The following is a 230686-nucleotide window of genomic DNA, read 5'->3' as shown; positions in this document are numbered from 1 at the left end:
CCGTGCTGTTGGCACCATTGCCTTCAGCAAAGTTGCCCACGGTTACGCCACCGGCACCGTTTGCCTGGCTCTTGATCCCTGCGGCAAAGCTTCCGTAGCCTTTCGCACCGGCCTCACCGCCCAGCGCCATGGTTTCTTCAGCGGTCACCAGGCTCCAGTTTGCAGCAGAGGTATTCCCATACACCGACCCCTTGATCACGGCCATTACCGCGGCATTGCCGGACGGGGCCACCGACATGGCGTGGAAGGCACTCAACACCTGGCGTTCCCACCACTCTGCGTCGTCGTCAGCGGCTTCGACCGCCGCAGCAGTCATTGGGGACAGACCCAGCAATGCGATCAGCGCCGCGCTTCGGCCTGACACCTGCGCACGCTTTCCACGCACCGAAGCCAACTCACTGGCAACGACCCAGCACTGCAGGGCGGTGGACCAGACACGGCGATAGATTTTGTTCATGAGAACTCCTTGGGGAACGAAACGAGATGGGAACCGCCCGGCATTGCGCAGCAGGCAGGTGTGGGGATTCAGGGCGCGAGGGTCTGCACGTGCTCACGATTGCCATCGCGCGTGAGCCGGTAGCGCAGCTGTACGGTGTGGCCCGGCTGCATGGCGAACGGCAGCGGCAGTGCGCTGCCGGGATACAGGCTGCGCGACAGGTCGTGCGCGGTGCATTGGCTGCCATCGCAGTCGGCGATGCTGGTGATGCCCAGGCGCAACGTGCCGACGTTGCGCAGCTGGTCGCCTTGCACACGAACGTCCACCGTGCCGTCGACGGGCAATACGTTCACCAACGCCCCCCATACCAGGTTCACGCCAATGCTGGCCTGGGCGCCCTCGCCCGCGGCCTGGTCACGTTCGTCCGGACCGCGCACGCCCTCGAAGTAGATGCGGTAAGCAGTCTCGGTCTGCACGGGCTGCAGCGGAATCACGCGGATCAGACGGTTGCCACCGCCGGCCAGGGCAAACTTGCCCGGCGTGACCGCGATGGCCGCTTCGCTGGGATCGACGTCGACCTCATGCTCCTGCTCACCGGCGGCGTCGACGATGCGGCGCAAGGAGGTCTGGATGTACTGCGGCTGGGTGGACTGGGAATAGATGCGGATCTGCGTGCTGCGCTTGCCATCGACCGCCGCGCGCATGGGGTGCACGGTGAGATTGGCGTGTGCAGGTGCCGCCAGCAGCAGCGACAGGGACAATAGAACAAGGACTGGCATTTTCATGGGAGCTCCTGGAGGGTCAGGGCGTGACCGTGGGGACGCGCAGCTCCACCTGCAGCTCACCGAAGTAGGTGCCGGCCTGCTGGGTGGAAATGGGCACGCGCGGAATGTCGAAGGTGATCGGCGTGGGCACGCAGAACACCGGTTGGCTCATGCCAGGCAACAGCACCAGACGCAGCTGAGCGGTATCGATGCCATGCAGCTGTTGCTCCACACCGTTGGGCATGGACACCGGGGCGCCGTTATGGTCCAGGGTGACGGTGTAATCCAAGCGACGGGTGTCGTCGCTGCCACCATCGGTATGCCAGAGCGAATAGCCACCGGGACCGGGCGGCTTGCCACTGCGGTCACGCACGGTCACGCCGAGGTACTGGGCCTGGGAGCCGAGTCCGTCGTAGAGGCACATCTCGAGTACGGTGCGTCCGCCGACGGTGCGGCCGATGGGGTCGTATGCGGCGTTTAGCCGAACCAGGGGGGCGATGTGGTGGAAGGCTGGGAAGTAGATTGAGACGGCGTTGCGGTCGGTGATGGTGAAATCGAATGTGAAGGAGTACTTCGCCAGTACTGGACCTGAAATGGTTGCGTGCATGTTCATAACCAGCGTTGCACTCCACTTTCCGGCAACCAAGCGCGCTAACTCTTCGCTTGGTATCAGCAAGCTGGTGCCAATGCCTGCGGACTGGTGACGACCGCAGACCTCCCGGACGGCCGACCAAAGCGGGCGGATAGATATGTCCCAGTAGTCGAAGTAGCACGAAGTTCCGGAGACTGGTCTTTGAAGGCTCCCGATCAGTCGAAACTCCGTCCGCATACCCGAACGCGCTTCAACGGCTTGGAGCCAAATGTCTCCGCTTCCGTTCGCTCCAAGATCCCAGCCGGATTCAGGACACTTTCCTTCGCTTGCGTTTGAACTGGACACACAGACCAGGTGTGCATCCGCGTAAGGAAAAGGAGAGCTTCCGTCATATGCCAACAGGGTTTTCGGTGCCCAGAGCACCACATCCCCTGGCATCGCCGACCGATCCCACGACATCACAATGTTCTGCGTGGCACTCACCGGATGCGTCTCCGGCGGCCGCTGCCCCCACGCCTTCGGCATCACCACCAACAGCGCCATCAGCAGCATCACGACCCACACACCGCGCCGGTTCATGGCGTGCCTCCCGCAGAGGCCGTCTGCGGCGTGGCCGCCAGCAGGGCCTGCTCCTGCAGTAATCGGGTTACCCGCGCCTGCTGGCGGATCTCCGCCGGCAACTGCGCCACGCCGAGCGGCTCGCACTGCACGGTGCCCACCAGCATCACCACGCTGCGCCGCTCACGCACCTGCAGCGGACACTGCAACAGGCGGTCCTCCTGCAGCAGGTACAAGGTGCGCTCGCGGCGCGGGAAGTCGGCTACGAAGCCGCCGTTGCTGCCGGTGCCAGGCACCGGTGCATTGAGGATGCGGGCGCCGCCCAACGGCAACCCGGCAATGTCGCGCGCGTTGCCGATGAAGGTGTAGGTCACCTCGATCGGCACCGGCATCTGCACCAGCCGGCCGGGCGAGAGGAACACCGGCCGCGAACCACCCACACCGGTCACGCGGATCGCGGCATCGCTGTTCAGGGCGCTGGCGTCCTGCACTTCGGCGCGGTGGCTCTGGTAGGCCGGCAGCGGCAACAGGCGGCGCTCGCCGAGTGCCAGCCGTTGCCGGCGCAGACCGCCCACCTGCAGCTCGGCGGCGACGCCGGTCAGTTCCAGATCGTCGGTGTCGTCCACCTGCACAGCCAGGCCGGCCTCGGCCCCCAGCCCGCCGCCCCAGTAAAAGCCGTGCCGGCCCAGCGCCAGGCCGGAGCTGTGGGTGGCACTGTAGGCCATCTCGGTGCGGCCGCGCTGCTGGTAGTGGGCCAGCGTGCCGCCGGTGTGGCCGATGCTGTTCTGCAATTGCGCGCTGAGTGCGGCGCTGTAGCGGTCGCTGTTGTTGCCACGCAGGTCCACGGTGGCTTCGCGGTACTGCGCCTCCACGTCCTGGCGCAGGGTCTGCCCGGCGCTGTAGTTGACCTCCGGCCGCGCGTGCTGTGGCTGGCGCACGTCCAGACCGTAGCGGCGCTGCGAAGTGCCGCGGTCACCGCGCTGCAGGCGGGTCAGACTGAGGTTGAGGAAGATGCCGCGGTCCCGGCCGTCGCGCAGGCTGCTGTGGCTCTGCTGCTGCCACACGCCGACGCGGGTGGAGATACTGAACTCCTGCCAGCGCTGCACGCGGTTGTAGCTGGCCTGCCAGGTGCGGGTGAGACTGGGCTCGCGGCTGTAGCGCTGCTCCGACGGCGGCAGCAGCGGGTCCAGTCCGGCCAACGGGTCGTCGATGTCCCCGCCAAGCAGTCGCCCGCGGCTCCAGGTCTGGCGCCGGGTATAGGCCACATACGCACTGCCACCGGCAAGCGGCAGCGCCATCGAGGCACTGAGTGAATCGGCGCAGCCCAGCCGGTCGCGCGCGTCGTCCTCGAACTGGCAGGCCTTGCCGCGCATGCGCTGCTGGTACAGGTTCCAGGACGCGCGCCGACGGTACGACAACTGATGCTGCTGGCCGGTGCTGCCATCACTGCCCTGCAGGCCACTGAAGGTGGCGCGGATGTCCTGGGTGGCGAAGGCATGGCGCAGGTCCACGCGCAGCTCGCCATAGCTGACCCCGCCGAGGTCGGCGACACCGGCGGTGATGGCGGTAGTCCGCCCCAGCGGCAGGCGCAGGCCGGCCATGGCCGCCATCTCGCCGTCGAAACGGTCACTGCGGCGCTCGTTGCGGCGGCCGCCCTGCAGGAACCACTGCACGCTGCTGTTGGTCCAGTCGCCGCCCTTGTCGAACGGTGCCTCTTCGCTGCGCACCAGCACGCCGTCTTCGTAGATGCGCAGGGTCACGCTGTAGCTGCCGAACGGGAAGCGGCGGGTATCAAGCTGGTTGATGCCCGCCTGGAGGTAGAAGGTCTGCAGCAGGCGCTCGCCGTCGAAGGCATCCACGCGCGCATCGCGCGCCAGCAGCACGGTCAGCGGCAGCGCCTGCACGGCGGCCTCGGCGTCCACGTAGGCCTGGGTGGTGCCCACGCGCAGGCCGGCGAAGCGGTCCATCGGCAGCAGGCTGAAGCTGAAGGTGCCGCCCTGCGGACTGGACAGGTTGCGGCGGTCCATGCGCCCGGCCTGCAGGTAGTGCTGCTGGCCCAGGTCATGGCGGTAGTAGGCATTGTCGAACTGGAAATCCTGGCGGCGCCGGCTGCCGCGGTACTGCTGGCTGTTGAAGTTCCAGTCCACCGCGATGTGACCGCGCTGCAGCACGCCCAGCGCGCCGGCACCTTGTGCGGTCAGCGCCTGGTAGCCACGGCCGCCACTGAAATTGACGGTCTGCTGGTGCAGGAACGCATTCTCGGCGTTGCTGCTGACCTGGTGGAAGCGATCGGCGGCCGGTTCGGCGCTGATCCACTGGCGGGCAACGAACAGACGCACCGCGCCTTCGCCTTCGTCGTACAGAGCACGCACGGTGTTGGGATCCTCGGGTGGGTCGAGATAGCCACAGCCGGCGCTACCGCCGCCGTAACGGCAGGCAAGATGGCTGTTGCGCGGGAGTGGCTCGGAGAGGGCCGGCAGCAGTGCTGCCTGGGCCTCGGGAGAGAGGTCGAGCGCCTCAAGTACGCGCGCCGGATCTTCCAGCTGCACGCTCTCAAGAGTGACGCGCACCGGCGACAGGCCCGCCGTGCGCCCGAACAGGCGCACATCAAGCTGCTCGGTCTGGCCGGCAACCAGGTCTTCAAAACCGGCGGGGACGCCGCCCGTGGCGACCAGCGGTGTGGCCAACGACAAGGCGAGCGCCAGCGCCAGCCGGGTAATGGCGGGTGCGTGAGCTTTCATGGGGAGTACGGCCTGAGGCCGCCGGCCCGGGATCCGGGCCGGCGTGGGGTATTACGGCGAAGCGGTCTTCTGCTTCATGGCGATGCTGACGATGCCGTCATAGGTACCGGCGACGGTCAGCGGGGCCTTGGTGGTCTGGGCGATATCCAGATCCATGATGAACGATGCACCCGGCAGTGCACCATCGAAGATATCCGAGGCCCGGAAGTCCTTCGCCGCGACGGTCAGCGGCGTCTTGTTGAGGCTGACGGTCAGTGGCACGGACGGGCCGGTACCGGTCTGCAGCACCAGCACCGGGTCGTGCATCACGTTCACTTCGATGTCCTTGCTTTCATCGTTGGTGAAAACACGAACGCGTTCGGTGACCGTGCGCAGGCCGTCACCGGGCACGTGGACCATCTCCATGGTGTCCGACAGCGGACTACCGTCCGCCTTGAGCAGGGCCAGCGTGAGGTCGACATCGGTGTAGACCTTGATGTGGGATTCGGCGGCGTTGGCCGACAGTGATGCTGTGCTCAGCGCTACAGCGAAAGCGAGCTTCTTGACGATGTTCATTGCGTTCGTTCCTTGGCAAGTGTGTCGTGGAGGTAACTGCCCGCGAGGCGTGGGGTGTCGCAGTGCGACCCTCGCAGACAGGGGGCAACGATAGGCGTGCAGGTTGCGACGCACCATGCAACAACTTGACTAATTCCCATGACGACCCGGAACTGCGAACGCGATGCGCACTGCAACGCAATGCTGTGCGCAACCGCCATGCGTGGATGCACTCGAGCACGTTGTCTCAACTGCTGCTCGGCGACAGCCCGACCGCGCGTGCGTAGTCCATCAGTTCGAACTCGGTCCGCAGCCCGAGGCGTTTCATCGCCGCGCCTTTCTGACGGCTGATGGTGCTCACGGTGCGACGATGGATGTCGGCGATTTCCTTGACCCCGAGGCCGTGCGCCAGCAACCGCACCACCTCGCTTTCGCGCGCGGTGAGCCCGCGCACGCGATGGATCGGCGGCATCAGTCGCTGCGCCAGATCAGCCGGATAATAGACCCCGCCGGCGAGCACGGTGTCCACCGCATCGATCAGCATCTGCAGGGCGCAGGTTTTGGCGAGGATGCCGCAGACGCCCAGCTTGGCGACCGCGCGCAGCACCTCCAGGTTGCCGAACGAGGTCACCACCAGCAAGGCGACGTCCGGATAGTCGCGGCGGATGCCGGCGAGCATGCGCAGGCCATCGGGGCGTCTGCCCCAGGGCATGGAAAGATCGGTGATGACCAGATCGCAGCCGCGCGCGGCCAGCAGCGCTTCCAGCTGCTCGGCATCGGCCGCTTCACCGACCACGGAAAATCGGGCGTCGCCACTGAGGACGGAGTGAAGGCCGGTGCGAATGACCGGATGGTCGTCCGCAAGCAGAATGCGTTTCATGACGGGGCCTCAAAGTGTTGTGCGCGGACGGGACACAGGGGCTCGCCACACGCGACGGCGTGCAGGTCGGTTCCCATTTCGTCCATGGCCACCCAGCGCTTGGCTGTCAGCAGGTCGCTCCGGTTGAGCGCGTGCGTATCCCACGTGGTTGGATCGCACGATAGGGGTGCGCTCACGGGTCAGCCATGCATCAACTTGCATAATTTGAAATCTGCGCGCCCGGTTCCAGATGTGCTGATTCCGGCATTGAATCTCTATATCGGGGGCAGATGCGGCATGGGCATTCGTGACGAGACAGGGTCTCGCCACGGCGCGATGCCGGTCACGACAGCACTATCCGGGGACGGTCCGGAGATGGCGCAGAGCCTGTTTCGAAAGCGACACGGCCGGACCGTACTCGACCCCGTTGCGGGGGAGCGCCATGCGCCTGCTGCCGGTGGGCACCGTGCCGGGCAGCGGCACGGGCCGGAGCGCGTTCATCCGCGCAGCGTGGCGCCGCCATCCACGTACAGATCGCTCATCGCGATGTGACCGGCCTGGTCGGAGAGCAGGAACATCACCGATGCGGCAATGTCGTCCGGCGTCGCCAATTTGCGTAGCGGAATGCCCGCCTTATAGATATCGGGATTGCCATCGATCACACCTTGGCCACCCTGAGCGTCGGCCCACATGCCGGTCTGCATCGGGGTCAGCGTCGAGCCGGGGGCCACGATGTTGCAGCGGATCCCCAACGGTGCAAGCTCCAGGCCCAGGCAACGGGTGAACATGGTCGCCGCCGCCTTGGAGGCGGCATAGGCGGCCATCCCGTGGCGCGGGACACCCGCGGCGTTGGAGCTGACCGTGACGATGGCGCCGGCGCGGCGTGGACTCATCACGCGCGCCAACGCCCGGCAGACATGGAACACGCCGTCGGCATTGACTGCAAACACGCGTCGCCACTGCGCGTCATCGGTTGCGGTGACGGTACCGACCTGCAGCACGCCAGCCACGTTGACGCCGAAGCCGATTGGACCGATTTCCGTCTCGATCCAGTCGACCAGCGCCTCGACCGCAGCGGCATCGGTGACATCCAGTGCGCGGGCGTGGACGGGGGGTTGCCCTGCCCGGTGCTCAAGCACGGGCGCGGTGATGTCGGTAGCGACGACGATGCTGCCGCTGTCACGCAACAGAGTGACCAACGCTGCGCCGATGCCGCCGCTGGCACCGGTGACCAGGGCAATGGTGCCGGCAAATCCAGAGAGCTTCATGCAGGTGTCCTGTGTAGGTCGTGCCGCCGAAGGTGCGCGTCAAGCCAGGGCGCGATCTGCGCCACGGCATCGCGGCCGGTCAATTCAGCGTGCAGGTAAGGAAGGTCGATGGCCTCCACGCGGGCGGCATGTGCCTGCCACAACGCGGACTGCAACTGCGGGCGGGCAACATGATCGTGGCCTGCGCGCACGTGCAGCAGCAGGCCATCGTAGTGCGTGTGGTGATGGGCGCGGATCAGACGATTGGTGCCGGTGACGGCCCTGACCACGCCGTCCAGAACGACATCGGGAAGGTTGCCCAGCGCACTGTCGCCGCGGCGCAGGAAGGCCAGGATGGCTGCGCGGCTGTCCAGCTCGGGATGCGCTTCCGGGTCGTGCCCGGCGATGGCGAGCAAGGCGCGCAGCGCGGCGATCGGATCCGGCTCCGGCTCGGCCCGCCAGCACTCGCTGGGATAGGCGTCGAGCAACGCCAGCACACCGACCTGGTGACCGCGCCCACGCAGATGCACCGCCATCGCCTGGGCGAGGATGCCACCGACCGACCAGCCCAGCAGATGCACCGGGCCGGACCGACCCAACGCGAGAATGCGGTCGGCGTAGTCAGCCGCCAGTGCCTCGATGCTGCTGGGCAGCGGCTGGGTGGGGTCGAGCACGGGCGACTGCAGGCCGTGGACCTCGCGCGCCGGCGACAGCGCCCGGGCAAGATCACGATAGTTCCACGCGATGCCGCCGGCGGGATGGATCACGTACAGCGGCGCGCGCTCAGCGTCGCCGCTCGCCAGCCGGATCATCGGCGCCAGGCCGTGATCGGTCGCCGTCGGCGGCGCATCGATGCGCGCCGCCAACCCGGCCACGGTCGGGGCCGCGAACACCGCGCCCAGGCCGAGGTCGCAGCGCCACCGCTGCTGGATGGCCAGCAGCAGGTGCACGGCACTGAGCGAGTCGCCGCCCAGCGCGAAGAAATCGGCATCAGCGCAGACCGGTGCGCTCAGCGACAGCGTTTCGGCAAACAGCGTGGCCAGCGCCTGCTCGGTCGGGGTCACCGGTGCCACTCCCGTGGAGACCACCAGGGCGGGCGCCGGCAGCGCGGCACGATCCAGCTTGCCATTGGCGGTAACCGGCCACTGTTCCAGGGCCACCAAGGCGCTGGGCACCATGTAATCGGGCAGGCGCGCGCCCAGATGGGCGCGCAGCGTGTCCTGGTCTGGCCCATCGGCATTGATGTAGGCCACCAGCCGCGGCTCACCGGGTCGATCCTCGCGCAGCACTACCTCGGCGCGGAGGACGCCGGGCGCCGAGCGCAGCGCGGCATCGATCTCGCCTAGTTCGATGCGCAGGCCGCGCAGCTTGATCTGATCGTCGTTGCGACCGAGGTACTCCACTGCCCCATCCTCACGCCAGCGCGCTACGTCACCGGTGCGGTACAGGCGGCCGCCGGGGACAAATGGATCGGCAAGGAAACGTTCACCGGTGAGGTCATCGCGGCCCAGATAGCCGCGCGCCAGCTGCACCCCGCCGAGATACAGATCGCCGGCGACACCCGGCGGCAGCGGCTGCATCCGGGCGTCGAGCACGTACAGGCGCGTGTTCCAGACCGGATGTCCGATCGGCACCGGCGCGGACGTGTCCTGCTGACTGGCCGGCCAGAAGCTGACATCCACGGCGGCCTCGGTGGGCCCGTAGAGGTTGTTCAGCTCGGCCTGGACGGTGGCATGGAAGCGGTCACGCAGCGCGGCATCCAGCGCTTCGCCACTGGTGAACACGCGCCGCAGCTGCAGCCCGCGCGCGGCTGGCGCGGCCAGGAACGTCGCGAGCATCGACGGCACGAAATGCACCGTGGTGATGGCGTGCTCACGGATCAGCGCGGCCAGTGCCAGCGGATCGCGATGCGCCTCGGGCGGGGCGACCACCAGCGTCGCGCCGCTGATCAGGGGCAGGAAGAACTCCCATACCGAGACATCGAAGGTGGCCGGGGTTTTCTGCAGGATGCGGTCGTCGGCCTGGAAGGCATAGTGCTCACGCATCCATTCCAGGCGGTTGACGATGGCGCGGTGCTCGATCAGCACACCCTTGGGCTCGCCGGTGGAGCCGGAGGTGTAGATGACGTACGCGGCGTCGGCCGGCTGCGGCGTGGCGGTCAGGGCGGCATCCCGGTGGGTGTCCCACTGCGCCGGCGCGAGCACCGGTGTGCCCGCGAAACGCTCGCGATCCTGCGCCAGCGCCAGCACGCACACCGGTTGCGCCGAACGCAGGATCCGGGCCAGGCGCTCATCCGGGTGGGCCAGATCCACCGGCAGATACGCGCCGCCCGCGCGCAGCACCGCCACCAGGGCGATGATCAGCTCCAGCGAGCGCGGCAGTGCGACCACCACCCTTGCCTCTCGGCCGACGCCATGGGCCTGCAGTTGCAGCCCCAAGGCACGGCTGCGCTGCTCCAGCTCGGCGTAGGTAAGGTGCTGCGTGCCAACGACCACGGCGATGGCCGTCGGCGTCGCCTCCATCCGTGCGGTGATCAGCGCGGCCAGGCTGAGATCGGGCACTGGATGCGCCGTGGCATTGATGCCATGCAGATAGCGCTGCGCTTCGGCGGGCGTGCACAGCGGCACCGAGGTGATCGTGCCGCCGGTGGCCTGGACGTCCAGCGCCGCCGACACGAAATGCAGCAGGCGCGCGGCATGCGCCTGCACCTGTGTCGGGGTGTACAGGGTGGGATTGGCCTCGATCTCCAGATCGAGCACGGCCGTGCCATCGCCACGGAAGCCGAGCGTCACGTCATCGACTGGACCGGTGGAGAGCACGTCCAGGGTAGCGGTGACGCCGGCCAGCTGCAGCGGCCGATAGAACGGCTGCACGTTGACCAGCGGCCCATGCAGGCGACGCTGGCCGCCGATCAGGCCAAGGTCACGGCGCAGCTGCTCACCACGGTAACGCCCGTGGCGGCGGCCGCGCATCAGGCGCAGGGCGACGTCACGCACGAAGGCATCCACGCTGCCCTCCCCGGCAGTGACCCGAAGCGGCAACACGTTCATCACCATCGCCGGCACACGGGCCGAGACGCTGCCGAGGCGGCCCATGAAGGGCACGCCGATGATGGCCTCGGCTTCGCCGCTGATCCGGCGGCAGTATTCGGCGCCGAGCGCCGTCAGCAGGTCCGGCCACGGCTGGCCGATCGCGGCCGCGGCACGGTGCAGACGCTCGCGCAGGCCCGGATCAACGGGGTGTACGTGGCGCAGGGCATCCGGCGCGGCGGCAGCGAGACCGGCCTGCAGACCGGTGGCGGCCGGCGCGTCGGCCATGTGCTCATGCCAGTACGCTGCGTCGCGCGTGCGGCGCTCGCCGTCACGGTAGGCGGTGTCTTCATCAAGCGCGGGGGCCAGTGGTGCCAGTGCGGCATGTTGCGGGGTGCCTGCATACAGCGCGCAGACCCGCTCGGTGAGCAGACCCATGCCGTAGCCATCGGTGGCCAGGTGATGCACACGCAGATACCAGACGCTGCGCGCCGGGCCGAGCAGGAACAGGCGCTGCTGACTGAGCCGGTCGCGGGCGGGATCGACGGGGGTGAGCCGGTCACGCCGCATTGCCTCGCACGCGGCGGCGGCCGGGTCCGGCTGATCGCGCAGATCCACCACCTGCACGGTCGGCGCGTGCTGCGGGTCAACCCACTGCTCGGGCAGACCTTGTGCGCTCTCGACGATGCGCAGCGCCAGCGCGTCGGCTTCGCGCGCGGCCTGATCGGCCGCGCGGACGAACGCAGCGACCTCAAGCGCACCCTCGATCCACACCGCATGGGCGGTGTTGAACGCCGGATTGTCCGGCGCCAGGCGCTGCGCATACCACAGCCCCGCCTGCGCCTCGCTCAGCCCGCGCACGATGGGCTCGGCCGCACCCGGCACCGCACGGGCATTCATGCGCTGGCCGCAGCCTGTGCCTGCAGGCGTTGCACCACCGTCCACCAGCCGCCCAGCGTGGCGTGCTCGGCCAGGTGGCTGAACTCCAGTGCGATGCCGGTGTTGCCCCACGCCAACACCAGTCCCAGCACCCGCATCGAATCCAGCCCGAGGTCCATCAGGTTCTCATCGGTGCTGATGTCCTCGGGCGCTTCGCCGATCATCTCGGCGACATCGGCGCGCATGCGCTCCAGGGTAAGTACGGTCATGCCAGTGTCTCCAGCAGGTGATCGGTGGTCATCGCAACGCCGCAGGTACGGGCGATCCAGTGCAGGGCCAGGTCATGATCGGCACGCGAGAAGTCGGCGACGGCATCGGCGGCGATGAAGCTCTCGATGTCGCGCTGGAAGCCCTCGGCGACGGTGGCCGTGCAGCCGATGTGCGCGTACACGCCAGTGACCAGCAGCTGGTCGCGGCCACGGGCGCGCATCATCGTCTCCAGATTGCTGCGCTGGAACGCGCTGTAACGGTGCTTGACCAGCACATGGTCGCCTGGCGCCGGGGCCACGGCCTCGACGATGGCTTCGTGGTCCTCGGTGGCGGACATGCCCGGGCCCCACAGATCGGCCTGCAGGCCGCGGTCGCGGCGATCCTGGTTGCCCCGCTGGGCGGTGTAGAACACCGGAATGCCGCGGGTGCGGCAATGCACGAGCAGGCGGGCGATGTTGGCCACGGCCGGTGCCAGCGGCGCGGCATCCGGCGCGAAGGCGGCCAGGAAGTAGCGCTGCATGTCATGCACCAGCAGCGCCAGGCGCTCGGTCCGGGGCTGCCAGGCGCCGCGCGGCGTGGGCAGTTCGGCGTGGGTCGGCAGCGGGTACGGTTGGATCCTGGGCAGCGCCATCAGCGCGTTTCTCCTGTCTGTTGCATGAAACGTTCGCGCAGCTGCGCACGCAGCTCGCGGCGGCTGATCTTGCCGACCGCCGTGGTGCCGAAGGCATCGACGAACACGATCTGGTCCGGCACTTTGAACGCGGCCAGGCCGCGGCTGCGCACCCAGGCCTTGAGGCTGGCAGCCTTGGTCGGCTCGCCCTGGGCAATGATGAAGGCGCAGCTGCGCTCGCCAAGGTAGGCGTCGGGAATGGAGACCACCGCCGCATCGAACACGCTCGGGTGCGCCAGCAGATGGTCTTCGATTTCCTCCGCCGAGATCTTCTCGCCCGCACGGTTGATGTGGTCGGTGGCCCTGCCCTGCACCACCAGATAGCCACCGGGGAGGCGCTGCACCCTGTCGCCGGTGCGGTAGAAGCCATCCTCGGTGAAGGCGCGCGCGTTCGCGGCGGGATCGTTGTGATAGCCGCGGATGGTGTACGGGCCGCGGGTAAGCAGATGGCCGGTCTCACCGTCTGCAACCGGGTTGCCGTGGTCGTCGACCACCAGCACTTCGTCGTCTTCGCTGATCGGGCGGCCCTGGGTGGAGACGATGATCTCCTCGCTGTCGTGCAGGCGGGTGTAGTTGACCAGGCCCTCGGCCATGCCGAAAACCTGCTGCAGGGTGCAGCCCAGCCCTGCGATCACCCGGCGCGCGGCTTCCGGGACCAGCTTGGCGCCGCCGACCTGCACCACCTGCAGGCTGGAGAGGTCCTGCGTGGTCGTTGCGGCGGCCTGCGCCCACAGCAGCGCCAGCGGCGGTACCAGGCCGACACAGGTCACCCGCTCGCGCGCGATCAGGCCGAACGCGGTCTCCGGGCCGGCGCCCGGGCTCAGCACCACGCGGCCACCGGCGTACAGCGTGCCGAAGAATCCCGGCGAGCTCATCGGGAAGTTGTGCGCGGCAGGCAGCGCCACCAGATAGCCGCTGTCCTGGGTGATGCCGCAGATCGCGTTGCTGGCGCGGAAGGAATACAGGTAGTCGTCGTGCGTGCGCGGAATCAGCTTGGACAGACCGGTGCTGCCCCCGGAGATCTGCAGGAACGCAACGGATTGCGGGTCAGGATCCGGCGGCAGCTGTTCGAGATCGCCCGCCAGCACCTCCAGCGCGGTGAACCCGGCCGCGTCACCGGCGATGATGACGTGCTGCACGTCGGGTACCTGCGCCTGCAGTTCGCGCGCAAGGGTGCGGTAATCGAACCCCTCGTAGCTGGAGGCAGCGATATAGGCATTGGCCTCGGCCTTGCGCGCGAAGTGCGCAACCTCGGTGAGGCGATGCGCGGGCAATGCATACACGGGAATCAAACCAGCGCGGAACAACCCGCAGACCACGGTCACGAATTCCGGCACGTTACCGAGCTGCACCACCACCCGGTCACCCGGGATCAAGCCCTGCGCGAGCAGGCCGGCGCCGATGCGACCGGCCTCCTGCCACAGCTGGGCATAGGTGAGGCGCGTATCGCCGCCGACCACCGCGATATCACCGGCGAAGCGCTCGGCGCGTTCGCGCAGGAAGCCCGGAAAGGTCTCGCCGCGCCAATGGCCGGCCGCGCGATAGCGCGAGACCAGGGCCGGCGGCCATACCTGGCGCAGCGGCACCCGGGAAGAAGAGAAGGATGTGTTCATGGACAGCTCCCGCACATCAGAAAGGACGAACGTCATGGACGCCGAGCGCGCTCAGCAGGGCCATGAACTTGGCAGCCGTTTCGGCCACCTCGAGATCGGGTTGGGACTCGGCGACGATGCCGGCACCGGCATACAGGCGCACCTGCGTGCCCTGCACGCGTGCGCAGCGGATCGCCACGTACCAGTCACCATCGCCCTGCGCCTCGGTCCAGCCGACGGCGCCGGCGTAGAAGCCCCGTGCAACCGGTTCGGCCTGACGGATCAGCGCCAGTGCCTGCGGACGCGGCGTGCCGCAGACCGCCGGGGTGGGATGCAGCAGCGCGACCAGGGCGGCCGAGGACACCGAGGCATCCTTCAGCGTGCCGTGGATGCGGGTGCCGAGATGCCACATGGTGGCGGTGCCGTGCAGTGTCGGGCGCGGCTGTGCCTCGACGTGATGGCACAGCGGGGCCAGCGCGGCCACGATGGCCTCGACCACATGGCGGTGCTCGTCATGGTCCTTGGCCGACGCCAGCAGCGTCTGCGCGGCGCGTGCATCCTCGGCGGGATCGGCCGAACGACGCGCTGAGCCGGCCAGTGGGTGCGAGAGCACACGATCACCGCGCTTGGAGACCAGCAGCTCCGGGGTGGCGCCGACCAGCCAGGCCGGATCGGCGGCGCCCGCTGCGGGTACCGGCACCACGTAAGTCGCCACGCTGGGGTCTTTCCCCAGGCGCGCGGCCAGCACGCGCGGATGCAGCGGCTGCGCGGTGGTGACCCGCAGGCTGCGTGCAAGCACGACTTTTTCCAACGGGCTGTCGGTGCGCTGCAGTTCCGTGACTGCGGTCGCCACCGCCTCTGCATAGGCCTCCGCGGATGGCTCGGCGAGCACATCCCCGACCAGCGTCGGTGTTTCCACGTGGACCACCGTGGGGTGGCCAGTCACTTGATCCGGCTGATAGAGCGCATCGCCCTGCTCGGGATCAAACGGCACCGCCCCCACCAACAGGCGCGGGCCGGAGCGCGGCGCGGCGAAGAACGCGGCGACGCGCTCGGCCAAGGTGGCTGTGGCACCGGACGGCAGCCGCGCACGCAAACCGTGCGCTTCCATCGCCTGCTGCGGGCTGCGCAGCAGGAAGTACGGGGCGTCGGCCGCATCAACGGTGGCGGTCTCGGCCAGCGCATCGACCACGCCGCTGGCGAGCATCTCGTTCATGCCGCACCCCGCGCGCGATGCAGCGCGGCAGAGAGCGCCAGGATCAGCAGCACCACGCCCACCAGCAGGTACGGTGCGCTCGGCGACCACCGATACAGCAGCGTGCCGATCATCGGCCCGACCACCATGCCCATTCCCTGCACCGAGGCGACCGTACCTGCGGCAGCGCCCTGCTCGTGCGCCTCCACCGAATCGGCCGCCAGCGCCTGGAAATTGGGGAACACGAAACCCATGCCGAACGCGGCGATCGCATAACCGGCCAGCAGCTGCCACGGCACGCTGACCAGCGCGACCGACGCAAAGCCCAGCCCGGAGATCAGCGCGCCGACAAGGATCCAGCGCGTCGGGCGGATGTCCTTGAGCTTCATCACCAGGCCCTGCGCGAAGATCAGGCCGACGCCGACGGCGGTCAGGGCCAGCCCGGCCATGCGTGCGCCGTCTGCCGGGGAGAGCTGCAGGCGATCAATCGCGAAGAAGCCGACCGTCACCTGCGCGATGGTCACCGAGATCATCGCGGCGAAGACCGCCAGCAACGGCAGGCGCAGGCGCGCATCGCCCAGGCCCAGCGTCGGTTTGGGGCCGGTGTGCGTCGGCGCGACGGGCGGCGTGTTCGGTAGTCGCCACCAGATCATCAACAGCGACAGCAGCGGCAGCAACGCGGCGACATACAGCGTGAGCGAGAGATTCTGGTAGGCGATCCAACCGGCAGCGGCCGGACCCAGCACCATGCCCAGCGCATTGGCCGTGCCGAGCTTGGCCATCACGCTGCCACGCTGCCCCGGGGCGGCCTGGTCGGCGATGATGGCCGCAGCGGTTGGCGGGACGGCGGCGTAGAACAGCCCGACCAGGGCACGCGTGCCGACCAGTGCAACCACGGAGATCCAGACCGCCGGCGGCGAGGTCAGCGCCACATCCACGAACACCGCCAGCGCTACATAGATCACGGCATAGGCCGCCAGCGCGATCAGCAGCACGCGCTTGCGCCCGACGCGATCGCTGAGTGCACCCCAGCGACGTGCCGACAGCATCCACAACACACCCGCCGCGGTGACCGAGAGGCCAGCGTGCCACTCGGCCAGGCCCAACACCCGCACCACCGGGCCGATCACGGACACGAACGCCATCATTGCCATGGTGCCGAGCAGCGCGGCGGAAACGAGGGCGGGCAAACCGAAAACGACAGGACGTGAAGACATTGAACACCACAGCCAATAAGAAGTCGAACCACGCGGTGCGCTGACGCGCGCGCGGTTCCGCCATCCGGTTGCGAACGCATCACCGCCCTGTGATCCATCAAATGATAACGTCTCGCATTTGCGTTTGATAGTGCAATCTGTATGGGATGTTCATGTGTACAGGAGAGCCCCCCCCTGCGACAAAAAAGCACTACATATCCGGTTGACGATCCAACTTAACCCCACTATGTTGTGTCCATCGGCTCCCCGCTTCCGCCAGGCCCGGTGCATCGTCGCAACGCCGCGTTGCTGTTTGACGCCCCGTTGCGCCCACCTGACCGGCGCCTGGAAGCATGGCCCGTCGCCACCGATGTGAGCCTGCGGCGACGTATTCCTGCACACGCAGGGCCTGCCCACCAATCACGCCTTCTGTCCGGCTGCCGCACGGCGCTGCCGCGCTGCCTGCCGGGCTCTGCGCCATGCATGGAGAACGCATGAACACCGACGACACCGTCGCTTCGACCCTCACCCCGCCCACGGACACCCCCGTTGATGCGGCCCCCGGCAGTGACACGCTGTGGATCACCAAGGAGGGCGGCAATCGACGCATGCCGTTCGACCAGGCGCGGCTGCAGCGCACGGTGCACAGCGTGCATGCCGAGTTCCCCCAGCTGGACGTGGCCGATTACCTGCGCAGCGTGCTGGGGCAGATCGCGCGGCGGCAGCAGCTCAGCGCCGATGAGATGGTGGACCTGCTGATCCGCGAGGCCGAATCGCGCATCGACCTGACCGCACCGGACTGGGAGCACTTCGCCGCCCGCCTCTACCTGCGGCGGCTGTACAAGCGCGCCAGCAAGAACCGGTTCTACGATGCCACGCTGAAGTACGGCTCGTATGTGGGGCTGCAGGAGAGCCTGGCCGACCGCAACGTCTACTCGATCGACATCCTCAAGGCGTATTCCAAGGACGAACTGGACGAGGCCGGGCAGATGATCGAGCCCGAGCGCGACACCTTGTTCGCCTACAACGGCCTGTACCTTCTGGCCACCCGCTACCTCGCCACCGATCACTCGCGCGCCGTCTACGAGTTGCCGCAGGAGCGCTGGCTGACCATTGCGCTGTACCTGATGCAGCACGAACACGAGCACGGCGACCGCTCGCGGCGGCGGCGCATGCTGCTGGTGCGTGAGGCCTACTGGGCGCTGTCCAACCTGTACATGACCGTGGCGACGCCTACGCTTGCCAATGCCGGCAAGGTGGGCGGCCAGCTGTCGTCGTGCTTCATCGACACGGTGGACGACAGCCTGCAGGGCATCTACGACTCCAACACCGATGTCGCGCGCGTCTCCAAGCACGGCGGCGGCGTGGGCGCCTATCTGGGCTATGTGCGCTCGGCCGGTTCCTCGATCCGCGGGGTGGCCAATTCCTCCGGCGGCGTGGTGCCGTGGATCAAGCAGCTCAACAACACCGCGGTGAGCGTGGACCAGCTCGGCCAGCGCAAGGGCGCGATCGCGGTGTACCTGGATGTCTGGCATCGCGATATCGAGGCCTTCCTCGATCTACGCCTGAACAACGGCGACCAGCGCCTGCGCGCGCACGATGTGTTCACCTCGGTGTGCCTGCCCGACCTGTTCATGGAAGCGGTGGAGCGCCGTGGCGACTGGTATCTGTTCGACCCGTACGAGGTGAAGCGGATCAAGGGCTGGTACCTGCAGGACTTCCATGATGAGCAGCGCGGCCAGGGCAGCTTCCGCGAGAAGTACGAGGAGGTCGTGGCCGACGAACGGATCAGCCGGCGCACCATCAAGGCCATCGACCTGTTCAAGCGGATCATGGTGAGCCAGCTGGAGACCGGCAATCCCTTCATGTTCTACCGGGATGAAGTGAACCGGAAGAACCCGAACAAGCATGCCGGCAGCATCTACTCCAGCAACCTGTGCACGGAGATCCTGCAGAACATGAGCCCCACCCGCATGATCCAGGAGATGATCAGCGGCGACCAGATCGTGACGACAAAACAGGCCGGCGATTTCGTGGTGTGCAACCTGTCCTCGATCAACCTGGGCCGCGCGGTGACGGCCGCACCGGACCTGCTCACCAGTGACGTGCTGGAGCGCCTGGTGCCGATCCAGGTGCGGATGCTGGACAACGTGATCGACCTCAACCAGCTGCCGGTGCCGCAGGCCACCATCACCAACCGCAAGTACCGCGCGATCGGCCTGGGCACGTTCGGCTGGCATCACCTGCTGGCCCTGCAGCAGATCGAGTGGAACGGAGTCCAGGCCGAGGAGTACGCCGATACCCTCTACGAGCGCATCAACTACCTGACCATCCAGGCCAGTATGACGCTGGCCAAGGAAAAGGGGCGCTACAGCGCCTTCGTCGGCAGCGACTGGCAGAACGGCGAGTACTTCCGCGCCCGTGGTTATGACAGCCCGGCCTGGCGTGAACTGGCGGCGCAGGTGGGCGTCAACGGGCTGCGCAACGGCTGGCTGATGGCGGTGGCACCGAACATGAGCACCGCCCAGATCGCCGGCTCCACGGCCTCGATCGATCCGGTGTACGGCGCCTTCTACTACGAGGAGAAGAAGGACTTCCGCCGCCCCGTCGCTGCGCCGGGCCTGTCGCTGGAGACCTATCCGTACTACGAGAAAGGCGCCTACCGGGTCGACCAGTTCGCCAGCATCCGCCAGAACGCCCGCCGCCAGCGCCACGTGGACCAGTCGATCAGCTTCAACCTGTACGTGCCCAGCACCATCCGCGCCAGCACCCTGCTCGCGCTGCACATGAGTGCCTGGCGCGAGGGACTGAAGACGACCTACTACGTGCGCTCCAACGATATCGACATAAGCGAGTGCGAATGGTGCAGCAGCTGACGCACGTCAGCCCCTTGACCTGTAGTGCCGGCCGTTGGCCGGCAACTCGCACTGCCCGAAGAGAAACAAGGACACACCCCGATGGCCATCCCCCTCGAACGCATCAAGATCCTCGAACCGCGCCACCCCAACCGCTCCACCGGCATCATCAATGGCCGCACCAGCGGCATCCTCAACTGGAACGACATCCCCTACCCGTCCTTCTACCGGGCGTACAAGGAGCTCTCGACCAACTTCTGGATTCCCGACGAAGTCGACATGAAGGGCGACGCGCGCCAGTACGGCGAGCTCAATGCGCGCGAGAAGAACGCGTACGACTCGATCATTGGCCTGCTCGCCACGCTGGATTCCCCGCAGACGCGCTTCATCTACAACGTCGCCGAGTACATCACCGACCCCGCCGCGCACGCCAATGCGGCGATCATCGGCCAGCAGGAAGTGATCCACAACGAAAGCTACAGCTACGTACTCGCCTCCATCGCCGGGCTGGCCGACCAGAACCGGGTGTTCGAGATCGCCCGCACGCACCCGACCATCCTCGCCCGCAACGCACCGATCATGCAGTCCTACGATGACTTCATGCGCGAGAAGACCGCCGAGACGCTGATCCGCGCGCTGATCCAGTCCTCGATCCTGGAAGGCATCAACTTCTACTCCGGCTTCGCGTTCTTCTACAACCTGGTCCGCCAGAACCGCATGACCGGCACCGGCAAGATCATCAGCTTCATCAACCGCGACGAGCTGGCCCACACCAAGTTCATCAGTGAGCTGATCCGGGCCATCATCGGCGAGAACCCGGCGCTGCAGGGCGAGCAGCTGACCGCCTACGTGCACGAGGCCTTCGAGCACGCCATCGAGCTGGAAACGCGCTGGACCGGCGAAGTGCTGGACGGCATCGACGGCATCGATGTGGACGAGATGATCCGCTACGTGAAGTACCGCGCCAACAAGATGGCCGGCATGCTCGGCATCGAGAAGCTGTACAGCGAGACCAACGTCAACGTGATGCCGTGGATCAAGGCCTACGCCGACAACTTCACCGAAACCAAGACCGACTTCTTCGAAATGCGCAACGCCAGCTACAAGAAGACCAACTCGGACAACGGCTTCGACGACCTGTAAGGAGGCACGTAGATGCACATCCTGCTGGCCTTCGCCTCATTGAGCGGCAACACCCGTGAGGTGGCTGCGCTGATCCGGGCGCGCTGCGAGGCACTGGGGCACCGTGTGGACTGGGTCGACGTGGATGCCGTTGACGTGGCCGTGGCGCTGGCGGGAGAGCCGCCCGCCCTGTGTCTGGTCGGTTCCTGGACGGACAACGCCGGGCGTACCCCGGTGGAAATGAAGGACTGCGTGGCCGCGCTGCGTGATCGCTTCGGGTTGCCTCTGCCCTTCCCGGTGGCGGTGTTCGGCACCGGCGAGACCCAATGGGGCGAGGAGTACTACTGCGGCGCCGCGCATCGGCTGGCGCGGTTCTTCGGCTCCCCGTACCCGGTGCTGGAGATCGAGCAGATGCCGCACGGCGCCGAAGACACCCACACCATCCACCACTGGACCGACACCGTGTTGGCCCATACCGAGAGCCCTACGACATGCTGACCCTGCACGCCCAGACCGCTGAGGATTACCACGCCGCCGTGCGCGAACACCCCGCCCTGCTGGTGGATTTCCACAAGGACGACTGCCCAGGGTGCCGGATGCTGGAGATGTCACTGGCCAGTGTCGCTGGCGCCATCGCGGATGCCGGGATGACGCTGTTGAAGGTCAAGCTGGAAACAGTCGGCGAGGGATTGTTCCGCGAACTGGGCTTGCGGCAGACGCCGACGCTGCTGGTGGTGCGCGACGGTCACGAAACGGCGCGGCTGGCGGGGTTCCAGTCGCCGAAGCAGATCCTGGCGGTGTTGGGGGCTGGGTGATGCCTGAAACAAGGAGGCCCCCGCAAGGAGCAGAGACCTCATTGCGCGTGCGTTATCGCACCGCTGCCGACAACAGCCCACGACGCTTGAACCACCACTCCAACGGCAGCGTCACCAGCGGTGGCACCGCCGCGGCCAGCGCCAGCAGCGCGGCCCACCACGGCCAACGCAGCCGGATCGCGGCGAGCACCGACACAACCACGTAGACCATGAAGGCCACACCGTGCACCGGGCCGAAGATCTTGACCCCGACCGGGGTCGGATCGGCCGCCTGGTGCTTGAAGTACATGCCGATCAACAGGCCGGCCCACGTCAGGGCTTCGACGAAGGCGACCGTGGCGAACACGCGGCCCATGGGGCTGATTGGCAAGGCACGCTTCAAGATGGGCTCGGGGTCGTAACGGAAAGGACCCGCATCATAGCCAGCGAACGGTTTTGATGCGAATCATTCTCAGCATGCAGCGCCGGCCCTGCCGTTCACCAGCGTGCACTGATCCGGAAGTCGGCGCGCAGGCTGTCATCGTCCTGCAGCACTTTGTCCAATGGGTGGCCAAGGTCAAGGCTGTAGCTGTAGCGCGTGGCGAGCTGTCCATTCAGGCCGACGCCGACGCTGCTGATGCTGGCCGAGGTGGGATAGTCGCCACGCACCTCGCCGTGATCGAAGAACACGTAGACATCGTGCGCCTGCCGATAGGGCCGGTGCAGTTCGACGCTACCGAAATAGCCTTTCACCCCGGAGAGGGTGCCGCGAACATAGCCGCGCACGCTGCCGATGCCGCCCACCTGGAACAGGTTGCTTGAGGGCAGGAAATCGCCGTTGGTGAACTGCCATCCCAACTGTGCCCGGTACAGCAGGCCGCTGCTGCCGATGCGCTGTGTCCAGCTGGTGGATCCGTTGGCGGTCGTGAAGGCACGCCCCTCGGCCAGCGTCTCATCGGTACGGATGCGCGACACGCCCTGATAGAACGTCCAGTCGTAGCCGTCATTGCGGTAGCCGGTGCTGACACCCAGGGTCACCGTGGTCGAATCGACCTCCGACACCCGCACATCACCGATATCGGACACGGCGTTGCTGCGCGAGACGTTGGCGATGGTGGACAGCAGCCAGTTCGGCGTGGCCACCCATGGCTGGGTGAAGTCCAGACCATAGCTGGTCGACTCGCCAGTGATGTCCAGGGCCCGGTATGCGCCGTCGATGATGTTGATCTGGCTGCGCGACACGCTGGCGCCGACACGGCCGTTGCGCGTGTTGACGATGCCGGAGTAGCCGATGCGCCCTTCCAGGCCACCGCGCGACCACGCCACCGAGCCGGCCAGCAGGTCACTGATACCCGCCAGGCCCCAGAACTGGCCATGCGCACCGTAGCGCTCGCGGCCCGTGGTCTCTACGCCGGAATTATCGACGAACACGCCCCAGTTGCTTCGGTCCGGCACCTCCGCCAGCAGCACGATATCGGTCTGGCCGGCGGCCTGGCCGGGCCGCATCAGTGCGCGCACCTGCAGATCGGTGGTGCGGTTGAGGTAGATCAGTTCATCGCGCAGGCGATCGCTGCGCACCACTTCGCCTACCGGCTGCCGCACCCGCCGTTCCACAAAGCGCACCGGCACCTTGCCCTCCCCGGTCACCTCCAGCGTACCCAGCGTGCCTTCCAGCAGGGTGACGTCAACGCGCCCTTCGTTGATCGACTGCTCGCGCAGAAGCGCGCGTGCCGTACTGATCCCGGCGGCCTCGTAAGCCGCATTGACGTCGGCCACCAGTGTTTCCAGCTCGGCAAGGTGGACCTCGCGCCCCTGGTAGCGGGCGGCGATCGCATCGAGCGTGGCCTTCGGCAGCAGCGCCGATGGACTGAAGCGCACCTCGCGGAGCACGAAGCTGCCGCGGACGTCGGCCAGCCCGCTTTGCCCCGCCGGCGCAGGCGCCGGCTGCACCGGGTCCACCACCGGGCGCTCCGGCTGCAACGGCTGGCGCTGCTCGTAGTAGCCGTCAATGCGCTGTGCGGTGTCCTTCCCCGCGGTGCCACTACTGTTCTGTGCATGTGCAAGCCAGGGCAGCAGCGCGCTGCCGATCAGGAACATCCCTCGGTACATGGTGTGTTTTCCGTCGTTCATCAGTTGGGCGCCCCGAGGTTGACCGCGCCGCCCAGGGCCGGAGCCACCACGTCGCGGGCGTTTGCTTCATCACCTTCCGCGGGCGCACGGGCGGGTACCGCCATCTCCGGCGACCGGAGATTGAGCATGCGGCCCATGTAGCGCACCGCGCTTTCGCCCAGGTAGGCCGGCCCGGCCTCGAGGTGGTCGCGGTTGTAGTTCGGGCTGTTCACCCGGACCCCATCGTTGAACCGCACCACATAGGCGTCGGTATCCAGCAGGCGGCCATCGGCCGCCAGGTGGAAGCGACGGTTCAACTGCAGCAGCTGCGCGTCCGCCGGGCGCAGCACCGGGCTGGTGTTGTCCATCAGCACCTGCAGTGCCGGGGTGGTCAGCCTCATCGTGCGTTCCACCTGGCCATCGGCGATGGCGACGCGCGCCGAGGAGGACGTCAGCTCTGCCTCCATGGCCTGCAGCGCATCGATCAGCCAGGCATCACGCGGCTGAACATCCACCACGATCCGGCTGGCCACACCGTTGCGGTAGCCGGTCAGGGTCGTCGTCAGCAGGCCTGGGCCAGCATCGGACTGGCTTACCTGCGCCTGCACCTCATCGGCGGCCAGGTTCAGGCGGGTATCGACCATCGCCTGTGCCAACGACAAGGTGTCGCGCGCGGCCAGCTGTGCAGACGCCGCCTGCAACTGCCCGCCGGCCAGCGAACCGGCCCGGGCGTCCATGTAGGCCGTGGTACCGGCGCTGGCCCGCCCGAAGCCGATGCTGCCGCCCGCAAGGATGGACTGTGCGGCACCGCTGCGACCGTCATCGAAATGGATATCGCCACCCGCCTGCAGCGCTGCATCGCCACCGGCCTGGTAGAGATCCCATTGCTGGCTGCCGCCGCTGGTGGCCACCAGGTCGCTGCCGGCGCGGGCAGCTTCGATCCGGATATCGCCCGCGGCCTGCACCCGCAGCGCCTTCCCTGCATCCACCTGCCGGCCCTGGACATCCGAGCGGCGCGATGCCAGGGCGATACCGCCGGCCGCCTGCAGGGCGTCGAACCGCAGCGCTTCGCTGGAGGACAGCCCAAGATTGCAGCCCACGTTGAGCGTGCCGATGACCAACGCGACACCGGCATCGCCGCGGAAGTTGCAGCCCACGGTCACCTCATCGGCGGAGAGGTCGGTGCCTGCGATCCAGTCACCATCCACACCGATCACCGCCGTGCCTACATCAATGGACTGGCCGGCGCGCAGCATCATCGAACCGTCGACCGCCGCGCTGACGAGGGTGATAGCGCCGCCGGCATCCGCCACCAGGTCACCGCGGCCATCGAAATGCTGGAGGCGGGTATCGCCACCGCTGCCGACCTGGGCGTTGCCGCCGATGCGTGCCCTGCCAACATCCACGTTACCGCCAGCGTTCAGCCCCAGTGACTGCGCGACCGTTGCACTGCCAAGCTGCACATCCGTGCCGCCATCCAGGCGTGCCTGCGCGCCCACGGCGGCGTCGTCGATGGCCAGCAGACCGCCAGCGTCCGCGATGAGGTCGCCCTTGCTGGTCAGCTGCTGAATCTGCAGCGCACCAGACGCCTCCAGCTGCATCGCCGCCCCGGAAGACAGTGTCTGCGCCACCAGCGCGGCACCGCTGGCCGCGTTCATTGCGCCCTGCGCCTGCAGTTCGCCAATGCCCATCGCCCCGCCGCTGCGAAGCTGCGCATCGCCGCCGACCGTGGCGGTACGCATCTCCAGCGTGCCGGCCGCGGCAACGTCCAGCGACTGACCGATCACCGCCTGGGCCAGGCGTACATCCGCGTCGCCTTCAAGCCGCGCATCGCCATCGGCCACCAGATCGCCGATGGCGAGCAGCCCACCTGCCGTGGCGGCAAGATCGCCCCCGCTGCGCAGCTGCTGCACATCCAACGCACCGGACGCCTGCAGCTGCGTCGCCGCACCGGAAGACAGTGTCTGCGCCACCAGCGCGGCACCGCTGGCCGCGTTCATTGCGCCTTGCGCCTGCAGTTCGCCAATGCCCATCGCCCCGCCGCTGCGAAGCTGCGCATCGCCGCCGACCGTGGTGGTACGCATATCCAGCGTGCCGGCCGCGGCAACGTCCAGCGACTGCCCGACCACCGCCTGGCCCAGGCGCACATCGGCGTCACCTTCGAGGCGCGCATCGCCCCCGGCCACCGTATCGACGATGGCGAGCAGCCCACCTGCCGTGGCGGCCAGATCGCCCCCGCTGCCCAGCTGCTGCACATCCAACGCATCGGACGCCTCCAGCTGCATCGCCGCACCGGAAGACAGGGTCTGCGCCACCAGCGCGGCACCGCTGGCCGCGTTCATTGCGCCCTGCGCCTGCAGTTCGCCAATGCCCATCGCCCCGCCGCTGCGAAGCTGCGCATCGCCACCGATCCTTCCTTGGCCCAGGGTAAGGGTGCCGGCGCTGGTCACCACGGCCTCCGCGCCAGCCTCCAGACGGCCGATGTCCAGCGCTCCTTGCGCCTGCATCGCCACCGAGTGACCGGCCACCCCGTGGCCGATGTCGGCAGAGGCCGCCCCCAGCCGGACATCGGTTGCCGCATCCAGCAGATCTACCTGCAGGTGCGCGTCACTGTGCAGCGACAGCGCTCCCGATGCGGCAACCACGTCGCCAACAACACCCCCGTTGGGGAGGCGCAGGTGGATGTCGCCGCGATCGCTGCGTGCCAGGACAAGCCGGCCGACGTCGATCGTGAGGGCCTGCGCGTCGCTCCCGATTCCTTCGCCGGCCTGCAGGCTGGCCACCACGCGACTGCCGCCACCGACATTGACCGCGGCATCCCCATTGGAGTGGATACGACCGTCCGCCTCGAGCATCACGTTGCCGGTGGCCGAGTTGCCGGTCACGGCCAGCTGGCCCACGCTGATATCCGCACTGGAACGCACCGCGACCACCCGGCCAGCACTCAACTGGCTTCCGGCACCCATCGCGACGCCGCCCGCGTCGATCTGCACGCTGTCGCCGGCGTTGACCTGCGCGCCTGCCGCCAGCGATGTGGCCTGCAGCGATAGCAGCTGCAGGACCTGGTCAATGGCCGCATCCCCCAACTGCAGGCCGCCACCGGCGGCGACATTGGCAGATGCTGCGCGCAGGTTGCCGATGCGGATGTCCCCCATCGGGGCGCTGACAATCGCTTCGCCCGCGGCCTGCACCGAAGCCAGGTCGGCACCGTTGTACCCGGTGGCGCCCAGATCGCCACCGGCCTGCAAACGCACTGCGCTCAGCTTGCCCGCTGTGCTCATCAGCTGCAGGTCGCCCCCCGCGGTAAGCGTGCCGATCGGCATGTCCACGTCGCTGGAAAGACGCACCTCGCCCCCTGCCGCGCCATCCAGCCGACCGCCGGCAACGATCCGCAAGGCCAGCGAACCGCCGTCCTCGTCGCGGATGTCGTCGCGCACGGCGAGCTGGATGTCGCGCCCGGTCAGCGTGCTCACGCCCTTCAGGTACGACAGCAGGCTGCCGCCGCCGACGTCCAGTACGACGTCCTGGTTCGCCCTCACCAGGCCGATACGCAGGTTCCCGTTCTGCTGCGCCACGCGCACGTGTTCACCGGCGTTGGCCAGCAGCAGGCGACCGTTGATCTGCACGCGCAGCGGCTGACCATCGTGGCCCATGATGCTGCGCAGGGCGCTCAGGCTGAGGTCCCTGCCGACCCTCAGGATCGCACCGCCCGCACTGCCCCCGGCATCGGTGATATCGCCGTCACTGCCGATGCGTGCATCGCCACCGGCGGCGAAGCTGTTCAGCGCCAGCGACGTGTTGCCGTGCAGGTAGGCATCGCCGCCCACATCGGCATCGATCCCGCCCGTGGCTGCCAGTACCACCGGAGCCGTGCTGCGAATGCGCAGCGAGACCACCACCGCACCGCCGCGCACCTGATCGGGCGTGAGCACATGGCCGGCCGCGTCAAGCATCTGCACATCGCCCGGCGTGGTCGCAAGCCGCATGGCCAGCATCGCCTCGGCACTGAGGTTGCCGCTGTTCACGTCGGCCAGGCTGACCGTGTATTCCTTGTCCAGGCGGCCCAGGTCATCGCGGGCACGCAGGCTGACATTGCGCCCGATGATCACCGGTTCGGCATTCAGGGCGGAACCGGTGGAGGGTTCCAGCGCATTGGCGTTGAACACGTAGCGCAGCTGGTCCTGGCTCCACTGTGAGTCAGCCGTCATGCCATCAAGAAGTGTGGCCTTGCGTGCCGCGACCCTCGCGCTGTCGCCACTGCTGGCGGCCAGCTCATAGCGGTATCCCGCGTTGAAGGACGCGAAGATCGCCTCCTGCTGCCAGCCGGTGCCGAAGGCATCGGTGAACACCGTCCCCAGACGGTTGAAGCGCTCGGCGAGGTAGTCACTTACCCCTGCATCATCCAGGCTGCCGCCCCGCGCGGCTTCCGCCATGGAGCGGAACAGGTTGATGGCAGTGCCACCGGCCAGGTAGCGCCCATCGACGACACTGCCCAGCGCGCGGAGCTGGAAGTACTCGGCGTAGCTGGCGTCGACCTGGCTCTGGTAGCTGACGATCGACTGCTGGCCGCCGCCCTGGAACAGCTTGAGGTTGTCGCGCAGGCTGGCCAGCTGCGCTTCGCTGAGGAAGCTGGACGAGGCGCGCTGGGCACCGCTGTAGATCGAGCCCGAGGGTGCCTCGATCAGCACGTCACCGGCCAGCGACTCGATGCGCTGTACCCAGAAGTCGCCGCCGAGGTCACGCAGCGCGATGTCGCCGGTCGCCCGAGCCGAGATGAGCCCACCCTCCAGCACGCCGTCGCTGCGGGTACGCTCGCCGGCATCGACCACCAGGGGCCGGGCGAGCGAGCCGATGGCACCGTAGACGCTGTCCAGGGTGATGTCGGCACCGATGATCGAAGCAGCATTGCCGGTGGCGGCACCTTCAATGTCGTACTTGGCGCGCAGCCACACATCGCCACGGCCGGTGCCACTGCCGGCGCTGATCAGCACCTTGGCTGCCGAATCGACATCCAGCGCGATGTCACCGCCCGCACGGGCCACCAGGTTGCCGGCGGCCACGGTGGCGCCGTTGGCGTTGGTGTAGGACACCATCTGGACATCCAGCGGGTTGGCGGCCTCGCCGGCCTGGGCGCCGACAATGCTGCCGATGCTGCCGGCCGCGTCGAGGGTGAGCTGGTTCGTGATGATCCTGGCGTCACGCGATGCGCTGACGATGCTTCCGTTCTCGCTGGTCAGGAAGGTCCGGCCATCGGTGTTCTTCAGCACCCCATTGATGCGGATGGTCTGGCCGGAGTCGACGTCGAGCAGGCCTGCATCGTTGGCGCTGAAGTTGATGCCGATCCGGTTGTCGGCCTTGGCCGTGTTGGTGACGACCAGCGTGCCAGTGCGCGGGGCGCGCTGGTACCAGCTCGTGCGCCACGTGCCGCCGTCATCGAATTGATTGCTGCCGGGGAAGCCGTAATTGTAGCGGCAGCCACTTTCGTTCTTCTTTTCGCAGCGGTAGTTGACGCGTGAATTGAGGTTGCTGCCGAAGTCGCCGGTCAGCTGCGACTCGAACACCGCCACGCCGCCGGCCTTGTTGCCGTACGTGACGCCCGAGGTTTCCCACTGCTGGCCGTTGAAGACGGTGTTGTTGTTCCTGTCCACCCAGCGCCAGTTCTCAGCAGTAAGCACGCCGTTATCGGACTGGATGTTGCGCGCGATGCGGGCCGTCTGTGTCCAACGCGCAAACATGCCGGCGCGCGGGTCATACCCGGTCGTGTTGCTGATGGCCGATACCCCCGGGGCATCCCAGCTCAGGGCATTGACTCCGCCCTGATAACCCTTCACGTTGCCGTTGCCGTCGCGCAGATACCACGACGCGGTATTGAGCTCACGGTCGCGGATGGTGATCTGCCCGGGCGCCCCGTTGCCGACCAGGATGTTGCCAAGCTGCAGGCCCACATCGGCCAGGCCATTGTTGATGACCACCGAGCCCTTGCCACTGACCACATTGAGCGAGCCGGCGGTGGACGTGCTGACGATACGGCCATCGAGGTAGATCGAACCGCCCCCGTTGGCCGAAATGTCCGGCACGATGAACTGGCGGTTGAGCGAATCGTACTTCAGGGCGATGCGGGAAGAATCTGCGCCGGACTTCGCCACGAACATGGCAGGCACATCGAAGATGCCCTTGCTGGCCTGGTTGTCCTTGCCGTCGATCCAGGCGCGCAACGCGCTGCTTTCGACCAGGATTGCCGAGTAATCCACCGGCCGGCCCGCCTTCAGCGCGACGTTGACGTCGATGTAGTTGGCCGTGATCTTGATGCCACTGCCGGCGTTCACACCGCTGCCCGTGCTGGGCACCTGGCCAAGGCTGGCGTTGCTGACGTCGTCGGGCTGCGTGTTGAGCACGGTGCGCAGATTCCGGGCATTCACCTTTGGCAGGTAATTGGTGTCCTTGTGGCTGTACCGCGATACCACGCCACCGTCGTAATACTGCCCACCCAGCGCTGAAGCGGTGCAGTCCTTGTCGCCGATGCGATAGCGGCATGCCCCAAACACAAGGATGCTGGGGTTGTTGACGTCGTTACCGGTGCCATACAACAGGTAGTCGGTCAAGCTCATGCCGGCAGCGGCGGCCGCTGCGCCGTACTTGGCGTTGGCGATGTACGCCGCGGCGTCATCGGCATTGGTGATGCCCGATGCCACGCTGTGGCGTGCCCACAGCGCGCTCACGACATTGCCGTACCAGTTTGCCGAGCCCAGGTTGTAGCCGACCTCACCGTTGGGCGCATTGATCGTCACGCTTTCGGCGAGCTGCTCGCCCCAGCTCTGGATGTTGCCGAGCGCGTTGTACATGTCCAGGTCGCCACCGGTGACCGAAATCAGCCCGCCCGCACCGATCGCGCCGGTGCCCGTGGCCGCCTCGTTGCGGATGCTCACCAGCGCATTGCTCTGCCCCGGGTTCTGGCTGACGCCGATGCCCACGGCCTGGTTGCTGTTGCCGGTGAACAGCACGTTGCCGCCGCTGTACTCCGGCACCAGGATGTCGCCCGCCAGCAGGAGGTTGTCGGTACTACGGTTGGTGATGGTGATCTTCGGCGCGCCCTTGGCGGTGACGGACCCGCCACCGCGGATGTTGCGGCCATACAGGATCACATCGCCGCCGGCCGCATACAGGTCGCCGATGGTGTGGGTATAGAGCGCATTGCCGGCGATCGCATCGAAATCGTGGATGCCCGACGCGTTCAGTCGCGCCTTCAGCGCGCTGCTGAGCTCGCGCTGGGTATCGAACGGCAGCACATCGCCGCCCGCGCCGCTGCTGGTCAGCTTGCCATTGGCATCGATCAGGATGTCCAGCACGTTGTAGCGCCCGGCAACGACGCGGCCATCGATCAGCACATCACCGCGGGTGCTGCCACCACTGCGGCTGTCGCGCACGGTGACCGGAATGAACCCCAACTGGTAGCCGGTGGCGGCGCCATCGGCGTTGCGGAAGACATTCTCACCGTAGGCACCGAGCGACACGAATGCGCCGCTGAGCAGCTCACTACCCGCCGCCAGAGCGGTGCTCGCGTTGCTGTCCACCGTGGAGGACGCCGAGGAATCCGGCACCGCGATCAGCCCGCGGCTGTACCCCTGCGAGACCGCATTGGCGGCCAGCCGTGAGGTCCAGCCATTCATGCCATCCTGGCCGGCGGAGACGAAGGCGTTGTGCAGCGATTCCAGCTTCGCGCCGCGGCCGACATTGACCTGCTGGTCCATCGCCAGCGCCACGTCCGCGTCGGAGATGCCGACCGCGGCCAGCACACCCCAGGTGTTCACCAGGGCGGTGGCGCCGATGTCGGTCGCGGCGTAGGTACCGACGTTGAGCATGTAGCTGCTCTGCAGGCGCGCATCATCGCCGATGTTCACGCGGTTGCCGAGCACCGCATCGGTGCGCGCCTTGACCACGGCGGCATTGATCGCCCCGCCGGTGGTCAGCCCCGCCCGGTCATCGGTGTTCGCACGGGTGTTTGCCACGATGTCCAGCGCGCCGCCATCGCCCGGCGTCGGTGCGACGCCGGCGCGCAGCAGGGCGCCCTTGCCGATATCGATGGTGCTGCTGCCATCCAGCCGGGTGACCACCTGTGCGGCACTGCCACTGAGGACACCGCCGCCGGCCGCGCTGGCGGCAAGCTCGCTGCCCAGCGTGCCGGTGTAGTTGTTGTCGGTGCGCAGCACCAGCGATCCGGCCGAGACAATCTGGGCATCCTCGTCCACCAGCAGGCCGACGGTCGCGTCCGCACGGTTCTTCACGTCGGCGCCACTGGCGTTGAGTACGCCGGCGCTGGTGCTGTTCGCGCTGCCCGCGTAGTTGCTGTCGTGCAGCGCACGGGCATCAAGGCGACTGACATCCAGCACCGCGTTGCGGCCAATGGACAATTGCGTGGTGCTGTCGGTGTGCGTCGCTGCCAGCGCCGCGTTGCCCGCAATGAGCCCGCCGGTGCCCGCCGTGGCGTTGGCGCGATTCTCGTCCTTGCCGCTGGCGGCGAGCGTGGTGTTGCCTGCGTACAGCAGGCTCCCTGCCCCCACGGTGACGCCGGTGGTCGCCGAGGCCCGGGCGTTGGCGTCGACGATGCCGGCGGCCAGCAGGCCCGCCACGCTCAGGCCGGTGGCATCGGCACGCTGGTTGCTGTTGTTGACTGCGCGCATCGCGATAGTGCCGCCGCGCGCGTAGTCGATGATGTTGTTGATGGAATAGGCCTCACCCTGCACCACCACGTCGGATCCAAGCGCTGCCTGCACCGCGTTGGTGCTGGCAGCGGTGGCGAAGGCGCCGGCGCCGGCCAGATACAGACCACCGGAACCGGCGACCGCGCGTGCATCCACGCTCCCGCCGTGGACGCTGGCCAGGATGTCCAGCCCACCGCGGTTGGACAGCACCGCACCATTGCCTACATGGGCGTCCACTTTGGCACGGGAGGTGGCATCAGCGACCGCCGCACCGACCGCCAGGCCGCCGGCCAGTGCAGCACCGAAGGCTTCGGCGGACACCTGCGGGGTGGCCTCGGCATGCACCTCAATGCCGCCACCTACCCCCGATACGCGTGTCCGCTCGCCCAGCCAGGCGCGCACGTCGGAGCCATCGTCGGCCAGTGCGACGGCGGCGCTGACGCCGGCCAACACGCCACCGGCCGCACCCCACGCGCCCGCATGCGCGCCGCCCAGCGAGCTGGCGGCGAAGGTCACGTTGCCGAAGCCGGCCAAGGTACTGTCGTTCTGCAACCACGCCTGGACGTTGGCGTTGCGAGCAGCGGTTGCGACGACCGCACCGGCCGCGAGTGCACCGGCCGCCATGCCGGTGGCTGTCACATCCAGCGTGCTGGCATCGCTGGCACGGACCGCAAGACCCTCGCCCTGGCTGCCTGCCTGCAGGTCACCGGCCACCGTGGCCGTGACCGTCTGTTCCAGGCGCGCCAAGCCGATGGCCGCGCCGACGCCCACCAGGCCGGCACCGCCGGCATAGACGTCCAGACCAGCGGCCTTGCCTCCGCTGCCGTCGCCGGCGTTGGCGAGCACCGCGATGGAGCCGGCCCGCGTGCTGTTCGCTGCCAGCACCGCCTCGGTGCTGCCATACAGGCCGGTCATGCCGAATGCGCCGCCCACGCCCACGCCACCAGCGCCGATGCCACCGACGGTGTTGCTGCTGCTCATCAGGGTCTGCGCGCTCACCTCAAGCGCGCGTGCCTGCACGGTGCCACCGCGGATGCTGGCGCTCACCAGATCGCCACGTCCCTGCAGACTGCCGATGTCCACCTGGGCGCGGCTGTTCAGCGCGCCGGCGCCCTGCGCCCCCAGGGTGCCGTCCAGCGCGGCGGCGTCGATCTTCTGGCCAGTGCCCAGCTGCTTCAGGCTGGCAAAGGTGCCACCCAGTTCCGTATCACTGTCACCGCGGTCGCCAATGCCGGCCAGCAGCAGCCCGGCAGCGCCGCCGATGCCGGTGGTGGCGCCCACGCCAGCCGTCACGGTGACCATGTCCACCGCACGATCGGAGACGGCATTCACATCAATGCTGCCCGTGGTCGACAGCGTGCTGTCTTCCACGGTGGCCTTGACGGTGCTGCCGAGAATGGCCACCGAAGCGCCGGCACCTACACCGCTGCCGGCGATGCCCACGCCCACCGCACCGGAGTACGCGGACAGCCGCAGGATATCCTCGGCCACCACCGCCATATCGGTGGCATCCACCGAGGCCTGGGTGACCAGCGCACGGGTGTCGTTCTGCAGCAGGTGCACCTGTGCCATGCCGGCGATGCCGGCGGCGCCGGCACCCGCGCCACTCACCGCCACGCCGTTGAAATCCGAACGGCTGTGCGCGTTCACGTCGAGGTCGCGTGACACGGAAATGTGGGTCACGCGCCCACGTTCGCCCACCTGCGCCAGCGTGGTTGCAGTGCCCATGTTGACCAGCGCGGTGCCGGCCACCGCCGCGCCCCCCCCGACCGCGCCTGCGCCGCCGACCAGCGAGGCGGCGTTGTCGCTGTTGGCGTTGACCGCCAGGGAGCCCGCCCGCAGGGTGCCGCCCAGCACGCTTGCACGGGTATCGGTGGTGAAATTGTTGACCACGCCGGTGGCAGCGCCGCCGGTCAGGCCCGCGGCCGCGCCGACCACGATCGCCAGCGCGTTCTGGCTGGCATTGGCCTCCACGGTCACCGCGTCGGCGGCCGACACGGTGGCGCCCTCGATGCTGGCGCTGGCATGGCTGTCGAACAGGTTGGTCGACAGCGCCCCTGCGCCCGAGAAGACGCCCGCGCTGGCGGCGATGCCGGCCACATAATTGGCCGAGGCCACGTGATGGCTGGCGCGCACATCCACGCTCTGCTCCGCTGCGGCGAGCCCTGCGCTGTCCTGGTCGGGGTCGCTGCTGGTGCCCAGCCCATGCTGGTTGATCCGTGCGTCCTTGATGATCGCGGTGGTACTGCCGGCGATGTCGTTGACGGCCGCCATTACCGCTACCGCACCACTGGCGATCGGGGTGGTACCCAGCGCGCCACTGACGCCGATGGTCCTGACCTGCTGGCGCGTGGCCGCATTGACCGCGATGCCATGCACGTCGATATGGCCGGTGCCCAGGTCCACGGTATCGAAGGCCATGCCGGCGGCGTCGGTACGGGTGCTGTGGGTATTGCCCGCCGTGCGCCGGCCACTGTCCACGCCTGCCAGCGCATCGCCCAGGCCCAGCGCGGTCACGGCAGTTCCGGCACCGGTGATCGCCGCCTCGGTGCTGCCATCCACCAGGTTGACGACGGTACCCAGGCCGATGCCCGCGTTGACGCCCCCGCCGATGCTGCCGGCGTACACGTCAATCTGCTGCGCCTGGGCGGCGAGCACGCCGACGTTGTCCTGTGCCAGGACATTGGCGCCTGCTTCAATCCGTCCCGAGACGGCGCCCTTCATCCGGTTCACCGCCACCGACGCTGCGCCACCGACCGCGCCGCCGCCGCCCAGGCCAGCAGCCACGGTGCGGATGCGGTTGCCCTGACCGCCGGCCTGTCCAGAGGCATCGGCCTGCACCAGCAGATTGCGGACATCCAGGTCCAGCGCACTGCCGGCAACCACCGCTGAGGTAGTGCCGCCGATATCGTTGTAGGCCACTGCCGCGCCCACGCCCACGCTGCCGCCGACCGCTGCCCCACCCGCCAGCGAATCGATGCTGCGCTCGTCACGGGCGCTCACCTTCACATCGGCCAGCGTGTTGTGCAGGCTGCTGTCACTGAGGCTGGCCTGCGTATCGGAATGGATCAGGTTGGTGGTGACACTGCCGGCCACCGCTGCCGTGCCCGCCCCCGCCCCGGAAACGGCTGCCGTGCGCACCAGGCTGCGGTTGGCCGCATCGATGATCAGCGCACTGGCGCCGCCCAGCGTGGCATTCTCCACCACGGCACGGGTACGGCCGCCGATGTCGTTGACGCTGCTGGCTGCGCCGATGCCTGCCGTCCCACCGGCCGACAGCGCGCCCCCCAACGAATAGGCCGCACCCGAGGTGTCGGCGCTGACGGACACCGCACCGGTGATGCCACTCCCCTGCCCGGTGACACCCCGCAGGCGGGCCTCGGTGAGGGTGTCGATCAGGTTGGTGGTGTTGCTGCCGGCAATGGACGCGGTGCCCCCCAGCGCACCGGCAATGGCCAGTGTCTTGGTGGTGGCGGCCGACGTCGCACTGACCTCCAGCGCAGTACTCACCTCCAGCGCGGTGCCATCCACCTCGCCCAGCGTGGTATCGCCGATGGTGGCCACGTTGATCGCCGCGCCGATGGCGGCGGTGCCGCTGCCGGCAACCGCACCGGCCAGTGTGTGGATACGCGATTCGTTGCTGCCGGCCACCTGCACGATGCCTGCCTGCACGATGCCTTCCCGCAATGCGGCCTCGGCATGATTGTCGATCATGCTCCAGCCCACCGAGCCTTGAATGGCGACATTGTTGGCTGCGCCTGCGGCAACCGCACCGGACAGGATCCTGGCGGCGTTGGCGGCCTCGAGGTCGACCCGGCCGGCGCCAGCGGTCAGCTGCGCATCATCGACCAGCGCCAGCGTGGTATTGCCGATGTCATTGATGGTCAACGCCGCACCCACGGCGACCTTGGAGCCCAGCGTTGCCGCCCCCGCCAGCGAGCCGATGAAGGATTCATCGCGTGCCTGCAGGTGGATGCTGCCCGCGTTGAGCTGCGCGCCATCCCGGGGCACCTGGCCCTGCGCGTCCGCCAGGCCACGACCGACCAGCACCGAGGTGGTGTTGCCGATGGCGTTGTAGGACGCACTGCCCACCCCGGTGAAGTTGCCGGTACTGCCGCCGATGCCGGCACTCACTGCCAGGATGTCGGACTGGTCACTGGCCGTGAGCGCAATGCGCCCGGCGGTGAGCGTGGCATCGTTGACCGAGACGGTATGTGTGTTGTTGATGGTGTTGTAGGCGAAGGCCACGCCGGCATTGTTGCCACCCACCTGGACCATGCCGGCAACGGCGATGATCGAGCTGCGGGCATTGTTGCGACCCGTCGCATCCACCCGCGTATCGTCAGTGCTCGCGGTATCGGCATTGGCATCCACCTCGATGCTGCCGATCCCGGTGCCACAGTAATCGACCGCAACGCCCGAGCCGCAGCCGTCACCGGTGCCACGCACGTCGTCGATCGTCGCCGTCCCGGCGAAGGCTTCAATGTCACCACTGGCAGTGATGCGGCTGCCGCCGTCAATGCTGGCGGCGGTCTGGCTGGCGATCTGGTTGACCAGCACCGAACCGGCGATCGCCACGCCGTCGCTGCGCGTGGACGCCCCTCCACTGGCGGCCGCCGCCACGATCCGGGATGCATCGGCCGCACGCACGCGCACGTCCTGTACGCCTTCGATGTCGGCGCCACTGACTGACGCGCGGGTGCTGTCGCCCACTTCGGCATACGTCACTGCCGCCCCCAGGCCGGCCTTGCCACCCGCATACAGTGCGCCACCCCCGTTGGCGATCTTGGAGGCGTTCACGGCCTTGACATCAACATCGGCCGCCGCGCCGCCCATGCCGCGCAGGCTGCCCCCGACGATGCTGGCGGCCGTATCGTTGTGGGACATCGCCACGGTCGCCGAGATCGCGCCGGCACCGGCCGAGCTCTGGTTGGAGGAGGCATTCACGCCCACGCTCAGCCCGACGTTTACCTGCTCGCTTTCGTTGCGTGCGGTCACCGTGACGGTGCCGGCATCCTCCACGGTACTGTCACGCAACTGCGCGGTGGTCGTGTTCTGGATGTCACCGTAGGCCACGCCACCGGCCAGCGATGCGCTGCCCTGGGTGTTATCCGACCCGGCCGCGGCCACCGACAACGCGCCGCTGACGCTGACCAGCAGCGTCTGGTTGGTCGCGGCAAGATCCAGCTTCAGGCCCTTGCCGCTGTTGTCCTTGATCACGGCCGAGCTGATGTCCGCCTTGGTGTTCTGCCGGGCACGATTCACCGTCGCACTGCCGGACAGGGCGATGCCGAACTTGGGTTGCGGCGTCTGCGCGCCCTGGCCCTGCCCCGGTGCTGCATTCCCGCCACCCAGCAGGCCCTTGGCCTTGTCGAAGTACGCGGTCAGCCCGGCGCTGCCGTTGCTGTCGGCCTTGTTGGCCATGCCTTCCAGCGCGGTCACCTTGCCGAGCGCACGGGTCTTGAGTGAATCCAGGAAGCCGGGATTCTCCGCGTTCTGCTTTGCCGCCAGCTCGTCCTGGGCCTTCTGCAGCTGTTCGGACGAGCTCTTGGCAACTGCGCCGGCGGCGGCCACCGCACCGGCCAGGCCACCGCTGGTGGCGTTGACCGCCAGCTCACCCGTGGTGATCGCGCCGACCGGCGCCGTGCTGCTGCCGGTCGCGAAGGCTGCAGGCACCGCACCGATGAAGGCGCGGGTATCGGTATCCAGCTGCTGGTAGGCGACGCTGGCCCCCACCGACACACTGTCGCTCATCGCAACCGCGCCGGCCACGGACCACACGAACAGATCTTCGTCGGCACGTACGCCGACCGTTGCGGCGCGGATGTCGGCACGGTTGCTGATCCCCGCCAGCGTGGTGCTGTCCAGGTCCAGCGCGGTGGCGGTTCCGCTGACACCGATGCTGCCGCCTTGGCCTGACTGCAGCGCCAGCGCCACCACGGTTTCCTTGTTGTCGGCCTGCACTGCCAGGCTGCCTGCACCGGCGTCGACGCGGACGCCATCATGGAGGATCGCTGCCGCCGTGTTCTGGTAGTCGATATAGCCGACGCTGCCGCCCAAGGCAGTTCCGCCGTTGCCGACGTTGCTGTCCTTGAGGTTCTTCAGGGCAAGATCACCCGCCGCGTGCAGACCGGTGACATCGGTGTTGGCACGCACGGTGGCGGTGGCGTCAAACGTCCGGCCGCGCGCAGCGCCGGCATGGTCCTCACCTTCCAGTGCGGCGCTCCACGCTGCGGTGCTGGTATCGCGGGTGGTCAGCGAAGCACCGGCGGCGACATCGGTACGTGCGCTGTTGGTCGCCTTGAACCAACTCACCGCGCCCCCGATGGCCACTTCCTCGGCCGAGCCGCGCGCCGCCGCGTACGAGGCGAACAACTCCGATGGGTCGGTGATCAGGTCCTTGGCGGCGGAGATCGACGTCTTGAACGCGTCGAAGCTGCTGAAGTCCGGGACGGCCCCGGTGAGCGCACTGAAATCCCGAGGCAGGCGCACATCCGACGACAACCCGATGCGTTGCGCCGAGAGCTCAGCCGAACTGCCCACCAGGGTCCGTGCCTCATGGGTGAGGTTGGCGATGTTGACCGCCCCGGACAACGCGAAGGCCGAACCATCCGCGCTCTTGCCCTTGGCCAGCACATTGCTCATCGCATGGTTGCCGATCTGTGCATCGGTTACCTGGCTGTCGACCACGATCGCGCCGGCGCTGTCGATGGTCGTACCGGCGCCGATACTGGCGGTGGCCGTATGGTCGCCGTCGACAACGCTGATCGCCCCGCCGAGGCGGAAGGGCGACGCCGTGGTCGGTGTAGTGGCCGGCGGCGTGCTGCCGCCGTCCTGGCTGCCGGTCAGTTTGGCGATGGCGCCACCCACGCCGGCGCCGGCCAGCGACTGCGCCACGCTCATCAGGCCATCGCTGCCGCTGCTGATCGCTTCCACCTGCTCCTGGCCGGGCAGCGGCTCGCTCTTCGGGCCGGTAATCAGCGTGCTGGTCTTGTTGAGGCGGGTGATGCTGGCCGCCTGCACGGTGACGTCGCCTGCCGTGGTGCGGGTGTCGCGGTCCAGGCGCGCTTCGGCCGCGATATCCTGCAGACTGATCGCGCCAGCCAGGCCGACCGCGCCATTCTTGTCGGCGCGCGCCGTGGCGGAGGTGTCCAGAGAGACCGCGTTGACCGCCGAAACGTTGACACTGCCGGCCTGCAGTGGCCCACCCGCTTCAATCACCGCGCGGGTGTCAACGTTGACATTGCTGATCGCCGCCGTGAACGCAGCGGCCGTGTTGTTCACCGCGAACGATTCGGCCGCAAGCTTCAGCGTCGTATCGGCATCGGCCTTCACCGCCACGTCGCCGCCAGCCGCAAGGGTTGCGCCCGAACGCACGATGGCTTCCGTGGTGGCGTTGATCTGCGCGTACGCCGCACCGAGGCTGAGCATGTGCTTCTTCGGAATGCTGTTGCCATTGGCATCCTTCACGGGATCGCCGTTGGCATCGGTGACGACATCACCTTTCTCGTACGCCTTGCCGGCCGCCGAGTTGTCGATGGCCTGGCGGGTGCTGGCATGCAGCGTAATGTCGTCGCGCGCGTCCAGTACTGCGTTGTCCTTCACCTCTACCCGCGCCGTGGTGGCGCCATGCAGGAACGAAATCTGCTCACCCAGCAGCTTGCCCGCCCCCAGGTTCACCAACGCATCGCCGAGGTCCGTGAGGGTGCTGGAGTCGGTGACGCTGTTGACGAGATCGGCCTTGAGCTCGTCGAATACCGCACCGTCCTTGTCGTAGCCGGAATCGATGACCGCAAGCGCGGTCAACTCGATATCGTCCGCCGCCAGACGTGCGTTGCCGCCCACCGTTACCGTTGCCTCGGCACTGCGCACACCCAACCCGGTATCGGAGATCGCCGCCGCGCGCAGTTGGATCCGGCCGCCCTCGTTGACCAGTACCAGCGGCTGCGAGGCGCCGGTATTGACGGCCGCCTCGATGCCCTGCAGATCGCCATTGGCATCGCGCGGGCCGGCCTGTACGAACAGCGTGCCGGTGACATCAATGGCCCTGGCCTGTACGCGGATGCCGTTGTTTGCATTCACCGTCCCGTGCAGCGCCACCGTCTTGTCGGTGAGTTGACCCGGCGTCAGCGTGCCGTACATCAGGGCATCCAGGCCCTTTCCGGCGTTGAGGATGTCGTCGGCCGTGGCGCGGTTGGCCGTGGCCACCGACAGCGAGCCGACATTGAGCACGCCAGCGTTGCCGACCAACAGGCCATCCGGGGCGACGAAGAACACCTTGCCGCCCACCGCATTGGTCGACTCCAGCACGCTGTTGAGGTTGCCGTTGATGTAGGCACGCGCGTCGGTGACCAGGTTGACCAGGTTGTGCACCTGTTGCTGACCCTGGGTGGGCAGCACAAGATCAACGGTCTGGCCGACGTCCACCCCGAATTCGCGGAAGGCGTTGAAGGCGACCTGGTTGCCGGCGGCCCCCTTCACTGTACCGGTGGTCACCTTCCAGTGCAGATCGTTGCCCTGGCGGGTCACGCGGGTATCGGTGCGACCGTCGGTGACCATCGCACTGCCGTCATCGCCGGCAATCACGCTGCCTGGCAACGCCAGCCCCAGCACGGAGCCGATGGCCACGGCCAGGCCCGCAGGACGCAGGCGGCGTTGCGCCGGGGGCACATGACGCACGCTGGAGGACGGGCAGGACGAAGGGTCGCGATGGTTCATGGCAGGCTCCGGGCAGTGGCAGGCGGGGCAACCGCGGGCCAGCAAGGGTCGCGGCAAGGCAGGCGTGCCTTGCCGCTCGGTGGCGTTACTGGAAAGGGATCAGTGCGTTGCGGCAGCGGCTGGACGGCTGTCCAGCGCGCGGCTGAGCAGCTCGACATTGCCCAGCGAAAGCAGATGGGCGTAGATCAACCCGAGGTCGCCCGAACGCGCCAGATCCTGGAGCGCCTTGCCCTTCAATTCGCGCAGCTTCTGCTCATCGACCACAAAGAAGCCATCCAGCGAGAAGCCCTCGCCCAGCGCGGTCTGCACGTTCACCTGCCGCGGCACCAGCAGCCCATGGCTGGCCAGCGCCGCACTGAAGGCACGCGTACGCGCCAGATGCACCTGGTATTCCTGCAGGAACTGCAGTGCGTTGCTCAGCAGCGGGCTGTCCTTGCCCTCGTCATCGAACAGCGGCGCACCTTCCTCGCCACCTTCGCGGATGCCCGCATATGCCTCATCCAGGCACACGGTGAAGTCGCTGCCCTTCTCATCGCGTTCGGCAAGCACGAAGGGATAGCGGCGCAGAAACGCCGGGACATAGGCCCCTTCGGCCCAGCTGCCCTGCTCATCGACCATCAGGTTCTGGCCGGCGCGCAGGCCCAGCAGTGCGGCCGGCACCACCGCGTCGGCGCTGCTGCCGGCGAACAGGATCGGGTACTCGCGGGCGACCGGCGCGAATTCCACGCAGGCCAGCGGGACGGAATTGAGCGCGGCGGCGAAGGCAAAATCGCCCGGGGTCGCCACCACCCGATGGTTGCGATGGGCAACGCGGTTGAGCTGGATCGGACGTTCGTAGATGAGCAGCTGCTTCATGGTGGTTCCCCCTGGAGTGATCAAAAAGTGTCCCTTGCCAAATAACCGTGGAAAACAGGCCACTCCCATCAACCCACCGGCTATTCATCACACTTTTTTAATGAATCCGTTCATAAACAGCTGCCGCCCGGCCATGGGGGTCATGGCTGTGACGACCCCCTCAGACGAACATGCCGCCCGAGGCTTCCACGCGCTGCGCCGTGATCCACGCGGTCTGCGGCGACAGCAGCGCCACCGCCACCGGGCCGATGTCATCGGGTTTGCCGGGGCGGCCCATCGCGGTGACCGAGGACACCATCGCATTGACCTGCGCATCGTCGCGCACGCGCCCACCGCCGAAGTCGGTTTCGATCGCGCCCGGGGCGAGTGTGTTGGCACTGATGCCACGTGCGCCCAGTTCCTTGGCCAGGTAGCGGGTGAATACCTCGATGCCGCCCTTCATCATCGCGTAGGCCGAGCTGCCCGGCAGCGAGAAACGCGCCAGCCCGCTGGACACGTTGAGAATGCGGCCGCCATCGGCGATCAGCGGCAACAACGCCTGGGTCAGGAAGTACGGGCCCTTGAGGTGCACGGCGACCAGCGCGTCGAACTGCTCGACCGTGGTGTCGGCGATCATTGCGTGCAGGCCTTCGCCGGCGTTGTTGAGCAGGCCCTGCAGCTGGGTTTCCCCCCATCCCTCCAGCACGCGGCGGACCTGGCTGGCGAATGCGGGGAAGCCGGCGCTATCGGCCATGTCCAACGGAATCGCGGCGGCGCGGCGTCCCAGTGCTTCGATCTTGGCGACCACGTCCTGCGCGGCATCGGCCTGGCTGCGGTAGGTGAGGACTATGTCGGCGCCATCGGCGGCCAACGCGAGGGCGGCGTTGCGGCCGAGGCCACGGCTGCCGCCGGTGATCAGGACGACTCGGGTTGCGTTGCTCATGTCAGTGCACCTGCTTGGGGAGTGGGGCCAGCGTATTGATATTGCCGTGCGGCATAAATCAGTGGATGCTGATTTGACTGTCCAGACATTGCGAACAATCTATGGATCGCCTCGATCACCTGCGCTGCTTCCTGCGCGTCGCCGAACTGGGCTCGTTCACCGGGGCGGCCGACAGCCTCGGTTTGCCCAAGGCCAGTGTCTCCCTCGCCGTTCAGCGCCTGGAAGCAGAGGTGGGTGTGCAGTTGCTCCACCGCACCACGCGCCGTGTGCAGCTGACCGCCGATGGCGCCCAGTTCCAGACCCGCGCGCACGATCTGCTGCACGACATGGACGACCTGCAGGGCATGTTCCGGGTGGACACCAGTCAGTTGAAGGGCCGCCTGCGCGTGGATATGTCCAGCGGACTGGCCCGCCAGCTGGTGATCCCGCAGTTGCCGGACTTCCTGGCCCAGCACCCCGGGGTGGAAATCGAACTGAGCGGTACCGACCGCCGGGTGGATCTGATCCGCGAGGGCTTCGACTGCGTGCTGCGGGTCGGGCCGCTGGATGACAACACCCTGGTCGCCCGCCCGCTCGGGCAGCTACGGATCGTCAACTGCGCCAGTCCCGCGTATCTGGCGGCCCGCGGTACGCCCGCCACGCTGGACGATCTCGCCAGCCACGCCCTGGTCCACTATGTCGGCACGCTGGGCCAGCGCTCACCGGGGTTTGAGTATCACGACGGCGAGGCCTATCGCAGCCTGCCGATGGGCGGGGCGGTGACCGTCAACAGCGGGGATGGGTATACCGCTGCGGCGCTGGCCGGGCTGGGCATCATCCAAGTGCCGCTGCTCGGCGCGCGCCCGGCGCTGACCGCAGGAACGCTGGTGGAGATCCTTCCCGGGCTGCAGGCTGAGCCGATGCCGGTGACGCTGCTCTATGCCCAGCGCCGCCACCTGCCGCGTCGCGTCGCCGCCTTCATGGACTGGGCGGCAGCGGTGATCCGGCCGGAACTGCTCCCTGCCCTGTGACGCAACAGCGCGGGCGCGGCGAAAAGGCGCACATTGACGCACCTTCATGCAGATTACCGCACACAATCGCGACGGTTCTGGTAAAGTATCGGGCCAATACAAGCAGTACCACGCACGAATGCGCATGATCAGGCATGTCGGCATGGTGCTACCCGCCCTGACCGAGGTTACCCATGACCACCCAGGACGCCCTGCCGGGCGAACGCCAACAGACCATCCTGCGCCTGCTGCGCGACCACGGCCGCGTCATGTCCGCGCAGCTGGCCATCGAGCTGCAGGTCTCGGAAGACTCGATCCGCCGCGACCTGCGCGAGCTGGCTGCGCAGGGTCTGTGCCGCAAGGTGCATGGCGGCGCACTGCCGGCGGCCCCGGCGTTCCCGGCGTTGGCCGAGCGCCACGAAAAGGACCATGACCGCAAGCGCGCGTTGGCGCGGATCGCGGCGGCCCAGGTCCTGCCCGGGGAGCTGGTCTTCCTGGACGCCGGCTCGACCAATACCGTGATCGCCAGCTGCCTGCCCGAGCACCAGGGCCTGCGGGTGGTCACCAACGCGCCGGATATCGCGTTGGCCTTGATGGCGCGTCCGGGCATCGAGGTCAGCCTGGTCGGCGGCCGCATGGACCCGCGCATCGGCGCGACGGTGGGCGCGCAGACACTGGAAGCGATCCGTGCGCTGCGCGTGGACGTGTGCTTCGTCGGCACCTGCGCGGTGGATGCCGAGGCTGGCATCTGGGCGGTGGATGGCGAGGAAGCAACGCTCAAGCGCGCCCTGCTTGCCGCCAGCAGCCGCTGCGTGGTGGTCGCCACCAATGACAAGCTCGGTGCACAAGCCTCACACCGCATCGGCGATGTGGACCAGATCGATCTGCTGGTTGTCGAAGCCGATGCCCCGCCCGCCCAGGTGGTGGCGTTCGAGCGTCGCGGTGTCGCCCTCCAGCGCGCTGCGCAGCACTGAGGCCCGAATTCCATGTCGACGCTTTCCGCTCCTTCGTCCCTGCTTGCCCGCAGCCAGCAGCACGCCACCCGCGCAGCCTTCTTCCTGCCCGGCTTCGCCACCGCAGCCTGGGCGCCGCTGGTCCCGTTCGCCAAGAACCGCACCGCCCTGGATGAAGGGTCGCTCGGCCTGGTGCTGCTGTGCCTGGGTGCCGGTTCGCTGCTGGCGATGCCGATCGCAGGCATGCTCGCTGCGCGCCACGGCTGCCGCGCGGTCATGATCGCCACGCTGGTGATGGTGATCGCCACCCTGCCCCTGCTCGCCGTCGCCCCTTCGCCGCTGACCCTGGGCCTGGTGTTGTTCGTGTTCGGCGCCGGCGTGGGTGCCTGCGACTGCGTGATGAACATGCAGGCGATCATGGTCGAGCGCGACAGCGGCCGGCCGATGATGTCCGGCTTCCATGCCTTCTACAGCATCGGCGGCGCGGTCGGTGCCGGTGCGATGACCGCTCTGCTGGCGTTCCACCTGCCGCCGTGGCTGGTGTGCCTGCTGGCCTCGGCGGTGATGGCCGCCCTGCTGGCACTCTCGCTGCCGTACTGGCGGACCGACAAGGCACCCAGCGATGCGCCGATGTTCGCGGTGCCGCATGGGGTGGTGCTGGCGATCGGCGTGCTGTGTTTCGTGGCGTTCCTGGCCGAAGGCTCGGTGCTGGACTGGAGCGCGGTGTTCCTGCATGAAGTGCAGCACGTTGATCCCTCCCGCGCCGGCCTCGGCTATCTGGCCTTTGCCATCGCGATGACCATCACCCGGCTCGTCGGCGATGGCGTGGTGGCCAAGCTCGGCCGCCATCGTTCGATCCTGATCGGCAGCCTGGTGGCGGCATCCGGCTTCGCCCTGGCAACGTTCGCCACCTGGATGCCACTGGCACTGTGCGGGTATGCGCTGGTCGGCCTGGGCTGCGCGAACATCGTTCCGGCGCTGTTCTCGATGGCCGGCAACCAGAAGGTCATGCCGGAGAGCCTGGCCATCCCGGCAATCACCACGCTCGGCTATGCCGGTGTGTTGGCCGGCCCGGCGCTGATCGGCTTCGTCGCGCAGGCCAGCAGCCTGGTGTTAGCGTTCAGCGCGGTGGCAGTGACGCTGGTACTGGTCGGGCTGTGCGCGCGGTGGGTGCGCGCCTGAGGCCGCCCAGGCCGCTCAGACGCTAGCGCCCGTAGCGCGCGAGGATCACCAGCGCCAGCAGCGCGATGGCGCTCAGTACCAGCACCAGCAGGAAGACCATGCGATAGCGCGCGGCCTTTCCCTGTTCGCGGCGCAGGCGCTGGCGGTAGGCCGGGTCACGCAGATAACGGATGGGGCTGATCCTGAACAGCGGCGCCAACAGCAGATCGATTACCTCGAGCATCCCTGTCTCCTTGGGCGCCCGGGCCAACGGCGCTGCGCCAGCGTTGCACGCGGCAAGGCCCCGGGCAACCCCGCTCAGCCTCGCAGCACACGCGCAACCTGCCCCTGCCCGCTCCGGACCGCCGTACGCATGCACACCCTTCCCGCACGCCGCTCCCTCAACAAGGGCGTGGCGGCCGCTGGCGTTACCATCGGGTGACTGCTGACCGGATGCGCACCATGACGGACCTTTCCTTCGATCCCCGGCCGCGCCGCGCGGCCTTCCGTGCGCTGCACGAGGAAGGCTGCTTCGTGCTGCCCAACCCGTGGGATGCAGGCAGCGCACGCTACCTGCACAGTCTCGGCTTCCAGGCGTTGGCCTCGACCAGTTCGGGTTATGCGTGGAGCCAGGCCCAGGCCGACGGCACGCTGACGCTGGAGGAGACCCTCGCACATCTGCGCAGCCTGGCCGCGGCGACCCCGTTGCCGTTGAATGCCGATTTCGGCGATGGCTTCGGCTCGCTGGAAGCAGTCGGCCGCAACGTCACCCTTGCCATCGCCACCGGCGTGGCCGGCATCTCCATCGAGGATGCCAGCCCGGATCCCGCGCATCCGCTGCGCACGCTGGACGATGCGGTGGCACGGGTACGTGCCGCCCGCCGCGCGATCGACGCGTCCGGCGAGGACGTGCTGCTGATCGGCCGCGCGGAGAATTTCTTCGTCGGCCGGCCCGACCTGGACGATGCGATCACCCGCCTGCGTGCCTATGCAGAAGCCGGTGCGGATTGCCTGTATGCGCCGGGCATCACCAACCGCGAGCAGATCGAAGCGGTGGTGGCCGCGGTGGCGCCGCGACCGGTCAACCTGCTGGTTGGCAGCGCGCTGCCGTTCACCCTGCAGGACATCGCCGGCATGGGCGTGCGCCGGGTCAGCGTGGGTGGTGCGATGGCGCGCACCGCCTGGGGCGGGATGATGCGGGCCTCGCAGCTGCTGATGGACGAAGGCCGCTTCGACGGCTTCGCCGATGCGGCCTCCGGGGCGGTGTTGAATCAGTTGTTCCGCTGATCGGGGATCAATGGCTCGACAGCACCACCACCGCACCGGTGACCAGCGCGATCCCGACCCAGCCGATCGGGCGCAACCGGTTGCCGAACAGCACGCGCCCGCAGAGGGCCGTGCCGATCACGCCGATGGCACCCCACATCGCATAGGCCGTGGCCAGATCCATGGTTTTGACCGCCTGACCGAGCAGCGCGAAGGCGATCCAGACCAGCACGATCGCGGCAAAACCCCAGGCCGGCTTACGGAAGCCATCGGATTTGGCCACCATCATGTTGGCCGCGATATCGATCAGTGCCGAGCACAGCACGAAAAGGAAGGCAGTGAGGTTCATGGCGTGTGCGCCTCGCCGAGGGTGACGCAGACGATGCCGACCGCCGCCATCACCAGTCCGATCATCTGCTGCACGGACAGACTGTCCTTGAACACGAACATGCCGACCAGCGTCAGCAGCGTCAGGCCCAGGCCCTCCCACACGGCGTAGGCCACGCCCACCGCGATACCGCGCACGGACAGCGCCAGGAAGTAGTACGAAATGGCCAGCGCCACGGCCATTACCACATAGCCCAGATAGCCCCCATGACGGGCGGCATCGGCCATGAACGAGGTGCCGACCACTTCGGCGACGATCGCCACGGTCAGGCAGGCCCAGGCGATCAGACCGCCACGGGCACGGGGTTGCGAATGCACCTGTGTGTGCATGGAAAGCTCCTTGATTGCGGCCGCGGGATGACACCCGTGCGACGCGCCCATTATCATCGCCATTTCCGTCAGACCAAAGATGGAATCCATCGATAAAGGCGATACATCAATGCGCTACGGCCCCGAATCCCTGCACGCCTTCGTGGAAGCGGCTGCGCTAGGCTCGTTCTCCGCCGCCGCGCGCCGCCTGAAAAAGACCCAGTCGACCATCAGCACCGCGATCGCCACGCTCGAGGCCGACCTGGGCCTCACGCTGTTCGACCGCAGCGGCCGCTACCCGGTCCTGACCGAGGACGGCCGCAAGGTGCTCGGCCATGCACAGGAAATCCTCGCGGCCGCCGACCGTTTGGAGCAGCTCAGCATCCGCTTGGCGGATGAGGTCGAGCCGCGCCTGAGCCTGGTGTTCTCGGACATTTACCAGCTCAACCCGGACCAGCACCTGCTGCGCCGGTTCGAGCAGCGTTTTCCGGATATCGAACTGGAGTGGCTGGATGCCGAAGGCAGTGACGTGCTGGACGTGGTGCAGCGTGGGCGTGCCCATCTCGGGCTGATGCCGCATCAGCCGGCCTACCCGTCCGAACTGGCGGTGCGCGCCCTGCCCCTGCGCGCAGAGATGGCGGTGTTTGTTGCCGCCGGTCATCCGCTGGCCGCGCTGCACGCGCCGGACGAATCCCACCTGGCCAGCCACCGGCAGATCTGCCTGAGTGGCGATGCGGCGCGCGAGGGCCACGCACGCGGGCTCACGTGGTCGGCCTCGGACTATCTGATGGTGCTGGAGATGGCCGAGGATGGCTTCGGCTGGGCAGCGTTGCCGCGCGCACTGGTGGCGCGCTATGGCCGGGGCATGCTGGTGGAGCTGCCCCTGCCCGGCTGGCCGCGGCTGGTCTCCACCGATGCGGTATGGCACAAAGGCGCGCCGCTGGGGCCAGCGGCGCTGTGGTTGCTGGATCAGTTCCTGGGGGCGGCCAACGCGTAATCGATCGCCGCGCAGATTGCCGCCACCTGGGCGTCATTGCACTGCTGCGGTGTGGCACGCGGGCTGTCCGGGTACACCTCGGTGGTGGTCGTGTATCTGGCGCCGCTGACGCTGGCGCACAGGCCCAGTTTTTCCAGCGGGTACTCGATCACCCCCGGGGCGACCACCGGGGAACCGATGATCTCGCCCTTGTCGTCGGCCGGGGCGATATGGGTCACCCGCTCGACGGCGGCATTGACCGCGGTCTGGAAGGCCGGCTGCGGGTTTTCGGTGTCATCGACCAGGTAGAAACCATCCGGGATCAGGCCGGGCTCGAATGGCTTGCCGTCGCGCGCGGCCAACGCCGGGCGGAACTCGGTTTCATCGGTGTCCGTGGTTTCGTGCAGGTCGATATGCATCACGATGCTGCCGCGCAGGGGCGCGACCAGTGCGATCAGCGCAGCCGATTCGGCCGCCGGGCTGTTGGCCATGAACGAACGGTTCGGATCGATCGCCTCGGCGTTCCAGCGCTGGATGCGCTCGTAGCCCCACGGGCTGACGCAGGGCACGACCAGCAGATTGGCGCGCCCGGCGTATTCGGCCGCGCGGGTCTGCAGGAACTGCAACGCGCCCTGCACGCCGCTGGTTTCGTAGCCGTGGATGCCGCCGGTGACCAGCATCGTCGGCAGTGCGGGGTTCCACTCGCGGCTGCGCACGGCAAACAGCGGGTATTGGTCCGGGGCGTACTCGATCGTGCCGTACCGGGTCACGTCGAAGCTGCCGCGCAGCGCCTCGACGGCCGGCAACACGTCATCGGCATAGCGGCGCTGCGGCACCTGACGAGCGCGCCACTGCGCCTTCTCCGCTGCGCCCCAGGGCTGGCCGGGGGTGCCGATGGGATAGAAGGGGGCGTTGGTCATGGCGTGCTCGTCTGTGCTGCGGGTGGAAACGTGATTTTACCATCGCCGCACACGGCGGCCCGAGTTACGCCCGGGCAAGCTGCGCGATCGCCTCATCGGCAGGCCGGTCACCTTCAGTCAACTCGATGATCGTGCGCCGCACCTGCGGATGCTCCACCAGCGCCACCAGCGTGGCGGCCACATCGGCGCGCGGGATATCACCATAGGCAATCGCCGGGCCCGCCGTGACGCGGCCAGTGCCCGGCGCATCGCTCAAGGTGCCCGGGCGCAGGATCACCCAGTCCAGATCAGTCGCGGCCAGATACACGTCGGCGCGCTTCTTGACCGTCATGTAATTCTCGAAGCCCTCGCCCATGCCTTTGTTGCGGCCGGCTTCCGGGAATGCCGAAACCAGCAGGAAGCGGCGCACGCCCGCCTGCCGCGCCGCATCCACCGCAAGCTCCAAGCCGCGGCCATCGATGGCGTTGGTGACCTCGATACCGGCACCACCCGCACCGGCGGTGAAAACAACCGCGTCACTGCCGCGCATCTGGCCGGCCAGCGTGTTCACGTCGGTGGCGGTGAGATCGCCGGTGACCGGCGTTGCGCCCAGGTCGCTCAGTTCAGTGCCCTGCTCGGCGCGGCGATGCAGCGCCAGCACGCGATGTTGCTTGTTGGCCAACTGCTTGACCAGGTGACGACCGACCTTGCCGGCCGCGCCGACGATGAAAACGGTACTCAAGACGGTTCTCCTGTTTCAATCGGCCTGTGAGGGTACGCAGGTGGATGTGACACGGCCGTCCCCATCGCGGGGCGTGGTTCAGTTGCCGCTGTACTGCGCGTCGCTGACCTGCTCCAGCCACGTCACCGGTGAGCCATCGACCGCTTCGGCGATCGCGATATGGGTCATTGCGGTGGCAGCTTTCGCACCATGCCAGTGTTTGACGCCCGGCGGAATCCAGACGATGTCGCCCGGACGGATCTCACGCGCGGGTTTGCCCCATTCCTGCACGCTGCCGATGCCTGCGGTGACGATCAGCGTCTGGCCCAGCGGATGGGTATGCCACGCGGTGCGTGCGCCGCGCTCGAAGGTGACCGTGGCGCCGCTGACGCGCGCCGGCGCATCGGTCTGGAACGGTGCATCGATGCGCACCCGCCCGGTGAAGTACTCGGCCGGGCCGGCGGCCGAAGGGGCAGTACCGGCAGTGGTGATGCGGATGGGCGCGGTCTCGGCGGGTACGGTGGCCACCATGGAAAGCGACAGTGCTGCGGTGAACAGGTCCATGAAGCGATCTCCTGTGGGGAGCAGCGGTTCGCACCGCCGGGAGGGTCACTGTAGGCGCGCACCCACGTGGGTACTAGCCATCGCGATCGGCATGCAGCCATGACCGCAGCTCATCAATCGCAAAGCGAAGCTCCTTGAGCTCATCAGTCGGCAGCGCGCATCATGGACGCGCATGACTGCCATGCGCCCTTGGCCCTGCCCATGGCCCGCGAGAATTTCAACGACCTGCACGTGTTCGTCACCGTCGCGCGCGAGCGCAGCTTTACCCGTGCGGCCGCGCAGTTGGGTGTCTCACAATCCGCACTCAGCCACACGGTGCGCGGGCTGGAAGAGCGCCTCGGCGTGCGCCTGCTGACCCGCACCACGCGCAGCGTCTCGATGACCGAGGCCGGCGAGCGGCTGTACGAGACCGTCGCCCCGCGCATGCAGGAGATCGAGGCCGAGGTCGCCGCGATCAGCGAGTACCGTGACCGGCCCGCTGGCACGATCCGCATCACCACGGCCGAGCATGCCGCCAACACGATCGTCTGGCCCCGGCTGTCCGCCGTGCTGCCCGCCTACCCCGATCTGCATGTGGAACTGACCATCGACTATGGCCTGGCCGACATCGTCGCCCAGCGCTACGACATCGGCATCCGTCTCGGCGGCCGCGTGGCCAAGGACATGATCGCGGTGCCGATCAGCCCGCCGCTGCGCATGGCCATCGTGGCCAGCCCCGCCTACTTCGCCACGCATGCCGCGCCGCAGCTGCCGGCCGACCTGGCCGCGCACAACTGCATCGGCCTGCGCCTGCCAACCCATGGCGGGCTGATGGTGTGGGACCTGGAAAAGAACGGCGAAGAAGTAAACGTGCGCGTGGATGGCCAATGGACCTTCAACGGCAGCAGTGCGATCCACCGCGCGGCGCTGGCCGGTGCGGGCCTGGCCTATCTGCCCGAGGACATGGTGCGCGATGACATCGCCGCCGGCGCACTGCGGCGTGTCATGGAAGACTGGTGCGATCCGTTCGACGGGTACTACGCCTACTACCCCAGCCGCCGGCAATCCTCGAGCGCCATGAAGGTCGTGATCGAAGCACTGCGCGCAGACCGGTAGAGCCGACCGTTGGTCGGCTGACGCAGCGCCCGATCACCCGTAGAGCCGACCGTTGGTCGGCTGGCGCAGCGCCCGATCACCCGTAGAGCCGACCGTCGGTCGGCTGGCGCGGTGCCCGATCACCCGTAGAGCCGACCGTTGGTCGGCTGACGCGGCGCCCGATCACCCGTAGAGCCGACCGTTGGTCGGCTGACGCAGCGCCCGATCAAGGGCAGCCTACCAACGGTCGGCTCTACCGTGCACCTCAGGGGCGCAGCAGCACCTTGCCGTTGCGGCCCGGTTCCAGGCTGGCCTTGGCGGCATCGGCCACCTCATCCAGCCCGAACACGCCGTCCACCGGCAGGCTCAATCCACCGCGCGCGGCCAGCTGCAGCAGTTCGCCAACAAGGCGACGCTTGTCATCCGGCGCCATCGGCTGGCTGACCTTGCTGCCCCAGAAGCCCTTCACCGTGGCCTGCTTGAAGATCACATCGCCCGAGCTGAGCTGCATCGGCTCGCCAGTCATGGAGCCAAACGAGACCAGGGTGCCGCCATCGCCCAACAGCGTCATCAGCTCGCTGCTGGCGCGACCGCCCACCGAATCCACGGCGGCCGCAATCGAGGCCTTGCCTACCTTTGCCTGCACCTGGGCCATCCAGTCCGACTGCGCGGTTGAGATGGTGTGGTCGATGCCGAGCTCGGCCATCTCGGCCACGCCGGCATCGCGCCGCACCAGGTTGATGCAGTGCACCCCACGCGCCTTGGCCAGCATCGCCAGCGCCTTGCCGACCGCACCATTGGCGGCGTTCTGGAGGATCCACTGGCCTTCCTGCACCTGCAGGAATTCCAGCAGCATCAGCGCACTCAGCGGCATGGCGATCAGCTGCGCGGCCGTGTTGTCATCGATGCTGTCCGGCATGGGGATGACCATGCGCGCCGGCGCGATGAAGGACTCGGCCCAGGTGCCATGCACCGAGGCAGCGCTGACCCGCTGGCCGATCTTGAGCCCCTCGACGCCTTCGCCCAGCGCCTCGATCACGCCGGTGCCTTCGCTGCCACCGACTGCGGGCAGCTCGGGCTTGTAGCCATACTGGCCGCGCACCGTCCACAGGTCGTGGTTGTGGATCGGCGCCAGCACGGTGCGGATCCGCACCTCACCGGCCGCGGGGGTCGGCTGCGGCACATCGCCGCCGTGGAGGACCTGGGTCGGGTCACCGAAGGTGGTGTGGACGGCAGCGCGCATCAGCAGCGCTCCTTCATCACGATGTTCATGGGCGTGTCTCCTGCAGAAAAAATCAACGGCGATGACGGTGGGCGGCGGCGATCGCGCGCGGCTGGCGGTACGCGCGTACGCGCAGCCACACGGTCTGGATCACCACGATGATGATCAGCACCAGGGCCAGGGTGGCGATGTTGGCCGCGCCCGGCAGATCCCAGCCGGACTGCTTGACGTACATCCCGGCCAGCGCCCAGATGACGGCAGCTGGATAGGCGAAGTGCCCGCGCAGGAGCTGGTTGACCACCAGCACCAGCAGCGTGGCCAGGACCAGCAGCACCAGGCTCCAGCCGAGCATGTTGTCGGTCGGCAGCCAGCGGTAGGCGACGATCACCTGGGCGGTATTGAGGTAGGCCGCCAACGACAGCCAGCCGGCGTGCAGCCCCAGTGGGTACGCCGCCCAGGCACGTTGCCCGCCCGGGGCGGTGATCGGCGAGGCGCGGTAGGCGGCCACGATCAGGCAGAGCAAGGCCGCCCAGATGATCGCCAGCGCCGGCAGGAACCACTGGTTGGAGAACACCGGCATCCAGGCGGCGGTCAGCGCAAAGCCCGCCGCGGCCCACGGGCGAACCCCGGTGATGTCCGGTTTGCGCAGGCGCAGCTGCCAGAACCCGAACAGCACATCCCACAGGAAGATCACGCCCCAGATCGCGAAGGCGTACCCGGCCGCGACCAGCAACGTGGGGTACTGGTCGGAGACTGCACCGTTGGTCGGGCCGAACATGCCGGTCTGTGAGAGCCACGCCACCACGGGCATGGCCAATGCGGCCAACAACACGATCCAACGCATGCACCCACTCCAGCTGAAAAGAGCGGTGACGATACGCGGTTCAGGGTTAAGGCGCTGGGATGCCTCAGATTGCAAAGCCTTACTAATATAGCCTCTGCTATATTGCGCCCGTGGACAGTCGCCGCCGCCCCGAGAGCTCCCCCGCCTGGCCTTCGTCGGCCGGGCATACGCCCAGCCTGGGCGAGATGAACGCCAGCGTCGCGGTGCCTACGGGCGGCCACTGGTGGTTCCGCCTGCTGGCGTTCCTCGGCCCGGGCTACATGATCTCGGTCGGCTACATGGACCCGGGCAACTGGGCCACCGATATCGCCGGTGGCGCGCAGTTCGGCTACCTGCTGCTCTCGGTGATCCTGCTCTCCAACCTGATGGCGATCGTGCTGCAGGGGCTGTCGGCGCGGCTGGGGATCGCAACCGGGCGGGATCTGGCGCAGGCCTGCCGCGACCACTACTCACGCCCGGTGAACCTCGGCCTGTGGCTGTTGTGCGAGATCGCGATCATTGCCTGCGACCTGGCTGAGGTGATCGGCACCGCGATCGCGTTGAAACTGCTGTTCGGCATCCCGCTGCTGGCCGGCGCCATCATCACGGCGGTGGATGTGGTGCTGGTGCTGCTGCTGATGAACCGCGGCTTCCGCGCGCTGGAGGCCTTCGTGATCGCGCTGCTGCTGGTGATCTTCGGCTGCTTTGCGATCCAGATGGTCATCGCCGCGCCGCCGCTGCAGGCGGTGCTGGCCGGGTTCATTCCGCACGCGCAGGTGGTGACCGACCCCAAGGCGCTGTACCTGGCGATCGGCATCATCGGTGCCACCGTGATGCCGCACAATCTGTACCTGCACTCCTCCATCGTGCAGACCCGCGCTTATCCGCGCACCGATGCCGGGCGCCGCAGTGCGCTGCGCTGGGCGGTGACGGACAGCACCATTGCGTTGATGCTGGCACTGTTCATCAACGCCTCGATCCTGATCCTGGCCGCCGCGGTGTTCCATGCGCAGGGCCGTACCGACGTGCAGGAGATCGAACAGGCCTACGAGCTGCTGGCGCCGATGCTCGGCGTCGGGCTGGCCTCGACCCTGTTCGCGGTCGCCCTGCTCGCCTCGGGCATCAACTCCACCGTGACGGCGACGCTGGCCGGCCAGATCGTGATGGAAGGTTTCCTGCGCCTGCGGATCGCCCCGTGGGCACGGCGCCTGATCACCCGCGGCATTGCGATCGTGCCGGTGGTGGTGGTGACCGCGATCTATGGGGAGCAAGGCACCGCACGGTTGCTGGTGCTGAGCCAGGTACTGCTCTCGATGCAGCTGCCGTTCGCGGTGGTGCCGCTGGTCCGGTTCGTCTCGGACAAGACCAAGATGGGCGCGCTGGTGGCGCCACGCTGGCTCATCATGCTGTCCTGGCTGATCGGCGGCCTGATCATCGTGTTGAACGTGAAGCTGCTGGTGGACGTGTGGCGGGGCTGAAGCCTGCGCGCTTGACCTCAACGATGGTTGAGGTGGCACAGTGCAGCCTCCTCATCCCACTGGCAATGCCAGATCGAGCCCTGTAATGACCGACACCTCGCAGCACGCGTTATGGAATGGCCCGGCCGGTGAGGCATGGGTGGAAGCGCAGCGCATTCTCGATCAGATGTTCGCGCCGCTGGCCACTCACCTGCTCGATGCCATCGCGCCGGGCACCGATGCGCAGGTGCTGGATGTGGGCTGCGGGACTGGGGCGGTGGCGCTGGCGATTGCCGGACGGCTGGGTCCGGAGGCACACGTGATCGGGGTCGACCTCTCCGCCCCGATGATCGCCTTGGCGCGTGAGCGCGCGCAGCGAGCCGGGCTGGCAGTGGACTTCATCGTCGCCGACGCGCAGCAGCATGCGTTCGCACCCGGACGTCTGGACCGGATCGTGTCGCGCTTCGGCGTGATGTTCTTCGATGACCCGGTGCAGGCCTTCGGTCAGTTGCAGCGCGCCGCCAGACGCGGCGGCGTGCTGCAGGCGCTGGCCTGGCGCGGGCCGGACGAGAACGCGTTCATGACCACCGCCGAGCGCGCGGCGGCACCCTGGCTGCAGTTGCCGCCGCGTCAACCCGGGGCACCGGGTCAGTTCGCGTTTGCCGACCAGGTCCGGGTCGAGCAGATCCTGAGCGACGGCGGCTGGGAGGATATCGAGCTGCTGCCGCTGGATGTCGTGTGCCGCATCGACCGTGCGGATCTGGCGACGTACGTCTCGCTGCTCGGACCGGTCGGGAGCGCGCTGCGAAACGGCGACCTCGCCGCGGACGTCCGAACGCACGTGCTCGACGCGGTGCTGCATGCCTTCGAGCCGTTCGTCGACGGCGATTCGGTGACATTCACTGCCGCCTGCTGGGACGTGCGCGCCCGCGCGTGGTGACCGCCGGCCGGATCCACGCCATGCGCGGACGCCACCTTCGGACTGTCTAGCGCCTGGCCATCAGCGTGCTGGTCAGCAGCATCGCCACCCATGCCATGGCCGCCGCGGTCACGAATGCATACGCCGCGCCATCGCCATAGGCTTGGCGCGCCACCAGTGTCAGGGTGTCGTGTGCAGCCCCGGACACGGACAGCTCGCCGGCCACCACGCGCTCGATCAGCGCCGGCGACCCTGCCTGCCCGGCCTCGGTCAGCGCCCCGCGGGCGGCGTCACGGACGTGGCTGGACAACACCGCGCCCAGCGTGGCGAACCCGATCAGGATGCCGGAGAAGCGCGCGGTGGTGCTGATGCCGGAGGCCATCCCGGCGCGGTCCGGCGGAATCACGCTCATGATCGCCTTCTGTGTTTCGCCGTTGAGCAGGCCACCGCCACTGCCGAGCACCGCCATCGCCAGCAGCAGGCCGAGATCGCTGTGTTGCCACAACGCCACCGCGATGCCCAGGTTGCCGATCACGGCAACGCCCAGGCCCAGCGCCAGGATCCGCCCGGAGGCCCACCGCGTCCCCAGGCGGCGCCCCACGAACGGAAGCAGCAGCATCGCCAGCGCGAACGGCAGCATGTGCACGCCGGCCTGCAGCACGCTGTCGCCGTGGGCGTTCTGCAGCAGCAACGGCAGCAGCGAGGCCATCACCTGTACGCAGGCGGCGTAGGCGAACATCGCCAGCACCGCACCGACCAGTGCCGGCGCGCGGAACAGGCGCAGATCCAGCATGGGCTGGGCGCGGCGCTGCTCGACCACGATGAAGCCTGCGCCCAACGCGGTGCCGGCCAGCAGCCATGGCAGCACCGTGGCACTGCCCCAGCCCTCCACCGGGCCACGGATCAGCGCCCAGGTCCAGCACAGCATGCTGCCGGCGAACAGCAGCACGCCCGGCACGTCGATGCGGCGGCTGACCGGATCGCGCGACTCCGGCACGAAAGCCCCGCTCAGGCCCGCCAGCAGCAGGCACAGCGGAAGATTGATATGGAAGGCCCAGCGCCAACCCCACCAGGTCGCGATGGCGCCCCCGATCAGCGGGGCGAGCACCATGGTCAGGCCCATGATCGCGCCCCAGATTGCCCAGGCACGCGCACGCGAGGGCGCGCTCTGGTGCGCATGCCCGATCAACGACAGCGCCGGTGCCAGCATGAACGCGGCCGCAGCACCCTGCCCGGCCCGTGCCAGAGACAAGGCCATCGCGGTGCCGGCGATGCCGCACGCCACCGAGGTCAGCGCGAACAGGCTCAAGCCGACCAGGAACAGACGGCGACGTCCGATCCGATCGGCAAGGGTGCCGGCGGGCAGCAGCAGCGAGGCGAAGCACAGCACGTAGGCACTGACCACCCATTCGATGTCTGCGAACGAGGCCGACAGATCGCGGGCGAGGGTCGGCAGCACCACACCGACCACGTTGGTATCGAGCACGGTGAGCGCGCAGCCGGCCGAGCCGAGCAGCAGGACGGCATCCGCGCGGTGCGCGCCGGCACGGCTCATGGCAGCGCAGTCCCCCGGGGTGTGGCGGCCCACCGGCTCACCCTTCGGCCGCCGCCAGCCGCGCGCGAAGCTTCTCCACGATAGCCTGCTCGCTCATCGCATAGCCGTACACATCCTGCAGCTGCCCGTCAGCGCCGAGCAGGAACCAGGAGGCGGTGTGCTCGAACGTGGCCGCGTCACCCTCGCCGACGCGCCGATAACTCACGCCCAGGCTCTCGGCGATGGCGCGGGTACCGGCCTCGTCACCGGCCAGGCCCAGGAACGTGGTATCGAAGGCCGCCAGATACTCGCGCAGGTGCGCCGGCGTATCGCGCTGCGGGTCGACCGTCACGAAGACGACCTGCAGCTGCTCTGCCGCCGGGCCCAGCAGCCGCTTGATCTGAACCGCTTTGACCAGGCTCAGCGGGCACACTTCGGGGCAATGGGTGAAGCCGAAGAACAGCAGGGTCGGCGTGCCCTGCAGATCGCGGATGGCAAGCGTACGCCCGTCGCTGCTCGCAAGCTTGACCGCCCCGAGTGCCGCCTGGCCCATCACCGGCGCCTGGCCGTCGGCGCAGCCGGCCAGCAGTCCCAGTGTAAGCAGGCACGCGGCCGCCCAGCGCGTCACTTCACCGCCCCGTGCGGCACCAGGCCATCGCGCACACTGAAGTCCAACACCTGCGCTGCGCTGCGGGCAAACTGCAGCGTCACCCGTACCGTCTGGCCGGCCGACAACGGCCGCTTCGGCTTCAGCAGCATCAGGTGGCCCCCCCCGGGCTGCAGCGCCAACGTCTGGCAGCCAGGCAACGCCAGGCCATCGGGCAGCGCCTGCATGCGCATCACTTCCCCGTCCATGCGCATGGCATGGATCTGCACCTCGGCGAACGCCGAGGACGCGGCCGACAGCAGCCGGTCCTCGCCGCCGCCGTTATGCAGCTGCACATAGCCGGCGGCCACGTTGGCCGCCGGTGGTGGCAGGCGCACCCACGGATCGCTGACCGACACCGTTGCCGCGGTGTGGGCCTGCGCGGCCGCAGCCACCACCGGCATCACGGAACACGTCAACAGCAGACCGGCAGCCAGGACACCCGAGCGTGACCCGCTCATGGCGTGCCCGACATCTGCATCGGCATCATGTTGAGGTTGGCGTTGTGCATCACCCACAGCGAGCCGGCCACCACGATGGCGATCAGGAACGCGGTGCACAGGAAGATGCCGGTGTTCTCGCGCTGGCTGCGCCCTGCCCCGATATGCAGGAACAGCACCAGCTGGGCGACCAGCTGCACCACGCACAGCACCACGATGGCGGTCAGGCGCAGCGGCTGCGGCACCAGATCGGTCATGACCACGCCGAACGAGGCACCGGTGAGCACCAGGCACAGCAGCAGGCCGAGGAGGTAGCCCTTCAGGGTGGCGTGGCCGCCACCGTGATCGGCATCAGGCGCGTTCGCGCTCATACAAACTCCCTCAGGTAGACGAAGGTGAACACACAGATCCAGATCAGATCCAGGAAATGCCAGAACAGGCTCAGGCAGGCCAGGCGGCGACGCACGATGCCGTCCAGGCCGAACTTCAGCACCTGGTGGATCATGATCGCCAGCCACAGCAGGCCGAAGGTGACGTGCAGGCCGTGGGTGGCCACCAGCGTGAAGTACGCCGACAGATATGCACTCACGTCCGGGGTGGCGCCTTCATGGATCAGCTCGGCGAACTCATACAGCTCCATGCCGATGAAGACCGCACCGAGCACGCCGGTCACGGCCAGCCAGCCCACCACCTGGTTGCGCTTGCCGGCCTGCATGCCGAGCATCGCCAGGCCAAAGGTGAAGCTGCTGAGCAGCAGCACCACCGTTTCGGAGAGCACGAAGCCCAGCTTGAACAGTTCCTTGCCACTGGGGCCATCGGCCGTCCCGTTGAGCAGCACGCCAAAGGTGGCGAACAGCACCGCGAAGATCAGGCAGTCGCCCATCAGGTACATCCAGAACCCGACGACGGTCTTGTTGCCGTCGTCGTGGTGCTCATGGGCGTGGTCGTGGTGACCGGCCGTGAGCTGCCCGTGCTGCGTGGCAGCGGTCAGGGTATCGCCGCTCATGCCTTGGCTCCTTCCATCTGCGCGAAGTGCGCGTCTTCGATGCGCTTCACCTCCGCGGCGGGCACGTAGTAGTCCACATCACGGTCATACGAGCGCAGCACGAAGGTCGCGATCACACCGATCAGGCCGATGCCGGCCAGCACCCACATGTGCCAGACCAGGGCGAAGCACAGCACCAGGCTGAACACCGAGATCACCACACCCGACGCGGTATTGCGCGGCATGTGGATGTCTTCGTAGGTGTCCTGGCGCTGCCAGGCACGGCCGTGCTGCTTGTCGTCCCAATGCTGCTCCAGCGAGGTGATCGCCGGCAGCTTGGCGAAGTTGTAGAACGGCGGCGGCGAGGACGTGGCCCACTCCAGGCTGCGCGCATTCCACGGGTCTCCGGTGAGATCCATGTTGGCCTTGCGGTCACGCACGCTGACATAGAACTGGATGAACATCGCGGCGATACCGGCGGCGATCACCAGCGCACCGATGGCGGCCACGATCAGCCACGGCTGGTAGCCCTCCACGCCGTAGTGGTTCATGCGCCGGGTCATGCCCTTAAAACCGAGCACGTACAGCGGCATGAAGGCCAGGTAGAAGCCGACCAGCCAGCACCAGAACGAAATCTTGCCCCAGCGCTCGTTGAGGGTGAAGCCGAACGCCTTCGGGAACCAGAAGCTGATCCCGGCCAGGCAGCCGAACACCGCGCCGCCGATGATCACGTTATGGAAGTGCGCGATCAGGAACAGGCTGTTGTGCAGCACGAAATCCGCGCCCGGGATCGCCAGCATCACGCCGGTCATGCCGCCCAGCGCGAAGGTGACCATGAAGCCGATGGTCCACAACGTCGACGAGTGGTAGCGGATCCGCCCGCGGTACATGGTGAACAGCCAGTTGAACAGCTTCACCCCGGTGGGGATCGAGATGATGGAGGTCATGATGCCGAAGAAGGCATTGACGTTCGCACCCGAGCCCATGGTGAAGAAGTGGTGCAGCCACACGAAGAACGACAGGATGCCGATCGACGAGGTCGCATAGACCATCGAGCGGTAGCCGAACAGCGGCTTGCCCGAGAACGTGGCGATGATCTCCGAGAACGCGCCGAAGCACGGCAGGATCAGCACGTAGACTTCCGGGTGGCCCCAGATCCAGATCAGGTTGACGTACATCATGGCGTTGCCGCCGGCGTCATTGGTGAAGAAATGCATCCCGAAATAGCGATCCATGGTCAGCAGCGCCAGGGTCGCGGTCAGCACCGGGAAGATCGCCACGATCAGGATGTTGGTGATCAATGCGGTCCAGGTGAACACCGGCATCTTCATCAAGTCCATGCCCGGCGCACGCATCTTGAGGATGGTGACGATGAAGTTCAGGCCGGTCAGCGTGGTGCCGATGCCCGAGACCTGCAATGACCAGATGTAGTAGTCAACGCCCACCGTGGGGCTGTACTCGATGCCGGACAGCGGCGGATACGCCACCCAGCCGGTCGCGGCGAAATCGCCGACGAACATCGACAGCATCACCAGCACCGCCCCCACGGCAGACAGCCAGAAGCTGAGCGAGTTGACGAACGGGAAGGCCACGTCGCGCGCGCCGATCTGCAGCGGCACCACGATGTTCATCAGACCCACGATCAGCGGGGTGGCCACGAAGAAGATCATGATCACGCCATGCGCGGTGAAGATCTGGTCGTAGTGCTCCGGCGGCAGGTAGCCGGCACTGTCATTGGCGGCGATGGCCTGCTGGGCACGCATCATCAGCGCATCGGCGAAGCCGCGCACCAGCATGACCAGGGCCAGGATGATGTACATCACGCCAATCTTCTTGTGGTCCACCGAGGTGATCCACTCGGTCCAGATATAGCCCCACTTTTTGTAATACGTGATGGCCGCGACGATCGCCACGCCCAGCAGCAGCGAGCCCACCAGCGCCGACATGATGATCGGGTCGTGGTAGGGAATCGCTTCGAGGTTCAGCTTTCCAAGCACAATCAGTTCTCCGCGGTACGGCTGGCAGACGCGGCCAGGCTTACGAGTTGGGATTTCGCGCCGGGTTCTTCGCCGGGCAGGCAGATCTCGTCATCGGGCATGCCGCCGTAACGGCGCAGGATGCTGTCGAACAGTCCGGTATCCACGCTGGCGAAGCGCTGCATCGGCGCACCGTGGGTCGGCTTCTCCAGTTCGGCCAGGCGGGCCTGGTCCAGGTGCTGGGCGGTGCCACGCGACTGCGCCAGCCACTGGTCGAAGTCCGCCTCGGTCATCACCCGCGCATCGAACGTCATGTCCGAGAAGCCCGAGCCGCTGTAGGCCGATGACATCCCGGCATAGGTGCCCGGCGTGTGCCCGATCAGGTGCAGGCGGGTCTGCATCGCGGGCATGGTGTAGACCATGCTGCCCAGTTGCGGCACGAAGAAGGCATTCATCATCGACTCGGAGGTCAGCTTGAAGGCGACCGGCGTATCGACCGGCATCACCAGTTCATTGACCGTGGCCACGTTGTGGTCCGGGTAGATGAACAACCATTTCCAGTTGAGCGAGACCACTTCCACGCGCAGTGCGGGCGTGTCCGACGCGATCGGGCGGTAGGGATCCAGCGCGTGGGTGCTCTTCCAGATCAACACGCCGAGCACCACCACGATCAGGCACGGAATCGTCCACACCACCACTTCGATCGCGGTGGAATGCGACCAGGTCGGCGCGTAGGTGGCCTCTTTGTTGGACTCGCGGTAGTGCCACGCGAAGTACAGCGTCAGGATGATCACCGGGATCACCACCAGCAGCATCAGGCCGGTGCAGACCAGGATCAGCTGCATTTCCTGCTCGGCGATGCTGCCCATGGGATTGAACAGCTCCAGGTTCTTGCACCCTGTGAGCAATGGCAGCAGCGCTGCCAGGCCGAACCAGCGTCCGGCGCGGGCTCGACCGGCCGGGGTGGCGCGGCGAGCGGAGTGTGTAGCGGGGTTCATGCGTGACGGCCCTTCCAACGCAGTGCCGGGCCGGGCGGCCCGGATCATGAAAAGTGGCGAACACCCCCCTGCATGACCGATATGCATGGGGGGTGCCCGCCGCAGTCGCGTACGTTAGGCAACGACATGATCCATACATGATGCGACACACTGTCGCAGCCGCACTCCCGGCCGCGCGTACCATGCGCGCATGGAATGGAGCCCCCTCATCGCCGATGGCCACGGGCCGGTGTACCTGCGCATCGTGCAGGCCCTGGAACGTGCGGTGTGGTCCGGTGCGTTACGTCCCGGCCAGCGCCTGCCCGCACAGCGCGCGCTGGCCACCGAGCTGAAGGTGGACCTCACCACCATCACCCGTGCCTTCACCGAGGCACGCAAGCGCGGGTTGATCGATGCCCGTGGCCCGCTGGGGTCGTTCGTCGCGCCGCCGCAGGTGGAACTCACCCAGCTGGTGGACCTGAGCATGAACCTGCCGCCCAGCCCCGGCGGCGGCCAGGTCGCCGACGTGTTGCGGCGTGGCCTGTCGTCCGTGCTCACCCGCAGTGATGCGGACAATCTGATGACGTATCACGTGGGCGGTGGCAGCCGCGCCGATCACCGGGCGGCCCAGCACTGGCTCAAACCGATCCTCGGCAAGGTCGATGCCGATACGCTGGTCGTCACGGAAGGCGCGCAGGCGGCGCTGTCTGCCCTGCTGCTGGCGTTGACCGACGCCGGCGACACGATCCTGTGCGAGCCCCTGGTCTACCCGGGACTGCTGCACGCCGCGCGGGTGCTGGAGCGACGGCTGCACGTGGTCGAGTGCGACGCGCACGGCATGCGTCCAGACGCGCTGGCCCGTATCGCGAAAGAACGCGGCGCGCGCGTGGTCTACCTCAACCCGACCGCACAGAACCCCACCGCCCATACGATGCCGCAGGCACGCCGCGAGGCACTGGCCGAGGTGATCCGCGCGCAGCACCTGCTGCTGATCGAAGACGACCCCTACTGGCTGCTGCTGGAGGACGCCCCTGCCCCGCTCGCGCTGCTGGCACCGCAGCAGGCCTGCTACATCTCCACGCTCTCCAAGTGCCTCAGTCCGGGATTGCACACCGGTTTCGTGCGCCTGCCCGACGGCATGGACCGGCAACCGGTGCTCGATGCCCTGCGCGCGGTCAACCTGATGGCACCACCACTGATGAACGCCCTGGTGACGCAGCTGATCCTGGATGGCTCCGCGCAGGCCATGCTGAAACTGGTGCAGGACGAAGCGGCCGAACGACGCTATCTGGCGCGGTCGGCGTTGTCGCCGCGGTTCCTGCAGCATTGCGCGGGCGTGCACGCCTGGTGCCGTCTTCCCGCGCACTGGACCGATGCCAGCCTCACCCACGCCGCGCGCCTGCAGGGGCTGGGCATCGCACCGTCATCGGCGTTCACGCCCGACGGGGTGGCGATCAACGATGCGGTGCGGATCTCATTGGGCGCGGCCGCCAACCGGCAGGAACTGCACCGTGCGCTGCGCCAGCTGGATCAGCTGATGCATGTGGCGGCGGAAAGCCCCGGCTGGACGGTGTGACGCCCGCCTTTCGGCACGCTCAGCCGGAAACGGCTTTGGCCTGCTTCCAGACGGCTTCAAACTGACTGGCGGTGATGGCGTCATCCGAATCCAGATCCAGCCAGGACAGCGGCTGATCGGACAGCGGGAAGCGCTCATCGGCCTGCCCGGATTTGTCCGCCCAGACCAGCACGCTGCGGTAGCTTTCCACCTGCCGCACGATCACATCGCCCTGCGCCTCGAGGTAGATCGTGCCGTTGCCGATCTCGGATTCTGCGGGGTGTTTGTAGTGCTTGCGGGGCGTGCTCATGGCGGGGCGATATCTGGCAATGAAAATGGGGCCGGGGAATATACCTTGATCCGCCCCCTTCCCGTCGGCAATCGCCGCCCGGGGACGGGGTAGTGCCGGCCGCTGGCCGGCTTCCCGTGGACCACGCAAGCAGGCACTAGACGACCGGTCTAATCAGGCGTACAGTGGCGTCCATGAACTCGCCCACCACCCCCTCCACCGTCCGCGACACGATCCTGGCCAGCGGCCAGCGGATCATGGGCGCCAAGGGCTTCTCCGCCGTCGGCCTCAATGAAGTGCTCGCGGCGGCGGGCGTCCCCAAAGGCTCGTTCTACCACTACTTCGCCTCGAAGGAAGCCTTCGGCGAGGCATTGCTGGAGGACTACTTCAGCGCCTATCTCGCCGATATGGACCGCATCTTCCGCCAGCCGGGCCAGACCAAGGCCGAGCAACTGGCCGCGTACTTCCGCGCCTGGCAGGACAGCCAGTCCTTCGAGGACTGCCAGGGCAAGTGCCTGGCCGTAAAGCTTGGTGCCGAAGTGGCGGACCTTTCCGAACCCATGCGGGCCGCACTCCAGCGTGGCACCACGGGGATCACCGATCGGCTGGCGCGTGCCATTGCAGCGGGCCTGGCCGACGGATCGGTGGCGACCCGGGAGCCACCCGAGGCGGTCGCCCGAAGCGTGTATCAGCTGTGGCTGGGGACCAGCATCATGGTCAAGATCGGCCGCACCACCGGGCCGTTCGACGACGCCGTGGCGTTGACCGCCCGCCTTCTGCATACCGCCCCCTGACAAAAGCGTGTCTCACGCACGCCGGCATCGGCGTGTTTTTCTCGGCCCCATCACTAGACGACCAGTCTAATCAAGCACCTACAGGAGTATCATCCATGAAAGTCCTCATCGTTCTGACCTCGCACGACGAACTCGGCACCACCGGCAAGAAGACCGGCTTCTGGCTGGAAGAGCTGGCTGCGCCTTACTACACCTTCAAGGATGCGGGCGCCGAGATCGTGCTGGCCTCGCCCAAGGGTGGGCGGCCGCCGCTGGATCCCAAAAGCAACGAGCCGGACTTCAAGACCGACGCCACCCGCCGCTTCGAGGCAGACGTGGATGCCAACGCGCAGCTGGCCAACACCGTGCGCCTGGACAGCATTTCGCAGGACGCGTTCGATACCGTGTTCTATCCCGGCGGCCACGGCCCGCTGTGGGACCTCGCCGAAGACACCCACTCCATCGCGCTGATCGAAGCCTTCATCGCCGCCGGCAAGCCGGTCGCGCTGGTCTGCCATGCGCCGGGCGTGCTGCGTCACGTCAAGACGGCCGAGGGTGCCCCACTGGTGCAGGGCAAGAAGGTCACAGGCTTCACCAACACCGAAGAAGAGGGCGTCGGCCTGACCGAGGTGGTGCCCTTCCTGGTCGAGGACATGCTCAAGGCCGCGGGCGGTTCCTACTCCAAGGGGCCGGACTGGGGCTCGTATGTCGTCAGCGATGGCTTGCTGATCACCGGCCAGAATCCGGCCTCGTCGGCCGAAGCGGCTGAAGTGCTGGTGGAGCGACTCGCGTCCGCCACCAAGGCCTGAGCCGCCGCGACGGCATTGGATGTCACGGTGCCCCACGCCGCCAGGGACGGCAGCAGCGGCAGAAGATGTTTCATGCACATGCGTTGTCCTCCGGGATGGCGTGGGACCGCCCGCTCATGACGTGGCAGGGAATCCAGCATCGGCCAGCGCGGCCAGGAAGGCGGCCCGCTCGCGGTCGCTCTCCACACGTACTTCGCGCGCGGGCGGATCGGTCTCGATGCGTGCGTGCGGATCGACGCCCTGCAGGGCCTTGGTGACGGAGCGGGCGCAGCCGCCGCAGGTCATGGTGGGAAGGGTGAAACGATGCATCGGGCGACCTCGCCGTGGTGGGTATGAGCCCACTGTCGGGGCTGACAACGTGCCAAGGTCAAGGCCTTAGCGCGTCCGTGTCCTTTTTGCAGGGCATGGACGCGGCCGGGTCGATCAGGAACGTGGCTTGCGGGCCGCGCGCCCGCGCGAGGACACCGGCGTATCCGCACCGAACAGCGGCGTTCTGCGGGGCTTCCCGGCGGATGCAGTCTCCGCCGGCGCGGAAACGGGCTGGGCCAGGTCGGCGATGATCGGGCAATCCGGGCGGTCATTGCCGTGGCAGTGTTCGGCCAGATGCTCCAATGTCTGCACCATCGCCTGCAGCTCGGCGATCTTCGCCTTCAACCCGGCCACATGGGACAGCGCCACCGCCTTGACGTCGGCGCTGGCGCGTTCGCGATCGCGCCACAGCACCAGCAGCTCGCCGATCTGCTCGACCGAAAACCCCAGGTCACGCGCACGGCGGATGAAGCGCAGGCTGTGCGCGTCCTGCGGGCTGTAATGCCGGTAGCCCGCCTCCGAGCGCGCCGCCGGCGGGATCAGGCCGATCTGCTCGTAATAGCGGATCATCTTTGCCGACACGCCCGAAAACGTCGCGGCTTCCCCGATATTCATCGTCCGGTCTCCCTCTCACTTTCCGCCATGCCGGTGCCCAGCGTATCGGCCTGCATCGGTGCATGGAAGCGCTTGAGCCGCAGCGCATTGCCGAGCACGAACACACTGGACAATGCCATCGCCGCCGCGGCGAAGATCGGCGAGAGCAGCGTGCCGTTGAACGGGTACAGCAGGCCAGCGGCCACCGGGATCAGCACCGCGTTGTAGGCGAACGCCCAGAACAGGTTCTGCTTGATGTTGCGGATCGTTGCCTGGCTCAGGGCGATCGCGTTGGGCACGCCGCGCAGGTCGCCGGACATCAGCACCACGTCGGCCGCCTCGATCGCCACATCGGTGCCGGTGCCGATCGCCAGGCCGACATCGGCCTCGGCCAGCGCCGGTGCGTCATTGATCCCGTCCCCGACGAAGGCCACCTTGGCGCCACCAGCACGGAAACGCTTGAGCGCGGCGACCTTGCCATCGGGCAGCACTTCGGCCGCCACCTCATCGATGCCAAGCTGGCGTGCGATCGCCGCGGCGGTGGCCGCGTTGTCGCCGGTGATCATCGCGACCTTCAGGCCCAGGGCGTGCAGCGCCTGGATTGCCGCCGGCGTGCTTTCCTTGATCGGATCGGCCACCGCGATCACGGCCGCCAGGCGGCCATCGATTGCGGCGTACAGCGGGCTCCTGCCCTGCTCACCCAACCGCTGGGCGGTGGGCCGGAACGCCGCCACCTCCAGGCCGAGCCGGGTCATGTAGCGGTCCGCGCCGACGGCCACGGTGCGGCCGGCGACACGCGCGGAAACGCCGAAGCCCGGCACCGCCTCGAAGCGTTCGATGGTGGCCAGTGCGAGACCGCGCGCTCTGGCGGCCGCAACGATCGCCTCGGCGATGGGATGCTCGGAGCGGGTTTCCACCGCGGCAACCAGGGCCAGCACCTCATCCGCCTGGAAACCATCGGCCGGCTCCAGGTCGGTCAGTTCGGGGCGGCCCTTGGTCAACGTACCGGTCTTGTCCAGCGCGATCACACTCACATCGCGCAGTGCCTGCAGCGCCTCGCCCTTGCGGAACAGCACGCCCAGCTCCGCCGCGCGGCCGGTCCCGACCATGATCGAGGTCGGCGTGGCCAGGCCCATCGCGCAGGGACAGGCAATGATCAGCACCGCCACCGCATTGACCAGCGCAAAGGTCAGCGCCGGTGCCGGGCCGAGCACCAGCCACACCAGGAAGGTCAGCGCGGCAGCAGCCATCACCGCCGGCACGAACCACATGGTGACCCTGTCGACCAGCGCCTGGATCGGCAGCTTGGAGCCCTGTGCCTGCTCGACCAGACGGATGATCTGGGCCAGCACGGTGTCCCCGCCCACCTTGGTGACACGGAAACTGAAGGCACCGGTGGTGTTGAGGGTGCCGCCGACCACCTCGGCGCCCACGGCTTTGGCCACCGGTACCGGCTCGCCGGTGATCATGCTCTCATCCACATAGGACGCCCCCTCCACCACCGCGCCGTCCACCGGCACTTTCTCACCCGGGCGGACCAGCACGACATCGCCGAGCGTGACCTCGTCGAGCGGCACCTCGACCGTCTCATCGCCACGCTGCACGCGTGCAGTCCGCGCCTGCAGCCCGACCAGGCGCTTGATCGCCTGCGACGTGCGGCCCTTGGCCCGCGCCTCCAGCGTGCGCCCCAGCAGGATCAGGGTGACGATCACCACGGCCGCTTCGAAGTAGACGTTGGCGGTGCCCGGCGGCAGCACGCCCGGGGCGAAGGTGGCGACCACCGAGTAGCCATAGGCCGCCGCGGTGCCGAGCGAAACCAGCGAGTTCATGTCCGGGGCGCCGCGCAGCAGTGCCGGCACGCCTTTGCGGAAGAAGCGCAGGCCCGGCCCGAACAGCACCAGCGTGGCCAGCGCGAACTGCAGGTACCAGCTGGTCTGCAGGCCGACGGCATGCATCACCCAGTGGTGCATGGCTGGGACAAGGTGCGAGCCCATTTCCAGAATGAAGACCGGCAGCGTCAGCACCGCCGCCAGCAACAGGGAGCGGCGCAGCGCACGGGCTTCAGCCTCGCGGCGTTCCTCCTCCTGGTCACCGGCCGCAGCCGTGCTCACGCCTGCAGCGCGCGCGGTGTAGCCGGCGTTTTCCACGGCAGCCACCAGATCAGCGACGGAGACCGTACCGGCCAGATGGCGCACCTGCGCCCGTTCGGTCGCCAGGTTGACGCTGGCCGCGATCACGCCCGGCAGCTGCGCAAGGCCGCGCTCCACGCGACCAACGCAGGACGCGCAGGTCATTCCCTCGATGCTCAGTTCGGTGGTGGCTTCGCGCACGGTGTAGCCCGCGCGTTCGATGGCACGCACCGCCGCCTGGGGATCGGGCGCCCCGATGAAGCTGAGATCAGCCCGCTCCGTGGCCAGGTTGACCGACGCCGTCTGCACGCCGGGGACGGCCGTCAGCGCGCGCTCCACCCGGCCCACACAGGAGGCGCAGGTCATGCCCTCGATGGGCAGGCTCAGGCGGCTGAGCGGCGCGCCGGACCGGGAAGCAACAGAAGACATGGGGCAGTCCTTGGGGTGAGGTTACCCGCCACCCTAAAGATTCCCATCGTGGGAAGGTCAAGCCCCCGCTTGATGGGGACGGAGGTAATTATTCATCCCCTCCGTCCCCGTCAAGGCGCTTTACGGCTGGGCGGGCGTGCCGTCGTGGGTGACCCGCCAGATCGTGTTGGAGAGGTCATCGGCAACGATCAGTGCCCCACGCGGGTCGACCGTGACACCCACCGGGCGGCCGCGGGTCTTGCCGTCTTCGCCGAAGAAGCCGCTCACGAAATCGATCGGCTCGCCGGCCGGACGGCCATTGCTGAAGGGCACGAACACCACCTTGTAACCGACCGGTGGATTGCGGTTCCAGCTGCCGTGCTCGCCCACGAAGACGCCATCGGCAAACTGGGTGCCCATCACCGGCGACGAGAAGGCCACGCCGAGTGCGGCCACATGCGAGCCCAGCGCGTAATCCGGCGCGATGGCCGAGGCGACCTTCTCCGGATTCTGCGGCATCACCCGGCGATCCACATTCTTGCCCCAGTAGCTGTACGGCCAGCCATAGAAGCCGCCCTCCTTCACCGAGGTGAGGTAATCGGGCACGAGGTTCGGGCCGATCTCATCGCGTTCATTGACCACGGCCCACAGCGTGCCGGTGCCCGGCTGGATCGCCAGCGCGGTGGGATTGCGGATACCGGTGGCGTAATCCTTGTGTGCGCCGGTGGCCACATCGATCTGCCAGATCCGCGCACGATCGATCTCCACCGCCATGCCGCGCTCGGTGATGTTGCTGTTGGAGCCGATGCCTACATAGAGATAGCGGCCATCGGCACTGGCGGTCATCGCCTTGGTCCAGTGATGGTTGATCGCTGCGGGCAGATCGGTCAGTTTCGCCGGTGCGCCGCTCGCCTTGGTCTGGCCTTCCTGGTAGTCAAAGCGCACCACCGCATCCTGGTTGGCCACGTAGATCGCGTTGCCGATCATCGCCAGGCCGTACGGCGCATTGAGCTTGTCGGCGAAGACCGTCTTCAGTTCGTAGGTGCCGTCGCCATCGGCGTCGCGCAGCAGGGTCAGGCGGTTGCCGCTCTTGACCGCCGTGTTGCCCTTGGCCTTGATCTTGCCGGCGATCACATCCTTCGGCTTGAGGGCAGGCGCACTGCCGCCGCGACCTTCCGCGACCAGAATGTCACCGTTGGGCAGCACCAGGGTCTGCCGCGGAATGTTCAGATCGGTGGCGATCGCCGAGATGCGGTAGCCCTTGGGCACCGTCGGCAGGGTGTCGCCCCACTGCGCCGGCTTGGCGATGGTCATGTCCGGCATCAGCCCGCGATGCGGCTTGGGCATCTCCGGGTTGCCGCCGTACTGTTCCAGCTCGGGGGCCTTGCCGCTGCAGGCCGCCAGCGCGACCGCAAGCGCGGAAACCGAGAGCATCCGGATCGTCATCTGGCGGCTCATCGCACACCTCCCACGCGCAGGCTGGACAGCCCCACCCAGGTGGCGAGCAGCGCCAGCACCGTCAGGATCACCGAGAGCACCAGGCCCGCCGGCATCACCGCCCATGCATCACGCGCATGGTGGAGACAGTTGATGAAGCCCACGCCCCAGGTCACCGCCAGAATCACGACGTAGGCCAGGTTGCGGCTGCGACGGACCAGGCCGACGATCCCGCACAGCAGGGCCAGCGTGGTCATCACCATCGCACCGATCAGCAGCCAGGAGGCGAAGTTGGCCCACTGGATCTCGTACGAACTCCAGTAGGCGTAGTCCGCCAGCAGTGCGCCGAGGAACAGCGGCAGCACCCCGCCCAGTACAGCGGCGTGGAACGGATGGATGACCCATGATCGGGTCAGGACAACGGTCGAAGCCATGGTGGTCTCCTGGTGAGGGGGCGAATCTCTCCCGATCCTGCCACCCCTGGTGTGATGGGGGTGCTGAGATGCCGCCCACACGAAACCGGGGGACAGTCTGCCCCCCGGTTCGTCGCCATGCCAGCGCTGCGATGGACCTCGCCGCTATTTGCCCGTCACCGCTTCCTGCAGCTTCTCCACCGCCTGGTCGGCCGTGAACGTGTTCGGCTTCTGGATCTTGGGGAAGTCCACGAACGTCTCGTTGAATTTCGTGAGCAGCGCGATCGCGCCGTACACGATGTAGACGTGGTTGATGTACCAGTCCCAATAGGTATTGGAGGTCACATCCGCGAACTCGTACGGATCGGTGCGCAGGTTGTAGATCTTGGGGATGCGCATGACCGTGAACGGTTCGCCCCACAGCTGCATCGTGCCTTTGCAGCGCTGCTCGATGAAGGTCACCTTCCAGTTGTCGTAACGGATGCCGAGCATGTCGCCATCATCGGAGATGTAGACGAACAGCTTGCGCGGCGACTTGTCCTGCTTGCCGGTGAGGTACGGCAACAGGCTGACGCCGTCGATGTGGTTCTTGTAGGTGCGCCCGATCGCCTTGACCCCCTTCTTGAGGTCCTCGACCACGCCCTTGTTGCCCGCCAGTTCCAGGAAGGTGGGCAGCCAGTCATGGTGCTGCACGATCTCGTTGGACACCGAGCCCGGCTTGATCTTGCCCGGGTAGCGCACCACCAGGGGAATCCGGAACGCGCCTTCCCAGTTGGTGTCCTTCTCACTGCGGAACGGCGTCATGCCGCCATCCGGCCACGAATTGCGGTGCGGCCCGTTGTCGGTGGAGTACACCACCAGGGTGTCTTCGGCGATGCCCAGTTCGTCGAGGTAATCGAGCAACGCGCCCACGTTCTTGTCGTGGTCGATCATCGTGTCGTGATACGGCGACTGCCAGCGCCCGGCCTGCCCCAGGCTTTCCTTCTTGGTATGCGTGATCAGGTGCATGTGGGTGAAGTTGACCCAGACGAAGAACGGCGTGTCGTCGTCGTTCGCCTTCTTGATGAAGCCCTTGGCGCGGTCGGCGAAGTCGTCATCGCAGGTCAGCATGCGCTTGCGGTCCAGCGGGCCGGTATCCTCGATCTTCTGCTTGCCTACCTTGCCCCAGCGCTTCTGGTCGGTGCTGTCATCCCTATCGGTGGCGAAACTGTGGATCACCCCGCGCGGCTTGATGGTCTCGATGAAATCCCCGAACTCGTCCTTCGGGAAGTAGTCGTACATCTCCGGCTCTTCTTCGGCATTGAGGTGGTACAGATTGCCGTAGAACTCATCGAACCCATGGTTGGTGGGCAGCATGTGGTTGAGGTCGCCGAGGTGGTTCTTGCCGAACTGCCCGGTGGTATAGCCCTCGTTCTTCAGCAGGGCGGCGATGGTGACGATCTTCTCGTTCATGCCGACCGGCGCGCCCGGAATGCCGACCTTCGACAGGCCGGTCCGCAGGACGCTCTGGCCGGTGATGAAGGACGAACGCCCTGCCGTACAGGACTGTTCGCCGTAGGAATCGGTGAAAAGCATGCCCTCGTTGGCCAGGCGGTCGATGTTCGGCGTCTGGTATCCCATCAAGCCGCGCGAGTAGCAGCTCAGGTTGGAGATGCCGATGTCGTCTCCCCAGATGACAAGGATGTTGGGCTTCTTTGCGGATGAACCGGGCTTCTTCTTTGCGGATGAGCTGGCCATGCACTTCTCCGACGACGGTGGTGCTCAATAGTCCGTGTCGGTCATCGTCGCGGCCAGCGTGTTTCTACTTAGACGGCGTCAGTAAGTCTTCGCCTCCCCCGCTCATCCCTCCCAGCTGATGCCCTTTGGCGCACTGGAGAAACCGGCGGCCCGCAGCGCGTCCATCAGGCCGTCGCGTCGGGCCGGCGCAGCGTCGATCAGCTCCACGGTGAACGAGCTGCGCCGGCCCCGCCGCAGTGCGCTGGCCAGCGCCTGCGCCGCGGCGGCCGTCGTGCCTGCCAGGGACGGATCGTCCGCATCGAAGAACGTCAGCAGCTGGCGGCCCCCCTGGGCCAGGTACATCAGCAGCCGTCCACCGCCGATCACCACCACGGCACCGGCGCGGCGCACCGGCCGGACCGCCGAGCCGTGCACCGGCCAGGGCACCACGGTACCTAACGGGTTGGCCGGGTCCACCGCGGACAGCCCGATCGCCACCTCGCCAGCACCGGGCCGCAGGGCATCGGCGACGCCACGCAGTCGATCCACGATCAGGCGATCGGCGAACTGGGCCCCGCCCAGCCCTTCGACGAAGCGGCCGCGCAGCACCCGGCCTGCATCCTCCATGCCGCGATACACCTGTTGCAGCGCCGGGAAGCCGCCGGCGATCCCTTCGGCCATCGCGGCCCCGCGGGTCACGATGCCGTGCCGGTCCAGCAGCCCCTCGGCCAGCGCCACCGCGCGCGCCGTGTCGCTGATCGCCTCACGCTGCAACAGCGACCAGCGCCCGGCCAGCGCGGGGGCCGCAAAGCTGGCGATCACGGCCGGCGCTCCGTCGGCCAAGGGCATGTCGTGCATCGGGACGCCACGGACGCGTCGACCGCGCCGCGAGGCGCGCGCGACCCGCGGCCGCGGCGCGCGGCCCCCGGCCATGCCGCGCAGCGGCGCCCACAGATCCGTGGTCAGGTACCCCGACCATGCCAGGCCCCACAAGGCGTCGTGCAGCTGCGCGGCGGTGATCTCCATGGGCGGGCTGCCGGCCCGCCCCCCGTGCGTGCCCACCGCGGTGACCAGCTGACGCGCGAAGTACGCGCCACCGTCGGCCAGCACCTGCAGCAGCGCATCCTGCAGCGGCGACAGCGCGGTTGCCACTGCAGGCGCGGGCAGCGTTTCTGCCGCGAATTCCTGCAGGTGCAGCGAGACCAGGCCGTCCTCCTCGCCGAGCCGCCCGTGCCCGGCCCACACCACGGTACCCGTGGCGAGCAGCGCATCGAGCATCGCCGGCGCGTAATCGACCACGCGCGCGGGCAGGATCTGCTGTTCCCACACCGACGCCGGCAGCGCCACGCCCACCAGCAGTTCCACCACGCGCAGCACGCCGTCGATGCCTTCCAGCGCACCCGGCCCGCGGTGAGCGATGCCACGTGCAGCCTGTTCGGCATCGCTCAGCAGCCCATGCCTCTCCAGCAACAACAGGGCATAGGCGTCGCGCGCGACCGGCCGGGTCGCCTCGCGCGCCGCCTGCAGCGAGCGCACCCGCAACCGACGGAACACCGCCTCACCCACCCATTCGTGACGGGCCAGCGGCGCCGGCTCGGCGGCCGCGCCGACGGCCTCGGCATCGCGACGCGCCACACCGAAACGACCCTTGAGCAGCTTGCCCTGCGCTTCCAGCTGCGTGAGTGCCGCATCGGCCACGGCCACGCCCAATCCAAACGCGGCCGCCACCTCGGCCGTGGTGAACGGCGCATGGGTACGCGCATATCGGCCCAGCAGCTCGCCCAGCGGGTCCGATGAGGCCTGCAGGAAGGGCTCGGGGATGCCGCGCGGGAGGGTGACCCCCAGCGCATCGCGCAGCCGCGCGGCATCTTCGATGGCCGCCCAGTGCAGGCGGCCGGCGAGCTGGACCTGGATCGCACGCCGCTCAGCGGCGAGATCGTGCAGATGCCCGGCAGGTTCGTCATCGACCCGCCGCAGCGCCATCGCTTCATCGGTGAGCGGGCCCAGTTCCCGCAGCAGATCGGCCGCCCCTTCCTTGCCGCGCGCACGGCGGTCGGGCGCCAGGCGCTGCAGCTCGTTGCCCACCTGCTCCACCACGGCCGCATCCAGCAGTTCGCCCAGATCGACCTGGCCGAGCAGATCGCCCAACAGGCCGCTGTCCAGTGACAGCACCGACGCACGGCGCTCGGCCAGCGGCACATCGGTGCCGTACATGAACTCGGCGACATAGCCGAACAGCAGGTTCGCCGCGAATGGCGACGGTACCTCGGTAGTGACATCGGCGATCGCCACGCGGCCGTCGGTGAGCCGCTGCATCAGCACGCCCAGCGCATCGAGATCGTAGACGTCCTGCAGGCACTCACGCGCGGTCTCGATCAGGATCGGGAACTCGGGGTAGCCCTGCGCGATGGCCAGCAGTTCACCGGCGCGCAGGCGCTGCTGCCACAGCGGCGAGCGACGACCCGGCGTGCGCCGCGGCAGCAACAGCGCGCGTGCGGCACATTCGCGGAAGCGCGCAGCGAACAGGGCCGAGCCGCCCACGGCGCGCGTGACGTCGCTGCGCAGACGCTCGGGCTCGAACAGGAACAGCTCCGCGCCCGGCAGGCGCCCCTGTGCGTCGGGCAGCCGCGCGATGATGCCGTCGTCGCTGGCGACCACTGCTGGATCCACGCCCCAGCGTTCGCGGATGCGCGCGGCCACCGCCAGCGCCCACGGATCGTGTACGCGCCGCCCATACGGCGAATGCAGCATCAGCCGCCAGTCACCGGCCTCATCGCGGCAGCGCTCCAGTACCAGCGTGCGATCGGTGGGCAGCACGCCGGTGGCCTCACGCTGTTCGGCCAGCAGGCCGGCGATGTTGGTGATCGCGTTGTCGGCCAATCCGCAGGCCTGCAGCCGCTCGCGCAGCCCGGCCGGCAGGCCCGCTTCCGCGGCACCGGCATCCAGCGCACCGATGAAGGCACCCACCGCCTCGCCCAGTTCGGCCGGGCGGCCCACGCCCTCACCGCGCCAGAACGGCAAGCGCGCCGAACGCCCCGGCGCGGGGGTCACCACGACCTGGTCATGGGTGATCTGCTCGATCCGCCACGAGGTGGCGCCCAAGGTGATCACATCGTTGACCCGTGATTCGTGGACCATCTCCTCATCGAGCTCACCGACCCGGCGCGACCCGGCACGCTCTTCGCCTTCCGGAAGCACGACACCGAACATGCCGCGGTCCGGGATGGTGCCCCCGCTGGTGACCGCCAGCTGTTTCGCGCCCGGCCGCGCGCTCAGTGCACCGGTGTCGCGGTTCCAGACCAGCCGCGGGCGGAAGCCGGCAAAATCATCGGAGGGATAACGTCCGGCCAGCATGTCCAGGGTGGCATCGAACGCGCTGCGCGGCAGCGAACGGTACGGCGCAGCGCGGCGTACGCGCGCATACCAGGCCTCCACGTCCAGTGTTTCCATCGCCGCGGCGGCCACTGTCTGCTGGGCCAGTACGTCCAGCGGGTTGCGCGGCGGATCGATCGCTTCGATCTCACCGGCCAGCATCCGCTCCACTGCCACGGACGCATCGATCAGGTCGCGCCGCGTGCGCGGGTAGACCAGGCCGGTGGAGATGCCCCCGACCTGATGGCTGGCCCGCCCCACCCGCTGCAGCGCGCTGGCGACCGAAGGCGGCGCGGCGACCTGGATCACCAGGTCGACCAGCCCCATGTCGATGCCCAGCTCCAGGCTGGAGGTCGCCACGACACAGCGCAGCTCGCCGGACTTGAGCGCCTGTTCGATCTCGCGGCGCTGTTCCTTGGAGACCGAACCATGGTGCGACCGGGCGATCAGCGCCTCCGCTCCGGCGGCCCGCCCGGCGGTGCCGCCGTTGAACGACCCGTAGTGCTCGGGGGCAGCCGCCGCCATCGAGGCACGCGCCGGGAGCTGGCCACGGGCGACACGGTCGGCATGCAGTTCATTCAACCGGGCAGTCAGCTTTTCGGCCACGCCCCGTGAGTTGGCGAACACGATCGTCGAACGTCGCGCCAGCACCTGGTCCAGGATGCTGGCCTCCACATGCGGCCAGATCGAGCCGACCCGGCCCGCGGACGCGGGTGCATCGGCGGCAGCGGGATGCGGCGGAATGTCGGCCATGTCCTCGACCGGCACCACGATCCGGACCTCCAGCGCCCGCTGCGACGGCGGATGGACCACGGTGACCGGACGGTCGCCGCCGAGGAACCGCGCGACCTCCTCCACCGGGCGCACCGTGGCCGAGAGCCCGATGCGCTGCGCGGGCACCTGCAGCAGGGCATCCAGCCGCTCCAGGCTCAACGCCAGGTGGGTGCCGCGCTTGCTGCCGGCCACCGCGTGGATCTCATCGATGATCACGGTATGCACGTCGCGCAACGTCTCGCGCGCCTGTGAGGTGAGCATCAGGAACAGCGATTCGGGCGTGGTGATCAGGATGTCGGGCGGACGCCGCAGCAGCCGCGCCCGCTCTGCCGGGGTGGTGTCGCCGGTCCGGATCGCGACGGACAGGGTGACCGCCGGATCGCCACGCCGCGCACGTTCGGCGCTGACGCCCTGCAGGGGTATCTGCAGGTTGCGCTGGACATCGGCGCCGAGGGCCTTGATCGGCGAGAGATACAGCACACGGGTGCCGCGCTTCTTCGGCGCCGACGCCTCCGGCTGCGCATCGCCCGGCTGCTCATCGCTGGGAGGCTCACCGCTGCGGAACAGCTGGTCGATCGCCTGCAGGAACGCGGCGAGGGTCTTGCCCGAGCCGGTCGGCGCGATGACCAGCGTGTGCTGGCCGGCGCTGATCGCCGCCCAGGCATGGTCCTGCACGGGCGTGGGCGCAGCGAAGGCTGCCGTGAACCAATCGCGCGTGGCCGGAGTGAAGGTGGCCAGTGCGCCGGGGGCGGGGTCGTTCGAGGTGGGCATGGATCCGGATGTCATGGGACGCTCGCCCAGCGACGGCCGCGAGCGCAATGGAACCAGACTAGGGTATGCCGCGTCGGGCATCCGTCAATCGGCGCGGGACCGACGCGTCTCCGCCTGGCACCACTCGCCCCTGAGCCCCCGCCACTCGTCCCTTCATCACCCACATCCGGCCCCAGGCCAGGGCCCGCGGGCCTCTGCGGGAACACACTCGCTGGCATCGACCACGCTGCCGCCGCAGGAACGACCCTCATGAAACGACGCGATTGCCTCAAAGCCGGGCTGACCCTCCCGCTGCTGCCGATGCTGCTCAAGGCCGGCCCTGCCTTCGCAGCGATGCGTTCGAGGGTCCGGCCGGGCGCTGCGGGGTGGCCCGCTGCCGCCGAGTGGGACCGATTGTCGCGTGCGGTCGGCGGTCGGCTGTCGGTGCCGCAGTCCCCCTTCCTCGCTGACGCCGCCACCCGGGCCGCCGCGCTGGAGCAGCTGCAGAATCCGTTCTTCCTCGGCGATGCGCCCGCGCTCACCCAGACCAGTGGTTACTTCGGCGCATGGCGGTCAGTGCCCAGCGCGAAGGTGGTGGCCGCCGCCAACAGCGCCGATGTGGCCGCGGCGGTGAACTTCGCCCGCACCCACCGCCTGCGGCTGGTGGTCAAAGGCGGCGGGCACAGCTATCACGGCACCTCCTGCGCGCCGGATTCGCTGCTGGTCTGGACCCGCGCGATGAACCAGGTCGAGCTGCACGATGCCTTCCTCGCCCACAACGCCCGCCCGGGCACGGCGCCACAGCCGGCAGTCAGCGTCGGCGCCGGGGCGATGTGGATCGATGCCTACGATGCGGTCACCACCCGCGGCGGGCGCTATGTCCAGGGCGGCGGCTGCACCTCGGTGGGCGTGACAGGCCTGGTCACCGGCGGCGGCTTCGGCAGTTTCTCCAAGGCGCATGGCACGGCCGCGGCCAGCCTGCTCGAAGCCGAGATCGTCACCGCCGACGGGCAGATCCGCACCGTCAACGCCGACAACGAGCCGGACCTGTTCTGGGCCTTGAAGGGGGGCTGCGCGGCGAGTTTCGGGATCGTCACCCGGATGACGCTGCGCACCCATGACCTGCCCGATACCTTCGGCGGCGTCTCCTGCCAGATCCACGCCAGCGACGACGCCAGCTGGCGGGCACTGGCGGCAGAGATGCTCCGCTTCTACCGCGACACGCTCTGCAACCCGCACTGGGGTGAGCAGTTCACCTTCAAGGACACGCGGCGGCTGTCGATCTCGATGGTGTTCCAGGGCATGTCGCGGGACGCCGCCGAATCGACCTGGACGCCGTTCCTGGACTGGATCCGCGCCCGGCCGGCCTACACCATCACCGAACCCCTGCAGGCACTGGCGATGCCGGCCAGAGACTTCTGGGACGCGGATTTCTTCCGCCAGCACGCCCCTGCCCTCATCGCCGAGGACACCCGCGAAGGCGCCTCCTCCCGGCACATGCTGTGGAAGGGCGACCAGGGCCAGGTCGGCTGGTTCCTGCATGGCTACGCATCGGCCTGGCTGCCGTCGGGATTGTTGGACGATGCGCAGCGTGAGCAGGCGGCCGCCGCGATCTGTGCCGCCGCCGATCACATGGATGTCGGCCTGCACTGCAACAAGGGCCTGTTCGGTGCACCGGCGGCCGCGCTGGCCGCGAGCCGCGACACGGCCACCCATCCGGCGGTACTGGACGCCTTCGCGCTGGCGATCATCGGCAATGCCAGCGGGCCGGTGTATCCGGGCCTGGGCCGGACCGTGGATGAGCCCCGGGCACGCCGGGGCGCCTTGAACGTGGCGCGCGCCTACCAGGCCCTGAGCGTGGTGGCTCCCTCGGCCCCGGCCTATGTCTCGGAGAGCGACTACTTCCAGCAGGACTGGCAGCAGGCGTTCTGGGGGCCGAACTACCCACGGCTGCAGGCCGCCAAGCGCCGCTACGATCCGCAGGGCCTGTTCGTGATCCATCACGGCGTGGGCAGCGAGGACTGGAGCGCGGACGGCTTCGAGCGCATCGGCGGCTGACGGCGCGACGGGCAGCGTCTACGCCGCCGCTCCACCCTGGGCCTTGCCCAGCTGGGCGAGCACGCTGCGCAACGCCTGCTGCGCACGCCGGTTCTCCGCCGGCGTGCCGAGGGTGATCCGTACCCAGGTGTCATACGGGGCGAACACCCGGGCGATGCGCACGCCCTGTTGCAGCAGCCCGGCGGCGACGACTGCATGGGGGTGCCCGGTATCGACGAACACGAAATTGCCGGCCGCTTCAGTCGAGCGCAGGCGCAGCCCGCTCAGGACCTGCTGCCAGTGCTGCCGCTCCGCCGCCACGCTGCGCCGGACCTGGGCCACGTGGGCGGGATCGGCGAGTGCCGCCGATGCAGCGGCCAGCGACAACTGGTTCTGCGCGTGCGCGCCGCCGACGCCGCGCTGGCGCAGTGCCTCGGCGAGCGCCACAGGCACCAGCGCATACCCGACCTGCAGCCCGGCCAGCGCATGGATCTTGCCCAGCGTGCGGAATACCACCACGTTCTGGCCCTGCCGCAGCAGCCGCACCGCGCTCAACGTGGCGGCATCCTCGCGGTAGTCGAGGTACGCCTCGTCGACGATCACCAGCGTGCGCGCCTGCGCGGCGCTCACGAAACGATCGAACTCGGCCCCGGGGCTCAGCGTGCCGGACGGGTTGTGCGGATTGACCACGAACAGCGCGCGGGTATCCGGCGCGATCGCCGCCAGCAATGCGGGCAGATCATTTTCCAGCTGCGCGTTCAACGGCACTTCCACGGCCCGGCCGCCAAAGGGCCTGGCCGCATCCACCAGGGCGCCATACCCGGGCACGCTGTAGATGAAACCGCCCGCGCCCTGGCTCAGCGCAAGATGCTGGCCCAATGCTTCGAGCACTTCACCGACGATGACCTGTTCGGGCGCGACCCCTTCCAGCGTGGCGATCTGGCCCTGCAACGCCTGCAGCTGCGCGGCGCTGACATACCGCGGCGCCTCCGCCAGCGCACGCTGTACCGCGGGCCCGACCCGAGGTGACGGGCCGTAGCTGCTCTCATTGAGATCCAGCCGCAGCAGGTCCGTGGTTCGGCCGGCGGCCGTCACGGCGGCCGGCGCGGGCGGCGCAGCGGATCCAGCGGCCGGCGCCAGCGCGACCGCTGCGGCACTGGTCAGCCCGGCACGCAGCCAGTGGCGGCGCTGCGGGTCGGCAGGCAGGTGGCCTGCAGTCGTAGAACGGGTCATTGGAAACGGGCCTCCAGGCGTGCGTAGTAGTAGGTGCCACTCCAACCGAACGGCGACAGCTCGCTGTACGGGAACACGCCAAAGGTATCCGCGCCGGAGACCTGCGGGGTGGTCGCGATGTTGCGCGTCGGATAGGTGTTGAACAGATTGTTCGCGCCCAGCACGACAGTGACCGTGTCGGTGGCGCGGAAGGCGATGTCCAGATCGGTGACCCAGCGCGCCTCCAGTTTCTGGACCACGTCGACATTGCCAGCACTACCCGCTTCGGTCGGCAGCGTACGGAACCGGGTCGAACCCTGCGCGAAGGCGGCGACATTGGCCGCGCTCTGGTTGGTTGCCGCCACCCCTTCGATCTCACCGTAGCGGTGCGTGCCCAGGTGGATGCCCCAGCGGCCGACATCCCAGCCCAGCGCGACGGTCAGATTGTCGCGCGGCTGGCCTTTCTCCACGCGGGTGCGCTCGGTGACATCGAACAACGGCGTGCGCACGCCGAGCGCGGTGAGCTGCGCCGGGGTCGAGGCGACATGGGTCAGCTCGGTCTTGTTGCGGTTGTAGGCGACGGTCGCGGTGAGCCTGCCATAGTCCGCCAGCTCCCAGCGGTAGCGCGCCGAGGCGTCCACGCCGGTGGTACGGGTATCGGCGGCGTTGCTGAAGTAGCGCACGCTGGTCACGCCCGGCGAGCCCAGCGCGGCCAGGTAGTCACGGATCGCGGTCGACCCGGCCGCATCAACGAAGTTGCTGGAGAGGAAGATCCGGTCGTCGATGTCGATCCGGTACACATCCACCGATGCGCTCAGCCCACCGATGCCCCAGGTGAGGCCCGCCGTGACATTGGTCGCCTGCTCCGGCTCCAGCGAGCGCGCCCCCAGGGCACGCGCTTCCACCGTATCCACCGGTGCGGTGCGCACCAGCACATACTCGGGCACCCCGGTCACCGCGTTGTTGAGCGTGCGGCTGCTGGTCGAACTGAAGTACTGCTGGGCCAAGGCCGGCGCATGGAAGCCGGTGCTGACCGAGGCCCGCACCGCCACCCCGCCGTCGAGCTGGTAGCGCAGGGCCAGCTTGCCATTGGTGGTGCTGCCGAAATCGCTGTAGTCCTCCCAGCGCCCGGCCAGCGACACCAGGAAGCGATCCGTCACATCGGTTTCCGCTTCGGCGTAGGCCGAGACGTTGTGGCGGTGATGGTTGCCGGCGTCCGCCGGCTGGATGCCCGCGAAGCCCTGCGAGCCGATCGTCGGCACGGCACCGGCCGAGGGGCCATCAAGCACCCGCGCCGGCCCCCAGACGTATGCGTTCAGCTCACCGGGTGAAATGCCGTAGGTATCGCGGCGGAACTCTGCCCCGAGCGCCAGCCGCAGCGGTGCATGCCAGCCCAGCTCGATGCTGTTGTTGGCATCCAGATTGGTGGTCCACTGCGAGGCCTCCAGCGCACCGTTGTAGAACGCGGTGGGGCTGGCCGCACCCAGCGTGGCGTTGAGCGTGTTGCGGGTGCGGTAGACCAGCTTGTTGCGGCCGTAGACGCTGCTCAGGTCCCAGTGCCAGTCGCCGAGCAGACCTTTGATGCCTGCGCCGAGCGAGGCGTTGGTGCTCTGGGTATCGACCCACGGCAGGAACCCGTCCGGGTAGATCGCGCGCACGTTCTCGACCTGGCCGGCGCGGCGCAGGGAGGCGTTGGAACTGCCCTCGCTTACTCCGTAGCCGCCAAAGGCATACGCCTCCAATCCTTCAGCCCAGGCGAGCGGCTTGCGCAGGTTGCCGAACACGGTCTTTTCCACGGTGTCGGCCGAGTCGGCGAAGCGCCACAGGGCATCGCGGTCGATGGTGGCTTCGCGTGGGTCGGCCACGGCACCCGCCGCCGCGCCCCCGATCGGTGCCAGGCCGGTGCCGGAGCCGAAGGTGCCCGACGGCGCCACCGGCGCACCGTTGCGACCGATCCCGAAGTACTGCTGACGTGTATCGGGCAGGGCGCGGTTGGCGGCCTTGCGATCACGATAGTCCCAGGTGAGGTGCAGACCGCCGCCGTCGGCAAAGGCCACGCCGGTGTCCAGGGCGACGGCGGTGGTGCCACCGCCGCCATCGCGGGTGGTGCCGCGGCTGACCCGCCCTTCGAAGCCGGCATCCTCGCGCAGCACGATGTTGATCACCCCGGCAATGGCATCGGAACCGTACTGGGCTGACGCGCCATCACGCAGCACTTCGATCCGCTCGATCGCACTCACCGGGATCGCATTGAGATCGGTCGAGACCGCGCCTTTGCCCACCGTCCCGCCGGTATTCACCCATGCACTGGCATGCCGCCGCTTGCCGTTGACCAGCACCAGGGTCTGATCCGGCGACAGCCCGCGCAGCGTTGCCGACCGGATATGCGTGTTGCCGTCCGGTGTGGTCGGGTGCGGGAAGTTGAACGAGGGCAACAGCGACTGCAGGATCTGGCTGATATCGGTATAGCCGCTGCTGCGGATGTCCTGCGCGCCCAGCACATCGATCGGCACCGGCGATTCGAGCACGGTGCGGGCCTGGGTGCGGTTACCCAGGACGGTGAGCTGGTCGAGCTGGGTGACCGCCGGCGCACTTGCCGCAGTTTGAGCATGCACCGGAACGGCGGTGAACAGGCTGGCAAGCACGGCGACGGACAGGCGGCGACGTCGCAGCGCGGTGGTGCGAGGATTCATGACAACTCCGAAGAGATCGGGCATCAAGCCCGAGGAAGACGATGGAACAGCGCAGGCGGTACGTCAGCGGCGACATCGCCGTGGCAGATTCGAAGCAGGCAAGACACGTCCCCAGGTGACCCTGCCGGACATGTTGCAAACTTGTTGCAGAGCGTCAATCGGTGCGGACTCGTGCATTCGCGCCGGGCTGCTCAGGTGGGTAACGAGCGCGGGGCAAGTCACTGATTTCATTCGGCGCGGCCAACGGCCTCGCACCGAGGTCCTTACTTCCAGGCATATCCAGATAGCCAACCGTGCGCGACCGGCAGTGCCTGTACCCTGCCCGCATCTGCCCGCCTGCGCAGACATGACAATCTGCAGGTGCAGCCGCACCTGTGCAGGCGTAGCCTGCCCGCAGCCTGCCGCCAACGGAGATCGCCCCGTGATTACGACCTCGCCTGCCCGCCGTGTTCCTGTCCTGCTCGCACTGGCCATTGCCGGCGCACTGCTGCTGCCGCGAGCCGACGCACATGCGCAGGCCCCGTCCACGGCGAGCACACCGGCCACCCCCTCGTTCAATGCCCTGCTCGATGCGCAGACGATGGCCGCGATCAACGCCGATCCGGAACTGCGCACGATGCTCGGCATCAGCGACGATGCAGGCGGTGATCTGTCCGGCCAGCTGACCGACGTCTCGCTGGCCCGGCGCGCGATCAACCGCCGCTTTCTTGTCGACAACCTGGCGCAGATCCGTGCCTGGAAAGGTGCACCGCTGGATCCGCAGCAACGCCTCAGCGACGGCCTGGCGCGCTGGTTCTACCAGACCCAGATCGATCTGATGGCCGTGCCATGGGCCGCGGCCTGGTTGCCGGTCGGCGGCAGCACCTACGCGATCGACCAGTTGTTCAGCCTGCCGGTCAACCTGCCGCAGTTCATGGACAACCAGCATGCGGTGACCGACGACACCAGCGCCCGCCGCTACATTGAACGGCTCCAGGCGATGGGCACCAAGCTGGACCAGGTCCGCGCCAACGTCGACATGCAGGCCCAACAGGGCGTGGTGCCGCCGGCGGTTGCGCTGGAAGGGGCGGCCAACCAGTACCGTGCCCTGCTGAAACCGGCGCCGCAGGACAGCCTGTGGGTGCAGTCGTTGCAGCGCAAGCTGGACAAGGTCCCGTCCATCCCGGCGGCCCGGCGCGCTGAACTGATCGCGCAGGCCACCGCTGCGGTGCGAGACGCGGTGAACCCGGGGTATCAACGCCTGCTCGACAACGTGCAGGCCACGCTGGCGACCCATCCCGGCAACAACGGTGTGTGGGCGCTGCCCGAGGGCAAGGCCTACTACGATGCCGCGCTGCGCTGGTATACCAGCACCGACCTGGATGCCGATGCGATCCACCAGATCGGCCTGCGCGAAGTGGCGCGGCTGGACACGGCGATGGATGACCGCCTGAAGCAGCTGGGCCTGCGCGAGGGCAGCGTGGCCGCCCGCATCGAACAGCTACGCAAGGACCCGCGCTACCTGTATGAGGACAGCGACGCCGGCCGCAGGCAGCTGATCGGCGACATCGAACAGCGCCTGCGTGATCTTGATCCGATCCTGCCGACCTACTTCGGCCATCTGCCGACGCAGGAGCTGCTGGTTCAACCGGTACCCGCGCACATGCAGGCCACTTCGCCCGGCGGCTACTATTACCCACCGGCGATGGACGGCTCGCGGCCGGGCACCTTCTTCATCAACCTGGGCGATATCACCTCCAATACGCGCTGGAGCATTCCCACCCTCACCTATCACGAGGGCTCGCCGGGGCATCATTTCCAGATCTCGATCGGCCAGACCCTGACCGCGCTGCCGATGCTCCGCCGCAGTCTCAATCCCAGCGCCTTCAGCGAAGGCTGGGCACTGTATGCCGAACAGCTGATGGCCGAGACCGGCGTGTACCGCGACGACCCCGCCGGTGATCTGGGCCGCCTGCAGGCCGAGATGTTCCGGTCGGTGCGGCTGGTGGTCGACACCGGCCTGCATCGCAAACGATGGACCCCCGAGCAGGCCATCGCCTACATGCAGGACAAGACCGGCATGACCCCGGCGGATGTGCGCATCGAGGTCTACCGCTACCTGGTGCAGCCCGGTCAGGCCGCCTCCTACAAGATGGGCCAACTGCGGCTGCTGGAACTGCGCGAGCAGGCACGCCGGGAGCTGGGCGACCGCTTCGACATCCGTGCGTTCCACGACCTGATCCTGGGCAACGGCGCCATGCCGATGACGGTGGTCAGCCAGGCCGTGGACGCCTGGATCGCCGCCGGCGGACCGGCCTCCACCCGGACACCATGACGCCCCTGCACAGGTGCCGGCCGCTGGCTGGTGCCTGCGTATAAATACCTAGCGACTTACCGTGTAACTCCGGTTGTCCGTCGCGTGGGCGGTGCGCAGAGTGTCAGCAGGGTCGGCCCGTCGCGCGCCCCACTGACGACACTCTGGAGACTGTCATGCCGCGCACCTCATCGAGCCTGCTGTTGGCGCTGGTCCTGGCCGGCCCCCTGCTGCTGCTTCCTCCTCCGCTGGCGGCGCAGCCCGCGGCGGCCAGCGTTGATGCCCAGGCCGTACAGGCACTCACCCGCATGGGCGCAGCCCTGCGCGCGCTGCCGCACTTCACCCTCAATGCCACTACCAGCACCGAGTACGTGCTCGACGATGGGCAGAAGATCGCCCTGCCGGGCACCGTCGCGTATCGCGTGCTGGGACCGGACCACTTCTTCGTGGAGATACAGAGCGAGGACCAGCACCGCCAGCTGTTCTACGACGGCAAGGCGCTGACGATCTACTCGCCGCGGCTGAAGTACTACGCCACGTTGGATGGTCTGAACAAAAGCAGTCAGGCGCTGTTGACCGAATCGGCGACGACGTATGGCATCGAGTTGCCGCTGGCGGATCTGTTCCTGTGGGGCACGCCGGCGTTTCCGACCGATCAGCTGCAGTCCGCGCTGCGCATCGGCAGCGCCCGCATCGGTGGCGAGGCAACCCAGCACTACGCCTTCCGGCAACCCGGGGTGGATTGGCAGGTCTGGATTTCCGACGCGACCCACCTGCCCCGCCAGCTGGCGATCACCAGCCATAGCGACCCCGCGTTGCCGACCTACCAGGCCACGTTGAACTGGGATACGCGGCGCGCGGTGACCGCCAGGGAGTTGGCGTTCGATCCCAAGGGCGCGACGAAGATCGTGTTCGTACCGGTCGCGCTGGCCGTACAGACCACTGACGGGGAGAACTGAGCATGGACCGTTCCGTTTGCCTGCGCGCCACGCTGGCCCCGGCCCTGATGACCCTGATGCTCGGCGCCGCGCTGCTGCCTGCCGACGCCGACGCGCGCCCCGGGCTGCGCGGCTTTGCCCATCCCTCGATCGCCCATGCCGGCGGCTTCGGCGGCGGCGGTCTGCCTCATGGAGGCGGCGGGTTCGCGCCGCACCCGCCGGGGCCTGGCCCCGCCCCGCATCCCGGTCCGGGCCCGCGCCCGGAGCCCGGCCCGCATCCTGGCCCAGGTCCCGGTCCCCACCCTGCTCCGGGGCCGGGTCCCGGCCCGGCACCTCATCCTCCTGGCCCTGGACCTGGACCCGGTCCTGGCCCCGGGCCGCATCCGCCCGGGCCACCCCCTCCGCCGCCCCCGCCGCCGTACTGGGACCATCCGTTCTGGGACGCCGCCGCGTTCACCGCAGGCGTGGCCGTCACGTCGGCCGTGATCGGCTCGGTGGTGTACTCCTTGCCGGTGGACTGCAGCACGGTCGTCGTCAATGGCATCGGCTACCAGCAGTGCGACAACGCCTGGTATCAGCCGCGCTATGCGGGCACGACGGTGCAGTACATCGTCGTGGATGCGCCGCGATGAGGTGTCGGCGGCATCGGGCCTGGCTGGCGCTGCTCGCCCTGCTGGGTGCCGCGCCCCTCGCCGCGCAGCAGGCGCCGGCCGGATCGGCGTCCTCCGACGACATCGCACGCAAGCTGGCCGATCCCGGTGCGGCGCTGATCTCCGTGCCGTTCCAGTACAACTACCAAGGCTCGGTCGGGCCTGGCGGCGACGCGCACAACCAGCAGTTGAAGATCCAGCCGGTGATTCCGTTCGTTGGCGACAGCGGCAAGTTCATCCTGCGCCCTATCCTGCCGCTGAGCTGGAACCAGTTTCCGCAGGACAAACACGGCACCGGCGATCTGTTCGTGCAGGGGTATTACATCCCCAAGACCGCGGCGGAAGCGCATGGCACCGAATTCGGCTACGGCTTCGCCGCGCTGCTGGACACCGCTTCGCACGACAGTCTGGGCACGGGCAAGTACTCGCTCGGCCCGGCCTTCATCCTGGTCCACAAGACCAAGGCGTGGACCGTCGGCGCACTGGCCAACCATGTCTGGTCCGTTGCCGGCGATGACGACCGCGAGGATGTCAGCAGCACCAGCGTGCAGCCGTTCGTGACCCGCAACCTGCCCGATGGCTGGTCACTCAGTGTCACCTCGGAAACCAACTACAACTGGAAGGCGGCCAGCGGCGATGCCTGGACGGTACCGCTGGGTGCCACCGTCTCCAAAGTGCTCAGGCTCGGGCATACCCCGATCAGCATCGGTGTCGGCGGCTTCTACAACGTGGACCGGCCGCAGTACGCCAGTCGCTGGACCGGCCGGTTGATCGTGACCCTGGTCTTTCCCGAATGAGGCTGCTTCCCATGAACCGTTCTCTTCTTGTCGGCACCGCCCTGATCCTGCTGGGCGTGGCCCCCCTCGGCTGCAGCACCTCCACGCCCGCACGCAGTGACGCACCGCCCTCCACCGAAAAGATCGAGGCGCAGAACCAGGCGCGTACCGCCACCGCCGCGGTGCTCTCGCGGTTGTATGCCGCGCAGCCCGGTGCACGCCAGGCCGTGGAGCAATCGGCGGGTTACGCGGTCTTCCGCAGCTTCGGGGTCAAGGTATTGATTGCCGGCGGCGGCGGCGGGCATGGTGTGGCCATCGACAACCGCAGCGGCCGCGAGACCTTCATGCGCATGGTCGAGATCCAGGCGGGCCTGGGCTTTGGCGCCAAGACCTTCGACCTGGTCTGGGTCTTCAAGACGCCCGAGGCGTACCAGGACTTCATCACCCGCGGCATCGAGATCGGCGGCCAGGCAACGTTGGCAGCGAAAGTGGACAAGGCCGGCGGTGGACTCACCGGCGCGGTGCAGATTTCCGAGAACGTCTGGGTGTACCAGATGACCGAAAGCGGCCTGGCGGCGGAGCTGACCGTCAAAGGCACCCGCTACTACCCCGACAAGACATTGAACTGAGCCAGCAGGCCAAGGAGTTCCCATGCATGGCCATCCGCTGGTCTGGATCGTCAGCCTGTTCGTGCTGCCCCTGGTGGCGGCGCTGGTGCTGAGCCTGTTCGTCCGCCACCGCGGCATCAGTGCCAATGCGGTGCTGGCCTGGTTCGTGATCGTGTGCTGGTGCGGGGCACTCGGGGTAATTCTCTCGCAGGTGTGGTGACCCGCGCTGCCGGCCAGCGGCCGGCACTACCTGTGCATTGCGTGTTCGCCCTGCCCGCGCTGCCGGCCAGCGGCCGGCACTACCCAGGCAGGCGAGCACTCCACGGTAGTGCCGGCCGCTGGCCAGCATCACAGCGATTGCCCCAGCTCGATGAAGAGCACGTTCTCGCCGCCTTCGCGGAATCCCATGCCGAAGATCAACGGGCCGACCCACGAATCGAAGCCGAGGAATACACTGCCGTTCCAGATGCCGTCGCTCAGTGACATGTCGCTGCGCCGCTGCCAGGCATTGCCGTACTCCACCGTGCCCCCGACCTGCGCCGAGCGGCCCAACAGCTTGCCCAGCTCATAGGTATAGCCGGCGAACCCGAGCGCATAGTCCTGGCCAGTCAACTGGTTGTGCTGGAACCCGGCCAGCCGCCAGCGCCCACCGAGGCGGTAGAGGTTCTGCACCGGCGCCGTGCCCGACGCGGTCACGTGATAGCGCAGCCCCAGCTGCAGCGCATGCTTGCCAAACGATCTGGCGGCCACGGCATCCAGATCGATCTGCCCGAAGCGGGCATCTGCGCCGAGGCTCGGGCTGGACTGATACGTCCCCGCCGTGACGAGATAGCCATCGCGCGGGAAGTACACGCTGTCGATATCGTCCAGAGTCGCCTGCGCGATCCACGCGCCCTCGTCGAAGTTCACCCGCGGAATGGTGGGGTCGCCCACTTCCACCTCCGCATTGCCGGTATACCGCTGCACGCCGAGCGACAGCGCCAGCACATTGGACACATTGCGGAACACGGCCAGCGTCGCACCGGTACGACGCACGCGATAGCGCGCGATCTTGTCGCCGGCATCGTCGTAGAGATTGAAGCTGCGGGTCTGGAACCCGCCGCCCGCCTGGAAGGCGTAACGATCGTGCAGATCGAACGGATGATAGTACTGGCCGGTCAGACCCGGCTCGCTGCCGATCTGCAGGGCGATACGCGCTTCGGCACCGTAGGGCGACAGCGGCGAGAACAGCAGGCCGGCGCGCAGGTTGCTTTCGTGGTTGCCTTCCAGATCGTTGCTCAGGCTGAGCCCGGCTTCCAGGTACACCGGTCCGTTGGGCTTGGCATACGCGGACACCACCACCCCGGTGCGTCCGTCACGCTCCTTGACCTCATAGTTGATGCTGGCCAGCGTTCCCATGCCGTAGGCGCGCAGTACACCGGCCTGCATCGCCTCGATATCCAGCGGCGCGCCGACGTGGACCGGGAGATAGGACAGCAGCAGCGCATCGGCATAGCCGGTGTGGTTGTCGACCTCGACAAAGTCGATGGTGGCCGGTGCCACCGGATGCGTGCGACCGGCACGCTGGGCGGCCAGTCGGGTGTACTCCTGCGGCGCCTGCGCGAACGCCTGCAGCGCCGGCGCGGCCTGGTCGGCGGCGAGCTGGCCGATCCGCAACGCCTCGGGCGCCTTGTCGAAATCGCCGGTGGCCACCTTGCCGGTCAGATCGGGCGAGATCAGCAGATCCTGCGCGCCCAGACTGTCCAGTTGTGCCTGCGCGCTGCGGGTGGTCAGGAAGCCGCTCAGCTGGCTGATCACATCCACCAGGCTGGCGTCGCGATCCAGCGCGCTCAAGGGCGTGCCGACGTCCACCGCGATGACCCGGTCGGCCCCCATCGCGCGCACCACGTCGATCGGCACCTGGTTGGACAGGCCGCCATCAAGCAGCACGTGCCCGTCGATCACCACCGGCCGGAAGATGCCCGGCAAGGACATGCTCGCGCGCATCGCCATCGGCAGGCTGCCTTCGGCCAGCACCACCGGCATGCCGGTATTGATGTCGGTGGCGACCGCCCGGAACGGGATCGGCAGGTCATCGAAGCGGCCATTGACCCGGCCGCCGCCGGTGGCGCGCTCGAACAGGGCGATCAGCTTTTCGCCCTCGGAGACCCCCCCGGCCAGTGCCACCGCCTTGCCCTCGCCGCCGAGCCCGATGCCGATCGGTGCCAGCTGTGCGTAATCGTCGGCCTTGCGCCGCAGCGAGCGCTCACGGCGTGGCAGGGTGTCGGTGAACAGGCTCAGCCATTCGGTGCTCAGCACCAGCTGCTCGATCTGCTCGGGCGTGGAGCCGGACGCGTACAAGGCACCGACCAGCGCGCCAGCACTGGTACCGGCGATGCAGTCCACCGGAATATGCAGCGCCTCCAGCTGCTTGAGGATGCGCACGTGTGCGATACCGCGTGCGCCGCCGCCGCCCAGCGCCAGCCCGATCCGTGGCCGGGTGTCACCCGGGCCGCGCACGCCGCAGTGGTCTGCCTGGCCTGCGGGCGCGGCAGCGAGCACCGGTTCGGCAGCCTGCAGCGGCGACACGGCGCCACTGGCGCACAGCCACGCCACTGCGAGCGCCGAGGCGCGCGACGCCGGGTGCCCGGGGCGTTTCAGCGCCACGCGCTGCCGACCTGGATGTAGAACGTGTCGTCTTCCGGGCCCCACGCATAGTCCACGCCGACATGCATGCCCAGCTGGCGGGCGATCAGATAGCGCACGCCGGCGCCTTTCGACACCTGGCTGGCGCCGTCGCTGAAACTGTTGTGCCGGCCCCAGGTGCGCCCCGCACCAACGAAGCCGATCAGCGCCCAGCGCTGGGTCATGTTCCAGCGCAGCTCGCTCTCCAGTACCGCAGCCCGCGTGTCCTGGTAACGCGCCGAGCCGATGCCGCGCAGGTCGATGTAGGGCAGTCGATAGAACGGAATGTCACCGTTGGCCCAGCGGGCATCCGCGCGCGCGCCGAGCACGAAATGCCTGCCCATCGGCCAGTAACCGTAGGCATGCCCGCGATAGCTCTGGAAACTGGCATCGCTGCCGATCCCCGGCAGATACGCGTTGCCTTCGATCATGCCAAGCCAGCCGCTGGAAGGAGTGAACGGGTTGTCGCGCGAATCGTACTCCAGCGACAGGCCCAGCCCGGAGCTGCGCTTGGACAGTTCGTGTGGCTGGAAACGATCGCGGTCGGAGGCGACATCGAAGCCGATATCCAGATCCATGTAGATCCAGGCCAGGCCGACATAGAGATTGCGGTCACCCAGGCGCCGGAAGCCCTGCTGGAAGGACATCAGGCCGTCCATGTTGTAGTCGATCTTCTGCGCGGGCAGCACCGTGCCGGGCGTATAGAAGCCCAGGTTGAACGACGCTTTGGCCACGCCGCCGCGGTAGCGCCAACGGTCATCGTCGAAGTGCAGCGAGGCGCCCACGCCATACGCTTCGCTGCCGTTGGAGGTGCGCATGGCCCCACCGCCGTAGATGTCCGGCGTAACCATCTTCGGGGCACCGTCCTCGCCCGTCGCCCCCGAGGACGGTGGGCGGTGGAAGAACGCCAGCGCCACGCCACCGCCGTTGCCGACGGCCGGATCGGTGACGATGATCGGAACCGGCAGAAAGCCGCGGTGCTCCAGCAACCAGCGCGACATGTCGAACCGGCCGTCTTCGGCGTCACGGAACAGGGACGCCCGTGGCGCCGGAGCGGCCGCGGGCGCCGGCGCAGGCGATGGAGCGGCGGGCTGCTGGGCAATCGCGGCGCAGGGCGTGAGCACGCCCAACAGCGAGAGCAGGCGTACGGCATGGCCGATCGACACGGGGGCACCTCGGGGATGGGAAGCCAAGTGCGCGGGCCCGTGCCGGTGGGAGGGAACAGCCCGGCGCGGGCCCACGCGGTTGAACGCATCTCAGGCCGTGCCGCAGTGATCAGCGTGCGGCGGTCGTGCCCGGCGGGAACGCAGCAAACAGCTTGTCCAGGCCGGCTTCCACCGCCGCGTTGACCTTGTCCGGCGAGGTCGGCACGGTGCCGCTGGCGGTGCCGCGCCAGACCGCCTGCTTGGTCTTGGCGTCGAACATATCCACGACCAGCGTGCCGACGTCATAGGTGTGCACCGTGGTGGTGGCATTACCCATGGCCATCCCGCCACCCCAGCCGCCGCCACGCCAGCCCCAGCCGCCCATGCCCGTCCCGGAGTAGAACGTATCCAGGGTCTGCTTCTGGCCGGTGGCGATATGCGCCGCCAGGGCGATGTCGCCGTTGGGCGCTTCGCGCAGGCCCTTGGCCTGCAGGCGCGCGTTGATGCCGTCGATGATGCGTTGCTGCACCAGCGGCGAGCTCGCCTGGGGTTTCATCGCCCAGGTGTAGGTCTTGTAGGAGGCGAAACTGGCTGACGGATCGAAGTCGGTCTTGACGGTCGGAGTGGATGCACAGGCGACCAGAGAAGTCGCCAGGACGGCGATGGCAAAGGCTTTCATGACGCGAGTCTCCAAAGGCGGGATGGAAAGACGCGCTGCGGTCGCAGCCGTCCTGGGGCGGGCCGTGGTGGCCAGTGGTTCCAGCCCCACGGTAGTGCACTGCCGGCCACGCGTAATGCGCATAACTACGGTAGAGAGGCGGGAAAAACTACCGAGTCAACGCGGCGGATTGATCACCACGTATTGCACGGTGGTCCCGGCATAGCGCGGCTCATACCAGACATTGCCGCACTGCTGGTAGGCCATGCCGTTGATCACCGTGGTCACGCAGCTGGGCGGAACCGAATTGACGATCGAACCGATCACCGCCGAGGTCACGGCCACGCCCGCCGTCACCGCTGCAGCGGTGGCGAAGGGATGATCGTCCCAGTGGTTCCAGTGGTCGTCGTGGTAGTTCACATCCACATTGACGTTGCGGTTCACGTTGCGGTTCACGTTGCGATTGACGGTGCGGTTGCTGTCGATGTTGCGGTTGATGTTGGCCCCGCGGTTCACGTTGCCGCCCTGCGGGCGCTGCACCGGGCGGTTGATGCTGGTATGCGCACTGGCGCGCGCGCCACCGCCATGGAAGCCGCTGCGCTGCGCGCTCGCAGGTGCGGACACGGCCAGCAACACCACCAGCAGCATGCCCGCCGCCAGGGAGGAGGCCACGAAAAAGCGGTTGATCACGATACGCATGTCAGTTCTCCTGCCCAGCATCGGTGACGACCACCGCGACCGGCACCAGCTTGATGCGGGCCGCATCGGCCGGCGGCGTGAACTGGAAGGCGGTCGCGGGCACGGCGCTGCGCGTGTCCCAGCGCAGGTGGGCGCGATACTGCGGCAGCGCCGGATCATCCAGTGAGGTGATCACCAGCTTCTTCGGCAATGCGGTGGCCTTGCTGACCCACAGCTGCCAGTCCACGCCATCCTGCTTGAACGCGTACTGCTCGATCGCCTCGCCGTCCACCGTGCCACCGCCGATGTGCAGCGCGCCACGGATGGCGGTTTTGGGCGCCTTGTCGGTGCCCCACAGGAACATGTCGGCCAGCGGCATGTCGATGCCATAGCGGGCGGCGGCATCGTCCACCAGTTCGCCCAGCGTACTGTTCAGTCCGTCCACCTGGGCGTAGTACTTCAGGCGCGGCGAATACAGCGACAACGCCTTGCCGTCGTAGAACAGCTGGCGCAGCTGGCGATCGCTTCGCAGCTCCAGGAACAGCTGGTTCGGGGCGCGCACCTTGTAGGTCACCACACCATCCAGCTCCACCTTCTGGCCGTCCTCCAGCACGATCTCGGTGCTGGCATCGGAGGTCAGCGAGAACTGCTTGAGCGCACGCAGCGCAGCGCCCATGCGGTCCAGAGCGGCCAACGCCTCGGGATCGCGCTCGGGCGCGTCGGCCGGTGCAGCCGGGGGGGAGACGGGAGTGGCAACACGGGTGGCGCCGTGCGCGACGGGCGCCAGCGCCGCCAGCATCAGGCAGGCCGACCACGCAACCGGGGAAATGGCAGAGGACATGACCGTTACTCCATGGCACGGTAAACAGGTGGCCGCCGTCAGGCGACCGGGATCAGAAGCCGCCGCTGATCGACAGACTCCACGGGTCGCCTTCGAAGCGGTTCTTGACGCTGAATTCGCCGACATAGCGGAACGACACATCCACATGCTCGCCGCCGGACCATTTCTTGCCGTAGGTCAGCACCGGGCCGATACCAAACGAGCGGCCTTTGAAGCCCCCCAGGCGGTCGGCGGTGTCGCCCTTGTCGTCCTGCAACTGCTGGATCCAGCCACCGGCCGCCCCGAACCCCCAGCCACTGGCGGTGCGCTTGACCAGCAGCGCATCGGCCCGTGCGACCACGCCGTTCTTGTAGTCGGTATCGTCGTTGCGGGTGTACCAGTCGGTGGCGCCCAGCACACTGAATTCCAGCGTGCCCTTCTGGAACAGGTGCGTGTAGCCCACGCTGGGCGAGAACGTCCAGATGTTCATGCCTGGATTGGCCAGCCGGTTCGGGTCGTACTTGGCGGTGGGCGCATATACGTATACGCCGAAGGAAAGGTGCTGCACCTCGCTGATGTGGAACCCGGCGATCACCGGGGCGAAGTACACGTCGAACAGATTGGAGGCATGGTCCTTGGTCTGGAAACGGTTGCCCAGTGGGCCTGCCAGGTTGGCGGTGACCTCGGCATCGATGTACGGCACGGTCAGCATCGAGGCGAAATTCCAACGCCCGGCCTGGGTCGGCCATACGTACACCCCGGTGGCAGCGGTCAGGTTCACGTCGGCCTCCAGGCCCAGCGAGATCTGCCCGGCGATGGGCGCGGGGCGGTCGCCGCTGATCTTGCCGTTGTAGCGGATGTAGCTCAGCGACCACTGCATGCCCGGCTCCGGCGGAATCACACCGGCGTACGAGGTGATCTGCATGCCGGTGATCGAGCGCCCGAGCGCGCCCTCGGTCGCCCATGCCGGCGCGGCGGACAGTGCAGCCAGCGAGCCCAGCGCGAGGGCCAGTGGCCAGCGACGCGGCAGGCGGAGAAAGGACATGGTCATGCGGTGGCCCTCCGGCACGGGTGCAGGTTCATGGATACGCACCTCACAGCGGCTCCGGCTCCGGCGCCGGCCGCGTGGCACGCTGACGTTCGCGGACATCGGCGATGTCGCGCTCCAGGAAATAGTTCAGGAACGTGCGGATCACCGCGATCGCGGCCAACTGACCGATCGCGTCCCAGCTGGTGTAGATCGACGATTCGATGATGTCCGCCGAGAGCTGCATGGTCAGCCCGGCCACCAGCCAACGCCCGTAGCCCAACCACAGGTCGCGGCGCTCGACGTTGGTCAGGTGGCCGCGCAGCGCCAGCCGCACGGCCCTCACGAACACCACCACGGTGGCCATCGCGATCAGCACCAGGGCCATCGCATCGATGATCACCACCACCGGTTCGGTGATGGCGATCAGCCACGCCTTGAGAGGAAGCATCGTCGGGGCTCCGGTAGGCATCGCATTGCGGGGCGTTCGGGTTCATCCGCGCTCCACGCAACGGAAGCCGAGGTGGCAGGTGGAGGTATCGATGGGCTGCGCCATGCGCGCCGCAGGCCGGTAGCGCCTGCAGTAGTTCGGCGCACACAGGTGTGAGCCGCCCTTCATCACCCGGCGCGGAACCGCGCTTCGATCGCGCGGGTCGTGGCTGCGCTCACGCAGCCCGCCACGCGGATTGTCGATCGCGCAGCACGGCATGCCCTGCAGCTGGTCATGCTGCTGATACCAGTCGCGGGTCCATTCCCAGACGTTGCCGATCATGTCGTACAGCCCGTATCCGTTGGGCGGATAGCTGCCGACCGGTGACGTCCAGCGGTGGCCGTCCTCATCCAGGCTCTGCCAGGGAAATTCGCCCTGCCAGGTATTGGCCTGGTGGCGGCCGCCGGGAATGAGGGTGTCGCCCCAGGCGAACTCACCCCTCTCCTGGCCGCCACGCGCTGCGAATTCCCACTCGGCCTCGGTCGGCAGGTCCTTCTCCATCCACCGGGCATAGGCCAGCGCATCGGCGAAGGTGACGTGGACCACCGGGTGATCCTCCAGGCCTTGCAGGCTGGACAGCGGACCCCGCGGATGCCGCCAGTCTGCCCCGGGAATGTAGTGCCACCAGTTGTGTGTGTTGCCCATGTCCACCGGGTGCGGAGGCTGCACGAACACCACCGAGGCCGGCTGCAGCAGCGCCGGGTCCGCGCCGGGATAGTCGCGCGGATCGGCTGACTGCTCGGCTGCGGTGACGTGGCCAGTGGCCTGGATGAAGCGGGCGAACTCCCGGTTGGTCACCGGGTAGCGATCGATCCGGAACCGCCCTACCCGCGCCTTGTGCGCCGGACGCTCTTCAGGATAGTGATCGTTGGATCCCATGCTGAAGACCCCGCCAGCCAGCTCGATCATGCTATCGGCCACGACACTCATGCGAACGGCGCCACGTTGAAGGTCATGCTGACGATCGCCAGCAGGCCAAGCAGCCACAGCAGGCCGGCGGTGATCAGGGTCAGCGAGATCGGGTAGTGACTCTCCCCGTGGATCAGGCCTTCGCGGATCATCTCCTCGCGCTCGGCACGCAGGCCCTGCATGTAGCGGATGTGATAGAGGATGCCGAGGGTCAGCAGCACCATGCCGAGGCCGACCAGCGCAATGCCGAAGTTGCGTGGCGCATGCGGACGCAGGCCGACGCCGGGCACCTCCAGCATGTGGCCGAAGAACTGATAGATGGTGAAACCGAAACCGATCAGCGACAGCGCCGTGCGGATGATCGACATCAGCGTGCGGTCCGCGCTCATGCGCGTGCGCTGGAATGACATCCCGGTGCGCCGCGAGGAGAGCTCCATCGAGGTGGCATCGGCACCCCCCAGCAGCGTTTTGGCCTGCTCGATGGTGAGCGCACGCTCGGTCAGCTGCTCGCGGGGGTCCTGGGCACTCATCGGCTGGTCGTCTCGTGAGGGGGTCATTTGCGGTGCAGGAAGTAGCTGGCGATGCGGGTAATCGGTCCGCGCAGGATCAGATACGGCAGGAAGCCGAGCACGACCGCGATGACGAAGGCTTCCACCGGATACTTGAACGCGCCGAACATGCGGAACTGGTAGATCACATCCATGCCGACCCCCAGCAGAAGAATGCGGGCGGTTGCGGTGACCCCTTCGCGCCAGGCGACCAGCCGGTCACCAGCAGAGCTGTGCGCCATCAACCAGGCATAGGGCGCCTTGCCCGCCTTGGCATCCTTGATGCCATCGATCAACGCCGCGATCAGCGCCATCGTCGGCTGCAGGAAGAAGCGGAAGGTCATGGGGCCATCCGCGCGATCGATCATGTCGGTCCAGAAGCGCGTCAGAATATCGATCACCAGGAGCATGGGCGGGATCCTTGCGTCAGGCCTCCAGCTTGGGCGCCGCCCGGTAGCCACACAATCGAGTTGTTACTGCAACCTCTCCAGTATTTTTACTGCGTCCAACGCGTGGAAAGGCAGCGCTATGCTCAGCGATATCGCGTCCGCTGCCCGCTGCAGCCGCGCCTTCTCTTTCTTCGCCACGGGCCCCCCATGCACTTGGACCAGCACCACTACTCCCTGATGCGCGGCGGACTGCTGCATCGGCTGCTGCAGGCCGCCGGCATGCTGCGCGGCACCGCCCGCCTCTCGCTGTGGATGGCCGCGGCATTGGTGGTGATCTCGCTGGCGCCGTTGGTGGTGCTGACCGCGCGCGCGGGCACCCTGTGGACGCTCCCCCCGGGCATGCCGTTGCTGGGGGACTACGCCACCCTCGCCCGCGTACTGCTGGCGATGCCTCTGCTGGTGATTGCCGCACCGCGCTCGGACACTTTGCTGCGCAATGCGTTTCGCCAACTGACCCGCGCCGGCCTGGTGCCACCGCAGCGACAGGGCAGATTGACCGCGCTGCTGGCGAAGGTGCGCCGCTGGCGCGATGGCTGGCTGCCTGAAGCGCTCTGTGTGGTGATCGCATGGCTGCCGCTGTTGTTCGGCACGGACAGCGTGAGCCTGCTGCCGGGCGTCGCCGACTGGCGCCTGGAGCACGGTGCATTGACGGCCGCCGGACGCTGGTACGAATGGGTCGCCGTGCCGCTGTTCCGGCTGGTGGCGTTGCTCTGGCTATGGCGCTTCGTGCTGTGGACCGGCCTGCTCTGGCGGCTGCCGCGTGTAGGGCTGGCACTGCACGCAGAGCACCCGGATGGCGCTGGCGGCCTGGCCTTCCTGGGCATGGCGCAGGAACGCTTCGCGGTGCTCGCCCTGGCCGGCGGCATCCTGGTCGCCGGTGCGTGTGTCAATCATGTTCACTATCTGGGCGAGAGTCTTTATGACCTGCGCCACCTGCTGGCCGGCTATGTCATCGGTGCCACGCTCCTGCTGGTGGCGCCGCTGCTGGTCATGATGCCGAGCATGATGCGGGCCAAGCGCCATGCGCTGTACCGCTTCGATGCGCTGGGCAATCGCGCCGCGGCGCTGTTCGACCAGCGCTGGCGATCAGGGTCACGACAGGAGGCCGACACGGACTCCCTGCTGGACCATGGTGATGCATCCGCGTTCGCTGATTTCAGCGGCGTCTACAAGGGCCTGGCCAGCATGTCGGTGCTGCCGTTGAACCGCTGGAATCTGCTCTGGATCGCCCTGCACGCCGTCGTGCCTCTGCTGCCGCTGGTGCTGCTGGCAATGTCGGTGGATGAGCTGGCCCGCAAGCTGCTCGGCATCCTGGTCTGACGGCCCTCGCCATTAGCGGGATCAGCCCTTGCGCAGGCCGCGCAGCGAGCGCGACACGAACGATTCACCCTTCAGGGCGGCCGCCACCGCCGGCAGCAGGTCATCGCCTGCGTCGGATTTGAGCACATAACTGCACGCACCCAGGGCCATCGCCTGCGACACCATCTGGGGCTCGGCATGCACCGTGATGAACACCACGCCCAGCACGGGGCGTTGCAGGCGCAGCCGACGTGCGGCTTCCAATCCGTTCATTTCCGGCATCGCGATATCGGTGACCACCACATCCGGCAACATGCTCTGCGCCGCCTGCACCAGCGAGGCGCCATCCTGGACCAGGCCAATCACCTGGAACTGCTGGGACAGCAAGCCACGCAGCTGCCGCCCCATCGCGCATCCATCTTCGGCCAGCAACACACGGACAGCATTCATCGCACTCGCCCGCTCGATGCCTGCCACGATGGTGTGGCCAGACACAGTACGGTAACAAGGGAAAAACAACCGGTGGCGGGCAAGTAAATCTACTTGCCCATCCGCAGGCGGGCGGCCTAGTGACGGATCAGACCTTCCAACTCGGCCTTGCGCACCAGCTCCAGCGTGCCGTGCACGCCCAGCTCCTGCATGATCGCGTACTTGTGCGATTCGATCGTCCGCACCGATACCCCAAGCTCGTAAGCGATCTGCTTGGAGCGCAGGCCGCGCGCCACGTATTCCAGGATGCGCAGCTGCTTGTCGGTCAGTACATACTGGCAGCGACCCGATGCCACGATCGCGTTGGCCGCCAGTGTCGGGGTCACATAGGTCTGGCCGTCCATCACCCCATTGATCGCGCGGACCAGTTCATCGCCGGCCGCGCTTTTGAGGATGTAGCCCCGCGCACCGGCCCGGATGGCCTCGGCCGCCATGCTCGATTCGTCGTGCATGGTGAGGAACACGAAGGGCGTCAGGCAGCCCTCGCTGCGGGCCTGACGCATCACGTCGATGCCGCTGATACCGGGCATGCTGATGTCAGAGACCACCACGTCCGGCGATTCGCGGCGTAGCGAGTCCAGCAGTTCCTCGCCGGAGGACACCAGTACGATCGATTCGAAACAGTCCATCAGCAATCTCTCGATACCCTGCGCCACCAGCATGTGGTCATCGGCGACGACCACCTTGCGGAACGGTACGGACATCGACTGCGCGCACGAAACGCCCATTGCATTGTCTCCATTGGTTTCAATCTTCCCCTGATTGACCTGCAGGTGCGACCGCCATCGCCCACTACGCCGGGCGTGATGGCATCCCGTTCTGTCGTCCCGGTGCATCTGCAGCCAGCCGAACATGCGAGCCTCGCCGTGATGGGATCGTGATGCGATGCATGCCATCACGGCGCTCGACCCACAGCGTGTTCAGGCCGGCATTCAGCGTCTCAGCGTGTCTCGTGGACATTCCCCGAAGACATTCCGGTACGTCACCGAGAAGCGTCCGAGATGCCCGAAGCCCAGCCGCAGGGCGATGTCCGTCACGCTGTCGTGCGCGTCAGCCTGCAGCAATGCGCTGCGCGCGCGGTTCAAGCGGGCCAGCTGGTGCCAATGGCAGGGCCCATGTCCGTAGGCATCACGAAACAGACGTTCGAGTTGGCGTTCGCCCACGCCCAGCGCGAGCGACAGGGCGGCACTGTCGAAGGGCCGGTCCAGATGGGCTTTCAGATAGTCCTCGGCCCGCTGCACCACGGCGGCGCGGTGGCGTTCGATCCAGCTGCCATCGGCACGTCGTTGCGGCCCGGCATCGGCGGAACTGACGGCATCCACGAACACGCCCAGCAGCACCGCCGACTGCGCCGCCAGCTGCTCCGGCGTGATCAGGCCCTGCCAACGGGCGGCCGTGTCCAGTGCGGAAAAGACGCCGTAACGCAGTGCCTGCGCGTGCGCAGGGGTGGCCGGTCGGCTGCACCAGCCACGGCGTGGCAGGCGCAGTTCGCGGCCTACCCGCGCCACGGCCTCGCGCTGCAGGACCTCGCGTGGAATCAGCAGCACGGCCCACTGCCAGCCCCCGGGCTGCGGACGCACATTAAGCTCGCTGTCCTCGGCGAACACCATCACCTGGCCCGCGGGCACCCAGCGTCCGTTGGCCCACATCGGCTGCTGGCAGGACACGGCCATCGCCAGTGCGATCAATCCTTCGCCGAAACTGCCGCTGGCGAAAATCGGCAGCGTATAGGCGCCACTGTCCAGGCTGAACTCCGGAAAGACCAGCCGCTGCAGGCACGCGCGAAAGTGTCCGGCGGCGAGCAGACGCTGTTCGAAGCGGGTGTCGCGCACTACCCCCAGCAACGCATCGGCGTCGAAGCCATCGACGACGAAGCGGCTGTACGGGGCCATCGGTTCGTCCATGCCAGTTCCTCGAACAGGTCGGAAATCGGATAGCGCGACGGAGCACAAGCTGTTTACATCGGCGCGATTGTGGGGCGGAAACGACATCGCTACAAGCGGTGACACGCTGCCCCGCAAGCGTGAAACGCATCACATTAAGACCTGTCCGGGGGAGGCGTTGCGCGCCTCGGGGACGGGCCTCGATCCGAAGCTTCCTCACGCACCCACCGAGGTCCACGTGCGCGTCAACGCGTCTGTTACGCACATCGCTCCTGTCGACAGCACCCGTGCAGCAGCATCGGACGATTCGGTCAGCCCCACCACCTCCACACACCCATCACCCGCGCTTCGCATCGCATTCACGCACGTCCTGCCGCTGCTGGTCGGCTGCCTGCTCGGCCAGTTGTTGCCAACGCTGGCGCAGATGCCCGGGTTTCGCCTGCACGTGCTGTGGATTCCAGGACCGCTCTTGATGGGCTGGTTGCTGTTCACCCCGCGCCCGCAGTGGCGCACCTGCCTGCTGGCGGCCGCGGCCGGTACCGTGCTGGCGTCCGTGCTGGTGCCATTCGTCGGACTGAGTGGGCTGGTGGCCAGTGCCGGTGAACTCGTCCTCGTGGCCGCCGCGGCCTGGCTGCTGCTGCGCTGGCGCGGCACGGGTTCGCCGCTGGAGGGATATCGCGATATCGCGTTGTTCGTCGTGCTCGGGGGCATCGCGCTTCCCGTATGCGTGGCGTGGTGGCAGATGCTCGTCGTTCCCGATGCGCCCCGCGGGCTGGCGGCACCGGGCGTGCTGCTCACACGGCTGCTCTGCAGCAGCGTGAGCTACCTGCTGATCGTGCCGGCGGTGGTCAACATCGCGCGGGTGCTGCAGACACCGGAACGTCGGGCCGGCTGGCGTTGGCGTACCGTCGCCGTCGCCGTGCTGCTGTTGGGCGTGCTCGGCGTGATCTGGGGCATGGACTGGCCCGAAGGGGTCATGACCCCGCTGCTGGTGCTGGCCCCCATTCCGCTTCTGATCTGGGCGTTGATCGTGTTCGGGGTCAGCGGCGCGGCGGTGTGCATGCTGGTCGTGGCGGTGCTGGCGATGCAGTTGAGCATGGCCGGTATAGGACCGTTTGCCTTCTGGACACCCGAGCGCAACCTGATCACCGCCCAGGTGTGGACCTTGGGCACCAGCTGCGCCCTGCTGTTCCTTGGCGCGCTGTCCGAACAGAAGCTGTCCAATCACCTGAAGCTGCAGCAGGCCTATCGTCGGCTCGGGGAGGTGACCGGGCGGATGCTGGTGGTGCAGGAAGAAGAGCGCACACGCATCGCGCGCGACCTGCATGACGACGTCAACCAGTCGCTGGCGGCGATCTCGATCTGCCTGAGTACGCTGCGCAACCAGATTCCCGACGCCGAACGCCACAGCGTGGTCGAGCTCCAGGACCAGCTGTTGACGGTGTCCAATGACATCCGGTCGATCTCCCACGAACTGCATCCGAGCATCCTGCGTTTCACCGGCCTGGCCAGTGCCCTCGATGCGTTCTGCATCAAGCGCAATGCACGTGGCGCGCTGCGCGTGCGATGCCGGATCGAAAACCCGCCCCGGCTCGGTGACGACCGCGAGCTGAGTCTGTTCCGGATCGTGCAGGAAGCGGTGAACAACGTGGACAAACACGCGCATGCCAGTACCGCCCATGTGCTGGTGACGGTGCGCGGCGAGCAACTGCTGCTGCGGGTCGACGACGATGGCATCGGCATGCCGGTAGCGGGCAGCACGCCGGCGGCGCCGGGGCTGGGCATGATCAGCATGGAAGAGCGCGCACGGCTGCTGGGTGGCAGCCTGCAGATCGGTTCCAGCCCGCTGGGCGGCACCCGTGTCGAAGTGCGCTTTCCGTTGGGTGATGCGGCGACCGGGCTGCCGCCGGTGCGCGTGGTCGCGCACCCGTAAAGATACTGAGGCCGGACGCGTAGAAAGGCGGTTGTACGTGCCGCATCGGCCGGACACAGTGAACCGACACTTGCCCGTGGAGCGCCCCATGCACTGGAATGCCCTGCCCTCCCGCTGCCGCCATGGCGCGGCCCTGCTCGCGCTGACCTGCGCATTGACGGCGTGCACGTCGTCTCCGCCCCGGTCGACCGCGGCACCGCCGACCGCTGCACCCGCCGCCGTGCCTGCCCCCGCCCCGGTGCCGGAGCTGCGCCCCGGCATTCCGGCCGGCTACCTCGGGCGCGCACTGCCGGACAGTCTGGCCCTGTTGCCGGCGCCCCCGGCCAAGGGCTCGGCGGCATTCGCCAACGATCAGGCCGTCCATCGGGCGGCGCAGCAGCTGCGAGGCACGCCCCGGTACGCGCTGGCGACCACGGATTCGGACCTGCACTTCCCGCAGGTGGCCAACACGTTCTCCTGCGCGCTCGGGGTGCCGATCAGCCAGCAGACATCGCCGGCGCTGTACCTGCTGCTGCAGCGCACGCTGGTCGATGCCGGGCTGGCCACCTACGCCGCCAAGGACCATTACAAGCGCACACGCCCCTTCGTGTTCTACAAGGAAGGCACCTGTGCGCCCGCCGATGAGGCCTCCCTGCGGAACGACGGCTCCTATCCATCCGGGCACACCGCCATCAGCTGGAGCTGGGCCCTGCTGCTGACCGAGCTGAGCCCGGACCGCGCCGACGCCCTGCTCGCACGTGGCCGCGCGTTCGGTGAAAACCGCCTGATCTGCAACGCGCACTGGCAGAGCGACGTGCTCGAAGGGCGTGCGGTCGCTGCCGGCGCGGTGGCGGCCCTGCATGCCAATGCTGATTTCAACCGCGACATGGCGCTGGCGCGGGCGGAGATCCAGTCGCTGCGCAGCAACAGTGTGCAGCCCAGCAACTGCGAGGCGGAGAAAGCAGCGCTGGCCATCCCGATTCCCGGGGTCCTCTAGCGCACGGCCGTGCGTGACCCGCCGACCCGTGCCATCCTGCGCCGATCTCCCCCAAGGCGCAGCGCATGGCACAGGTCCAGATTGTTTCCGATGGCGTCAACTACCGTCATCAGATCCGCAGTGGCGAGCACGTCCTGTTGGCCGACGAGCCCCTCGGTCTGGGCGGTCAGGCGGCAGGGATGGCGCCCTTCGATCTCTACCTGGCCTCACTCGCGGCCTGCACTGCGATCACCCTGCGGATGTATGCGGAGAAGAAAGGCTGGGAACTGGGCGAGTTCCGTGCCGAGCTGTCCTCCTCGCGGGATGCCAATGGCCGACTGCAGGTACACCGCGTGCTGCACGCGGCGGCACCCTTGACGGCGGCGCAGTGGGCGCGCCTGCTGGACGTCGTCGAAAGGACACCGGTCACCCTGGTCATGCGCGAGGGCGCCGACATCACCAGCGAACAGGGCCGCTGACCCTCGCACCCGGGCGCCGCCATCGCACCGTGCAGACACCATCCTCACCTGCGCCTGACAGTTGAAAAATAGTGTGCTCCGCGTGCATCCGCCCCGCCACTCCCGCCGTAGCTAAGGGTGCGTCATACCGGCGCATCCATTTGGGAGTTTGGTCATGAAGATCCAGTTCGCAGGCCTTGTACTGATCGGCTGTCTCGCCGCCGCCGCTTCCCCGCTCGTCTTCGCGCAGGCCCCTGCCCCCATGATGGGCGCGCAGCACAGCAATCCGAAGGTGGGCGGCGCGGCGATGTATGCCAACAAGGACATCATCGACAACGCCGTCAATTCCAAGGATCACACCACGCTGGTCGCGGCGGTCAAAGCGGCCGGCCTGGTCGATACGCTGAAGGGCCCCGGCCCGTTCACCGTGTTCGCGCCGACCAATGCGGCCTTCTCCGCGCTGCCCAAGGGCACCGTGGAGGGACTGCTGAAGCCGGAAAAGAAGGCCGACCTGACCAGGATCCTGACCTACCACGTCGTCCCCGGCGCGGTCACCAGCACCGATCTGATGGCCAAGATCAAGCAGGGCGGTGGCAAGGCGAGCCTGACGACGGTGGAAGGTGAAGCGCTGACCGCCCGTGTCGCCGGCAAGGGCATCACCCTGACGGACAGCAAGGGCCAGGTCGCGCAGGTGACCATTGCCGATGTGAAGCAGAGCAACGGCGTGATCCATGTGATCGATAAGGTCCTGATGCCGTAACCGGAAAAGGCGGCCGCAGATCGCCTGCGGCCGCCCCGGGTGGGAGGAAGAGATGACCTGGCGCGCCGTCTTCAGAACGATGACGGGGGAGACATCACGCTGTGCGGACGACGCGCCAGGTCAAGACGGTCCCTCGCCGGCGCACGGGTGCGCCGACGGGGTATGGGCAGAGAGGTGAGCAGGCGGCCCCGTGCGGCTTCAGCGCGGCAGTGCCTTGCCCGACAGTTCGACGCGCCGGTTCGGTGCCAGACAGACGATCAGGGCCTTGCGCTGCGCCTGCTCGCACTGCACCAGCGGATCGGCCTTGCCGCGCCCTTCGGCGATGATGGCCGCCGTCGGCACTCCGCCGGCCACCAGCGCATCGCGCACGGCTTCAGCGCGCCGCTGCGACAGCACCAGGTTGTAGCGGTCGCTGCCGATCCGGTCCGTATAGCCGATCACCTGGATGGTCTGCACCCGGCTGGCATCCCGGACCTGCTGCAGCAGGGCGTCCACGTTCCGGCGCCCCTCGGGGGTGAGCACGGCGCTGTCGAAGGCAAACATCGCGTCGGCTGCCAGCCGCAGCGGCTCGCTCGGCATCGGCGCGGGTGCGGGGGGCGTCGGGGGGCGCGGCGGATCAAGCACGGCCGCACAGGCCTGCGGCTTCCAGTGCGCCGCCTGGGCGATCCCCTTTCCATCGAAGTCGACCTTGAACTGGCAGGTGAAATAGTCCCCGCCCGGGCTGCTGCGGAAGTTGAACAGGTAGTTCCATTCGCGCACGCCCCACATGCCCTCGCCGAAATGCGGGGTGCCCAGCAGGGCGTACAGTTGGCGCTTGCTCATGCCACGGGCGAACAGGCGCAGAGTGTCGACATCCACGAACAGGCCCTCCTTCAACGTGGCTTTGCGGGGATCCGGGAAGTTCGCCGCATCGGTGTCGGCGGTGTCGGCGGTCGCAGTGGACGGTGTGGTGCGTTGTTCGCCGTGGCTGGCGCAGGCGCCCAGCAGCAGGGCCGCCAGGCTCAGGCCCAGTGACCGCAACAGCGGCACCTGGGTGGTGGATGTGGACTGCATGGACATGGTGTTCCCCCTGTATGCGTTGAATGCGGACCGCAGGTCCGGTGCCGGCAGCGCGCCGGCACCGGAGGCGGTCACCACTGGATGCCGGCACCTACCGCGACACCACCATCGCCGCGGCTGTTGGTCGAACCGCTGAACTTGTAGATCCAGCGCCCGCCTTCGGAGACCCCCGAGATGCCCACCGCCACGCCGGATTCACCGTTGAAGCTGCCGGCGGCGAGCGAGGCCATGCTGCGGCCGGCCTCATAGGGCTGCGGCAGGGCGGCCACCGCCATCGCCGAGGCGACACCGGCCGAGGCACGGTTGTCGGTCTTCTGCAGGTTGCGGTCGAACGAGTCCATGCGCTCGTCGGTGTAGGCCTTGGACCAGTCCAGGGTCTGGGCCATGCCGCTGCGCAGCTGGTCCACGTTGACGGCATCGGTCCCGGCGGTACCCGGGGCGACGTTGCGCACCGTGGTCGGCCCGGTAGCCGTGCTGCCCAGGGTCACGCTGTTGAGGTTGGTGGTGCCGTTGACGTTGGTGTCGTAACGGATCGTGCCCTGCTGGGAGGCCTGCAGCTGGCGGACGTTGACCGCGTCGGTGGCGTCGCTGCCATCAGCCACGTTGGCGATCTGCCGCTCCGCACCACTGCTGCCTACCGAGACCGTGTTGGCCCGATTGGCCACCGAACCGGCGCCCAGCGCGACGCTGTTGCTGCCCTGTGCGCTGGCTCCGTTGCCCAGCGCCGTGGCGTTGTTGCCCGCGGCGGCGGCGCCGGCACCACCGGCCACGGCGTTGTCGCCGGAGGCCGAGGGCGCAGCCAGGTTCTGCGTGTTGTTGACCTGGAACATGCCGGAGGTACCGTTGTTGATGTTGTTGATCTGCGTATCCGTGTAGGCCTTGGACTCGTTGATCGCGTAGTTCACGCCGTTCTGCAGCTGGCCCACATTGACCGCGTCGTAGCGCTCGGAACCATCGGCCACATGGGTGACCTTGCGCTCGGCCCCGGTACTGCCGACGGCCACTTCGCCCACCGAACTGCTCGCCCCGGTCTGGCCGTAGGCACCGGTGTACCCCGTCTGTGCCCCCACGCTGGCAACCGAGCCGGCGCCGAGCGCAACGCTGTTGTCCGCACTGGCGCTGGCGCCGTCACCGATGGCCGCACTGCCGCTTCCGGCGGCGCTGGCCAGCGGCCCGATCGCGATGCTGTCGGCACCGCCCGCAGTGGCCGCGCCCTTGGTCGAGTTCACCTGCACGTACTGGCTGTTGCCACCCGGCTGGATCTGGTCGATGCGGGTATTGAGGTTGGTCAGCGAGGCATCCACCGCCGAGAAGGCCACGGTGACGTCGCTGTAATCGTTGGCGATGACACTGCCGTCGGTGGCGATGGAGGAGATGCGGAAGGTCGGCGCCGTCCAGATCCCGGTGTTGCCGTCGAAGTTGGTGGTGCCGCCGAAGTACCCCACCAGCGCATTGTTGGTCTGGAACAGCTGGTTGCCATTGACCGCATCCAGGCTGCCGGCCTGCACGCGACCCTCGGCCAGGTTGGTCAGTGCGACCGCCGCGCCACTGGCATCACCGGCCAGGGTGATGGTGTTGGTGGCATTGCCGCTGGCATCGGCGTCGTACTTCACCGCCAGGCGGTCCACGGTGTCGGTCTGGTCGGCGACGTTGGCCAGCGAGGTGCTGACCGCATCGAAGGCACTGCCGACGTTGTCATAGCTGCCGGCGGTGACCTGGCCATCGCTGGCGACGTTGTTGATGGTGTAGCTCGGCGCGGTGACCATGCCGTTGGTATCCAGCGCAGCGCCGCCACCGAGGTGGGTGGCCACGGCCTGGTTGGCAGCGAACAGCTGGGCCCCGTTGATCGCTTCGCTGCTGCTGGCGGTGACACTGCCAGCGGCCAGGTTGCTGAGCGTGGTAGCACCGCCACCGTTGCCCAGTGTGGCACTGGCGTAGTTCACGCTGCCATCGGGATTGAGGTCGTAGCGCAGCGCGCCCTGTTCGGACGCCTCCAGCTGGCCCAGGTTGACTGCATCGGTGGCCTCGGTGCCCGCGGCCACGTTCGCCACCTGGCGTTCTGCACCGACCGCACCGACGGACACTGTGTTCTCGCGGTCGGCCAGTGCACCGGCACCCACCGCGACGCTGTTGGCGGCCGTGGCCGAGGCACCCGTGCCGACCGCGATGCTGTCCAGGCCCGCGGCGGCGGCTTCTGCCCCGGTCGAGTTGATCTTCAGATAGCGGCTGCCAACACCGTTGCGGATATCGGTGATCTGCGTGTTGAGGTTGACCAGCGAACCATCCACCGCGGAGAAGGCATCGCTGGCGTTGTCGTACACCCCCTGCGCGACTGCCCCGCCGGTGGAGATCGTGGAGATCTGGAAGCTCGGTGCGGTCCACGCGCCGGTGACCGGATCGTAGGCAGTGACGCCGCCGAAGTAGTCGACAATCGCACTGTTGGTGTCGAACAGCTGGGCGCCGTTGATGGCCTCGGTGCTGGTTGCGTTGACCGCGCCGTTGGCGAGGTTGGCGATCGTGGTGGTGCCGGTGCCGCCGCCGAGGGTGACCCGGCGGAAGTCGGCGCCGCCCGCGCCATCGTCGTCATAGGTCACCGCGAGCGTGCCGACCGCATCGATCTGCGAGATCGCGCCCTGCAGCTGGGCCACGTTGACCGCGTCGGTGGCGGCGCTGCCGGCAGCCACGTTGCTGATCTGGCGCTCACCACCGGCGAAGCCGACCGAGACTTCACCGGCCGACACCTGCTGCCCGTTCAACCCGTAAGCACTGTAGCCGGCCTGCGCGCCGCGGTTGGCGGCCGATCGGTACCCCAGCGCCACGCTGTTGGCCTGGTTGGAGGTGGCTTCCGCACCGAGGATGGTCTGGCCGTTGGCGGTGCCCGTCGCACTATCGCCGACGACCACGGAATGGCCCATGCGCGCGGCGTAGTCGGCGGTCGGGACGCCGGTGGGGTCGGTCGGATCGTTGAGCCCGGCGCCGGGGAACGCGATGCTGGCGTCCTGCCGCGGCAGCTCATGACGTGCGTTGGCGCCGATCACCACTTCCTTGGAGCCGTTGGCAAACGCCCCATCGCCGACCAGCACCTGGTAATCCTGCGCGGCATTGACCGCCCAGCAGTCCACGCTGGCCACCAGCAGGTTGAGGCACTTGTTCGACCATGCCGGCGACCCGTCCGGCAACACCAGGCCGAGCAGGCCGTTGGGATCGCCGTTGTTGATGTTGTAGATGTAGCTGTCGGAAGTGACGCCGCCGATCAGGGTCAGGTGCGAGCTGCCACCGGTGCTGGCGTTTCCCAGTCCATCGAGCAGCGTGCCGACCGGGCTCAGGTTGACCACCGGCAGGCCCAGCACGTTGGTGACCGAGTACGTCTGCATCACGTTGGCGCTGCTGACCGCCAGGTTGCCATTGCGCACGTAGCCGTCGCCACCCAGCAGACCCTGCGCGGTGGGTCCGACCAGCTGCGAGAGCGAGCCGACCAGGCCACCGGTACCGATGATCAGCCCGGCGTTCGGATCGGCCGGGGCCGGCCCCTTCGGGCTGCCCGGCGGCAGCGACGTCGGCGCCGGGAACACCGTACCCAGTATCGGCGTGGTGACCGCGCCAACCGCGCCGAGCACGGGAGTCGTGATCGCACCCACCGTCGTGCCGACGCCATCGAGCAGGCCGCCGACCGCACCGCCCACACCGTTCAACAACCCACCGAGCGCGTTGCCCAATCCGTTCGGCGCCAGCGCCATCGAGCTGGTCTGCACGGCGCTGACGCCGGCATCGACGAGCTTGGGATTGCGGTCGGCCGCATCGACCACGTGGCCGAGCGCATCCACGCGCACGCCGCCAGCGACATTGCTCGCCAGCGATGCCTGGACCGCGTCCGGGGCATCGGGCGTGACCGTGGCCTCGGCGATCAGCGTCGCCTTGGCCTCCACCTCGGCCGCCGCCAGCCGTGCCTGTACTGCCGCATCGACGTTGGCCTCCAGTGCGGCCTTCCGCGGCGACGGCGTCGCGACGGCCACGTTCGCCGCCGCCTTCGCCTCGGCGTTCACTGCCCGTGCCGTATCCGCTGCCGCGGTGAGTCGCGCATCGGCCTTGACCGGCACGTGCACCGTCGCTGCGGTCGGCGCAATCGAGGCGACCGCGTTGGTATCGGCATGGGCATTCAACCCGGCACCGTTGCTGGTACCTGCCGCGATGCCCAGATCGGCCAAGGCTGCCACCTGGCCCCCGGGTGCGGCAACGCGCCTGGGCAGGTCCGCGTTGGCCTGCGCAGCGGCATGCACCTGCAGCGCCGCCCGGTGGGCCGTCGGTGTACCGAGGTTGAGATTGACCTTGGCATCCACGCTCAGCAGGGGGGCCGTGCCACGATCACGTGCCGCGGCTGCCAGCGCCACGTCGGCATCGAGCTTCACCGGCAGCGGTGCGGTGTACTTGGCGGTCAGTGCCTGCAGGTCGGTGAGGGTCTGGTTCTCACCCGCCCATGCACTGCCCGTGCACAGGGCCAGCGAGAGGCCCAGCGACAGCACCGACATCGGCACCTTCAGATGCACCACCACCGGACCAGCCGCCAGGCTGCCGCGCGCGGTGGCGATTTCGGAGACGACCACCAGGGCGTTCAGCCGGTGGCTCCACACCAATCGAAAGATACGGTTCATCAGGTATTCCCCCGTTTACGAATGCGTTGAACATCACCGGTGCCTGACGGCACGTGGATGTCATTACAGTCGAGGGGTCAAACCGTGAGCACTTCATTCCGGCAGCGCAAACGTGCGTTCCGGCAAGACGAGGGGTAAAACCGGCAGGCCTATGGGCAATTTCGGCAGGTTGCCGAATATGTGCACGGCGGGCGCGCAGCTGCCCACGTAAACCCTCAGGCCGGGCTGCCCATCTGGGCCGGCGCACGCATCAGCGTGTCGCGCGGCAGCTCGCCGAACACGCGGCGATAGTTGTCGGCGAATCGCGAAAGGTCCCACAGCCCGCAGCTGAGTGCGATGGCTTTCACCGATTTTCGGCTGGAATCGGCCATCGACAACCCACGGCACGCCGCGCACAACCGCAACATCGACAGATACCGGTTCGGCGAGGTACCGAACAGATCTTCGAAGGCATACCGCAATGCGCGCTCGCTTACACCGGCGGCATCACAGATTTCATTCATATAGATATAACGACGCAGATTGAGCCGCATGAAGTTCTCGGCGCGCTGCGCGATCAGATAATGCGTGCGCCGGCCACGGCTGCAGGTGGGGTGGTCATCGCTGCCCGCGCCGAGCAGCGCCTGGATGTGGTCATGCAGAAGGGCGTCCACGGCGTCGGCCGGCAACGTCCCGCCCTGCCCGAGCAGCGCTTGCTGGACATCATCGTAGCGTTGCACCAGTCGCGCTGCGTTGCTGCCTGTGCCGGCCTGGAAGAGGGAGAGGGCCTGCCCTGAGGGCAAGGTGCTGCGCAGGCTCAGCTCGGTCAGCTTGCGCTGAACGCGCTGCATCGGCGCGAGCAGCAACGTCAGGTGGGTGCCGGCGCTGAGCGTGAACTCGCTGATGCCCTCCGGCAGCACGGTCAACGCCATCCCGGCGGCCAGCGGCACGCCATGGCACCAGCTGACGTTCTCATTGGTGGCGTGGATCAAGCCAAGCAGGCACCAGTCCTGGGGCAGCATGAAACGACCACGGAAATGAAACCCGCTCACCGCGGTGCAGAACAGCGCTTCGTCATGCACCTGCGATTCGATCGCGGCACGCGGGCCGTTGCCATCGAGCAGGACCATCTCCAGATCGCACACGCGCAGGACACCGCTGAGCGAGGTCAGGTCGAATGCCCGCAGCCCGCTGTCGATCTGGTCTTCCACCACACCATCTACCATGACAGTGATGCCCCCTTTGGCCTGGAAACCCGATGCCTGCGCCGCATGGCCACCGGGTGCGCACTCCTGCGTTTTCCTGCTCCGCATTCTGTTGCGGCCAACCCGCCGCGACGATGCCCGCCAGCCCGCCCATGTAACTCGTTCGTGACCGTAGCTAAATCATTCACTGATCGCAGCTAAATCATTCACTGATTGCAGCTAAATCATTCACTGATTGCAGCTAAACCCTTCAGCCGATGCGACAGCGATTGTCGGCGAAGCCTTCGATGCGCATTTTTGGCAATTATGCCCGAACTGGACGCCAGGTAAACAGAATCACAATCATCGTCACAACTGTGTCCGAAACCGTTGAAACCCAACGTTAAAGCGCGCTCGCATGGCGTCAAATAGTTGACATCACACCGTCATCACATAATCTCTACCCGGGCTTCACTTTGCCGCCATTACATCAGGGCTCATGCACGACGCACACGCGGCGCGAAGTTTCTAAAGTTGACCCCACGCCTGCCGATTTTGTGTATTGGATCCCACGTGATTCGTCGAGCATCGAATTCAGGACGCGCGGCGATACCGACGCGGTGATCGAGAAACAAGGGGAACGCCATGGACAGCAATCTTCGTACGCACTGCCCTCATTGCCGACGCCGCGTTTCGGCAGCAATGACCGCACTGTCCAGCGCGATCCGCCTCCAATGACGTCGCCCGGGCTCCGCCCGGTCGATAGCGCAGGCCTGTAAGGGCCGCACCGCGCAGGATGCGCGGTCGTGATGGCGGTCCTGGCGGAGCCAGGCAACACCATCGGTACCAGGGGCTGTATCCGCCCGTTCGGGCTCTGATTGGGAAATGGAGAAACCGTCATGAATGCATCCGTTCGCAAGTTCCTCGTTGAAGAAGATGGCGTGACCGCGCTCGAGTACGGCCTGCTGGCCGCCGTGATCGCGGGCATCCTGGTGGCGGTGGGTAAAGACCAGATCACCGGATTCTTCGAAAATCTGTTCACCAAGCTGGGTGAAGTGGTCGACGACGCAACCGCGGCCGCGGCCTGATCGACTGTCGTTGACTGCCTGCGCTGTCGCCCGGCTCTCCCCGCGGCGACGGCATGGCACGCAAGTGCGTCGTACGACCGATTCGGGGGACATAACGCATATGGAACTCCTTCCCCTGGTGGCACTGCTGCTGGGCGTACAGGTCGCCATCCATGACCTGTACGCCCGACGGGTGTCCAATCGCGGGTTGCTGTTGGCCACCGGCGTCGCGCTGGTCGCGCTGGCGTGGCAGTGGTGGATGGCTGGCCGCGGATTTCCGGGCACGCACCTGCTCGGCTTCGTACTGGGATTGCTGTCGCTGCTGCCGTTCTATGCCATCGGCTGGATGGGTGCCGGTGATGTGAAGTATTTCGCCGTGCTCGGCCTGCTGCTCGGCGCGGCGCCATTGCTTCCAATCTGGATCATCGCCAGCCTGCTCGCCGGTGCGCATGCGACGTGCGTGATCGTCGCGCGGCGCATCGCGCCTGCGTTGTCCCATTCCGGTCCGCGTCCCGAGACGGACAATGCGGCCTCGCGCCGCCTGCAGCCGGTGATCGCGCAGTGGCGGCAGGCGCGCCAGGGCCGGGTCGGCATTCCCTATGCGGCGTACCTGGCCTTCGCCAGTATCTGGTGGGTCCTGCAGCAGCCATCCGGCGGTGCCGCATGAGCATCACCGCCAGCCCCCTCCGCCGCCCGACGCGCCAACGCGGCATCGCGACCCTTGAGTTCGCGCTCATGCTGTTGTTCGGCCTGTTGCCACTGCTGCTGGTCACCTATTCAGGCGTGATGATCATGGCCGTGCAGCAGACGCTGTCGGCGGCGTCGGCGGAAGGCGCACGTGCTGCGTTCCGCCATGCCACGCCGACCGAACGCCGCACCGCCGCCTGCCTGGCGGCACGACGCTCCATGCAGTGGCTGCTCACTTACGCCAAGCAGACCCCCGATTGCGCCGCGGCTGGCGCGCCACCGATCACCGTTTCCACGCCCGCGCCCTGCGCCGACCTGCCGGCCGCGCAATGCATCCGCGTGGAGGTGAGCTACGACTACCGTGCCCACCCCTTCCTGCCCGGTACCGGGCGCGTGTACGGCTGGGTAATGCCACGGGCGCTGCGCAGCACCGCTGTCGCCCAACTCGACCTCGGCGGCAACTGATGACCTTCCGGAGAACCGCATGCTCAAGTTGACCCGCATCGCCGCAATCCTGTTGATCGGCCTGGCGGTGATCCTGGCCATTGTCGCCTTCGGGGTGAGCCGCCGCGCCAGCGAGGCGCCGCCCGGCACGCCGGCGACCGCCACTGCTCCTGCACAACCTGCCACCTGGCCGGTGGTCGAGGCGGCCGGCGCCTTGCCGGCCGGGCGACCGATCACAGCCGAGGACCTGCGCATCGCCGGCCATCCTCAACGCCCGGTGGGCGCCTACACCTCGATCAACGCCCTGGTCGGCGCGGTACCGACCCAGGACATCCCGGCCGGCACCCAGATCCAGACCGCGCAGATCGCACAGGGCTTTTCGCTGCGCCTGAATCCCGGCGAGCGCGCACTCGCGGTGCCAGTGGACGAACTGGTGGCCGCAGGCAATCGCATCCAGCCGGGCGATTTTGTCGATGTGTTCCTCAACCTGCGCGCGTCGGGCGGGTTGCGCGACGACGGTGACGCGCAGACGCGGCTGCTGTTGTCGCGGCTGCGCGTGCTCAGCTATGGCGCGGATGATCTGCAGAGCGTGGCCAGCATGCCCGCCGATGGCAGCGCGCCTGCACCCGCCGACAGCCGCGCACAGGACATCACTGGCGCAGACTCCTCGGCCGGCGCATCACGCAATGATGGAACCACGCCACCGGCACGCAGCGCGGTGCTGGCGGTGCCGGTCGCCGAGGCGAACCGGCTGCTGCTCGGCGCCCAACAGGGGAAGCTGTTCCTGGCGCTGCGCAACCCGGCTGACATCGCGCTGCCGGACCAGGCCTTGTTCCCGACCCCCGGCCGCGTGCTCAGCCCGCGCCGCGAGCTTTCCGCCGACGAACGCCTTGCCCTGCAGCGCCCGGAAAATGATGCCTACGCCGGCATCGACACCGACGCCCTGGCCGGACGCGGGCGCAGTTCCACCGCGGCACTGCCCGTTCCCAGCAGCGTCCCGCGCCGCGCTGCACCGCGCGCGGACCGGGGCATCGAAATCATCCGTGGTGACATTTCCTCCCATAGCGGGTCGCGTTAAGCCCATGCCGAGACAGCCCATGACCGAACGCCCCACCCTCGCGCGCCGCCTCTCCCACGCCCTGCCGCGCTGCCTGCTGGCCGGCGTGTTGATCAGCAGCCCGCTGCTGGCCAGCGCCGAGGCGGAGCTGGTGCTGCAGACCCGCGAGCAGCGCCCGTGGTCACTGCCTGCCAACCTGGAGCGGGTGGCCATTGCCGACCCCAGCGTGGCCGACGTGGTGATGCTGCGTGGACGCGAGGCGCTGCTGGTTGGCAAGGCGCCCGGCAGCACCACCCTGCTGCTGTGGCGTAATGGCAACCGCGAGCCGGAACGGCTGCAGGTGGAGGTGCGCAGCGCCGTCCAAGGCGCACTGAGCGCGCAGGGTGGCGGCACCGAGCTGATCGTGCAGGACGGTCAAGGCCTGCTGCAGGGCCTGAGCCCCTCGCTGCTGGACCACCAGAACAGCGTCAAGGCAGCCGCCATGGCGGTCGGCAAAGACGGGCAGCTGGCCGATGTCTCCACCATCGCCAGTGGCGGCGTGGTCCAGGTCGAGGTGAAGATCGTCGAGTTCAACAAGTCGGTGCTGCGCCAGATCGGCATGAGCTTCGGCAACAAGAATTTCAACCGCAACAACGGCTTCTACTACGGCATCACCCGGCCGGGCGCGACCCTGCCCGGCGTGTTGCCGGCAGGCGAATCGGCAGGCCCGGACGACGTCATCATCACCAACCCGCTTTCCTCGGCGTTCGGGCTGGTGTTCAAATCCCTCACCCACGGCTGGGACGCGAACATCGACCTGCTGCAGAGCAACGGCATGGCCCGGGTGCTGGCCGAGCCGACCCTGGTCGCTTTGTCCGGGCAGAGCGCGAGCTTCCTGGCCGGTGGCGAGCTGCCGATCCTCGAGCCGCAGGGCCTGGGCACCACCACGGTGACGTTCAAGCCCTTCGGCATCGGCCTGACCGTGACGCCGACCGTACTCGGGCCGAACCGCATCGCGCTGAAGGTCGCCCCGGAAGCCAGCGATCTCAACTATGCCGCCGGCATCACCTACAACGACGTGCAGGTGCCCTCGATCACCACGCGCCGCGCGGACACCACGGTCGAGCTCGGCGACGGCGAAACCTTCGTGATCGGCGGGCTGGTCAGCAACAACGTCAGCTCCAACGTGGACAAGGTGCCGCTGCTCGGCGATCTGCCGATCATTGGCTCGTTCTTCCGCACCCTCAACTACAAGAAGGAAGAGAAGGAGCTGGTCATCATCGTCACGCCACGCCTGGTGCAGCCGCTGGCCCAGGGCACCGAAGTGCCGCTGCCGGGCCAGCGCGAGGCATCGCCGAACCTGCCGGTATGGGGCGCCTGGCTGCTCAGCCCGGCCTCCTCGGACCAGCTGCCCGGCTTCTCGCGCTGAGCCCAATGTCAGGAACCCGCCCCTCATGTCCGCCACTCTGCAACTGGTCCAACCACGGGATGCTTCGATGAAGCTCGTGCTGTTTGCACCGGACCGCGAACTCGCCACCCTGCTCTCGGCGTTGCTGCCGTCGCTGGGCATGGTGCAGTGGCTGGACAGCGCCGCACCGGCCTCGGCGCTGGAGCCGCTGCGCGACACCGGCTGTGTGGTGCTGCTGGACTATCGGCATGAGCAGGCGGCATTTTCCGCCGCGTTGACCCGGCAATTGCAGGCGCAGGCGCCGGAGCTGCCGCTGGTGGCGATCGGCTCCACCCATGCCGACCACATGGATGGCGTCGTGGCTGCGCTGCGCGCCGGGTTGCGAGATCTGCTCGATCTGGACAGCGCGCCGCAGGAGATGGAGGCGGTGCTGCGCCGTGCTGCCTCACTCGCCGCGCAGGGCCGCAGCAGCGTTCCGGCCACATCACCGGCACGTGCACGCATGGTTCTGCTGCTGGGCGTGCGGCCTGGCGTGGGCAGCAGCACCCTGGCGGCGCACCTGGGGGTGCTCGCCCAGCAGACCGACACGGCCCATCAGGGTGCCCCGGCCGCGACGGTGCCCGCCGGTGCGCAGACCCTGCTGCTGGATCTGGGCCAGCCCACCGGCGATCTGACGCTGTACCTCAATGTGGACCCCACCTTCCATTTCGACGACGCGCTGCGTAATGCCGGGCGTATCGATGCGACGCTGGTGCGCACCGCGCTGGCCCATCATCCCAGCGGCGTCACCTTGCTCGGCCAGCCGCCCGGCATGGAAGGCGCCACGCTTGCGGATCCGGGCATGCTGATGCAGCGCCTGCGCAGTGTCTTCCACACCGTGCTGTGCGATCTCGGCGGTGTCCCGCTGCGCCAGTTGCCGGTGTCGCTGCTCAACAGCGCCGATGAGATCTGGCTGATCGCCGACCAGTCGATCGGCACCCTGGTCTCGCTCGACCAGATGCTCCGTCATCTCACCCAGGTGGGCGCGCGCGATGCCCGCGTGCAGCTGATCATCAACCGCCACGACGATGCCAGTGGACTGAGCCCGGCGCAGATCGCCGCCCGCTTCGAGCTGCCCCTGTTGGCAGTGCTGCCGGATCGGCCCACACTGCGCTCCAGTGCCAGCCATGGCCGCCTGCTGCTGCAGGATGCGCCACGCGACCCGTATGTGCGTGCCCTTGCCCCGCTGTTGTCGCACCTGGATCCGACGGCCCCCGCGCCGGCCAGGGGCTGGCGGGAACACCTCGCCCTCCGCCTGAGTGGTTCCCCATGGAAGACAAAGTGACCCCGTTCCCGACTGCCACCGCCCGCGCCGACGCCGGCACCGAGGCCGAGCACGGCGTGCAGCCGTTCGAGCAGTCCGAGCAGTACCAGAAGGTGCTGATCGCCGCACATGAGCATCTTCTCAACAGCATCGAGGACGAGCGCATCGATATCGATGCGTGGGCGCCGGACACCGTGTCGCGCTACGTGCACGCGCAGACCGCCGGCTTCGTCCACGAATGGCGGATCCCGATCAACGAAGCCGAGAAGGACATCGTCGCCACTGCGCTGGTCAAGGAGCTGACCGGCTTCGGCCCGCTGGATGACCTGCTGCATGACCCGGAGATCGAGGACATCCTGATCAACGGCTACAAGGACATCCACGTTTCCCAGGGCGGCATGCTCAAGCGGGCGCCGCAGCGTTTCAGCGATGACAGCCACCTGCTGCGGATCCTGCGCCGGATCCTGGCCCCGCTCGGGCGCCGCCTGGACGAGTCCAACCCGATGGTGGATGCGCGCCTGCCCAACGGCGGCCGCCTCAATGCCATCATCTCGCCGTTGGCCGTGGATGGGCCGATGGTCTCGATCCGCAAGTTCCGCAAGGACCCGTTCACCCCCGATGAACTGCTGCGCATGGGCACGTTCGACCGCCCGATGCAGGCGCTGCTGCATGCGATGGTCCTGGGGCGCTGCAACATCCTGGTGTCCGGCGGCACCAGTTCGGGCAAGACCTCGCTGCTCAATGCACTGGCCAATTACATTCCAGCCAACGAACGCGTGATCACCGTTGAAGACACTGCCGAGCTCTCGCTCAACCATCCACACGTCGTGCGCCTGGAAAGCCGTATCGGCGGCGCGGACGGCAACGGCGCGATCAGCATCCGCGATCTGGTCCGCAACAGCCTGCGCATGCGCCCGGACCGGATCGTGGTCGGCGAAGTGCGTGGCGCCGAAGTGCTGGAAATGCTGCAGGCGATGAACACCGGCCATGACGGCTCGATGGCCACCATCCACGCCAACTCACCGCGCGATTGCCTGTACCGGATCGAGATGCTGGCCGGGTTTGCCGGCTTCCAGGGCAGCGAGGACAGTCTGCGCCGACAGATCGCCAGCGCCATTGATTTCATCGTGCAGATCTCGCGACTGGGCAGCGGCCGCCGCGTGCTCACCTCGATCACGGAAATCACCGGGGTCACCGACAACATGATCGCCACCCAGGAGATGTTCCGTCACGAAGTGCAGATCGACGCCGATGGCAACGAGTACGACCGTTGGGTCGGGCTCGGCTTCCAGCCGCACTCGCACAAGCTCGAACCGTTCCGCCGGCAGCTGCGCGAAGCACTGGGCGGAGGCTTCTGAGCATGGCCTTCGTCCTGCTCCTGTGCAGTGCGGCACTGGTGCTGATCGCCCTGGCCGTGGAGCTGTGGGGCGGCGCTGCCGCACGCGAGCAACGCAGGTTGTCGCTGCAGCACGCCGAGCAGCGGCTGGCGCGTCCGGACACCTCGCCGCGCCTGGCAGGCTTGGGTGACAGCCAGGCGCCGATGCCGGTGAGCACGGCGCCGGCGGGGCTGCCTTGGGACGCGTTGATGCAGCGCGCTGCACTGCCGACCGGTTGGCGGGTACCGCTGCTCATCCTCGCCGCCGCGTCGCTGCTGGCCTGGATCGCCAGTGCACGCCTCGGCACGGTGTGGGCTGCGCCGATTGTCCTGGTACTGAGCGCTCTGGCGGCCTGGTTCTGGGTGTCGCGGCGGATCAACCGTCTGCAGGCCAAGCTGCTGCGCCAGTTGCCGGATTTCCTCGACAACCTGGTGCGCCTGGCCGGTCTGGGCAACAGCCTGCAGATGGCCTTCCAGACATCGGCCGCGCAGATGCCGATGCCGCTGCGGGGCCTGCTCGATGCCACCCTGTCCTACACCCGCAGCGGCCTGGACCTGGACCGCGCGCTGGCGCAGGCCGCCCAGCCCTATCGGCTGGAAGCCTTGAATGTGCTCTCGGTGGTGTTGGGCGTCAGCGTGCGCATCGGCGGCCGCGCCGATCAGATCCTGCAGCGCATGGCCGATTTCATGCGCGATCTGGATCAGGCCCAGCAGGAACTGATGGCCACCACCTCCGAGACCCGGATGTCGGCCTGGGTGCTCGGCCTGCTGCCACCGATCAGTGCCGTACTGATGGCGATCACCAGCCCGGATTTTTTCCAGCCGATCCTGCACGAGCCGCTCGGCCACAAGCTGCTGCTGTGGGCATTGGGACTGGAGCTGATCGGCGGCTTCCTGCTGTACCGGCTGGCCAAATCCATATGAGTACCTGCCTGCACGTCCAGATCGGAGTCCCGCATGACCAGTAGCAGCTGGTGGATCGCCACGTTGTTGGTGCTCGCCGCCGGCGTGGCCCTGTTGGGGGTGCGTGGCTGGGTGCTGAGCGGACGCGAACAACGCCACCAGGATGCGTTGCAGGCCGCATTGCGGCCGCGCGATGTGGCGGGCACACCGGCCGCCCCACCCCAGCCGGCGGTGAGCCTGCGCCAGCGCTGGCTCAAGGGTGTCGCCGCGTTCGGCCAGCGCTTCAACGGCGGGCGTATCGAAGCGGCACTGCTGGCTCCGGAAGATCGGCTGCTGCTCGATCAAGCCGGATGGAACACCCACGCCGGCACCGCGATCTTCCTCGGCCTGCGCCTGTTGATCGCGGTCGCCACACTGGCCCTGGTGCTGGCCTTCAACCACAGCACCGGCTTCAGCCGCGCGATGGTGATCTTCGGCGCGCTGGCGTTCGGCATACTGCTGCCGAAATTCGCCCTGCGTGCCTGGGCGATGCGCCTGCGCAGACAGGTGACCGCCGAGCTCCCGCTGCTGATCGACCTGTTGCGGCTGCTGCAGGGCGTGGGCTTCAGCATGGACCAGAGCCTGCAGACCCTCGGCGACAAACTGCGCAACGCGGTCCCGGTGCTGGGCCGGGAGATCCACCAGGCCAACATCGCCTACATGCATGGACGCAGCCGGGAGCAGTCACTGCGTCGCCTCGGCGAATCATTCGATGACGAAGACCTGCGCAGCCTGGTGCAACTGATCCTGCAGGTCCATGCACATGGCGGCGCGGTGCAGGAACCGCTGCGTCAATTCAGCCTCCGCCTGCGCGAGCAGCGCCGTTCCACGCTCAAGGAGAAGGTCGGCAAGCTCTCGGTGAAGATGACCGTAGTGATGATGTTGACGTTGTTGCCGGCGTTGATGCTGGTGCTGGCCGGTCCGGCCATCATCGCCCTCGCCTCCGCCCTGACCAAACTGGATTGAACGCCATGCGCCACGCCGTGCTTCCCCGCCTCTGCCTGCTGCTCGCCGCGACGGCGCTCGGCGCGGCCTGTTCGAACGTGCGCAACGGTTACCGCCAGGACCCGATGGCGCTGGCGTCGCCGGAGGTAGCGCCCCAGGACGACAAGCAGCTCTACGCCGAGCTGATTTCGAAGATGCAGCAGCAAGGTGCGTACTACGCCTCGCTCGCGCACGTGGATGCCTATCGGCAACGGTATGGCGACAGCCCTCAGCTGCGGCTGTTGAATGCCGATGCGCTGCGCGAAACCGGCCAGCGCGAGGCCGCGCTGGCCATGTACGGCAGCCTCACCAACGGGCCACAAGCCGCCGCGGCATGGCACGGCCTGGGCCTGATCGCCGCCCGCGATGGCGACCCGGCACGGGCCGAGCAGGCACTGGCGAAGGCGGTGCAGCTGCAACCGTTGAACACGGGCTACCTGGGCGATCTCGGCTTCGCCCGGCTGCGCGCAGGTGACTGGACCCGCGCGCAGGAACCGCTGGCCAAGGCCGCCGAGCTTTCGCCGGGCAGCGCCAAGGCGAATGCCAATCTGGCGGTGTGGGCACTGCTGCGTGGCCAGACAGCGATGGCCGAGACGATCATGCGCAATGCGCGCCTGACCGACGGTGCGCAGGCAGAGGTGCGCCGCCTGGCCGAGCAACTGCGCCAGCAGGCGACCCCCGCACCCTCCGTGCAACGCGCGCCTGCCAGCGTCGCGGCAGCGGCAGCGGCGCCCGCGCCCGGGCCCCGGCCCGTCGCGCTGCCTGCGCCGCAGCCGGCTGCCCCGCGGTCGGCCTCGCGCCACGTGGCGGTGGACACCGATCGCCGCACCAGTGCCGATGCCCGCCTTGCGCCATCGATGCTGGAACGCTTCAGCACGCCCTCTCCTGCCAGCGAGACCACGCCATGAGCCAGCTGCGTCGCATGCCTGTTCCCCTCCTGCACACTGGCCTGCTGCTGGTGCTGGTGACCTGGGCGGTGCCCGTGATCGCGCAGCAGGCACCGCTCACCGGGCAGATGCTGGGCGGACAGGATGGCCCCACGGCTGTCACCACGCCGCTGCCCCCGCCCGCACCCGTTGAGCGCGTTGAGCCCGTACCGGCTTACGTGGAACGTGCCCCTGCATACGCAGCCGCCACACCTGTCGAGCGCTACACGCCGCCCGCACCGCCACCGCGCGGCGAGATCGGCCAGACCACCCGCGACCTGCTGCGCATGCAGGCCCAAGGCACCCATGCCGGGGCACGACTGCCGATCCTGGGTGACCAGGCCGCCGCCAGCTACGCGCGCTACCTCAAGAGCTTCGAGCACGAGATTCCCGAGTTCCTCAAGACCAGCGTCAAGAAGGACGGCGCTGACACCAACTAAGGAGGGCAAGGCCATGTACCACTCCAGCGCCTACGCACCCCGGCCGTCCCGACGGCGGCTGCGCGGCGGGATGTCGGTCACCATGATGCTGGTGCTGCTTGGCCTGGTCGGCATGCTCGGCCTGGTCGAAGTGGGCTATCTGTACTGGGCCAAGCGGGATGCGCAGAAGGTGGTCGACCTGGCCTCGATCGCCGGCGCGCAGCGGTTGGACCTGTGCAGTGCCGACCGCCGTGACAACAGCGCCGCCCGCGGCAACGCGCAGAAAGACAACGGTTTCACCGGCACGCTGGCAATCCAGTGCGGCAACTGGAACCCGGGCCGCGGCGCGGACGATCATTTCAGCATGACCCTGGACGCGGCCAGCCCGCTCAATGCGGTCAAAGTGGTCGCGACGCGCTCGGTCGTGCCGTTCTTCGGCCAGAACACGCGCCTGCCCACGCTGCGTGCGGAGGCCGTGGCCACCCGTGCACCGCCAATCGCGGTGTTCTCGGTGGGCTCGCAGTTGCTGCGGGTCAATGGCAATACGCCGCTGGGCAATGTGCTCAACCTGGTGGGTGTCAATCTGGACCGCACCACCCTGCTTGGCTATGACGGATTGGCCCAGGCGAACGTCACGCCGGGCGGCCTGCTGCAGGCGCTGGGGATTCCGGTCAAAGCCAACATCGGCGTCGCCGAGTTCAACGCACTGCTGGCCGCCAACCGGGTCTCGCTCGGCCAGCTGCTGGATGCCACCGCGACGGTACTGACCAACAGTGGGGTCGCCAACGTGGATCTGCGCGCGCTGCGCAATGCGCTCGCGGCGAAGCTCGATCTCAATCAACTCAATGTCCAGCTTGGCAGCACCGATGCCGCGGGCGGCCTGTTTGCACACATCGTGGCTCCCGAAGGCCCTGCATCTCCGGCATTGCAGGCCGACGTCAACGCGCTGGACCTAATCACCACCAGCATCAGCATCGCCAGCGGCGGCAACGGGGTCGCCGTCAACAATCTCGACATCCTTGGCATGGTCAAAACGCAGGCGGCGATCATTGAACCGCCGTCCATCGCCATCGGCGGTGTCGGCACGCGCGCCTACAACGCGCAGGTCCGGCTGAAGATCAACATCGATACTGGCGGCCTGGCGCTGCTCGGCCCCATACTCAACTCGCTGGGCATCCGCCTGAACCTGCCGATCTATGCCGACGTGACCAACGCGATGGGCACATTGGAGGCGTTGAACTGCGGCGCGACCCCGCCAACGGCGACGGTGCGGGTGCAGTCGTCGCTGCTGCGCGCCTGCGTAGGCCGTGTGGATGCGGCCAATCAGTTTTCGCAGCGCAACGTGTGCGATACGGGGCTGCAGAACGAGCAGCTGCTGACCCTGCTGGGGGCGCCACTGGTCACCGACAAGATTTCCCTCAATGCGCTGACCCGCGATGAGAGCATTACCCTGGCCGCCGGGGAGACCGCGTCCACTTACTTCAACCAGGCCCAGGTCGGCACAGCCGTCTCCGGCCTGGTCAGCGAACTGCTGCGCGTGCTGAGCAACGTGCTCACCCCGGGCAAGCAGGGCAGTAGTGATGCCACAACGGCCGCCCGCCTGGCAGATCAGTATCTCAAGGCGGCCAATCCGGGGAACGGGTTCTACGATGCCAAAAAGACCATCGACCTCCTGCGCATGGGTGATCCGTCCCGCGGCATCGGTGCGCTGGGTGACTGGGAACTACCCAACGCCGTGCCCTACCCATGTGGCCTCCTGAACCTCGAGACCTGCTTCAAGCCGGGCTCGGTCTGGGTGGGATACAACGCCACGGTCACGGGTGAAGGCATGGGCGGACTAAGTGGTGTGCTGGGCCCCATCCTCGGTGGTCTGGTGATCAACCGCTGCAACAGCCTGCTCAGCACGCTGCTCAATTACAACAACTGCGTCAAATCCAACCTGGCCGCTTACATGCAGACCCGGCCCGGCGGTCTGCAGGATCTCGGCGACGGCACCGGGGTGATCGACCCGGGCACCGACCAGTTCCGCTGCAGCGGCCTGCTGTGCCTGGCACTGACCCCGGTGCTGGAGAGGCTCAAGCCGCTGCTCAACGGCGTCGGCATCCTGCTCTCGCAGACCCTGGCCCAGATACTCGGGCTGGAGCTGGGCCGGACCGACGTGCACATGCAGTCCATCCAGTGCAGCCCGGCGCAGTTGGTTTATTGACGCTGCGGCGAAGTGCAGACCACGCGATTGTGCGTGCTAGACTTCGGCGGGGACTTTACTTCACTGATAATCCACTCGTGGATGGCCTGAATATGCGAGAGAGAAAAGGGGTTGGTTCCATCGTCGCGCACGCGCTGACCGGTGGGATTGTGTTGCTGCTGACATTGAGCGTCGTCCCGCAGGCCCTGGCCGCGCGCGCGCCGCGTGCCGAGCCGGCCGCGGATACCGCCGCGCGCCCGGCGCCGGTAGTCCGCAATACCGTGGATGAACTGCGCCAGCTGGTGGATTCCAAGCAGCTCACCGAGCTGCGCACCACCTATAACGGCAGTTATGGTGCCAGCCTGCTGTTCAATACCAGCACGCTGAACTATTACGTGGCGCTGTTCCACGAGAAGGACTTCTGGCGCGTGATCAAGACCGATTCGGTCGACAACGCCGAGAAGGTCTACCGCACGTTCGTCGAGCAGACCGAGCAGCTGGCGCAGGTGTATATCGACACCACCCGCCTGCAGGCCGGCAAGCGCTATACCGAAAACCTGGTCGCCTACAACGAAGAGCGGCTGCGCAGCCTGCAGCAGGAAGCGGATCTCCAGCGCCAGCAGTCGCTGCAGGTCAGCGCCTCGCTGGAACAGGCCAAGCAGCAGGCGGTCAGCCTGAGCACGGACCTGCGCAGCAGCCACAGCGAACTGGACGCGCTCAACCAGCGCATCCAGACATTGCAGGCCCAGCAGCTGAACCCGGCACTGTCGCTGCCCTCGGCCGAAACGGCCACGCCGGACCCTGCCCCGCAGGGCAACCCCGCCAACCCGTAACGGCATCCGGCCCTGTAGTTGCAGGGCACGTGACAGACGGCGCCGATGGCGCCGTCTTTCTTTCCGGTGCAGTACCCTTGATGGCGCAGACGTACTGCGCATCAGCAAGGAGTGCACCATGCCCGTTCCACGCCCCCGTAGCGCCCTGTCCCGCGCGCGCGCCGCCCTGGTGTCCTCCCGCACACGGCTGGCCGCGGCCCTGGTTGCCGCGCTCGCCCTGCCGGTCGCCGCCCCTGCCGCCCCGCCCTCGCCTCCATCGCCTACATTGCCGCCACTGTCGGCCGAAGCATCCGATCCCAGGCTGCTGGGCTGGATGCAGGGCGCGCCGCCGCCGGAAGACAAGCGCATCCGTTACACGGATGACGACTATTTCAGCTTCCCCAAGCTGCGCTGGACGGCCTGCCATTTCCGCCAGTTGATGCCCACCGTGGGCGTCAGCCGGGGACCGGGTGCCGCGCATGACCTGCCGCGTCGGCTGGATGCCGCGATCGACGCGCTGTCGTTCACGCCCACCGGCACCAACAGTCAGATGACCTGGGCACAGTCGCTGTCGGCCAACTACACCGACGGCATCGTGGTGCTGCACGACGGGGTGGTGGTCTACGAACGTTACAGCGGCTGCCTGGACGAGCACGGCCAGCACGGTGCGATGTCCGTCAGCAAGTCGATGACCGGTCTGCTCGGCGAGATGCTGGTCGCCGAGGGGGTGATCGATGAAACCCAGCGCGTCAGCGCGATTGTTCCCGAGCTGAAGGACAGTGCGTTCGGCGATGCCACGGTCAAGCAGGTACTGGAGATGACCACGGCACTGCGCTACAGCGAAGACTACGCCGACCCCAACGCCGAGGTCTGGGCGTTCTCCGCGGCGGGCAGCACTCTGCCCCCGCCTGCCGGCTACACCGGGCCGCGCAGCTATTACGATTACCTGCAGACCGTGCAGAAGCAGGGCCGCCACGGCGAGGCTTTTGGCTACAAAACGATCAATACGGACGCGCTGGGCTGGATCATCGCCCGGCGTACGGGGCAGTCGGTTGCACAGTTGCTGCAATCGCGGATCTGGCAACGGCTTGGTGCGGAGCAGGATGCCTATTACACCGTTGACTCCAGCGGCACGCCGTTTGCGGGTGGCGGCTTCAATGCCGGCCTGCGTGATCTGGCCCGCGTTGGCCAGCTGCTGCTCGACGACGGCAAGGTCAACGGTCAGCCCATCGTGCCCGCCGCCGCGATCGCCCGGATCCGCGCGGGTGGCAACAAGCAGGCCTTCGCCAAGGCCGGCTATCCCCAGCTGCCGGGCTGGAGCTATCGCGGCATGTGGTGGATATCGCACAACGACCATGGCGCCTACATGGCGCGCGGCGTGCACGGCCAGGCGCTGTACATCGATCCCACCGCACGCGTGGTGATCGCGCGGTTCGGCTCGCACCCGGTGGCCGGCAACAGCGCCAATGACCCGACCACCCTGCCGGCGTTCGATGCCGTGGCGCGCTATCTGATGGACCGCCACTGACGGCAGTGAGTGCCGACGATGCCTGCATCTCACCGGCAGGCATCGTGCACCAGGTCATCCATCCGCCGGCTCAGGGCCAGGCTCGGGCGGTCACCCGCCTTCGCGTAGGTTGTCTCGCGCTGGCGGCGCGCGGCATCGCATCGGACCGGATCGGCATGCACCGAGATCACTGCGCCCCGGAAGGCGGCTGCCGGCTGCACGTTGCGGCGCGGCGACCGGCGCGGGCGCGCCGGTGCAGTCTCTGCGCGCCGTTTGGCCTTGAGCTCCTGGCGAAGCGATTCGATGTACAACGTATTGGCGCGCGTCTCCGCAGGCGGCGGCATGTCACGGATGCGCTCGGTCCGGCCGGTGCACGGCGTGGACTGGTACTGACGGCTGCCATGCACGACACAGGTGTGCACCTGCTGCGGAAAAGCCTCGCTCGCTGCAGCGCTCATCATGATGGCCAACATCCATACAGACACGGCTCAGCTCCCTCCACGAGGCTGCAGCATGTCCGTGGCCCCTTATCCCGGCCGTGACCTGCCGCACGCTGGACGCGCGACGCGCATGATCCCGACACGACGTCAGTACTACGCCCTACCCCGATCCTACGACGTGGCGCCCACATGCAGCTCAAGCACCTCATCGCCCAGCGCATCGATCTCACCGGTGGGCCGCCAGCCGAGGTAACGATAGAAGCCGTGCGAGCGCACCGCCGGATCCGCTGCACACCCCAGGATCAGCCGCGTATGGCCTGCCTCGACCAGATCGGCGATGGCCAGATCCAGCAAGTGCCGACCGATGCCCCGCCCTTCATAGGCCGGCAGCAACGCCAGGACCACGATCTCCCCGCCTTCGCGATCGCCAAAGCAATACCCGACCATCCGCCCGTGTTCGAGTGCGATATGGCCCGGCAATGCATCGTCACGGATACCGGCCGCCCAGCTGTCTTCGGTGATGCCCAGTTCGGCCAGCTGTGCGGCGGAGAAGGCGTTCTCGCGGGTGCGTCCGCGCAGATCGATGCAGGCAGCGGCATCGTCGGGCAGCGCACGGCGGTAGTGAAGGTGATTTATCATGGCGCATGGATTGCAGTGAGTTTCAGGCGGCAAGCATACGCGAGCGCCCCGCTTCCGGCCGCATTGCCTCGGAGAACGACTTCTGGCGGGACCCCCAGCTGCCGTGGGTTGAGTCACGTCGCGCGTGCAACAGCCGGGCCTGTTACCGCCCGCACAGTCATCCCACCTGGTCGATCGGCGCCGTGGACGCGGGTGAGAGCATGTTCAGCGGCGCGCCTGGCGGACAGCACCGCCTTCAACCCGGCACCTTGGTCATCGTGCCGGCGCACCGTGTACACGCCTGCAATCCAGCGCCCAACACCGCCTGGAGCTACCAGATGCTGCATCTGGATGCAGCATGGGTGGCGGCAGTCACGGAAGACAGGCACCCCATCGACAAAGACGCCCCAGCGGCGCCGGTGATCCGGATCGACCGCAGCCCGGTGCGCTACCGGCTGTTCTGCGACATGAATGCCCTGCTGTTCTCCAGTGTCGATCCCGGTGAAAAGGAAGCAGCTGTCGTCGCTTTCATCGACGATCTCGACGTCCTTGCCGGGGCGCCGGTTCCCGCCCCGCACGCAAGTGCAGCGCAACACCGGCGACTGCAGCCAGCATTCGCCCTGCTGGACGCCGCGCCGATGTCGAGCGTGTCGCTGGCCGATCTGGCCACATGCACGGGGATGGACCGCTACGCGATGATCCGGGCGTTTCGCAATGCCACTGGACTGACGCCACATGCCTGGCAGCTCAATCGGCGGATCAATCTCGCCCGCGAGCGCCTTGGTCGAGGGCAACCGCTGGCCGAGGTCGCACACGCGCTCGGCTTTGCAGACCAGAGTCATTTCCAGCGCCTGTTCAAAGCTCACGCCGGTATTACGCCAGGCCGTTATCGCCGCTGAGTACTGCGCAATATCGTGCAATACATCGCCGCGCAACATCGGCACAGTCAGGCGCCCCATTGAAGCCTGCCCGCCCCCCATGGAACAGTTTCTGCTCGTTGCTGCCGTGCACTTTCTGGCGCTGCTGTCGCCCGGGCCGGACTTCTTTCTGATCACCCGCACCGCAATCCATCAGGGCTGGCGTGTTGCAAGCGGCGCATGCATCGGGGTTGCATTGGCCAATGGTGCCTATATTGCGCTGGCGTTCTCCGGCGTCGCGGGGCTGCAATCCGGCAGCGCGCTCTTTCGGGTGATCCAGATAGCGGGCTGCGCCTTCCTGCTGTACATCGGCCTGCTGTTCCTGCGTCATGCCGGGACCGCCTCACTGCGTCTGCCTGGCGAGCAACCGGCGGAGCTGTCCCGCCCGGCTCAGCGTTCCGCGTGGATTCGAGCCCTCGGACTGGGCGCCGTCTCCGCCCTGCTCAACCCCAAGAACGCCCTGTTCTACGCCAGCCTGGCGGCCATGTTGAGTGGGCCGGACAATACCGCCGGAACACGGCTGTTCTACGCGGTGTGGATGTTCGCGGTGGTGCTCGGCTGGGACCTGTTGATGGCCGGTATGGTTGGGCGCGCGGCAGCGATGGACCGATTCAACGCAGCGCTGCCGTGGATCGAGCGCCTGTCTGGCGTGCTGCTGATCATCCTGGCACTGGCGGTATTGGGCGCGATGGTGATCTGAGCAGCTTCGGCGCCTGTGACCCAAACGCAGGGGGCCCGGCATTGCCGGGCCCGCGAGCGGATTACAGGAAGCGGTAGTCGAACTCCAGCCACAGCTGGCGACCGTAGGGGTCGTAGTTGCCGACCGGGTAGAACGGCCAGCCACCGCCGTTCTTGTCCGCCGGTGGGCGGCTGTCGCGCAGGTTGTTGACGATCAGGCCGAGCGTGGCGTTGTCATTGAGCTTGCGGTACAGACTGGCGTTGTAGGTCATGTACGGGGCGATGCGGCCACTGCCATCGGTCTTGGGCAACGAGCCGTAGCGCATGCCATACAGGGTGGCGGTCCAGTCATTGATCGCCCAGGTGACGCTGCCGTTGACCTTGCTGCGCCACTGGTAGGAATCCAGCGAATTGCGCTGATCCTGCACGTCATCGCCAGCGAACTGGCGGTAGCTGTGATCGATCACCAGCGAGTACGCCACGCGGGCCGAGAAGCGACCATAACGGCCTGCATCCCAGCGCAGATTCGACTTCAGGTCGATGCCGCGCACGGTTTCGGAGGCGGCGTTGATCGGGTTGATCAGCACGCGCACGACCTGGTTCGGCTGCACTGCGGCATCGGCCGGGTTGCGGATCACCCGGCGCAGTGCATCCTGGCATTGTGCCGAGCCGATATCGCGTGCGTCACCGCCCACGGTCTGGCCGAGGCGGCAGTCCGCTTCGTCCTTCAGGATGCGGGTCGCATCGAGATTGGTGACCTCATCGTCGATGCGGATGTCGTAGTAGTCCGCCGTGAAGTCCAGGTTGGCCGAGGGCGACCACACGAAGCCCAGGCCATACGATTTGGCGGTTTCCGGCTGCAGCTGCGGGTTGGCGCCGCTGGTGTAGTCGATCGCCAGCCCGCTGAAGTCACAGTCGTCATACGCCTGGCCGGCACTGCGGCAGCGCCAGTAGTCGGTCATGCCGGGGTTGTAGCCACGCGTTTCGGTCGCGAACACGTAGTTCATGTCCGGCGCGCGGAAGCTGGTCGCCGCACTGGCACGCAGCAGCAGCGTATCGAACGGACGGAACTCCAGGCCGGTGCTCCAGGTCGCCTTGCCCAGGTGGTCACCGGCCGCGCGGTACTGGTCGTAGCGTCCCGCCACGGTGGCGGTCAGGCGCTCCAGCAACGGCAGCTGCAGTTCCACGCCGGCTGCGTAGCGATCACGTTCGCCACCGGCGGGGATGCCTGCGTTGAGATTCCAGAACACGCCCTGCGCCAGTGCCGGGTCCGGGCGGTTGCTGTAGCCCTGGCTGCCCGCTTCGACGACGGCTGCCAGCGCGGCGCGGCCACCGGGCAGATCGAACAGCTGGCCGTTGACGCTGACGCTGGCTGTCTGCAGCCACGCGGCGTTGCGGCTCTCGTAGCGGCCCGACAGGCCTTCATACTCGCCCGGGGTCAGCGGCTGATACAGGCGTGATGGATCCGGTGCATACACCTCCACGCCATTACGGGTGCCCAGCTGCGGGCCGAGCATGTACGTATTGATGTCGATCAGCAGGCCCGGGCGCTGCGTCTTGTTCTCATAGCGCGAGCGGCTGTAGGCCGCTTCGTAATCCCAGTCCGAGCCGCCGATACTGCCACGCGCGCCCACGTTGAATGACCAGGACTGCTCCAGGAACCGGTTGGCATTGCGCTGCACGCCGCCGATCTCTTCCGGTGCGAAACGCCGGTACCAGCTTTCCAGCTGACCGCTGTTCTGGTTGTAGAAGTAATTGCGCGAGGAGGTCCAGCTCGGTGCACGGGTGTTGTTGTAGATACGCGCGGTGCCGATGGCCGCATCGGCGAACAGTTCCTGGCGATCGTTCAAGCGCCACGTCACCGCGCTGTAAGCATCGATGTTGCGCTTCTCGGTCTGCACGGTCCAGAACGTCGGCGCGGCCTCATTGCTGCCGCAGTATCCGCCCTGGCGCGGATTCTGCGCGCGGAACACGCTGCCACCATACAGCGTGCTGGAGGCATCGCAGCCGTCGGTACCGGGATCGATGTAGTTGTTGGTGGAGGCGTTGCGGCGATACGCCACCGCCGTCGCCAGCGGTGCCACGCCACGTGGATCATCGGTCAGCGAATCCATGAAATCGCGCTGCGAGCCGTAGATCGCCTTGCGGTTGGCGATCTCCAGCCCGAAGATCGCGTCCCAGTTCTCACCCGAGCCGCCGCCAACCGCCTGCAGGCGCTGGTTGTCGCCCCCGCCCTGTTCGGTGGTGCCGGCGCGCACATTGATGCCGACGCCGTCGTAGGTCTTCTTGAGGATGATGTTGACCACACCGGCGATCGCATCCGACCCATAGACCGCCGACGCGCCCCCCGCCAGCACTTCGATCCGGTCGATCAGCGCACTCGGGATGTTGGCCAGGTTGACCACATTGACCGAGCCTTCGTAGGCCAGCGGGTAATCCGACTGGCGGCGACCGTTGACCAGCACCAGCGTGCGGTTGGGGCCGAGGCCACGCAGGTTGATGGTGTTGGCAGCCGGCGTGAAGGTGTTGCCGAAATCCTCACCCTGCACGTTGCCGGTGTTCTCGGTCAGCGCGCTGAGCGCTTCGAAGGCGCTGCGGTAGCCCTGCGCCTCGATCTGCTCCTGGGTGATCACGGTGACCGGCGAGGGCCCTTCCACGCTGGCGCGGGGGATGCGCGAGCCGGTGACCGTGACCGCATCGAGCTGGGTCGGCGCATCGGCCGCGTGGACCACGGAACCTGCGCCGAGCAGGGGCAACAACGACATAACCAAGACCCGCCGACGCAGCGGGCGATACAGCACAGACATGCAGATTTCCGGTAAAAGAGCTACGTCCCGGCGCGGACAAGCCCGTGCCAGAGCGTAGTGAGGGAGGGGCCGTGATTCTGCTGAACAGGCGGAAAAGGAGGAAATGACCGCCTGGGATATGCTTATCGGGATTTTGCCTAAGCCCTGCCCTGCAAGGATTCCGCATGCGCTTCATCCAGACCTTCGAGCTGTATCCCTTCCTGGACACCGTGGTCAGCCTGGTCGCCGCGTTCGTGCTCGGCACCTTGATCGGCGCGGAACGGCAGTACCGCCAGCGCACCGCCGGACTGCGCACCAATGTGCTGGTCGCGGTCGGCGCAGCGGCCTTCGTGGATCTGGGCATGCGCATCGCCGGCAACGCTGAAGCCGTGCGGGTGATCTCCTACGTGGTGTCCGGGGTCGGTTTCCTCGGCGCCGGCGTGATCATGAAGGAAGGGATGAACGTGCGTGGCCTGAACACCGCCGCGACGCTGTGGTGCTCGGCGGCGGTCGGTGCGTGCACCGGTGCGGACATGCTGGCCGAAGGCGCGCTGCTGACCGTGCTGATCATCGCTGGCAACACGCTGTTGCGCCCGTTGGTCAACGCGATCAACCGCATCCCGATCAATGAGGCCGCCTCTGAAGCGACCTACGAGGTGCGCCTGAGCGTGGACCCTGCGGCCACGCCCCTGGCACGCGAACGCCTGGTGGACGCACTGGAGGCCGCGCAGTACCCGGTCAGCGACGTGCAGGTGATCGAACACGGCGACGGCCCGGTGGAGCTGGTCGCGATCCTGGTCAGCACCGCCGTCAGTGCCGATGAGCTCGATGCCGTGGTCGCGCGGCTGCAGCGTCAGCCCGGCGTGGTGCATGCCAACTGGGAAGTCAGCACCCGCGATTGATCCGCGCCCTGCCCGGCACAACGAAAAACGGCGGCCCTGCGGCCGCCGTTTCCGTGATCGCCCACGCGCCTTGAATCACGCGTCGGCAGGCAGCGCGCTCTGACGGCTCACCAGCGCGCTGAAACGGGCCAGCGAGCTCAGGTGGTGATGCACCAGCGCCAGCCAGCCGCTGCGGTGCCAGGCCACGACGGTGGCGTCCGGCAACGCGGCGAACTTCTCCACGTCCACGACCTGGAAGCCATTGATCGACATCTGCCGGCCATCGGCCAGGGTGACGTCGATGTTGCGGTCGATCAGCAGTTCGTTCTCGATCAGCGCGGCGGTGAAGCGACGGGTCTGGTCATGCTCGCGCGTGTAATCGCCGCAGAAGCGCATCGCGTTGTCGACAATCTCGGTCGCCTTGCCATCCTGGAACAGCGGCACGCCGTCCTCGCTCTGGCCCTGGTTGACCTGCTTGGCGGCCGAGTCGAGCGCGAGCACGTATTCGTCCTGCTCACCCGCCTGCATGAACACGAACGGGTAGCGGCGCACGTACGCCGGCACGTAGCTCTGCTCGTCCCATACACCATCGGCAACAAACAGGTTGCGCTGGGCCAGGCCGACGGCCACCAGCGGCATCGCGTCCTTCCCGGTGAAAATGATCGGGTAATGCTGGGCCAGCGAGCCGAACTCGCCGATCACGGCGGGGATCGCATTGGTGTCGGCAGCAAAATGCGCGGTGTCGGGCACCAGGCGCCAGGCGGCATGCAGATCCGAGCGCAGCGGCACGGGCGTCTGGTAGAACAGCGGACCGGTGGCCTGGGACGGCGCAGCGGCGGGCGGAGTCGTGGTTTCAGCAGTCATGGATTAAGTCGGATACGTCGCGCCAGTCAGCCCGGGCGCGAAAGCGGGAACCGCATTGAACGGCCACTATAACGTGCCACGTCCGTGGTTTTTATTTCAATCACGCTGGATTCCCCGCGCCGCGCGAGTGTCCGGTGAGTCCACGTCAGTCCGGCACTGCCTGATCGGCGATACAGGCGCCGTCCCGGAAGCGAGATACACGCCGCTACGAGCGGGCCGGATCCGACACGGTGCGCAGGTCCGACGTGTTTACCCGGCCGTGCGCAAGCCAATGCTGCGCGCCCTGCCCCCGGCAACGCCTCACAGCACACCGTCCAGCGGGCCGGCGGCACCGGTCAATACGGCGCAGGCGTGATCCTGCAGCTCCTCACCACTGGCTTTGTTGCCCGCTGCCAGGTCCAGCCGGGTGGCCAACAGCACGAATCCGGGCGCACCGGCGGGGTCCGTCTGCCCGGCCACCACCAGCGACCAGTTGCCGATATCGGCGGGCTCGGCCAGATGAGCGGCCAGCAGACGGACCGGATTCGCGGTGAGCGCGGCACCCGGCAGCTGGCGGGCGAGATAGGCATGCCCGCGCAGCGGCTCCGGCAGTGGCTGCCAGTCCGCGCCGATGGAGGGCTGCAGCCGGCGCAGCTGGGTCAGGACATCGGCCCGCAGGCAATCCACGTGGATGTGCAACTGGTGCTGGGAACGCCCATGCGGCGAGTTCAAGGCCAGGCTGGCCACGTCGCGCGGCAGTGACCGGCCCAGCGCCTGCTCGGTGTGGCTGCGGGCGGCCCAGGCCGCGGCGAAGTAGTTCGGCGCTCCGGCCCGCAGCAGCGCGGGGCTTTCGATCCCCGAGACCCGGTCCAGCGGCAACACCAGGAACTGGTAGTGGCCGTGCGAATCCTTGAGCAGCACATCGCGGCGCTGCGCCTCGACGGCCACCGCCAGGCAGCTGCCACGGGGGGCGGCTGCGTCGGCGCAGTCGCGCTGGATGATGCCCCACAGGGCGTCCGGATTGGCGGGCGGCTTGGCCGGCGGCCGGGCCGGCGTGGCGCAGGCTGCCAACAACAGCAGCGCGCAGGACAGGAAGAATCGGGCGATCACGGACAGGCTCGGACAAGGATGCGGGCCCGGCCGGCAGTGCCGGTGGGCGGGCGCGATTGTACCGTGCCGGTTCTGTCGCTTCCGTGTCAGTAGGTGCTGTACGGCACCTCGACCACCACCGGCGCGGCCGGTGCCGGCGGCAGCAGGGTGTAGCGATCCAGCGCGCCATTGTCATCGGCGAAGCGCTGCGACTGCACCTGCAGGCGGTACGTGGTGGTACCGAACTTGATGCTGCCACCACTGGCATCCAGCGCGGCCCCGGCCGGCAGCAGCAGGCCGCCGAGGTCGCTGTAGCCGCCGCCTTCCTGCGAGAAGACATGGTCGACCAGCTCGCCCTCGCGCGCCATCGCGAACACATGCGGGTCGCCGTGCCGGCGGTTGTAGTCCTCGTTGCCGAGCAGATCGGCGATCCATACCCCAGGCAGCCGGTAGCGGGTTTCCAGCGCGATCGCATCGAGACGGTCGCTGTCCACCACCAGGCAGCACACTGCCTGCTTGTTCTCGCGGTCCAGGATCGCGAACCGCTCGCCCTTGGCAACCTCGCCCGGCAGGATCGCAAACGGCTGGTTCCTCAGCACCGGCTCGGCGCCACTGGCCGAATGCAGGTTGCGCCAGCCACCGAACACGGGTGCGTCCGGCTCGGCCGCCACGGCGTTGCCGGCCATCATCATTCCCAGCGTCACGATCACTGCTGCGGTGATCTTCCTGCTCTGCATGCGCTACTTCCGTTGGTTGACCTGTCGCGGCGACATCGCCGGACCTCACAAGACCGCGACACTATGCGCCAGCGGGACGGCCGCGGGCAATCGGGGCCGTTCAACCGATCACGATGTAGTCACTGACCAGCGCGATGCCCTGGTGCTCCCCGCGCTCAAGCTGCACATACCGGCCGCCGACCTGGTCGATGGCGATACAGTCATCGACCTCCAGCAGGGCATCGGTATGCGGCTTGAACCAGCTGGCATCGCGCAGCACCTTGGCCTTGTGCTTGGCCTCTTCGACACTGGTGGCGACCAGCAGCCGGTAGTCATGGGCCTCGCCCAGCGCGCCGGCGGCATACCCGCCGAGATTGAGGAAGTAGAGCCGCGGCGCGCCCGCGGCCGGGGCCACCTCGCCGAAGCGCACCCGGTACGCCTCCACCCCATCCACGGCGAGCCAGCCATCGACATGCAGCCCTTTGCGTTCGCCGAACCACTCCTGGCGCAACTGCGGGTAAGCCTCTTCGATGACATCGACATTGGCGAAGGCCACATCGTGGACCTCGATCCTGGCCCGGGCATGGCGCCCGCCAAGCATGAACACGTGCAGCACCTGCGACTCCCGGCATGGCCGATCTGAGGGGCCGCCAGTGTAGCGCCGGCGGCCGTTGCGCCCTGCCCCATCAGCCGCGCAGGCTGCGTCCAACGGTCGCGGGGTCCCCACCACGCGGCGATGCACACGGCGGTGGTATGGTCGGCGCCTGACCCCGCAGGAGCGACCCGATGTCATCCCTTTCCCGTTATCCCCTCGCCGCGATCATGCTCGCCGGCACCCTCTCGCTGGCCGCCTGCGTCAGCACGCCGGGCCCGGAGATCAAGGGGCCGGGCCTGTGCAAGGCCGATGCCCTGGGCTGGGCCATCGGCCAGCCGGCCGACCAGGCGAACATGCGCAAGCTGCTGCTGCAGAGCGGCGCCGGCCTGATCAACCCGATCGGCCCGGCCACGATCACGTCGCGCGACCTGCGCAAGGATCGCCTGCGCGTGTTCATCGACAAGGACAACGTGATCACCGCCGTCCGTTGCGAATGATGCCCCGCGGGTAGAGCCACCCCATGGGTGGCTGCCGTCAAACCCGCGATACGCCGGCACAGCCACCCATGGGGTGGCTCTACCCGTGGGTGGTGCAGTCGCAGCTGCCCCATCCGCGCGTCTTCGCGGTCTGGCCGATGCCCGGATTGAACGCATTGCTCGGATCCAGCTGCTGATAGAACGCCGCCAGCGGCGGCTTGGCCGGATATAGATGGCCGACGTTGTGTTCGGCTGGATACTCGGCACCGCGTGCATCCAGCAGCGTCCACATCGCGTGCTCGATGGCTAGCGGATCCTCGCCCTTGCGCACGATGTAGTCCTGATGGAACACATGGCACAGGAAGTGCCCGTAATACAGTTTGCCAGCCAGGCGTGCGTCGAGTTCCGCCGGCAGGTGTTCCACCCACTGGCGGTCGTCGCGTCGCAGTGCCACGTCCAGGGCCACGATGTCTGCGACCTCGCCGCGGTGCACTTCGCGATAACGCACGGCCGCGCCGGCCACGGCGAAGCGATGCAGGAACGCCTTGCGCCCCTCCTCGGCCGTGCACTGGAAGAAGTCGCCCTCGCCATCAGCGAAGTGGGTGCGCAGGAAGGTTCCGGTTGCGGCGGCATCCTCCGCCGAGACCTTGAGCAGCAGATGGTGCTCGTAACGGTCACGGAACTGGCCCATGCGCGTGGGCAGATGGCGTGGCAGGCAGCGCATCGCCCACTGGATCACCCGGTCGGTGACCCCGCGCAGGCCCAGGCTTTCGAACCAGCCATCGACGCGGCTTTTCAGCGCGAACGCGGCCGGCACCCGGGCCGTACCGAAGCGATCGATGAGCAGGAAGGTGTCCTTGCCATAGCGCTCGCCGATGTCATACGCCTCGCGGTGCAGGTACTCGCCGGAGATCGGCAGGCGTTCGAACGCGGTCAGCAGATGGCGGCGGATCGCGGTCAGATCCTCCATCGCGTTGCTGCCGATGTAGAACACCTCAGCCGGCTCGCGCGCGAAGGTATCCAGCCGCACCGCGAACACCGCCAGCTTGCCGGCCGAGCCGGAGGCCTCGTAGTGGCGGGAAGGATCGGCGTTGTAGCGGGCCGGCGTGGCCGCATCGACCTGGCGCACCTGCTCGGCATACCGCGGGTCGGAGGCGGCGCGGTCGTTGCCGTTGTCCACGTCGGCCGGCACGTAGTCGCCGCGCTGCAGCCGCTCCAGGATCTGCTCGGGGGTGTCGCCCAGCGCGATGCCGAGATGATTGACCAGCTGCAGCTGGCCGTGGGCATCGACCTGGGCGAACAACGCCATCTCGGTATAAGCCGGGCCGCGCCGCACCAGCGAGCCGCCGGAGTTGTTGCAGACCCCGCCCAGCACCGAGGCACCGATGCACGACGAGCCGATCACCGAGTGCGGTTCGCGGCCCAGCGGCGCCAGTTCCTTCTCCAGCCGGTCCAACGTCGCCCCGGGCAGGCAGACCACCTGGCGGCCCGCGTTGATCAGCTGCACGCCGGTCAGGCGCAGCGTGTTGAGGATGACCACCGGACGGTCATAGTCGGCACCATCCGGCGTGGAACCGCCGGTGAGGCCGGTGTTGGCCGCCTGCATGATCACGATCGCGTTGGCCGCCACGATGGCCTGCAGGGCGCGCCACTGTTCCAGCAGCGTGCCCGGGCGGACCACCGCCAGCACGGGGCCATCGCCGAAACGGTAGCCCTTGCGAAAGCGCCGGGTCGGCTTGTCGCCGCACAGCACGTGTGCATCGCCGACGATCGCGCGCAGCTGCGCCAGCAGCGCTGCCGTGCCCTGGGATGCGGCGTTCATGGGGCGGCCGCGAGGCGACGCGTGGCGTCCACCAGCGAATCGGCACTGATATCGGCGATGGTCCTGGCGCCGGTGAGCGTCATCGCCACGCGCATTTCCTTGGCCATCAGGTCCAACAGGTTGGCCACGCCGGCCTCGCCCTGCGCCGCGAGCGCATACACGAACGCCCGGCCAAGCAGCACGCTGTCTGCGCCGAGGGCAATCATGCGGACCACGTCCAGACCGTTGCGGATGCCGGAGTCAGCCAGGATCTTCAGCTCTCCCTTGACCGCATCGGCGATCGCTGGCAGCGCCCGCGCGGTGGACAGCACCCCGTCCAGCTGGCGACCGCCGTGGTTGGAGACCACGATGCCGTCGGCGCCGAACCGCACGGCATCGCGCGCATCGTCCGGATCGAGGATGCCCTTGATCACCATCGGGCCGGTCCAGAACTCGCGGATCCATTCCAGGTCCTTCCACGAAATGGACGGATCGAAGTTGTTGCCCAGCCAGCCGATGTAATCGGCCAAGCCGGTCGGGCTGCCACGGTAGGTGGAGATGTTGCCCAGGTCATGCGGGCGGCCGAACAGGCCGACGTCCCACGCCCAGCGCGGGTGGGTCATCGCCTGCAGCATGCGCCGCGCCGGCGCGTTCGGGCCACTCATGCCCGAATGCGCATCGCGGTAACGTGCGCCCGGCGTCGGCATGTCCACGGTGAACACCAGCGTGGTCACGCCGGCCGCCTTGGCCCGCTCCAGCGCATTGCGCATGAAGCCGCGGTCCTTGAGCACATACAGCTGGAACCACATCGGCCGGTCGATCGCTGGCGCCACTTCCTCGATCGGGCAGACCGAGACGGTGGACAGCGTGAACGGAATCCCCCGGCTCGCCGCCGCCCGCGCCGCCTGCACTTCACCGCGGCGCGCGTACATGCCGGTCAGCCCGACCGGCGCCAACGCCACCGGCATCGCCAGGCGTTCGCCGAACAGCGTCGTTTCCAGGCTCAGATCGGACATGTTGCGCAGGATGCGCTGGCGCAGCGCGATGTCCGACAGATCCGCGACATTGCGTTTCAGGGTGTGCTCGGCATACGCGCCGCCATCGATGTAGTGGAACAGGAACGGCGGCAGGCGGCGTTGCGCCGCTGCGCGGTAATCGGTGGAGGCGGAGATGATCATGGGTCAACCGTGGGAAGAAGGAAGCCGCGACGCGCGGGCGCGCCGGGCTTCGTTGTCGTCGAGCGTGCGCAGGGACGTGTGCACGAATTCCAGGTGCGCGTGCGCGGCGGCACGCGCGCGTTCGGGGTCGCCGGAGAGCACCCCCTCCATCATCTCGCGGTGCTGGACCGACAGCGGCTCAAAGGTGCGGGCCGAGGTATAGAGCTTCTCGCGGCTCTGCGAGATGTTGGTCTGCAGCAGTTCGAACAGGCCGCGCATGACCTGCAGCAGTACCAGGTTGTGCGAGGCCTCGGCGATGGCCAGGTGGAAGGCTGCATCGGCCCGTGCCTCACCGGCGGGGTCGTCCTTGCCGTGCGCGGCCATCATGGTGTCGAAGGCCTGGCGGATCTTCGCGCGGTCCTCGTCGGTGGCGCGCAAGGCTGCATGCCAGGCGGTCGCCCCTTCCAGTGCATGGCGGATCTCCAGCACATCGAAGCGGTATTCCGGGTCACCCTGGAACAGCGGCAGGTACGGCATCAACGGCTCATCGATGGTCTGGCGGGCGCGGGCCGCCGGCTCGCTCACGTAGGTACCGCCGCCGACCCGTGCACTCAGGAGGCCCTGGCTGGCCAACTGCGCGATCGCTTCGCGCAGCGCGGTGCGCGAGACCCCCAGCTGCACCGCCAGTGGCCGCTCGGCCGGCAACCGGTCGCCCGGCTGCAGGTTCTGCTCACGGATCAGGCCACGCAGCTGCGCGGCCACCTTGTCGGACAGGCGTTCGTTCTTCATGCCGCCATTGTCGCCCGCGTGGCGGGCGATGGGGTCGATGCCAGTAGCCGGACTGCCGCGCATGGGCTCAGGGAATCATCCAGGTCAGCCAGTAGGCCTGCACCGTGGTGAGGATGCCGACCATCACGGTGAAGATCAGGCTGTGCTTGACCGTGAAGCGGAACAGGTCCGATTCCCTGCCGGCCAGGCCGACCGCCGCGCAGGCAATCGCGATCGACTGCGGCGAGATCATCTTGCCGGTGACCCCGCCGGTGGTGTTGGCCGCGACCAGCAGCACTTCGGACACGCCGATCTGCTGGGCCGTGGTCGCCTGCAGCGCCGAGAACAGCGCATTGGACGAGGTGTCCGACCCGGTCAGGAACACGCCCAGCCAGCCCAGGAACGGCGAGAAGAAGGTGAAGGCCTTGCCGGTGTGCGCCAGGGCCAGTGCCAGCGTCGCCGACAGCCCGGAGTAGTTGGCGATGAAGGCGAACGCCAGCACCATGCCGATGGAGTAGATCGGGACCTTGAGTTCATTGGCGGTTTCAGCGAAGGTGCGCAGCGCCGCGGCCGGGCGCATCTTCAGCAGCACGATCGCGATGACCGCGCCCAGCATGATCGCCGTGCCGGTCGCCGAGACCGCATCGAACCTGTAGATCGCCTCGTACCCGGTCGGCACCGGCACGATCGGCGGCATCTTCTGTACCAGCTGATCCAGCGACGGCACCGGAATCTTCAGCACCCAGTGCTCCAGCGCGCCACCGGCGGCGAACAGCGCTTTGAATGGCGGGATGCTCCAGATCGTGACCATGGCGGTCAGGATCAGGAACGGCGACCACGCCTTGACGATCTGGCCGGTGGAATGGCGCGGCGCTTCCAGGGCCTGGGCCGCGGCTTCGGCGCTGGTTTGGGTATCGAAGCGGAAGATCCGCACCGGCTTCCACCTGCGCAGGAACAGGGTCAGGCACACCAGCGAGGTCAGCGAGGCGGTGATGTCCGGCAGCTCGGGGCCGATGAAGTTGGAGGTCAGGTACTGGGCGATTGCGAACGAACCGCCGGCCACCAGCACCGCCGGCCAGGTTTCCTTGACACCGCGCCAGCCATCCATGATCGCCATGATCCAGAACAGCACGATGAGGGTCAGGAACGGCAGCTGGCGCCCGGCCATCTGGCCGATCTCGAAGGCGTCCAGTCCGGTCACCTGCCCGGCCACGATGATCGGAATGCCCATCGCGCCGAACGCCACCGGCGCGGTGTTGACGATCAGGCACAGGCCGGCCGCATACAGCGGCTTGAAGCCCAACCCGACCAGCAGCGCGGCGGTGATCGCCACCGGCGCACCGAAGCCGGCCGCCCCTTCCAGGAACGCGCCGAACGCGAAGCCGACCATCAGCATCTGCAGGCGCTGGTCTTCGGTAACCGAGAGGATCGAGGCGCGGATGATGTCGAACTGGCCGGTCTTGACCGAGACCTTGTACAGGAACACTGCGCCCAGAATGATCCAGGCAATCGGCCACAGGCCATAGACGAAGCCATACCCGGCCGCCGCGAATGCCTGCGACAGCGGCATCCGGTAGAACAGCAGGGCGACCGCCAACGCGATCGCCACGGTGATCGTGCCGGCCAGCCACCCCTTCATGCGCAGTACGGCCAGCGCGACGAAGAAGAAGGCGATCGGCAGCAGCGCGATCAGGCTCGACAGCCAGAGGTTGCCAGCGGGGTCATACAGTTGTTGCCAGGCCTGCATCGGCGGATCTCATCAAGACGGACAGGGGTCCGCGCGGTCAGCACCGCGCGAACCAAGAACGCTCAACGACGACAATTGGTATTACCAACATACATGTCAGTCGTTGAAACTGCCCGCATTGAAACGCCAAACGCAAGCCGAGCCTATTAGACCATAGGTCTAGGCCCGCCTATTGGTAGTACCACTTAGCAGCCGCAGTCGTTCGAGCGGCCTTTGAGCTCGACCGAGTTGCCATCCGGATCGCGCAGGCGCAGCGACAGACCGTCACCCTCCGCGCCGTAGTTGCGCTCGGCCGGTCCACTCAGGACCACGTTCAGCCCCTGCAGATGCGCGCGCACCTGTTCGGCGTCGAACGGCTCCACGCGCAGGCAGACATGCTCGACATTGCGCCCTTCCCGCCCAGGTGCTGCGCCACCTTCGCGCCCCAGCGGGCCGTCGACACTGATCAGATCGATCAGCGATTCGCCGGCATGCAGATGCACCATGCCCAACGAGGGCCGCTCGCGGGCGACCGTGCAGCCCAGGACGTCGCAGTAAAAGCGCACCGCGCGTGGGAGATCCTGCACGCGCAGCACCACGTGGTCGATGCGCTGGATCTCGAAGGGACGTTCACTGCTCATGACGACTCCAGTTTTTTAGCGATACGGCTGAACACCACCAGCACGATCAGGCACAACACACTCACCCCGATAGCGATCACGTACTCACCGATGCCGACCGCGATACCGATCGCCGCGGCCATGATCAGTGAGCTGGCGGTGGTCAGGCCGCTGACCTGATCGTCGCGCGAACCGCGCAGGATCGTACCGGCGGCGACAAAGCCGACGCAGGCCACCACGGCTTCGATGAGACGGACCGGATCGACCTGCAGCAGGTCGCGGTAGCGCTCTTCCTGGAAGTGCTCGGCAATGCTGTCACCCAGCCCGACAATGAGGGCGGCAGCACCGGCGATCAGCATGTGCGTGCGCAGCCCGGCCGCATGCTTGCCCATCTCCCGCTCGATCCCAAGCGTGGCGCCGAGCAGCATTGCCACGGCGATCCGCAGCAGGATTGATAGATCTTGTTCCAGTCCCATCTGCACCTCTCATCCGGCAATGGACGGAGCGTCGCAGACAAGGGCGTCTGAGGACCGTGAAGCCAACGGCAGGCCCCGGTGAGCCTGCCGTCGCGGGGCTTACTGCGCCAGGTACCCGCCATCGATGGCGTAGTACGTGCCGGTCGCAAAGCTGGCGTCCGCACTGGCCAGCCAGGCCACCAGCGCAGCGACTTCCTCCGGCGTGCCGAGCCGGCCGAGCGCGTGCTTGCTCTCCAGCGCCTGCTTCACCTTCGGGTCCATCTTGTCGAGCAACGGCGTGGCGATGAAACCGGGGCCCACGGCGTTGATGCGGATCTTGTCTGCGGCGTGTTCCCACGCGGCCGTCTGGGTCAGCCCGACCACACCGTGCTTGGCAGCCGCGTAGGCGGAGGAGTTGCCGAACCCCACCTGGCCCAGAATCGAGGCCATATTGATGATGCTGCCCCCGTTGCCCGCGCTGCCCGCGCTGCGCATTGCCTGGATCTGCGCCCGCTGGCACAGGAACACGCTGTTGAGATTGACGTCGATGACGTTCTTCCAGCCGTCCACCGGGTAGTCGCCGCTGGCCGCCGACGGCCCGCCGATACCCGCGTTGTTCACTGCGATATCCAGCCCGCCGAGTTCCTCGACGGTCTGCTTCACGGCCGCTTCAACGGCGCTCTCGTCGGTGACGTTCAAGGCGATGCCGATCGACTTCACGCCTTTCCTGCGCAGCGCCTCGGCAGTCTTCTCCACGGCATCGGCCTTGAGGTCCCACACCGCCACCGCCGCGCCGGAATCGGCCAGCAGTTCGGCCACGGCCAGGCCGATGCCGGAGACGCCGCCGGTGACAATGGCGACCTTTCCCTTGAGTTGATAATCAATCATCGCGTTGTTCCTCGGGTTGGAATAAGGCTGCGGGCAGTGCCTGCCCATGCCTCGACCATACGCCGCGAAAACGTTACAGAACGTGCACAGCGTGCTCCGCAACAATCCTTCCCATCGCTGCAACGCACCTGCGCCTATGCTCGGGGTCGTACGCCTGCCTCCCTTCTTTCAGCGGCCGATGGCGGTCGCCCTCCCCCAAGGTAAACCCATGACAGACTCCAATGACGGCCAGTTGTTCTCCCCCACCCGTCTGGGGGCCATCGACGTCGCCAACCGCGTCGCGATGGCACCGCTGACACGCAACCGCGCGATCCACGACCGCATCCCCAATCCGCTCGCCATCCAGTACTACGAGCAGCGCGCCAGCGCCGGCCTGATCATCGCCGAGGCCACCCAGATCAGCCCGATGGGCCAGGGCTATCTCGACACGCCCGGCATCTACAGCCAGGCCCAGATCGACGCCTGGAAGAAGGTCACCGATGCGGTGCATGCACGCGGCGGCAAGATCGTGCTGCAGTTGTGGCATGTCGGCCGCATCTCGCATACCAGCCTGCTGCCCGAGGGCGAGGTCCCGGTGGCACCGAGTGCACTGCGCGCCAATGCCAAGACCTTCACCGCCGAGGGCTTTGAAGATGTCTCCGAGCCCCGCGCCCTGCGCCTGGATGAGATTCCCGGCCTGATCCAGGACTTCCGCCAGGCCGCGCGCAACGCGATCACCGCCGGCTTCGATGGCGTGGAAGTGCATGCCGCCAACGGCTACCTGATCGATCAGTTCCTCCGCGATGGCAGTAACCAGCGCACCGACGACTACGGTGGCAGCATCGAGAACCGCACCCGTCTGCTGGAGGAAGTGGTCCGCGCGATCGTCTCGGAAATCGGCGCCGACCGCACCGGTGTGCGCCTGTCGCCGGTGACACCGGCCAACGACGCTGCCGATTCCAACCCGCAGCCGCTGTTCGAACGCGCCGTCGAACGCCTGGATGCCATCGGCCCGCTGGCCTTCATCCATGTGATCGAAGGGGCGACCGGTGGCCCGCGTGACAACATCGCCTTCGACTACGCCGCCCTGCGCGCCAAGTTCAAGGGGGCCTGGATCGCCAACAACGGCTATGACCAGGCACGCGCGGAAGCGGCCGTGGCGTCGGGCTATGCCGACATGATCGCGTTCGGCCGCCCCTTCATCGCCAACCCGGATCTGGTCGAACGCTTCCGTCTCGGCGTAGCGCTGTCCGACCTGGACCAGGACACGCTGTACGGCGGCGGTGCGCACGGCTACACCGATTACCCCAGCGTTTCCGGCTGATCCGCGCGCGGTTACGGGTCGCGCATCGCATCGGTCACATCGCCGCCGGCAAGCACCGGCAGCAGCGCCCGGGGCAGCGTGCAGGGGCGCGTGGGCACACTGTCCACCCGCCACCCGCGCCCGAGCAGGATGCCCTTCCCCTTCGAGGGCGGGCCATTGCCGGGTGCCGGACAGCTGATGTCACTGAGCAGCACCTGTCCGTCGCGATCCAGCCATTGCCGGACGAAGTACTCACCCTCGGCAAAGCGCATGGTGCCGAGATTCAACAGCGTCAGCGGCTGACTCTCCACGCCCCCTTGCCAGGTGGACTGCAGTTCCACGCCGCTGAACAGCAGGCGTCGTCGCAGCAGCACCTGATGGTTGGCATCCAGCAGGACCAGTTCCTCATCGCCCCCGTCCAGATAGCGGCGCGTCCAGGTGCGGTCCGCGCCCCAGGGCAGGATATCGAAGCTCTCCGACGGCGCCGGTTCGCTGCCATCGGCCAGCATCATGCCCAGCTTTCCGTCCCGGCGGAATACCACCCGGCTACCGTCCATGCGCACCACATCGTCGACGGGACGACCCACGATACGGCCACGCTCGAGGTTGTACAGGTGCTTGACGCCGGCGGCCTGCTCCCGGAGCAGCAGCAACGGCGGGGTGACGTGGTTTTCGTCGATGGCCATGTCGGCAGGCACCGTGTAGGCCGTGCGTCCATCCCACCACAGGCGCGGTGAAGATTCGCTGCCAAACCTGCCGAGCAATCCAGTGCCGACGGCGTCGAACCGGGTCACGTCTGAAGGCGCGAACACGACCTCGCCATGGCAGTCCAGCACCGCTGCGGTCTCGGTCTGGGTGGGATGGCGCACGCGCCACGGCGGTGCCTGCCGCTGTTCGGCATCGGGTTCGTCGAGCACCGCTGCCAGCGCGGCCGGGGCGGCGGTGGGCGGGTGGGCGCCCTCCTTGTCCAGCACCTGCCAGCGGCCACCGCAGTAGTCCAGGCGGACGGCGCCACGCTGTGCGGCAAAGTGTCCGTCGGCCATCAGCCAGCCGGGCTCGGGCGTGTCGTCGGCGCTGCCGGTAGCGTGCCGATAGACCTGCTCGGGCCAGTCGCGCCGGCCTGCGGTACCGCCGTACTGTCGGTAGCGGGGATACAGGCCATCCTGCCGATAGCGGGCGATGTCCGTCGCCCTGCCCTGTGCATCCACCCGCCGCCACAGCTCGCCCTGACGCAGCCACCAGCCACCGTCGCTAACCGGCAACAGCGCGTCGATGTCATCGGAAAACACCGTCGTGCCGTTTTCATCCCGCACCTCGCAGTGCTCAGGCACCTGGACACTGCACGCAACATACACGTGGCGGCCGGCGAAGGGCCCGGCCACCCACTGGACCTGTCGCTCGTCCAGTTCCATGACCGGGCGCCCCTGCAGGTCATGGAAGCGCAGCGGACCACTGCGCGCGTTCCACAGCACGCGATCGGGTACCGCCAACGGTAGCCATTCGCCATCCTTCAGTGCCGGCAGGCGCACCTGCCCCAGCGCATCCACGACGCCCCGGCCACCGACCGCCTCACCATCCGCCTGGATGAACGCCTCCCACACAGGATCACCGGGTGGGGCCTGCCGCAGCACGAACCGTTCGTGATACTCGGTGTAGCCGCGGTCCTCGCGCAGCAGGCGTCCTGCATCGTCGTACCACTGCTGCGGCGTAGTGGGGCCCTGCGCGCGCATCCAGCGGTCGGCGGACAGCCGATGCATGCGCGCACCATTGGGGGGCACCAGCAGACGGCCATCGACGGACACCAGCGCCTCGGCGCCGAAACTGTTGCCCAGCACGGTGAACGACTGCGCGGGCGCGCCGCCTGCCAGCGACATCAGCGCGCCGACCACGAACATCCTTTTCATCGGTCATATCAGGAAAAGCGGAGCTGCACGCTACCGCCTGTCCACGGACGATGCAATGCAACCGGAGCGGCCCCGCACGCGGCGTGCCAGCGCAGCCGCGAGGGAAAGCAGGCTGTGTCCGCTCAGTACACCGGCAATGAAATGAAACTGGCCTGCTGCGGCGCGTGCCAGATCTGCTGCGTCGCCTTCTGGTAATCGCCCGGCTTGGCCAGGTAGATATTCGGCACGAACGTCTGCGGATTGCGGTCATACAGCGGGAACAGGCTCGACTGCACCTGCACCATCACCCGATGGCCCGGCTGGAACACATGGTTCGCCGTTGGCAGACCGAATCTATAGTCCAGCACCTGGTTGCTCGCGATCGCCTTCGGGTCGCTGAAGCTCTCGCGGTACCGGCCACGGAAGATCGCCATCGAGACCGACAGCTCGTACCCGCCCATCTCGGGCGTCGACGGCGTCTGGTCGGGATACACATCGATCAGCTTCACCACCCAGTCGCTGTCGCTGCCACTCGTCGCCGCCTGCAGATTGACCTGCGGCGCACCACCGATCCGCAGCGGCTCGGTCAAGGGCTCACTGACGAAGGTCAGCACGTCCGGCCGGCCGTCCACGAAGCGCTGATCCTTCACCAACCAGCTCGTCCACATATCGCGGTCAGCGAACCGCACCGGGCGCGGCACGAACGGCACCGGCTTGGCTGGATCGGACACATACGCCTCGAACGTCGCCTCTCCCGCCTGCGGTGCTTCGAAGGACAGCTTGCCGCCCGCGCGCAGATACAGCGGCCTGGATTGGGCCACGCTGCGCGGCCACTGCTGCAGCTTGTCCCACTGGTTTTCGCCGGTGTTGTAGATCAGTACCGGCGGCGTCTGCGCCTTGGGCGCGCCATCCACGAGGTACTGATCGAAGAACGGCTTGAGCACATCGCGGCGGAACTGCAGCGCGGTGTCGCCGTCGAACTTCAACGGCCCCAGGCTGCTGCCGTCATAGTTGACCTGGCTGTGCCGCCACGGCCCCATCACCAGATAGTTCAGCGTGTTGCCGGTGTCACGCGGCTCCATCGCCGCATAGCTGTGCACCGCGCCCCACATGTCTTCCTGGTCCCACAGCCCCTGCAGCCACATGGTGGGTACCTTCAACTCGGTCTTGGCCATGCGCGCGTCCAGCGCCTGCTCCTGCCAGAACGCGTCGTAGGCCGGGTGTTCGATCAGCTTGTGCCACCACGGCAACTGATCCAGGCCATTGGCCTTGGCGTAGTCCCCGGCCGAGCCGGCGCGCAGGAAGGTCGTGTAGTCGTCGTAGCCCACGCTGGGAATCGACGGCCCCTTGCCGCGCCTGGCCAGCTGACCGGTGAAATAGCCGAAATTGACCTGCCGGAACGCACCGTAGTTGAGCCAGTCATCGCCCATCCAGCCATCGATCATCGGGCTCTGCGGCGCGGCCACCTTCAATGCCGGGTGCGGGTTGGTCAGCGCCATCACCACGGTGAAACCCTCATAGGACGAGCCCAGCATGCCGACCTTGCCGTTGCTTTCGGGCACATGCTTGACCAGCCAATCGATGGTGTCCCATGCGTCGGTCGCGTGGTCCACCTTCGTGGTGTTGAGCGGCCCGCGCAGCGGCCGGGTCATCACATAATCGCCCTCGGAGCCGTACTTGCCGCGGATGTCCTGGAACACCCGGATGTAACCGCCATCAACGAACACCTCATCCCCCTGCGGCAGGATGTCGCGCATGTTCGGCGAATCCATGCGCTTGGCACGGTTGGCGGCATCGTACGGGGTACGGGTCAGCAGGATCGGCGCGTTCCTGGCGCCCTTGGGCACCACGATCACCGTGTAGAGTTTCGTTCCGTCACGCATCGGCACCATCACCACGCGCTTGTCGTAGTTGTCCTGCGCCGTGGGCGTCACGAAGCCCTTGGCGGGAATGTCCGGGGTCATCGGCGAGGTCTGCGCCGACACACTGGCCGCAACCATCAGACTCAACAACGCAACTGGCAATACACGCACACGCATGGGGCTCTCCCGGCAGTGATGGCAACTCCCGCAGCCTAGCGCCGCAGGCGCGGCCCCGGTAGATGCCGATCGGCCTGTTCCGTGGCCGTTTCGCGCATTCAGCTGCCAATCACCGTTTCGTGCAAAGCCTGCCAGCGCAGCGTGCCGTCCGGGCGGCTCACGAGGACAGCCAAGGCCTCACGTCGATGGCCGGTGCCATCCGCACCGATCTGATCCTCGCGATAGCGCACCGCGCAGGCGGCTGGCGCGAGCGGCAGGTACTGCAGTGCATCGACCGTGATCCGCAACCCGGGCCGGCTGCCATGGGCGGCGGCGAAGAAGCCGGCCAGCGCGGGCGTGTCCAGGCGGACGCCACGGATCCCGACCATGCTGAAGTCCTCGCTGAAGTGGGCCAGCAGTGTGTGCAACGCAGCCACCGGCGAGCGCCCGGTGAACCAGTCTTCGATCAGCACATGCAGGTCATGGATCTCGTTGAAGGCAAGCGTGTCATTCATGGGGAGGTTCTCAAGGCAAGGGAAGACGCCGGCAGGCGCCATAGCAGAAGCATCGGCAGCAGGCTCATGGCCGCCGCCAGCATCAGGGTGAGCGGGAACGCGTGCGCTGGCAGCACGGACGACAGCACTGCCAGCACACAGGCCAGCAGCGCGGCGGCCAGACAGAAACTGAGTTGACGGTTGAGATTCCACAGCGCACTGCCCGGCAGCAGCTCCGCGTCCGCCAGCCTCTGGAACGCGAGCGTCTGTGCGCTGCTGCTGCACAGGCTCCCGCCCAGGCCCATCAGTGCGAAGGCCAGCACCGGCAGCCACGGCTGGCTGGCCTGTATGCCGATCAACAGCGCGATGCCGACCGCCTGGCATCCCATGCCGGCCGTCAACAGCGGGCGCGCCCCGATGCGTGGCAGCCAGTGTCGTGTGGTGGCGATGGCGCAGGCCGAGGCGATCGCCCACGGCAGCATGAAGCCGCCGATGGCCGCGGCGCCGTAGCCCTGGCGATGCAGCAGCAGCGTGGCCACCAGCTGGGTGCCGATGAACGTACCGGGCACCAGCAGATAGACCAGCATCGCCAGCCGCAGCGAGGCATGCCGCAGCAGCGACCACTGCAGGACCGGATGATCCGTACGGCGTGCACTGCGGGCATACAACGCCAGCACCAGGGTGGCGGCCACGAGCAGGCCCGCGCCCAGCATCCACTGCCCCGGCTCTGCCAGCAGGCTCAGCGCGACCAGCAACACGCTCAGGCCCAGTGAGCCGAGCAACAGCCCGCGACGGTCCAGCGCAGGTACGGCCACCGGCGCACGCGGGCGTACCCACGCGGCCGCCAGCGCGAAGGCCACCATGGCCAGCGGCACACTGACCAGCAGCACGCCGCGCCATGAGCCCCACTCCACCAGCACACCGCCCAGTGTGGGCGACAGCGCCGGCACCAGCAGCGCCACCGCCATGATGCGGGCGGTCAGGCGCGCGCGGTCGGCCGGTGGGCATTCGCGGTAGGCCATCGCCTGCCCGACCGGAATCAGCAGTCCGCCGCCCAGCCCCTGCAGCAGCCGCCAGCCGATCAACCCCTCGATGCTGGCCGCGGTGCCCGCCAGTACCGCGCCCACCGTGAACAACGCCAGCGAGACGCACAGCACCCGGCGTTCGCCAAGACGCGCCGCCAGCCAGCTGCCCAGCGGAATGACCAGGGTCAGACCAAGCATGTAGGCATTGCCGATCCACGCCAGCTGGGGCACGGACGCGTGCAGCTCGGTGGCGATGGCCGGATACGCGACGGTACCGATGAACATGTTCACCAGGTCCAGCGAGAATCCCAGCAGGTACAACGTTTCCACCCTGGCCCGGTATGTCATGCGGCGCTCCGATTGCGAGGCGGCAGCATGCGCGTTGGCGGCGGCTGGATATACAGGCAACCGGATGCAAGACTGTCAAACCTTTTTTGACAGTTAGAGCGCCGCCATGGTCAGCCTGGACCGCTTCGAGACCTTCAAGGCGATTGTCGACGCCGGCAGCCTGACCGCTGCCGCGCAGCGCCTCGGCCAGAGCCGCGCCGTGGTGAGCTTCAACCTCAAGCGACTGGAACAGGAACTGGGCGTGACGCTGCTGGTGCGCAATACGCGCAGCCTGGCGCTGACCGAGGCCGGCGAACGCTTTTACCAGCACTGCACTGCCCTGTTGACGACTGCCGAGCTGGCGATCGAGGAGGCACGCAGCGAACAGCTGCAGCTGCGTGGCACGCTGCGGCTGACCACCACGCCGGAGTATGCGATCGCCCGGGTCGTGCCGGTGCTGGAATCATTCCGCGCCCTGCATCCGGAGCTGCGCCTGCACCTGTCCACCTCACCGGCGCCGGCGGACCTGATTCCCGAGCGGTTCGATCTGGCGATCCGGTTGGGGCGCCTGCAGGACTCGCAGCTGCGCGCGACCCTGCTGGACGAACACGCGCTGTGCGCGGTCGCCGCGCCGTCGTTGTTGTCCACGCTGCCCGATGATGCCGCGCGCGATGACCCGGACTGGATCCGCACGCTGCCACGATTGGGGTATCCGCGCCTGGCGGATCTACCGCTGGTGGCGCCCGATGGCAGCGACCAGGTGTTTGCCTGCAACCCCGCCCATGCGGTGGTTACGGTCGACAACGCATCCACGCTGCGCGCCTTCGCGCTGGCCGGGGCCGGCGCGACCGTGTTGCCGCAGTGGTTGATCGATGACGATCTGGCGCAGGGCCGGCTGCTGCCGATCCTGCGCCGTCATCGCTTCCCGCGCCAGGGCGTATATGCGGTGTTTCCGAACACCGCCCAGCCCTCGCGCCGGGTCCGGCTGCTGCTGGCGCACCTGCGCGAGCACCTGCCGGGGTGAGCGGTGGCACGACCACCGGTCGTGCCCTACCCCGTAACGCGCGTTGCGTCCGATCCGCGGCCGGTACCGCCCGTGGGTCGGTACCGGCGCGTTCGTCAGCTCAGCGGACGACCTGCTCGGCCAGCTGCAGCGGCACGCGCTGCACCGGTGCATTGGCCGCGCGCGAGAGCTGCACTTCGTACTGCCCACCGGCGATCTTCCACTGCTTGGCGGCGGTATCGAAGCTGGCCAGCGTCTTTGGCTCGGCTTCGATGCGGATCCGGCGGCTTTCGCCCGGCTGCAGCGTCACCTTCTGGAAGCCGATCAGGCGGATCGGAGTGGTGCTGCCCTGCGGCAGCTGCAGGTACAGCTGCGGCACATCCGCACCGGCGACCTTGCCGGTGTTGCGCACGTCCACGCTGGCGACCACACGCTGGCCTTCCACGACCACCTGCAGGTTGTCGTAGCCGAAGCTGGTGTAGGACAGGCCATGGCCGAACGCGTACTGCGGGGTCAGGCCCTTGGCGGCGAACCACTTGTAGCCGACGTTGGCGCCTTCGATGTCGTAATCGATGGTGTCATCCGGCTTGTTCTTCGGGTTGAAGCCCAGGCCATTGACGTGCGGGCGCGGCAGCTGGCTGACATCGGTCGGCCAGGTCACCGGCAGGCGACCGGACGGATTGACCTTGCCGGTCAGCAGCGCGGCGATGCCTTCACCGCCCCGGATGCCCGGGTACCAGGCCTGCAGGATGGCCGGCACCTGCTGCAGCCACGGCAGCTCGACCGGACCATTGGTTTCCAGCACCACCACGGTCTTCGGGTTGGCCTTGGCCACACCGGCGATCAGCTTGTCCTGGTTGTCCGGCAGCTGCATGTGCGGCAGATCGACCGATTCGGCCGACCACTGCGTGGCGAACACGATGGCCACATCGGCGGCTGCGGCAGCGCGCGCGGCGGCGGCCACATCGCGGCCATCCACGTAATCGATGCGGGCATCCGGACGCTCGGCGCGCAGCGCTTCCAGCGGCGAGGACGGGTGGAAGATCACCGGGCCCGGCCAGGTGGTCGGCATCACGCCCGGCACCGCATTGGTGCCCCGCGCGGTCCAACCCACCATCGAAGAACCGCCGCCGCCGATCACGCCCTTGTCGGCATGGCCACCGATGATGACGATGCGCTGCACGTCCTTGCCCAGCGGCAGCAGATCATCGGCATTGCGCAGCAGCACGCTGCCTTCTTCAACGGTACGCTGCGCGGCGTGGAAGCCGGCCTCATCGTCGATCGGCTCATGCACCGGCGGCAGATCGAAATTGCCGTGCGCGAACATGGTGCGCAGGATGCGGCCGACCATGTCGTCCAGGCGCGCCTGCGGCACCACGCCACCGGCCACGGCCAGGCGCAGCGGTTCGTCGAAATAGACCGCCTTGTCGAACACTTCACCGGCCGACTGCTGGTCCAGGCCGGCCAGCGCCGCCTTGGAGCCGCTGTGCACGCCACCCCAGTCGGACATCACGAAACCGGGGAACTTCCATTCCTGCTTGAGCACCTCGTTCATGAGGTAATCGTGTTCGCAGCCGTAGGTGCCGTTGATGCGGTTGTACGAGCACATCGCCGAACCGGGCTTGCCGATGTCCATGGCGATCTCGAACGCCAGCAGGTCCGATTCGCGCATCGCCTGCTCGCCGATCTCGGCACTGTGGAAATTGCGCGAGGTCTCCATGTCGTTGAGCGCGAAGTGCTTCATCGTGGAGATGACGTGCTGGCTCTGCACGCCGCGGATCGACTCACCGACCAGCACACCGGCCAGCAGGGGATCTTCACCGGCGTATTCGAAATTGCGGCCATTGCGCGGATCGCGCTGCAGGTTGACGCTGCCGGCCAACAGGATGTTGAAGCGCTGCTGCCAGGCTTCGCGACCCATGGTGGCACCGCCAGCGAAGGCGATATCCGGGTTCCAGCTGGAGGCCGTGGACGGGCCGGACGGCATCGCGGTGGCGTGGTCGCCCTTGCGCAGGCCGCCCGGATTGGTCACGCCAACACCGGCATCGGCCGACTGCTGCGCCGGAATGCCCAGACGCGGGACGCCCGGCACGAAACCGGCCGAACCCACCGCGCCCTCCGGCAGCGGACCGCCATCCTTGCCCAGCCCGAAGTAGCTGTGCAGCATCTGGAACTTCTCATCCACGGTCATCTGCGCAACCAGCGCCTTGGCGCGGGCATCGGCGTTCAGGCCGGTGTCCATCCACGGCGTGTCGCCACCGACCGGCGCGGCATAGCCCAGGGTCAGCAGCGTGGCGGCGGTGGTGCCCTTCTTGCCGTCATGGGTGCGCAGCTTTATCGCCGCCGACGTGGCCGACTGGAAGCCATCGCTGAAGTAGCTTTCATTGGCTTCCAGCGCGACACGCGACGGATCGAAGCCCGCGGTGGTGGCCGCATCGGCGCTGACCGCGCCCAGCAGCACGGCCGGCGCGCCCAGGCGCGAACCGGTGACCAGCGGCGGCAGTGCCGCAGCATCGGCGGCGCTGGTGTACAGCGCGACCACGTGGCGGCCATCGTTGAGGCGCAGATAATTCAGCGACGGCTGCTCGGTGCCCGATTCGGCCTCGATCGGCAGGCGGGTGAGCACGACACTGCCGGTCTGCTGCGCGGCGGCCGGATCGGCGGTCACGAAACGATAGTGATAACCCAGCGCATCGGCCAGGCCCTGCAGTGGGTCCACGCGGTCCGCGCGGCGCTCCACGTTGCGCACGGTCACTGCATCGACCTGCAGCTGCTCCAGCTGCGCGGCGACCACGGCGGCGTCCAGGTCACCCGGGGTCTGTTCCAGGGTCAGCACGGTGAACGCGTCGGTGGTGGCGGCCGGGGCAGCAGCCCAGGCGGAAGCGCTCAGCGAGAGCGCGATGGCGGCCGTCAGGGCCAGGGGCTTTGAAATCGTTTTCATGAGCGGACGAAACACCTTTGCTTGCGCAATAAATCCAGGGAGTCTTGCCGCAGAAGGGTGCAGCGCCATGTCGGCGGGAACCACGCGCGGGCGCGCGGAACCGTTTACAACGCAAGGCGATGACGGCTACGTCCAGGCCCCTCCGCCCGTCGTGACAGCCGCACCACCCGGGAGCCCGTGACCGGCGCCCCACCCGGAAGAGTGGGCGAGCGTGTTCATGCCTGTCAACAGGATGCTTACATTTGAGACACCGCAACCCGCGCGAAATCAGGGTGACAGGGGCTTCATCACCCGGGTGTCGGCGCCCTCAACCACCTGCCCACGCTGGTCGCGCGGCTGCATCGGCGCCAACGGCAGCCCATCGCTGTCGGCTTGCAGCACCGAGCGTGGCTCGCCGGGCGCGAACAGGAAGGCCTCGCCCCATTGGCGCAGCGCCACCACCAGCGGGAACAGCGCGCGACCGCGCTCGGTGAGCACATATTCCTGATAGCTGCGGCCTTCGCCCAGCGGCTGCTGCGTCAGCACGTCCGCCTCCAGCAAGGCCTGCAGGCGCTGGCTGAGCATGCTGCGCGACATCCCCAGGCGGCGCTGGAAATCGCTGAAGCGGCGCACCCCGTCGAAGGCCTCGCGCACGATCAGCAGCGACCAACGGTCACCGACCAGATCCAGCGCGCGCCCCACCGGGCAGGGGGTAGTGGCATCGGTTGTCATGTGCGGCCTCCTTTCGAGGTTTCATTTTAGAACCACATACTCCAGAATCAACTGGTTCTGTTTTGAGACTGCATCATGCCGCTCCCTGCCTCCGCCTCGCGGGCATCCACCTCCCCGCTCCCCTCCGCCTTGCTGATGCTGTTCGCCTGCGCCGCCGGTTTGAGCGTGGCCAATGTCTATTACGCCCAGCCCTTGCTGGATGCCCTGGCCGCCGATCTCCAGATCAGTACGTCCCGCATCGGCGCGGTGATCGCCGCCACCCAGCTGGGTTCGGTGGCGGCGCTGCTGTGGGTGGTGCCACTGGGTGACCGCGTGGACCGCCGCCGCCTGATCGCGATCCAGACCATTGGCCTGGTGCTGGCCCTGCTGGCCGTCGCGCTGGCGGCGCAGGCCTGGAGTCTGTTGCTGGGCATGCTCGCAGTGGGCCTGCTCGGCACCGCGATGACCCAGGGGTTGATCGCCTATGCCGCCGCCGCTGCAGGCGTGCACGAGCGTGGCCGCGTGGTTGGTGCCGCACAGGCGGGCGTGGTGGTCGGGTTGTTGTTGGCACGCGTCGTGGCCGGCGCAGTCGCCGATCTGGGCGGATGGCGGGCGGTGTACCTGCTCTCGGCGGCGCTGATGGTGGTGACGGGCGCGCTGTTGTGGGCGCGTCTGCCACGGCTGCCGGCCTCGACTGCATCCACCGTACGCACCGGGTTGATCGCCTTGCTGCGGCAACAGCCCGTGCTGCGCCAGCGCGGCGTGCTGGGCCTGCTGCTGTTCACCGTGTTCGGCCTGTTCTGGAGCAGCATGAGCCTGCCGCTGGGCGCGCCGCCGTATGCGCTCAGCCACACCGCCATCGGCGCCTTCGCGCTGGTCGGGCTGCTGGGTGCGTTGGCGGCGGCACGCAGTGGGCACTGGAGTGACCGGGGCCATGCCGGGCGGGTCACCACCGGCGCCCTGTGGCTGATGCTGCTGAGCTGGCTGCCGATCGCCGCGATGTCCCACCACCTGGGCTGGCTGGTGCTCGGCGTGCTGCTGCTGGATCTGGCGGTGCAGGCGCTGCACGTGACCAACCAGAGTCGGATTCTGGCCGCAGCCCCGCACGCGCAGGCGCAGGTGATCGCCGCCTACATGCTGTTCTACGCTGCCGGCAGTGGGCTGGGGGCGCTGGCCGGCAGTGCGTTGTATGCCGCGTTCGGCTGGCCCGGGGTCTGCATGGCGGGTACCAGTGTGTCGCTGCTCGCGCTGGTGGTGTGGTGGGCGATGCCGGGTTATCACACCATCACCGGTGGTCATGAGCCCTGCCCGGTTCCGGGCGGATCGCGGCTCGATAATGACCGCTCACGTCCCGGAGCCGCCGCATGCCCCCACACCGCCACTTCGATCAACTCTGGCGCGACCGCAACGACACCTCCCGGCAACGCAGCCCGCGGGTGCTGATCCGGGTGTTCGTCGGCCCGGGCGAACTGGAAGCACGGGTGGCGTTCTACGAGCAGTTGCAGGGCCTGGTCGCCGATGCGGGCTTTCCGTTCCCCGAGGCCGGCCTGCGCCTGGCGATGGTCGGGGCATTCCTGCTGATCGAGGGCGCGCCGGACAAGCTGGCTCCGTTCACCTCCACCACCGGCACGCTGCTGGTGGATGACGTGCAGCCCTATTACGACCGGCTGGTGGCGGCCGGGGCGCAGATCATCTTTCCACTGCAGGTCGTGCCCACCGGCGCGGCCTTCAACGCCGTGCATCCGGACGGCACCGTGGTCGAGTACGTGCACCATCGGCCCGATCCGCAGGGGCGCTGAGTAGATCCTCGCCATGCGTGGATGCCCTCCATCACGCGCGTGGCCATCCCATCTGGCGCGCTGCCATTCCGCTCTCCTGAAGCATTCATCACCCTCAACCGGTTCGGAATCCGGCCGCCGAATTCGTTAGCATTTTTACTAATTGCGGGTAGGATTGTCGGTCTCAGCCTTTGACACGCGTGCTGCCGATACTCGCCGCCATGCCCTTGTTTCCTGTCCGTTTCCGCCTGCTCCAGCCCTGCCGGGAGGCCCGCTGATGGGCGCCGTGCTGGCCCTGGACCGGCTGCTGGAAACCCGCCGGGTCTGGCGGGGGCAGCCGCGTGCGGCCTTCCCCGAGGTGGCCCCGCACCCGACCGGCCACCCGGCGCTGGATGCCCGACTGCCCGGCGGTGGCTGGCCGCCCTCGGCGCTGTCGGAGGTGCTGCTGGCCTCGCCCGGGGTCGGTGAGCTGGCCTTGGTCTGGCCGACGCTGGCGCGGCTGAGCCAGCAACAGCAGACCGTGGTGCTGATCGCCCCGCCGCACCTGCCGCATGCCCCGGCCTGGGCCCGCGCCGGGCTGGCACTGAACCAGGTGCAGGTGGTCCAGGCCAGCCCGCGCGATGCCTTGTGGGCCGCCGAGCAATGCCTGCGCTCGGCCGCATGTGCGGCGGTGCTGTGCTGGCCGCAGCAGGCCGATGACCGCGCGCTGCGCCGGCTGCAGGTGGCGGCCGAAACCGGCCAGTGCCTGGGGTTTTCCTTCCGGGATGCCCGGCATGCGCGCAACCCCTCCCCGGCCGCGCTGCGCCTGCAGCTCGACGATGGCCAGGTGCGGGTGCTCAAGTGCCGCGGCGGGCTGGCACCGGCGCAGCCGCTGCCGCTGGCCGTGGCTCATTGAGCCGCCGCCGTGGACTGGGCCTGCCTGCTGCTGCCGCACCTGGCGCTGGATGCCGCCCTGCGCCAGCAACCGGACCCGGCTGCGCCGCTGGTGCTAGTCACCGGCCCGGCGCAGCGACGCGTGCTGCATGCGGTCAGTCCCTCGGCCCGGCAGCTCGGGCTGCGCCGCGGCATGCTGCTCTCAGCTGCGCAGGTGCTCACCCGCGACATGCTCACCGTGGAGTACGACCCGCGCGCCGAACAGGCCACCCGCCAGCTGTTGGCCAGTTGGCTGTACGGCATCAGCTCGCAGGTCAGCCTGGATTTCCCGCACGCGCTGGCACTGGAAATCCGGGCCAGCCGCGCGCTGTTTGGTGATTGGCCGAAGGTCGAGCAGCGGTTGACCCGTGGCCTGACCGAACTGGGTTTCCGCCACCGGCTGGTGGCCGCACCGAATCCGCATGCCGCCAGCGTGCTGGCCCGCGTGCATGGCCGGCTCGGCGTGGGTGCGCACCAGGTGGAGGCGGCGCTGGCCCAGGTGCCGATCGAACGCAGCGGGTTGCCGGCCGAGGCGGTCACGGTGCTGGCGCGCTCGGGGTTGCGCACGCTGGGCGCGGCGTTCGGCCTGCCGCGCGAGAGCCTGGCCCGGCGCTTCCCGCCGCAGGTGCTGGCGCACCTGGATGCGCTGCGCGGGATCAGCACGCCGCCGCTGCGCTATTTCCAGCCGCCGGACCGCTTCGATGCGCGCATCGAGTTCGAGTACGAGGTCGAGTCCACCCAGGCCATGCTGTTCCCATTGCGGCGCCTGACCGCCGATCTGGCCGCATTCCTGTGCTCGCGCGATGGCGGCGTGCTGCAGTTCGATCTGTGGTTCGAGCACGAACACCACCCCGATACGCGCCTCTCGATCGGCCTGCTCGCGCCCGAGCGCGAACCGGCGATGCTGTTCGAACTGGCCCGCAACCGTGTGGATCATCTGCAGTTGCCAGCGGGCAGCCGCGGCCTGCGCCTGCAGGCCGAGCAACTGCCGCCGTTCGTCCCGGCCGCACGCGATCTGTTCGACCCGCGCCCGCAGCAGGCGATGCCGTGGGAGCAGCTGCGCGAGCGTCTTCGCGCCCGGCTCGGCGATGACGCTGTGCAGGGGCTGGGGCTGCGTGCCGACCATCGGCCCGAACGCGCGACCGGTGACGCCCAGGGCGCGCCCAAGCCCCCGCCCCCGGTGCTGCCGATGCGCCCGGGCTGGCTGCTGGCCCAGCCGCAGGCGCTGCAGGATCCGCACCTGCGCATCCTGTCCGGGCCGGAGCGGATCGAATCGGGCTGGTGGGATGCCGGCGACATCCGCCGCGACTATTACGTCATCGAAACGCCGCAAGGCCAGCGCGGCTGGGCGTATACCGCCGCCGATGCACGCAGCGGACCGTTCATGCTGCACGGCTGGTTCGCATGAGCGCACCGCTGCCCGGATACGCCGAGCTGCATTGCCTGTCGGCCTTCAGTTTCCAGCGCGGCGCGTCCATCGCCGAGGAGTTGTTCGCGCGTGCCAAGGGCCAGGGCTACCACGCGCTGGCGATCACCGATGAGTGCTCGCTGGCCGGTATCGTGCGCGCCTGGCAGGCTGCGAAGAAGCACGCACTGCCCCTGATCACCGGTGCCGAATTCCAGCTGGAGGACGGCCCGAAACTGGTGCTGCTGTGCACCGACCAGGGCAGCTACGCCGCGCTGTGCCAGTTGATCACGACCTGCCGCCGGCGCGCGCCCAAGGGTGAGTACCGCTGCCTGCGCAGCGACATCGAACCGCTGCACGCCGGCCTGCTGTGCCTGTGGGCAGACCCTGCCCCGGGCATCGAGGATGCGCAGTGGCTGCAAGCCTGCTTTCCGCAGCGGCTGTGGCTGGCCGTTGAACTGCACCGCGAGGCCGATGATCGCGCGCGCCTGCAGCGCCTGCGTCGTTTCGGCCGCGACCAGGGCATTCCACTGGTGGCCAGCGGCGATGTGCACATGCACGTGCGCCGCCGCCGCGCGCTGCAGGACACCCTCACCGCAATCCGCCACCACTGCACGCTCGGCGAGGCAGGCTGGCGGTTGTTCCCCAACGGCGAGCGTCACCTGCGCACCCGCCAGGCCCTGGCCACGCTGTACCCGCCCGAGCTGCTGGCCGAGACCCTGCGCATCGCCGAGCGCTGCCACTTCGATCTCAAGCAACTGAAGTACACCTACCCGCGCGAACTGGTACCGGCCGGCCACGACCCGGCCAGCTGGCTGCGGGTGCTGGTGGAAGAAGGCATGCAATGGCGTTGGCCCGCGGGCGAGACGCCCCAGCAGCGCCACCAGATCGAACACGAACTGGCGCTGATCCACACCAAGCAGTACGAGTCGTACTTCCTGACCGTGCACGACATCGTGCGCTTCGCGCGCCGGCAGCAGATCCTCTGCCAGGGCCGTGGCTCGGCCGCCAATTCCTCGGTGTGCTACGTACTGGGCGTGACCGAGATCGACCCCAGCGAGATGGAGCTGCTGTTCGAGCGCTTCATTTCCGCCGAACGCGACGAGCCGCCGGATATCGACATCGACTTCGAACACGAACGCCGCGAGGAAGTGCTGCAGTACGTGTTCAACCGCTACGGCCGCGAACGCGCCGCCTTGACTGCCGTGGCGATCAGCTACCGGGGCCGCAGCGCGGTACGCGATGTGGCGCGGGTGCTTGGCCTGCCGCCGGACCAGGTCAACGAACTGGCCGCCTGCCTGGACCGCTGGAGCAGCCATGAGCCGCTGCCGGAGGCCTTGCGTGAGCGCGGCTTCGATCCGGAGACCCCGCTGATGCGGCGGGTGGTGGCGCTGACCAGTGAACTGGTCGATTTTCCACGCCACCTGTCCCAGCACCCCGGCGGCTTCGTGATCTCCGAACACCCCCTGTCCACGATGGTGCCGGTGGAAAACGCGGCCATGGCCAACCGCACGGTGATCCAGTGGGACAAGGACGACCTGGATGTCACCGGCCTGATGAAGGTCGACTGCCTGGCGCTGGGCATGCTCACCGCGGTACGCAAATGCCTGGCGATGCTGGAAGCGCATGGCGGACCGACGATGACCATGGCGAAGATTCCGCAGGGCGATGAGCCCACCTACGACATGATCTGCCGCGCCGACACCCTGGGCGTGTTCCAGATCGAGTCCCGCGCCCAGATGGCGATGCTGCCGCGCATGCAGCCGCGCTGTTTCTACGACCTGGTGATCGAAGTGGCGATCGTGCGCCCCGGCCCGATCCAGGGCGACATGGTCCACCCGTATCTGAACCGACGGAAGAAGCTCAAGGAAGAAGGCATCGAAGAGATCGACTACCCACCCGCGCTGGAGAAGGTCTTCAAACGCACCCTGGGCGTGCCGCTGTTCCAGGAACAGGTGATGCAGCTGGCGGTCGCCGCCGCCGGCTTCAGCCCCGGACAGGCTGACGCACTGCGCCGCTCGATGGCCGCCTGGAAGCGCCACGGTGGGCTGGAGCCGCACCGCGACAAACTGCTCGCCGGCATGGCCGCCAACGGCTACAGCCGCGAATACGGTGAGCGCCTGTTCGAGCAGATCAAGGGCTTCGGCAGTTATGGCTTCCCGGAAAGCCACGCGGCCAGCTTCGCGCTGATCACCTATGTCAGCTGCTGGCTCAAGTGCCATCACCCCTCCGCATTCGCCGCCAGCCTGATCAACAGCCAGCCGCTGGGGTTCTATACCCCGGACCAGATCCTGCAGGACGCGCGCCGTCATGGCGTGCCAGTGCTGCCGGTGGATGTGCGCTATAGCGACTGGGACTGCACGCTGGTGCCGCCCACCTCGCCAGGCCGGCCATTTGGCATCCGGCTGGGGCTGCGCCTGGTCGATGGCTTCAGCGAGGCGGTCGCCACCGGCGTGGTGCAGGCGCGCCACCGTTCGCCCTTTGAGAGCGTGGCCGACCTGAGCCAGCGCGCACAGCTGGACCGTCGCCACCAGGGCCTGCTGGCCGATGCCGGTGCACTCAAGGGCCTGAGCGGCCATCGCCATCGCGCGCGCTGGGACGTCTCCGGCGTGGAAAAGCCGCTGCCGCTGTTCGACATGGCCCGCGCCACCGCCGAAGCCGCCGTCGCGCTGCCGCTGCCCAGCGCGTTCGAGGACATGCAGGCCGATTACAACACCACCGGCACCACGCTGGGCCGGCACATGGTCTCCTTCATCCGCAGCCAGCTGCGCCAGCGCCGCTGCAACCGCTCCGACGAACTGGCCGCCCTGCCGCACGGGCGCAGCGTGCGGTTTGCCGGGCTGGTACGCATGCGCCAGCGCCCGCAGACTGCCAGCGGGGTCACCTTCCTCACCCTGGAAGACGAATGCGGCATGGTCAATGCGGTGGTCTGGCGCAAAATCGCCGACCGCCAGCATCGCGTGCTGGTTGAAGCGCAACTGATGCAGATCGACGGCCGGCTCGAGCGCGTGGACGGCGTGCAGCACCTGATCGTCCGCCAGATGCACAACATCGACACCCTGATCGACGGCGTGCGTACCCACAGCCGCGATTTCCGCTGAGCCATCCCGTGACCAACCTCACGCTCTGAATGTAATCCCAGACTTTTCCGACTGGTGCCGTGAAGGGCGTATCCGGTATGGTCGCAGCCTTCCAAGGATCCGGAGAACCCCATGTCGCGCGCGCTGACCGTCACCACGCTGGTCGTTTCCAGCCTCGCCCTGATCGTTTCCGGTTGGACCGCGCTGCGCCTGCACCAGAGCCAGTCCGAGGAGCGTGTCATCACCGCCCGTGGCGTGGTGATCCGCGATGCCAGTGGCCAGGCGCGGGTGATTCTCGGCGCCCCCGTCCCCGATCCGCTCACCAAGGGCATCACCCAGGGGCCGCGTGCGTCACCGCTGTCAGGCCTGATCCTGCTGGGCGCCGATGGCTCCGAGCGTGGCGGCTACGGCACCGCCGATGTCGGCGACGAGGCCATCCTCACCTTGGACGATGCCACCGGCACCACCGAGGTATTCAAGGTCACCGCCAACCCGGATCGCGGCGCCACCCTGGTCGTCAAACACCAGAACAGCACCGGCGCGATGCTGACCTCCTGGCAGGGCAAACCGGAACTGATCTTCCTCAACGACGACGAACAGACGCACTACGTCAGCCCGAACGCCGCCGCCGCGCCCTGACATCGGCGGGCGGTGATTTTCGGGTAGCGCTATGACAACCTGTCCGTTGTTACGGGACCGCCCTGCTGGCGCGCCGACGCGCCGCAGCCGTCCCCGCTTCCGGAGCTCCCCATGCCCATCGCTGCCCCCACCTGGCCCCAGGCCACCACTGTCGACGAGATCCGCCACAACCTGGCGATGGTCCGCGAACGCATCGCCCGCGCCTGCGCACTGGCCGGCCGCGACCCGGCCGGCGTGCGCCTGCTGCCGGTCAGCAAGACCGTCGATGAGGCCCGCCTGCGCCTGGCGTGGGAGGCCGGCTGCCATGAGCTGGGCGAGAACAAGGTGCAGGAAGCCCAGCGCAAGGCGGCGGCGATGGCCGACCTGCCCGGCCTGCGCTGGTCGGTGATCGGCCACCTGCAGACCAACAAGGCACGTGACTTCGCACGCTTCGCCAGCGAGTTCCAGGCGCTGGACAGCCTGCGCGTGGCACAGGCGCTGGATCAGCGGCTGGAACTGGAGCAGCGCACGCTGGATGTGTTCGTGCAGGTCAACACCTCGGGCGAAGACAGCAAGTACGGCCTGGACCCGATCGAGGTCGCCGACTTCGTGCAGCAGTTGCCAGCGTTTCCGAATCTGCATGTGCGCGGGTTGATGACCCTGGCGGTGTTCTCCCCGGATCCGGAACAGGTGCGCCCGTGCTTTGCGCGCCTGCGCGAACTGCGCGACCGGCTGCGCCCCACCCTGCCGACGGGCATCAGCCTGGAGGAGCTCTCCATGGGCATGTCAGGTGATGTCGAGATCGCCATCGAAGAAGGCGCGACCGTGGTGCGCGTGGGCCAGGCCATCTTCGGCGCGCGTTCGACGCCGGACAGTGTTTACTGGCCGACCCCGACATGAGCGGCTATCGCCTGCAATCGCAGCAGGCGGTCGGTGAGCAGCGGCGGCTGCACAGTGGTCCGGATGGACTGAAGGTGCTGAGCAGCGAGGCGGTTTATCGGGATATCCCTGCGCCATGAACGGGCGCACCCCGGATTCACTTCAGCGCACCCATCGCACGCCGATGCGCCGGCCGACACCGGATGTGCCATGCTCGCCTCCGTTGCAACCCACCTGGAGAGCGTCGCCATGGCCAAAGGCCTGAACAAACAGAAAGAGCAGAAGAAGAAACCTGCCAAGACCGCCAAGGAAAAGAAGGCGGAAAAGAACGAAAAGAAGACCACCCGCGGTTTCGCCCCGGTCTGACCGGCGGCACCTCCGCTTACATCGCGGGCATCATGGGAGTGCGGCCACACCACGGTGTCCCGCAGCTCCTCCCGATGTCATCGCGCAACCACCGGGCGGAAGTCCAGCGGGCTCATCGCCGTGACCGCCTTGAAATGGGCATGGAAGCTCGAGCGACTCATGCACGCAACGCGCGCCACCTCATCGGTACGCCAGACACCGCTGAAATTCGCCCGGATCCACACGATCGCGCGGACACTCGCGGCACGTAAACCCGCAGCGTGCCTGCCCGGGCACCGCGCGGGCACCCGCGCTTGAAAGCGCAAACCGACAGATTCGGTGAAGAGGACCGGCGAATCACCGTGGGATAATTCGCCCCATGACCTCGCCAGACCCTCAACGCCCTCTCCTGTCCAGGGATGCGTGGAAGCGCCGTGCGGCCCTGTGGGGCGGTGCCGTGGCTGTCGCCCTGGTCGCGATCGTGTTTGCCAAGGCCAGCGATGCGGCCTTCCGGGTCTTCCAGTCGATCATCGCCCAGTCGATCTGGTGGGCGCTGCTGCTCACCCCAACGGTGTTCGCGTTGTTGGCGTGGCTGACCAGTGGTGCGCTCAAGCCCACCCGCGGCAGCGGCATTCCGCAGGTGATCGCGGCCCTGGAGATCCCGACGCCCACGTTCCGGCGTGACAATCTCTCGCTGGGCGTATCGGCCGGCAAACTCGCCTTGACCACGCTGTCGTTGCTCGGGGGCGCCTCGGTCGGCCGGGAGGGCCCTACCGTGCACGTCGGTGCCAGCGTGATGTACATGTTCGGGCGATGGTTCGGGTTCCGCGATCCGAAAGAGCTGTCCCACTTTCTGCTCGCCGGTGGCGCAGCCGGCATCGCGGCGGCCTTCAATACCCCGCTGGCGGGCATCGTGTTTGCCATCGAAGAACTCAGCGGCCGCTTCGAGCACCGCTTCTCCGGCACGCTGCTCACCGCGGTCATCGTGGGTGGCGTGGTGTCGCTGGGCCTGCTCGGCAACTACACGTACTTCGGCAAGGTGACTGCCACGTTGCCGCTGGGGCAGGCCTGGCTGGCGATCGTGCTGTGCGGCACCGTCGCGGGACTGCTTGGCGGCCTGTTCGCCAAAGCCGTGCTGCTGACCATGGAAGGCAGACCACGCTGGCTGGGCACGCTGCGCCAGCGCCATCCGGTCCTGCTGGCGGCGCTGTGCGGGCTCGCCCTGGTGCTGCTGGGCGCCGCCTTTGGCGCAGGGGCCTTCGGCACCGGCTACGAGCAGGCCAAGGGACTGGTGCAGGGAGCGCCCTCGGTGGGTCACGAGTTCGGCCTGATGAAGCTTGTGGCCAATCTGGTCTCCTACGTCGCCGGTATTCCCGGCGGCCTGTTCTCGCCCGCCCTGGCCGTCGGCGCCGGGCTCGGCCACAACCTCGCCGCCCTCATGCCTTCGGTCGATGAACGCATCTTCGTGCTGCTGGGGATGTGTGCCTACCTGACCGGCGTCACCCAGGCACCGTTGACCTCGGCGGTCATCTCGCTGGAGCTGACCGACAGCAGCGATATGCTGCTGCCCATTCTGGCCACCGTGCTGATCGCGCGCGGCGTCTCCGGCCTGGTGTGCCGCGTGCCGATCTACAAGGCCATGGCCGAACAGCTGGTCAAGCAGCTGCCGGGCCCCCACCCGGCTTAGTGCCGCGACAGGATCACGCGTTGACGTCGACCACAGTGCGGCCCTGTACACGCCCCTGCAGCACCTGGTCGGCCAGCGCCGGCACCTCGGCCAGCCCGATCATCTGCGTGGTGCGCGCCAGCTTGCCCAGGTCCAGATCGGTAGCCAGGCGCGTCCAGGCCTGCTCGCGCGCGGCGTAAGGCGCGTTGACCGAGTCGATGCCGGCGAGCGTCACGTTGCGCAGGATGAAAGGCAGCACCGAACCCGGCAGATCCGCACCTTGGGCCAATCCGAAGGCCGCCACCACGCCACGATAGCGCGTCTGCGCCAGCACATTGGCCAACGTGTGGCTGCCCACCGCGTCGATCGCACCGGCCCAGCGTTCCTTGGCGATCGGTGCACCTGGCGCGGACAAGGTCGCCCGATCGATGATCTCGGCCGCACCCAGCGCCTTGAGATACGCGGACTCCTCCAGCCGACCCGTCGATGCAACCACCCGATAGCCCAGCGTGGACAGCAGTGCGATCGCGATGGAGCCGGCGCCGCCGTTGGCCCCGGTGACCAGGATATCGCCGTGATCGGGACTCACCCCGCCGTGCTCGAGTGCCAGTACCGAGAGCATCGCGGTGTAGCCGGCGGTACCGACCGCCATCGCATCGCGGCTGGAAAATGCCGCGGGAATCTTCACCAGCCACTCGCCGGGCACGCGCGCCTTCTGCGCATAGCCTCCGTGGTGGGTCTGGCTCAAACCCCAGCCGTTGACCAGCACGCGATCGCCCGGGGCAAACCCGGGGTGGGTCGACGTTTCAACCACACCGGCCAGATCGATACCGGGAATCAGCGGAAACGTGCGGATCACCGGCGAGCGCCCGCTCAGCGCAAGGGCGTCCTTGTAATTCACCGTGGAGTACTCCACGGCAACGGTGACGTCGCCGGGCATCAGATCCTGCTCGGTCAGCGGGACGACACCGGCCGCGATGGTATCGCCGGTCTTGGTCGCAAGGAGGGCGTTGAAGGACATGGGATCTCCGGTTCCTGTGCATGAGGGACAGTGCAGACAGGACCAGTGTGCGCACCTGGCCGTACCGACGCGTTAAACGGCCCCGGCTAGCGCCCGCTCATGGGATAGGACCCGGCGCACACGTCACCCTCCTCGACCCCGCCAACCCAGGCCTTGAGCTGCTTGATCCGATCCAGGGTCAGCTGCTCGTATTCACCGCTCTGGCACATCGGCAGCACGCTCCCATAGTCGTCTGGAGACGGATACCGCGCCGCGATCTGGGCATCGCGGAACACCAGCCAGGCGCGCTGGGCTGCCTTGAACCGTTCCAGGAACACCGTGTCCTGGGCATTGAGCGCCAGCACCTTGGCATAGATCCGATTGAGCTCGGCATCGGCGCGCTGCGCGCTGTTGCTGGCACATTGGTTGAGCCCGGCCTGCGACTGGTTCGGGCTGTCGCAGGCCATGCCATCGGAGGTATGCGGTGACGCCACGGCCCCGACAGCTGCCTTGGGTGCCTGGGCGTATGTCGCCCCCACCGGGGCCAGCGCGCAGACAAGGAGAAGCGAAGGAAGCATGCGCATTGGATCCGCTCCACACGGGACAGCGGGGAGGCCGCCACAGGCGGATTAACCGCGCCGATCCGTGAAATCCACGTGACTGCGCTTGCTTCCCCAGCACGGTTGCAATCGTGGCTGCCAGCAGCGCCCGCTACGTGTGTCGGCGTCTTCGGGCGTGCGGCCGCGCGCGATGTCGTGCTGCCGCAACCACGCGGTGATCTCCGCATACAGCGCGACATTGGCGATGGCATTGCCACGGTGAAGTTGTCCACCGGCTCAGCCGCGCTTCTTCGGGCGCACGGATGGTCTTCGAGCGCCGACCATCGCCAGACAATCCTCCACCACAGCCGCACTGAATGCCGCCGCATCCTGCTCCGGTGTCGCGATCAAGTCATCGGTTGCGCCATGCACACCGGCATAGATCAACGAGGCCGTCACCCTGGGACTGGGCAGCTGCCATAGCCCGGATGCCACCCCCACTTCCAGGATGCCCTGCAACTGCTGAAGGAGCGCATTCCGCTCGCGGTTGGCTCGATCAAGATGATGATGGTTGGCGTACACCACGTCGTGCACGGCATGGGTCCGGGCATAGAGGGCGATGCTCGCTTCGATCCAGGCGCGCAGGCGAGCCTCTCCATCATCCGCCGGATGCTCTTGCATCGCCTGCTCCAGTGCGTCCACGAAGCGCTGCGTGTAGCGCTCCGCCAGGGCTCTCAGTACATCCGTTTTTGAAGCGAAGTAGGTATAGAACGTGCCCTTGGCCACATCGGCGGCAGCGACGATCTCGCTGATCGTCGTCTGTTCCACCCCGCGCGATAGGAACAGCGTCTCGGCCGCATCCATCAGTTCTTCGAGACGGATGGAGGCGGGTTTGGTGCGTGGCCTGGCCGGGGCTGGGGTCTGCATCGTGGGTATTGAAAGGGGAGCGATGGGTGTCGGTAGTGTAATCCGCCGAGACAGATGACTGACCGTCGGTCATTGACCGACGGTCAGTCATTATCTAGGATAAGCGCGGTCGCTCTACAGGCTCCATCCCATGCAGCACTTCAAAAAGCCAGCGTTGGTGCTGGCCGCATACCTAGGTACCTTCCTTGCCTCGCTGGACATCAGCATCGTCAACGTCGCGCTGCCGACGCTGCAACGGGCGTTGCAGACCGACCTCGCCGGGCTGCAGTGGGTCATCAATGCCTATGCCATCGCGCTGTCCGCTTTCATGCTCTCGGCCGGTCCTCTCAGTGACCGCCATGGCCATCGCCGGATGTGGCTGGCGAGCGTGGCAACGTTCATTGCCGGATCACTGGTCTGCGCGTGCGCCACCGATCTGCCGGTCCTGGTGATCGGCCGCACGATCCAGGGCGTGGCGGGAGCGCTGCTGATCCCCAGTGCGATGCCCCTCCTCACCCATGCGTTTCCGGACCCCGGCCAACGGGCGCGCGCCATCGGAGGATGGTCCGCCTTCAGCGCGCTGGCGCTGGTGCTTGGGCCGTTGCTGGGCGGCCTGCTCGTACAGTGGACCGGATGGCAGAGCATCTTCCTGATCAACCTTCCGTTGGGGGCGGTGGCACTGGCGCTGGGCGCCTGGAGCATTCCCGAGCGACGTCATCCTCAGCACGCGGCCATGGATCCCGCTGGGCAGATCCTCAGCACGCTGGCCTTGGCAGCCCTCTCCTACGGGCTGATCGGTATCGGCGGGCGCGGGTGGTCCGCACCCGCTACCTGGTTCTCGTTGATCACGGCGCTGGTGGCATTGTTGGCGTTCTCGCTGGTACAACGTCGGGTCACGCGCCCGCTGCTGCCGCTGGATCTTTTCGCCGACCGTCGCTTCGCCCTGCTCAATCTCGCCTCGTTCGTGCTCGGCTTCACTGCCTATGCCAGCCTGTTCTTCCTTTCATTGTTCTTCCAGCAGGTACAGGGAAAGACCGCGGCACAGGCCGGATGGCAGCTGGCCCCTCAATTCCTGGTGATGGGCGTGGTGTCGTTGATGTTTGGCCGCATTGCCGTGCGCCTCGGGCTGCATGCGGCGCTGGCGTGGGGCTATGCATTGGCAGGGCTGGCGCTGTGTGCGATGGCCCGTTTCACTACGGACACCGCCGGAGGCTTTGCCACTATGTGCCTCATGGCGCTGGGAGCAGGCATGGGTCTGGCGGTGCCAGCTACGGGCATGGCGGTCATGGCGCGCACCCCACCGGAACGCGCAGGTATCGCCTCAGCCACCATGAATGCCCTGCGCCAAGCCGGGATGAGCCTGGGCATCGCATTGCTTGGCAGCCTGATGAGCCTGTGGGCCGTACAGCAGTTCCGTACCACTGCGACGGCAACCGGGCAGTTCGTGCTCGCACAGCACGCGCACAGCATGATCCAGCACCCGGCTGCCGTTACGGGGTCCTTGCCAGCAGTGATTTACCGCAGCGCGATGGCCGGTGGCTTCGCCTGGGTGATGGGCATCGCCGGCATCTGCATGCTGGCTACCGCTTTCGCACTTCACCGGCGTACGCCGACGCGCACAGGCTGCCCTCCAGACGACAGCCCTTGAGGCCGGACTACTGCATCTGCGGCTCGCCCAACGGGCGTTCCTGCCGCTCGTCCAGATCGAACGTGATGTAACGGCGATGGATGAGCTTTGCCCCCATGTCCCAGCGATACGTCTCCACCCCGCCGTTGCCTGCACCGTCGGACAGCAGGCCCACGATGCCACGGGTCAGGTTGTCCGTGAGCAGCACCTGGGCCGCACCATCGGCATCCACGCGCAGGCTCAGGCGATCACGCAGGTGATCCTCGCCCTTCCCCACCGGAGCATCGAAGGCAAGACCTACCAGGCCATCTTCGTGGGTTGCCATCCCACCGCGTTCGTCGCCTTTGGCGTCGTACAGCCAGACGCCGGCTGTGCGCGATCGTCGGCCGGCATCATGTGAATCCTGGCCCATCTCAACGCGCATGACGCCTTGGTCATCCAGCACAACGATGCGACGGGCGCGGACTTCATCAACGGTGAGAGCACCTCGCGGCGCCATCGACAGTGCGATGACCGCCACCGTCAGGCCCACGACAAGCACTGCAAGCGCGACAGTCAACCAAGTGAGGCGGCGTACGGAAGTGCGAAGCACATCCAGCGGTTCCACGACATCCATGTGAGTGATGCTCCCTTGCTACTGGCGTCTGGATCATAGCCCAGGCATCGGAGCTGACGTCGTGCTGGCGGCGACGCCAGTCCGCCAGATCCTGCCCTCCAGCACTGCCTACGGCTGCTCGGTCATCACGCGCTCAATCCAATCCGCGTAGTGGCTCATCCGCACATTGCAGGTCACCTGACCATAGCGCCCGGGTCGAGCCGTCAGCACATTACCCTGGACGACCTTCCAGGCGCCCTGCCCGGCCAGCAGCCATTGGCCATCGCGCTCGATGAGCACCGGACCACCGCTGTCGCCGTTGCCCAGCACGCCCTCGAGGGGCAACGCTTCCGGCGGTTCGTCGAACACGTAGCAGAGCCAGCGGTCGTAGGCACTGGTGATCCGGTTGAACGCACGCCGGAGCTCGGTGCGATTGGGGCCGTTGGGAGAATGCCCGGTGGCGCCGGTACCCGTTGCACCCTTTCCTAAAATCTTCGCGATCTGACCGGCCTCGTCGCTGTCGCCGTAAAGGGCCACCGGCGCCACGTCGGTGACCGGCGCCTTCAACCGGATCAGCGCAACATCATCGCCCGAGGCGAGAAACACCACGATCAGCATCGCCTCGCCGCTGGCCATGGCCTGATCGATCAACGTCTGGGGCAGCGTCCTGTAGCCGGGATGGGTGATGACGCGCTCAACCTCCCGCGCAGTACCGTTGATCATCACCTGCTTGAGATCGGCCTGCATCGGCAGCGTGTGCGCGGCAGTCAGCACCCACTGTGGTGCGATCAACGCGCCGTGGCCCTCGCCGGGCATGTCCACGAGGGCGGGAAACTCGGTGGCGCGAACGCGGTACGCGGCATCCTCCACATCGTGGCGAATGACGATGGCACTGGCGGGTAACGACACTGCAAGCAGCAGCGGAAGCAACGGGAATCCTTTCACGTGTAATGCCTTGAGGTTGTGACTGGGCCAAGCGACGAACAGGTGGGCTGAAACGTCCGCGGTGCGTCGTTACGGCTCGCGCTCCCGCGCTTCCAGCGCGCTGGCGAACTTTGCCATCAAACGCACCAGCTCCGATACATCCTGCGCAGGCCAGGAGGCGAAGATCTCCCGGCCGATCCGCTCACGTGCGGCATCCAACCGGTCCGTCATGTCCTTGCCCTTCGGCGCAATGGTCGCCTCACGGATGCGGCGGTCCTGGGGGTTACCGCGACGCGTGACCAGTTCCATCGCAGCCAGCTTGGCCACCTGACGGCTGATGGTCGTGTAATCCCGGCCCAGGCGATCGGCCAGCTCAACCACCCCGATCGGCCCTACCCGTTCGATCACCACCAGCAGCCGGAACAACGCCTGGTCCAGCGTCACGCCCGCCTCCTGGATCAGCCGTTCATCGTTGCGCGGGCGGTTCATCACACTGGCGAGGCTGACCATCGACAGGTGAAGCGACCTCAACTCGGCCGAATTATGTGTATCTTGCACCTTCTTTTTCACCGGCATAGCATCCCTCCAAGTAAGTGCATATTACACATACCTGGAGTGATGCAATGGGCAACACCCCTGACGTAGTGATCTGTGGCGCCGGCGCAGCCGGCCTCACCCTGGCCATCGAATTGGCCCGCCGTGGCGTGGCATTCCGCCTGGTGGAGCAGCGGGAAAACCCGTTCCATGGGTCGCGTGGCAAAGGTATCCAGCCGCGTAGCCAGGAAGTCTTCGAAGACATGGGCATCGTCGATCAGCTGTTCGCGGCCGGCGGCCGCTACCCGGTCTCGCGCTCGCATCATGCTGATGGCACCCACACGGACGCCGCCGTCATCGAAGCGGCGCCGGCTTCCCCGGCCGAACCGTATCGACAGCCGCTGATGGTGCCGCAGTTCCTGACCGAGTCCGTGATGCGCGACCGCTTGGCGGAGCTGGGGCACCGGGTCGACTTCGGACACGGAGTGATCGGCGTCGAGCAGGACGACACCGGGGTAAGCGTCCGTCTTGCCACGCCAACGGGCGAGCAGACCGTGCGCACGCGCTACCTGATCGGCACCGACGGCGGGCGCAGCTTCGTGCGCCAGGCGCTGGGTATCGGCTTCCCCGGCAAAACGCTGGGCGTGCGCGCGGTGGTGGCCGACATCGTGCTGCAAGGGCTGCCACGCGACGCCTGGCATACGTTCAACCAGGACGACATGGCGCAACGGATCTCTCTGTGTCCACTCATGGGAACACGCCTGTTCCAACTGCAGGCGCCGGTCCCGCTGGAGGGTGAGGTGGACCTCTCGGCCGACGGCCTCTGTGCCATGGTGCGTGCGCGGACCGGTCGCCATGATCTCACCGTTCTCGACGTGCAATGGGCCTCGGCCTACCAGATGAGCGCCCGGCTGGCAGAGCGTTACCGCGACGGCCGCGTCTTCCTGGCAGGCGATGCTGCCCATACGCATCCACCCACCGGCGGCCAGGGCCTGAACACCAGCGTGCAGGATGCGTACAACCTTGGATGGAAACTGGCTGCAGTGCTGCAGGGTGCACCGGACGCGCTTCTCGGTACGTACGAACAAGAGCGACGCCCCATTGCGGCCTCCATGCTCGGGCTTGCAACCACGCTGCTTGACCACGCACAACGCGGCGACAATCGACGTGGGCGCGAGGTCCAGCAGCTCGACCTCGGGTACGCCGACGCCTCGCTCTCGCTACCTGCCGAGCTCCGAAGTGGGCGTATCACGCCGGGTTGCCGCGCCCCTGACGCCCTTTTGCAGGGTGCGAGGGGTCAGCCAGTACGCCTGTTCGAGGTTTTTCGCGGGACCCATTGGACGTTGCTGGGTTACGAAACCCGCCGCGCCGCCGCACCTGCGCGGAAGGGTCTGCGCATGCATGTCATCGGCCAGGGCGGCCATCTGCGTGATGCGGCCGGACACTTCGCCGAGGCCTACGGTCTGGAGCCGGGTGAGTGGCTGCTGATCCGGCCGGATGGCTACGTGGCTGCTGTCGTTGTTGAGGCAGACATCAACGTGCTTGAAGCACACTTCGAACGGCATGCACCGTGATGCGATGCGCTCCTCACTTGCCGGCAGGGCCAGCCCGGGTTCCCTCGTCGCCCTGCGTCGCCGCACGGCTCTTCGCGAACTCCGGGAAGGTCTCCGCTATCGACGCTTTGTCCGGCAGGACGTAGAACACCCCGCCCCGCCCGAACGTCGCCTGGATGACGTTCTCGTAGAACCCTGGCGACACATTGATGCAGCCATGGGTAACGCGGTTGTCGTCCGGCGAGGGAGATGCCAGACGTTCCACGCGCCTTTCGGCCGGGACGCCCATCGCCGTCGGATGGATGGAGACGGCGGACTCGTAATCCACCCACAGCACGCGACCGGCATCGATCGACGGGCCGTACCCGCCCACGAAGCGACCTGCAGGCGTCGTACGGTCCCGACCCGGAATCTCGCGAAGCGCAAGACCGGCAATACCGGGGGCCGTATGGTCACCGGTGGCCGAGCCGAACAGCCCGGACGCCGCGCCGCGAAGCCGGCCCTCGCCATCGAAGACCAGCACCTGGGCAGCGGCCTTGTCCATGATGGCGAACGGATAGCCCTGGCTGTCCTTGGTGGCAACCACCCAGCCCGCGAGTTCGATCACGGTGTTGGATACTTCCTGGCCTGGCGGGAGTTCATCGACAGCGGCTGTCGGCTGCGCAGCTGCATCCTCGGCGTTTGCCACGCCGATGCTTGCCAGCGCCAGCGCCATGGTCAGTGCGCCGCGAAGGGCCAGGACTACGGGGTAAGAGTGCGTACGGATGGGACACTTCCTTGCAATGACGATTGCACGATCATCGACAACGGGTGGCCTGCGTAGGCCACCCGTTGTCGATTCAAACGTTGCTCACACACGGAGCACGAGCGATCAACCGCGTGGCTTGCGGCGGGGCGCCTGTTCGAGCTGCTGCACACGGCCTTCGATCTGATCCAGACGCTGGTTGGCCTGCTGAGCGGATTGATTGGCCGATTCGGCGCTCTGGGCCGCGCCCTGCACTTTCGTGTCGAGTTGATCAAGGCGTGAGTTGATCGTTGCGAACTCGTCCTTGTACGTGGCGCAGGAACTGAGGCCTACGGTAGCGATGATTGCCACAGCCAGCGTACGCGCCGTCGTCATTTGTTTTGTGGTCAGAAACATTGCAGTGCCTCCTTTGTCTGGGGTGTTCGGACTATAGCGGCCTTTTCACCAGCGCCATGACCGGCATTCAGTTGAAGCTGGGAGACGTAGAGGGAGCGTGATGATGGGCCGCCACCGGCGTGGTACAAGACGCAGCGTCCGATTTTCAGGCCCGGCCAGGCGAACCAAGCGGTGAGCCCAGCGAGCGGCGAGGTGCACGCTTTTTCATCGCTGAGCGCACGAGGCGCGCGCACGACGACATGAGGCGACCGGGCGAGTGGCAGGACACGCGTTGCGCGCCACGTACTGCGCGTTGCGGATCTGGGCCAGCACGCGTCAGCCGTTGGGCACACCACCCAACCGCGCCAGCACGTCTTCCCGGCACACATCCAGAATCTCGTCCGCCAGCGGCGAGTCGTCCGGGCAGGACCTGGACAACACCATCGCGCCGACCGCCTGGGCCATCAACGCGATGCGCCGAGCACGCGCCTGTTCGGACGTGGGGCCGTCGGCCTGCCCTTCCGGGTAGGGAGAGACGGCCAGCTGCGCCTCGATACCTGCAGCGAAGGCCGCCTTGACCGGATCCGGCTGACGCGCCGCGTCGGTGCACAGCGCCGCCATGGTGCAGCCCTGGCCTGGCGCGTCACGATGCTGCCGGGACAGGTAGTAGCGCATGAAGCTCGCCAGGTCCATGTCGGCGGCGGCATCGGCCGATTTCGCCAGGCCGCAGCTTGCTGCCTCCGCCATCAGGTCGGCCTTGGAGCCGAAGTGCTTGTAGAAGCCGCCATGGGTAAAGCCGGCGGCCGCCATGAGGTCTGCGACGCCCACACCGTCGTAGCCCCGCTCCCTGAAAAGCGTGGAAGCGGTGTCGACGATGTGCGCCCGGTTGGCCTGCGCCTGTGCCTTGGTGACCTTCATGACGGGTGGTCTCTTGCCGTTCTGCCTCGATAGACGCGCACTTTACCACGGATAGATGATCACCATCATCAAACCATTGACATCTAAGATTACGGTCATCATCATTGCGTCACTTCCAGGCGACGCCACTGCCGGCCCGCCCGCGCCATCCCTCACCGCTCACGACCCCGCACCCACCATGACGACCTCGACGCTCTTCCAGTCCTACCCCCTTGGCCCGCTGACCCTGGCCAACCGCATCGTGATGGCACCGTTGACGCGCAACCGCGCCGGGGCCGGTCTTGTGCCCGGTCCGTTCGCCGCCACCTACTACGCCCAGCGCGCTTCGGCCGGCCTGATCATCACCGAGGCCACCCAGATCTCGGCGCAGGCCCAGGGTTACCAGGACACGCCGGGGCTTTACACGCAGGATCAGATCGATGGCTGGCGCAAGGTCACCGATGCCGTGCACTCGCGCGGCGGGCGCATCTTCGTGCAGCTGTGGCACGTGGGCCGCATCTCCCACGTGGATCTGCAGCCCGGCAACGCCGCGCCCGTGTCCGCCTCGGCCATCCGGGCGCACACCAAGACCTTCGTCCACAACGGCTTTGTCGATGTGTCCGAGCCGCGTGCACTGGAGATCGACGAACTGCCGGCCATCGTCAACGACTTCCGTCAGGCCGCCGCCAATGCGATCGCCGCCGGGTTCGATGGTGTCGAAATCCACGGTGCCAACGGCTACCTGCTCGAGCAGTTCATCAAGGACGGCGCCAACCAGCGCACCGATGCCTACGGCGGCTCGATCGAAAACCGTGCACGCCTGCTGCTGGAGGTCACTGCGGCCGTAGCCGCTGAGATCGGCGCCGATCGCACCGGCGTGCGCCTCTCGCCGGTCTCGCCGGCCAACGCCATCGCGACCATCAGCGATCCGCAGCCGCAGTACGACTACATCGTCGATCAGCTCAGCGCGCTGGGCGTCGTCTACCTGCATGTGGTCGAAGGCGCGACGGGCGGCCCGCGCGATGTCGCCCCGTTCGACTTCGACGGCCTGCGCCGCCGTTTCACCGGCACCTACCTGGCCAACAACGGCTATGACCTGGAGCTGGCCAACGCGCATCTCGCCGGTGGCAAGGCCGACCTGTTCGCCTTTGGCCGTGCCTTCATCAGCAATCCGGATCTGGTCGAACGCCTGGAAACCGGCGCGCCCTTGAACGCCCTTAACCCGGCCACGTTGTATGGCGGCGGCGCGGAAGGCTACACCGACTACCCCGCCCTGACCGACACGTTCGCGCAGTAACCCCGTCGCCATCGCCGCGCTGCATCCCCGTTCCCCCATTACATGTCAAGAGACACACCATGAGCCTGCTTCCTGCTGTCCTCATCACCGGCGCCTCCAGCGGCATCGGCACCGTTTACGCCGAACGATTTGCTCGCCGCGGCCACGATCTGGTACTGGTCGCGCGCGACACGGCGCGGCTGGACGCACTGGCCGTGCGCCTGCGCCACGACACCGGCGTTGCCATCGATGTACTTCCGGCCGACCTCACCCTGCGCAGCGACCTGGCCACCGTTGAAGCCCGCCTCCGCGAGGATGCGCGCATCGGCATCCTGATCAACAACGCCGGCATCGCCCAATCCGGTGGCTTCACCGAGCAGTCGGCCGACAGCATCGAACAACTGATCACGCTGAACACCCTCGCCCTGACCCGCTTGGCCGCTGCGGTTGCACCGCGACTGGCCAACGCCGGTGAAGGCGCGATCATCAACATCGGCTCGGTGGTTGGGCTGGCGCCGGAGTTCGGCATGTCCGTCTACGGTGCGACCAAAGCCTTCGTGCTGTTCCTGTCGCAGGGGCTCAGCCTGGAGCTGACGCCCAAGGGGGTCTACGTTCAGGCTGTGCTGCCGGCGACGACGCGCACCGAGATCTGGCAGCGGGCCGGTATCGACATCAACACGTTGCCGGAGGTGATGGATGTCGGCGAGCTGGTTGATGCGGCGCTGGTCGGCTTTGATCGCCGCGAGACCGTCACGATTCCACCGCTGCATGTGGCCGAACGCTGGGACACGCTGGACGCATCGCGTCAGGGCCTGCTCTCGGACATCCGGCAGGCGCAGGCGGCGGAACGCTATCGCCCCACCGAGTGAAGCCCTGACCCCACAGGTACGCGACCATGACGCTTCCCAGCACGCCCCCCGACTCCAGACGTTCGTTCGAGAATGCACCGACCCGCTCGCTGGAGGTCGATGGCACCCGTTTCGCGTACCGCGAACTGGGGCCGCAGCACGGCTCCCCGCTGGTCATGCTCAACCACTGGGGCGCGGTGCTCGACAACTTCGACCCGCACATCGTGGATGGCCTGGCCAGCAGGCATCGCGTCATCGCCATCGACTACCGTGGCATTGGAGGATCAGGTGGCAAAGCACCGGTAACCGTCGCGGAAATGGCGCAGGACACGATCGCGCTGATTCGCACGATGGGCTTGGGCAGCGTCGATCTGCTCGGCTTCTCGCTCGGCGGTTTCGTTGCGCAGCAGGTGGTGCTGGACGCGCCCGACCTGGTGCGTCGGCTCATCCTGACCGGTACCGGGCCAGCGGGTGGCCGCGGTATCGACCGGGTGGGCCGCGTGTCCTGGCCCTTGATCCTCAAGGGCCTGCTGACGCGGCGCGATCCCAAGTACTACCTGTTCTTCACCGCCAGCGCCCGCAGCCGACAGGCGGCCACCGCGTTCCTGCAACGGTTGAAGGAACGCACGAATGATCGCGACAGGCCAGCCTCACCCGGGGCGTTCCTGCGGCAACTGAAGGCGATCACCGCGTGGGGCAGGCAATCGCCCCAGGACCTGGGCGACATCCGTATCCCGGTGCTCATCGCGAATGGGGACAGCGACATCATGGTCCCCACGCCCAACAGTGGCGATCTGGCCCACCGCATTCCCGATGCAACGCTGGTCCTCTACGACGACGCCGGTCATGGCGGGATATTCCAGTATCACGACGAGTTCGTTCGGGACGCGCTAGCGTTCCTCGATAACTGATGCGCCCACCACGTTCCCTGCCCCGCAGCCTGACGGCAACCCTCCACCAGAGACACACCGCCCATGAAAGCCTTCCTCGTCGACCGTTATGGCAAAAAAGAGACCGGCCGCATCGGCGACGCCCCACAGCCTCCGCTGCGCGATGACGATGTGCTCATCCGCGTGCACGCGGCCAGCGTCAATGCGCTGGACACCAAGATACGCACCGGGGAGTTCAAGCTGATCCTGCCTTATCGCCTGCCGCTGATTCTTGGCAACGATATGGCCGGCACGGTGGTAAGTGTCGGTGCCGGGGTGCACCACTTCAACCCCGGCGATGAGGTGTATGCGCGTCCCGACGATGATCGCATCGGCACGTTCGCCGAATTCATTGCGGTCAATGCTGCCTCGGTGGCGCTCAAACCCGGCAACCTCACCATGGTGGAGGCCGCCTCGCTGCCCCTGGTCGCGCTGACCGCATGGCAGGCACTGGTCGAAACCGCCCAGCTCAAAGCCGGGCAGAAGGTCTTCATCCAGGCCGGCTCCGGCGGCGTCGGGACGGTGGCGATCCAGCTGGCCAAGCATCTGGGCGCCTTCGTGGCCACCACCACCAGTACCGCCAACGTCGCGTGGGTGAAGGATCTCGGCGCAGACGTCGTCATTGATTACAAACAGCAGGATTTCGCGACGGAACTGCGCGACTACGATGTGGTGCTCAACAGCCTCGGCAAGGATGAACTGACCCGCTCGCTGCAGATCCTCAGGCCGGGCGGGCATCTCATTTCGATCTCGGGGCCACCCACGCCCGCGTTTGCCAGTGCGCGCGCGCTGGCCTGGCCGCTCAAGCAGGTCATGCGCCTGCTCAGCCATGGCATCCGCAGCAAGGCCAAGCAGAAGGGCGTGACGTACACCTTCGTGTTCATGCGGGCCAGCGGCCAGCAGTTGAGCGAGATCACCTCGCTGGTGGAGGCTGGTGCGATCCGTCCGGTCATCGACCGGGTCTTCCCGTTCCAGCAGACCCAAGGCGCCCTGGCCCACGTTGAGAGCGGCCGGGCCAAGGGCAAGGTGGTGGTGGAGATGCGGTAGGTCGCAGACGATCCAGCACCTCTTCTACCTGCGGTTACCGTCTTCCTTCCGGCGCGTCAGACGCCACCCGTCAGAGTCCCTCTCCAGTTGCCAGCCCTCGCTGAGAGCGAGGCTCCAGCCTGGTCCTGTCCAGTTCGAGGCACCACCAGCAAGCGCGCCGCCGCCCAAGGTCACGAGCCTCCAGTCTTTCGACAGCAACGCACCAGATTCCGCCGTCAGCTCGCCCCATTCGTCGCGCACCGTCAGCGGCGTATAGACCGTTCCCACCTCGCCCAGCGGAAAGAGCGTGCGCGGATCGAACGACGCGGAGGGCTTGCTCAGTGGCAGCCGAACGGCATCGCTTCCGAGGAACCGTTCGCGATACACAGCACTGCGCTGCGCCCGGATCGCTGCGCGCTCCTGCTCCTGCGCACGCACCTCGTCCATCCCATAACCGCGCCCGATGTCCTCGAGATCGGACGCGCTGGGCGGCATACCGAGTTGATCGGCCAGCAGCCCGGGCAGGTCGGACGTGGTCGACAGTCCGCTGCGCCAGCCCGGGGACCAACGATCCAGCAGAACGCCGTACGCCGGCCCGGTCACGTACGCCGCCGAGCGGACATAGCTTGCCGAGGCATCTGCCGCAGCCAGCGACCTCACCAACGCGGGCAGCACACTCTCTCCGTTGGCAGCGGCCGCCACCTTGCGGCCTGTGTACTCGGCAAGGCCCTCGTTGCGTTCAACCTTCGCCTCTTCGGCGAGCGCGCGGGCGCCCGACGCCACCTCGCCAGATCGAAGCGCCCGGAACCGCAACGCGGCCGCGATATGCCTTCGGCGATCGCCATCATCGGTCGCGGACAGCGCCTGCCCGAGCGCACGCAGCTCCAATCGCACTGCCGTTCGGCCACTCTCGTCATCCAGATGCGCTGTATCGCCTTCAGACGCCGAGAGTCCAAGCGCTGTCTGCACGCAGTGCCATTGTTCATGCCAGAACAGGGTCGTGAGTCCGTCGTTGTCCACGGGCAGAGGCAGCACCAACAGCACGTTGGAGGTGCCGTCGATGTCGATGCAGGTGTTCGCGGGCGGTTGATCCTTGCGCAGCGCAACAGACTCCACACCGCCAGTGACGGCATTCAAACGCCAACGTGTTCCGGTGGTGCGGTCATGCAGCACCACGGGCGCATCCAACGGCGTTCCCCACAATGTCTCTGCTGCCTGCGTCGAGGCGGGCGCCTGCGCGACGGCCGCTACGCGGTGGAGCGCCACCTCCAATCCGCTGGGCAGCGCCTCGGTCGCTGCTGCAAACGTCGTCAAGCCGACAGCGGAAAACGCAGCGGCGAGGAAAGTGGGCATGGATATCCTTATCATTGCAGGCACGTCTCCTTGACGATCCGATGGCAGGTTTCAGGCCGATTCTAAGCCATACGGGTCACTGCCCGAAGGCGTCATAGGCCCGCACAAAAAGCGCGACGGTTGCACCGCACTCTGCCAAGGGCCTGGCCCCACCAGGCAGGCCATGCCCTGCAAGGAGGAGCGTGAGGAACTTCTCGCTGTCACCGGCATTGCTCGCGCGGACTGAAGCCTTCCCAAACGCTTGCTCCGCACACGTGAGATACGGCTCCAGCATCGCGTTCCAATGTTCGATGTAGACCTCACTGGCGTAATTGGAGCGCGACAACGAGGCGCAGAATGCCCGACAGGAAGCATCTGCGGCCAGTCGTCCGATATCACTACTGATGCGCATCAGCGCGTCGCCCAGGCCTGCCGTTCCCTGCATGTCGGGCTCACCCGACGGCATCGCTGCGAGATGGCTGTCCATGACCGTCTTGTAGAGGCGCTCTTTGTCACGATAATGCGCGTAGATCGTGACCTTGGTGACGCCACAGACAGCAGCGATGCGCCTCATCGTTGCGCCCTCAAACCCTTCCTCTGCGAACACGGTAGCGGCCGCGTCCAGGATGCACCGTCGGCTCTGCGCCCTGGCACTCTCCCAGCGCAGCGTGGTTTTGCTTGCGAAGGCGGTTGAGGCAGCCGCGTTCATAGGCGTCGGAACAGCACACTGGCATTGACGCCGCCAAACCCAAACCCGTTGCTCAGGGCAAATTCGATATCTGCCTTCTGTGGCTGACCGGAGACGATTGAGAGCCCTTCTGCCAGCGCGTCAGGATGTTCGAGATTGAGGGTCGCGGGCGCAACCTGATCACGCAGGGCAAGAACGGTGAAGATGGCCTCAATGCCGCCAGCCGCTCCGAGCAGGTGGCCCGTGCTGGACTTGGTGGCAGAGATCAGCAGATCGGAGCGGGAACCAAACAGCGCCCGCATCGACGCGAGCTCTGCCCGATCACCGACCTGCGTAGAGGTCGCATGCGCATTGATGTGATCCACCTGCGCCGGCGTGATGCCCGCCTGCGCCAGCGCAATCTCCATCGCCCGCCGCGCGCCACTGCCGTCGTCGGGACCGGCCGTCAGATGGTAGGCATCAGAGGTTGTGCCGTAGCCAACCAGTTCGGCAAGCGGCTTGGCCCCACGCGCCAGGGCGTGGTCCAGCCGCTCAATGACCAGCAACCCTGCCCCTTCCGACATGACGAACCCGTCCCGCTGCGCATCGAAGGGGCGAGACGCTGCTTGTGGGGTGTCATTGAAAGAGGTACTCAACGCCTTGGCCGCCGCGAAGCCCCCCAGGCTGACCCAGTGCATCGCGGCCTCCGCCCCACCGCACAGCGCGATGTCCGCCTCTCCGGCCCGGATGAGGCGTGCTGCGTCGCCGATCGCCTGGACGCCCGCTGCGCACGCCGTCACGGGCGCGCCCTGCGGTCCCTTGAACCCGTAGCGGATCGATGCCTGCCCAGACGCCATGTTGGCCAGGAAGGTGGGCGCAGTGAACGGCGACAATCGACCAGGCCCGCGGCTGTCGGTGGTGTGGACCGCATTGACGATCGATCCAAACCCACCGATCCCGGTGGCAATCACGGTGGCGGTTCGCAGCAGCCCGCGTTCATCGGCATCATGCCAGCCCGCCTGCTCAAGCGCTTCATGCGCGGCAACCAGCGCAAACTCAACGAACCGATCCATCTTCTTGAGATCTTTTGGCGCGATGATCCCGGTGGAATCAAAGCCCGCCTCCGGGTCTTGAACGCGGTCAGGCACACATCCGCCGACTTCACTGCCGGTTCCGGCCGCAAGATCAGCACCCAGCGATCCGATGCCGGAGCGCCCCGCCAATAGACGGGACCACACGGTTTCAACCCCGCAGCCGAGTGGGCTGACTACGCCCATTCCGGTCACCACGATGCGGTCTTTGTCAGCAATGCTCATGAATCACTCCCATATAAAAGCGGTCCGGGCCAATGTCAGGCAACGGGGGTCTTTTCCGCTCGGACCTTGAACCAGATGGCATACATCGCCGGCAGGAAGACCATCGTCATCACGGTGCCGGCGATGGTGCCGCCAATCAACGTGTAGGCAAGCGTTCCCCAGAACACCGAATGGGTCAGCGGAATGAACGCAAGCACCGCTGCCAGGGACGTCAGGATCACCGGGCGCGCTCGGTGAACCGTCGCCTCGATGATGGCGTGGAAGGTTTCCATCCCGGCTTCTTCGTTCTCGTGAATCTGGCCGATGAGGATGAGCGTGTTGCGCATCAAGATGCCTGACAACGCAATCAACCCCACCAGCGCGTTGATGCCGAACGGCTGCTGGAACAGCAGCAGCGTTGGGACCACGCCGATCAGCCCCAACGGACTGGTCATGAAGACCATGATCATTGCCGAGATGGACCGCACCTGCAGGATGATGATCAGCAGGGTCACCGCCAGCATGATCGGGAACAGCGGCAGCATGGCGCTCATTGCCTTGCCCGATTCCTCAATGGAACCGGCCTGGGCAATGGCGTAGCCCTCGGGCAGCGAGGCAATGAGGGGCTCAAGCTGCTTGCTGATCGCTGCCGATACGTCCGGTGGCTGCAACGCATCGTCAATGTCACCGCGCACGGTGATGGTAGGCACCCGGTCACGGCGGCGCAGCACCGGCTCTTCCATCCGGACCTGCACCGTGCCGATCTGGGACAGCGGCACGCGCTGGCCCGCAGCGCCGACCAACGTGAAATCCGCAATCCGCGCAGGATCCAGGCGTGTGTCCCCGCCTGACCGAGCGACAACCTCGACGGTGCGGATGTCCTCGCGCACGGCAGTGACCGGCACCCCGCTCAGGAAGAACTGCAGTTGCTGCGAGACAGAGGCCGACGTCATTCCCATCGCTTGCAGGCGGTCCTGATCCAGCGTGAAGTGCAGCGTTGGCGTGCGCACGCCCCAATCGCTGTTGACCGTGCGCATCATCGGGCTGGCGTGCAGGGTCTGCTCAACCTTGGCCGCAATGCCACGGATGACGTCCGGGTCCGGACCACTGACGCGATACGCCACCGGGTAAGGTGAGTAAGGCCCAAACACCAGCTGGGTCACACGCACCCGCGCTTCGGGCGCCAAGCCCTCCGCCACCGCCTGACGCAGCCGTGCTTTCAAGGCATCGCGCTGTTCCTGGCTGTCGGTACGCACCACGATCTTGGCAAACGCCGGGTCCGGCAGTTCCGGCGAGATGGCGAGATAGAACCGGGGCGCGCCCTGACCGATGTAGGCCGTGACGATCTTCGCTTCTTCCTGCCCAGCGAGCCACTGCTCCACCTTCCTGGTGGCCAGGTTGGTCTGTTCGATGGCCGTGCCGTAGGGCATCTGCACTTCGACCAGCACTTCCGGCCGATCGGAAATGGGGAAGAACTGCTTTTTCACCAGCCCCATGCCCACTACAGCAAGCACAAACAGGCCAATCACCGAGCCTGCGGCAAGCCACTTGCGCGCAATCACGCGCGCCAGGATCGACCGGAAGCCGTTGTAGCGCGGCGTGTCGTAAAGACTGCTGTGACCGCCTTCCACAACCTTGAGTTCAGGCAGAAGCTTCACACCCAGGTACGGCGTAAAGAACACCGCGACCACCCACGACACGATCAGCGCGATGCCCACGATCCAGAACATGTTGCTGGTGTATTCGCCCGCGGTGGACCGTGCAAAGCCATTGGGCATGAAGCCCACCGCAGTCACCAGGGTGCCCGCCAGCATCGGCGCTGCCGTATGGCTCCACGCGTAGGCCGATGCCTTGACCCGGCTGTAACCCTCTTCCATCTTCACTACCATCATCTCGATGGCAATGATCGCGTCGTCCACCAGCAGGCCCAGTGCCAGGATCAGCGAGCCGAGCGTGATGCGATCAAAGTTCTTGCCGGTTGCGGCCATCACCATGAACACAGCAGCCAGCGTCAGCGGCACGGCTGCCGCCACCACGACACCCACCCGCCAGCCCATGCTGACAAAGCAGACCAGCATCACCACCAGCAGCGCGGCGAAGAACTTCATCATGAACTCGTCGACCGACGCGCTGATGTTCACGGCCTGGTCGGTGACCTTGTCCAGTGCCATGCCCACAGGAAGCCCGTCATTGATCTTCTTGACCTCCGCATCGAGTGAGGTGCCAAGATCCAGGCCATTCCAGCCGTCGCGCATGACGATCCCAAGCAGCATCGCCGGCTCGCCGCCGTTGCGGATCATGAAGGTCGACGGATCCTCATAGCCCCGCTTGACGGTGGCAATGTCCTGCAATTTGAGGGTCTTTCCCTGTGCAACGATGGGCGTATCGCGAATCTTGTCCAGCTGATCCAGTGCGCCATCGAGGCGAATGAAGATCTGCGGGCCCTTGGCCTCGACCGAGCCTGCGGGGGTCAGGGCATTCTGTCCGTTCAGCGCTCCGAATACCTCCTGTGGCGTGATACCCAAGTTCGCCAACCGCTCGTGGGACAGCTCCACATAGATGCGCTCGGATTGCTCACCAATGATGTTGACCTTTTTCACGCCAGGAACGTGCAGCAATCGCTGACGCAGCGTCTCGGCATCACGCGCAAGCAGGCGGAACGGCTCACCCTTCGCTTTCAATGCGAACAGAGCGAAGGTCACATCCGCGTATTCGTCGTTGACCATCGGACCGATCACGCCTGCGGGCAGGTTCGCCGCTTCGTCGGCCATCTTCTTGCGCGCCTGGTAGAACTCCTCCTGCACTTCCGAAGGCGGCGTGCCGTCCTGCAATGTCAACGTGGTGAAGGACAGCCCAGGCCGCGTATAGGTTTCGCTGCGGTCATACCAGCGAAGCTCCTGCAATCGCTTTTCCAGCTTCTCGGCGACCTGGTCCTGCATCTCCGTGGGCGTAGCGCCCGGCCAGGCCGTCACGATAGTCATGACCTTGACGGTAAACGCGGGGTCCTCCGCGCGGCCAAGCTGGAAGAAAGAAACAATGCCGGCAACGGAAATCAGGAAGATCAAGAAGACCGTGATGGCACGCTCGCGCACCGCAAGCGCCGACAGATTGAACCCACTCACTGACGGGCTCCGTTCGGAGCGGTGCTCGTGGCGCTGTCAGCCAGGCGAACCACCTGCCCTTCGCGGAGCAGATGTGCGCCTAGCGCCGCCACGCGATCCGAGGCCTTCAAAGCGCCCTCCACCAAGGCCTGGTCGTCGCCCAGCTGCTTGACCGCGACCGGCGTCCAATGAGCCTTGAGCGGCTCACCGCTGATCACCCATACGCCGGGTCCGGTGCCGGGATCGAACAGCGCGCCCAGCGGAACCTCAACGCCAGCCGAGACGCCGGCAGGCTCTGCGCCAGCAAGCGCTACGGCCACTGTCGACCCCAACGGCAGCGGCGTATTGCCGTCTTCCAGGGTGTAGCGGGCTTCAAAGGTCCGGGTTGCGGGGTCTGCGGACTCCGAGAGCACGCGCAACCGCGCGGGGATCTTGCCGCTGCCCCCGAACGAGGACGCCGAGGCCACGGAGCCGATCTGGGGACGCAGCGTCTCGGGCAGTTGGACCACTGCCTCCCTGCTGCCTGCACGGGCAAGCCGGGCGACGATCTGCCCCGCCGCCACAACCTGACCGGGCTCAGCGGAGATGGTCATGACCACCCCATCAGCATCGGCAACGAGCGCGGTGTATTGACTGGCATTACGCGCTACCCGGGCTTGCGCTTCGGCTGCTCTGAGCTGCGCTGAGGCCGCCTCCGCCGCCGCCTTGATCTGATCATAGGCCGACCGGGACACGACACCCTTGGCGGCCAGATCGCGATACCGCGCTTCGTCGGCAATGGCTTGGACGCTCTGCGCCCGGGCCGCAATCACCGCTTGCTGCTGGGACGCCGCTGCCAGATTCAGATCGATGGGATCGATCCGGTAAAGCACGTCACCACGCTTGACGGTCTGCCCGGTCTCGACGAGGCGTTCGGTGACCTTGCCTCCCACTCGGAACGCCAGGTCGCTCTGCACCCGTGCGGCGATGGTGCCCGTAAACGTGCGTGCGTTCCCCGCGCCCGTTTGGACCTGGGCAACCCGGACGATGGGGGGCGCGGTGCGGGGGTCGATATCGTCCGACGTTCCGCAGGCCACAAGGAACAACGGAACAACGCAGGAGATGGCTAGGACTACAAAACGGCGACGCATACGGCCTTCCGGAGTGGGGTATCCGGACGCATTCTGTTCCTAGTGACCGTTTTCGTCAATAGTCACACCCGTTCAGGTGAAAGGCTCCTGAGAACCAGCTCCTGCAGGGAATTGGGCGATTCTTCGTGCATGACCGACACGTGTGGAAGCGTCACCGGATTCAGATACGGGACAAGGATCTGGTGCACCGCGCGACTGGTCTGATCGAGCGCCGTCTGGTTCTCAAACGCCCCGGAGGCGCGGCCATCTTTCAAAATTTCCTCGACAAGCTGCCGGATGCGGCCTTGGTAGGCCCGGGTCGACGGCCATTGATCCGTCGCGGCCGCCACGGCAATTTCATAGAGCCGGCGATCCTGGAGGAACAAGCGAAGACTGGCCTCCACGATGGCGGTGAAGAGGACCCGAAGCCGATCCGGCGCCGCTTCAACCCCTTCCAAGGCGGCATGTACGTCGCTTTCGATCTGGGCGAGGCAATTGGCGCAGATCACCTCCCCGATCGCCTGCTTGGAGGCGAAAAACTTGTAGATGTAGGCCTTGGAAAAGCCGACGGCTTTGGCCAGGTCGGACACCGTGGTCTTGTCGTAGCCGTAGTGGCTGAAATGGGCGGTGGCAGCCTGGATGATCTGGGTGCGCACATCATGCTCAGCGGGGCCGCGCTCGGCATCGAGCGCTGCGGAGATTGAAGTAGACATGAGGCAAGAGTAACGCTGGGCAGAGATGCGGGCAAATGGTGACCATTCGGGTATCGGTTCATCCCCGCCATACAATACGCCCCGATCACAATGCCACGTGCCCGCTGTCCTTCTTCCATGCCGCATCCGACCAGAAGCGGAAGCTGGCCGACGCCTGAATCAAGCCGACCAGAGAAGCGTGCGCGGCTTCAATGAACGGTTAGGGATCCACGACCGGATCTAGAAACGAAATCTGCAGCGAACCGGGAGCGATAAGACTGGGTGCCCGATGATTCGCGCTGCAGGAACTACTCATCCGGACACTGAAGCCGTTTTGAGCAAGGATGCCGAGCTCCCGGACTGACTCAACACGAACATAATCTTGCTCGAAGCGGGTCATGCTAGCTACGTACTTGCCGTCCTCGTGCAAATGCGGGGTGAGAACTGCACCGGGCTCGTTGCCGCGCGACACCGTGTAAGACATGGAGGCTGCTTCTGCCACTTTCGCTATCACCCGTGATTGAGGTCTAACGCCGAAGATAATCGACCCGCCAAGCAAAGTCGACTTGAGTGAAATTAGTAGCGGTCAGCAGCCGAAATTGCTGGACAGCGGTTGATAAGATGCATGAAGCGCCGGCTCGAGAGCATCACCACATGAGGGATGCGAATGTTCTCGATCGTCATAGAGACCGCAACCCAACGGCATACCGCAGAATTAGGCGCGGCAGACGTCCGCGAGCTGATTGTCGAAGCGATCAAACTATAATTCATTTGACCGGGCATTTCGCCTCTTCGCCATGTCGCTCAGGACGCCTGCGCGCAACGCTTGAGTCTTAACTTCCGATACAGATTGATTTTACGGCGGCTGAGTCACGCTAACAGGCTAGCGCATCGCCTGATCCAGCGGCAGGCTCGACGAACACACCAAGCTCGGGTGGACAGACTTGCGTGTGTCCGCTACCGGCCAGAAGCAGCCCTCGGAGCTTGTACCTACTGTTCACCGGAAGCCTATTCGGTACCTTTCTAGTGGGCGGGGTACTCGCATACGGGGCTGCTATGGGTGCCTGGCTGCTGTCCGCGACACCCAAGCTGCTGTTCCCGAAGCCTCCGTCTCGGTAACTGCCCGGCCGATACATGCCGTCAGACTGGTTTGCTTGGACGCGCGGCCGGCGCAGATGAAGAAGTGCAAGCAGGGTTGGACTGTCCGCTTCCGGCCAGAGGCGGACGCCCCCCCCGATAACGATCCCTAGTCGGGAAGTAGCTCAATCCGCCGTTGGCCCAGCAATGTTTGGATTTCTTCGCCGGCGTCATTGCGGGCCTGCAAGTGCCCCAGCTTTAACAACGTCAGTCAGTACCAGCGCACTTCCGGCGGCCCTTCCCAAGCAAACTCGCCCATGGCGAGCCGCGCGATGCGTTGTCCAATGGGTGCAACTGCCTCTAGGGAACAGATGGTCGGACCGTGCATCGGAGATGTGCCCGATCTCTAGCTCATCGCGGGTTTCGGGCTCCTTCAGCAAGGCAAGCAGCCGCGCATTGCGGTTTTAGGCGTTAGCGTCATGATCGAGCCACGTCTGTTCGCGCACGTACGTGCGCTTCGCAGCAAGGCAAGCGTTCTGGGGGTGCCTTTTGCATGGCATTCCCCCTGTTCCCCTTCTGATCAGCACTTCAACGCCCTTGAAATGCTTCTCTTGCAAGTCAGGCTTTGCTCGATCGCGCGGCATTCTCCTGCACCAACGTGTAGGCGCGGTCGCGTAATGCACGCAGCAACTGCGCGCGCGCCTTGCCCTTCTTTGCCTCCACCTCGTCTTCTGACGGCTGCGTCTTGAGCAGACCCTCCCAGCGAGTGAAATCAGCCAGCACGTCCTGCACTTCCGCATCGCCGATGGAACTGGACAGGGTACGGATGACCGCCTTGGAAAGGCCGCCAGTTTCAATCATTTCCAGCCGGTCCACGCCGTTGCAGACAGCGATTGCAGCATCTGCAAACGATTGGGTGAAGCTGCCGGCGACCGCAGTGTTTCTGGACAATGCCATGAGGACGCCAGGAGTCGGCACGGTATCCACTAGCCACTGTGCCCACACAAGTGAAATCGATTCACGCGTTGCAACCAGGACGCGCGTTTCTTCATCACCGATGCCGGCGACCTTGCCGATCAGCCGCGTGTCCAGCGCGGGGTTTGAAGCAAGCAAACGTGCGACCTTCTGTGAATCCTTGGTCCGCAGGAACTGCTTGATCGAGCCCAATGCCACGCCGACCACGGAAGACGCCATGCTTGCCAAAAGCTGATCGGTAACCACCCCACCGAGAGTGAACTCGGTTACTTCGCCAGAAAGGAGCTTGTCCTGTGCCTTAGGATACAGCGCTGGATTTACTGCCAAGGCATCAATCAATTCCGCGTTTCCAGCAAGTTGAAGCTGCACTTCCTCCGTCAAATCCGTCCGCGCCGCGAGCGCGCGGAGTACCGCCACGTCGCTGGACGTGGCCAGCACGCCCTGCACGCGTTCGTGCATGGGGGCCGGCTGGTCCATCACCTTATCAAAGAGAAGGCTAGACTTGCCATCACGCACGATGCCATGAGCCTTGACCAGGTCGAGGCAGAGTGCGCGCTCTTCAGGGCTGCAAGCGATATTGACCGACAGCGCAGCCAGCACGAAGACATCATCACTCTTGAGCAACGTAGAACGCGTCACATCAGGAAGCGATGCATGTGATGCTGCAGCGGCGCGTAGCTGGGCATCCACCGATTTTGCAAATTTCCCCAAGACTGTCGAAGGACAGTTTGCGTGTTTCAGGATCGCCAGGCGCCCTTGGTTGTCGGTACGCAGACCCATCAAGGCCTCCAGCACACTGCCCGCGCAATGGGGCAATGTATGCAGTTGGGCGGCAAGCTTCCCATCAAACCGTCTATCCCGCGACCGCACTAAATCTGCCAACAATTCCGAAGGTGCATCCATGTGTAGCGCCGCCGCCTCGAACAACGCAGTCTTGAACCGCTTGTTCGCCGCGTCCGTCTCCAGCCAGTAGCTCAGAACCTTCTGCGGGCAGTGCGGGTGTCTTAGCACCGCCAGCGCCACGGCCTCACTTTCATCCTTGCCCAGCTTTTCCAGCACGTCATTGGGCGCATCGCCGTGCCCGCCGGCCTGGGCGCGCTGCTTCTCATTCCCGACCGCCATTTCCCGCAGGCGTACCAGGGTCATACCATCGGCAGCGGGCTCGGAGGCCGGCCGGAGCTTGAGCGTCGAGAACTTTTCCTGCGATTTCTGGATCTGCTCGGCAAGCGTCTGTCCTAGCGGCACCGTCTCGTGCACCGCCAGCTGGATGTGATGGGCCGCCAGCGATTCTTTGGCGATGAAGGCCTGCAACCGGGCCTCGCTCACCGCCATCTCGATGTCGGCACCGCTGAAATCGCGCATCTGCTTGCACAACGCATCACGCTCGACCCCACTGATTACGTCTTCGTCCGCATCCAGATGAATATCCAGAATGGCGCGGCGCTCCCCGTGGTTGGGGAAGTCCACGTAGAACACTTCGTCGAAGCGTCCCTTGCGCAGTAGCTCCGGAGGCAGCTTAGTCACATCATTGGCCGTGGCCACCACGAACACCGGCTGGGTGTTTTCCTGCATCCAAGTCAACAGATAGCCCACCAGGCGGGTGGATACCTCCGATGCCTGTCCAGTGCCGAGTCCCGAGAATGCCTTTTCAAGTTCGTCCATCCACAGAATACAAGGGCTCATGCCCTCGGCCGTGGCCAACGCGCTGCGCATATTGGCTTCGCTGTCGCCCACGTAGCGGCCCATCAGGCGTCCCACATCCAGCTTCAGTAGCGGCAGGTTGAATTCCTTAGCCGTCAGCTTGGCGGTGAGCGATTTGCCACAGCCGGGCATGCCCGCAATCAGCACGCCCTTGGGCAGGCGCACGCGAAGCTTGGCCGCGCCCGCGCGATCGGCGAACACCTCACCGCGCTGCTTGAGCCAGCCACGCAGTTGCTCCAAGCCACCGATGGTGGCGTTCTCTTCAATAGGCGACACCACCTGCAGCGGGCTGCTGCCCGCGATGAGCGCCGCCTTCTCGCGGTTCACATCGCGCAGCACCTTGCGTGCTTCGCGCGGCTCGTCCAGCGCAGCCTGCATAAGCAGCGCACGCACCGAACTCTCACCAAGCCCCATGCACGCCTGTCGCAGCGGCGCGGCCAACGCTTCATCCGCGCCCTTGTCATGCCGCCCGAACTCCTCGGCCACCAGCTGGGCAATTTCCTGCTCGCCCGGGGCGTGCAGGCGCACCTGCGGCAGCACCGGCAGCTGGCCGGCCTGCGGCAGTTCGCCATCCGGGGTCACAAGCACCACCAGCGAGCGCCCAGCGGCCTGCTTAGCCATCCGCTGCAGCATCTGTCCCAGCGCCGGCACGGCACGCGGGTGAGAGGCCAGCGACATGCCCGCATCGGCCACAACGATCAGGCGGCCGGTCAGCGTGGTCGCCATCAGTTCTCGCATGGCTTCACGCAGGTCGGGCAGCGCTTCGTCCACCTCCAATCGCGGAAGCTTGCTGCGCGGGTCCACCTCGCCAAAGGCACTATTCCACTCGATCAGCTTCAGGCCCAGCGAGCCGGCCAGCTCGGCCAGCAGGACGTCCAAGCGCCCATTTTCACGGGTCGTCACCACCACGCCCGGGTGGCCGCCGCGCAGTGCGCGCTGCATGTCATCCAGAAACCGCTTGCGCGAATCCAGCATCGAGGCGGTCATGCGCCCACCCAGCGGGCTGCGGCACGCACCGAATCGGCTAAGGTATACAGGGCGTCGGATGCCGTATCGCGCACCTTGGCGCCAATGGAGCTAGAGCGGTCAACCAAGTAGTCCACCAGGCGCGGGGTCACCTTGACGATGGCATTGGCAGCGGCCGACGCGAGGGTGCCGCCAAGGAAGCTGCCGATGAAGCCACCGATCGGCGCGCACACACCCCCGAAAACCGTACCGATGGCAAAGCCAAGCGAACCGCCCGCGTAGCTGCCGGCCAACGTGGCAATGGCAATGAAGTTGGTTTCCAGCAGCTCGGCCGCTGCTTCGGCCAGGGTGCATTCCTCCTTGCTGAGCTTGTACAGCACGCGGGCATTCTCAACCGCAACGCAGACCGCCATTGCGATGAGCGTGGCATCGGTCGACTGTAGCACCGTGCCGAACAAACCCTTCCGAGCCGCCGCCACCACGGCTCCGACCAGAGCGACGGTCACACCGGATTGCACGCCACTGCGCAGGGCCGAATCGCAGAACTCATCCCAGTCTTCCTTCAGGCTCGGGTTCTTGTTTCCCTGCCACGCATTCCAGGCACGGCGGCCGCCAATGCGCACGCCCTGCACAGCCACTGCCAACGCGGCGGCCAGCAGCGCCTGCTTGGCCACCTGTTTGCCCATGGTGAACAGGTCCACGTCGTCCCAGTTGTATTCCTTGGAACGGCCGTCTTCCTGTGCATCCTTCTGCCGCTGCTTGGCCTCTTCGTGGCTGAGTGGGTCCGATTCCACGCCATCGTGGCGAACGCGGTTGGCGCCGCCCTCCACCTGACCTTCCTGCCCCGCCGGCACGAGGCGCTCCTGGTTTTCGTAGTCGCCCCTCTTGAAGCCGCGTTCCGAGTGATCGGAGGTTTTACCGTACTTGGACTGATAGTCCACGGTCTCCTTGCCGTCGCTGACACGGATATCCACAGAATTCGGTTCGAGTGACTGCAGGCGCTCGGCGCGGACGCCGGAATCCTGTGTCGCGGCATCGATGTTGAAGGAATCGGTGTGGTGCTGTTCGGCAATGTGCCCGTGCAGGTGCTCGCTCTGGTTGACCGACCCCGTGCTCCTGCAGTTGATGGTGTCGCGGGCATGGGCCGTTGCCTTTTCCAGCTCAGCATCAATGCGGACCGAATACTTGCTCGTGCCGTCGGCGCTGTTGCCTTGGGATGCCCGGCCCAGCGCATCGGCAAACCAGCTGCGGATGCCGCCACCGGTGGCCTGGTAGTCGGCCACCTGCGCCTGGTTCGCGCGGAAACCCACCACCGTGGCCGCGATCGCCACCGCATCGCGGTGGGCCTGCTCGCGGTCGTAACGATCTCCCACCGCACCTTGGGCAACATGCTGCTGGAGCCCCTCAGCCACCCATTGCGGATCCTGGCTGTCAGCGGTGCTCTCGCCCTGGCGCTTGTGGAAGTCCAGCGCTACCTGAGCCAGCTCCAGCTGATGGTCCATCGCGGGCGTATCCATGCCATCGCCGTTGCGCGCGTCCGCATTCTCCTGCGGGTCCTGCCCTTCGCCTTGCTGCTGCGCGTTCTGCGCGGCTTCCTTGTCCATCGTCACGCCCCCTGTAGTTGACACGTTCCCTTGCGTCGATGCCAGCTTGGCATCCAACTGCCCTCCCAATTATGGACGAAGTAGTCTCAAAAACTGAGACCGGAATCGACATCGCGAGTGGTGCGCACGAAACAGGCCTGCGCTTCTATCCGAAGTGTCAATAGCAAGGTCGGCGTCTTCCTACCTACCCTCGATAAACATCCCTAATCCCAATGCTGGATAGTTTCTCCCCTGCCCTACCCGTTGGGCGAAGCTCCGCTTCCGACCAGGAGCGAACGTTCCCAGCAGACAGTCAAGCCGAGCCGCGAAGCGGCGTCGGCTTGAATGAATTCTTAGATCCGCTCACAGGTGGACTCGACAGCCGCATCTTTGTACATGGAGTTGACTGGAATGGAGCGCGAGTGCGTGCCATTGAACTCAAGGATGCGAGATTCATAGACGGACTTCTTGGCTAGCTGCTCGTCTTGCGCTCTCTGCCCGGCATCCTTTGTGATTGATGGATCTGATGCCGAGAGAAACTCGACATGGTTGATCCGAGACCTCACGACGTCACCCACAAGCTCCCACGTGCCGCTACTGCGATCGTGGAGTGTGAGAGGAGCCTTACCTGGAGCTGATATCACGCTACGGGAGTGACCAGTGAAGGTGCCGTCCGGAAGCTTGGTGGTTTCATCAGTTACCGTGACAGTGAAGCCTGGTCCCTGCAGGACAGTTGGGCCGCACCGCCAAGTGCCAAAGAAATCTGACGGACTGAGGGGCGACGTCGCCGCCGCTGCGGAGCCGGCGGCGACGAGAAGAATGGCAACTGCACATTTTCGATGCATTTTTGCTCCAAGCGCATTCAACTCCGGAATCAAGCCGACTCGCGTAGCGAGTGAAGTCCTTGGGCACGGAAGCTGGATCTTAGGGCGGCTGGGTGCAGCTAACAAGCCAGCGTCTGGCCGGTCCCAGCGATGAGCTCGGCGACCGCAACGATGTCCGATATGTGTCTTGGATTCAACCGACCGACGAAACGGTTCGTCGGTATCGCTCAAAGGGGTGTTTCGTAGGTGAGCGCGGGCGCCGCAGCACCCAGCTTTGCGGGTTGTTGCAGGGTAGCCGCCTGTACACCCTCCCGCCGCTGGTTGCCACGTGTGCAGCCGTACGGGAAGTGCCCCATGCCGGCTTCAGCCATCCGAGCAACACCTACCTCGGCGCTGACCACGAACACCGTCGGACCGGCGTGCAGGTGGACCCTGTGTTGTCCGATGGCAAGACACGCAGTTCGCGCTATTTGCTGCGCTTTGCCGATCAGGGCAATCCCTATCGCTTTGAGGCAACGCGCAGCGAATGACCGTCATGCCACTCACCGCATCACTGCGGTGCCGCTGGCGGCGGCGGGGAATCGGGTCCCCGGAGAGACCCTGTCGCCGGTGGCATAAGCGCGCGCTTTTACACGGAACGGGGGCATGCATCCGCGTCGGTGGCCGGGGCAGGAGTCCGTTCTTCCCCGATCAGCGCCAGCCGCGGTTGTGGTTACGGCGGTCATGGTCCCAGCGACGCTGGTCGTGACGGCGGTCGTGGCGGCTGGTGCGCTCGTAACGATGGTCGCGGTCATAGCGGCGATCGCGATCGTGGCGATAGTCGCGGTTGTCCCGGCGATCCTTGGTGGTCACATTGCCGATCGCGCCGCCGGCCACTGCACCGCCTGCGGTCATCATCGGGTCGCCGTTGGACAGCACGTGCCCCGCGACGCCACCCACCACGGCACCCACCAGTGTGTTCTTGTCCTTGCGCGACAGCGCGGAGGCATCGCCTGCGGCGATGACGCCAGCGGTCAGAGCCAATGCCATGGCCAGGCCACGGAAGCTGAAAGCGGTTGAGGTGAGCATCGTTGGATCCTCCAAACGTATCGGTGTGAAATCGAATCTGGTGGCCGAAGATTGCCGGAACATTGCGCACCCGCGGATGAACCGACCCCTGTTCAGTTTGGCGAAAGTACAGCTTGGTGGGGCCATGCCCTCGCACCCAGCCGACGCCAGCGCCCCTACAGTGGCACGCGTGTCCCTCGCAACGGACGCACTCAACGACCGCTTCGGAGCCCGAGCCGCATGCACTCAACGATCCCCTCCCTCGCCCTCGCCCTCGCCGCTTCCCTGTTCGGCGTCTCCGTCACGGCGTGCGCTGCCCCGTCGCAACCGTCGCGCACCATTTTTACCGACGTCACCGCCACTCACGTTCCCACCGACGCGGAGCTCCATGCACTGGATGCGGCGTTGCTGGATGCCGATGGCGATGGCGATCTGGATGTCGCGGTGGCGGTGGAGAATGGTGCCAACCGGCTCTACCTCAACGATGGCACCGGCAAGCTCACACAGGCGCCCGATGCGTTCGGCACGATCACCGGCGACAACGAGCATGTACGCGTGGCCGATGTTGATGGTGACGGCCATATCGATGCGCTGTTCATCGCTGAAGACACCGAGCAGCACAACCTGTTCCTGGGTGACGGCCAGGGTGGATTCGTACGGGTCAGCGAGCGCCTTCCTGCGATGAGCCAGGCCAACGGCGTCGCCATCGGTGATGTCAACGGCGATGGCCTGCCCGACATCGTGGTGGGCAACACGACGGAGGGCAAAGCCGGTGTGGCGCAACCGTTCCTCTGGCTCAATGACCGCGCACGCCCGGGCTACTTCGTCGATGCCACCTCCACCCACCTGCCATCGATCAACGTGCAGGCACAGGGCATTACCCTGGCCGATCTGGATGGCGATGGCGATCTGGACATGGCCATCGCCAGCCAGGATCCCATCAACCGCCTGCTGATCAACGATGGCCGCGGCCGCTTCACCGATGCCACCGACCGCCTGGGAGCGCAGATTCCCACCGAGACGCGGGAAGTCCATGCGTTCGATGCGAACGGTGATGGGCGTCTGGACCTGGTCTTCTTCAACCTCACCAGCAACAACCAGGCCTGGGACAAGAATCCGCAGACGCGCCTGCTGATCAATCAAGGCGAGGCCCGTTTCAAGGATGACACCGCCGCACGTCTGCCCGCGCATCGTTTCTCCAGCTGGGGCGGGACGGTGGTGGATGTCAACGAGGATGGCCATCCGGACCTGGTGGTCAGCGCCATCGACGTGCCCGGCTTCGTGCCGCTGCAGGTTCGCGCCTGGCAGAACGATGGCAAGGGCAACTTCACCGACGTCACTGCCTCGGTGATTCCCGGCACCGCGGTCGGACGCAGCTGGAGCATGGCGCGCGGTGATCTGGATGGGGATGGCAAGCCCGATCTGTTCATTGGCGGGTGGCAGTCGCAGGCCCGCCTGCTGCTGACCGGCAACACGATCGACGAGTAGGCCTGCGCAAACCGATGGCTTCACGCTGGCATTTGCTATCGTGCCCTCCGTCCGTCCCTCCTTCTCAGGAATCCCATGCCCCGTAAGCCCTCCGCCGCCCCCTCCGCATCATCGATGAAGGCCAGCCTGGCAGCTGCGGTCGCGCGATCGGGAATGGATGAAAGCGCGCTGCTGCGGGCCGCCACGAAGGAGGCGTTCGAGCGCGCACTCGTGCTGCTCACGACCTCCTATGCCGATTTCAGCCCGGAACAGCAGCGCAGGATCCGGGCAGTCGTGGACAGCGCGGGGTCGGCCAGCCCCGCCCCGCGCGCCAAGCCGGCCAAGATTCCCCGCGAAGCACTGCCGCCGCGCTTCTGGCTGCCGCACAGCGGTGCCACCTGGTCCGGTCGCGGGCGCATCCCCGCTGCGTTCCTTGCGTGGGAGGGCACCGTGGCCCACACCGAATGGAAGAAGACGCACCCGGATCAGCGCTTCCCGTCCTACCCGGGCTGAGCAGGCGCTGCGGTTCGCGACGCAGGGCGATGGATCGAAACGACTATCATGGTCGCCATTGAACGAAGCAGTGGTTGCAGATGAGTCGCGGAATCAAGATGCGCAAGGCCGTGGGAACGCACGGCACCCTGCACCGGTTGGCCGACCTGCAGAAACGTCATGACGCGCAGCAGACCCTGCCCACGTTGCTCTGCGATGGCTGCAGCGTGCCGGTCCGATTCGTCCCGGCGCACGACAGAAGCGGTGCCGACGGTGCTCTTCCCGCCGCGGTTCCTGCGTACATCGCGTTGAACAAGGGCGCTGAGCATCTGCCAGGGTGCCGTTACAACGCTCCCTCACATCTGCAGACCCTGCTCGCCAGCGGAACCAATCCCGAGTTCCTGCCTGCGCTGGGCGATGGCCGGCATGAGCTGCGTTTGTTGGTCCTCCAGCAGGCCCTGAAGCGGGGCAGCGCCGGGCCGACCCTTCTCCCGGCAGACGCGCCACTCGACGGTTACCTGCGCACCCTCACCGACCTGCTGATCCTGCAGGCGATGTGCGAGGACGACACGCTGCTGACCGCGCACCTGACCCTGCGCCTGGGCAAGAAGCGGGTCGACTGGGCGAATTTCCTTTACGGCCAGGACCGCTATGACGAAGCATGGGAACGGCTTGGCTCGGCATCCAGCGAGCTGCCGCTGGCCCTGCTCGGGACGGTGCGCTCACATCGCATGCCGCAGCCCGGTGACCCCCATGGCGTTACCTTCCTCAACTGTGCCCCGAAGTATCAGCAGACCGGCGTGACCGACCGCCGGGATTTCTACGAAGTCAGCGTCGGGCACACCGATGCGGCGTGGCTGAAGGCCTTCCCGGTGGGCGCGGAGATCGTGATGTTCGGGCTGTGGCGCCAGGGAAGAAGCAGCACCACCTCCCGGCCGCACCCGACCGACCCGCGCCGGACCATCACCAGCATCACCCACAAGCTGGCATTGCGGCCCAGCCTTACCCGGCAGTTGAGTGTTGTGGAGTGAGCCGCGCGGCTGTGAAGGGTTTCTCGTGATCGACCCCGCACAGCGATAACGGCAGCCGTCGATATCGCTGTGTATCGCTACATTTCAAATGCGAATGGTTCGTGATACGATTGTTAAGATTACTTGAAACCCCCACACGGACGTCCCCAGCCATCGCCAGCGGGCTCCCATAGCCACGGAGTACTTTCGCGATGTCGCACCCCTCCCCTTCTTCCCGTCGTTCCGGCGCCACCCTCGCCGTCGCCATTGGTCTGGTACTGACCGCCCAGGCGCATGCCGACGCCGCTGCGGATGCCGCCGCCTCACCCCGCCAGATGGATACCGTGGTGGTCACCGCCACCGGCGCCCAGCAGTGGATCAAGGACGCCCCGGCCAGCATCAGCGTGATCACCCGCGAGGAGATCGAACGCAAGCCGGTCAGCAGCATCGGCCAGCTGCTGAGCACCGTGCCCGGCGTGACCGGCGGGTATGCACTGTCGGGTGCGCAGTCCAAGATCCGCCTGCGCGGCCTGCCCGAGCAGTACACCCTGATCCTCATCGACGGCCGCCGCCAGGGCAATTCCTCCGGCGTGAACTACCGCGATGACCTGGGTCCGCAGGACCTGAACTGGCTCTCGCCGGACATGATCGAGCGCATCGAGGTGGTCCGCGGGCCGATGTCCTCGTTGTACGGCTCGGATGCGATGGGCGGGGTGATCAACATCATCACCCGCAAGATCGCCAGCGAATGGGGCGGCTCGGTCACGTTCAACTACAGCAAGCCCGATTCCCCGACCCGCGGCGATACCACCCAGATGGGCGCGCTGTTCAGTGGTCCGCTGACCGAGAACCTGGGCCTGCGCGTCGGTGCCAATGTCACCAACCGCGAATCGGATACCGGCCGCCGGGAGACGCCCGGCAACAAGGCCGAGAACGCCAACGCCCTGCTCAACTGGCGCGTCAACGATGACCACACCGTGGGCGTTGAAGCCTCGCGTGGCGAGCAGCGCAACAGCGGTGCGGGCGCGGTCGGTGCGTGGGGTCTGTCCAAGCTGGTGCAGACCGGCTACGTGGTCATGCACGATGGTCGCTACGGCGACGCCGCCACGTCCAAGACGACGCTGGTACAGAACGATTACGAAGACAAGGGCAGCGCCGTCGGCAACCATTCCAAGGAGACGGTGTTCGATACCGCGTTCACCCGCAGCTTCCATTGGGGCGTCGAGCAGAGCTTGAATGTGGGTGGCCAGTGGAAGCGCGAAGAGCTGAAAAACGGCGACACCATCGGCACCGTGCCGGTCACCTGGACCGGTACCGGGCGGATCAGCCCGGTCAGTGAGGCCGACTCCTGGGCGCTGTTCGCCGAAGACCACATCACGCTGCACGAGCGCTTCATCCTCACCGTGGGCCTGCGCTGGGACAACACCGACAATTACGACGACAACCTGAGCCCGCGCGTCTACGGCGTCTGGCACCCGTCCGATGACTGGACCGTGCGCGGCGGTGTCTCGCAGGGCTTCCGCGCGCCCACCCTGAAGCAGGGCACCGCCGGCGCGGCGACCCAGTCCGGTGGCAACGGCTGCACCGCGTTGACCGTGGAAGGCTGGACCAACCGCTCGATCAGCGCCGACGGGACCACCGGCTGCTACATGGCCGGCAATCCGAACCTGGAACCGGAAACCAGCACCAACTACGAGCTGGGCGTCGGCTACGACAAGAACGGCTGGTCGGCCTCGGCCACGTACTTCCTGACCGACTTCGATGACAAGATCCAGCAGGTCCCGCTGCGTGACATCCCCGGCCAGACGACCAGCTTCGTCAACGGTTTCTGGTGGACGGTCGCGCAGAACATCCAGAAGGCCCGTACCCGCGGCGTCGAAGCCAGCGTCACCGTGCCCCTGCATGAGCGACTGAACTGGATCACCAACGCCACGCGCATGCTGGAATCGAAGAACCGCACCACCGGCGCCAGCCTGCTGGTGGTGCCCAAGCTGACCGCCAATACCTCGCTGGACTGGCAGGTCACCGATGACTGGTCGCTCAACCTGAGCGCGCAGCACATCGGCGAACAGCTGGTGTCCTCCACCAGCGCCACGTTCGCCAAGGCGTATACCACCTGGGACCTGGTCACCGGCTACGACGTCAACGAGCACCTGACGGTGCGCGCGGGCGTGCTCAACCTCGGCGATGTCTCCACCATCGAGGAAGGCAACAACTACGACGGCGGTGCACGCACCTTCTTCGTGGGTGCCACGGCGCGGTTCTGACCGCGCCGGGTCGAGTGCAGACCTGACGTAACGACGGGCGGCGCGGATTTAACCCCGCCGCCCTTCTACGTTGTGAAGCAGCGCGTCGTTGCGCGCCACCGTCCATGCCCGCAACCCCATCACGGCCAGGCCGACGAACACCAGATACAGCACCGCGGTCACGTGCAGTGACTTGACCATGTACATGCCGACGTAGACCACGTCGACCAGGATCCACAGCCACCATGCGGCCGTGTGACGTCGCGCCTGCCACCACTGGGCGACCAGACTCAGCGAAGCCAGCATTGCATCCAGCCACGGCAACGCTGCATTGGTGAGGAAGTGCATCGCCGCGCCGAGCGCAATCCCGAAGGCGACGCCGATGCCGAGGTCACGCCACATGGCCACCCGCGCCAGCGGCACGATCGCGACCCGCCCATCGTCCTCGACCTGGCCACGCCAGCGCACCCAGCCGTAGACCAGGAAGCCGCCGAACACGATCTGCAGCAGCGTGTCCGAGTAGAGCCGGGCCTCGGCGAACACCAGCGCGTACAGGGCCACCGAGATCAGACCGACCGGCCAGGCAAGGGGCACCCGGCGCGTCATCAGCCACACGCCGAGCATGCTGACGCCGGCCGCCGACCATTCCAGGATCGCCGGGTTCATAGCGCGAACGTCACCGACAAACGGGCCTGACGCGGCGCGCCCGGGAACAGGTAGTAGTCACCCGAGCTGCTGCCGGTATCGCGCCAGTAGAAGCGGTTGAACAGGTTGTCCACCGAGAGGTTCCAGGTCACCGGATGCTCGCCCAGCTGATGTTTGAAGCGCAGGCCCGCGTCGAACACGCTGTAGGCCGGTGCGCTCACGCGACCATCGGCAGTGGCCACGTTGGAGGCCGCGTAACGCCAACCACCGGTCAGCCCCAGGCCGGTCACGAACGGCAGCTGGTATTCCGCATGCACGGTCGCGCGCGTCTTGGGCACGTTGATCAGCTGGTGGCCTTCGTAATCCGGCGTGCCGACATCGCGTGCACGGGCACGCAGGACGCTCGCACTGGCGGTCAGCGACAGGCGCTCGGTGAGCTGGCCCTGTGCGGTGAGCTCCAGCCCGGTATGGGTCTGCTGCCCTTCCTCGACGAAGGTGTAGCCGGCATCACTGCCGTCCGGCTTGGCGTACTGGAACGGCTGCGAAGTGCGGAACAGAGCGGCACCCAACGTCAGCGCATCGCTGGTCACATACTTGACGCCCACTTCGGTCTGGCGCGACAGCACCGCGGGCAGGAACGTGCCTTCGTTGGAGGTCCAGAACGGCGCTTCCTGGCCGAGCGAAATGCCCCGCACGTAGCTGACATAGGCGTTGACCTCGTCGGTCGCCTTCCAGACCAGCGCGGTCTGCGGCAGGAAGCGCGACAGGCGGCTGTGCCGCTCCGGGTTGCCACGCTTGTCGTAGGCACGCTCGTCCAGGCGCACGAAACGCCCACCGGCCAGCCACTGCCAATCGCCGAAGCTCATCCGGTCCAGTGCGAAGACCGCCGTCTGCGCGCTGTCCAGACGCCGCGCGGACGGGCCCGGCATCAGCGGCGACGGGTCGAACTGCGGCACCTGTGCATCGTGGATGTTGGCAGTGCCCACGTATTCGTTGACGTTGCGGCGCTTGTCCACGGTGCGCTCGAAACGGTCCGCACCCACGCTCAACTCGTGCCGGATATCGCCGGTGGCGAAACTGCCGCGCAGCTCGCCACGGAATTCCAGGTTGCGGCGGGTATCGTCCGGGCTGCGGTAATCGTAGATGTCGTAATCGCCGTTGGGCGCGAAATAGTTGCCCGGCACGCTGCCATCGGCGCATCCGGCGGCGTAGTAGCAGCCGTAGGCGAAGGCGACGTTGTCGTCGATCACCGAGCGGCTGTAGCTGGCCGACACCCGCGACTGCCAGCTCGGGCTGAAATCGTAGGTATGCAGCGCGGTCAGGTTGGTGCTGTCGATGCCGACCGGCCGCTGCCAGGCCTGGTACCCCAGCAGGTGCTTGCGGTCCACGCCGCGCGGCAGCCCGGTGGCGCCCAGCAGCTGATAGCCCGAGGCCGAGCGCTGCGCGCTTGTCTGGTAGTTGGCATCCACTTCCAGCTTGCCGCGTTCGCCGATCAGCCAGTCGGTGGCCAGCGAGTAGAAGTTGCGGCGGCCGTCGGCATGGTCGATATAGGAATCGCTGTCTTCCCAGGCCGCATTGAAGCGCACGCCGAAGCGCGGCGACAGCCAATGGCCGAGATCCACCGCGGTATAGCGCGAGCCTTCCGAATCGGTGCCGAGGGTGACGTTGCGGACCTCGGCCGGGCGCTTGCCCACGTAATTGATGATCCCACCCGGCGCCATGACGCCCGCGGCGAGGCCGGCCTCGCCCTTGAGGATCTCCACCGACTGGATGTTCTCCAGCGCCAGGCGTTGCTCGCCGGTGATGGCCAAGCCATTGAAGCGATACCCGGTCCCGGTATCCAGCGGGAAACCGCGGATCGCGATGTTCTGGTAGTAACCGACCGGTGCATAGCTGTCGCCCAGCGAGGCATCGTTGCTGGCCAGCTCGGACAGCGTGCGCACCTGGCGGCTGTCCAGCAGGTCACGATCCAGCACGTTCACCGATGCCGGCGTGCTCTTCCAGTCACCCGCGCCGAAACTGCTGGTCTGCGTGGCGGTGGACGCCGGCTGATGCGCCTGCACGCGCACGGCGGCGAGCTCGGTCGGCGAGCGCTCGGGCGCGTCCGCGAGATCGTTGGCATGAAGAGGCAGCGCGGCGCAGAGGGCGGCGGACAACAGCGTGGGGCGGAAGCAACGGTTCATTCGATTCGTCATCAGCTGGGGGAGACGAAGCGAAGGCGAGCACGCGCACCGACCCATCACGGCGGTATGCCTGCTGCTCAAAGCTCCCTACGCCGGTGCAAACCGGATCAGGTTCCAAGGGACTCTCTCAGCCTGGTTTCGCCAGGCACCCCCGCTTCTGTGACTATTTCACTACAAACCGTACGGATTTGCGAGCCTGCGCTCAGGCGGCGGCGTGCAGCGCCTTCAGCAGGCCCTGCCCTGCCGGGCTGCTGAACCAGTCAGCATGCCCCAGCAGGAAGGTGTGGTACGCCACGTCGGCATTGGCCGGCGAGTGGGTCACGGCCTCGAAGTACTCGACTTCAGAGAGTGCGAAATCCAGCTGCACGATCGGCAGCAGATCGGCCAGCAGGTGGACGCGCTCGGCAGACAGCGGCACGATCGCGCGGTAGCCGGCCAGCAGCGCCAGCGCGATATCCACGCGCACCGCCGCCTCGCCGCTTTCCAACGCCAGCCAGGCAATCGCGTTGCGTTCGATGGCGGTGGCCAGATCGAACAAGGCACTGGTCGGTGAGGCCAACCCAAGATCGAGCACGGTATCGACCACGGTGGACCTGCCGTCCAGCCGCCATAGCAGATTGGACACGTGCCAGTCGTTGTGCGCCCACAGGCGCGGTTCGGCCTGCAGCCGCTCGGCCAGGCCGTCATGCCATGGCAGCACCGCCCGCTGCAGATCGGCCTGCCAGTCCTGCCGCGCAAGATAGGCCGCCAACCCGGGGCGATCGTCCAGCCCGGCCTGCAGGGCGGCGATGGGATCAGCGGCACGGATCAGGTCATCGCGGGCAACCAGCAGATGAGTGCTGCGCTGGGGCGCGTGGTAGCTGGCCGATGCCAGATGCAGTCTGGCCAGCATCCGCCCCGCTTCGTGCGCCTGCGCGGTATCGGTCAACAGCGTCCAGGAGGGCGCATCGCGATACAGATCCTGGCCATGGCCCACGTCATGCAGTTCGTAGGTCCACCCTTCGTGCTCCACCGCCGTGGCGCCATCGCGGTCACGCAGTACCTCGACGACGGGCACGCCGTGATCGGCCAGGTGCCGGATGAAACGATGCTCTTCGCCCAGGCCAGCCGCGGTGCGGACGCTGCCATGGTGGCGCTTGACGAACACCCGGCCCGTGTCGCTCTCGACAATGGCCGCGGCGGACATCGGTCGCGGGCTGTGCCACAGCAGCCGGCACGCGCCCGCCAGCGGCGCGAAGCGCTCACTGAGCCAGGTGATCTCGCGGTCGGTGATGGCGGGCCAGTCGGCGGCCACCTCATCGTTGTTGAGGCCTTGGACGCGGTGGGTGCTGTTGCTCATGGGATGACGGGTCGATGACGGCGAAAAGGCACGCTGTCACCAGACAGTGGGCGCGGCGAGGATACCAAGCCACGCCCGGCCAGGGGGGAACAGATGCGTCCGGTCAGCGCGTGCCGTCACCCGGCTTCGTTGCGGCGGGCTTGGCCGGCAGCAGCCGCGGCTGCTCCGCATACCAGTCGCGGGCCCCGGCAAGGTGCCACTTGCGCTGCTCGCCCTGCAGCTCGATGCCGGCCCCCAGCACGCCCCAGCGCAGGTAGAGATCGCCACGGCGCTTGCCATGACTCAGATCCAGCCGCGCCTGCAGGGACAGTCGCTCGTTCTCGGCCTGCAGATCCTCCACGATCAGCTCGCCACTTCGCCAGCGCAGCTGCCCACTGGCCTGCACCTCTCCGGAATCCAGCATCCCGAGCACCCAGCGCGGGTATTCGCTGCGCTGGGCGAACACGCCGAGCAACGGCCCGGCATCGCGCAGGCGCAGGTCGGCCAGGCCATCCACCTGGAACGGCGCGGCCGCATCGATGTGGCCACTGCGGATCGCCACCTTGCCCCACCAACGCCCGTCACTCTTTTCATCACCTACGTGGATGTTGCGCAGGTCCACCGTGGTGCCACCGAGATCAAACTGGCGGCTGTCGAAATCCGCACGCTGCAGACGCGCCTGCAGCTGCGCATCGCCGCGCATCGCGATGCCGGCCACACTGAGCCGGGCGCCGGTGCCACGAAGATCGGCACTGCCCTTGCCCACCCGACCGGAGGCATCCAGCGACACATCACCGCTGAGCAGACCGGTACCGCCGAGCAGGCGCACGTTGTCGTTGCCCAGATAACGGTTGTAGGCGGTGAGGTCGGGCACCCGCGCATCGGTGAAGCGCAGCTGGGCGCGCATGCCGTCGCTCAACTGCTTCAACCGCGCATCCCCGCGCAGGGTCAGCGCCAGTTGGCGGCCATCGAACAACACCGCCTTCGGCGCGTTGGTTGGCGCAGCCTGGAAGCGCGGGATCTGTACCTTCAGCTCGGCCTGCGGTGGTTCGCCCTCCACGATCCGACCCTGTGCGTGGGCGTCGCCGCGCATCCGGACCCCTGCAACCTCGGCTACGGCGGCCACCTGCGGGATATCCACCGTACTGCCCGGCGCCAGTTGACCGTCGGCGATGATGACGTCTGCCTTGAGCAGCCCACCGCCGTCGAGGTGGAACCAGGGTTTCTTCACGAACAGATCGCTGATCCAGTTGAGCGACTGGAACTGCCAGGCGCCCTGCACCTTGCCAGACAGCCGCGGAAGCAGCTCGGCCGGCGCCTGGAACGGAATCTTCCGGCCGGTCACGCGCAGATCGGCATTGAGTTCGCTACCCGTTTCCGGGTCACGCGGGAGCCGGGCCTGGACACGCATGTCCTGCGCCACGTCCAATTGCAGGGACAGCAGGCCGCGGTCATCGGCGTTCACGCCCGCGTGCAGGGGAAGCCGCCAGACCAGCCGGCTGCCCGGTCGCAGGGCGCCCTCTTCCAGCGTTACGTCCGCGGTGAGGCGTGCATTGGAGACCGCACTACCCACCTTGACATGTGGGCCGCCGGTATCGATGCGCAGGCCCTGGCTGCGCGCATCGATCTGCAGCTGCGCCCAGGTGATGCCGAGTTTCTGCAACCCCGGCGCGTCATCACGATAGTGCCGCGGGAAGTGGAAGCGCGCGGCGATTTGGGCATCGTCCAGCACGTTGACACCGTCGAAGCTGACCTGGGCATCATCGAAGCCCGCCGTGGAATCGAACAGCTCCGACGGGCCGCCCTTGAGCTGCTTGAGGAAACCGACGTTACCGTGCCCCTGGCCCACGATCAGCAGCTTGCCGAAGCGCCCGCTACGGATGGTGTCGCTGTGGATCGCATCGAACCGCAGCGTCCAGCCACGGTCACCGCGCGGGGGTGGTGGGATCGCCTTTTCGACCCGCTCGACCTCGGCTTCCACCCCTGTCGCATCAATGCGCGGAATGCGCACTTCCCTGCGCAACAGTGCCGGCAGATCGATCCAGGCACTCGCGCGGTCGGCACGGAACACATACTGCGTTCGATTGGCCTGGCCGCGCATGCGGATGTTCCAGACCACGGCCTGCCCAGGCATCAGGGTCAGTGCCGGCCCGGTCTGCATGGTGAATTTTTCAGGTTTGCGGTTGGTCACCGCATCGAACAGCGGCGTATTGAGGAATACATTGCCCGCCAGCAGGTACAGCGCATACAGCGCCAGCAGCGAGAGCAACGCCACGCGCCACGGCCGGGGCCAGCGCCGCACGCGCTCGGGAATCAGGGGCATGTGGGTCCGCAACAGGAAGCAGGATGACGGCCCACTATCGGCAAGGTGCAGCCGTCACGGCGTGAAGGCGTGCTACGGCAGCTTGGCGATCACCTTGATCTCCACGTCGAATCCATACAGCCAGGTCACGCCGATACCGGTGAGCGTGGGATACGGCGCCTCACCCCAGTACTCCGGAACGACGGCCCACACCCGCTCGAATATCTGCTCGGGATTGACCAGGAACACGGTCACGTCCACGACATCATCGAACGTGCAGCCGGCCGCGCCGAGCACCGCACTGAGGTTGTCGAATGCACGCCGCACCTGCGCCTCCAGCCCAGGTTCGGGCGAGCCATCTTCGCGGCTGCCGACCTGGCCGGAGACGAACAGGAAGCCATTGGACCGCACTGCCGGCGAGTAGCGGTTGCGCTCGTACAGGGCCTGGCGGCCCGGCGGAAAAACGACGTCACGTGTTGCCATGAACCACCTCTGCCTTGGGCCGATACCGGCCCATCACGAATGAAAGGCCACAGTAGACCGCCATGCGCACCGGATAAACGCGGTCTGCTGTCCCACATTGTTTGTAGAATCCAAACAATCATCCTCCCCGTGGAAGGCAGATGGACCGGTTCGATGCAATGCAGGCCTTCGCCCGGGTGGTGGACACGGGCAGCTTCACCAAGGCGGCCCAGACGCTGCACATGAGCCGCACCACAGTCACCCAACTGGTGCAGCAGCTGGAAGCGCGGCTGCGGGTGCGCCTGCTCAACAGAACCACCCGGCAGGTGAATGTCACTGCCGATGGGGCGGCCTACTACGCGCGCGTGATCCGGCTGCTGGCCGATATCGATGATGCAGAAACCAGTCTGTCCAGTGCCGCGTCAGCCCCGCGCGGGCGGCTGCGGGTGGATGTGCCTGCCCCGTTTGCGCGGCTGGTGCTGGTCCCTGCGCTGCGCGACTTCCTGGCCCGCTATCCGGAGATCCAGCTCGATCTGGGCGTCAGCGATCGCCACGTCGACCTGATCGACGAGAACGTGGACTGCGTGATCCGGGGTGGACAGATCACGGATCAATCGCTGGTCGCCCGCCATATCGGCGATCTGCCGGCGGCCATCCACGCCTCGCCTGCCTACCTGCAGCAGGCAGGCCTACCCGCCCATCCGCAGGACCTGGAGCAGGCCCCGCATCGCGTGGTCGGCTACCTTCGCTCGCGCAGTGGCACGGTACTGCCCTACACCCTGCAACGTGGCGACGAACAGGTCACCGTGAGGGGACGCCAGCTGCTTGCGGTCGATGATGGCAACGCCTACCTCGCCGCAGGCGTGGCGGGCCTGGGCGCGCTATGGCTTCCCGACTACATGGCCGCCCCGCATGTAGCCGCCGGTGAATTGGTCCGGCTGTTCCCTGGGTGGCACATCGATGCGATGCCGCTCTATCTCGCGTTCCCGCCAAACCGGCATGTCAGCGCCAAGCTGCGGGTATTCATCGACTGGGTCGCGAGGCTGGTGGCGCAGCACATGCCACCTACGGGTCCTTAAGCGCGGACGGCGGACCGCACTCGCCGCGCCCCCTGCTATCGGCCACGCGTTGGCGTCCGTGGTTCCAGCGCGACCGCACGATCACCGGGTGTCTTCTTCAGCGGTGCGATGACCAGTGTGTCGCCCCTGCAGACATCCACATCGCGGTAGACCACCCGTCGTCCGTTGCGGAACGCGACACGAAGATCGAACCGGCAGCCTTCGTCGGCCAGGCGGACCATGGCGCTGCCGCCGCCACCCGCCAGGACATCGATCGACCGGGGCGAGAACGCTTCCGAGCCTGCAGGCGCGACGTCGAGAGTCACCACGCTGTCGTGCGCCCGGTTGAGCAGGCCCAGGTAACGCGCCTCTGCGCCGTGGGCGGTACCGGCGCACATCAACGAGGCGAGCAGGAGGGGTCGGATCAGGATCATGGTGGTGCTCCAGGCGGGTGATGGACGCCCGCATCACGCGCCTGCTGGCTGGATCCGCCAACCGATCCGGGACGAATCGTCGCCACGACGTGGCCAATCGTAATGGGCCGTCATGGCGCTTCCCGCGCTCCCCCCGCCTGCCTAAGATGAGCGTCGCCAGAGATGCCTGGCCCGGAATCGACCATGTACATCCGCCTCGGCAGCACCCGGATCCGCCTGTCCCGCTATATCGCCCTGTGGACGACGGTGGCCCTGGTGTTTGCGCTCCAGACCTCGATCAACGCCGGCCTGCCGAACAGTCGATGGCCCCTCTGGGACCTCATGCGCTGGTCGCTGATCCAGTGGTACACGTGGGCCGCGCTGGCCCCCACCGTCTTCCGCCTCGCCGAACGCTTCCCGGTGCGCGGCGCCGGGCGCCTGCATGGGCTCGGTGCCCAGGTGGTGGCCAGCCTGTGCATGACGTTCATTGCGATGATCGTGGGTGCGATGGTCTCCACCCTGTTCGAGCCCAGCGGTTTCTTTCAGCAGCTGGGCTACTTCCTGGAGCAGCACTTCGCCATCGGACTGCTGACCTACTGGACGCTGTTCGCCATCCAGCAGGCGATCCATTTCCACGCTGAGAAAGCCCGGCGCGAACTGGAAGCCAGCCAGTTGGCCACCGAACTGGCGCAATCGCGGTTGCTCTCGCTCAAATCCCAGCTGCAGCCGCATTTCCTGTTCAACACCCTGCACGCGATCATTACCCTGCTCGACGAGGACAAGGTCTCGGCCGAGGACATGCTGCTGCGCCTGAGCGATCTGCTGCGTGCCTTCCTGGAAGACTATGACGGCCAGGAGATCCGCCTGCGCCAGGAGCTGGACCTGATCGAGCTGTACCTGGGCATCCAGCGCATCCGCTTCAAGGATCGGCTGACCACCCGCACATATATCGCCCCGGACACGCTGGACTGCGCGGTGCCCAGCCTGATCCTGCAGCCGCTGGTGGAGAATGCCCTGCGTCATGGCATCGGCCAGCGCCTGGGCAGCGACACCATCGAGATCGAGGCCCGCCGCGACGGTGACGCACTGTGCATCGAGGTACGCAATCGCAACAGCACGCTGACGGCCGAGCCAACCGCAGCGGCCGGGCACGGGATCGGCATGTCCAATACCCGTCTGCGCCTGAAGGAACTCTACGGCGAGGCGGCCGAGGTGAGGCTGGACATGATGTGGCCGGAGGGGGTGGTGTGCCGCATCCGCGTGCCATTCCGGGAACTGGAGAGCGCCGAGGATGCACCCGAGTTCTTCCCGGGCAGTGCACCGGCATGAGCCTCACCGTGCTCGTGGTGGATGATGAGCCGATCGCGCGGCATGCGGTCATCCGGTTGCTGCGCGATGATGCGGATGTCGAGATCCTCGGCGAATGCGGCGATGGCGTATCGGCGGTCAATGCCATCCGCGACCAGTCGCCGGACCTGGTGTTCCTGGACATCCAGATGCCGGCGATCACCGGCATGGACGTGGTCGCCACCATCGGCGCGGAGCGGATGCCGGCCACGGTGTTCGTCACCGCCTACGAGCAGTACGCGGTAAAGGCCTTCGAAGCCAATGCCGTGGACTACCTGGTCAAACCGTTCAGCCGGGAGCGCTTTGCCGCCACGCTGCAGCGGGCGAAGGCGCGGCTGTCGGCGGCCAGCGGCGTGGGCTCACAGGCCTCGATGCAGATCCTGCAGGCGCTGGATGCACTGCGGCAGCGGGACGACTACCTGCAGCGCATCCCGGTGCGCGTGGACGAGCATGTGGTGCTGGTGGCGGTGGATGACATCGTCTGGATCAAGGCCGCGCGCAACACGGTCGAGATCCACCTGGTCGACCGCGTGCACGAGCTTCGCGAGACCATGGCCACCCTCGCCGCCCGCCTGGACCCGCGGCATTTCGCGCGCGTGCACCGCTCGGCGATCGTCAATGTGCGCCGGGTCAAAGCGATCCACCCGTGGTTCAACGGCCACCACGTGGTGACCATGGATACCGGCCAGCAGCTGCGCATGAGCCGGTATCAGAACGAGGCGTTTCTCAAGCTGGTGGCCACACGTAGCGAATGAGGCGGTTCAGTCGGGCAGCCGCTCGCCCGTGCGCAGGGTCAAGACCTCAACGCCATCGGCAGTCACCAGCACCGTGTGCTCGGCCTGCGCCGAGAGCTTTCCATCACGGGTGGTGACGGTCCAACCGTCGTCGCTCATGTCGATGGCCGCGCGACCCTGGTTGATCATCGGCTCGATGGTGAAGGTCATGCCTTCCTCCAGTTCCAGCCCATCACCGCGACGGCCGTAATGCAGCACCTGCGGCTCTTCGTGCATCTCCTGGCCGATGCCGTGGCCGCAGAACTCCCGCACCACGCTGTAGCCGTGCGCCTTGGCATGCTGCTGGATCGCGAAACCGATGTCACCCAGCGTCGCCCCCGGGCGCACCACCCCGATCCCCTTCCACATCGCCTCGCGGGTCACCCGCACCAACCGTTTGGCCGCGTAGTCCACCTCGCCGATCAGATAGGTCTTGCTGGAATCGGCGATGTAGCCGCCTTTCTCCAGAGTGATGTCCAGATTGACGATGCTGCCGCTGCGCAGGATGTCATCCGACGATGGCACGCCATGGCAGACCACGTTGTCGATGGAGGAATTGAGCACGTAAGCGAAGCCATACTGGCCTTTGCTCGCCGGACGGGCGTGCAGTTCATCGATGATGAAACGTTCCACCCAGTCGTTCACCTGCAGCGTGCTCATGCCCTCAAGCGGCAGCTGGTCCAAGGCTTCGAACACCTGGGCCAGCAGGCGCCCCGATGCGCGCATCAGTGCCTGTTCTTCAGCGGTCTTGATCATGCTTCGGCCACCCGCAACGCGCCAGGCTCGACGCCCGCGGCCCGCAGCTCACGGTTGACGATATCCTGGTAGGTCGAGCCGGGATTCATCTCGCACAGCATGCCGATCTTGATCCAGAAGCCCGCCTGGGCATTGATCGAACGGCCGGAGACGCCGCTGGCGCGGCGCAGGTTGTCGTGCAGTTCGTCGTCGATGTTGACGATGCCCATGGGCAGCCCTCTGAATGTTGATATACGCATCATATATGTTTCATATATTGATGTGTGGGGCGTTCGCCCAAGGTGTTCAGGCGGTGTAAGCCGTTGCCTCGATCTCGAACAGCATGCCGTCCAACGCCAGGCGCGGCACCGGGATCAGCGTGCAGGTCGGCGCACGACCCAAGGGCCAGCGGCGACCGATCTGATCGGACAGGATGCCGAGCCGATCCTGATCGTGATCCACCACCAGTACGGTCAGCTTGGCCACGTCGGCCAGGGTTGCACCGGCCGAGGCCAACGCCAGGCTCAGGTTGTCCAGCGCCTGGGCAACCTGCGCCTCGAAGCTCGGCGACAGAGCGCCATCGGCGGTTTCCCCGCCCTGCCCGGCGATGTGGATCACGCGTGCCGGCAGCCGGACCACCGCCACGTGGGAATAGCCGTTCCCGGTCGGGTCGTACAGGCCGGACGGATTGATGAAGCCGAACAGGCCGGCGGGCGCAACAGGAGCATCGATCAACATGGGTCAGGCGTCTTCAGGGGGTGGGCGCGCAGTGTCCGGCCTCAACTGCGGTTGAGGTCAACGCAGTGCCTTGGAATGCTGCGGTGCAGACATCAAGGTTCCGCCTGCGCGCCTCAGGTCCAGGCCGGATCGGCCGTGAAATCAATCGTCAGCCAGAACTCACTGCCGCGCGCATCCAGTCGCTCGGCGATCTCATCACGCAGCCGGTCCACGTTCCCGATGGTGCCGATGACCGTGTCCGGGTGGGTCAGGATGTGGATTTCGACGAAGCGCATGCGGCCCATCTTGGCCACGTGGCTGGTGAAATCCAGATAGCCGTGCTCGACGACGAAGTCCTTCATCACCGCCTGCACGCGCGCATCCAGCGTATCCGGCGCCACCTGCAGCACTTCGCGCATGGCCTTCCAGGCGCTGCGCAGCGGTACCGGCAACACCGCGACACTGATCGCGGCCAGCACCAGCGGATCCAGATAGGGAATCCAGTGGGCATGCGCGCCACCGCGCAGCAGCAAGGCGATCGCGAAGGCCAGCACCACGGCCAGGCTCATCAACCCGCTGAGCAGCCAGGCGCGCACGTCCAGCCACAGCAGGGCCGAATGCAGCTGCATCGCACGGGTACGCACGAACGCCGCCATGGCCAGGTTGCTCACGCACAGGACGGCGGCCCACAGCAGCGCAGGCCCCGCCTTGACCTCATGACCCCCGGTGGTCAGCCCGATCACCGAGTTGGCCAACGCATAGATGCAGGCCAGCGACAGGATCGCCCCGCCAAGGGCCTCCACCATCGGCTCCAGGTGCCAGTACCCATACTGGAAGCGCGGGCTTTCTTCCCGCGCCACCAGCCGCAGCACCGACAATGCCACCAGGGTCAGCGCCACATCCACCAGGCTGTAGACGCCGTCGAACAGGATGGCCTGCGAGCCTACCAGCAGGCCACCGACGAAGCCGATGGCGCTGACCGCCATCGTCACCCCGATGGAAAACGTGAGGACCCGCTGCTCGCGTGCTGTATCCATCGCTGGCCGAGGGTCCTGCGCGCAGGCGTCAGACCTTCAGCACCTCCACCTTGTAGCTCGGCGCATCGCCGTCGGTATCGATGATAAGCCCGTGCACATCCGACTCGAAGCCCGGGAAACGCGCGTTCTGCTCGCGGGCGATCCGCAGCGACTGGATGATCGGCTCATCGCTGGTGCCGAAGCGCTCACCCGGCATGATGGTCGGAATGCCCGGCGGGTACGGCACCAGCATGGTCCCGGCAATACGGCCGCTGATCTGCTCGATGTCGACCCGCTCGATCTGGCCGCGTACGAGGTGGTCGTAGGCCTCGGCCGGCGTCATCACCGGCTCGGGCAGATCCACGTACATCGCGCGCATCACCTGGGCCACGCCGAACTCGGCGTTGAAGGCATGCAGCGCATCGCACAGATCGCGCAGGCCCCAGCCGGCGTAGGCGATCGGGAACTCGGCGGCCAGCTGCGGCAGCGCGCGGGTCAACGGCGCGTTGCAGTCGTAAAGCTCCTTGAAGGCCATCAGCTCGGTGACCAGGGTGCTCCACTTGCCCTTGGTGATGCCCATCGAGAACAGGAACAGCACCGAATAGAGATTGGTCTTCTCCACCGTGATGCCGCGGGTCCACAGGAACTTGCTCAGGACCGCGGCCGGAATGCCGCGCTGGCCCATTTCGCCGTCCATCGACAGCCCGGGCGTGAGCAGGGTCACCTTGATCGGATCGATCAGCACGTAGTCGTCGACCAGGCCATCGAAGCCGTGCCAGTGCGCATCCGGCTGCAGGTACCACTCGCTGCGCTTGGCCACCATCGGGGCCGGTGCATCGCCCTTGGCCAGCGAGCGCTCCAGCTTGTCCGGCTGCCAGACGCTGAACCACCAGTCGTCCCGGCCCAGGTCCTCGCGCACATGCAGCATCGCGCGGCGGAAGGCGATCGCTTCGTCATGCATCTCCTGCACCAGCGATTCGCCGGCCGCGCCCTCCATCATCTTGGAGGCCACATCGCAGGCCGCGATCACCCCGTAATGCGGGCTGGTGGTGGTGTGCATCATGAAGGCTTCGTTGAAGCGCTCGGCGTCCAGCTCACGGGAAGCCGCGTTGCGCACGTGGATCATCGAGGCCTGCGAGAACGCGGCCAGCAGCTTGTGCGTGGAGTGCGTGGTGAAGATGATCGCATCCTGCTCACGCGGCTTGCCCTTGGCCATGCCGTAATGGTTCTCGTAGAACGGATGGAACGCGGCGTAGGCGTACCAGGCTTCGTCGAAATGCAGGAAGTCCACCGCGCTGCCGATCTCCTCGGCGATCTTCTCGGCGTTGTAGCAGAGGCCGTCGTAGGTCGAGTTGGTCACCACCGCGATGCGCGGCTTGGACCCGGCCTTGTAGGCCTTGCTGGCCAGCGGGTTGGCAGCAATGGCCTGCTGCAGCGATTCGGGGGTGAACTGATCCAGGCTGATCGGGCCGATGATGCCGTGCGCGTTGCGGCTGGGGGTGAAGTAGACCGGGATGCCGCCGGTCATGATCAGCGAATGCAGCAGGGATTTGTGGCAGTTGCGGTCGACGAACACCACATCGCCCCGCCCCACGGTTCCGTGCCAGACGATCTTGTTGGCGGTGGAGGTGCCGTTGGTGACAAAGAAGGTATGGTCGGCGCCGAAGTTGCGCGCCGCCTCGTTCTCGGCCTCCCTGATCGGGCCGGTGTGGTCCAGCAGCGAACCCAGCTCCGGCACCGAGATCGACAGATCGCTGCGCAGCGTGTTCTCCCCGTAGAACTGGTGGAACGCACGTCCCACTGGCGACTTGGTGAACGCCACGCCGCCGGCATGCCCGGGCGTGTGCCAGGAGTAGTTGGATTCGGCGGTGTGGTGGATCAGGGCCTTGAAGAACGGTGGCAGCAGATTGGCCATGTAGTCTTCGGCCGCACGCATCACCTGGCGCGAGATGAAGCTCTTGGTGTCTTCAAACAGGAAGATGTAGCCGTGCACGAACTTCAGCAGCTTGCTCGGCACCTTCTCGATCGTGCGTCGTTCGCCGTACAGGAAGACCGGCAGGTTGGCGCGCCGGGCCGTCTGCTCGCGCAGGAAGCCCAGCAGGCGCTGGAACTGCTCCGGGTTCTCCTCGGTGCCATCGATGGAGATCAGCACCGCCGAGGCCGCCACATAGGTGCGCGCACCGGCCTGCGCATCGGCCAGGGTCAACCCGCACAGCACGCGCTGGTCATTCTTGCGCAGCTCGTCCACCAGTGCACGGATCAGGATGCCGCCGATGCGCGGGGATTCGTAGTCATCGTCGATGACGATGATCGGGTAATCAAGGGACTTGAAGTACACAGGGATTCTCCTGGGGGAAGATCACGAAAGCGTCGTGCGGACGGCGGCGTCGAGCGCGGGCAGCTGGCCGCGCTGGCGGCGACGCTCCTCGCTGAAGAACGGATAGAACACCGTGATGAACAACACGAACAGGAAGGCGTACTGCACGATGTTGCCGGCCGAGCCGAAGATCGCCCACAGGCAGTACACGACGGTGACACTGGTCAGCAGCCAGAACGCGCCGGTATGGACCAGCGTGTGCGAGCGCTCCACCACGAAATAGCAGGCCACGCAGGAGTAGATGTACGGCAGCAGCGTCAGCACGACCGCCGCGGAGGTGATCACATCGAACTGGGCCGAGGCGGTCTTGGAGGTGGAGGTGACCAGCACCGCCAGGGTCATCAGCACCGCCACGATCAGCACGCCCTTTACCGGCACGTCATCCTTGTTGGTCCTGCTGAAGATGCTGGGGAACAGACCGTCATCGGAGGCGGCCTTGGCGCTCTGCGCGGTCAGCAGGATCCAGCCGCCGAGCGAGCCGGCCGCACCCACGAACGCACACAGGCTCACCAGCGCCCCGCCCCAGCCGCCCACCGCATTGGCAGCCGCCAGTGCGAACGGCGCATCGGACACCTGCAGGTCGCCGTTGGGCACCATGCCCATGATCACCGAGGAGCTGGCGATGTAGGCGATCGCCGCCAGGAACACGCCGGCCAGCGTCGCGCGGGCCACGTTCTTCTCGGGGTTTTCGACCACACCCGCGGTCACCGACGCCGATTCCACGCCGATGAAGGCCCATAGCGTCAACGCCGCCGCACTGGAGATCGCGCCGAAGTTGGATTCACCGGAGACGTTGTAGGCGCCCTTGAAAATGGTCGGATCGAAGAAGAACCAGCCGAAGATCGCGATGCCCAGGATCGGTACCAGGGCGAAGCTGGTGGTCACCGTCTGCAGCTTGCTGACGAACGACGGGCCGATGACGTTGGCGAAGCTCAGCGCCCACACCAGCGCCAGCACGGCGATGCAGCGCGGCAGCGGCTCGGACAGGATCGGGAAGAAGTAGCTGAAGTAGCCGACCGCCGCGATCGGAATGGCAACGTTGCCGATCCAGTTGGCGAACCAGTAGATGGTGTTGGTCTGGAAGCCCATGTAGGGGCCGAACCAATCGCGTGCATAGGCATACGGGCCACCGGCCTTGGGCGCGAGCCTGCCGAGCTTGGCGAACACGAACGCCAGCAGCAGCGCGCCAGCCGTGGTGATCAGCCAGCCCCAGATGGAGGCGGTGCCGATCTTGGCCAGGCTGGAGGGCAGCAGGAACACCCCCGACCCCATCATGTTGCCGGCCACCAGGAAGGTGGCGCCGACGACCCCGATTTTCTTTGCTTGTGCCATGACGTTTGCTCCTTTGCCAGGCAGGGACCCGGTCGTGCCGGGCGGTGGGAGTTACTTGATGAAGTTGTATTGCAGGCTGCCCTGCAGCCGCATCGTGTCGCCGCGTTGCCCGCGTTGCTGTTCCAGTTGTCCGTAGAGCAGTTCCATGCCCATCGTCCACGACGGTGCCGGGCTCCAGAGCAGATTGAAGACGCCATAGCGGCTCTGGCGGAACGCATCGGCGGCCAGCGCCTCGTTGCGCCCGCTGGTGAGCTGGCCGTAGATCAGGTTGGAACGCCAGAGCGGCGACCAGTAATGCGTGTAACCGACGAAACCGCCGTACAGCGACAACGCCTGCATGCGCCCGTCTGCGGTCACCACCGCATCCATGCCCGAACCGGTCAGGTCGGCTGTATAGCGGGCCAGGCCCTTGCCACCGAGCATCCCGAACAGCAGCAGGTCCTGCTCGCCCACCGCGGCCGAGCCACTGAGTTGCAGGCCGCCGGCGAAACGACGGCCGTCGCCTGCATCGCCGTCGTAGCCCAGGCTGCGGGCGACCGCGCCCAACTGCAGATGGCCCCAGTCGCGCTCCATGCGCGCGGTAACGGTGACATCCGGCAGTTGATCGACCGGCATGATCCCCTCGGCGGGGTTGCTCAACTGGGTATCCGGATCTTCGGCAGCCACGGTCAGCGTGTTGCCCTTGCCCATCGCGAAGCTGTGGTGGATGCCGGCCACCAGCAGGTAGCCCGCCCCCCCTGGCCCGGCGAAATCCAGGGTGTCGGGCAGGCTGTCGGCATCCATGAAGGTCGAATAGCCATAGCCGGCGTAGGTATTGCCGAGCTGTCCGTAAGCATGGCGCAGGCGGAACTGATAGCTGTCGCTGCTGCCGAAGAAGTCGTTCTCCAGGTAGAAGCGCAGGTTGCCATGGGTGGTCGGCCGCCGCGCTTCAAAGCTGAAGCGGGTCTGCTTGGCATGCAGGGTGAAGTTGGAGACATCCCGGTGCGCACTGCCGACCGGGATCGAGGAGGTAATGAACTGCTCCTGGTCGCCGGCCGCCCGTGAATCGGCGATCGCATCGAGCTTGGCGTAGCCGCCGATGCGGATCAGCGTATCGGTGTTGGGGATCGCGAAGAAGCCTTTCAGCTCGGGATCGGTCGGGCCGGCGGCGCTGTCCGGGCGGGATGCGGCGGTGGACGGATCAGCAACGGAGTCGCGTTGCGGAAGGATGGCCTGCCCCATGCCGGGCACCTGTGCCTGGGCGGTCAGGGGCGCTGGCGAAGGTGCGGCGGGGACGCTCGTGCTCGGCGCAGGTGCCGCCGTGACCCTCGGTGACGTGGGCGGAGGTTTGCCGGATTCGATGGCCTGCAGGCGCTCTTCCATCTGTTCCAGCGTCTGCCGGAGCGTCTGGATGTCCTGCCGCAACGCGGCAGCCGAATCCTGCGCATGGACCGGCGCCGCAGCCAACGCTGCCACGCATGCGACCGTCAACACAGCCAAGCGCATCACGTCCTCCTTGAACCGTACACAGTCCCGCGGGTCAACACCGGCTGACGTTCACAACGTCGCAGGTGGTGAGCACGCAGCCCGGCACTGCAATGCGCGCGACCTCTGCCGACGCGTGGTTCGGTGGCGGTCACGCCATCGGACACATCGCCTGCATGGGTACGCCCGCACGGGATCCCCTCATCCCTGATGACCGCCGCGTTGACGCGCGGCCGCCAGCGCTCTGAGTAACAATCGCAAAGTGAGAGCGCCGTGAACGTTCTCAGGCAGTTTTCTGACTGGGTGGCCAGGTATCCGCTGCAGGCGGGGAAATCCAGGAGATAGCGCATGCAGGGAAGCGTAGCGACGCAGGCGTTTTCAGCCTTGATCCAGATCAAGTCGAACGCGACAGCGCGTCGCCCCCCCACTACCCGGCGCATATCCGGCCGCCCAAACGCAGCGCGCCGGGCAATGCCCGGCGCGTTGTGGCACTACGGTCGCCAGTGCTCAGCGCGGGCCGAGCACCACGGTCATGTCATCCCCCTGCGGCATGCCGGAACGGCGCTGCACCATTCCCTGGGCGTCCTTGAACAGAATGCCGGGTGTGCCCTGGAAACCGAGCTCGATCATCAGCACCTGATTGGCATCGAGCTTGTTGGCGACTTCCGCCGTCAGCGATGCCGCCGGCTTGATGCCGCCCTTGTCGAACAGGCGCTCGTTCTCCAGCAGCGCAGCGCTGGGGTTGGGCGCGGTGAGGATCGCGGCCGCCTTGGCGGGGCTGTCTTCGCGGATCACACCGACCATCACGTGGCGCAGCTGCACCTTGCCCGCGTCCACCCACGGCCGCGCGGCCTCCCAGAACCGATGGCAGTACGGGCAGTTCGCATCGCTGAAGGTATAGACGACGCGCGGCGCGTCAGCCTTGCCGTCACGCACCCACGCACTCTCCTCGAGCTTCTTCCACGAGCGCTCGGACATCGGCTTGGCCACCAGCTTCTCCAGCGGCGCGGCGCCCACATCTTCACCGTTGGCATCGAACAGACTGCCCACCACGACATTCTTCCCATCGGCCGTCACATACGCCGCCGCCGGTTGTTGCCCCCCCACCACGCCGGCAAAACCGCGCAGGCCGCCGGGTGCGTCGAACTCGCCGATCACTTCGAACCCATGCTTCTCGATGCCCTTCAGCACCGCCGGGCGTTCACCGCCGGCTTTCTCGGCCGTGGCCTTCGGCGTCTGCGCCTGGCTGCAGCCGGCCAGTGTGATCAGCAGCACGGCGGACAGCGCGGTGATCAGCGTGCGCGAGGATTTCAACGTCATGGAGACTCCTGGATTCATGGAACAAACGACCCGCGACCCTTACAGGTCGTCGAGCTTGGATTGCAGGCCGGCGGCTGTCAGCTCGCCCAGGTGCAGGTGCCGCAGCCGGCCCTGCCCATCGAAGAACAGGGTAGTCGGATACGCATGTACCTGCAGCCGTTCGGCAACACGCGCCTCTTCGTCGAGCAGCACATTGCGCAGCGACAGGTGTTCGGCCGACATGAAGGCATCCACTTCCTCACGCGTCTCGCCCTGGTTGACGAACAGGAAGCGGATATCAGGATGGCGCTGCTGCGCGCGTGCCAGTACCGGCATTTCGCGGCGGCACGGGCCGCACCAGCTCGCCCAGAGGTTGATCACCACGGGCTCGCCGCTGGTCTCGTCAAGCGCGACGGGCGCGCCCTGCAGCGATGTCAGCGTGATCGCCGGCAATGACACCCGCGATTGCTGCAGCCAGCCGGCGCCCGTGGACAGCACGGCCCAACCGACAAGGCCTGCCAGCGCAGCGGCACCCACGGGGCGGCGCAGGGTGGGCCAGCGACGCAGGCGCCACCCGCCCCACCCCAGCCCGACCAGCAGTGCCGGCCACAGCAGGAACCCGCCATCGCCGACACGCAGCACCGACCAGGGATCGGCCACATAGTCGCCTGCATGCCAGATCACGAAACCTGCCCGCCCGGCGAGCAGGCCCAGCAGCAGCATGTCCACCACCACCGATCGCGGACGCGGTGCGCCCTCGATTGCCGGAGCACGCACCACACTGGCCACCAGCATCGCAATGCCGAGACCCACCAACACCCACACGACCGCAAGCGGTACCGGGCCTACACTGCTGATCATTGTTTCTCTCCGCGATCGCCCGGGACCTGCCACGCGGCGACGGCTGTTGCATCGGGCCCGCCGGCATGGTCCCAGCAAGGCGTCAATGGATCAAGCGTGCCGGTGTTGCGCGATTCAGGCCGCCGAGCGGAGCGGTTCGACCGCCCGGGTGCCGGGGTGCGACGCCGCACGCTCACGCTGCTGCGCGGCCACCTGGCGCCGATAGCGTGTCGGCGTCAGCCCGACGATGCGCAGGAACAGCCGCCGGAACGCACTCTGGTCGGAGTAGCCCACCGCCCACGCCACCTGGTCGACCAGCCCGCCCGCCTGCAGCAGCAACTGCGCCTTGGCGATGCGCAGGCGTTGGCAGTACTCGATCGGACGCATGCCGGTCGCTTTGAGGAACCGGCGCTGCAGGGTCCGCGGCTCCAGGCCGGCCTGTGCGCAGATGTCGTCCAGCCCCGCGCCGCGTGCGGCGATGCCGTGCAGCCAGCGCTGTGCCTTGAGGATGCAGCGGTCGCCGTGGGCGAAATTCGGGCTGAAACGTTCCAGGTCATGCAGTTCGGTGCGCGGGATCACCAACTGCAGCTGCTGGATGACGGTGTTCATCACGCTCTGCCCGTACACCCGGGCCAGCAGGCGCAGGCTGAGGTACTTCCAGGCATCCTGGCCCGAGGAGGTCAACAGGTCACCATCATCGACCAGGGTGCGTTCGCTGGGCAGCCAACTGGGCACCATCGTGCGCAGCGCCGGGCAGCGCGCGGGATCGGGAACGCTGACCGAGCGCCCGGCCAGCACGCCGGCGGCGGCCAGCAGCAGCCCGCCTTCGTCGCAGCCGGCGAGCAGGCTGCAGCCATCGTGGCATTCCTGCAGCCAGGCCAGCAGACGCTCATCCGGCGGCGCCATGGTCCAGCTGGATTCACTGCCCGGCACCACGATGATCGCGGGCAGCGCATCGCCGAACAGTTCCACCCCGGCAACCCGCTGCATGCCGCGGGCGGACATCGTCCAGCGGGTGACCAGCATCCGTGCGCCGGTGCGGCGGCCGGCGGCTACCGTGCGGTTGCACCGCTGGGCCAGCTCGGAGAGGATCGGGGCGGCGGCACGCAGGCTGCCGGGGAATTCGACCACGGCGACTTCCATCAGGGTTGGCGTGTCCGGCCGGCGGTCCGGCTGCAACGTGTTGCGGGGTGCGTCCATGGCCATTCTCCTGGGACAGTGTCTGCCAACGTGGGGCTGGCAGAACAGATCGATACATAAGATGGCCTGAGGCTACGGCCGTCCCGGGAGGGCGACCATGCAACTAGTTGTAAATTTCACGCCAACTGAATTTCCAGTGGCGTTCCAGCAAGGCTTGACTCTGGAGCAGACTCCAAGGTTCAGAATGGAGCGGTCATCCACGAGGTGCTCATGAACATTGGACAGCTCGCGCGCCAGGCCGGCGTGCCCATCGACACGGTGCGCTACTACGAACGGCAGCAGCTGTTGCCCACCGCACGGCGCAGCGCCGGCGGCTATCGGGTCTTCAGCGAGAGCGACCTGACGCGCCTGCAGTTCATCCGCCGCGCCAAGGCACTGGGTTTCAGCCTGGATGAAATCGCCGATCTCCTTGGCTTCAGCGATCAACGTGGCCAGGACATGGCGCAGATCCGCCACAGTGCGGTGAGCAAGCTCACCGACATCGAACAGCGCATCAACGAACTGCAGCGGATGCACGGCGCGCTCAAGCAGCTGGTCGATGCCTGCCCCGGGCATGGCGATCAGGAACAGTGCCCGATCCTGACGGCATTGACCGAGTCTCGCCAATGAACGCCACCCACGGCCACAGCAAGGCCTCCCGTGCGGACAACGGCCCAACCTGCTGCGGTGGCAAGACGTCGCCCGGCGCCGGGATGACCACCGACGCGGTCTGCGGCATGGCAGTCGACCCGGCCGCCACGGCCCACCATGCCCACCATGACGGCAGCGACTACCCCTTCTGCAGCGATGGCTGCCGACGAACATTCCTGGCCGACCCGCAGCGCTATCTGGATCCGGCATCGCACATCGCCGAACCAGGCCCCACCGGCACGTTGTACACCTGCCCCATGCACCCGCAGATCGTGCAGGAAGGCCCCGGCACCTGCCCGCTGTGCGGCATGGCGCTGGAGCCGAAGATGCCCAGCCTTTAGGAAGGCGAGAACCCCGAGTTGACCGACTTCCGCCGCCGCTTCTGGTGGAGCCTGCCGCTGAGTGTGGCGACGATGGCCCTGGCGATGCTGGCGATGACCCCCGTGCTGCATGGCCTTGCGCCCGATCTGCGGGTGTGGATCGAGTTGGCCCTGGCGACGCCGGTGGTTCTGTGGGCCGGTTGGCCGTTCCTGCAGCGCTGGGCGCAGTCGATCCGCAGCCGCAGCCCGAACATGTGGACCCTGATCGGGACGGGTGTGCTCGCTGCGTACGGCTACAGCGTGGTCGCCACCGTCGCGCCCGGTCTGTTCCCGCCGTCGTTCCAGCAGCACGGGCATGTCGGCGTCTATTTCGAGGCCGCAGCAATGATCATCTCGCTCACGCTGCTCGGCCAGTTGATGGAGCTGCGCGCACGGGCAAAAACATCCGCCGCGATCAAGGCGCTGCTCGGCCTGGCACCGAAAACCGCACGCGTGCTGCGCGCGGATGGCCGCGAGGAAGACGTCGACATTACCGCGCTGCAGCCCGGCGACCGCGTGCGCGTGCGCCCGGGTGAGAAGGTGCCCGTGGATGGCACGGTCGTCGAAGGCCGCTCCTCCATCGATGAATCCATGCTCACCGGTGAGCCGGTGCCAGTGGCCAAGGCCGTGGGCGACGCGGTGATCGGCGCGACACTCAACGGCACTGGCAGCCTGGTCGTCCGTGCCGATCGCCTTGGCGATGACAGCATGCTGGCGCAGATCGTGCAGCTGGTGGCGCAGGCGCAGCGCTCACGCGCTCCGATGCAGCGCATGGCCGACACCGTCGCGTACTGGTTCGTGCTGGCGGTACTGTCGGTCGCGGTGCTGACGTTCCTCGGCTGGGGACTGTTCGGTCCGGCGCCGTCATGGACGCATGCGGTACTGAGCGCGGTAGCGGTGCTGATCATCGCCTGCCCGTGCGCGTTGGGGCTGGCCACACCGATGACGATCATGGTCGCCACGGGTCGCGCCGCGCAGCACGGGGTGCTGTTCCGCGATGCCGAGGCGATCGAGGCACTGCGCCAGATCGACACGCTGGTGGTCGACAAGACCGGTACCTTGACCGAGGGCAAGCCAGCGTTCCGTGACGTACAGGCGGTGGCCCCCTTCGCTGCCGATCAGATTCTGCAATGGGCGGCCAGCCTGGACCAGGGCAGCGAGCATCCGTTGGCGGCCGCGATCGTGGCCGAAGCACGCGCGCGCGGGATGCCGCTGGCCAGCGTGGACGATTTCGATTCCCTCACCGGCATGGGTGTGCAGGGCGCGGTGGACGGCAGGCAGCTGCTGCTTGGCAATACCGCGTTGATGGACGAACACGGTATCGCGCTGGACACGCTGCGCGAACGTGCCGAGCACTTGCGCAGCACCGCGGCCAGCGTGATGTACCTCGCCGTCGATGGCCAGCTTGGCGGCCTGCTCGCGGTGGCTGACCCGATCAAGGCCTCCACCGCCGAAGCGATCGTGCAGCTGCACCGCGATGGCCTGCGCATCGTCATGGCCACCGGCGACGGCGCGGCCACCGCGGAAGCCGTCGCGCGGGAACTCGGCCTGGATGACGTCCACGGCGAGATGCGCCCCGCCGACAAGGCCGCGTTGATCCGTTCGCTGCAGGCGCAGGGCCGCAAGGTGGCGATGGCCGGCGATGGCATCAACGACGCGCCGGCGCTGGCGAGTGCGGACGTTGGCATCGCGATGGGCAACGGCACCGATGTGGCGATGTCGAGCGCACAGGTCACGCTGGTCAAGGGCGATCTGCGCGGCATCCTGCGTGCGCGCCAGCTGTCCACTGCAAGCGTGCGCAACATGCGGCAGAACCTGGGCTTTGCGTTTCTCTACAACGGCCTCGGCATTCCTGTTGCAGCCGGCGTGCTGTATCCGCTGGGCATCGTAATGTCGCCGATGTTGGCGGCGGTGGCGATGAGTCTGAGTTCGGTCTCGGTGATCAGCAATGCACTGCGGCTGCGCCATCAACGACTGCCCGGCGAGTGACCGCGGATTGCATGACGATATTTCTTCACTTTTTTCTTGCCAATCCAAAACGTCGTCGCTATGATTTCGCTCCTCACGACGTGGGGCCATAGCTCAGCTGGGAGAGCGCCTGCATGGCATGCAGGAGGTCGGCGGTTCGATCCCGCCTGGCTCCACCAATCCGATCATTAGGCCGATCAGATTGCAGTGACAAAATTTGAAGTTTTCGTGCGTCCCCATCGTCTAGAGGCCTAGGACATCACCCTTTCACGGTGGCGACCGGGGTTCGAATCCCCGTGGGGACGCCAGTTTCAAACAAACAGCCCTGACTTCGGTCGGGGCTTTTTGTTTGTGCCGCATCGAGCAACGCTCGGCATTGGCGGCCTGTTTTATCGCGTGCGTGCTGGTGCACTCGCGCGGGCAACGATCAGCCTCTGCAGATGGATGCCCGCATGCATTCTTTCTTCGGTATTTCAGAAAAAAGACTTGGCGAATGCTTCACGGCCGCGTAGAATTCCGCCTCCAGCATCGTGGGGCCATAGCTCAGCTGGGAGAGCGCCTGCATGGCATGCAGGAGGTCGGCGGTTCGATCCCGCCTGGCTCCACCACTCCGGACCTTAGGCCGTTCGGGTGTGCTGAACAATTTGATGAGTTTATGCGTCCCCATCGTCTAGAGGCCTAGGACATCACCCTTTCACGGTGGCGACCGGGGTTCGAATCCCCGTGGGGACGCCACTCATCAGAAGAACACCGAGGCCCGGCATGCCGGGTCTTTTTGTTCACCGCCTACTGCGGTTGCGATGCGGATGCCCGAAAGGCTTCCACAAACGTGAACAGGCAGATATACTAGGCGGCTTGCGGTACAACGTGGGGCCATAGCTCAGCTGGGAGAGCGCCTGCATGGCATGCAGGAGGTCGGCGGTTCGATCCCGCCTGGCTCCACCACTTCTCCGGACACAGGCCGTCCGATAGAAGCCAAAATTCGGTTTAACGCGTCCCCATCGTCTAGAGGCCTAGGACATCACCCTTTCACGGTGGCGACCGGGGTTCGAATCCCCGTGGGGACGCCAGCTTCAAACAAACAGCCCTGACCTCGGTCGGGGCTGTTTGTTTATGGGGCCTACGCCACCACCTTCGCCATGCCCACCGAGCGCGGCGCGGTCACGGTGAAACCGAACTGCGCATACAGCCGGTGCGCCTGGCCATCGGCGATCAGGCTCACATACGCACCTTGCGCATTCGCGTGCAGCCAGGCATCGAGCTCGGCCATCACCGCCTTGCCCAGGCCCTGCCCCTGGCGGTCCGGGACCACGGCGATATCCACCACCTGCAGGAAGCAGCCGCCGTCGCCGATGAGCCGGCCCATCGCCAGCAACCGGTCATCCTCGCGCAGGCTCACCCCGAAGACCGTGTTGGGCAGGCCACGCGCCGCCGCCTCGGCCGTTTTCGGGCTCAGGCCGGCCAGCACCCGCAGCGCGCGGTATTCCTCCACGCTGGGCGCCAGGGGGATGCAATGAACACCAGCAGGCAGCGACATGAGACGGGTCCGGCAATGAATGGACGCTCAGCATGCCCGAACGTATTCGCAGCATGTGCGACCCACCGGCCTATCCTGTCCCCCTGCCCACCCTGTTCCGTCGCCATGTGCTATTCCGCCCAGATCCGCGCCGATTACACCAAGCTGGTCCGTGAGTACGGGGCCATGCTGTCCCTGGACGAGTTCGCCCAGCTGTATGCCCACGACGCCGGCAAGCAACGCCCGAAAACGCCAAAGGCGATGGACGATGGCTTCGCCGGCGCGCGCACCGCGCAGGGCCAGGAGATCGTGGCGCGAATACAGCAATGGCATGCCGAGGAGATGCAGGCGCTGGATGAGGAGGTGCGCCTGCAGAGCGCCCGGCGGAAGGCGGCCGAAGAACACCTGGCCGCACGTCCCACGCAGAAGGCGCGCAATGAACTGCGCGTGGCGGGCAACCGGATTGAACGTGCGCAGACGCGCCTGTCCGATCTGCAGCGCGCCGGCCTGGTGCCGCGCGACAGCCGCATTTTCCCCGGCGTCTATGCGCCGGTGATCGTGTCCGAGCAGGGCCAGCGCGTGATCAAGCCGATGCGCTACCAATGCCGGCTGCCGGACAAGCCCGCGCGCAACGACGTGTTGTATCCCGGCACCTACAACGCGCGCCGCGACAGCCTGGAGGCGTACTGGAAATCCGCGTTCGGCCACCAGCATGGCGTGGTGGTGGTGCAGTCGTTCTACGAGCACGTGCCGCGGCATGCCCTGGAGCAGCGGATGCTGTCGCCGGGCGAGAAAGCCGAGAACGTGGTGCTGGAATTCAGCCCGCAGCCACCGCGCGATCTGTTGATCGCCTGCCTGTGGTCGGCGTGGGAAGGGCCGGAGGGCCGGCTGTTGTCGTTTGCCGCGATCACCGACGAGCCACCGTCCGATGTGGCACGCACCGGGCACGACCGCTGCATCGTACCGATCCGGCGCGAACATCTGGATGCCTGGC

General features: G+C 67.1%; 186 protein-coding genes, 6 tRNA genes, 3 pseudogenes and 1 riboswitch (2 of these 196 cut by a window edge). Of the genes and pseudogenes, 80 read left to right on the top strand and 115 right to left on the bottom strand.

The genetic code is table 11. The features are described from left to right. From ABE483_RS01520 to ABE483_RS01460, 13 genes are all read right to left on the bottom strand, one after another. Nucleotides 1-457, bottom strand: the 5' end (the start) of a protein-coding gene (locus ABE483_RS01520) for an ESPR-type extended signal peptide-containing protein (protein WP_346480932.1). The gene continues 4730 nt to the left of window position 1, outside the view; 457 of the gene's 5187 nt are visible here — the first part of the coding sequence; its start codon is at nt 455-457; the stop codon falls past the left edge of the window. Nucleotides 458-525: 68 nt separating this feature from the next. Then, nucleotides 526-1221: a pilus assembly protein gene (locus tag ABE483_RS01515; protein WP_346480931.1), complete on the bottom strand. Its 696-nt coding sequence runs from the start codon at nt 1219-1221 to the stop codon at nt 526-528. 16 nt (nt 1222-1237) lie between these two features. Then, on the bottom strand, nt 1238-2371 hold the full coding sequence (locus ABE483_RS01510; protein WP_346480930.1) for a CfaE/CblD family pilus tip adhesin: 1134 nt from the start codon (nt 2369-2371) through the stop codon (nt 1238-1240). Continuing rightward, on the bottom strand, nt 2368-5091 hold the full coding sequence (locus ABE483_RS01505) for a TcfC E-set like domain-containing protein (RefSeq protein WP_346480929.1): 2724 nt from the start codon (nt 5089-5091) through the stop codon (nt 2368-2370). The genes ABE483_RS01510 and ABE483_RS01505 overlap by 4 nt, the downstream gene beginning before the upstream one ends. 51 nt (nt 5092-5142) lie before the next feature. Continuing rightward, a complete protein-coding gene (locus ABE483_RS01500) occupies nt 5143-5646 on the bottom strand; it encodes a CS1 type fimbrial major subunit (protein WP_346480928.1) in 504 nt (167 codons plus the stop codon). A 226-nt stretch (nt 5647-5872) separates the two neighbouring features. Continuing rightward, the gene (locus ABE483_RS01495) at nt 5873-6505 is read right to left on the bottom strand and encodes a response regulator transcription factor (protein WP_346480927.1); all 633 of its coding nucleotides are present in this window, start codon (nt 6503-6505) and stop codon (nt 5873-5875) included. 476 nt (nt 6506-6981) lie between these two features. Next, the gene (locus ABE483_RS01490; protein WP_346480926.1) at nt 6982-7752 is read right to left on the bottom strand and encodes a 2,3-dihydro-2,3-dihydroxybenzoate dehydrogenase; all 771 of its coding nucleotides are present in this window, start codon (nt 7750-7752) and stop codon (nt 6982-6984) included. Continuing rightward, the gene (locus ABE483_RS01485; RefSeq protein ID WP_346480925.1) at nt 7749-11660 is read right to left on the bottom strand and encodes an amino acid adenylation domain-containing protein; all 3912 of its coding nucleotides are present in this window, start codon (nt 11658-11660) and stop codon (nt 7749-7751) included. Before ABE483_RS01485 ends, ABE483_RS01490 begins: the two co-directional genes overlap by 4 nt. Beyond that, the gene (locus ABE483_RS01480) at nt 11657-11908 is read right to left on the bottom strand and encodes a phosphopantetheine-binding protein (RefSeq protein WP_346470985.1); all 252 of its coding nucleotides are present in this window, start codon (nt 11906-11908) and stop codon (nt 11657-11659) included. The genes ABE483_RS01485 and ABE483_RS01480 overlap by 4 nt, the downstream gene beginning before the upstream one ends. Continuing rightward, entirely contained in the window at nt 11905-12540 is a 636-nt protein-coding gene (locus ABE483_RS01475) for an isochorismatase family protein (RefSeq protein ID WP_346466421.1), read from the bottom strand. Before ABE483_RS01475 ends, ABE483_RS01480 begins: the two co-directional genes overlap by 4 nt. Beyond that, nucleotides 12540-14192 (bottom strand): AMP-binding protein, encoded by a 1653-nt coding sequence (locus ABE483_RS01470; protein WP_346480924.1) that lies wholly within the window; start codon nt 14190-14192, stop codon nt 12540-12542. The genes ABE483_RS01475 and ABE483_RS01470 overlap by 1 nt, the downstream gene beginning before the upstream one ends. A 16-nt stretch (nt 14193-14208) precedes the next feature. Beyond that, nucleotides 14209-15387, bottom strand: coding sequence for an isochorismate synthase (locus ABE483_RS01465; protein WP_346480923.1), 1179 nt, complete (start codon nt 15385-15387; stop codon nt 14209-14211). Continuing rightward, nucleotides 15384-16583, bottom strand: coding sequence for an MFS transporter (locus ABE483_RS01460; RefSeq protein ID WP_346480922.1), 1200 nt, complete (start codon nt 16581-16583; stop codon nt 15384-15386). The genes ABE483_RS01465 and ABE483_RS01460 overlap by 4 nt, the downstream gene beginning before the upstream one ends. 551 nt (nt 16584-17134) lie before the next feature. On the opposite strand from ABE483_RS01460, the pseudogene ABE483_RS01455 reads away from it, so the two are divergent. From ABE483_RS01455 to ABE483_RS01440, 4 genes and pseudogenes are all read left to right on the top strand, one after another. Continuing rightward, nucleotides 17135-19438, top strand: a pseudogene (locus tag ABE483_RS01455) (ribonucleoside-diphosphate reductase subunit alpha); the annotation flags it as partial. 81 nt (nt 19439-19519) lie between these two features. Then, a complete protein-coding gene (locus tag ABE483_RS01450; RefSeq protein WP_346480921.1) occupies nt 19520-20560 on the top strand; it encodes a ribonucleotide-diphosphate reductase subunit beta in 1041 nt (346 codons plus the stop codon). A 12-nt stretch (nt 20561-20572) separates the two neighbouring features. Continuing rightward, nucleotides 20573-21037, top strand: coding sequence for a flavodoxin (locus tag ABE483_RS01445; protein WP_346480920.1), 465 nt, complete (start codon nt 20573-20575; stop codon nt 21035-21037). Continuing rightward, a complete protein-coding gene (locus ABE483_RS01440; RefSeq protein ID WP_313211947.1) occupies nt 21031-21354 on the top strand; it encodes a thioredoxin family protein in 324 nt (107 codons plus the stop codon). The genes ABE483_RS01445 and ABE483_RS01440 overlap by 7 nt, the downstream gene beginning before the upstream one ends. A 52-nt stretch (nt 21355-21406) precedes the next feature. Here the strand turns inward: ABE483_RS01440 and ABE483_RS01435 are convergent, their stop codons facing one another. The 5 genes from ABE483_RS01435 to ABE483_RS01415 all read right to left on the bottom strand — a co-directional run bounded on the left by ABE483_RS01435 (nt 21407) and on the right by ABE483_RS01415 (nt 42636). Beyond that, a complete protein-coding gene (locus ABE483_RS01435; protein WP_346481053.1) occupies nt 21407-21718 on the bottom strand; it encodes a DUF3817 domain-containing protein in 312 nt (103 codons plus the stop codon). 113 nt (nt 21719-21831) lie between these two features. Further along, on the bottom strand, nt 21832-23442 hold the full coding sequence (locus tag ABE483_RS01430; protein ID WP_346480919.1) for a ShlB/FhaC/HecB family hemolysin secretion/activation protein: 1611 nt from the start codon (nt 23440-23442) through the stop codon (nt 21832-21834). 20 nt (nt 23443-23462) lie between these two features. After that, nucleotides 23463-40859 (bottom strand): leukotoxin LktA family filamentous adhesin, encoded by a 17397-nt coding sequence (locus ABE483_RS01425; protein WP_346480918.1) that lies wholly within the window; start codon nt 40857-40859, stop codon nt 23463-23465. A 99-nt stretch (nt 40860-40958) separates the two neighbouring features. Next, nucleotides 40959-41714, bottom strand: coding sequence for a SapC family protein (locus ABE483_RS01420; RefSeq protein WP_313211953.1), 756 nt, complete (start codon nt 41712-41714; stop codon nt 40959-40961). A 160-nt stretch (nt 41715-41874) separates the two neighbouring features. Continuing rightward, a complete protein-coding gene (locus ABE483_RS01415) occupies nt 41875-42636 on the bottom strand; it encodes an SDR family oxidoreductase (RefSeq protein ID WP_313211954.1) in 762 nt (253 codons plus the stop codon). 101 nt (nt 42637-42737) lie between these two features. On the opposite strand from ABE483_RS01415, the gene ABE483_RS01410 reads away from it, so the two are divergent. The 3 genes from ABE483_RS01410 to ABE483_RS01400 all read left to right on the top strand — a co-directional run bounded on the left by ABE483_RS01410 (nt 42738) and on the right by ABE483_RS01400 (nt 45760). Then, nucleotides 42738-43646 carry a LysR family transcriptional regulator gene (locus ABE483_RS01410; protein WP_346480917.1) on the top strand — a complete coding sequence of 303 codons (909 nt, stop codon included), beginning with the start codon at nt 42738-42740 and terminating at the stop codon, nt 43644-43646. 173 nt (nt 43647-43819) lie between these two features. Beyond that, nucleotides 43820-44599 carry a DeoR/GlpR family DNA-binding transcription regulator gene (locus ABE483_RS01405; protein ID WP_346480916.1) on the top strand — a complete coding sequence of 260 codons (780 nt, stop codon included), beginning with the start codon at nt 43820-43822 and terminating at the stop codon, nt 44597-44599. 12 nt (nt 44600-44611) lie between these two features. Then, a complete protein-coding gene (locus tag ABE483_RS01400) occupies nt 44612-45760 on the top strand; it encodes an MFS transporter (protein ID WP_346480915.1) in 1149 nt (382 codons plus the stop codon). Between the two features lie 22 nt (nt 45761-45782). Here the strand turns inward: ABE483_RS01400 and ABE483_RS01395 are convergent, their stop codons facing one another. After that, nucleotides 45783-45983 (bottom strand): hypothetical protein, encoded by a 201-nt coding sequence (locus tag ABE483_RS01395; protein WP_313211960.1) that lies wholly within the window; start codon nt 45981-45983, stop codon nt 45783-45785. A gap of 209 nt (nt 45984-46192) precedes the next feature. On the opposite strand from ABE483_RS01395, the gene ABE483_RS01390 reads away from it, so the two are divergent. Beyond that, nucleotides 46193-47026 (top strand): isocitrate lyase/phosphoenolpyruvate mutase family protein, encoded by an 834-nt coding sequence (locus ABE483_RS01390; RefSeq protein WP_313218504.1) that lies wholly within the window; start codon nt 46193-46195, stop codon nt 47024-47026. A 7-nt stretch (nt 47027-47033) separates the two neighbouring features. Here the strand turns inward: ABE483_RS01390 and ABE483_RS01385 are convergent, their stop codons facing one another. Then, nucleotides 47034-47354: a multidrug efflux SMR transporter gene (locus ABE483_RS01385; RefSeq protein ID WP_346462475.1), complete on the bottom strand. Its 321-nt coding sequence runs from the start codon at nt 47352-47354 to the stop codon at nt 47034-47036. Next, the gene (locus ABE483_RS01380) at nt 47351-47722 is read right to left on the bottom strand and encodes a multidrug efflux SMR transporter (RefSeq protein ID WP_313211963.1); all 372 of its coding nucleotides are present in this window, start codon (nt 47720-47722) and stop codon (nt 47351-47353) included. The genes ABE483_RS01385 and ABE483_RS01380 overlap by 4 nt, the downstream gene beginning before the upstream one ends. 109 nt (nt 47723-47831) lie before the next feature. On the opposite strand from ABE483_RS01380, the gene ABE483_RS01375 reads away from it, so the two are divergent. Beyond that, nucleotides 47832-48698 (top strand): LysR family transcriptional regulator, encoded by an 867-nt coding sequence (locus ABE483_RS01375; protein WP_346480914.1) that lies wholly within the window; start codon nt 47832-47834, stop codon nt 48696-48698. Here the strand turns inward: ABE483_RS01375 and ABE483_RS01370 are convergent. The 3 genes from ABE483_RS01370 to ABE483_RS01360 all read right to left on the bottom strand — a co-directional run bounded on the left by ABE483_RS01370 (nt 48671) and on the right by ABE483_RS01360 (nt 50861). Next, nucleotides 48671-49597, bottom strand: a complete 927-nt coding sequence (locus ABE483_RS01370) for a M14 family metallocarboxypeptidase (RefSeq protein ID WP_346480913.1) — start codon at nt 49595-49597, stop codon at nt 48671-48673. The two genes, ABE483_RS01375 and ABE483_RS01370, sit on opposite strands and share 28 nt — an antisense overlap. Nucleotides 49598-49661: 64 nt before the next feature. Next, on the bottom strand, nt 49662-50318 hold the full coding sequence (locus ABE483_RS01365) for an SDR family oxidoreductase (protein WP_346480912.1): 657 nt from the start codon (nt 50316-50318) through the stop codon (nt 49662-49664). 78 nt (nt 50319-50396) lie between these two features. Further along, nucleotides 50397-50861, bottom strand: coding sequence for a cupin domain-containing protein (locus ABE483_RS01360; RefSeq protein ID WP_346480911.1), 465 nt, complete (start codon nt 50859-50861; stop codon nt 50397-50399). Nucleotides 50862-51062: 201 nt separating this feature from the next. Here ABE483_RS01360 and ABE483_RS01355 point away from each other — a divergent pair, with 201 nt between their 5' ends. Then, nucleotides 51063-51956 carry a LysR family transcriptional regulator gene (locus ABE483_RS01355; protein ID WP_313219205.1) on the top strand — a complete coding sequence of 298 codons (894 nt, stop codon included), beginning with the start codon at nt 51063-51065 and terminating at the stop codon, nt 51954-51956. Nucleotides 51957-52200: 244 nt separating this feature from the next. Here the strand turns inward: ABE483_RS01355 and ABE483_RS01350 are convergent, their stop codons facing one another. Together ABE483_RS01350 and ABE483_RS01345 are read right to left on the bottom strand one after the other, a co-directional pair. Continuing rightward, nucleotides 52201-53178 carry a zinc-binding dehydrogenase gene (locus ABE483_RS01350; protein WP_346480910.1) on the bottom strand — a complete coding sequence of 326 codons (978 nt, stop codon included), beginning with the start codon at nt 53176-53178 and terminating at the stop codon, nt 52201-52203. Between the two features lie 52 nt (nt 53179-53230). Further along, nucleotides 53231-54001, bottom strand: a complete 771-nt coding sequence (locus ABE483_RS01345; RefSeq protein WP_346480909.1) for a hypothetical protein — start codon at nt 53999-54001, stop codon at nt 53231-53233. A 185-nt stretch (nt 54002-54186) separates the two neighbouring features. On the opposite strand from ABE483_RS01345, the gene ABE483_RS01340 reads away from it, so the two are divergent. Together ABE483_RS01340 and ABE483_RS01335 are read left to right on the top strand one after the other, a co-directional pair. After that, entirely contained in the window at nt 54187-55458 is a 1272-nt protein-coding gene (locus tag ABE483_RS01340; protein WP_346481052.1) for an Nramp family divalent metal transporter, read from the top strand. A gap of 85 nt (nt 55459-55543) precedes the next feature. Next, nucleotides 55544-56377: a class I SAM-dependent methyltransferase gene (locus tag ABE483_RS01335; RefSeq protein ID WP_346480908.1), complete on the top strand. Its 834-nt coding sequence runs from the start codon at nt 55544-55546 to the stop codon at nt 56375-56377. Nucleotides 56378-56423: 46 nt separating this feature from the next. Here ABE483_RS01335 and ABE483_RS01330 read toward each other — a convergent pair whose 3' ends face one another. Genes ABE483_RS01330 through cyoA form a run of 7 tightly spaced genes read right to left on the bottom strand, consistent with a single transcriptional unit; the run spans nt 56424 to nt 62935 of the window. After that, nucleotides 56424-57911: an MFS transporter gene (locus tag ABE483_RS01330; protein ID WP_346480907.1), complete on the bottom strand. Its 1488-nt coding sequence runs from the start codon at nt 57909-57911 to the stop codon at nt 56424-56426. A 37-nt stretch (nt 57912-57948) separates the two neighbouring features. Continuing rightward, nucleotides 57949-58518: an SCO family protein gene (locus tag ABE483_RS01325; protein WP_346480906.1), complete on the bottom strand. Its 570-nt coding sequence runs from the start codon at nt 58516-58518 to the stop codon at nt 57949-57951. Beyond that, nucleotides 58515-58997 carry a copper chaperone PCu(A)C gene (locus tag ABE483_RS01320; protein WP_346480905.1) on the bottom strand — a complete coding sequence of 161 codons (483 nt, stop codon included), beginning with the start codon at nt 58995-58997 and terminating at the stop codon, nt 58515-58517. Before ABE483_RS01320 ends, ABE483_RS01325 begins: the two co-directional genes overlap by 4 nt. Continuing rightward, a complete protein-coding gene (gene cyoD / locus ABE483_RS01315; protein ID WP_313218526.1) occupies nt 58994-59347 on the bottom strand; it encodes a cytochrome o ubiquinol oxidase subunit IV in 354 nt (117 codons plus the stop codon). The genes ABE483_RS01320 and cyoD overlap by 4 nt, the downstream gene beginning before the upstream one ends. Continuing rightward, on the bottom strand, nt 59344-59982 hold the full coding sequence (gene cyoC / locus ABE483_RS01310; RefSeq protein ID WP_313211984.1) for a cytochrome o ubiquinol oxidase subunit III: 639 nt from the start codon (nt 59980-59982) through the stop codon (nt 59344-59346). The genes cyoD and cyoC overlap by 4 nt, the downstream gene beginning before the upstream one ends. Next, entirely contained in the window at nt 59979-61958 is a 1980-nt protein-coding gene (gene cyoB / locus ABE483_RS01305) for a cytochrome o ubiquinol oxidase subunit I (protein ID WP_346480904.1), read from the bottom strand. Before cyoB ends, cyoC begins: the two co-directional genes overlap by 4 nt. Nucleotides 61959-61960: 2 nt before the next feature. Beyond that, nucleotides 61961-62935 (bottom strand): ubiquinol oxidase subunit II, encoded by a 975-nt coding sequence (gene cyoA / locus ABE483_RS01300; protein ID WP_313218530.1) that lies wholly within the window; start codon nt 62933-62935, stop codon nt 61961-61963. A 190-nt stretch (nt 62936-63125) separates the two neighbouring features. On the opposite strand from cyoA, the gene ABE483_RS01295 reads away from it, so the two are divergent. Continuing rightward, entirely contained in the window at nt 63126-64490 is a 1365-nt protein-coding gene (locus tag ABE483_RS01295; protein ID WP_346480903.1) for a PLP-dependent aminotransferase family protein, read from the top strand. A 19-nt stretch (nt 64491-64509) separates the two neighbouring features. Here ABE483_RS01295 and ABE483_RS01290 read toward each other — a convergent pair whose 3' ends face one another. Beyond that, nucleotides 64510-64779, bottom strand: a complete 270-nt coding sequence (locus tag ABE483_RS01290) for a hypothetical protein (RefSeq protein WP_083298829.1) — start codon at nt 64777-64779, stop codon at nt 64510-64512. Between the two features lie 173 nt (nt 64780-64952). On the opposite strand from ABE483_RS01290, the gene ABE483_RS01285 reads away from it, so the two are divergent. Next, complete coding sequence (locus tag ABE483_RS01285) at nt 64953-65552, top strand: TetR/AcrR family transcriptional regulator (RefSeq protein ID WP_070473920.1); 600 nt, start codon at nt 64953-64955, stop codon at nt 65550-65552. Between the two features lie 95 nt (nt 65553-65647). After that, entirely contained in the window at nt 65648-66340 is a 693-nt protein-coding gene (locus ABE483_RS01280) for a type 1 glutamine amidotransferase domain-containing protein (RefSeq protein WP_102789313.1), read from the top strand. A 114-nt stretch (nt 66341-66454) separates the two neighbouring features. Here ABE483_RS01280 and ABE483_RS01275 read toward each other — a convergent pair whose 3' ends face one another. The 7 genes from ABE483_RS01275 to ABE483_RS01245 all read right to left on the bottom strand — a co-directional run bounded on the left by ABE483_RS01275 (nt 66455) and on the right by ABE483_RS01245 (nt 78263). After that, a complete protein-coding gene (locus ABE483_RS01275; protein ID WP_346480902.1) occupies nt 66455-66649 on the bottom strand; it encodes a heavy-metal-associated domain-containing protein in 195 nt (64 codons plus the stop codon). A 114-nt stretch (nt 66650-66763) separates the two neighbouring features. Continuing rightward, complete coding sequence (gene cueR / locus ABE483_RS01270) at nt 66764-67264, bottom strand: Cu(I)-responsive transcriptional regulator (RefSeq protein ID WP_346480901.1); 501 nt, start codon at nt 67262-67264, stop codon at nt 66764-66766. After that, on the bottom strand, nt 67261-69801 hold the full coding sequence (locus ABE483_RS01265) for a heavy metal translocating P-type ATPase (RefSeq protein ID WP_346480900.1): 2541 nt from the start codon (nt 69799-69801) through the stop codon (nt 67261-67263). Before ABE483_RS01265 ends, cueR begins: the two co-directional genes overlap by 4 nt. 120 nt (nt 69802-69921) lie before the next feature. Next, nucleotides 69922-71238 (bottom strand): sorbosone dehydrogenase family protein, encoded by a 1317-nt coding sequence (locus ABE483_RS01260; protein WP_102789317.1) that lies wholly within the window; start codon nt 71236-71238, stop codon nt 69922-69924. Further along, a complete protein-coding gene (locus tag ABE483_RS01255; protein WP_070473908.1) occupies nt 71235-71651 on the bottom strand; it encodes a DUF2231 domain-containing protein in 417 nt (138 codons plus the stop codon). The genes ABE483_RS01260 and ABE483_RS01255 overlap by 4 nt, the downstream gene beginning before the upstream one ends. A gap of 144 nt (nt 71652-71795) precedes the next feature. Then, nucleotides 71796-73367: an arylsulfatase gene (locus tag ABE483_RS01250; RefSeq protein ID WP_346466738.1), complete on the bottom strand. Its 1572-nt coding sequence runs from the start codon at nt 73365-73367 to the stop codon at nt 71796-71798. A gap of 102 nt (nt 73368-73469) precedes the next feature. Then, on the bottom strand, nt 73470-78263 hold the full coding sequence (locus ABE483_RS01245) for an ATP-dependent helicase (protein ID WP_346480899.1): 4794 nt from the start codon (nt 78261-78263) through the stop codon (nt 73470-73472). Nucleotides 78264-78512: 249 nt separating this feature from the next. Here ABE483_RS01245 and ABE483_RS01240 point away from each other — a divergent pair, with 249 nt between their 5' ends. Beyond that, nucleotides 78513-80300: an FAD-binding protein gene (locus ABE483_RS01240; RefSeq protein ID WP_346480898.1), complete on the top strand. Its 1788-nt coding sequence runs from the start codon at nt 78513-78515 to the stop codon at nt 80298-80300. Nucleotides 80301-80318: 18 nt separating this feature from the next. Here the strand turns inward: ABE483_RS01240 and ABE483_RS01235 are convergent, their stop codons facing one another. Together ABE483_RS01235 and ABE483_RS01230 are read right to left on the bottom strand one after the other, a co-directional pair. Beyond that, complete coding sequence (locus ABE483_RS01235; protein WP_346480896.1) at nt 80319-81512, bottom strand: histidinol-phosphate transaminase; 1194 nt, start codon at nt 81510-81512, stop codon at nt 80319-80321. Then, nucleotides 81509-84184 carry a TonB-dependent receptor gene (locus ABE483_RS01230; protein ID WP_346466169.1) on the bottom strand — a complete coding sequence of 892 codons (2676 nt, stop codon included), beginning with the start codon at nt 84182-84184 and terminating at the stop codon, nt 81509-81511. Before ABE483_RS01230 ends, ABE483_RS01235 begins: the two co-directional genes overlap by 4 nt. A 421-nt stretch (nt 84185-84605) precedes the next feature. On the opposite strand from ABE483_RS01230, the gene ABE483_RS01225 reads away from it, so the two are divergent. The 6 genes from ABE483_RS01225 (at nt 84606) to ABE483_RS01200 (ending at nt 89669) form a co-directional block, all read left to right on the top strand. After that, a complete protein-coding gene (locus ABE483_RS01225; protein WP_346480895.1) occupies nt 84606-86498 on the top strand; it encodes a DUF885 domain-containing protein in 1893 nt (630 codons plus the stop codon). A gap of 155 nt (nt 86499-86653) precedes the next feature. Next, nucleotides 86654-87436 carry a DUF2092 domain-containing protein gene (locus ABE483_RS01220; protein WP_346466171.1) on the top strand — a complete coding sequence of 261 codons (783 nt, stop codon included), beginning with the start codon at nt 86654-86656 and terminating at the stop codon, nt 87434-87436. A gap of 443 nt (nt 87437-87879) precedes the next feature. Next, a complete protein-coding gene (locus ABE483_RS01215; RefSeq protein ID WP_217350029.1) occupies nt 87880-88047 on the top strand; it encodes a DUF6515 family protein in 168 nt (55 codons plus the stop codon). Beyond that, nucleotides 88044-88862, top strand: a complete 819-nt coding sequence (locus tag ABE483_RS01210) for a hypothetical protein (protein ID WP_070470742.1) — start codon at nt 88044-88046, stop codon at nt 88860-88862. Before ABE483_RS01215 ends, ABE483_RS01210 begins: the two co-directional genes overlap by 4 nt. A gap of 11 nt (nt 88863-88873) precedes the next feature. Further along, nucleotides 88874-89470, top strand: coding sequence for a YSC84-related protein (locus ABE483_RS01205; protein ID WP_346480894.1), 597 nt, complete (start codon nt 88874-88876; stop codon nt 89468-89470). Nucleotides 89471-89492: 22 nt separating this feature from the next. Further along, entirely contained in the window at nt 89493-89669 is a 177-nt protein-coding gene (locus ABE483_RS01200; protein ID WP_167390385.1) for a hypothetical protein, read from the top strand. Nucleotides 89670-89797: 128 nt separating this feature from the next. Here the strand turns inward: ABE483_RS01200 and ABE483_RS01195 are convergent, their stop codons facing one another. The 10 genes from ABE483_RS01195 to ABE483_RS01150 form a co-directional block, all read right to left on the bottom strand. Continuing rightward, entirely contained in the window at nt 89798-92095 is a 2298-nt protein-coding gene (locus ABE483_RS01195; protein ID WP_346480893.1) for a patatin-like phospholipase family protein, read from the bottom strand. Further along, on the bottom strand, nt 92086-93279 hold the full coding sequence (locus tag ABE483_RS01190; protein ID WP_346480892.1) for a BamA/TamA family outer membrane protein: 1194 nt from the start codon (nt 93277-93279) through the stop codon (nt 92086-92088). The genes ABE483_RS01195 and ABE483_RS01190 overlap by 10 nt, the downstream gene beginning before the upstream one ends. 109 nt (nt 93280-93388) lie before the next feature. Then, nucleotides 93389-93937 (bottom strand): DUF4136 domain-containing protein, encoded by a 549-nt coding sequence (locus ABE483_RS01185; RefSeq protein ID WP_070470735.1) that lies wholly within the window; start codon nt 93935-93937, stop codon nt 93389-93391. Between the two features lie 156 nt (nt 93938-94093). Next, nucleotides 94094-94615, bottom strand: coding sequence for a hypothetical protein (locus ABE483_RS01180; RefSeq protein WP_346480891.1), 522 nt, complete (start codon nt 94613-94615; stop codon nt 94094-94096). A 1-nt stretch (nt 94616) separates the two neighbouring features. Continuing rightward, nucleotides 94617-95435 (bottom strand): DUF2092 domain-containing protein, encoded by an 819-nt coding sequence (locus ABE483_RS01175; RefSeq protein ID WP_346480890.1) that lies wholly within the window; start codon nt 95433-95435, stop codon nt 94617-94619. Nucleotides 95436-95487: 52 nt separating this feature from the next. After that, on the bottom strand, nt 95488-96465 hold the full coding sequence (locus ABE483_RS01170) for a transporter (RefSeq protein ID WP_346466177.1): 978 nt from the start codon (nt 96463-96465) through the stop codon (nt 95488-95490). A 43-nt stretch (nt 96466-96508) separates the two neighbouring features. Further along, nucleotides 96509-96892, bottom strand: coding sequence for a DUF1622 domain-containing protein (locus ABE483_RS01165; protein ID WP_121036991.1), 384 nt, complete (start codon nt 96890-96892; stop codon nt 96509-96511). Nucleotides 96893-96934: 42 nt separating this feature from the next. After that, the gene (locus tag ABE483_RS01160) at nt 96935-97861 is read right to left on the bottom strand and encodes a formylglycine-generating enzyme family protein (RefSeq protein WP_346480889.1); all 927 of its coding nucleotides are present in this window, start codon (nt 97859-97861) and stop codon (nt 96935-96937) included. Then, entirely contained in the window at nt 97858-98397 is a 540-nt protein-coding gene (locus ABE483_RS01155) for a DUF202 domain-containing protein (RefSeq protein ID WP_254427870.1), read from the bottom strand. The genes ABE483_RS01160 and ABE483_RS01155 overlap by 4 nt, the downstream gene beginning before the upstream one ends. Beyond that, nucleotides 98394-98798 (bottom strand): hypothetical protein, encoded by a 405-nt coding sequence (locus ABE483_RS01150; RefSeq protein ID WP_083298698.1) that lies wholly within the window; start codon nt 98796-98798, stop codon nt 98394-98396. Before ABE483_RS01150 ends, ABE483_RS01155 begins: the two co-directional genes overlap by 4 nt. Nucleotides 98799-98984: 186 nt before the next feature. Between ABE483_RS01150 and ABE483_RS01145 the strand changes: the two genes are divergently transcribed. Next, nucleotides 98985-100157, top strand: coding sequence for a hypothetical protein (locus ABE483_RS01145; protein ID WP_346480888.1), 1173 nt, complete (start codon nt 98985-98987; stop codon nt 100155-100157). A gap of 21 nt (nt 100158-100178) precedes the next feature. On the opposite strand, the gene ABE483_RS01140 is transcribed toward ABE483_RS01145, so the two are convergent. The 3 genes from ABE483_RS01140 to ABE483_RS01130 form a co-directional block, all read right to left on the bottom strand. Next, entirely contained in the window at nt 100179-100586 is a 408-nt protein-coding gene (locus ABE483_RS01140) for a response regulator transcription factor (RefSeq protein WP_070470723.1), read from the bottom strand. 116 nt (nt 100587-100702) lie between these two features. Beyond that, a complete protein-coding gene (locus tag ABE483_RS01135; RefSeq protein ID WP_346466180.1) occupies nt 100703-101353 on the bottom strand; it encodes a response regulator transcription factor in 651 nt (216 codons plus the stop codon). A gap of 204 nt (nt 101354-101557) precedes the next feature. Then, nucleotides 101558-102529: an AraC family transcriptional regulator gene (locus tag ABE483_RS01130; protein ID WP_346480887.1), complete on the bottom strand. Its 972-nt coding sequence runs from the start codon at nt 102527-102529 to the stop codon at nt 101558-101560. 217 nt (nt 102530-102746) lie between these two features. Between ABE483_RS01130 and ABE483_RS01125 the strand changes: the two genes are divergently transcribed. From ABE483_RS01125 to ABE483_RS01110, 4 genes and pseudogenes are all read left to right on the top strand, one after another. Continuing rightward, entirely contained in the window at nt 102747-104441 is a 1695-nt protein-coding gene (locus tag ABE483_RS01125) for a sensor histidine kinase (protein ID WP_346480886.1), read from the top strand. A gap of 88 nt (nt 104442-104529) precedes the next feature. Continuing rightward, nucleotides 104530-105417 carry a phosphatase PAP2 family protein gene (locus ABE483_RS01120; RefSeq protein WP_346466183.1) on the top strand — a complete coding sequence of 296 codons (888 nt, stop codon included), beginning with the start codon at nt 104530-104532 and terminating at the stop codon, nt 105415-105417. 65 nt (nt 105418-105482) lie between these two features. Next, the gene (locus ABE483_RS01115) at nt 105483-105875 is read left to right on the top strand and encodes an OsmC family protein (RefSeq protein ID WP_346480885.1); all 393 of its coding nucleotides are present in this window, start codon (nt 105483-105485) and stop codon (nt 105873-105875) included. Nucleotides 105876-106134: 259 nt separating this feature from the next. Further along, a pseudogene (locus ABE483_RS01110) lies at nt 106135-106614 on the top strand (fasciclin domain-containing protein); the annotation flags it as partial. A gap of 198 nt (nt 106615-106812) precedes the next feature. Here the strand turns inward: ABE483_RS01110 and ABE483_RS01105 are convergent. The 3 genes from ABE483_RS01105 to ABE483_RS01095 all read right to left on the bottom strand — a co-directional run bounded on the left by ABE483_RS01105 (nt 106813) and on the right by ABE483_RS01095 (nt 113527). After that, nucleotides 106813-107667, bottom strand: coding sequence for an OmpA family protein (locus tag ABE483_RS01105; RefSeq protein WP_313211447.1), 855 nt, complete (start codon nt 107665-107667; stop codon nt 106813-106815). Between the two features lie 77 nt (nt 107668-107744). Continuing rightward, nucleotides 107745-112322 (bottom strand): YadA-like family protein, encoded by a 4578-nt coding sequence (locus tag ABE483_RS01100; RefSeq protein WP_346480884.1) that lies wholly within the window; start codon nt 112320-112322, stop codon nt 107745-107747. Nucleotides 112323-112537: 215 nt separating this feature from the next. After that, nucleotides 112538-113527, bottom strand: coding sequence for a helix-turn-helix domain-containing protein (locus tag ABE483_RS01095; RefSeq protein WP_346480883.1), 990 nt, complete (start codon nt 113525-113527; stop codon nt 112538-112540). Nucleotides 113528-114384: 857 nt separating this feature from the next. On the opposite strand from ABE483_RS01095, the gene ABE483_RS01090 reads away from it, so the two are divergent. The 14 genes from ABE483_RS01090 to ABE483_RS01025 all read left to right on the top strand — a co-directional run bounded on the left by ABE483_RS01090 (nt 114385) and on the right by ABE483_RS01025 (nt 128601). Continuing rightward, complete coding sequence (locus ABE483_RS01090; RefSeq protein ID WP_019184693.1) at nt 114385-114573, top strand: Flp family type IVb pilin; 189 nt, start codon at nt 114385-114387, stop codon at nt 114571-114573. Between the two features lie 100 nt (nt 114574-114673). Then, nucleotides 114674-115219 (top strand): A24 family peptidase, encoded by a 546-nt coding sequence (locus ABE483_RS01085; RefSeq protein ID WP_313218557.1) that lies wholly within the window; start codon nt 114674-114676, stop codon nt 115217-115219. Beyond that, nucleotides 115216-115704, top strand: coding sequence for a pilus assembly protein (locus ABE483_RS01080; protein WP_313211410.1), 489 nt, complete (start codon nt 115216-115218; stop codon nt 115702-115704). The genes ABE483_RS01085 and ABE483_RS01080 overlap by 4 nt, the downstream gene beginning before the upstream one ends. Before the next feature lie 19 nt (nt 115705-115723). Further along, the gene (gene cpaB / locus ABE483_RS01075) at nt 115724-116761 is read left to right on the top strand and encodes a Flp pilus assembly protein CpaB (RefSeq protein ID WP_313218558.1); all 1038 of its coding nucleotides are present in this window, start codon (nt 115724-115726) and stop codon (nt 116759-116761) included. A 19-nt stretch (nt 116762-116780) separates the two neighbouring features. Beyond that, nucleotides 116781-118148: a type II and III secretion system protein family protein gene (locus tag ABE483_RS01070; RefSeq protein WP_313211412.1), complete on the top strand. Its 1368-nt coding sequence runs from the start codon at nt 116781-116783 to the stop codon at nt 118146-118148. Between the two features lie 67 nt (nt 118149-118215). Then, on the top strand, nt 118216-119451 hold the full coding sequence (locus tag ABE483_RS01065; RefSeq protein WP_346480882.1) for a fimbrial protein: 1236 nt from the start codon (nt 118216-118218) through the stop codon (nt 119449-119451). After that, nucleotides 119436-120788, top strand: coding sequence for a CpaF family protein (locus tag ABE483_RS01060; RefSeq protein WP_346480881.1), 1353 nt, complete (start codon nt 119436-119438; stop codon nt 120786-120788). The genes ABE483_RS01065 and ABE483_RS01060 overlap by 16 nt, the downstream gene beginning before the upstream one ends. A 2-nt stretch (nt 120789-120790) precedes the next feature. Further along, on the top strand, nt 120791-121729 hold the full coding sequence (locus ABE483_RS01055; RefSeq protein WP_346480880.1) for a type II secretion system F family protein: 939 nt from the start codon (nt 120791-120793) through the stop codon (nt 121727-121729). A gap of 33 nt (nt 121730-121762) precedes the next feature. Further along, complete coding sequence (locus tag ABE483_RS01050) at nt 121763-122713, top strand: type II secretion system F family protein (protein ID WP_346462515.1); 951 nt, start codon at nt 121763-121765, stop codon at nt 122711-122713. A gap of 5 nt (nt 122714-122718) precedes the next feature. Further along, nucleotides 122719-123639 carry a tetratricopeptide repeat protein gene (locus ABE483_RS01045; protein ID WP_346480879.1) on the top strand — a complete coding sequence of 307 codons (921 nt, stop codon included), beginning with the start codon at nt 122719-122721 and terminating at the stop codon, nt 123637-123639. Between the two features lie 14 nt (nt 123640-123653). After that, complete coding sequence (locus tag ABE483_RS01040) at nt 123654-124097, top strand: DUF3613 domain-containing protein (RefSeq protein ID WP_346480878.1); 444 nt, start codon at nt 123654-123656, stop codon at nt 124095-124097. Nucleotides 124098-124110: 13 nt separating this feature from the next. Beyond that, nucleotides 124111-126282 carry a TadG family pilus assembly protein gene (locus ABE483_RS01035; RefSeq protein WP_346480877.1) on the top strand — a complete coding sequence of 724 codons (2172 nt, stop codon included), beginning with the start codon at nt 124111-124113 and terminating at the stop codon, nt 126280-126282. Nucleotides 126283-126374: 92 nt separating this feature from the next. Continuing rightward, the gene (locus tag ABE483_RS01030; RefSeq protein ID WP_346480876.1) at nt 126375-127094 is read left to right on the top strand and encodes a DUF2968 domain-containing protein; all 720 of its coding nucleotides are present in this window, start codon (nt 126375-126377) and stop codon (nt 127092-127094) included. 118 nt (nt 127095-127212) lie between these two features. Continuing rightward, complete coding sequence (locus tag ABE483_RS01025; protein WP_346480875.1) at nt 127213-128601, top strand: serine hydrolase; 1389 nt, start codon at nt 127213-127215, stop codon at nt 128599-128601. A 29-nt stretch (nt 128602-128630) separates the two neighbouring features. Here ABE483_RS01025 and ABE483_RS01020 read toward each other — a convergent pair whose 3' ends face one another. Together ABE483_RS01020 and ABE483_RS01015 are read right to left on the bottom strand one after the other, a co-directional pair. Further along, nucleotides 128631-129065, bottom strand: a complete 435-nt coding sequence (locus tag ABE483_RS01020; protein WP_346462523.1) for a hypothetical protein — start codon at nt 129063-129065, stop codon at nt 128631-128633. Between the two features lie 126 nt (nt 129066-129191). Next, complete coding sequence (locus tag ABE483_RS01015; protein WP_346480874.1) at nt 129192-129659, bottom strand: GNAT family N-acetyltransferase; 468 nt, start codon at nt 129657-129659, stop codon at nt 129192-129194. A gap of 5 nt (nt 129660-129664) precedes the next feature. On the opposite strand from ABE483_RS01015, the gene ABE483_RS01010 reads away from it, so the two are divergent. Together ABE483_RS01010 and ABE483_RS01005 are read left to right on the top strand one after the other, a co-directional pair. Then, a complete protein-coding gene (locus ABE483_RS01010; RefSeq protein WP_313211425.1) occupies nt 129665-130537 on the top strand; it encodes an AraC family transcriptional regulator in 873 nt (290 codons plus the stop codon). A gap of 79 nt (nt 130538-130616) precedes the next feature. Beyond that, a complete protein-coding gene (locus ABE483_RS01005; protein WP_313211426.1) occupies nt 130617-131255 on the top strand; it encodes a LysE family translocator in 639 nt (212 codons plus the stop codon). A gap of 61 nt (nt 131256-131316) precedes the next feature. Here ABE483_RS01005 and ABE483_RS01000 read toward each other — a convergent pair whose 3' ends face one another. Continuing rightward, the gene (locus tag ABE483_RS01000; RefSeq protein WP_346480873.1) at nt 131317-134040 is read right to left on the bottom strand and encodes a TonB-dependent receptor; all 2724 of its coding nucleotides are present in this window, start codon (nt 134038-134040) and stop codon (nt 131317-131319) included. 164 nt (nt 134041-134204) lie between these two features. Between ABE483_RS01000 and ABE483_RS00995 the strand changes: the two genes are divergently transcribed. Then, on the top strand, nt 134205-134921 hold the full coding sequence (locus ABE483_RS00995; protein ID WP_313218578.1) for an MgtC/SapB family protein: 717 nt from the start codon (nt 134205-134207) through the stop codon (nt 134919-134921). 75 nt (nt 134922-134996) lie between these two features. On the opposite strand, the gene ABE483_RS00990 is transcribed toward ABE483_RS00995, so the two are convergent. From ABE483_RS00990 to ABE483_RS00975, 4 genes are all read right to left on the bottom strand, one after another. Next, nucleotides 134997-135764, bottom strand: a complete 768-nt coding sequence (locus ABE483_RS00990) for a SapC family protein (RefSeq protein ID WP_313211429.1) — start codon at nt 135762-135764, stop codon at nt 134997-134999. A gap of 300 nt (nt 135765-136064) precedes the next feature. Then, entirely contained in the window at nt 136065-136853 is a 789-nt protein-coding gene (locus tag ABE483_RS00985) for a CDP-diacylglycerol diphosphatase (protein WP_313211430.1), read from the bottom strand. Nucleotides 136854-136939: 86 nt separating this feature from the next. Next, a complete protein-coding gene (locus ABE483_RS00980; RefSeq protein ID WP_346462534.1) occupies nt 136940-137569 on the bottom strand; it encodes a decarboxylase in 630 nt (209 codons plus the stop codon). Between the two features lie 100 nt (nt 137570-137669). Then, on the bottom strand, nt 137670-138164 hold the full coding sequence (locus ABE483_RS00975; RefSeq protein WP_313211433.1) for a DUF1543 domain-containing protein: 495 nt from the start codon (nt 138162-138164) through the stop codon (nt 137670-137672). 170 nt (nt 138165-138334) lie between these two features. Between ABE483_RS00975 and ABE483_RS00970 the strand changes: the two genes are divergently transcribed. After that, on the top strand, nt 138335-138640 hold the full coding sequence (locus tag ABE483_RS00970; protein WP_313211434.1) for a hypothetical protein: 306 nt from the start codon (nt 138335-138337) through the stop codon (nt 138638-138640). A 79-nt stretch (nt 138641-138719) separates the two neighbouring features. Here ABE483_RS00970 and dld read toward each other — a convergent pair whose 3' ends face one another. The 7 genes from dld to ABE483_RS00935 all read right to left on the bottom strand — a co-directional run bounded on the left by dld (nt 138720) and on the right by ABE483_RS00935 (nt 146034). Continuing rightward, a complete protein-coding gene (gene dld / locus ABE483_RS00965; RefSeq protein WP_346480872.1) occupies nt 138720-140441 on the bottom strand; it encodes a D-lactate dehydrogenase in 1722 nt (573 codons plus the stop codon). Beyond that, nucleotides 140438-141598: an FMN-dependent L-lactate dehydrogenase LldD gene (lldD, locus tag ABE483_RS00960; RefSeq protein WP_313218585.1), complete on the bottom strand. Its 1161-nt coding sequence runs from the start codon at nt 141596-141598 to the stop codon at nt 140438-140440. The genes dld and lldD overlap by 4 nt, the downstream gene beginning before the upstream one ends. Before the next feature lie 3 nt (nt 141599-141601). Then, nucleotides 141602-142366: a transcriptional regulator LldR gene (lldR, locus tag ABE483_RS00955; RefSeq protein ID WP_313211437.1), complete on the bottom strand. Its 765-nt coding sequence runs from the start codon at nt 142364-142366 to the stop codon at nt 141602-141604. Between the two features lie 67 nt (nt 142367-142433). Then, nucleotides 142434-144092 carry an L-lactate permease gene (lldP, locus tag ABE483_RS00950; RefSeq protein WP_313211438.1) on the bottom strand — a complete coding sequence of 553 codons (1659 nt, stop codon included), beginning with the start codon at nt 144090-144092 and terminating at the stop codon, nt 142434-142436. Nucleotides 144093-144277: 185 nt separating this feature from the next. After that, nucleotides 144278-144712 (bottom strand): VOC family protein, encoded by a 435-nt coding sequence (locus tag ABE483_RS00945; protein ID WP_313211439.1) that lies wholly within the window; start codon nt 144710-144712, stop codon nt 144278-144280. Then, nucleotides 144709-145167 (bottom strand): MgtC/SapB family protein, encoded by a 459-nt coding sequence (locus tag ABE483_RS00940; RefSeq protein WP_313211440.1) that lies wholly within the window; start codon nt 145165-145167, stop codon nt 144709-144711. Before ABE483_RS00940 ends, ABE483_RS00945 begins: the two co-directional genes overlap by 4 nt. Nucleotides 145168-145266: 99 nt before the next feature. Then, nucleotides 145267-146034 (bottom strand): SDR family NAD(P)-dependent oxidoreductase, encoded by a 768-nt coding sequence (locus ABE483_RS00935; protein ID WP_346480871.1) that lies wholly within the window; start codon nt 146032-146034, stop codon nt 145267-145269. Between the two features lie 208 nt (nt 146035-146242). Here ABE483_RS00935 and ABE483_RS00930 point away from each other — a divergent pair, with 208 nt between their 5' ends. Beyond that, complete coding sequence (locus ABE483_RS00930) at nt 146243-147337, top strand: alkene reductase (protein ID WP_346480870.1); 1095 nt, start codon at nt 146243-146245, stop codon at nt 147335-147337. An 11-nt stretch (nt 147338-147348) separates the two neighbouring features. Here ABE483_RS00930 and ABE483_RS00925 read toward each other — a convergent pair whose 3' ends face one another. The 4 genes from ABE483_RS00925 to ABE483_RS00910 form a co-directional block, all read right to left on the bottom strand. Further along, a complete protein-coding gene (locus ABE483_RS00925) occupies nt 147349-149220 on the bottom strand; it encodes a hypothetical protein (protein ID WP_346480869.1) in 1872 nt (623 codons plus the stop codon). Between the two features lie 122 nt (nt 149221-149342). Continuing rightward, complete coding sequence (locus tag ABE483_RS00920; protein ID WP_346480868.1) at nt 149343-151238, bottom strand: CocE/NonD family hydrolase; 1896 nt, start codon at nt 151236-151238, stop codon at nt 149343-149345. 98 nt (nt 151239-151336) lie between these two features. Further along, nucleotides 151337-151732, bottom strand: a complete 396-nt coding sequence (locus ABE483_RS00915) for a hypothetical protein (RefSeq protein ID WP_313218596.1) — start codon at nt 151730-151732, stop codon at nt 151337-151339. Beyond that, nucleotides 151729-153084, bottom strand: a complete 1356-nt coding sequence (locus ABE483_RS00910; protein WP_313212393.1) for an MFS transporter — start codon at nt 153082-153084, stop codon at nt 151729-151731. The genes ABE483_RS00915 and ABE483_RS00910 overlap by 4 nt, the downstream gene beginning before the upstream one ends. Nucleotides 153085-153190: 106 nt before the next feature. Between ABE483_RS00910 and ABE483_RS00905 the strand changes: the two genes are divergently transcribed. Beyond that, nucleotides 153191-154087 carry a LysR family transcriptional regulator gene (locus ABE483_RS00905; RefSeq protein WP_313218599.1) on the top strand — a complete coding sequence of 299 codons (897 nt, stop codon included), beginning with the start codon at nt 153191-153193 and terminating at the stop codon, nt 154085-154087. A 100-nt stretch (nt 154088-154187) separates the two neighbouring features. Here ABE483_RS00905 and ABE483_RS00900 read toward each other — a convergent pair whose 3' ends face one another. Both ABE483_RS00900 and ABE483_RS00895 read right to left on the bottom strand, forming a co-directional pair. After that, on the bottom strand, nt 154188-157007 hold the full coding sequence (locus ABE483_RS00900) for a glycoside hydrolase family 3 C-terminal domain-containing protein (RefSeq protein ID WP_346480867.1): 2820 nt from the start codon (nt 157005-157007) through the stop codon (nt 154188-154190). 267 nt (nt 157008-157274) lie between these two features. Further along, complete coding sequence (locus ABE483_RS00895; protein ID WP_313212390.1) at nt 157275-157718, bottom strand: helix-turn-helix domain-containing protein; 444 nt, start codon at nt 157716-157718, stop codon at nt 157275-157277. Between the two features lie 75 nt (nt 157719-157793). On the opposite strand from ABE483_RS00895, the gene ABE483_RS00890 reads away from it, so the two are divergent. From ABE483_RS00890 to ABE483_RS00845, 10 genes are all read left to right on the top strand, one after another. Beyond that, the gene (locus tag ABE483_RS00890) at nt 157794-159140 is read left to right on the top strand and encodes an MFS transporter (protein WP_346480866.1); all 1347 of its coding nucleotides are present in this window, start codon (nt 157794-157796) and stop codon (nt 159138-159140) included. Next, nucleotides 159062-159496, top strand: coding sequence for a VOC family protein (locus ABE483_RS00885; protein ID WP_313212388.1), 435 nt, complete (start codon nt 159062-159064; stop codon nt 159494-159496). The genes ABE483_RS00890 and ABE483_RS00885 overlap by 79 nt, the downstream gene beginning before the upstream one ends. Before the next feature lie 256 nt (nt 159497-159752). Next, complete coding sequence (imuA, locus tag ABE483_RS00880) at nt 159753-160370, top strand: translesion DNA synthesis-associated protein ImuA (RefSeq protein WP_088433373.1); 618 nt, start codon at nt 159753-159755, stop codon at nt 160368-160370. A gap of 9 nt (nt 160371-160379) precedes the next feature. Further along, nucleotides 160380-161795: a DNA polymerase Y family protein gene (locus tag ABE483_RS00875; RefSeq protein WP_313212387.1), complete on the top strand. Its 1416-nt coding sequence runs from the start codon at nt 160380-160382 to the stop codon at nt 161793-161795. Then, on the top strand, nt 161792-164893 hold the full coding sequence (locus tag ABE483_RS00870; protein ID WP_313212386.1) for an error-prone DNA polymerase: 3102 nt from the start codon (nt 161792-161794) through the stop codon (nt 164891-164893). Before ABE483_RS00875 ends, ABE483_RS00870 begins: the two co-directional genes overlap by 4 nt. A gap of 111 nt (nt 164894-165004) precedes the next feature. Further along, nucleotides 165005-165511, top strand: coding sequence for a hypothetical protein (locus tag ABE483_RS00865; protein ID WP_070470806.1), 507 nt, complete (start codon nt 165005-165007; stop codon nt 165509-165511). A 111-nt stretch (nt 165512-165622) separates the two neighbouring features. After that, nucleotides 165623-166390 carry a YggS family pyridoxal phosphate-dependent enzyme gene (locus ABE483_RS00860; protein ID WP_346480865.1) on the top strand — a complete coding sequence of 256 codons (768 nt, stop codon included), beginning with the start codon at nt 165623-165625 and terminating at the stop codon, nt 166388-166390. Continuing rightward, nucleotides 166387-166509 (top strand): hypothetical protein, encoded by a 123-nt coding sequence (locus ABE483_RS00855; protein WP_302476400.1) that lies wholly within the window; start codon nt 166387-166389, stop codon nt 166507-166509. Before ABE483_RS00860 ends, ABE483_RS00855 begins: the two co-directional genes overlap by 4 nt. Nucleotides 166510-166579: 70 nt before the next feature. Next, nucleotides 166580-166735 carry a hypothetical protein gene (locus tag ABE483_RS00850; protein ID WP_167390404.1) on the top strand — a complete coding sequence of 52 codons (156 nt, stop codon included), beginning with the start codon at nt 166580-166582 and terminating at the stop codon, nt 166733-166735. 358 nt (nt 166736-167093) lie between these two features. Continuing rightward, nucleotides 167094-168401 carry a chloride channel protein gene (locus tag ABE483_RS00845; protein WP_070470811.1) on the top strand — a complete coding sequence of 436 codons (1308 nt, stop codon included), beginning with the start codon at nt 167094-167096 and terminating at the stop codon, nt 168399-168401. Between the two features lie 13 nt (nt 168402-168414). Here ABE483_RS00845 and ABE483_RS00840 read toward each other — a convergent pair whose 3' ends face one another. The 3 genes from ABE483_RS00840 to ABE483_RS00830 form a co-directional block, all read right to left on the bottom strand. Continuing rightward, entirely contained in the window at nt 168415-169401 is a 987-nt protein-coding gene (locus tag ABE483_RS00840; protein ID WP_313212384.1) for an MDR family oxidoreductase, read from the bottom strand. Between the two features lie 86 nt (nt 169402-169487). Continuing rightward, nucleotides 169488-169958: a lysozyme inhibitor LprI family protein gene (locus ABE483_RS00835; protein WP_313212383.1), complete on the bottom strand. Its 471-nt coding sequence runs from the start codon at nt 169956-169958 to the stop codon at nt 169488-169490. Nucleotides 169959-170216: 258 nt separating this feature from the next. Continuing rightward, nucleotides 170217-170846, bottom strand: a complete 630-nt coding sequence (locus ABE483_RS00830) for a TetR/AcrR family transcriptional regulator (RefSeq protein WP_313212382.1) — start codon at nt 170844-170846, stop codon at nt 170217-170219. A gap of 130 nt (nt 170847-170976) precedes the next feature. Between ABE483_RS00830 and ABE483_RS00825 the strand changes: the two genes are divergently transcribed. Then, nucleotides 170977-172473, top strand: a complete 1497-nt coding sequence (locus ABE483_RS00825) for an MFS transporter (RefSeq protein ID WP_313212381.1) — start codon at nt 170977-170979, stop codon at nt 172471-172473. 7 nt (nt 172474-172480) lie between these two features. Here the strand turns inward: ABE483_RS00825 and ABE483_RS00820 are convergent, their stop codons facing one another. The 3 genes from ABE483_RS00820 to ABE483_RS00810 form a co-directional block, all read right to left on the bottom strand. After that, the gene (locus tag ABE483_RS00820; RefSeq protein ID WP_346466193.1) at nt 172481-173068 is read right to left on the bottom strand and encodes a hypothetical protein; all 588 of its coding nucleotides are present in this window, start codon (nt 173066-173068) and stop codon (nt 172481-172483) included. A gap of 108 nt (nt 173069-173176) precedes the next feature. Continuing rightward, a complete protein-coding gene (locus tag ABE483_RS00815; protein ID WP_346480864.1) occupies nt 173177-173977 on the bottom strand; it encodes a trypsin-like serine protease in 801 nt (266 codons plus the stop codon). An 84-nt stretch (nt 173978-174061) separates the two neighbouring features. Then, nucleotides 174062-174547, bottom strand: coding sequence for a MarR family winged helix-turn-helix transcriptional regulator (locus tag ABE483_RS00810; protein WP_313218618.1), 486 nt, complete (start codon nt 174545-174547; stop codon nt 174062-174064). Nucleotides 174548-174594: 47 nt separating this feature from the next. On the opposite strand from ABE483_RS00810, the gene ABE483_RS00805 reads away from it, so the two are divergent. Further along, entirely contained in the window at nt 174595-176079 is a 1485-nt protein-coding gene (locus ABE483_RS00805) for an FAD-dependent oxidoreductase (RefSeq protein WP_346480863.1), read from the top strand. 13 nt (nt 176080-176092) lie between these two features. Here the strand turns inward: ABE483_RS00805 and ABE483_RS00800 are convergent, their stop codons facing one another. From ABE483_RS00800 to ABE483_RS00790, 3 genes are all read right to left on the bottom strand, one after another. Beyond that, nucleotides 176093-176773 carry a hypothetical protein gene (locus ABE483_RS00800; protein ID WP_346480862.1) on the bottom strand — a complete coding sequence of 227 codons (681 nt, stop codon included), beginning with the start codon at nt 176771-176773 and terminating at the stop codon, nt 176093-176095. A 156-nt stretch (nt 176774-176929) separates the two neighbouring features. Continuing rightward, nucleotides 176930-177199, bottom strand: coding sequence for a hypothetical protein (locus ABE483_RS00795; protein ID WP_121037094.1), 270 nt, complete (start codon nt 177197-177199; stop codon nt 176930-176932). Nucleotides 177200-177514: 315 nt separating this feature from the next. Further along, nucleotides 177515-178096 (bottom strand): TetR family transcriptional regulator, encoded by a 582-nt coding sequence (locus ABE483_RS00790; protein ID WP_346480861.1) that lies wholly within the window; start codon nt 178094-178096, stop codon nt 177515-177517. A 178-nt stretch (nt 178097-178274) separates the two neighbouring features. Here ABE483_RS00790 and ABE483_RS00785 point away from each other — a divergent pair, with 178 nt between their 5' ends. From ABE483_RS00785 to ABE483_RS00770, 4 genes are all read left to right on the top strand, one after another. Beyond that, nucleotides 178275-179372, top strand: a complete 1098-nt coding sequence (locus ABE483_RS00785) for an alkene reductase (RefSeq protein ID WP_346480860.1) — start codon at nt 178275-178277, stop codon at nt 179370-179372. A 59-nt stretch (nt 179373-179431) separates the two neighbouring features. After that, nucleotides 179432-180220: an SDR family oxidoreductase gene (locus ABE483_RS00780; protein WP_313218622.1), complete on the top strand. Its 789-nt coding sequence runs from the start codon at nt 179432-179434 to the stop codon at nt 180218-180220. Between the two features lie 26 nt (nt 180221-180246). Further along, nucleotides 180247-181110: an alpha/beta hydrolase gene (locus ABE483_RS00775; RefSeq protein ID WP_346480859.1), complete on the top strand. Its 864-nt coding sequence runs from the start codon at nt 180247-180249 to the stop codon at nt 181108-181110. Nucleotides 181111-181173: 63 nt separating this feature from the next. After that, nucleotides 181174-182175 (top strand): NADP-dependent oxidoreductase, encoded by a 1002-nt coding sequence (locus tag ABE483_RS00770; RefSeq protein ID WP_346480858.1) that lies wholly within the window; start codon nt 181174-181176, stop codon nt 182173-182175. Nucleotides 182176-182199: 24 nt separating this feature from the next. Here ABE483_RS00770 and ABE483_RS00765 read toward each other — a convergent pair whose 3' ends face one another. The 9 genes from ABE483_RS00765 to ABE483_RS00725 form a co-directional block, all read right to left on the bottom strand. Continuing rightward, on the bottom strand, nt 182200-183507 hold the full coding sequence (locus ABE483_RS00765) for a hypothetical protein (RefSeq protein ID WP_346480857.1): 1308 nt from the start codon (nt 183505-183507) through the stop codon (nt 182200-182202). A 76-nt stretch (nt 183508-183583) separates the two neighbouring features. Continuing rightward, complete coding sequence (locus tag ABE483_RS00760; protein ID WP_346480856.1) at nt 183584-184195, bottom strand: helix-turn-helix domain-containing protein; 612 nt, start codon at nt 184193-184195, stop codon at nt 183584-183586. Next, nucleotides 184192-185469, bottom strand: coding sequence for a beta-ketoacyl-ACP synthase II (fabF, locus tag ABE483_RS00755; RefSeq protein WP_346480855.1), 1278 nt, complete (start codon nt 185467-185469; stop codon nt 184192-184194). The genes ABE483_RS00760 and fabF overlap by 4 nt, the downstream gene beginning before the upstream one ends. 35 nt (nt 185470-185504) lie before the next feature. Next, a complete protein-coding gene (locus ABE483_RS00750; RefSeq protein WP_346480854.1) occupies nt 185505-188570 on the bottom strand; it encodes an efflux RND transporter permease subunit in 3066 nt (1021 codons plus the stop codon). Continuing rightward, nucleotides 188567-189679 carry an efflux RND transporter periplasmic adaptor subunit gene (locus tag ABE483_RS00745; RefSeq protein ID WP_346480853.1) on the bottom strand — a complete coding sequence of 371 codons (1113 nt, stop codon included), beginning with the start codon at nt 189677-189679 and terminating at the stop codon, nt 188567-188569. Before ABE483_RS00745 ends, ABE483_RS00750 begins: the two co-directional genes overlap by 4 nt. A 62-nt stretch (nt 189680-189741) precedes the next feature. Beyond that, the gene (locus ABE483_RS00740; protein WP_346480852.1) at nt 189742-190371 is read right to left on the bottom strand and encodes a TetR/AcrR family transcriptional regulator; all 630 of its coding nucleotides are present in this window, start codon (nt 190369-190371) and stop codon (nt 189742-189744) included. A gap of 199 nt (nt 190372-190570) precedes the next feature. Further along, nucleotides 190571-190834, bottom strand: a complete 264-nt coding sequence (locus ABE483_RS00735) for a hypothetical protein (protein ID WP_346480851.1) — start codon at nt 190832-190834, stop codon at nt 190571-190573. A 1211-nt stretch (nt 190835-192045) separates the two neighbouring features. Then, a complete protein-coding gene (locus tag ABE483_RS00730; RefSeq protein WP_346480850.1) occupies nt 192046-195090 on the bottom strand; it encodes an AAA family ATPase in 3045 nt (1014 codons plus the stop codon). Next, nucleotides 195087-196730, bottom strand: a complete 1644-nt coding sequence (locus tag ABE483_RS00725) for a hypothetical protein (protein ID WP_346480849.1) — start codon at nt 196728-196730, stop codon at nt 195087-195089. Before ABE483_RS00725 ends, ABE483_RS00730 begins: the two co-directional genes overlap by 4 nt. Nucleotides 196731-197658: 928 nt before the next feature. Between ABE483_RS00725 and ABE483_RS00720 the strand changes: the two genes are divergently transcribed. Then, nucleotides 197659-198006, top strand: a complete 348-nt coding sequence (locus ABE483_RS00720) for a hypothetical protein (RefSeq protein WP_346480848.1) — start codon at nt 197659-197661, stop codon at nt 198004-198006. A 160-nt stretch (nt 198007-198166) separates the two neighbouring features. On the opposite strand, the gene ABE483_RS00715 is transcribed toward ABE483_RS00720, so the two are convergent. After that, entirely contained in the window at nt 198167-198544 is a 378-nt protein-coding gene (locus ABE483_RS00715; RefSeq protein ID WP_259259764.1) for a hypothetical protein, read from the bottom strand. A 219-nt stretch (nt 198545-198763) separates the two neighbouring features. On the opposite strand from ABE483_RS00715, the gene ABE483_RS00710 reads away from it, so the two are divergent. The 4 genes from ABE483_RS00710 to ABE483_RS00695 all read left to right on the top strand — a co-directional run bounded on the left by ABE483_RS00710 (nt 198764) and on the right by ABE483_RS00695 (nt 203759). Continuing rightward, entirely contained in the window at nt 198764-200011 is a 1248-nt protein-coding gene (locus tag ABE483_RS00710) for a VCBS repeat-containing protein (RefSeq protein ID WP_346480847.1), read from the top strand. 75 nt (nt 200012-200086) lie between these two features. After that, nucleotides 200087-200503: an H-NS family nucleoid-associated regulatory protein gene (locus tag ABE483_RS00705; protein WP_313212804.1), complete on the top strand. Its 417-nt coding sequence runs from the start codon at nt 200087-200089 to the stop codon at nt 200501-200503. A gap of 80 nt (nt 200504-200583) precedes the next feature. After that, on the top strand, nt 200584-201513 hold the full coding sequence (locus ABE483_RS00700) for a hypothetical protein (RefSeq protein ID WP_346480846.1): 930 nt from the start codon (nt 200584-200586) through the stop codon (nt 201511-201513). 191 nt (nt 201514-201704) lie between these two features. Continuing rightward, the gene (locus ABE483_RS00695; protein WP_313218639.1) at nt 201705-203759 is read left to right on the top strand and encodes a TonB-dependent receptor; all 2055 of its coding nucleotides are present in this window, start codon (nt 201705-201707) and stop codon (nt 203757-203759) included. A gap of 48 nt (nt 203760-203807) precedes the next feature. Here ABE483_RS00695 and pnuC read toward each other — a convergent pair whose 3' ends face one another. The 5 genes from pnuC to ABE483_RS00670 all read right to left on the bottom strand — a co-directional run bounded on the left by pnuC (nt 203808) and on the right by ABE483_RS00670 (nt 210669). After that, nucleotides 203808-204404: a nicotinamide riboside transporter PnuC gene (pnuC, locus tag ABE483_RS00690; RefSeq protein WP_313218640.1), complete on the bottom strand. Its 597-nt coding sequence runs from the start codon at nt 204402-204404 to the stop codon at nt 203808-203810. After that, nucleotides 204401-206566: a TonB-dependent siderophore receptor gene (locus ABE483_RS00685; RefSeq protein WP_346480845.1), complete on the bottom strand. Its 2166-nt coding sequence runs from the start codon at nt 206564-206566 to the stop codon at nt 204401-204403. The genes pnuC and ABE483_RS00685 overlap by 4 nt, the downstream gene beginning before the upstream one ends. A gap of 67 nt (nt 206567-206633) precedes the next feature. Then, nucleotides 206634-206729, bottom strand: a riboswitch (TPP riboswitch). Nucleotides 206730-206768: 39 nt separating this feature from the next. Then, nucleotides 206769-207905 carry a phosphotransferase gene (locus ABE483_RS00680; RefSeq protein ID WP_346480844.1) on the bottom strand — a complete coding sequence of 379 codons (1137 nt, stop codon included), beginning with the start codon at nt 207903-207905 and terminating at the stop codon, nt 206769-206771. A gap of 103 nt (nt 207906-208008) precedes the next feature. Beyond that, nucleotides 208009-210207 (bottom strand): hypothetical protein, encoded by a 2199-nt coding sequence (locus ABE483_RS00675; protein WP_346480843.1) that lies wholly within the window; start codon nt 210205-210207, stop codon nt 208009-208011. A gap of 72 nt (nt 210208-210279) precedes the next feature. Further along, the gene (locus tag ABE483_RS00670) at nt 210280-210669 is read right to left on the bottom strand and encodes a RidA family protein (RefSeq protein WP_346480842.1); all 390 of its coding nucleotides are present in this window, start codon (nt 210667-210669) and stop codon (nt 210280-210282) included. 140 nt (nt 210670-210809) lie between these two features. On the opposite strand from ABE483_RS00670, the gene ABE483_RS00665 reads away from it, so the two are divergent. Continuing rightward, nucleotides 210810-211727 carry a LysR family transcriptional regulator gene (locus ABE483_RS00665; RefSeq protein ID WP_346462596.1) on the top strand — a complete coding sequence of 306 codons (918 nt, stop codon included), beginning with the start codon at nt 210810-210812 and terminating at the stop codon, nt 211725-211727. Between the two features lie 35 nt (nt 211728-211762). Here ABE483_RS00665 and ABE483_RS00660 read toward each other — a convergent pair whose 3' ends face one another. Beyond that, nucleotides 211763-212140 (bottom strand): hypothetical protein, encoded by a 378-nt coding sequence (locus ABE483_RS00660; RefSeq protein ID WP_313211168.1) that lies wholly within the window; start codon nt 212138-212140, stop codon nt 211763-211765. Between the two features lie 183 nt (nt 212141-212323). Between ABE483_RS00660 and ABE483_RS00655 the strand changes: the two genes are divergently transcribed. Beyond that, nucleotides 212324-213448 (top strand): histidine kinase, encoded by a 1125-nt coding sequence (locus ABE483_RS00655; protein WP_346462598.1) that lies wholly within the window; start codon nt 212324-212326, stop codon nt 213446-213448. Continuing rightward, nucleotides 213445-214221 (top strand): response regulator, encoded by a 777-nt coding sequence (locus ABE483_RS00650; protein WP_313211166.1) that lies wholly within the window; start codon nt 213445-213447, stop codon nt 214219-214221. The genes ABE483_RS00655 and ABE483_RS00650 overlap by 4 nt, the downstream gene beginning before the upstream one ends. Before the next feature lie 6 nt (nt 214222-214227). On the opposite strand, the gene map is transcribed toward ABE483_RS00650, so the two are convergent. The 10 genes from map to ABE483_RS00600 form a co-directional block, all read right to left on the bottom strand. Then, the gene (gene map, locus ABE483_RS00645) at nt 214228-214995 is read right to left on the bottom strand and encodes a type I methionyl aminopeptidase (RefSeq protein ID WP_313211165.1); all 768 of its coding nucleotides are present in this window, start codon (nt 214993-214995) and stop codon (nt 214228-214230) included. After that, on the bottom strand, nt 214992-215204 hold the full coding sequence (locus tag ABE483_RS00640) for a ParD-like family protein (protein WP_346462602.1): 213 nt from the start codon (nt 215202-215204) through the stop codon (nt 214992-214994). Before ABE483_RS00640 ends, map begins: the two co-directional genes overlap by 4 nt. Nucleotides 215205-215280: 76 nt before the next feature. Further along, nucleotides 215281-215712, bottom strand: coding sequence for a RidA family protein (locus tag ABE483_RS00635; RefSeq protein ID WP_346480841.1), 432 nt, complete (start codon nt 215710-215712; stop codon nt 215281-215283). 113 nt (nt 215713-215825) lie between these two features. Beyond that, nucleotides 215826-216728 carry a cation diffusion facilitator family transporter gene (locus tag ABE483_RS00630; protein ID WP_313211162.1) on the bottom strand — a complete coding sequence of 301 codons (903 nt, stop codon included), beginning with the start codon at nt 216726-216728 and terminating at the stop codon, nt 215826-215828. A gap of 28 nt (nt 216729-216756) precedes the next feature. Further along, nucleotides 216757-219045 (bottom strand): Orn/Lys/Arg decarboxylase N-terminal domain-containing protein, encoded by a 2289-nt coding sequence (locus ABE483_RS00625; RefSeq protein WP_346480840.1) that lies wholly within the window; start codon nt 219043-219045, stop codon nt 216757-216759. A 21-nt stretch (nt 219046-219066) separates the two neighbouring features. Then, nucleotides 219067-220416 carry an arginine/agmatine antiporter gene (gene adiC, locus ABE483_RS00620; protein WP_346480839.1) on the bottom strand — a complete coding sequence of 450 codons (1350 nt, stop codon included), beginning with the start codon at nt 220414-220416 and terminating at the stop codon, nt 219067-219069. A gap of 51 nt (nt 220417-220467) precedes the next feature. Beyond that, nucleotides 220468-221901 (bottom strand): DcaP family trimeric outer membrane transporter, encoded by a 1434-nt coding sequence (locus ABE483_RS00615; RefSeq protein WP_346480838.1) that lies wholly within the window; start codon nt 221899-221901, stop codon nt 220468-220470. A gap of 486 nt (nt 221902-222387) precedes the next feature. Continuing rightward, nucleotides 222388-223200: a thiol:disulfide interchange protein DsbG gene (gene dsbG, locus ABE483_RS00610; protein WP_313211159.1), complete on the bottom strand. Its 813-nt coding sequence runs from the start codon at nt 223198-223200 to the stop codon at nt 222388-222390. A gap of 39 nt (nt 223201-223239) precedes the next feature. Beyond that, the gene (locus tag ABE483_RS00605; protein WP_346480837.1) at nt 223240-224040 is read right to left on the bottom strand and encodes a TlpA disulfide reductase family protein; all 801 of its coding nucleotides are present in this window, start codon (nt 224038-224040) and stop codon (nt 223240-223242) included. A 114-nt stretch (nt 224041-224154) separates the two neighbouring features. Then, a complete protein-coding gene (locus ABE483_RS00600) occupies nt 224155-225219 on the bottom strand; it encodes a helix-turn-helix domain-containing protein (RefSeq protein WP_313218656.1) in 1065 nt (354 codons plus the stop codon). Between the two features lie 210 nt (nt 225220-225429). Between ABE483_RS00600 and ABE483_RS00595 the strand changes: the two genes are divergently transcribed. The 8 genes and pseudogenes from ABE483_RS00595 to ABE483_RS00560 all read left to right on the top strand — a co-directional run bounded on the left by ABE483_RS00595 (nt 225430) and on the right by ABE483_RS00560 (nt 229246). After that, nucleotides 225430-225828, top strand: a complete 399-nt coding sequence (locus ABE483_RS00595; RefSeq protein ID WP_313218658.1) for a heavy metal-responsive transcriptional regulator — start codon at nt 225430-225432, stop codon at nt 225826-225828. Nucleotides 225829-225911: 83 nt separating this feature from the next. Continuing rightward, a pseudogene (locus ABE483_RS00590) lies at nt 225912-228197 on the top strand (heavy metal translocating P-type ATPase). 82 nt (nt 228198-228279) lie between these two features. Further along, nucleotides 228280-228355 (top strand) — tRNA-Ala (locus ABE483_RS00585). A 53-nt stretch (nt 228356-228408) separates the two neighbouring features. Then, nucleotides 228409-228484: transfer RNA gene (locus ABE483_RS00580), tRNA-Glu, on the top strand. Between the two features lie 224 nt (nt 228485-228708). After that, nucleotides 228709-228784 (top strand) — tRNA-Ala (locus ABE483_RS00575). Nucleotides 228785-228835: 51 nt separating this feature from the next. Further along, a tRNA-Glu gene (locus ABE483_RS00570) sits at nt 228836-228911 on the top strand. Nucleotides 228912-229045: 134 nt separating this feature from the next. Further along, nucleotides 229046-229121: transfer RNA gene (locus ABE483_RS00565), tRNA-Ala, on the top strand. A gap of 49 nt (nt 229122-229170) precedes the next feature. After that, nucleotides 229171-229246 (top strand) — tRNA-Glu (locus ABE483_RS00560). 50 nt (nt 229247-229296) lie between these two features. Here the strand turns inward: ABE483_RS00560 and ABE483_RS00555 are convergent. Then, a complete protein-coding gene (locus tag ABE483_RS00555; protein WP_102789523.1) occupies nt 229297-229713 on the bottom strand; it encodes a GNAT family N-acetyltransferase in 417 nt (138 codons plus the stop codon). A 105-nt stretch (nt 229714-229818) separates the two neighbouring features. Here ABE483_RS00555 and ABE483_RS00550 point away from each other — a divergent pair, with 105 nt between their 5' ends. Continuing rightward, nucleotides 229819-230686, top strand: partial view of an SOS response-associated peptidase family protein gene (locus ABE483_RS00550; RefSeq protein WP_313218660.1) — the 5' portion only. Its footprint extends 89 nt past the window's final position; the window shows 868 of its 957 coding nt (coding positions 1-868); its start codon is at nt 229819-229821; the stop codon falls past the right edge of the window.

It is taken from the genome of Stenotrophomonas sp. TWI602, from assembly GCF_039674045.1.
GTDB lineage: Bacteria > Pseudomonadota > Gammaproteobacteria > Xanthomonadales > Xanthomonadaceae > Stenotrophomonas.
The sequence above is the reverse complement of the archived record's forward strand: the minus strand, read 5'-3'. Positions and strand labels throughout refer to the sequence as shown.

What these genes read in the sequence shown, in the direction of transcription:
- ABE483_RS01515 (WP_346480931.1), bottom strand. Translation starts at nt 1,221, where the DNA reads ATGAAAATGCCAGTCCTTGTTCTATTGTCCCTGTCGCTGCTGCTGGCG.
- ABE483_RS01510 (WP_346480930.1), bottom strand. Translation starts at nt 2,371, where the DNA reads ATGAACCGGCGCGGTGTGTGGGTCGTGATGCTGCTGATGGCGCTGTTG.
- ABE483_RS01505 (WP_346480929.1), bottom strand. Translation starts at nt 5,091, where the DNA reads ATGAAAGCTCACGCACCCGCCATTACCCGGCTGGCGCTGGCGCTCGCC.
- ABE483_RS01500 (WP_346480928.1), bottom strand. Translation starts at nt 5,646, where the DNA reads ATGAACATCGTCAAGAAGCTCGCTTTCGCTGTAGCGCTGAGCACAGCA.
- ABE483_RS01495 (WP_346480927.1), bottom strand. Translation starts at nt 6,505, where the DNA reads ATGAAACGCATTCTGCTTGCGGACGACCATCCGGTCATTCGCACCGGC.
- ABE483_RS01490 (WP_346480926.1), bottom strand. Translation starts at nt 7,752, where the DNA reads ATGAAGCTCTCTGGATTTGCCGGCACCATTGCCCTGGTCACCGGTGCC.
- ABE483_RS01485 (WP_346480925.1), bottom strand. Translation starts at nt 11,660, where the DNA reads ATGAATGCCCGTGCGGTGCCGGGTGCGGCCGAGCCCATCGTGCGCGGG.
- ABE483_RS01480 (WP_346470985.1), bottom strand. Translation starts at nt 11,908, where the DNA reads ATGACCGTACTTACCCTGGAGCGCATGCGCGCCGATGTCGCCGAGATG.
- ABE483_RS01475 (WP_346466421.1), bottom strand. Translation starts at nt 12,540, where the DNA reads ATGGCGCTGCCCAGGATCCAACCGTACCCGCTGCCGACCCACGCCGAA.
- ABE483_RS01470 (WP_346480924.1), bottom strand. Translation starts at nt 14,192, where the DNA reads ATGAACACATCCTTCTCTTCTTCCCGGGTGCCGCTGCGCCAGGTATGG.
- ABE483_RS01465 (WP_346480923.1), bottom strand. Translation starts at nt 15,387, where the DNA reads ATGAACGAGATGCTCGCCAGCGGCGTGGTCGATGCGCTGGCCGAGACC.
- ABE483_RS01460 (WP_346480922.1), bottom strand. Translation starts at nt 16,583, where the DNA reads ATGTCTTCACGTCCTGTCGTTTTCGGTTTGCCCGCCCTCGTTTCCGCC.
- ABE483_RS01450 (WP_346480921.1), top strand. Translation starts at nt 19,520, where the DNA reads ATGGCCATCCCCCTCGAACGCATCAAGATCCTCGAACCGCGCCACCCC.
- ABE483_RS01445 (WP_346480920.1), top strand. Translation starts at nt 20,573, where the DNA reads ATGCACATCCTGCTGGCCTTCGCCTCATTGAGCGGCAACACCCGTGAG.
- ABE483_RS01440 (WP_313211947.1), top strand. Translation starts at nt 21,031, where the DNA reads ATGCTGACCCTGCACGCCCAGACCGCTGAGGATTACCACGCCGCCGTG.
- ABE483_RS01430 (WP_346480919.1), bottom strand. Translation starts at nt 23,442, where the DNA reads ATGTACCGAGGGATGTTCCTGATCGGCAGCGCGCTGCTGCCCTGGCTT.
- ABE483_RS01425 (WP_346480918.1), bottom strand. Translation starts at nt 40,859, where the DNA reads ATGAACCATCGCGACCCTTCGTCCTGCCCGTCCTCCAGCGTGCGTCAT.
- ABE483_RS01420 (WP_313211953.1), bottom strand. Translation starts at nt 41,714, where the DNA reads ATGAAGCAGCTGCTCATCTACGAACGTCCGATCCAGCTCAACCGCGTT.
- ABE483_RS01415 (WP_313211954.1), bottom strand. Translation starts at nt 42,636, where the DNA reads ATGAGCAACGCAACCCGAGTCGTCCTGATCACCGGCGGCAGCCGTGGC.
- ABE483_RS01410 (WP_346480917.1), top strand. Translation starts at nt 42,738, where the DNA reads ATGGATCGCCTCGATCACCTGCGCTGCTTCCTGCGCGTCGCCGAACTG.
- ABE483_RS01405 (WP_346480916.1), top strand. Translation starts at nt 43,820, where the DNA reads ATGACCACCCAGGACGCCCTGCCGGGCGAACGCCAACAGACCATCCTG.
- ABE483_RS01400 (WP_346480915.1), top strand. Translation starts at nt 44,612, where the DNA reads ATGTCGACGCTTTCCGCTCCTTCGTCCCTGCTTGCCCGCAGCCAGCAG.
- ABE483_RS01395 (WP_313211960.1), bottom strand. Translation starts at nt 45,983, where the DNA reads ATGCTCGAGGTAATCGATCTGCTGTTGGCGCCGCTGTTCAGGATCAGC.
- ABE483_RS01390 (WP_313218504.1), top strand. Translation starts at nt 46,193, where the DNA reads ATGCGCACCATGACGGACCTTTCCTTCGATCCCCGGCCGCGCCGCGCG.
- ABE483_RS01385 (WP_346462475.1), bottom strand. Translation starts at nt 47,354, where the DNA reads ATGAACCTCACTGCCTTCCTTTTCGTGCTGTGCTCGGCACTGATCGAT.
- ABE483_RS01380 (WP_313211963.1), bottom strand. Translation starts at nt 47,722, where the DNA reads ATGCACACACAGGTGCATTCGCAACCCCGTGCCCGTGGCGGTCTGATC.
- ABE483_RS01375 (WP_346480914.1), top strand. Translation starts at nt 47,832, where the DNA reads ATGCGCTACGGCCCCGAATCCCTGCACGCCTTCGTGGAAGCGGCTGCG.
- ABE483_RS01370 (WP_346480913.1), bottom strand. Translation starts at nt 49,597, where the DNA reads ATGACCAACGCCCCCTTCTATCCCATCGGCACCCCCGGCCAGCCCTGG.
- ABE483_RS01360 (WP_346480911.1), bottom strand. Translation starts at nt 50,861, where the DNA reads ATGGACCTGTTCACCGCAGCACTGTCGCTTTCCATGGTGGCCACCGTA.
- ABE483_RS01355 (WP_313219205.1), top strand. Translation starts at nt 51,063, where the DNA reads ATGGCCCGCGAGAATTTCAACGACCTGCACGTGTTCGTCACCGTCGCG.
- ABE483_RS01350 (WP_346480910.1), bottom strand. Translation starts at nt 53,178, where the DNA reads ATGCGCGCTGCCGTCCACACCACCTTCGGTGACCCGACCCAGGTCCTC.
- ABE483_RS01345 (WP_346480909.1), bottom strand. Translation starts at nt 54,001, where the DNA reads ATGCGTTGGATCGTGTTGTTGGCCGCATTGGCCATGCCCGTGGTGGCG.
- ABE483_RS01340 (WP_346481052.1), top strand. Translation starts at nt 54,187, where the DNA reads ATGAACGCCAGCGTCGCGGTGCCTACGGGCGGCCACTGGTGGTTCCGC.
- ABE483_RS01335 (WP_346480908.1), top strand. Translation starts at nt 55,544, where the DNA reads ATGACCGACACCTCGCAGCACGCGTTATGGAATGGCCCGGCCGGTGAG.
- ABE483_RS01330 (WP_346480907.1), bottom strand. Translation starts at nt 57,911, where the DNA reads ATGAGCCGTGCCGGCGCGCACCGCGCGGATGCCGTCCTGCTGCTCGGC.
- ABE483_RS01320 (WP_346480905.1), bottom strand. Translation starts at nt 58,997, where the DNA reads ATGAGCGGGTCACGCTCGGGTGTCCTGGCTGCCGGTCTGCTGTTGACG.
- cyoD (WP_313218526.1), bottom strand. Translation starts at nt 59,347, where the DNA reads ATGAGCGCGAACGCGCCTGATGCCGATCACGGTGGCGGCCACGCCACC.
- cyoC (WP_313211984.1), bottom strand. Translation starts at nt 59,982, where the DNA reads ATGAGCGGCGATACCCTGACCGCTGCCACGCAGCACGGGCAGCTCACG.
- cyoA (WP_313218530.1), bottom strand. Translation starts at nt 62,935, where the DNA reads ATGAACCCCGCTACACACTCCGCTCGCCGCGCCACCCCGGCCGGTCGA.
- ABE483_RS01295 (WP_346480903.1), top strand. Translation starts at nt 63,126, where the DNA reads ATGGAATGGAGCCCCCTCATCGCCGATGGCCACGGGCCGGTGTACCTG.
- ABE483_RS01290 (WP_083298829.1), bottom strand. Translation starts at nt 64,779, where the DNA reads ATGAGCACGCCCCGCAAGCACTACAAACACCCCGCAGAATCCGAGATC.
- ABE483_RS01285 (WP_070473920.1), top strand. Translation starts at nt 64,953, where the DNA reads ATGAACTCGCCCACCACCCCCTCCACCGTCCGCGACACGATCCTGGCC.
- ABE483_RS01280 (WP_102789313.1), top strand. Translation starts at nt 65,648, where the DNA reads ATGAAAGTCCTCATCGTTCTGACCTCGCACGACGAACTCGGCACCACC.
- ABE483_RS01275 (WP_346480902.1), bottom strand. Translation starts at nt 66,649, where the DNA reads ATGCATCGTTTCACCCTTCCCACCATGACCTGCGGCGGCTGCGCCCGC.
- cueR (WP_346480901.1), bottom strand. Translation starts at nt 67,264, where the DNA reads ATGAATATCGGGGAAGCCGCGACGTTTTCGGGCGTGTCGGCAAAGATG.
- ABE483_RS01265 (WP_346480900.1), bottom strand. Translation starts at nt 69,801, where the DNA reads ATGTCTTCTGTTGCTTCCCGGTCCGGCGCGCCGCTCAGCCGCCTGAGC.
- ABE483_RS01260 (WP_102789317.1), bottom strand. Translation starts at nt 71,238, where the DNA reads ATGAGCCGCCAGATGACGATCCGGATGCTCTCGGTTTCCGCGCTTGCG.
- ABE483_RS01255 (WP_070473908.1), bottom strand. Translation starts at nt 71,651, where the DNA reads ATGGCTTCGACCGTTGTCCTGACCCGATCATGGGTCATCCATCCGTTC.
- ABE483_RS01250 (WP_346466738.1), bottom strand. Translation starts at nt 73,367, where the DNA reads ATGGCCAGCTCATCCGCAAAGAAGAAGCCCGGTTCATCCGCAAAGAAG.
- ABE483_RS01245 (WP_346480899.1), bottom strand. Translation starts at nt 78,263, where the DNA reads ATGCCCACCTCGAACGACCCCGCCCCCGGCGCACTGGCCACCTTCACT.
- ABE483_RS01240 (WP_346480898.1), top strand. Translation starts at nt 78,513, where the DNA reads ATGAAACGACGCGATTGCCTCAAAGCCGGGCTGACCCTCCCGCTGCTG.
- ABE483_RS01235 (WP_346480896.1), bottom strand. Translation starts at nt 81,512, where the DNA reads ATGACCCGTTCTACGACTGCAGGCCACCTGCCTGCCGACCCGCAGCGC.
- ABE483_RS01230 (WP_346466169.1), bottom strand. Translation starts at nt 84,184, where the DNA reads ATGAATCCTCGCACCACCGCGCTGCGACGTCGCCGCCTGTCCGTCGCC.
- ABE483_RS01220 (WP_346466171.1), top strand. Translation starts at nt 86,654, where the DNA reads ATGCCGCGCACCTCATCGAGCCTGCTGTTGGCGCTGGTCCTGGCCGGC.
- ABE483_RS01210 (WP_070470742.1), top strand. Translation starts at nt 88,044, where the DNA reads ATGAGGTGTCGGCGGCATCGGGCCTGGCTGGCGCTGCTCGCCCTGCTG.
- ABE483_RS01205 (WP_346480894.1), top strand. Translation starts at nt 88,874, where the DNA reads ATGAACCGTTCTCTTCTTGTCGGCACCGCCCTGATCCTGCTGGGCGTG.
- ABE483_RS01200 (WP_167390385.1), top strand. Translation starts at nt 89,493, where the DNA reads ATGCATGGCCATCCGCTGGTCTGGATCGTCAGCCTGTTCGTGCTGCCC.
- ABE483_RS01185 (WP_070470735.1), bottom strand. Translation starts at nt 93,937, where the DNA reads ATGAAAGCCTTTGCCATCGCCGTCCTGGCGACTTCTCTGGTCGCCTGT.
- ABE483_RS01180 (WP_346480891.1), bottom strand. Translation starts at nt 94,615, where the DNA reads ATGCGTATCGTGATCAACCGCTTTTTCGTGGCCTCCTCCCTGGCGGCG.
- ABE483_RS01175 (WP_346480890.1), bottom strand. Translation starts at nt 95,435, where the DNA reads ATGTCCTCTGCCATTTCCCCGGTTGCGTGGTCGGCCTGCCTGATGCTG.
- ABE483_RS01170 (WP_346466177.1), bottom strand. Translation starts at nt 96,465, where the DNA reads ATGACCATGTCCTTTCTCCGCCTGCCGCGTCGCTGGCCACTGGCCCTC.
- ABE483_RS01165 (WP_121036991.1), bottom strand. Translation starts at nt 96,892, where the DNA reads ATGCTTCCTCTCAAGGCGTGGCTGATCGCCATCACCGAACCGGTGGTG.
- ABE483_RS01160 (WP_346480889.1), bottom strand. Translation starts at nt 97,861, where the DNA reads ATGAGTGTCGTGGCCGATAGCATGATCGAGCTGGCTGGCGGGGTCTTC.
- ABE483_RS01155 (WP_254427870.1), bottom strand. Translation starts at nt 98,397, where the DNA reads ATGACCCCCTCACGAGACGACCAGCCGATGAGTGCCCAGGACCCCCGC.
- ABE483_RS01150 (WP_083298698.1), bottom strand. Translation starts at nt 98,798, where the DNA reads ATGCTCCTGGTGATCGATATTCTGACGCGCTTCTGGACCGACATGATC.
- ABE483_RS01145 (WP_346480888.1), top strand. Translation starts at nt 98,985, where the DNA reads ATGCACTTGGACCAGCACCACTACTCCCTGATGCGCGGCGGACTGCTG.
- ABE483_RS01140 (WP_070470723.1), bottom strand. Translation starts at nt 100,586, where the DNA reads ATGAATGCTGTCCGTGTGTTGCTGGCCGAAGATGGATGCGCGATGGGG.
- ABE483_RS01135 (WP_346466180.1), bottom strand. Translation starts at nt 101,353, where the DNA reads ATGGGCGTTTCGTGCGCGCAGTCGATGTCCGTACCGTTCCGCAAGGTG.
- ABE483_RS01130 (WP_346480887.1), bottom strand. Translation starts at nt 102,529, where the DNA reads ATGGACGAACCGATGGCCCCGTACAGCCGCTTCGTCGTCGATGGCTTC.
- ABE483_RS01120 (WP_346466183.1), top strand. Translation starts at nt 104,530, where the DNA reads ATGCACTGGAATGCCCTGCCCTCCCGCTGCCGCCATGGCGCGGCCCTG.
- ABE483_RS01115 (WP_346480885.1), top strand. Translation starts at nt 105,483, where the DNA reads ATGGCACAGGTCCAGATTGTTTCCGATGGCGTCAACTACCGTCATCAG.
- ABE483_RS01105 (WP_313211447.1), bottom strand. Translation starts at nt 107,667, where the DNA reads ATGCAGTCCACATCCACCACCCAGGTGCCGCTGTTGCGGTCACTGGGC.
- ABE483_RS01100 (WP_346480884.1), bottom strand. Translation starts at nt 112,322, where the DNA reads ATGAACCGTATCTTTCGATTGGTGTGGAGCCACCGGCTGAACGCCCTG.
- ABE483_RS01095 (WP_346480883.1), bottom strand. Translation starts at nt 113,527, where the DNA reads ATGGTAGATGGTGTGGTGGAAGACCAGATCGACAGCGGGCTGCGGGCA.
- ABE483_RS01090 (WP_019184693.1), top strand. Translation starts at nt 114,385, where the DNA reads ATGAATGCATCCGTTCGCAAGTTCCTCGTTGAAGAAGATGGCGTGACC.
- ABE483_RS01085 (WP_313218557.1), top strand. Translation starts at nt 114,674, where the DNA reads ATGGAACTCCTTCCCCTGGTGGCACTGCTGCTGGGCGTACAGGTCGCC.
- ABE483_RS01080 (WP_313211410.1), top strand. Translation starts at nt 115,216, where the DNA reads ATGAGCATCACCGCCAGCCCCCTCCGCCGCCCGACGCGCCAACGCGGC.
- cpaB (WP_313218558.1), top strand. Translation starts at nt 115,724, where the DNA reads ATGCTCAAGTTGACCCGCATCGCCGCAATCCTGTTGATCGGCCTGGCG.
- ABE483_RS01070 (WP_313211412.1), top strand. Translation starts at nt 116,781, where the DNA reads ATGACCGAACGCCCCACCCTCGCGCGCCGCCTCTCCCACGCCCTGCCG.
- ABE483_RS01065 (WP_346480882.1), top strand. Translation starts at nt 118,216, where the DNA reads ATGAAGCTCGTGCTGTTTGCACCGGACCGCGAACTCGCCACCCTGCTC.
- ABE483_RS01060 (WP_346480881.1), top strand. Translation starts at nt 119,436, where the DNA reads ATGGAAGACAAAGTGACCCCGTTCCCGACTGCCACCGCCCGCGCCGAC.
- ABE483_RS01055 (WP_346480880.1), top strand. Translation starts at nt 120,791, where the DNA reads ATGGCCTTCGTCCTGCTCCTGTGCAGTGCGGCACTGGTGCTGATCGCC.
- ABE483_RS01050 (WP_346462515.1), top strand. Translation starts at nt 121,763, where the DNA reads ATGACCAGTAGCAGCTGGTGGATCGCCACGTTGTTGGTGCTCGCCGCC.
- ABE483_RS01045 (WP_346480879.1), top strand. Translation starts at nt 122,719, where the DNA reads ATGCGCCACGCCGTGCTTCCCCGCCTCTGCCTGCTGCTCGCCGCGACG.
- ABE483_RS01040 (WP_346480878.1), top strand. Translation starts at nt 123,654, where the DNA reads ATGCCTGTTCCCCTCCTGCACACTGGCCTGCTGCTGGTGCTGGTGACC.
- ABE483_RS01035 (WP_346480877.1), top strand. Translation starts at nt 124,111, where the DNA reads ATGTACCACTCCAGCGCCTACGCACCCCGGCCGTCCCGACGGCGGCTG.
- ABE483_RS01030 (WP_346480876.1), top strand. Translation starts at nt 126,375, where the DNA reads ATGCGAGAGAGAAAAGGGGTTGGTTCCATCGTCGCGCACGCGCTGACC.
- ABE483_RS01025 (WP_346480875.1), top strand. Translation starts at nt 127,213, where the DNA reads ATGCCCGTTCCACGCCCCCGTAGCGCCCTGTCCCGCGCGCGCGCCGCC.
- ABE483_RS01015 (WP_346480874.1), bottom strand. Translation starts at nt 129,659, where the DNA reads ATGATAAATCACCTTCACTACCGCCGTGCGCTGCCCGACGATGCCGCT.
- ABE483_RS01010 (WP_313211425.1), top strand. Translation starts at nt 129,665, where the DNA reads ATGGATTGCAGTGAGTTTCAGGCGGCAAGCATACGCGAGCGCCCCGCT.
- ABE483_RS01005 (WP_313211426.1), top strand. Translation starts at nt 130,617, where the DNA reads ATGGAACAGTTTCTGCTCGTTGCTGCCGTGCACTTTCTGGCGCTGCTG.
- ABE483_RS01000 (WP_346480873.1), bottom strand. Translation starts at nt 134,040, where the DNA reads ATGTCTGTGCTGTATCGCCCGCTGCGTCGGCGGGTCTTGGTTATGTCG.
- ABE483_RS00995 (WP_313218578.1), top strand. Translation starts at nt 134,205, where the DNA reads ATGCGCTTCATCCAGACCTTCGAGCTGTATCCCTTCCTGGACACCGTG.
- ABE483_RS00990 (WP_313211429.1), bottom strand. Translation starts at nt 135,764, where the DNA reads ATGACTGCTGAAACCACGACTCCGCCCGCCGCTGCGCCGTCCCAGGCC.
- ABE483_RS00980 (WP_346462534.1), bottom strand. Translation starts at nt 137,569, where the DNA reads ATGCAGAGCAGGAAGATCACCGCAGCAGTGATCGTGACGCTGGGAATG.
- ABE483_RS00970 (WP_313211434.1), top strand. Translation starts at nt 138,335, where the DNA reads ATGTCATCCCTTTCCCGTTATCCCCTCGCCGCGATCATGCTCGCCGGC.
- dld (WP_346480872.1), bottom strand. Translation starts at nt 140,441, where the DNA reads ATGAACGCCGCATCCCAGGGCACGGCAGCGCTGCTGGCGCAGCTGCGC.
- lldD (WP_313218585.1), bottom strand. Translation starts at nt 141,598, where the DNA reads ATGATCATCTCCGCCTCCACCGATTACCGCGCAGCGGCGCAACGCCGC.
- lldR (WP_313211437.1), bottom strand. Translation starts at nt 142,366, where the DNA reads ATGAAGAACGAACGCCTGTCCGACAAGGTGGCCGCGCAGCTGCGTGGC.
- lldP (WP_313211438.1), bottom strand. Translation starts at nt 144,092, where the DNA reads ATGCAGGCCTGGCAACAACTGTATGACCCCGCTGGCAACCTCTGGCTG.
- ABE483_RS00945 (WP_313211439.1), bottom strand. Translation starts at nt 144,712, where the DNA reads ATGAGCAGTGAACGTCCCTTCGAGATCCAGCGCATCGACCACGTGGTG.
- ABE483_RS00940 (WP_313211440.1), bottom strand. Translation starts at nt 145,167, where the DNA reads ATGGGACTGGAACAAGATCTATCAATCCTGCTGCGGATCGCCGTGGCA.
- ABE483_RS00935 (WP_346480871.1), bottom strand. Translation starts at nt 146,034, where the DNA reads ATGATTGATTATCAACTCAAGGGAAAGGTCGCCATTGTCACCGGCGGC.
- ABE483_RS00930 (WP_346480870.1), top strand. Translation starts at nt 146,243, where the DNA reads ATGACAGACTCCAATGACGGCCAGTTGTTCTCCCCCACCCGTCTGGGG.
- ABE483_RS00925 (WP_346480869.1), bottom strand. Translation starts at nt 149,220, where the DNA reads ATGAAAAGGATGTTCGTGGTCGGCGCGCTGATGTCGCTGGCAGGCGGC.
- ABE483_RS00920 (WP_346480868.1), bottom strand. Translation starts at nt 151,238, where the DNA reads ATGCGTGTGCGTGTATTGCCAGTTGCGTTGTTGAGTCTGATGGTTGCG.
- ABE483_RS00915 (WP_313218596.1), bottom strand. Translation starts at nt 151,732, where the DNA reads ATGAATGACACGCTTGCCTTCAACGAGATCCATGACCTGCATGTGCTG.
- ABE483_RS00910 (WP_313212393.1), bottom strand. Translation starts at nt 153,084, where the DNA reads ATGACATACCGGGCCAGGGTGGAAACGTTGTACCTGCTGGGATTCTCG.
- ABE483_RS00905 (WP_313218599.1), top strand. Translation starts at nt 153,191, where the DNA reads ATGGTCAGCCTGGACCGCTTCGAGACCTTCAAGGCGATTGTCGACGCC.
- ABE483_RS00900 (WP_346480867.1), bottom strand. Translation starts at nt 157,007, where the DNA reads ATGAAAACGATTTCAAAGCCCCTGGCCCTGACGGCCGCCATCGCGCTC.
- ABE483_RS00895 (WP_313212390.1), bottom strand. Translation starts at nt 157,718, where the DNA reads ATGACAACCGATGCCACTACCCCCTGCCCGGTGGGGCGCGCGCTGGAT.
- ABE483_RS00890 (WP_346480866.1), top strand. Translation starts at nt 157,794, where the DNA reads ATGCCGCTCCCTGCCTCCGCCTCGCGGGCATCCACCTCCCCGCTCCCC.
- ABE483_RS00885 (WP_313212388.1), top strand. Translation starts at nt 159,062, where the DNA reads ATGCCCCCACACCGCCACTTCGATCAACTCTGGCGCGACCGCAACGAC.
- imuA (WP_088433373.1), top strand. Translation starts at nt 159,753, where the DNA reads ATGGGCGCCGTGCTGGCCCTGGACCGGCTGCTGGAAACCCGCCGGGTC.
- ABE483_RS00870 (WP_313212386.1), top strand. Translation starts at nt 161,792, where the DNA reads ATGAGCGCACCGCTGCCCGGATACGCCGAGCTGCATTGCCTGTCGGCC.
- ABE483_RS00865 (WP_070470806.1), top strand. Translation starts at nt 165,005, where the DNA reads ATGTCGCGCGCGCTGACCGTCACCACGCTGGTCGTTTCCAGCCTCGCC.
- ABE483_RS00860 (WP_346480865.1), top strand. Translation starts at nt 165,623, where the DNA reads ATGCCCATCGCTGCCCCCACCTGGCCCCAGGCCACCACTGTCGACGAG.
- ABE483_RS00855 (WP_302476400.1), top strand. Translation starts at nt 166,387, where the DNA reads ATGAGCGGCTATCGCCTGCAATCGCAGCAGGCGGTCGGTGAGCAGCGG.
- ABE483_RS00850 (WP_167390404.1), top strand. Translation starts at nt 166,580, where the DNA reads ATGCTCGCCTCCGTTGCAACCCACCTGGAGAGCGTCGCCATGGCCAAA.
- ABE483_RS00845 (WP_070470811.1), top strand. Translation starts at nt 167,094, where the DNA reads ATGACCTCGCCAGACCCTCAACGCCCTCTCCTGTCCAGGGATGCGTGG.
- ABE483_RS00840 (WP_313212384.1), bottom strand. Translation starts at nt 169,401, where the DNA reads ATGTCCTTCAACGCCCTCCTTGCGACCAAGACCGGCGATACCATCGCG.
- ABE483_RS00835 (WP_313212383.1), bottom strand. Translation starts at nt 169,958, where the DNA reads ATGCTTCCTTCGCTTCTCCTTGTCTGCGCGCTGGCCCCGGTGGGGGCG.
- ABE483_RS00830 (WP_313212382.1), bottom strand. Translation starts at nt 170,846, where the DNA reads ATGCAGACCCCAGCCCCGGCCAGGCCACGCACCAAACCCGCCTCCATC.
- ABE483_RS00825 (WP_313212381.1), top strand. Translation starts at nt 170,977, where the DNA reads ATGCAGCACTTCAAAAAGCCAGCGTTGGTGCTGGCCGCATACCTAGGT.
- ABE483_RS00820 (WP_346466193.1), bottom strand. Translation starts at nt 173,068, where the DNA reads ATGGATGTCGTGGAACCGCTGGATGTGCTTCGCACTTCCGTACGCCGC.
- ABE483_RS00810 (WP_313218618.1), bottom strand. Translation starts at nt 174,547, where the DNA reads ATGCCGGTGAAAAAGAAGGTGCAAGATACACATAATTCGGCCGAGTTG.
- ABE483_RS00805 (WP_346480863.1), top strand. Translation starts at nt 174,595, where the DNA reads ATGGGCAACACCCCTGACGTAGTGATCTGTGGCGCCGGCGCAGCCGGC.
- ABE483_RS00800 (WP_346480862.1), bottom strand. Translation starts at nt 176,773, where the DNA reads ATGGCGCTGGCGCTGGCAAGCATCGGCGTGGCAAACGCCGAGGATGCA.
- ABE483_RS00795 (WP_121037094.1), bottom strand. Translation starts at nt 177,199, where the DNA reads ATGTTTCTGACCACAAAACAAATGACGACGGCGCGTACGCTGGCTGTG.
- ABE483_RS00790 (WP_346480861.1), bottom strand. Translation starts at nt 178,096, where the DNA reads ATGAAGGTCACCAAGGCACAGGCGCAGGCCAACCGGGCGCACATCGTC.
- ABE483_RS00785 (WP_346480860.1), top strand. Translation starts at nt 178,275, where the DNA reads ATGACGACCTCGACGCTCTTCCAGTCCTACCCCCTTGGCCCGCTGACC.
- ABE483_RS00780 (WP_313218622.1), top strand. Translation starts at nt 179,432, where the DNA reads ATGAGCCTGCTTCCTGCTGTCCTCATCACCGGCGCCTCCAGCGGCATC.
- ABE483_RS00775 (WP_346480859.1), top strand. Translation starts at nt 180,247, where the DNA reads ATGACGCTTCCCAGCACGCCCCCCGACTCCAGACGTTCGTTCGAGAAT.
- ABE483_RS00770 (WP_346480858.1), top strand. Translation starts at nt 181,174, where the DNA reads ATGAAAGCCTTCCTCGTCGACCGTTATGGCAAAAAAGAGACCGGCCGC.
- ABE483_RS00765 (WP_346480857.1), bottom strand. Translation starts at nt 183,507, where the DNA reads ATGCCCACTTTCCTCGCCGCTGCGTTTTCCGCTGTCGGCTTGACGACG.
- ABE483_RS00760 (WP_346480856.1), bottom strand. Translation starts at nt 184,195, where the DNA reads ATGAACGCGGCTGCCTCAACCGCCTTCGCAAGCAAAACCACGCTGCGC.
- fabF (WP_346480855.1), bottom strand. Translation starts at nt 185,469, where the DNA reads ATGAGCATTGCTGACAAAGACCGCATCGTGGTGACCGGAATGGGCGTA.
- ABE483_RS00745 (WP_346480853.1), bottom strand. Translation starts at nt 189,679, where the DNA reads ATGCGTCGCCGTTTTGTAGTCCTAGCCATCTCCTGCGTTGTTCCGTTG.
- ABE483_RS00740 (WP_346480852.1), bottom strand. Translation starts at nt 190,371, where the DNA reads ATGTCTACTTCAATCTCCGCAGCGCTCGATGCCGAGCGCGGCCCCGCT.
- ABE483_RS00735 (WP_346480851.1), bottom strand. Translation starts at nt 190,834, where the DNA reads ATGTCTTACACGGTGTCGCGCGGCAACGAGCCCGGTGCAGTTCTCACC.
- ABE483_RS00730 (WP_346480850.1), bottom strand. Translation starts at nt 195,090, where the DNA reads ATGACCGCCTCGATGCTGGATTCGCGCAAGCGGTTTCTGGATGACATG.
- ABE483_RS00715 (WP_259259764.1), bottom strand. Translation starts at nt 198,544, where the DNA reads ATGCTCACCTCAACCGCTTTCAGCTTCCGTGGCCTGGCCATGGCATTG.
- ABE483_RS00710 (WP_346480847.1), top strand. Translation starts at nt 198,764, where the DNA reads ATGCACTCAACGATCCCCTCCCTCGCCCTCGCCCTCGCCGCTTCCCTG.
- ABE483_RS00705 (WP_313212804.1), top strand. Translation starts at nt 200,087, where the DNA reads ATGCCCCGTAAGCCCTCCGCCGCCCCCTCCGCATCATCGATGAAGGCC.
- ABE483_RS00700 (WP_346480846.1), top strand. Translation starts at nt 200,584, where the DNA reads ATGAGTCGCGGAATCAAGATGCGCAAGGCCGTGGGAACGCACGGCACC.
- ABE483_RS00695 (WP_313218639.1), top strand. Translation starts at nt 201,705, where the DNA reads ATGTCGCACCCCTCCCCTTCTTCCCGTCGTTCCGGCGCCACCCTCGCC.
- pnuC (WP_313218640.1), bottom strand. Translation starts at nt 204,404, where the DNA reads ATGAACCCGGCGATCCTGGAATGGTCGGCGGCCGGCGTCAGCATGCTC.
- ABE483_RS00685 (WP_346480845.1), bottom strand. Translation starts at nt 206,566, where the DNA reads ATGAACCGTTGCTTCCGCCCCACGCTGTTGTCCGCCGCCCTCTGCGCC.
- ABE483_RS00680 (WP_346480844.1), bottom strand. Translation starts at nt 207,905, where the DNA reads ATGAGCAACAGCACCCACCGCGTCCAAGGCCTCAACAACGATGAGGTG.
- ABE483_RS00675 (WP_346480843.1), bottom strand. Translation starts at nt 210,207, where the DNA reads ATGCCCCTGATTCCCGAGCGCGTGCGGCGCTGGCCCCGGCCGTGGCGC.
- ABE483_RS00670 (WP_346480842.1), bottom strand. Translation starts at nt 210,669, where the DNA reads ATGGCAACACGTGACGTCGTTTTTCCGCCGGGCCGCCAGGCCCTGTAC.
- ABE483_RS00665 (WP_346462596.1), top strand. Translation starts at nt 210,810, where the DNA reads ATGGACCGGTTCGATGCAATGCAGGCCTTCGCCCGGGTGGTGGACACG.
- ABE483_RS00660 (WP_313211168.1), bottom strand. Translation starts at nt 212,140, where the DNA reads ATGATCCTGATCCGACCCCTCCTGCTCGCCTCGTTGATGTGCGCCGGT.
- ABE483_RS00655 (WP_346462598.1), top strand. Translation starts at nt 212,324, where the DNA reads ATGTACATCCGCCTCGGCAGCACCCGGATCCGCCTGTCCCGCTATATC.
- ABE483_RS00650 (WP_313211166.1), top strand. Translation starts at nt 213,445, where the DNA reads ATGAGCCTCACCGTGCTCGTGGTGGATGATGAGCCGATCGCGCGGCAT.
- map (WP_313211165.1), bottom strand. Translation starts at nt 214,995, where the DNA reads ATGATCAAGACCGCTGAAGAACAGGCACTGATGCGCGCATCGGGGCGC.
- ABE483_RS00640 (WP_346462602.1), bottom strand. Translation starts at nt 215,204, where the DNA reads ATGGGCATCGTCAACATCGACGACGAACTGCACGACAACCTGCGCCGC.
- ABE483_RS00635 (WP_346480841.1), bottom strand. Translation starts at nt 215,712, where the DNA reads ATGTTGATCGATGCTCCTGTTGCGCCCGCCGGCCTGTTCGGCTTCATC.
- ABE483_RS00630 (WP_313211162.1), bottom strand. Translation starts at nt 216,728, where the DNA reads ATGGATACAGCACGCGAGCAGCGGGTCCTCACGTTTTCCATCGGGGTG.
- adiC (WP_346480839.1), bottom strand. Translation starts at nt 220,416, where the DNA reads ATGGCACAAGCAAAGAAAATCGGGGTCGTCGGCGCCACCTTCCTGGTG.
- ABE483_RS00615 (WP_346480838.1), bottom strand. Translation starts at nt 221,901, where the DNA reads ATGCGCTTGGCTGTGTTGACGGTCGCATGCGTGGCAGCGTTGGCTGCG.
- dsbG (WP_313211159.1), bottom strand. Translation starts at nt 223,200, where the DNA reads ATGACGTTGAAATCCTCGCGCACGCTGATCACCGCGCTGTCCGCCGTG.
- ABE483_RS00605 (WP_346480837.1), bottom strand. Translation starts at nt 224,040, where the DNA reads ATGATCAGCAGTGTAGGCCCGGTACCGCTTGCGGTCGTGTGGGTGTTG.
- ABE483_RS00600 (WP_313218656.1), bottom strand. Translation starts at nt 225,219, where the DNA reads ATGGACGCACCCCGCAACACGTTGCAGCCGGACCGCCGGCCGGACACG.
- ABE483_RS00595 (WP_313218658.1), top strand. Translation starts at nt 225,430, where the DNA reads ATGAACATTGGACAGCTCGCGCGCCAGGCCGGCGTGCCCATCGACACG.
- ABE483_RS00555 (WP_102789523.1), bottom strand. Translation starts at nt 229,713, where the DNA reads ATGTCGCTGCCTGCTGGTGTTCATTGCATCCCCCTGGCGCCCAGCGTG.